This is a genomic window from Pseudarthrobacter siccitolerans (assembly GCF_030823375.1).
Lineage (GTDB): Bacteria > Actinomycetota > Actinomycetes > Actinomycetales > Micrococcaceae > Arthrobacter > Arthrobacter siccitolerans_A.
Map to the genome: position 1 here is coordinate 850,246 of NZ_JAUSXB010000001.1, position 230,686 is coordinate 1,080,931.

A 230,686-nucleotide genomic window follows, 5' to 3' on the forward strand; every position below is an offset into this window, starting at 1 on the left:
ACGGGATGATCAGCCGGCCCCCGAGGCGCGCCATGGTGGCGAGGTCCCGCTCCGGTGCCAGATCTGGAATCCGGGGCTGCCAGCGTTTCAGGGATGCGGCCATCCCCGCCCAGCCGGCGGACCCGCTGTCCGCCAGGAGCGAGGTGATCTCGCGCTCCAGCCCGGCTCCGGCAGCAACCTCGCCGGTGGCAATCCGCAGGGCGTCGGCTGCGCCGCAGATTTGCACGAGTGCCAGGCCGGCAGCATCCTGGGGCTCCATCAACCGGGCCAGCGCGGCGCGGGACAGCCTTTCTGCGTCCACTTCGGTCTCCTTCATGCGGCCACCGCGGCTGCCTGCCGCAGCCCCAGCGCCTGCCCGATATCGTTGGTGTCCGGCCGTTCCCGGTGCCCGAGGTCGGCCATGGTCCAGGCCAGACGAAGGACCCGGTCGTAGCCGCGGGCAGTGAGGACGCCGCGCTCAAGTGAATGGTCGAGGATGCGGGTGGATGCCGGCGGAAGCCGTAGCTCTCCCCGCAGTACACGGCCGGGGACCTGCGAATTCGTTTCCAGCCCAAAGGGCTGCAGCCGGTCACGCTGCCGGCCGCGCGCGTCACGGACCCGCGCGGCAACGGACGCAGTGTCCTCCTCGGCGCCTCCCTGCCCGAACTCTGCCAAAGAGACCCTGTCCACCTGGAGCTGGATGTCCACGCGGTCCAGTAGCGGGCCGGACATCCGGGCCAGGTACCGCCGGCGCATCATCGGCGTACATGTGCAGTCCAGGCCCTTCCCGGAGGCCTTGCCGCAAGGGCAGGGATTGGCTGCTAGGACCAGCTGGAACCGGGCAGGATAGGCGGCGGTTCCAGCGGACCGGTGAATCACCAGCTCGCCGCTCTCCAAGGGCTGCCGAAGTGCGTCCAGGACACGGCGCTCATACTCGGGGGCCTCGTCCAGGAAGAGCACGCCCCGGTGGGCACGGGAGGCGGCCCCAGGCCTGGGAAGGCCTGAGCCGCCGCCAATGATTGCAGCGGCGGTAGCGGAATGGTGCGGGCTTTCAAAGGGCGGCCGGCGCAGCAGCTGGGCTGAGGAAGACGGCAGTCCGCAGAGCGAATGGATGGCGGTAACCTCCATGGCCTCATGGTCGGCAAGATCCGGCAACAGCCCGGGAAGCCGTTCGGCCAGCATGGTCTTGCCTGCACCCGGCGGACCCATCAGAAGAAGATGGTGTGCGCCGGCAGCTGCCACTTCGAGGGCCCGCCGTGCATCGCCCTGGCCGGAGACATCAGCCATGTCAGGGCAGGTGGCGTCTTCCTCCTGCTCGTCGGCTGGAAGATCCGGATCCTCCGGGTCAAAATCCAGGGCCAGCTCCTGCGGGTCAGCGCCAAAATCCAGGGCCAGGCGCGCCAGGGTGCGGTAGCCAGTGACATTGGCGCCGGGAACCAGGGCAGCCTCGGCCAGGTTGGCGTGGGCCACCACAATGTCCGGATAGCCTGCCTGGACGGACGCCATCACGGCCGGCAGGATGCCGCGGACCGGGCGCAGCCTCCCATCAAGCCCGAGCTCCGCGATAAAGACGGTTTTTCCAGTCGGCTTGATGTCGTTTGCTGCCCGGAGCACTGCCATGGTGACGGCCAGGTCGAAACCTGAGCCCCGTTTAGGGAGTGACGCCGGAATAAGGTTGGCGGTGATCTTCCGGCGGCTCAACGGTATCCCGGAATTTTTGGCTGCCGAGCGGATACGCTCCTTGGCTTCATTCAACGAGGCGTCCGGCAGCCCGAGGAGGATAAAAGCCGGCAGGGTTTGGCCGATGTCGGCCTCGACCTCCACGATGTAGCCGTTCAACCCCACTAAGGCGATGGAGTAGGTTCTGCCCAAGGCCAATCACCCCACCCCCTTGAGGTGCTCCACCAGGGGTTCGCCGCGGCCGTCGTCCACCACGGCGATGACATCCACCCGCCGCAGCGGCATCCGCAGCTCGCGGTCGCGGCACCATGCCGAACCCAGCCGGTGCAGGCGGGCAAGCTTCTTGGGACCTACCGCTTCAAAGGGGTGGCCGTAATCGAGGGATCGGCGGGTCTTTACTTCGGCAATGACAAGGGCATCGCCATCCAGGGCCACGATGTCGATTTCACCCTCGGTGCAGCGCCAGTTGCGCTCAACCACCAGCATGCCGACGGATTCGAGATAGCCGGCGGCAAGCTCCTCACCGCGACGGCCCAACAGGTCTTTTGATTTCATTTCTACCTCCGCAACCAGCCTGCGGGGGCGCAGTTGCGGAGGTAAGGGAGCTCATCCCGTATGTGTAAAAATCACTTGCCGGGGGCGAATGTGCAGGACAAGTCGCCGGGCCCGTCAGGGACTACTGGCCCAGGTCAACATCCTTAGGCAGCGCGAGTTCCTCGTTGCGCGGAAGCTCTTCCACGTTGACGTCCTTGAACGTGAGGACCCGGACACTTTTCACGAACCGCGCCGAGCGGTAAACGTCCCACACCCAGGCGTCCTGGAGCGTCAGGTCGAAGTAGACTTCGCCGTCGGCGCTGCGGGCCTGGAGGTCCACGTGGTTGGCCAGGTAGAAGCGCCGTTCGGTCTCGACAACGTAGCTGAACAGGCCGACGACGTCGCGGTATTCACGATAGAGCTGCAGCTCCATGTCGGTTTCATAGTTTTCAAGATCCTCAGCACTCATGATTCCATCTTGCACCATCCACGGCGCCGCTGGCGCCCGCGCCGGGCCGTCAGTCTTCGCTGCCGGGCTCCTCGAGCCCTGGCTCGTCCGTGCTGTCCAGCAACTCCCCGCCGAGCAGGCGCCAGCTCACCCGGTGGTATGGGGTTGGCCCTGCCGCCCGGAGGACGTCCCGATGCAGCACCGTGGCGTAACCCTTGTTGATGTCCCAGCCGAAGTCCGGGTACTCGGCATGAAGCTTCCGCATCATCCCGTCCCGTTCCACCTTGGCGATCACGCTCGCCGCCGCCACGCTCAGGCACTGCATGTCCGCTTTGATTTTGGTGTGCACCGGGGCGTCGCAAACGGCTTCAAGGACCGGCTCGTCGAAGAGGGACAGCTGTTCGGCGGGCGAGAGCCAGTTGTGACTGCCGTCCAGGAGCACCATGTCCGGTGTCACGCCCGCCGCGAGAACCTCGTGCCACGCGCGGGTTCCGGCCAGGCGCAGCGCAGCGATGATGCCAAGGGCATCGATCTCCTGTGCCGACGCGTGCCCCACGGCGGATGCCACGCTCCACCGGCGGACCAGCGGGTCAAGCCGTTCCCGTTCAGCCGGGCTGAGGAGCTTGCTGTCCCGAACCCCGGCCAGGGGGCGCTGGCGCTCCAGGTCCACGACGGCGATGCCGACGCTGACGGGCCCGGCGAGGGCGCCACGGCCGACCTCGTCCACGCCAGCCACGAGGCGCACCCCCTGCGCCTTAAACGTCCGTTCGTGCCGCAGGGTGGGAGCCTTTGCGGGACGGGCCACCTTGGTGGAGCCGGCGCGTCCTTTGGCCGTGTTGGCCTTTACCGCGCCGGCCTTAACTACCGGGGACATGGTCAGGGTGCCGCCGGCACGTTCCGGAACACATCCGGGTAGTTGTCCAGGGTGGTGATCCGGCTCAGCGGCCACGCGATCACGGCGGCCTTGCCTTCAAGGTCTGCCATGTCGATGAACCCGCCGTCGATCTCCATGTGGGCGCGGGAGTCGGCTGAGTGGTTGCGGTTATCGCCCATCACCCACACCTTGCCTTCGGGGACAGTGACATCGAAGTTGCGGACCTGCGGGACCTCGGCCGAATTGATGTACTTCTCGTCGACGGCGGTCCCGTTAATCGTCAGTTTACCGCCGGCATCACAGCAGACGACATGGTCCCCCGGCAGCCCGATGACCCTTTTGACCAGGTGTTGCTCTGAGTTGTCCGGCAGGAGGCCAACAAAGGTAAGTCCGTCCTGCACCCAGGTGAACGGTCCCTCCGTCTTTTCCGGCGCGGCCGGCAGCCAGCCTTTGGTGTCGCGGAAAACCACAACGTCCCCGCGGCTCAGTGAGAAGGGTTCAGGCACCAGGAGGTTAACGAAGATCCGGTCGTCAACATCCAGCGTGTTCACCATGGATTCGGAGGGGATGAAGAAAGCCCGGAACAGGAAGGTTTTGATCAGGAAGGAAAGCACGACGGCGATGACCACCACTGTGGCTATTTCCTTCAGCCAGGCGAGCATCTGGCCGCCGCCGCTTTTTTCGTCGGCGGCCCTGGCTTCGGCCCGGCTGCCTGCAGCGGGAGAAGGTGCTTCGGGACCCGAAACTGCTTCCGGCGCAGCGCTGGCCGGGGAATCCGGAGCGCCGTCCCGACGCGGCTCGGGGGTCCACGGGTGGTTCTCGGGCATCTACTGTCCGTTCTGTGTTATTGGCCCTGCCGCTGGCGGCCGAGGTAATGCAGCAAATCTATCAAGCGGCCAGACGATCCGGACCGGCCTGCCAATCACCCTGTCCAACGGCACCATACCTCCGCCGGGGGCACCAAGCAGGCTCCGGGAGTCGGCGGACACGGACCGGTGGTCGCCCAGCAGCCACAAGCGCCCCTCCGGCACCTCTGCACTGAACTTTTGTGTGCTGGGTACATCCCCGCGGAAGACGTAGGGTTCGGCCAGTGGTTCACCGTTGACGGTGATTTTCCCGCCGGCGTCACAACAGACCACGGAGTCCCCCGGAAGTCCGATGACGCGTTTTACATAGGTGGTGTCGCTGCCCGTCAGGCCAAGCCATTGGCTGATGCCCGCGGCGGTATCCACCAGTGCGCCCTTACCGCTGTTGAGCGGTGCGAAAGTGCCCCGGCCGTCAAAGACCACGATGTCCCCGCGCCGGACCGATTCGGCCCTGAAATCGGTGCGCGAGACGAGGATGCGGTCCCCGCCCTGGAGGAGCGGTTCCATGGACTCGGACGGAATGTAGTAGACGTCGAGCCAGAGTGACCGGACCAGACCGCTGACTGCCAGGGCCAGCACAAAGGCAAGGAACACAAAACGCCAGCCCGTATTGGCGGGCTGGCGTTTTATCTGGTCCATAAGTCCGTATCCTGGGCGCTGGTGCATGGCTCCGGCGCTGGCCGGGTACGGCTGCGGCCCTGCCTGGTAGGTCCGGTGGGACTTACTTGGCGGTGCTGAAGTCGCGCTTTTCCTTGATCTTCGCAGCCTTACCGCGCAGCGCGCGCATGTAGTAAAGCTTGGCGCGGCGGACGTCACCCTTGGTAACGACCTCGATCTTTTCGATGATCGGGGAGTGCACCGGGAAGGTACGCTCCACGCCGACACCGAAGGACACCTTGCGGACGGTGAAGGTCTCGCGGACGCCTTCGCCCTGGCGGCCCAGGACGAAACCCTGGAATACCTGGACACGGGTGTTCTTGCCTTCAATGATGTTCACGTGAACCTTGAGGGTGTCACCGGCGCGGAACGCGGGAACATCGGTGCGCAGCGAGGCTGCATCGACGGAATCGAGAATATGCATGATTGCACTCCTGGTGAACGCCACAGGTCATTCACTTTAGGTCACGGCAGCCAAGCCCGGACGCTGTTGGCGCACCGGAGATTGCTGCCGAAAGTTTGATGGTCCGGCCACTTCACTGATTGACGTGCCGGTTGTCATAGCTGTTGGTTGCGCTCCCCCTGTGGCAGGTGCGGACCCAGCAGACACAAGGACTAATTTTGCCACAGTCCGCGGCGGACAGCCAATCCCGGGAGCCGGAGGACGGCGGAACCGCCGGCCGGTCAGTCCTGCTGCTCGTCCGGCTGGGCAGGGCGGCGCCGCAGGCGGCCGTCGACGACGTCGTACCCCAGGTCCTGCAGGGCGGTGCGGTCGGCACGCGGCAGCTTTCCGGCGTCGAACGCTTCGAGCAGGTCCGGGCGGCGTTCCGCCGTCCGGCGGAACTGTTCATGCCGGCGCCACTGCGCAATCTTTCCGTGGTTTCCGCTCAGCAGGACTGCCGGCACTTCGCGTTCCCGCCAGACTGACGGTTTGGTGTAGACGGGGTACTCCAGCAGCCCGTCGGAGTGGGACTCCTCCACCAGCGACTCGGGATTGCCCACCACGCCGGGCAGGAGCCTGCCGATGGCCTCGACCATGGCAAGGACCGCCACTTCGCCGCCGTTCAGGACGTAATCGCCAAGGCTGACGGGCCGGACAGTGAAATGTTCCCCGGCCCATTCGATAACCCGCTCATCGATGCCCTCGTACCGTCCACACGCGAACGCGAGGTGCTCCTGTTCGGCCAGTTCGTAGGCGAGGGCCTGGGTGAACCGTTCCCCCGCCGGCGACGGGACGATCAGGACCGGCTTGCCCGCACCTTCGGGGCGTCCCCCGGCCACCGATGACAGGGCCTGCGCCCACGGCTCAGGCTTCATGACCATCCCCGCGCCGCCCCCGTAAGGGGTGTCATCCACGGTCCGGTGCCTGTCCGTTGTGAACGACCGCAAGTCGTGGACGTGCAGGTCCAGCAGCCCGTCCTGGCGGGCCTTGCCGATCAGGGAGAGTTCCAGCGGCGCCAGGTACTCGGGGAAGATACTGACGACGTCGATCCGCATTTAGGCGTTGCTTTCCGGATCAGGCCCGGCGCCCTGGTCCGAGTTGAGCTCGAACAGGCCGTCCGGCGGGGTGAGGAGGACGAACCCTTCCTCGATGTTGACCTCCGGCACAATCTGCTCAACGAAGGGAATGAGGATCTCTTCGCCGCCGGGCGTGGTGACTACCAGCAGATCCTGGACAGGCATGGTGTTGAGCGCGGCAACCTTGCCCACCACCCGGGACCCAACCCGTGCCTCCAGTCCTACCAGTTCGTGCTCGTACCAGCCTTCGTCGTCGTCCTCGTCCAATTCTTCGGTTTCGATGAAGAGCTTGGCGCCGCGCAGGGTTTCCGCTTCGTTGCGGGTTTCAATTTCCTCGAAGCCGAGCAGGAGGATGTCCTTGTTCCAGCGGGCGCTGATGACGGTCAGCGGCCCGGCCGAGGCCGGTTCCACTACAAATTCGGTGCCCGGCACAAACCGGTCCCCAGGGGCGTCGGTGAGGACCTGGACCGTTACTTCCCCCCGGATACCGTGGGGCTTGCCGATTCGTGCCACCTGAAGCTGCATGTGTTCCTCTGTTCCGATGTGTCTGTTCCGTGCGGTTCGCGGGGTGTCCCGGGGAAAGCACTCCGGCCCCTCCACCATGGGTGGAGGGGCCGGAGCAAAGCTGATGTTGCCGTGCGCTCAGCGGCGGCGGTCTGTGTCGACGACGTCGACCCTTACCGGCTCGCCGCCGGCCAGGGCAGCCACAACGGTGCGCAAGGCGCGTGCCGTGCGGCCCTGGCGGCCGATCACCCGTCCGAGGTCGTCCTGATGAACCCGCACCTCGAGGGTGTCCCCGCGGCGGTTGTTCTTCGAGCTGACCTTGACGTCATCCGGGGAGTCTACGATTCCCCGGACCAGGTGCTCCAGCGCGTCTGCCAGCAATTTACTCAGCCTCGGTGGTCTCTGCCTCGGCCGGTGCCTCGGCTGCGTCAGACTTGGATGCCTTCTTGGTGATGGCTTCCGGGATGATCACGGAACCCTTTTCCGGGGCAACGAAGGCTTCCTTCGGAGCTTTGGTCTTCAGGGTGCCTTCCTGGCCCGGGAGGCCCTTGAACTTCTGCCAGTCACCGGTGATCTTGAGGATCGCGGCAACCTGCTCCGACGGCTGGGCGCCGACGGACAGCCAGTACTGGGCACGCTCTGAGTTGACCTCGATGTATGAGGGCTCTTCGGTGGGGTGGTACTTGCCGATTTCCTCGATGGCGCGGCCGTCACGCTTGGTGCGTGAGTCTGCGACGACGATGCGGTAGTACGGTGCGCGCATTTTGCCAAAGCGCTTAAGGCGAATCTTTACGGCCACTTTTGTGGTCACTCCTGTTTCAGAAAGGGGGTGAACCCGGCGTTCTGCACCCGTGGGGCGGGCCGTACTTGCGGGTTCGAAGGACAAGATCCGGACGCGGAGAGAGGGGCCACGCAGATCGAGTACCTGTTTATTGTGCCAGATCAGCGCCCGGATTTCGACTTGGCGCGCATCCGGCGCTGCCCGAAGGAAGCGGGAGCCAGGTCAGGCGGACCAGACGTACAGGCCGGTGCGCTCCGACTCATCGACGGCGCCGGCAAGTTCGGCCAGTTGCTGCACGTAGGTCCGGGCCTGCGCCGCATCGAACGGCATGTCGTCCTGGGCCGCCCATTGCTCGGCAACGTCGTCCAGGACGTTGCCTTCGCCTTCGGTTTCATACGAGAGCAGGTCCGCCAGGGCACGAACCATGGCAGGCGGGACGGCCAGCAGTGAATCGCTCGCCACATCCACCATAGTCAGCTCGTAGTCTGCTCCGCCGGCGTGCACGGCTGTACCGGCAAGGTCCCCGAGCTGTTCGACCTCAAAGTCGCTGATTCCCTCGATCCTGACTGCCTGGCCGGCCGGCGCGCTGCTGCCCTGGTCCAGCACCCCGGCGCGCTTCAGCGCACCCGCATGGTCAGCGACAAAGATCTCGGTGAAGCCCATGGGAATTACCCTCATTCCGTTGACGGTCCGGCACATTGGGAGGCAGAATCCGCCGCCCCGCCGTTCGGGTTTCAGCCTAGTACACGGGCCCCGGCTGTCCGGCCACGGCGGCCTTAACGGACAGAGACCCGGATGTTGTTGCGCCAGGGATCCTCGAACCTCAGCTCCGCACCGGTGTGGTGCGCGGGCACCCCGGCGACCTTCAGCCGGTCAGCCAGCGCCCCGACGTCGTCTCCGGACGGAACCTCGATGAGCACCTCGCCAAGGCCCAAGGTATCCTTGCGGGGACCGGCGCCGCGGCTGTTCCAGACGTTCATGGCCATGTGGTGGTGGTAGCGGCCCGCCGAAACAAAGAGTGCCTGCCCGTGCCAGCCGGCAGTCTTTTCGAAGCCGAGGATACCGACGTAGAAGTCGCGGGCCTGCTGGACGTCGCCCACCTGGAGGTGGACGTGGCCCACTCCCGCCACGGTTCCACGCTGGCGCTCGAGGGATTCCTCAGTGAGGTGCTGCTCCAGGTAGCGCTGCGGCGGCAGGGCCAGGCTGTCCATGACCACGTCCGTACCGTTCCATGACCAGTTACTCCTCGGACGGTCCCAGTAGAGCTCGATGCCATTGCCTTCCGGATCATTGAAGTAGAAGGCCTCGCTGACCAGGTGGTCGGCGCTGCCAGTGAACGAGCGGGACTCGAATTGAGCGGCCGTGGCGATGGTGGCGGCGAGGTCGGCCTGGTTCTCAAAAAGCAGCGCGGTGTGGAAGAGGCCCGCTTCTCCCCTGCCCGGAAGGTTCAGCCCCGGAGCTGGCGCAAGGTGGACCAATGGCTTCCGGAGCCGGCCGAGGTACAGCCCGCCGTCCTGTTCGGCAACAACCTCAAGCCCAAGGGCACGCTGGTAGTAGTCGGTCATGACCTTCATGTCGCCCACCTTGAGCATCACGGTGCCCATGGTGAGTTCGGCAGGAAGGAGATCCTGGGTTGCGGCTTGTGCAGTCATTGAAAACTCCCGGTGCTGTGGCCCGTCGGGGTGGTGGGCCTGTCACTATTAAAATTACTTGAAGCTTCAATTTATTCCAAGTAGCTTTCGGGACTTTTCGCCTCAGCGAACGATCCGTCCTCCCAGCACCACGTGGGCCAACCTTTGCACCGTTTCGGGAACCTGCCGCGGATCTTCCGCGCACAGCACGACGTCGGCCCGGGCACCTTCGGTGAGCGCTTCGGCGCCGAGCCACTCCCGGGCGCCCCAACATGCCGCGTCCAGCGCGGCGGTGACGGGCAGTCCGGCGTGGTGGAGGGCCAGGATTTCGTCTCCGATCCTTCCGTGCCGGATGACGCTGCCCGCGTCCGTGCCGGCGTAGATCTTCACGCCGGCCTCGAAAGCCTCTGCCACCCGCTGGGCACGGCATTCCCACAGTGCGCGCATATGGGCGGCGTAGCGCGGGAACTTGGGCTCCGCCTGCGCCGCGATATCCGGAAAAGTGGCGATGTTGATGAGCGTGGGCACAATGGGCACACCCTGCTCAGCGAACCGCGGAAGGTGCCGCGGGAGCAGTCCGGTGGCATGTTCTATGCAGTCGATGTCCGCGTCCAGCATCTGGTCCAGCGTTTCTTCGGCAAAGCAGTGAGCAGTGATCCGGGCGCCTTCGTCGTGCACAGCCTGGACGGCGTCCCTGACGACGGCGGCGGGAAACGACGGCGCCAGGTCACCGGCGCCGCGGTCTATCCAGTCCCCCACGAGCTTGACCCAGCCGTCGCCGTCGCGTGCCTGCTTGCGTACGGCTTCGACCAGCCCGTCGGGTTCCACTTCCTCGGCGAAGCCCCGGAGATACCGGCGGGTCCTGGCGACATGCCTCCCGGCACGGATCAGCACCGGGGCATGGCGGCTGCCCTGGAGGAAGCGGGTGTCGGCAGGGGAACCCGCATCCCGGACCAGCAGCGCGCCCGCGTTAAGGTCGGTTCTTGATTGTTCTTCCGCCGTCGCTTCGTCGACGGCGCCTCCGGGTCCCAGGCCGATATGGCAGTGGGCGTCAACCAACCCCGGCAGTACCCAGCCGTCCAGGATCCTGTCCGGTTCCCCCGCCGGCCGGCGGAACGTAAGCCTGCCGTCAACGGACCAGAGCCCGCGTGCCTCGGTGTCCGGGCCGGTCAGCACGGCGCCGTCGAACTGGATGATTTCTGCCATGGATTTACCTCTTTTCCCGCCCCGACAGGCTAGCACTGCCGGATGTGACACGGGCCCCGCTCCCTGCTGTGGTAGCTTCTTGGTGACCACACGGGTGCCCTTGCAGGGGCTGAGATCGGGCTGACGCAGCCTGCGACCGTTGAACCTGTCCGGGTAATGCCGGCGAAGGAAGTGAGTATTCCTTGAGTACATCAAATGCACAGCTTAACCCTGCCCAAAACCCGTCCGGCGCGGCGGCCGGCGGCCAGGACCAGCCTCCTGTCACGCAGTCGCTGAAGAACCATTCCCTGGCGTTTATCGAAGACGAGGCGGCCGGAATCCGCGTGCCGGTCACGGAGATAGCGCTGGCGGATTCACCGAATGGCCAGCCCAACGGGCCGTTTCGCGTCTACCGCACCGCCGGGCCGGGCAGTGATCCCGTCCGCGGCCTCACCCCGTTCCGCTCGGAGTGGATCGAAGCCCGCGGCGACACGGAAACCTACGGCGGCCGCGGGCGGAACCTGCTCGACGACGGCCGCTCGGCTGTCCGCCGCGGGGCGGCCAGCGCGGAGTGGAAGGGGGCGCGGCCGGTGCCCCGCCGCGCCGTCGACGGTAAGACCGTGACGCAGATGCACTACGCACGGCAGGGTGTTGTTACCCCGGAGATGCGGTTTGTGGCGTTGCGGGAAAACTGCGACGTCGAGCTGGTTCGCAGTGAAGTAGCTGCCGGCCGGGCCATCATCCCCAACAACATCAACCACCCCGAGTCCGAGCCGATGATCATCGGCAAGGCATTCCTGGTGAAAATCAATGCGAACATCGGCAACTCGGCGGTCACCAGTTCCATCGCGGAAGAGGTGGACAAGCTGCAGTGGGCCACCCAGTGGGGTGCGGACACCGTGATGGATCTTTCCACCGGTGACGACATCCACACCACGAGAGAGTGGATCATCCGCAACTCTCCTGTTCCGATCGGGACCGTCCCCATCTACCAGGCCCTCGAGAAGGTCAACGGCGAAGCGAACGCACTGACCTGGGAAATTTTCCGCGACACCGTGATTGAGCAGTGCGAACAGGGCGTGGACTACATGACCATCCACGCCGGTGTCCTGCTCCGGTACGTTCCCCTGACGGCCAACCGGGTGACGGGCATCGTGTCCCGCGGCGGTTCCATCATGGCCGGCTGGTGCCTCGCGCATCACCAGGAGAACTTCCTCTACACGCACTTTGACGAGCTCTGCGAAATCTTCGCCAAGTACGACGTCGCGTTTTCCCTGGGTGACGGGCTGCGGCCGGGGGCGACGGCGGACGCCAACGATGCGGCGCAGTTTGCCGAACTGGACACGCTGGCTGAGCTGACGCAGCGCGCGTGGGAATTCGACGTGCAGGTGATGGTGGAGGGCCCCGGCCACGTTCCGTTCCACCTGGTGAGGGAGAACGTGGAACGCCAGCAGGAGTTGTGCAAGGGCGCGCCGTTCTACACACTGGGGCCGCTGGTCACCGACGTGGCGCCAGGCTATGACCACATCACCTCGGCCATCGGTGCCACCGAGATCGCCCGCTACGGTACGGCCATGCTGTGCTACGTCACCCCGAAGGAACACCTGGGCCTGCCCAACAAGGACGATGTCAAGACCGGGGTGATCACCTACAAGATCGCAGCCCACGCAGCGGACCTGGCAAAGGGCCACCCCGGTGCGCACGAACGCGATGACGCGCTGTCCAAGGCACGGTTCGAGTTCCGCTGGCGCGACCAGTTCGCGTTGTCCCTGGACCCGGTGACGGCCGAGGCCTTCCATGACGAAACGCTGCCCGCCGAACCGGCCAAGACAGCCCACTTCTGCTCCATGTGCGGCCCCAAGTTCTGCTCCATGCGGATCAGCCAGGATATCCGGGACGAATACGGTTCCGCGGCGTCGCAGGCGGCACTGGCCGATGCTGCGGCGGGGATGCGCGGAAAGAGCGAGGAATTCCTGGCCGCCGGCGGCAAGGTCTACTTGCCGGAGCTCAGCGTTCCCGCCGGGAGCCAGGGCGTCAGGACGCCCTAGGCGCCTGCAGCCTGCTGACGTCCCGGATGAAGGACCGGATGATGCGGTCCCCCTCCACGGAGTCGTGGGGCCGGTGCCCTCCCGCCGCTGTGCGGTGCAGGGCGCCGGTCTCCCGCAGGTACCCGGCGATCTCCTCGTAGAGCGGTTCCCATCCCCCGGTGAGGACCAGGGTGGGCACGCCGGGAACGATGTGCAGCGCGGCTTCCCAGGCCGGGGCCTGCAGCCGGAGCCGCCTGGCGGAACGCTTTTCCTCGGCGGTGGCCGGTTGCTGCAGATCCGTGGCATAGACGCGCCGGACGAACTCCCGCTGGAAGTCCTGGTCGCTCATCTGGTGCCGGGCGTCGAAGAGGGGCCGCATGAGGCTGATGTGGGCCGCGGTGGCCGGCAGTTCGGCGGTGAGCGACAGGCAGGCCGGCTCCACCAGCGTCAGGGAAAAGACCAGATCCGGGCGTTCGACGGCGGCCATCATGGCCGCAACAGCGCCTTGCGAATGGGCCACAACATGCCCGCCGGCGGCGCCCCTGCCGTCGTCGGCCAGTGACCGCAGCACAATACTGGCGTCCTCCTCGAAGGAGGACTCGACAGGCTCGGCCACAGGATCGTAGCCGTGGCGGCGGAGGAACAGTGCGTCGTAGGACAGTGCCATCCCGTGCTGGCGCGGCCAGGCCGCGGAGCCGAAGCTGCCGGCGCCGTGCACGAACACTACCCTCTGCTTGAACATGACCCAACCCTATTCCACGGCACCGACATCTTAAGTGAGTAGCGCCAAGTGTCGTTTTGAGCGGTCAAAACGACACTTGGCGCTACACAGTTGGGCTGTTACTTGCCGAGGAACTTGTCGAAACCCTTGGGCAGGTTCAGCTGCGAGGGATCGAAGTCGCCGCCCTGCTGGCCGAAAGCGGCACCGGTGGGAAGCGCCTTGGCGGCGTTCGCGCGGCGGGCCTCGGCGTCCTTGCGCTCCTGGGCAGCCTTGGCCGGGTTGCCGGACTTGGCCTTCTTCTTGGGGGCGGCGTTCTTCGCGTTCTTCCGTGCGCCGCCGCCGGCACCGGGCATGCCTGGCATTCCGGGCATTCCCGGCATCCCGCCCTGGGCCATCTTCTTCATCATCTTCTGGGCCTGCGCAAAGCGCTCCAGCAGACCGTTCACCTCGGAAACGTGCACGCCGGAGCCACGGGCGATGCGTGCGCGGCGTGAACCGTTGATGATCTTCGGGGCCAGGCGCTCATGGGGCGTCATGGACCGGACGATGGCTTCGACGCGGTCAATTTCCCGCTCGTCAAAGTTCTCGAGCTGCTGGCGGATGTTTTGCGCGCCGGGCATCATCATGAGCATTTTCTTCATGGAGCCCATGTTGCGGATCTGCTGCATCTGGGCCAGGAAGTCTTCAAGGGTGAAGTCTTCCTGGTCGGCGAATTTCTTCGCCATCCTGGCAGCTTCGTCCTTGTCCCAGTTCTTCTCGGCCTGCTCGATGAGCGTCAGGACGTCGCCCATGTCGAGGATGCGGGAGGCCATCCGGTCCGGGTGGAAGAGTTCGAAATCATCCAGGCCTTCGCCCGTGGACGCAAACATCACGGGCTTGCCGGTGACCGACGCGACCGAGAGGGCGGCACCGCCGCGGGCGTCACCGTCGAGCTTTGACAAGACGATGCCGGTGAAGTTCACGCCCTCGTCGAAGGCGAGCGCCGTGTTTACGGCGTCCTGGCCGATCATCGCGTCGATAACGAACAGGACTTCGTTGGGCACGATGGCGCGGCGGATCTGGCGTGCCTGCTCCATCATGTCGGCGTCGACGCCGAGGCGGCCGGCGGTGTCCACGATGACGACGTCGTGAAGCTTCTGGCGGGCTTCCTCAACGCCGGCGCGGGCAACCTCCACCGGGTCCCCGGCCGGGTGGTCCAGTTCGGAGGACGTGGCTCCCGGGTGGGGCGCGAAGACCGGTACCTTGGCCCGCTCACCCACTACCTGGAGCTGGGTGACAGCGTTGGGGCGCTGCAGGTCGCAGGCCACCAGCATGGGGCTGTGGCCCTGGGACTTCAGCCACTTGGACAGCTTGCCGGCGAGGGTGGTTTTGCCCGCGCCCTGGAGGCCGGCCAGCATGATAATGGTGGGGCCGTTCTTGGCCAGGCGGATCCGGCGGGTTTCGCCGCCCAGGATCTCCACCAGTTCCTCGTTGACGATCTTGACGATCTGCTGGCTCGGGTTCAGTGCACCCGAAACCTCGGAGCCCAGGGCGCGTTCGCGCACCCGGGCTGTAAATTCACGGACTACGGGAACGGCAACGTCCGCGTCCAGGAGGGCGCGGCGGATCTCCCGCACTGTGGCATCAACGTCCGCCTCAGTGAGGCGGCCCTTGCCGCGGAGATTCTTGAAGGTTGCTGTCAACCGGTCAGAGAGTGAATTGAACACGTGCCGTGCACTTCTTTCAGTGGATGATCGTGACTCGACTATCTAGGGTACCAAGCCGGCCCGCAAGGTGGCATGCTGGCGAAATGACGAGCCAAACAACGGTAAAAACCCTGCTCATCCTCGGCGCTTCCGGAGACCTCACAGGCCGGCTGCTCCTGCCGGGCCTCGCACGCCTTGTGGCCACGGGCCGCGCGGCAGGGCTGCGGCTGGTGGGGGCAGGCTCGGATCCCTGGACGCCGGAGCAATGGCGGGAGAGGGTGCATCAGTCTTTTGCGGCGTCGGCGGAAGCGGCCGATGCCGCAGGCCAGGCGTCTTTGGAGGACCTTGAAAAGGAAACCGTCTACCACCAGCTCGATGTCACCGCCGACGGTGCTCTGGCCGCGGCCCTGGCCACCCTGGAGGGTCCCACGGCCGTCTATTTCGCGTTGCCGCCGCGGATCAGCCAGCTGGCCTGCGAAACCCTCCGGCCGGACCAGGTGCCGGCCGGAACGCGGCTGGTGATGGAAAAGCCCTTCGGCTCCAGCGAGGAATCCGCCCATTCGCTGAACCAGACCCTGGCGCGTCTGGTCCCGGAGGACCACATCCACCGGGTGGACCACTTCCTGGGGAAGGCCACGGTGCTGAATATCCTGGGTCTGCGGTTCGCCAACAACTTCCTGGAGCCGGTCTGGAACCGGCATCACGTGGAAAAAGTGGAGATCATTTTCGACGAAGACCTGGCGCTGGAGGGCCGGGCACGCTACTACGACGGCGCGGGCGCACTCCGCGACATGATCCAGAGCCACCTGCTGCAGATCATGGCCCTGATGGCCATGGAGCCGCCGTCGAGCATCAGCGAACGGGACCTGCGCGATGCGATTTCGACGGTCCTGCGCGCGGCCAGCGTCGGCGCGCCCTACGCCGGGTCCACCCACAGGGCGCGTTACACGGCCGGCACACTGGCAGGAAAGGAAGTCCCGGACTATGCCCGGGAGGACGGCGTGGACGCGTCACGCGGGACTGAAACCCTCGCCCAGATCCAGGTAGGAATCGAAAATTGGCGCTGGAAGGGCGTCCCGTTTATTCTCCGGTCCGGAAAGGCGATAGGCGTTAAGCGCAAGGAAGCCGTGGTGACGTTCCGGCCGGTGCCCCATCTGCCCCGGGGCTTTACCGGGGTGGATTCGCCCAACCAGCTTCGGATCGGCTTCGGGCCGGACACCCTCGAGTTCGACGTCGATGTGAACGGTCCAGGGGAAATCCTCAGCCTGTCCCGGATCACCCTTGAGGCAGAACTAAGCGCCTCCGAACTCCTGCCCTACGGTGAAGTCCTTGAGGGTGTGCTGGCCGGCGATCCGTTGCTCTCCGTCCGGGGCGATACCGCAGAAGACTGCTGGCGGATCGTTGAGCCGGTGTTAAAGGCATGGCAGCAGGACAGCGTCCGCCTGGAAGAGTACGACGCGGGATCGGCCGGTCCGGCGGAATGGTCCAGTACCGCGCGCGCAGAGTAGCGCCAGGCGGACCAGCAGGCAGCGGGTAGGGCAGAACAGAAGAGCGGGCAGGAAACCTTTGGGTTTCCTGCCCGCTCTTCCCAGGTGCCAGCCTGCCGTGTCGACGTGCCGCCGCCTAAATGGCGGCGACGCCGCGTTCCCCGGTGCGGACCCGGACTGCTTCGAAGACGTCAATGGTCCAGACTTTGCCGTCGCCGGCCCGGCCGGTGTTCGAACTGGCGATGATGACGTCCAGGATGTCATCGGCCTGCTCGTTCGTCGCCAGGACTTCCACCCGGATCTTCGGCAGCAGGTCCACGTTGTACTCGGCGCCGCGGTACACCTCGGTGTAGCCGCGCTGCCGGCCGTAGCCGCTGGCCGCGCTGACCGTCAGGCCCTGTACGCCGTAGGCTTCCAGTCCTTCCCGGATGGCTTCGAGCTTTTCCGGCCTGACGATTGCGGTGATCAGTTTCATGCCCCCACGCTTTCCTTACCTGTTGCTGATTCTTTCTTCGACGCTGCGGCTTCGGCAGCCTGTGCGCCTTCCTGCTGGGTCTTGCCCGTGATCATGTCGTGCAGCGGCTGGAAGCTTCCGCCGTGGCCGCTGACACCGAACTCGTAGGCGGTCTCGGCGTGCAGGCTGAGGTCCACACCCACCGTTTCCTGTTCCTGCGAGACCCGGAAGCCCATGGTCTTGTGGATGGCCAGGGCAATGATGGCCGTCAGGATCGCGGAGTAGGCAATGGCGATTCCTGCTGCTGCGAGCTGTGCCCACAGCTGGGTGAATCCGCCGCCGTAGAACAGGCCGCCACCCACGCCGTCGGCGGGCAGTGCGATGAAGCCCAGGGCAACGGTGCCGATGATGCCGGAGACGAGGTGGACGCCGACGACGTCGAGCGAGTCATCGAATCCCCAGCGGAACTTGAGTCCCACGGCGAGTGCGGAGGCTACTCCGGCTACCACGCCGAGGCCGAGGGCACCGACGGGGCTGACGTTGGCACAGGCGGGGGTGATGGCGACGAGGCCGGCAACGACGCCGGAGGCTGCGCCCAGCGAGGTGGGGTGGCCGTCGCGGATGCGTTCGGTGACAAGCCAGCCGAGCATGGCTGCCGCGGGGGCAGCGAGGGTGTTGACCCAGATGAGGCCGCCCTGTTCAGCAGTGGTGGCGGCGCCGCCGTTGAAGCCGAACCAGCCGAACCAGAGGATGGCTGCGCCGAGCATCACGAACGGGATGTTGTGCGGGCGGTGGTTCGGGTCCTTGCCGAAGCCCTTGCGGTTGCCGATGATCAGGACCAGTACCAGGGCCGCGACGCCTGCGTTGATGTGGACCACGGTGCCACCGGCGAAGTCGATGGCGGGTCCGAGTGCCTGTCCCACGGCACCCTCGGGGCCGAACAGTCCGCCGCCCCAGACCATGTAGGCCAGCGGGCAGTACACCAGTGTGACCCAGACGGGGACGAACACGGTCCAGGCGCCGAACTTGGCGCGGTCGGCGATGGCGCCGCTGATCAGTGCGACGGTGATGATGGCGAAGGTGGCCGCGTAGCCAACCTTGATCAGTCCATCAGGTGTATCGATCCCCTCGAGGCCGAACGTAGCGAAGGGGTTGCCGACAATCTGCAGGAAACCTTCGCCGGAGCTCATGGATGCACCCCAGAGAACCCAGACAACGCCGACCATGCCGATGGAGATGAAGCTCATCATCATCATGTTCAGTGCGGCCTTGGCACGGGTCATGCCGCCATAGAAAAATGCCAGACCTGGTGTCATGAACAGCACAAGGGCTGCCGCCACCATGATCCAAACGTGACCTGCGGTAAGTTCCATGGTGCACGTCCTCTCTCATCGATTCTTGCGGAGTCCTCCGCCTGCCAACGCCTTTTCGCGTCCTGTAAAGAGTTTGTCGTTGGCGTGTTTCGCCCGCGGAGGATTTAGATTGCCGGCCTGTTACAACAACCTCTAGGAAGTAAATGGTGCATATCGCACTTGTTACGGTTGTGTTTCCTCGTTCCCGCCGGCACCTGGCCCACCTGACTGCAAGGATTTCCGCACCATGACGGCAGCACCCCGCGGAAGCGGCGCCACTTCAAGGATCCTGGCCCGCCTTCGGCCGAATCGGGACCGGCTTCCGCGCGACATCAAGGTGATGCTCGTTGCCGCGTTCCTGATTGCGCTTGGATTCGGGCTTGTTGCGCCCGTATTGCCGCAATTCGCAACAACCTTTGGGGTGGGCAACACCGAGGCATCCGTGATTGTTGCCATCTTCGCGTTCATGCGGCTGGTCTTTGCTCCCGCCGGCGGGAGCCTGATCGGCAAGGTGGGTGAACGGCCCGTCTACGTGGCCGGGCTCCTCATCGTGGCCGTGTCGACGGCGGCCTGCGCCTTTGCCCAGGACTACTGGCAGCTGCTGCTCTTCCGTGGGCTCGGCGGTGCCGGCTCCGTGATGTTCACTGTGGCGTCGATGGCCCTGGTGATCCGGCTCGCGCCGCCGGAGAGCCGCGGCCGGGTTTCCGGGGCATACGCGTCAGCGTTCCTTGTCGGCAACGTGTGCGGTCCCATTGTAGGCGGGTTGTTGGCCGGGTTCGGCCTCCGGATACCCTTCCTGGCCTATGCCGCGGCGCTGGTCGTTGCCGCGCTGGTGGTGCAGACACAGCTGAGCCACCAGCGCCGCGGATCAGCGAGCGAACAGCAGCGGGCACCGGACATGCACTTTGGGGAGGCCCTGGCAACCGGCGCGTACCGGGCTGCGCTGGCATCCAGTTTCGCGAACGGCTGGGGCACGTTCGGTGTCCGGATGGCCACTGTTCCGCTGTTGGCCGCTGCTGTCTTCGGCGCCGGTCCGGAGGCGGCGGGGCTGGCGTTGGCCGTCTTCGCCGCAGGCAATGCCGCGGCGCTGACCTTTTCGGGCAGGTTGGCGGACAGCATGGGGCGCAGGCCCATGATGATCGCGGGGCTGCTGGTGGCGGGCGCCGCCACTGCTGCCATCGGGTTCGCTGACCAGCTCGGGTGGTTCCTGGCCGCCTCCGCAGTGGCCGGCGTCGGCTCCGGGCTGTTCGGGCCCGCCCAGCAGGCGGCCGTCGCAGACGTGATCGGCACCGGGCGGTCAGGCGGCAAGGTGCTGGCTGTGTTCCAGATGGCGTCCGACGTCGGAGCGATCGTTGGGCCTGTCGCGGCCGGTGTGCTCGCGGACCGTTTGGGCTATGGCTGGGCTTTCGGGGTTACCGGCGGCATCATGCTGCTGGCAGCGGGCGCGTGGCTCGGCACCAGGGAGACCCTCAAACCCGCCAAGGCCTGAGGGTCTCCGGCGGGACTAGTTCAGCAGGGCGTCCACAAATGCTTCGGCCTCGAAGGGCGCGAGGTCGTCCGCGCCTTCGCCCAGTCCGATGAGCTTGACCGGAACGCCAAGGGATTTCTGGATGGCGACCACGATGCCGCCCTTGGCCGTGCCGTCCAGCTTGGTGAGGACGATGCCCGTGATGTTGACCACTTCTGCAAACACCCGCGCCTGGTTCAGCCCGTTCTGGCCGGTGGTGGCGTCCAGCACCAGGAGGACCTCATCCACCTCAGCCAGCTTTTCCACGACGCGCTTGACCTTCCCGAGCTCGTCCATGAGGCCAACCTTGTTCTGGAGCCGGCCGGCGGTGTCAATCATGACCACGTCGACTTCCTGGTCGATGCCGGCCTTGACCGCCTCGTAGGCAACAGAGGCGGGATCGGCGCCGTCGATGTCCGATTTGACGGTGGGGACGCCCACGCGCTGGCCCCAGGTGGCCAACTGCTCGGCGGCAGCGGCCCGGAAGGTGTCTGCGGCACCCAGGAGGACGTCCTTGTCCTCCGCCACCAGCACGCGGGCGAGCTTGCCCACGGTAGTGGTCTTGCCGACGCCGTTCACGCCGACGACCATCATCACGGCAGGCTTGCCGTCGTGGCGCTGGACATTGAGGGTGCGGTCCATCGCGGGATCTACGAGCTTGATGAGTTCTTCCCGGAGCAGCACCTTGACGTGCTCCGGGGTCCGGGTGCCCAGCACCTTGACCCGCTCACGCAGGGCGTCAACCAGCTGCATGGTCGGTTCGGTGCCAAGGTCAGCCAGGAGGAGGGTTTCCTCAACTTCGTCCCAGACGGTTTCGTCGATGTTGTCGCTGGACAGCAGGGCCAGGAGGCCCTTGCCCATGATGTTGTTGGAGCGGACGAGCCGTTCGCGAAGGCGCATGAGCCGGCCGGCTACCGGCAGCGGCGTCTCTACCGGGATGACCTCCAGCCCCGCCGCGTCGTCCGGGACTGTGGTGGTGTCCAGTTCCTCCAGGTCCACGGTATCGGCGGCCGTGCCGTCCGTGGTGGTGGCCGACCTGTCCTCGACCGCCGTGCTGCCGCCCCGGGGCAGTACGGGATCGTTGGCGTCCCGGGTGCCCGGGTACTGGTTGATGTTTTTCCGCGTCTTGAGCAGGACCGGAATCAGCCCGCCAATAACCGCCAAGGCAGCAACAATGGACAAAATTATGGGGAGGATGTCATTCACTCCCCTAGCTTCTCACACAGGCATGACGCGTGATTGACGCCAAACGGGCACCGCCCGCCGCCAGACGCGCCTAGACCTCAGCTGCCAGGCGCTGGCTGATCACGGTGGACACGCCGTCGCCCCTCATGGTCACGCCGTAGAGTGCGTCCGCCACTTCCATGGTCCGCTTCTGGTGGGTGATGACAATGAGCTGGCTGGACTCCCGGAGCTCCTCAAAGATGGTGATGAGCCTGCCCAGGTTGGTGTCATCCAAGGCAGCCTCCACCTCATCCATCACATAGAAGGGCGACGGGCGCGCCTTAAAGATGGCCACCAGCAGGGCGACGGCGGTCAGCGAGCGCTCACCGCCGGACAGCAGCGACAGGCGCTTGATCTTCTTGCCCGCAGGGCGGGCCTCCACGTCAATACCGGTGGTCAGCATGTCCCCCGGATCCGTGAGGACCAGCCGTCCCTCGCCGCCGGGGAACAGCCGCTCAAAGACCCTGATGAACTGCGCCTGGGTATCCTCGAAGGCTTCGGTGAAGACCCGCTGTACGCGGTCGTCCACTTCCTTGATGATGTCCAGCAGGTCCTTGCGGCTGGCTTTCAGGTCCTCCAGTTGCGTGCTGAGGAACTGGTGGCGCTCCTCGAGCGCGGCGAATTCCTCCAGTGCCAGGGGGTTCACCCGGCCCAGGCTGGAGAGGTCGCGTTCGGCTTTCCGGAGCCGTTTCTCCTGCTCCTCGCGGACGTAAGGCTTTCCCCCGATGATTTCCGTTCCGGCGGCGTCCACCGGGGCGCGCAGGGCCGCCCACTTGTCGGCGCTTTCCCCGGCCGGGACCGGAACGGGAACGTCCGGCCCGTAGTCCGTCACCAGGGCGTCCGGGGTAATTCCGAGCTCATCAATGGAGCGGCTTTCGAGGGCTTCGATCCGGGCCAGTTGCTGTGCGCGGGCCAACTCATCCCGGTGCACATTGTCCGTGAGTTCGGCCAGTTCCCGGGCGAAGGTGTCGTTCGCTGACCGGATGTGCAGCAGTTCGCTATCCCGCTGTTCCCGGTTCTCCTCCGCAAGGTCGCGCTCGTGCCGTGCGACGTCCACGGACACATCCATGTACCGCAGGGCGAGTTCGACGGCGGCTGCGACGGCCGCGGCACGTTTCGCCTGGGCGCGCCGGCTGCGGGCCCGTTCCGCGGCTTCCTCGCGCGCGCGGCGTTCGGTGGCCGCCGCACGCTCCAGTGACGCAACCCGGTTTTGGGTGGCGGCGAGTTGTTCTTCGGCGCTGCGCAGCGACAACCGTGCCTCCACCTCGGCGGCCCGGGCTGCTGCCGCCGCGGCGGCAAGGGCATCCCGATGCCCGGTGGAGGGCTCCTGCTCCAGCGGCGCTTCCTGGGCGGCGGCCAGCCGCGCGGCCACGGCAGCGAGCGCCTCCTCTTCCGCCGCAACGTTTTGCTCGGCCCGCGCCAGCGACGCCGCCAGCCTCTCGCTTTCACCCACGGCACTGCGGAGCACGGAATTGAGGTGTCCCAGCCGCTCGGCAACAGCGGCCAGCCTCGCATCTGACTCATGCAGCCGGTCAAGGGCGGCGTCGGCCCGGTCCTGCGCCTCTGACCGCCGGGCCTCGGCGCCGGCCAGGGCGAACCTGCTGCGCTCAAGCCCAGCGGTGACGGCGGAGAGTTGGCCTTCGGCGTCGTCTACCGCAGCCTGGACTTCCAAAAGCGACGGGGCTTTGGCTGACCCGCCCGTGGCGGAAACAGCCGTAAAAATATCACCCGCCCGGGTCACCGCGGTGATCTCTGGGTGGGCCGACACCACGGCGGCAGCTGCCTGGACGTCGGGGACGACGGCGATGCCGTTCAGCAGGTGCCTCACCGCCGGGGCGGACAATCCGGCGTCCCTGATGAGTCCGGCAGCCCATTCGGCTCCCTCGGGGAGGGACGGCGCCGGGCGGGCCTCAGCTCCGGAAGCGGCACCTGCGGAAGCCAGCAGGAGCGACGCGCGGCCGGCGTCGTCATCCTTCAGAACCTGAACCACTGCTGCCGCCGTCTCCTCGTCGCGGACCAGCACCGCTTCGGAAGCCTCCCCCAGGGCAGCGGCTATTGCCGTTTCAAAGCCCGGTTCCACGGTGAGTTCCGCGGCGAGGCTTCCCAGCACTCCTGCCACGCCTGCCTGCAGGACATGGGCCGCACCGTCTTTCCTGGTGAGGCCAAGTTTCAGGGCGTCCAGGCGCGCCGCGAGGGCATCACGCTTCCGGATTCCCTCGCTGACGGCGGCGGTCAACCCGGAGATTTCCTGCAGCACCGCGTCCAGGGCCTCGCTGGCGGCCTCGTAGTCCGCATCAAGGGATTCCTCGCCCTCCTCCACCCCGGCCACCTGGTTTTCAAGCGCTGTGAACTCGGATTGTGCCCGGGCGCGCCGCTCCAGCCCCGCGGCCTGGGACTCCCGGAGCCTGCCCAGCTCAGCCTGCGCGGATTCCACGCGGGACCGTGCAGCGGCAACCTGCCCGGCGAGCCGTGCCAGTCCTTCGCGCCGGTCAGCGGCGGCCCGCAGAACTGCTGTGAGCCGTTTGTCTTCGGCTAGTGCTGCAGCTTCGGCTTGCGCCTTTGCCGCACTGGCCGTCTCCAGGGCACTCCGCCTGTCCAGGATGTGGCGTTCGAGTTCGGCGAGCTCCTCCCGGACCCGGGCGGCCTGGCGCTCCAGCTGTTCAGGGTCCCGGCCGGCGGGGGCCGGCTCAGTGGAACCGAGCAGGCGGCTGCGTTCCCGGGCCAGCGAGCCGAGGGAGCGGAGCCGTTCACGCGAGGCTGTCAGCCGGTACCAGGTGTCGCGTGCCGCGTTCAGTTTTGGCGTTGCCTCGGCGGCGAGCTGCTCCAGGGCGGCCTGCTGCCGGCGGCCGGCAACCAGTTCCTGCTCGACGGCGACGCGGCGGGTTTTCAGTGCGGCTTCATCTGCCACGTCCTGCTCCAGAGCTTGCTGCAGCTGGACGAGGTCATCCGCCAACAGCCTGGCCCGTGCGTCGCGGACGTCGAACTGGACACGCTGGGCCCTGCGGGCAACCTCAGCCTGTTTGCCGAGCGGGGTGAGCTGGCGCCTGATTTCTCCGGTGAGGTCGGTGAGGCGCTGCAGGTTGGCCTGCATGGCCTCCAGCTTGCGCACTGTCCGTTCCTTGCGGCGGCGGTGCTTGAGGATGCCGGCCGCTTCCTCAATGAAACCGCGGCGGTCCTCCGGGGTGGCGTGCAGGACCCTGTCCAGCTGGCCCTGGCCCACGATGACGTGCATCTCGCGGCCCAGGCCGGAGTCGGAGAGCAGTTCCTGGATGTCCAGCAGTCGGCAGCTGGCACCATTGATGGCGTACTCGGACCCGCCCGCGCGGAAAAGCGTCCGCGCGATGGTCACCTCGCTGTACTCGATGGGCAAGGCACCGTCGGTGTTGTCGATGGTCAGCGAGACGTGGGCGCGCCCGAGCGGTGGCCGGCCTGAGGTTCCGGCGAAGATGACGTCCTCCATCTTCCCGCCGCGGAGGGTCTTGGCACCCTGCTCCCCCATGACCCAGGCCAGGGCATCCACCACGTTGGACTTGCCGGAGCCATTCGGGCCCACCACGGCGGTGACGCCTGGTTCGAACTCGAAGGTGGTGGCGGACGCAAATGACTTGAACCCCCGGACGGTCAGGCTTTTGAGGTGCAAGGCGTTTCGGATCTCCTGGCTGGCGTGTGGCACATGCTTCGCTGCACCAAATCTACTGCGTCGTGGTGGAATGCCCGGGATTTAGCAGCAGGCGGACTACCAGCGGCCGTTCCGGGGGCGGGGCTGGCAGACCGGACAGGTGTGTGAGGAACGGTTCATGAACTGGTCGCGGCGAATCACTGCATGGATTCCCGCAGCGGCGCACCGCTTGCACGGCTGTCCCTCCCGGCCATAGGCGTTGAGGGACCGGTCGAAGTACCCGGAAGCGCCATTGACGTTCACATACAGCGAGTCGAAGCTGGTTCCGCCGGCGGCCAGCGCATCGAGCATCACGTCACGTGCGCTGCCCAGCACCCTTTCCGCTTCGGCCCGGCGGAGGGTGTCCGTGGGCCGGGCAAAGTGCAGGCGCGCACGCCACAGTGCTTCGTCGGCGTAGATGTTGCCGATGCCGGATACCAGCCCTTGGTCCAGCAACGCCCGTTTGAGTCCGGTTTTGCGCTTGCGGAGGCGGCGGTAGAAAAGGTCAAACGAGAAGGCCGGGTCCAGAGGATCCCGTGCGATGTGCGATGCTTCCTCTGCTATCAGCGGGAGGGGCGATTCGGCGAGTCCGCCAGGGCCGCCGTCGTCCGTTGGTACCAGCGAGGTGACGAACAATCCGCCGAAGATCCGCTGGTCCACGAACCGCAATTGTTCGGGCATGCCGTCGCTGGAACTCAAACGGAACCGCACTTTGAGGTGCTTCTCGTCCGGAACGCTTCCGTCCTGCAGAAGCAGTTGGCCGCTCATCCCGAGATGGGCCATCAGTGCCACGGCGGGACGGCCGACGACGGAAGGGCTTGGATCCAGGGTGCCGGCGGGGGCGTCCAGCAGCGGCATCCAGAGGAACTTGCCCCGCCGCACGACGTCGGCGACGGTGGCCCCCTCGAGGTTCCCGACGAAATCCCCGGCACCCAGCGCATGGCGGCGGATTGATCGTTCGTCAAGGACGTCCACGCCCTCGATGGTCCGGCCGCGGACCCAGCTCACCAGGCCGCGGCGGACCACCTCAACTTCGGGAAGTTCGGGCACAACGCCTACTTGGCGGCGATGGAGCCGGCTGACTTGCCGCCGGTGGCGGAAGCGGGAGCCTTTGACGCGGCAGTGCCGGAAAGGGCGCGCCACGCATCAGCGGCAGCTTCCTGCTCCGCTTCCTTTTTCGAGTGGCCGGTACCACTGCCGTAGGCCGTGCCGCCGATGTGCAGGACTGCTGTAAAAACCCGTGCGTGGTCCGGGCCGGAACCCTCCACCGCATAGTGGATGGTTCCGAGCTGGCGGCTGGCCGCAAGTTCCTGGATGCTGGTTTTCCAGTCGGTCCCGGCGCCCAGGGCAGCCGCGTCCTTCAGCAGGGGCCCGATCAGCCGCATCACGAGCTGGCGGGCCGTCTCAATATCGTTGGACACGTAGGTGGCACCGATCAAGGCCTCCATGGTGTCTGCAAGGATCGACGCCTTGTTTTTTCCCTCAGTGAGCTTTTCGCCCTGCCCGAGGTAGATGAATTCGCCAATGCCCAGGCTACGCCCGATGCCGGCAAGGGCCCGGGTGCTGACTACAGCCGACCGGCGCTTGGCAAGATCGCCTTCGGGAAGGTCCGGGTTGTCCCGGTACAGGGCGTCCGTTACGGAGAACCCCAGGATGGAGTCACCCAGGAATTCGAGCCGCTCGTTGGTGGGGATGCCGCCGTTTTCGTAGGCGTAGGAACGGTGTGTGAGCGCAAGACGAAGCGTCCCGGCGTCAATAGAGACACCGAGACGCTTCAGAAGCTCTTCAGTTGAAGACATCATGTCAGCCTGAGTGGCCGATTAGACGTCCGCGACCTTGCGGCCCTTGTACTCAAGGAACAGCGCAGTACCGGCCGAGTCGGTGACAACCTTGGCCTGGTGCGGCAGGCTGTAAGTAACCTGGCCGTTCTCCACGGTCTTCACCAGGTGGGGGGCGGTCGCCTTCCACTGCGAGCGGCGGGCGCGGGTATTCGAGCGAGACATTTTCCGCTTGGGAACAGCCACGGCTAACTCATTTCTCTCTAGACAAACACGTACAAATCAATTTTGCCGGTCAGGCTTAGCCATATCAGCTAGGGCAGCCCAGCGAGGGTCCAAGACCTCGTGGTGGTGCCCCGGCTCGTCTTCCAGGCGAACTCCGCATTCGGAGCAAAGGCCCTGGCAGTCTTCCCGGCACACCGGCTGGAACGGCAGATTGGTGACAACCGCGTCCCGCAACACCGGTTCAAGATCGATTACATCGCGCTCGACTCGACGTTGCTCTTCATCATCTTCTTCGTCCGAAAGCTGTACGCCTTCATAGAAGAAAAGTTCTTGCACATTGACCTCAAGGTCATACGCAAGGGGATCCAGGCATCGGCCGCATTCACCAGTTACTTCGGCAAGCGCGGTTCCAGATACCAGAATTCCTTCGTGTACGGCCTCAAACCTCAGATCCAGCTCGACATCCGAGCCTTCCTGAACACCAATGAGCGCCACACCAAGATCACCCGGTGCGGGTACATGTTCCTTCAGTGTCCGCATGCTTCCCGGACTGCGTCCGAGGTCCTTGACGTCGAACGCCAGGGGCGAACCAGCATCTCTTTTAATGAGAACTCCTGTTGAACATATGACCGACGTACCATCTTAGCCTGAAGAGCCGCGGGGACTCAAACCGACCAGCGGGGACCGCCGAAGTACCTGACCAGCCTACCCTCTTGGCTGGTCATCGACCGACGACCCGCCCGCCACCATCCTGCGGTGCACTGACCTGGGGACGTAGTCGGAGACGCTGCCGCCCAGGCCCGCGACTTCCTTGATCAAGGTGGAGGACAGGTGGATGTAGTGGGCTTCTGCCGGCAGGAAGACTGTTTCCACACCGCTCAACTGGCGGTTCATGGTGGCCATGGGCAGCTCGTAGTCGAAGTCGGAAGAGGATCTAAGGCCCTTAACGATGGCTGACACACCCCGCTGCCGGCAATACTCCGCGAGGAGCCCATCGCCCACCGGTTCCACCACAATGCCCTTCAGCGACGCCAGCGTTTCGCGGGCCATGTCCAGCCGCTCTCCCAGCGTGAACCTGTACTTCTTGGCCGGGTTGTTGGACACCGCAACGATGACTTCATCAAACAAACTGGCAGCCCGTGCAATAACCTCGAGATGGCCATTGTGGATGGGGTCAAAGGATCCGGGGCAGACAGCTCGTCTCATGCTCCGAACCTACCCCATGAAAAGGCCGGGATACCATGACTGGATGCATCCTCGACGGGAACTTTCCACCCCCCTGGCCCCTGCCCCCTGGCAACGGACGGCACTAGGAGCCAATCTCCTCGGGCCGGACGGCGGGCTCGGCGTCACCATCTTCGAGGAGATGACCACCCTCGCTGCGCAGACCGGTGCCATCAACCTGGGCCAAGGTTTTCCGGATGAGGACGGACCGCTGGAAATCAGGGAAGCTGCGCGCGCCGCCATCGCCGCCGGCGTGAACCAGTACGCACCCGGCAAGGGAATCCTGGAACTGCGCCAGGCAGTGGCCGCCCACCAGGAAAGGTTTTACGGCCTCTCCCCTGACCCGCAGACCGAGGTCATCATTACCACCGGTGCCACCGAGGGCATCGCCGCCGCACTGCTGGCCTTCGCCGGTCCAGGGGACGAAGTCCTGACGTTCGAACCGTTCTACGATTCCTACGGCGCGGTGATCGGACTCACCGGCGCCACCCACGTAACGGCCCCGCTGCTGGCCCCGGATTTTATGCCGGACCTGGCCGCCCTGGAAGCAGCCTTCACCGGGCGGACCAGAGCGGTGCTGCTGAACAACCCGCATAACCCCACGGGTGCAGTATTTCCGCAGAGCGTCCTGCAACGCGTCGTTGACCTGGCCAGGAAGCATGACTGCCTGATCATCACGGACGAAGTCTACGAACACCTCACTTTTGGCGCCCGCCACGTGCCGGTGGCGTCCCTGCCCGGAGCCGGCGACCGTACCATCACCATCTCCTCTGCCGGCAAGACGTTTTCCCTGACGGGCTGGAAAATCGGCTGGGTCACAGGCCCGGAGGAACTTGTGTCCGCCGTGCGCACCGTCAAACAGTTCCTCACCTACAGTTCGGGCACCCCGTTCCAGTCCGCCATTGCCGCCGGGCTCGGTTTGCCGGACGCCTTCTACGATGGCGTTGCCGCCACCCTGAAGCGCAAGCGGGACATCCTCAGCGACGGGCTGCGGGCCGCGGGCTTCGACGTCTACACGCCGCAGGGTACATACTTCGTGAACGTCGACACCGCGCCGCTGGGAATCCATGATTCCGTGGACCTGGCCCGCAGGCTTCCGGGCCTGGTGGGCGTCGCCGCCATTCCGGTCCCGGTTTTCTGCCATCCGGAAGGCGCGGAGAGGACACGCAGCCTGCTCCGCTTCGCATTCTGCAAAAAGACAGAGGTCCTCGAGGAGGCTGCCGCCCGGCTCGCCACCCTTGGCGGGCTGGTTTGATGCAGGCAGGCAGCGGGCCGGGAGCGGCACGGTTCCTTCGCACCACCGGACAGCACGCATCCATCGAGCCGGACACTTTCACCGAGGGCAGCTACGTGCTCAGCATCGGCGGGGCGGAACAGTCGCACGTGAACCTGGCGCGGCCGGAGGAGATCTTCTACGAGTACCTGCGGCGGATCGGGCATCTGGTGGACCTTTCCGCCCCCGCAGGAGCGCCGGTCACCGCGCTGCATCTGGGAGCGGGGGCCCTGACATTGGCGCGCTACATCCAGGCGACCAGGCCGGGATCAACCCAGTACGCGGTGGAGCTGGAACGTGAGCTGCTCGATTTCGTCCTCCGGCAGCTGCCCCTCCCCGAGGGGACCAAGCTGCACTCCATCATCGGAGATGCCCGGGATGCCCTGGCTGACCTTGATCCGCGCCTCCGCTTTGACGTGGTGATCCTCGACATCTTCTCCGGCCCCGAAGCGCCGGCCCACCTTGCCTGCACCGAGTTTTACAGCGAGCTGCGGAACTGGCTTGCCCCGCAAGGAATCCTGATCGTCAACGTCGGAGACGAGCCGGGCCTCACCCTGGTCCGGAGCCAGGTGGGCGCAATGCGGCGCGCCATGGGTGACGTTGCCGCTTTTGCTGAAGCAGGCATGTTCGAGGGCCGCTACCCCGGGAACATCATTTTGGCCGGCACCCAAACAGCCTGGCCGGCCGGCTGGTCCGCGGAATTGGCCGCGCGGGGACCGCATCCGGCCAGGGTCCTGGCAGGAGTGGACCTGGACGCCCTCGCGGTCTGAACACGGCCGGACCGGGCGGGTTGCCTAACTGCCGCTGCCGTCCGCCTCAACCGGATCCGGGTCAGCCGTGTCCGCATCCACGCCTTCCGCCTCAAGGGCGTCCGCGTCGATGGCGTCCGGCACAAAGGGCTCCGCAAACCACAGCCGGGTTTCGCCGTACTTTTTCTCTGCGAACCGCGCCAGCCCGCCCGGCCACGCCGGTTCCGGCGAACGGGAGGACCTCTCCACCACCACCACTGCCGCCGGCGCCAGGTGGGCGGCCAGCTTTTCGAGCACAGCGGCCAACGCGACCTCCTCCAGCGGATACGGCGGGTCCAGGAACACAAGATCCCATGCGGCGGCGGCAGTGGCGCGCTCCAGGAACGGTTCCACCTTGGACCGGTGCACCGTCACCGCTTTGCGGCCCAGGACCCCGTTGATGAGGTCCGCGTTGCGCTGGCAAACAGCACTCGCCTTCGCATCGGACTCCACCAAGTCTACAGTTTGGGCGCCCCTGCTGCCGCTCTCCACGCCCAGGGATCCTGAGCCGGCATAGAGGTCCAGCACCCTGGCACCACTGATGACGTCAAAGGCATCAAGCCTGGAGAAAAGCGCTTCCTTGACCCGGTCCGTAGTGGGCCTGGTCAGGGAGCCCGGGACCGCCTGCAGGGGCGTGCCACCCGCTGCTCCTGAGATGATCCGGCTCACTGGCCACCTGTATTTCCGCCGCCGTGCCTTGCGGGTCCCACCGTGCTAACCGCGTTCAAGGAACGCCTCCTTTTCGGGGTTGAGGTACTTGTCGATTGCTTCGGCCAGTTCCTGGTGTGCAGCCAGCGACGGATCATGTGACACGATCTGCTGGGCGTCCTCCCTGGCCCGGCTGATGACGGCTTCATGCTCAAGCACACGCAGCAGCCTGAGCGTGGAGCGGCCGCCGGACTGGGAGGCACCCAGGATGTCGCCCTCGCGGCGCAGCTTGAGGTCCTCCTGGGAAAGCTCGAAACCGTCCGTGGTGGCGGCCACTGCTTCCAGGCGCTTCCTGCTGGGGTGGCCAGGCTCCAGGGCGGTGACCAGGAGGCAGGTTCCGGGTAGCCCGCCCCTGCCCACCCGGCCGCGCAGCTGGTGCAGCTGCGAGATGCCGAACCTGTCGGCGTCGAGGATGACCATCAGGGTGGCGTTGGGGACATCAACGCCCACCTCAATGACGGTGGTGGAGACAAGCAGCTTGACCTGGTTATCCACAAAGCCGGCCATGGCGGCGGCTTTCGTGTCCGGAGGCTGCCGCCCGTGAAGCGGCGCCAGGGGAACACCGGAAAGTGCCGGCTCGGCCAGGAGTTGTTCGACGACGGCGGTCACCGACGCGAGTTCCCGTCCGTTTTCCCCCTCAACGCCCTCCGCCAGGTCCGCTTCCCCCGGGCTGAAGTCGCCGTCGTCGTCCGTACCGATCTTGGGGCAGACAACATACACCTGGTGCCCGTTATCGATTTCCTCGCGGGAACGGGACCAGATGCGCCCGGCCCAGGCAGGGTTTTCGGCAAGGCCAACCAGGTGGGTGCTGATAGGGGCCCTGCCTGCGGGCAGTTCGTCCAGCACCGACGTCTCAAGGTCCCCGAACACGGTCATGGCAACAGTACGCGGGATGGGCGTGGCGGTCATGACGAGCAGGTGGGGCGGCTTCCGCGCCTTGGCGCGAAGGGCATCCCGCTGTTCCACGCCGAAGCGGTGCTGCTCGTCCACCACGATCAGGCCAAGATCGTAAAAGGTGACGTTGCCGCTGAGCAGGGCGTGGGTGCCGATGATGATGCCCGCAGTCCCGGACGCGGCATCGAGCATGGCCTGCTTCCGTGCGGCGGTGGGCATGGAACCGGTGAGCAGCGTGACCTGGACCGCGGCAGCGTCCAGCCCGCCCAGCAGGCCATCTTTGGAGAGCGCTCCCAGGGAACGGCGGATCGACTCATGGTGCTGGGCGGCGAGGACTTCGGTGGGCGCCAGCAGTGCGGCCTGTCCCCCGGCGTCCACCACCTGCAGCATGGCCCGCAGCGCCACGATGGTCTTGCCCGACCCCACTTCGCCCTGCAGCAGCCGGTTCATCGGCGAGTCGCGGGCAAGTTCGGCCGCCAGGGTCTTCCCGATGGCCGCCTGCCCCGCCGTGAGGGTGAAGGGGAGGTTCGCGTCAAAGGCGGCGAGAAGCCCGTCAGGAACCTGGCGCCGGGCCGTGGCTTCCTCCGCGGCCAACTGCGCCCGCCGGCGCGCCAGGGCGGACTGCAACACCAGCGCTTCGTGGTACCGGAGCCGGTCCCGCGCCCGCCGCCAGTCGTCAGCGGATTCGGGCTCGTGGATGAGGCGGTAGGCCCGGGCCAGCGGCAGGAATTTTTCGCGGCTCACGACGGCGGGCGGGACCGGATCGGGCAAGGCGTCCAGGTCCAGCGTCTCCAGCAGCGTCTGGACAGCCTTCTGGATTTTCCAGCTGGGCAGTTTGGACGTGGCCGGATACACCGGGATAGGCATGGCGGCGAGTTTTTCCGGGTCTTGGCTGCCCTCGCTGAATGGGTCATCATCCAGGAGCTGGAAATCCGGGTTGGTGAGGCCGAGTTGTCCCTTGAACCTGGTCACTTTTCCGGAGAACAGGGCCCGGCGTCCCGGCAGGAGGTCGGTTTTTGCTTTGTACCCGTTGAAGAATGTGATTTTGAGGGTGCCGGGCGCTTTGCCGCGGTAGTCCGTCCCGCCGACCAGCCGAAGTCCTTGCCGCCCGTCGTCGTCGGACACTATGACGTCGGTGATGGTTCCGCGCCGCGCCTGCATGTTCCGGGTACTGCTGGACAGCACCCTGGCGATGAGCGTGACTTCCTCGTCGAGGGGGAGCTCGCCGATGGGTGTCAGCTCCCCGCGGTCCATGTAGCGGCGCGGGAAGTAGTTCAGCAGCCCGTCCACCGTGGTGATGCCAAGATGCTTCTCAATGACGGTCGCGGAACGCTTTCCGAGCCGCCGTTCCAGCGCGAGGTCCAGTTCAGCGGTCATGCCCACTGGAGTTCACTGCATCGGTGTGGGGTTCGCGGGGCAATGCGAGTTCGCTGATACTGAGTTGGGAAGGCTCCCCCAGGCCCCGGATGATGCTCACAGCCGGTTCGGGTTGCGGAACGTGCACATGGACCCGCCAGCGGTAGTTCCCCTCAGCGTCTTCGTTGCCGCCTACCTGGCTCATGATCACGGACTCGCCGATTTCGTCGAGCTGCTGCCGGAGGGTGGCTGCGTTGAGGGGTGAAAGGTTGATGGTGCACATGACTTCGACGCCGTCATCGTCGGGCAGGGCAGTGTGGATGTGCGGATCGGATACGTCATAGCCGTGCAGGCCGTCGAGCAGCTCGCTTTGGAGCTCCTGTCCCAGGACGGCGGAACGCAGGCAATCCAGGATCAGGAGCATTCCCACTCCGCCGGCGTCCACTACCCGTGCCGAGGTCAGGGCGTCCAGCTGGTCCTCGGTGCGGATCACGGCAGCCAGGGCACCTTCAACTGCGGCATCCAGGGCCAGGCCCAGGGCGTGGTTGCTGTCGTCACCGTTTTGCCCGGCGTCCACCGAGGCCGCAGCCCGGGCTGCGGCCTCCATGACTGAAAGCATGGTTCCCGGAACGGGGTCGCTGAGGGCTGACCATGCCCGGATCTGGGCCCGGTTAAGCGCTGCGGCGAGCAGGGTGGACGTCAGCCGGGTGTGGCCCGCCAGGGGTTCAGCCGCGGCACACAGGAACACCGAGAGAAGGGTCCCCGAGTTTCCGCGGGCCTCCTCCATCGCGGCCTGGCCGGCGGCGGCCAGGACGACGCCGACATCCAGCTGGGCGGGCTGGTCTTCAGCCGCAGCAGCAGACCGGGCGGCCGCGCGCACGGTCAGGTACAGGTTGGTACCTGTGTCCCCGTCTGCCACCGGGAAGATATTGATGGCGTTCAGGCGGTCACTGTGGTTCCCAATGACGGTCTCAGCCTTGCCCAACCACCTCTTCATCGCTTGCGCGTTGGCGGCAACCTTAGTGTGCAAAGTGATCCCATCCTCCGGCGTCCGCGGGCCGGCCCGCGATCTTGACGCTCGGGCTTTCGTTGCTTCCCAGTGCTTGTACTGAGCCTATCGCAGCGAATCCGGGAGGCAGCTGAACATCGGCAGGGAATGTGGCCAGCAGGCCGTGGTCCTCCCCGCCGTTGAGCACCCATGCCGCGGGGTCCGTTCCCAGCAGCGCCGAGGCGGGCCGCAACACTTCCCCCAGCACCTGGACTTGCGCCGGGTCCAGGTCGATTGCCATGCTGCTGGCTGTTGCCAGCCGTAACCCGTCGCGCAGCAGTCCGTCCGAGATGTCCAGCATGGCCGTGGCACCGGCCGCCCTGGCTGCGGGGCCGGCATCCAGCGGTGGCCGCGGCCTGCACTGCAGGTCCAGGAAGGCGCGCTCAGTTTCACCCAGAGCATTGACGTTTACGGTGGACTCCAGAAGGGCCAGGCCGGCAGCAGCATGTCCGGCCGTACCGGCCAGCGCCAGGACATCCCCCGGCTTCGCCCCGGACCGCAGCACGGCGTGGCCGCCGTCCAGGGTGCCGAGTACGGCAACGGTGACCGAAATTTCCCGGCCGCGGCCAAGGTCTCCTCCCGCCACGGAACATCTGCCGGCTCCGAGTTCCCGGATCCCGGCCGTCAGACCGTCCGCCAGGTCTTCCACCCAGCTGACCGGTGTCCCGGGTGGAAGGGTGAGGCTCACGACGAGGGACGTGGCGGTGGCCCCCATGGCATTGATATCGCTGAGATTCTGCGCCGCGGCCTTCCATCCGACGTCGAACCCGGTGGTCCGGTAGCCGTTCGGCCATTCCAGGCGGAAATCCTGGTCCTGGACCTGCGTGTCGATGCTGATGACGGTCTTCCCGTCCGGCGCCGCCACAACGGCGGCGTCGTCCCCCGGCCCCAGCAGCGTGGCTTGGGAGTGGGACCCTTCCATGGAAAGGCGGGGAAATATCCGCGCCAGCAATTCGGCTTCGGAAAGGCCGGCGACAATAGGCTGGCGGTCAACGCGGTTGCGGAGGTCTTCGGGCACGCCACTACGCTACCGCGCCCGGCCGACATCGTGTCCGCGTGGACGTTCAGCGCCCGCGCAACATGGTGCAGTTGACGGCTACCCGCCATCCCTCTGGGGTCACAGGAATGGATACTTCCGGCAGTGCCGAATCAGCGTCACACCGGGTCGCAGCGACCTGCACAGCGGCAGCCCATTCTGGTCCCGTCTGACGTGTAGTGGTGGCCTGAAAGAAGTGGATCGAAAGAAAAACAACCATGAGGGCAGGGGCCCAGTACCTGCTCCTGCTGGCGGCAATCAGCTTTCTGTCCTCGGCCACGGCACATGCCGCCGGTATCAGGACCAGCAGAAACATTGACGGGGCCGCTGCATAACGGAAGAAGGTGAAGACGGTCAGCCACTCTTCCCGTGTGAAATTGGGAAAGTCGAACTCGGGTGAGGGGTTCAGGACGGTTGCTGCCGTCCAACAGGCGGCGGCTGCCGCAAATGCATACAGTGCCACGGCCCTCCAGCGGGGGTGGCCGAACACAAGGATGTAAGCAAGCAGGCCGACGATGACGGCGCAGGGAACAGCAACGGCGTAGCCGCCAAAGGTCGCAACGTTGAGCGCCATTGTATGCGCATCAGTCACCCACATGGACCCCACCGCCTGGAGCAAAAAGCCGTACAGGATGGACAACGGCTCGGTTGCGTCGACTCGTGGTGCAGCCGAATACCGCGGCGCGACGATGGTTGCTACGAGCTGGAGGCCGCTCCCGAGGACCAATGCGGCGGGCGCCCAGTAGTTCCTCTTCCAAAAAGCGGACCAGATAGCCAGGGGGAGAAAGAAAGCGACAAGAATCTCGGTGGTTGCGGCGGCCAGCATCGCGGCGAAGACGGCAAGGCCTGAATACCACGTCCGCGGACGATAGATGAGGAGCCATGGGCAAAACCAGAGCATGTACCAGTGGAGGTTGGCGGCGTTTGCCCAGCACTTCCAAAGGCCCAACAGGCACAAGCACCGGTATCATCGCCACCATCAGACGGTAGCTGCGGTGCTGGAAGAGCTGGCCGGACAGGACATAGGAACCGACAGAGATGGCTGCAACCACCATGCAGCTTGTGAAGGACATCATCGTGGCGTAGGCCTCAATGGGACCTACGGAGTAGGCGATGGCCGCTACGAGGCGTGGAACGGTGTGCAAATAGCCTGCATAGGGAGTCACGATGCTTTGCCAGGGCCCGGATGACATGGCGTCGGCCAGGAAGACCACAGCATCTTCAGCCCAAACGGTGCCTCGAGTGACTTCGGGCAGGCGGAACCAGGCCAGGAAGCTAAGGCCAACGACTGCAAGCAGCCAGCCTGCTGCACTAACGCCTCGCCGGCGGGCAGGGAACGACGCCTCGTTTTCCATTGACTCCCGGCGGGACAACTCGGCAATCGCAGTCTTTTTCATGGTAAAACCACCTTATAGGGGGCTCGGCGGCATCGAAGACGGGCGCAGGCACGGCAGGAGTCGCCGACAATCGCGCGGCGATTGGTCTTGCCGCTTCCCAGCCGGGATGATGGAGGGATGCACCGCCCCCATACTTCCCTGACCGCCCGCGCTGCCAGGACGGTATTGATCGGGGCTTTTGCAGCCCTCCCGCTGGCCGCCTGCGCGCCGGTGGTGGACGTGCCGGCTGCCAAGGATGCGGCGAACCCGGCGTGTGCTCCTATGATGGTGGCGCTCCCCGAGGCCATTGGGGACTCTGCGCTGCGCAAGACGAACAGCCAGGCCACTGCCGCCTGGGGCGATCCCTCATTGGTGGTCCTGCGCTGCGGCGTAAACGTGCCGGGACCTACTACCGACCGCTGCGTTACCGTCAACGGGATCGACTGGGTCATCAAGGAAGGCGACCCCGTATGGACGCTCACCACCTATGGCCGGGAGCCCGCCACGGAGATCCTGATGGACCCGGACAAGATCAGTTCCGCCACGGTTCTTGCCGACCTAGCCGCTGCCGCAGCGGAGGTCCCGGCCGGCCGGAACTGCGTGGGCCAGGAAGAACTGCAGAACCTGCCGCAGAGCCAGTAGGTCAGCGCAGGCCCGTCTTCCGGTTCAAGGCCAGGTAGATGAGTTCGTCGATCAGGTCAGCGTAGCCCAGGCCGGAGGCAGCCCACATCTGCGGGTACATGCTCTTGGGGGTGAAGCCCGGCATGGTGTTGATCTCATTGATGATCAACTGGCCGTCCGGTGTGTAGAAGAAATCCACCCGGCTCAATCCCTCGGCACCCACGGCGTCAAAAGCGGCAGCCGAAAGTTCACGCACCCTGGCGATGGCTTCCTTGGGCAGCTCTGCGGGGCAGCTGAGCGCTGCGGCACCGTCCTCCACGTACTTCGCGTTGAAGTCGTAGAACTCGTGGGTGCCGCCGGCCACGGAGATCTCGCCGGGCATGGAGGTGCGGGGAGCATCGGCGCCCCTGCCTTCCAGCACTGCGCATTCAATCTCACGGCCAACAATTCCCGCTTCGATGACGAGTTTAAGGTCATGCCGCCGTGCTTCCTCGATGGCAGCATCCAGCCCGTCCAGCGAGTCCACCTTGGAAATACCCATGGAAGAGCCTGCCCTCGCCGGCTTGACGAAGACGGGGAAACCGAGCCGGTCCACCTGTTTCCGCACGGACTCCGCATCTTTGCGCCACTGCCTGTCAGTCACCGAGATATAGGGGCCCACCTGGAGGCCGGCCGCTTCGAAAACCACTTTCATGAAGTGCTTGTCCATGCCCACAGCGGAGGCCAGGACGCCGGCTCCGACGTACCTGGTGTCCGAGAGTTCCAGGAGCCCCTGGATGGTGCCATCCTCACCGAACGGGCCGTGCAGCAGCGGGAACACCACGTCCACGGCTCCAAGCTCCTGCGGAACCTCGTTCGGGGAAGCCACGATCAGCTGGTGTTCGCCGCCGATCTGGGCGAGCGTCACTGTTTTCTCCGACGGGGCCACCTCCGGAAGCGAGGAAGCGGCGAGGGACCACTGTGCGGTGTCGCCGGCAGCAAGGACCCACTGCCCCGTCTTGGCGATCCCGATGGGGATCACCTCATACTTGTCTTTGTTGATGGCACCAAGGACGCCGGCAGCGGTAACGCAGCTCACGGCATGCTCGCTCGAGCGTCCGCCGAAAAGTACTGCCACCCGGGGCTTTGCCCCGCCGGCCGGCTCTGCTGCGGTCAGTTCGTCGTGGGACATGGTCAGTAATCGCCTTCAGGTTTCAGTTCCCGGGCCAGCAGGACAGGCCCCAGTTGGTCAACGGACAGCTTGCCTGCCAGCACGGCGACGACGGCGGCCGTGATCGGCATTTCGACACCGAGCTTTGCTGCGAGTTCGTGCACGGCCTGGCCGGACTTAATGCCTTCGGCCGTTTGGGTCATTTTTTGGCCCACTTCGTCCAGCGTCAGGCCCTGGCCGAGCAGCCGTCCGGCCGTGTGGTTCCTTGAGAGAGGTGAGGAGCAGGTGGCCACCAGGTCGCCAAGCCCCGCCAGGCCGGCCATGGTTTTCGCTTCGCCACCCAGGGCCAGCGCCAGGCGGGAGGTCTCCGCGAGGCCGCGGGTGATAACTGATGCCTTGGTGTTGTCCCCCATTTGCCGGCCCTCGCAAATACCCACTGCCAGCGCGATGACGTTCTTGACGATGCCGCCGATTTCCACCCCAACAACGTCCGCCGTGGTGTAGGGCCGGAAGTAAGGTGCAGTGCAGCTGCGCGCAATCCAGCCGGCAGCAGCGGAGTCAGTGCAGGCAACCACGGATGCCGTGGGCTCCTCACGGGCGATCTCCATGGCCAGGTTGGGACCGGAAACGACCGCGATGCGCTCGGTGGGAACGCCCAGTTCCTCGCTGATGACTTCACTCATCCTGGCGTCCGTGCCCAGTTCCAGGCCCTTCATCAGTGAGACCACCATGGCACCGGGGGCAATCATGTCCGTCCATCCGCGCAGCTGCGGACGCAGGGACTGCGCCGGCACCGCCAGGACCACCAGGTCCGCCCCGTCCAGCACATCACGGACCTCGGTGGAGGCCGTAATGCTCTCCGGGAGGGCGATGTCCTTCAGGTATTGGCTGTTGCGGTGGACGGTGTTGATTTCCTCCACCACCTCACTGCGGCGGCCCCACAGCCGGATGGCACGCGGCTCACCGGCCGCGGTGGCGGCATCCGCCAGAATCTTCGCAAACGTGGTTCCCCAGGAGCCGGCACCGAGCACGGCAACGGAACGGGCGGACCCGCCGCGGTCCCCCTCAGGAATCACCGGGCGTCCGTTCGCCGGTCTGCTGCCCGCGGTCCACGAAGCGCCCGTGCTTTGACTGCTGCTGCTTGGCCGGATCCCAACGCACCGCCGGGGGCTGCTCTCCCCTGAGCTCCGAGAGGAGGCTGGTGATGGCGTCCATGATGGCGTCGGTGGCCCCGGTGAGCGTGGCCTTGTCCAGGGGACGGCCGGAGAAAGCGCTGAGGTCTACAGGATCGCCCACCACTACCCGGGACTGCTTGCGCGGGAAGATGTGGAACCGCTTACCGTAACGCGGGAAGACCTCGTGCGCGCCCCAATGCGCGATCGGAACCACGGGAATGCCGCCCTCAAGGGCCAGGCGCGCCGCGCCGGTGTGGCCTTTCATGGGCCATAGGTCAGGGTCGCGCGTCAGCGTGCCCTCCGGATAGATGATGATGGCGCCGCCCTCGGCAACAATCTCCTGGGCGACCTGCAGCGAGCGGTTCGCTCCCGCCGTCGAACGCTCCACCGGAACCTGCTTGGTGGCGTGCAGCAGCCAGCCCAGGGCGGGCACCTTGAACAGGCCGGCCTTCGCCAGGAAGTGCGGGGCACGCTTCTGGTTGTACAGCATGTGGCCCACCACGAGCGGATCAATTTCGGTGCAGTGGTTGGGGGCGGCAATAAACCCGCCGGCGGGAAGCTTCTCCGTCCCCTCCCACTTTTTGCTCATCATGACGGTCATCAAGGGGCGGACAACGCCGGCGATGAACATGAACGTGGCCCTGCTCTTGGCCGATTCCTTCACGTTGGTACCGCTACTTCGTGGGGGTGATGTCGAAGTCGGCGCCCAGTCCGGCCAGCTTTTCGGTGAAGCGCTCGTAGCCCCGGTTGATGATGTCGATTCCCGTAACCCGGGAGGTTCCCGTAGCAGCGAGGGCCGCAATCAGGTGGCTGAAACCGCCGCGGAGGTCCGGCACGTCGATGTCGGTTCCCTTGAGCTGGGTAGGGCCGGAGATCACTGCGGAGTGCAGGAAGTTCCGCTGGCCGAACCGGCACGGCACGCTGCCCAGGCATTCACGGTGCACCTGGATGCTGGCGCCCATGCGGATCAGTGCGTCGGTGAAGCCAAAGCGGTTTTCGTACACGGTCTCATGGACGATCGAGACACCTTCGGCCTGGGTCAGCGCCACCACCAGCGGCTGCTGCCAGTCAGTCATGAAACCGGGGTGCACATCCGTTTCCAGGACCAGGGGGTTGAGCTTCCCGCCGCGGTGGTAGAAGCGGATACCGTCCTCGCCGATGTCCATGCCGCCGCCCACCTTGCGGTAGGTATTCAGGAACGTCATCATGTCCCGCTGGGAGGCGCCTTCAACGTAGATGTCGCCCTTGGTGACCAGTGCGGCAGAAGCCCACGACGCCGATTCGTTGCGGTCCGAGAGCGCGCGGTGGTTGTAGCCGCCAAGGTCGCGGACGCCTTCGATGCGGATGGTGCGGTCCGTCTGGACGCTGATAATGGCGCCCATCTTCTGCAGCACGGCGATCAGGTCGATGATCTCCGGCTCGGTTGCAGCCCCGGAAAGTTCCGTGATGCCATCGGCCCGGGTGGCGCTAAGGAGCACCTGCTCCGTGGCGCCGACGGACGGGTAGGGCAGGGAAATCTTCGCGCCGTGCAGGCCCTTGGGAGCGGAAATATGGATGCCGCCGGGCCGCTTCTCCACCACGGCGCCGAACTGGCGCAGCACATCAAGGTGGTAGTCGATGGGGCGGTCGCCGATCTTGCAGCCGCCGAGGTCCGGAATGAATGCTTCGCCGATGGCGTGGATAAGTGGCCCGCAGAGCAGGATGGGAATCCGGGAGTCGCCGGCGTGGGCGTCAATCGCAGTGCTGGGCGCCGTCTTGGCGGCTTTCGGGTCCAACGTGAGGTCCCCGTTGACGGGGTCCTTCACGACTGTCACGCCGTGGAGCTGCAGGAGAGAGGTGACTACCTCAACGTCCTTGATCTCCGGCACGTTCCGCAACACGGACGGTTCGTTGCCCAGCAACGCTGCCACCATCGCCTTGGGAACGAGGTTTTTCGCTCCACGGACGGTAACGCGGCCTGTCAGCGGGACGCCGCCGCGGATTGTCAGAACACTACTCATATACCGGTTTCCTCACCATAACTAGCCCCCAAAACCTTGCAAAGGCTCCAACCAAGCATAGGAGGTCGCGTTACCGAACCGAAATACGCGGGCGACGGCGGCAGGGCGTGGCGGACCGCCGTCGCGCCCTCAGAGGTACTTCCGCCCCCTCAGGAAAGGCGTGCCGGCAGGGTTTTCGGCAGGAAGGCAGGGCGCGTGGCCTCGAAGGCAGTGATGTCCGCCTCGTGCTGGAGGGTCAGCCCGATATCGTCCAGGCCTTCGAGGAGGCGCCAGCGGGTGTATTCGTCGATATTGAACGGCGCCACGATGTTGCCGCACACCACCGTCTTGGACACGAGGTCCACGGTGACCTGGGTGCCGGGAGCGTTTTCGAGCTCTTTCCAGATCAGTTCGATGTCGTCCTGTGCCACCTCCGCGGCCAGCAGGCCCTGCTTGCCGGAGTTGCCGCGGAAAATGTCGGCGAACCGGGACGAGAGCACAGCTTTGAAGCCGTAGTCCTTCAGGGCCCACACTGCATGTTCACGAGAGGAGCCGGTGCCGAAGTCAGGGCCCGCCACCAGGACGGAACCGGTGTTGAACGGTTCCTGGTTCAGGATGAAGGAGGGGTCCTTGCGCCAGGCCGAAAACAGGGCGTCCTCGAAGCCGGTGCGGGTGATGCGCTTGAGGTAGACAGCGGGGATGATCTGGTCCGTGTCCACGTTGCTCTGGCGCAGCGGGACGCCGGTTCCGGTGTGGGTAGTGAACTTTTCCATGGCGTCTCCTAGGCTGCGTCGGTACGGATGGCGGCGGACTCGGGGGCCGGATCAAGGTCCGACGGCGAACTCAGGGTGCCGCGGATGGCCGTGGCTGCGGCCACCACCGGGGACACCAGGTGGGTCCGGCCGCCCTTGCCCTGGCGCCCTTCGAAGTTGCGGTTGGACGTGGAGGCACAACGCTCCCCCACCTCCAGCTGGTCCGGGTTCATCCCCAGGCACATGGAGCAGCCGGCGAAACGCCACTCTGCACCGAAGTCCTTGAAGACCTTGTCCAGGCCCTCAGCTTCGGCTTCCAGGCGGACGCGCGCCGAGCCGGGGACCACCAGCATCCGGATGTTCGGATCCTTTTGGCGCCCGCGGATAATGTCCGCAGCGGCACGGAGGTCTTCCATCCTGGAGTTGGTGCAGGAGCCCAGGAAGACTGTGTCCACCCGGATGTCCTTCATCGGCGTGCCGGCCTCAAGGCCCATGTACTGCAGGGCGCGTTCGGCGGCAGCCTTGGCGTTCTCGTCGCCGAAGTCTCCTGGGGAGGGCACGGATTCGGAGAGGGAGACGCCCTGGCCGGGGTTCGTGCCCCAGGTGACAAAAGGCTCCAGGGTGTCGGCATCCAGGTCGACCTGGACGTCAAAGGTGGCGTCGTCGTCGGTACGCAGGGTGTTCCAGTACTCCACGGCGGCGTCCCAGTCCGCGCCCTGCGGCGCGTGCGGCCGGCCCTGCATGTACTCGTATGTGGTTTCATCCGGCGCCACCATTCCGGCGCGGGCACCGGCCTCGATGGACATGTTGCAGATGGTCATGCGGGCGTCCATGGACAAGGCGCGGATGGCGGAGCCGCGGTATTCCAGGACATAGCCCTGGCCGCCGCCGGTACCGATCTTGGCGATCACGGCCAGGATGATGTCCTTGGCCGTGACGCCCGGACGGAGCGTGCCTTCCACGTTGATGGCCATGGTTTTGAACGGCTTCAGCGAGAGCGTCTGGGTGGCCATCACATGTTCCACCTCGGAGGTTCCAATGCCCATGGCCAGCGCCCCGAAGGCGCCATGGGTGGAGGTGTGCGAGTCGCCGCAAACAACTGTCATTCCCGGCTGGGTGAGGCCCAGCTGCGGACCCACCACGTGGACGATGCCCTGCTCCGCGTCCCCGAGGGAATGCAGCCGGACACCGAACTCGGCGCAGTTGTTGCGCAGGGTCTGGATCTGCGTGCGGCTGGTGAGATCGGCGATAGGCTTGTCGATGTCCAGCGTGGGAGTGTTGTGGTCCTCCGTGGCGATGGTCAGGTCCGGGCGGCGCAGCGGGCGGCCGGCCAGGCGCAGGCCTTCGAACGCCTGCGGAGACGTGACCTCGTGGACAAGGTGGAGGTCGATGAAGAGAAGGTCCGGCTGGGCGTTGGCTCCGTCGCCGTCGCCTTTGCGCACCACGTGCGCGTCCCAGACTTTCTCGGCCAATGTCTTTGCCATGGCCATCTCCCTTCACTGCTGTTTGGCTGATGAGATCCACTGAACCAGTACGGCTCGCACCGCGCCAGCCGAAAGATTTGCATCTCAGATACTGAGACGGCAATATCATTACATGGACAATTCTAGTGGAGTCGGCGTCATTGATAAAGCGGCCCATGTGCTTGATGCGCTTGAGGCCGGTCCCACCACGCTGGCGCAGCTGGTGGCGGCAACCGGACTGGCCCGGCCCACCGTCCATCGCCTCGCCCTGGCCCTGGTGCATCACCGGCTGGTGAGCCGCGACATCCAGGGCCGCTTCGTCCTGGGAAGCCGCTTGGTGGAATTGGCGTCGGCTGCGGGCGAAGACCGTTTGATCGCATCCGCCGGCCCCGTGCTGATGCAGCTGCGCGATGCCACCGGCGAGAGCGCCCAGATCTTCCGCCGCCAAGGCGACTGGCGCGTCTGTGTAGCCTCTGCCGAACGCCCCATCGGCCTGCGCGACACCATTCCTGTAGGCACGCAGCTGTCCATGAAGGCAGGGTCGGCCGCGCAGGTGCTGCTTGCCTGGGAGGACCACGACCGCCTGCTTGAAGGGTTGCAGTCCGCCCGCTTCACACCGACGGTCCTGGCAGGAGTACGACGGCGGGGCTGGGGCCAGAGCCTCGGTGAACGCGAGCCGGGGGTCGCCTCCGTGTCTGCACCGGTGCGCGGACCGTCCGGCCGTGTGATTGCGGCGGTTTCAATTTCCGGTCCCATCGAGCGGCTCACCCGCCAGCCGGGGCGGCTGCATGCGGAAGTGGTCTGCAACGCCGCCCGCATCCTCACCGAGGCGCTCCGCAAGAACAACGACTGACGCAGGACACGCCTCACGCCAGGAACACCGGCTGACCCCTCGGGGCTTTGCTGCTGGGGCTAGGATTTTCGCCATGGGCAGCTACTCAGTGTTTCTTCGCGGCATCAACGTGGGCGGCATCAACATCAAGATGGCAGAGCTCAGGGACGCGCTCAAATCAGCAGGTTTTCCGGATGCCCGGACCCTGCTTGCCAGCGGCAACGTCGTGCTGACCAGTACCTCGGACGCCGCCGCAGTAAAACGGGACTGCGAAAAATGCCTCCGGGACACCTTCGGCTACGACGCCTGGGTGGTGGTCCTGGACGCCGCCCGGGTGGCCGAACTGGTGGCGGCCTGCCCCTACCCGGACGACGATAAGTCCACCCACACCTACATCACCCTCTCCTCCGATGTTGGCATGCTGGACGAACTTGAGGCAGCCGGAGCCGCGCTGGAGGGCGCGGAGCAAAAGAGGCTGGGCCGCGAGGCGCTGGCCTGGCTGGCACCCGCCGGCGGAACGCTGGAGAGCCCGTTCAGTAAAATCACGGCCAAGTCCAGATTCAAGGCCTCCACCACCACACGTAACCTGCGCACCCTCATCAAGGTCAGGGACGCCGCCGCGGACCTTGAGGCAGCCGGCCGCTGACTGCCGCCGGCACGGTCCGCTACGTCTACCCGGCCGCCGCCTTCAGGGCCGCATTGAAGGCTGCCAGCCGGCTGACTTCAACCTCCACGGGTTCCACTACGAGTTCCTGGGCCGCTACGGCAACCGCAGAGTTCAGCCGTTTCCGGGCCCGCGCTGCCCGGGCATTGGCGGCGGCCGCGGCAATGAAACGGCCCGTGAGGGCCAGGAAAATCCCGAGGACCACCCCGCCGGCGATCATCAGCGTAGGGACCGGCCAGCCCTCCACCCTGGGCACCTCCGGTACGGGCAGCTGGAAGTAGCCTAGGGCTGCCAGCACGCCGAGCCAGACCAGGCCTCCCAGTACCGTGAGCAGGGCCAGCCATTGCACCACGTTGAACAAGCCCCACCACCAGGATTTTCGGTTGGCGGCGAGGTCAGTTCCGGCAATGGCCTGGTCAAGTGCATCGGGCAGCCGCTCCCGGCCCTCCCGCGCGGCACTCCGGATGGCTGCCCGCCACGGGCCGGGAGCGCCCGCACTGGCGGCGTCGGCAAATTCCCGCACCGCTGCGTCGGTCCGGGCGCGTTCCGGCGCGCCGGCGGGCGGCAGCGAGGTCCGGTTCAACTCCGACGGTGCGGTGCCACGCAGGTTGAGCCGCCGCAGGGGGTCGGGCCGGAACCGGGAAAGCCACCGCGTGACAGGCCAGCCCGTCCGCTTCACTGACTCGAGCCTGTAGGACTGGCGTACTGCCTGGACCACAGCCGGCACATTCGCCGCCACGGCCAACTCGTCGGCAAGACGTGTCTTCGCGCTGGACCGGACTCCAGCGGCCTCGCCGTGACCGGACACCGCTCCCAAATACGCTGAAGCCCGGGTGATGTCTGCAGCGAGCCGCTGCGACTGGGCTTTGCGCTTCACCGCAACACGTTGGATAGCCTCCCGCACCTTATCCACCCCTGTCCCGGTGAGTGCGGAAGCCGCGAGAACCTGGACTTTTGCGAGGCCGTCGCGGGCAAGGATGGACCGCAGGGATTCCAGTACAGGCTGCACGTCGTGGACGGGAAGACGGTCCACCTGGTTGAGCACCACCAGTGTGACGGCCCCGTGCGAGGCCAGCCGGGACAGGAAGTCGTTGTGGACCGCCGCGTCGGCGTACTTTTGGGGATCAAGGACCCACACCAGGACGTCGACGAGCCCCACCATCCGCTGGACCACTTCACGGTTTGCTGCCTTGGTGGAATCAAAGTCCGGCAGGTCCAGCAGGATCAAGCCGGTGCCTTCATCGGCGAAACCTTCCACGGCTGCCGCATGGTGGCGGTTCCGGACCTCCAGCCAGTCCAGCAGCGGCTCGCTGCCCTCCGCTCCCCACACCCCCGCCAAAGGTTCCGATGTGGTGGGACGCCGGGCCGCCACCGTCGCGATTTCCGCTCCGCTGACGGCGTTGAACAGGGAAGACTTTCCGCTGCCGGTGGCGCCGAAGAATCCCACCACCGTGTGGTCAGCGGACAGCGACCGCCGCGAGCTGGCACGCTCCAGCACACTGAACACTTCCTGGAGCGATTCGTCCGGGAGGACGCCTTCGCCCAGCTCCCGGGCGTCGTTAAGGGCCGACAGCCTGCGGTCCAGCCGTGATGAATCACGGGTGTCGCTGTGGCGGCTCATGCGGTGTCCGCCAGCCGGGACAGCGCGTCCGAGTGCGCTGCGAGGGACTGGGCGGAACTGTCGTCGCGTTCCGGAAGCCGGGACAGGAACTTCTGCTGTTCGTCCTGCAGCAGCCGCTGGCAGCGGGTGTAGAGGTCCTCCCGGGCTTTTTCCGCCATGCGCCGGACGGCGTCCTCGCCGAAAACCGCCTCAAGCAGCCGCTGGCCCACAACGGCGGTTCCACCCGCCACCCCTACCTCGAGTCCGGTCAGCCCGGCCGTCATCGAGAACACCACGATCATCAGGGCCGCGCCCAGCCCGTTGATGCCAAAGGACAGCCAGCGGGCCTGGGTCCGCTTTCCCTGGCCCTCGGTGCGGATCAGTTCCATCAGGGATTCCTGCCAGGCCCTGATTTCGGCGGCGGCCCGGTCCTCGAAACCCGGAGTTGTCCCGGAAAGATCGTCCGTCCCCAGCAGGTGGCGCCCGGCCGGGTCCGTCCGCCAGCGCTGGTCCGTGTCCTCGGCGGCATTTGCCGCTTCGTCCACGATGACGGCCTGCAGGCCCGTCTCGATGGCTGCTTCCACGCGGATAGCGGGTGGCGGTTCACCGCGGAAGAAGGCGCCCATCCGGTCCCGGAACCGGCCGACGTTCTGTTCCAGGGTCCGGAAGAACTCTCCGGTGCCCACAAAGTCCTGCCAGCGTGCCAGCACTTCGCCGCGAAGGAGTGAGCCGTCCCTGGTGGCGTCGAGGATCCGGGTGGCCGCACCGTTGTAGGCCGAAACGGCGGCAGTCTCGAGGTTGCGTGCCGCCTGCTGCTGCTCCCGCGACGCCTGGGCCACCAGGGCAACCCGGCCGGCCAGGGCCCTGACCGTCCCGTTGAGGGTGCGGCGGGCGATTTCGGAACGGCCGGCGGAATCGGCGGCGAGATTGCCAAGCCAAGTGCGCAGCGGAAGGACCATGCCGGAGGGAAGCATGCCCAGCGGGTCAAGTGCTGTTTCCGGAATCATGAATAGTTGGGCGGCAGCCAGGCCTTCGCGGTCCAGGAGGCCGCGCAGGTCCTCGCTGACCTCAGCTTCCGCCCCCGGCGGCACCCGGTCCAGCACCACAGCCACCATGATGTCGCGGCCGGCTGCGTCCAGGAGCAATTTCCAGGGAACAGCGTCGGCATAGCGGTTGGCCGTGGTGACGAAGACCCACAGATCCGCCGCGGCGAGCAGCTGCCCCGCAAGCTTCCGGTTGTCGTCGGAGATGGAGTCGACGTCGGGGGCATCCAGGAGTGCGATTCCCTCGGGGAGTGCGGGGTCGGCTACCAGGACAAGTGAGGACATTGCACCCGGGTCCGGGACGGGCCCTGCACTCGTAGCCGGGACGGGGCTGCTGGTGACGTATCCGCGGATCCTGCTAAGGGTGGGCAGGACGCGCTGGCCCTCAAACCAGGCCGCCTCTGACGGATGATGCAGGAGGATGGGCTGCCTTGTGGTGGGGCGGATGGCTCCGGACCGGGTCACCGGGTGGCCCACGAGGGCGTTGACGAGCGTTGACTTGCCCGCCCCGGTGGAACCGCCGACGACGGCCAGCAGCGGAGCGTCAAGGCTCCGGTACCGCGGGAGGATGTAGTCATCGAGCTGGGCAACAGCGTTGGCAGCATCACGCCGGGCCTGTTCCGCCCCGGGCAAGGCCAACGGCAGCGCCGCAGTGGCCAAATCACCGCGCACCTGTTCCAGCAGGGCCACAGCCGCCATCGATGACTGTGCTGGCTCTGGATCGTGCGGTAAGTCCTGCTCGTTCCGGGAGGTCACAGAATCATCATGCCAGTTCAGAACAGCCTCGGTCCCGTACCTGCCCGCCCTGCAGGTCCCGAATATTCGCGGCCCCGGGTTTCCCTTCAACGCCCCATCACCTCCTGCAGCTTTCCCTTCAACGCCCCATCACCTCCTGCAGCTTTCCCTTCAACGCCCCATCACCTCCTGATGCGGTTCGACGGCGGTGCTGGCGCGGGCAGCGCGCCGGGGCGTTCCCCGGAAGATTTCCGAAAGTGATGGAGCGTCCCCAATTTGATGCGGGACGTGATGGAGCGTCCCCCAATTTGATGCGGGAGGTGATGGAGCGTCCCCCAATATAGTGCGGGAGGTGATGGAGCGATCCCAGGTTTTGGGGGGCGATGCATCAGGAGCAAACAAAAAAGGTCCCGGGCGTCTGCCCGGGACCTTTTCGTTGGTGACCCCAGCGGGATTCGAACCCGCGTTACCGCCGTGAGAGGGCGGCGTACTAGGCCGCTATACGATGGGGCCGTGTACTTTTCCGTACTTCCAACCAGCGTTTCCGCTGGTCAAGCTCAGTGATTCTTTCACACACTTCGCTTCGGTTTCAAATCGGCGGACCGGCTGAAACCGTCTGTTTTCCTGCCCGCTGGCGGGCTTTCAACAGAGCTGGGATACCAGGACTCGAACCTAGAATGACGGTACCAGAAACCGTAGTGTTGCCAATTACACCATATCCCAATGGCACTTCCGGGCCGGTTTTCAGGGCTTCTTCCCTGCTCCGTGCGCCTCAGCACGAGAAATTACTTTACCCGAGACTTCCGGCTCGCACAAATCGGCCCGGTGTGACCTAGCTGACCAGTTCAGCCAGGGATGCCACCATGCCGCCGTCGAAGTCCGGCACAATCTCCCCCGCCCGGTTCAGCCACACACCAAGGAGGCCGGCCGCCGTCGAGCCCTCGGCATCAAGCAGGCGGTTGTCGCCGACATACAAGGTGTGGGAAGGATCCGTGCCCAGCAGCCGTACCCCTTCGAGGTAAATGGCCGGATCCGGTTTGGCCACGCCCAGCGTGTCGGTTCCAACGAGGCGGCGCACGCGTTCAAGTCCTGCCCCGTCCAGCTTGGCACGCTGGTAATCGTGGACATTGTTGCTGACCGCACCGTAGGGGACGCCCGCCCGGTCCAGCCTGTCCAGCAACGGCATTACATCCGGAAAGGGCTTTACGTACGCGGGCTGTTTTTCCATGTAGGCGTTAAGCCACTGGTGCGATTGCTCGCCCGCAAGCTCAACCCCGAAATGTCCCAGCGCGGCGCGGCCGCGGAGCAGGCGCTGTTCGTTGAACGTCAGCTCGCCGGCCAGGTACCGGTCGTAGTAGTGAGTGGTTTCGTGCGTAAAGATCCGCCCGAACCGTTCCCACCCGGCCTGGTCGAGGCCGGGCAGGAGGTGTTCGCTGACCTCCCGCAGGGCGGTGGTCATCGAGTATTCGAGGTCAACGAGGGTGTCGTCGATGTCGAACAGCACGCCACGGACTGCGCCGAAGGGTGTTTCCAGGACCGCACCCTTTGCCTGGCTGGGAGCCGTCATCAGCCGCGGAAGGTCTTGAGCCGGCGGAGGGAGGACTCCTTGCCGAGGATCACCATGGACTCGAACAACGGAGGCGAGATGCGGCGTCCGGAAACGGCCGTGCGTACCGGTCCGAAAGCAAGGCGCGGCTTGAGTCCCAGGTCCTCGACCAAAGCCTGCTTCAGGGCTGCCTGGATGGCGTCCGGAGTCCAGTCCCCGACAGGTTCGAGCGCAGCGATCGCGGCGTCCAGCACGTCCGTCAGGTTCTCCGGCAGTCCCTTGAGAGCGTCAGCTGCGATATCGATGGCGTCGTCGGCCTTGAAGAGGAATGCCAGCATTTCGGGCGCCTCCCCCAGCAGGGTGATGCGCTCCTGGATCAGGGGCGCGGCCTCGGTGAGGATTTCCTCTTCGCGGTCCGTCAGGATCTCGCCCACCAGGTCGGCGGCGCGCAGGTACGGGGCCAGCCGCTCCCGGAAAACCTCGGGTGCCAGCATCCGGACGTGCGTTCCGTTGATGGCCTCGGCCTTCTTCAGGTCGAAGCGTGCAGGGTTGCCCAGCACATCGTGGATATCGAAATGCTCCACCAGCTGTTCAACGGTGAAAATGTCCTCGTCGGCGCTCAGGGACCAGCCCAGCAGGGAGAGGTAGTTCAGCAGGCCTTCGGGGATGAAGCCGCGCTCCCGGTGCAGGAACAGGCTGGATTCCGGATCACGCTTGGAGAGCTTCTTGTTGCCCTGTCCCATCACGTACGGCAGGTGGCCGAACTCCGGCATGTACTGTGCCACGCCCACTGCATACAGCGCACGGTACAGTGCGATCTGCCGGGGCGTGGAGCTGAGCAAGTCTTCCCCGCGAAGCACGTGGGTGATGCCCATGAGGGCATCGTCCACCGGGTTGACCAGGGTGTACAACGGCGCACCGTTGGCACGGACCACTGCGAAGTCCGGTATCGATCCGGCGCGGAAAGTGATGTCGCCGCGCACCAGGTCGGTAAAGGTGATGTCCTCGTCGGGCATGCGGAGGCGCAGAACGGCATCCCGGCCTTCGGCCTTGTACTGGGCGAGCTGCTCGTCCGTCAGGTGGCGGTCAAAGCCGTCGTAGCCCAGCTTCGGATCACGTCCTGCGGCGCGGTGGCGGGCCTCGATTTCCTCCGGGGTGGAGTAGGACTCGTAGATGAACCCGCCGTCCCGCAGGCGTGCAATCACATCCTGGTAGATGCCGCCGCGCTGCGACTGCCGGTAGGGTTCGTGCGGGCCGCTCACCTCCACACCCTCGTCCCAGTCGATGCCCAGCCACTTCAAGGCGTCCAGCAGCTGGTGGTAGCTTTCCTCACTGTCACGGGCCGCGTCGGTGTCTTCGATCCGGAACACCATGGTGCCCTTGGTGTGGCGGGCGTAGGCCCAGTTGAAGAGGGCCGTACGGATCAGCCCCACGTGCGGGGTGCCGGTGGGCGAAGGGCAGAAACGCACCCGTACGGGCGTCTCCGCGGTGACGGGCGGGATGGAGGCAGCAGTCGACGCAGAAGCAGTAGTCATAGTGGCTTCAACTTTACCGTCTGCCGCCCGCCGCCCGCCGCGGCAAGGGTCAGCGGCGGACTATGGGGTTGGACAAACGCCCGATGCCCTCGATCTCCACCTCAATGCGGTCACCTGCGGTCACCAGGCCCACGCCGGCCGGCGTCCCCGTCATGATGACGTCGCCGGGCAGGAGGGTGAACGCCTGGGAGACAACGGAGACGAGTTCCCGCACTCCCCTGATCATCTGGCTGGTGCTGCCGTCCTGCCGCAGCTCGCCGTTGAGCCGGGCCTGGATCTGCACGTCCTCCGGATCAAGGTCCGTCTCAATCCAGGGACCCAGCGGCGCCGACGTGTCAAAGCCCTTGGCGCGGGTCCACTGGAGGTCGCTTTTTTGGACATCCCGGGCGGTGAGGTCGTTGCCGCAGGTATAGCCGAAGATGACGTCGTCAACGCGGTCCTCGGGCACGTCCTTGCAGATCCGGCCGATCACCACGCACAGTTCCGCCTCGAAGGAGACTTCCTCGGAGAATTCGGGCAGCACCACAGGATCGTTGGGACCCACGACAGCGGTGTTGGGCTTGAGGAAGAGCAGCGGCTGGGCGGGAACCTCGTTGCCGAGTTCGTGCGCGTGCTCCACGAAGTTGCGTCCGACGCCGACCACCTTGCTGCGCGGAATGATAGGTGCGAGCAGCCGGACGTCTTCCAGCTTGTGGCGGACGGAGGTGCGCTCCACCCCGTTGAAGAAGGGGTCTCCATGGATAACAGTGATGACCTCACTGCCTGTGTCACCTTCGACAACGCCGTAGAGGGGATCAGAATCGACGACAAACCTGGCAATACGCATGGCTCCTACCCTACCGTCTCGGCAGCCGGCTCCCCGGCGGCGCTACTGCGGCGCTGCTCCGCCGCGCAGGTAGTGAAGCTGGGCGGCAACAGAGGTCTCGGCGGCCCGCCGGACGGAAGGGTCGACGTCGGCATAGACGGCGTCGGCGACGTCACCTACGGCCGCGTCCCGGCCCAGGCTGTCCAGGGCCGCGCGGATTTGCGCCAGCCGTTCGAGGCGGTGGCTGCGGTAGGCGCGGGCGATATCCGCAAGGGACGGCAGTACTGGACCGTGGGCGGGAAGGACTGTCCCGGGCCCCAAGGCTTCCAGCCTGTCCAGCGACGTGAGGTAGTCCGCGAGGGTCCCGTCAGGGTAGTCAAGAACGGTGGTGCCGCGGCCCAGGATGGTATCCCCGGTAAGTGTGGAACCGGACGTGCCGTCGGCGGGGAGGTGGAAGCACACGGAATCGGAGGTGTGGCCAGGCGTGGCCATGACCCTCACCTCGACCCCGGCTGCGGACAGTACCTCCCCGTCCTGCAGCGCCGTGCCGCTTCCATGGCAGTGGACACCATCGGCGGCACGGACGGGAGCCCTCGTCAGCTGGTGCAGCCGGGCCGAACCTGCTGTGTGGTCGGCGTGGCGGTGGGTGATGAGGATCAGTTTCACGGGCCCCGCACCGGCAAGGGCCTGGAGGTGCGCCTCGTCCAGCGGTCCCGGGTCCACCACCACGGCGCCGGCAGAACCGGGCACCCGCAGCACGTAGGAGTTGGTCCCGTCCAGGCTCATCGGCCCGGGATTGGGGGCCAGGATGAACTGGGTCAGGCCAGAGCTGCGCTGGAGGAAGGGGCCGGAAGCTGAAGTCACTTTCCCATCTTCGCACCGAGCGCCGGCCCAACATCCCTTGCCAGCAGGAATAGAACAGCCAGCAGACCGGGTTGACGCCGGAAGACCAGATCAACTCCACCAGGAAGCGGACCAGACATAATGAGCACCACCACTACTCTTGCAGACCTTCTCGCCGGCGCTGATGCCGCCGGCCATGACCATGCTGCCACTGAGAAGAGCACCGGCCTCCGGCACATCCACAACCACGCGACGGGGGGCGTTGTCTGGTTTCCCACCTGGCAGGCATTCCGCCGCACAGACGACTGGGCGGAAGCGGTGGCCGAACAGGAAGCCGTGCTGGCCAAGGCCACCGATGACGGGTCGTCAGTTGCAGAGGCAGCCGCCGAACACCTGGAGCAGCAGCTCGAGATCCTGCTCGAGAGGGCTGCCGTATCCGCCGACCCGAACGCGTTTGTGGAAGTCAACCTGGTGCCCCACCTGACCGAAACGTGGGCGGTAGCGGATGCCGTGGCCCGGACCTCGGGCGAACAGCTTCCTGACGGCACTCCCCCGGCCGGGTTTGCCTCGTATCCCTATGAGTTGTACAGCCAGGACGGGGGAGTTTTCGCTACCACCCTGTGGAATGACCTCCTTGATGCCCGACGTCAGCGGGCCCTGGAGGAGGAAGCGGCCAGGAAGGCCCTTAAGCCCGTATCCCGCAAGGCGCTGAAGAATGCCGCCCGGAAGGCTGCGCGGCGCTAATCTCCGGGTTGCAGAACGAACGGCGCCTGCCGGGCATGAGCCCGGCAGGCGCCGTCGTAATTGCTGCAGTCAGGTAAAAGCGGGACTAAGCGAGGCGGGTGAGCCAGCCGTGGGTATCGTGGACGGCGCCTGTCTGGATGCCGAGCAGCTGTTGGCGGATGGCCATGGTGGTCTCCCCTGCCTTGGCATCCTCGGAACCGATGAATTCGGTGGCGTCCTTCAGAACACCGATGGGCGTGATCACTGCCGCCGTGCCGCACGCAAAGACCTCTGCGATGTCACCTGAGGCAACGCCGTCGCGCCACTCTTCAAGGGTGATCTTGCGCTCGACGACTTCGCGGCCCATGTCCTTGGCTACCTGGATGACGGACATCCGGGTAACGCCTTCCAGGATGGTGCCGGTCAGCGCGGGGGTCACCAGTGAGCCGTCCTTCAGCACGAAGAACACGTTCATTCCGCCCAGTTCTTCCACCGCGTCATCGTTGAAGTGGTCCAGGAAGAGGACCTGCTTGCAGCCGTTGGCTTCAGCTTCCTGCTGGGCGATAAGGGAGGCAGCGTAATTGCCGCCGCACTTGGCATCGCCGGTTCCGCCGCGGCCGGCGCGGGCGTACTCGCGGGAGATCCAGATGGATACCGGCTTCAGCTCGCCGCCGAAGTAGTTGCCGGCGGGCGAAGCGATCACCCGGAAGGAGACTTCGCGGGCTGCGCGAACGCCGAGGAAGGCTTCGGTGGCGATCATGAACGGCCGCAGGTACAGTGCTTCACCGTCGCCGCTGGGGACCCATTCCTTATCAGCTGCCACGAGTTCGCGGATGGCGCCGAGGAAGTACTCAGCCGGCAGTTCGGGCAGGGCGAGCCTGCGGGCGGACTTGTTCAGGCGGGCAGCGTTTGCCTCCGGCCGGAAGGTCCAGATGGATCCGTCGGCGTGGCGGTAGGCCTTGAGCCCCTCGAAGATCTCCTGGCCGTAGTGGAAAACAGCAGCGGAGGGATCGAGGACGATCGGCCCGTACGCTTCAATCCGGGCATTCTGCCAGCCGCCGTTGCCGTTCTCGTCCACGCTGTAGTCGACGATGGCGGTGTTGTCGGTGAAGTAGTTGCCGAATCCCGGGTTCGCCAGGATGGCTGCACGCTCTTCAGCAGACTTCGGGTTGGCCGAGAGTTGCTGGCTAAATTCGACGCCGTGGGCAGTCTGAGTCATGGTTCCTCCACGATCGGCCGCCCTGGATTCAGCGTTGAACGGCAAGGCGGCATTTGGTGATTCGAGACAAGCTTACGCCCGTTGCCGGCAGGCCCCGGCGCGGCTAGAGGCCGGCGGCGATGGCGTCGCCCACCGCGCTGGTGCTGCGTGCCCCGCCGTCGCGCTTTTCGACGTCGGCAACTACTGCCGCTTCAATCCTGCGCGCCGCTGCGGCGAAGCCGAGGTGGTCCAGCAGCAGTGCCGCCGACAGGATGGCGGCGGTGGGGTCGGCTTTGCCCTGTCCGGCGATGTCCGGGGCCGAACCATGGACCGGTTCGAACATGGACGGCGCGGTGCGGTCCATGTTGATGTTCCCCGAAGCTGCCAGGCCGATGCCGCCGGTGATGGCTGCGGCGAGGTCGGTGAGGATGTCGCCGAAGAGATTGTCCGTGACGATCACGTCGAAGCGTGACGGCTCGGTGACCATAAAGATAGTGGCGGCGTCCACGTGGAGGTAGTCATGCGTGACCTCGGGGAACTCCTGGGCCACCGCCTCGACAGTGCGCTTCCACAGGTGGCCTGCGAAGACGAGGACGTTGTGCTTGTGGACCAGGGTGACGTGCTTGCGCTCCCGGAGGCTGGCGCGGCGGAAGGCGTCCCGGACCACGCGCTCCACGCCGTGGGCCGTGTTCAGCGAAACTTCGGTGGCCACTTCGTGCGGCGTGCCCGCGCGGAGGGTGCCGCCGTTGCCGACGTACGGGCCTTCGGTTCCTTCGCGCACCACGATGAAATCGATGACACCGGGGTTGGCCAGGGGGCTGCCCACCGTTCCGTAGAGCCGTGAAGGCCGCAGGTTGACGTAGTGGTCCAGGCTGAAGCGGAGCTTGAGCAGCATCTCGCGTTCGATGATGCCGGACGGAATGCGCGTGTCGCCCGGGGCTGCCCCCACGGCGCCGAACAGGATGGCGTCCCGGGTGCGGAGGTCTGCCAGGACGTGGTCCGGGAGGGTTTCGCCGGTGGCCAGCCAATGCTCCGCGCCGAGCTTGTAGTGCGTTTGCTTAAGCTCGACGCCCTCGGCGGCCACGGCCTTCTCCAGCACCTTCAGTGCCTCCGCAATGACCTCAGGGCCAATGCCGTCGCCGGGGATAACTGCAAGATCGATGGAGGATGCGCTCATGCTTTCAGCGTAGCGAGGTCATCCATATGCCGGTCAAGCTGTCTCATTATCCGAACATCCCATCGCCACGCTCGCTCATCACCTGCAGGAAAACAGCGGACGCTCTATCACCTTCTGTCCAGAGGTGATAGAGCGTCCGGGAAAAACCTGCCGAAAGCGAGAGCGCGTCAGCCCTCCGCGGGTTCCTCATACTTGGGGAACACCGGGGCTGGTGCCGGCAATTCCGTGCCGGCAGCAAGGCGCGTGCCGATGGCGGCGAACTGCCGGGCCTCCCCTTCGGGCTGACCCAGGGTCTCCAGGAGCGCGGCCGTTGCCGTTGGCATCACCGGCTGGGCCAGGATGGCCACGATGCGCAGGACTTCCAGCGTCACGTACAGCACAGTGTTCATGCGTTCGACGTCGGTCTTCCGCAGCACCCAGGGTGCCTGCTCGGCGAAGTAGGCGTTGGTGTCGCCCAGCACGCCCCAGATTACTTCGAGGGCGCGGCTGAATTCCTGCTTTTCAAACGCTGCCCGTGCGGCTTCGAGGAGGCCGCCGGCCTGTGCAAGGATCGCGTTGTCCGCATCCGTGAATGCGCCGGGAACCGGGACCCTGCCTTCGCAGTTCTTCGCCACCATGGACAGGGAACGCTGGGCCAGGTTTCCGAAGTTGTTGGCAAGGTCGGCGTTCATCCGGCCGACGATCGCCTCATGGTTGTAACTGCCGTCAGCTCCGAACGGCACCTCGCGCAGGAAGAAGAACCGCACCTGGTCAAGGCCGTACTGCGCCACGAAGTCGGCCGGGGCCACCACGTTGCCCAGGGACTTGGACATCTTAACGCCGTTGTTGTGCAGGAAGCCGTGGATCATGACCCGCTTCGGCAGGTCCAGTCCGGCGCTCATCAGGAAGGCCGGCCAGTAGATGGCGTGGAAGCGGGAGATGTCCTTGCCAATGATGTGGACATCGGCAGGCCAGAACTTCCGGAACTTCTCTGAGTCGACGTCCGGGTAGCCCACACCGGTGAGGTAGTTGGTCAGGGCATCCACCCAGACGTACATCACATGCTTGTCGTTGCCCGGTACCGGGACGCCCCAGTCGAAGGTGGTGCGGCTGATGGACAGGTCCTCCAGGCCGCGCTTCACGAAGCTGATGACTTCGTTAAAGCGGTATTGCGGGGCGCCGAACTCAGGCTGCGCCTCGTAAAGTGCGAGGAGCTTGTCCTGATAGGCCGAAAGCCGGAAGAAGTAGCTCTCCTCAGCCGTCCAGGTCACCTCGGTATCCGTCTCCTTGGAGTAGCGCACGCCGTCGTCCTTGACTACGGTGTCGTCCTCGCCGTAGAACGCCTCGTCCCGGACCGAGTACCAGCCCTCGTACTTGGAAAGGTAGATGTCCCCGTTGGCCTCCATCTTTTTCCAGATGGCCTGCGAGGCGGCGTAGTGGTCCTGGTCAGTAGTGCGGATAAAGCGGTCGTACGTGATGCCCAGGGCTGCATGCGCGTCCTTGTAGACCTCGGCGTTCCGGTCCACCAGTTCCTTGGGCGTGATGCCTTCCTTTTCCGCGGTCTGGGCAATCTTCATCCCGTGCTCGTCCGTGCCGGTCAGGAACATCACGTCATAGCCGTCCAGCCGCTTGAAGCGCGCCATGGCGTCGGTGGCTATGTACTCGTAGGCGTGGCCGATGTGGGGCACGCCGTTGGGGTAGGTGATGGCCGTGGTGATGTAGAACGGCGTTTTCTCTGAAGCAGTCACGGGAGGACGTTACCTTCGGTGCGGAGGGACAGGCTAGATCAGTTCAGTCAGGGTATCGCTGAGCCGGACGAGTTCATGGTCGTGCGAGGCAACCAGCACTGCGATGCCATCGGACGTGGTGTCCTTCAGGATGCTGATAATGCGGTTCGCGGAAGCTCGGTCGAGGCTCGCCGTGGGTTCGTCCACGACGAGGACCCTGGTGCCCAGAATCAGTGCCCGGGCAATCGCGACGCGCTGGCGTTCACCGCCGGACAGCTGGGCGGGGCGGTGCCGCATGCGGCGGCCCAGGCCCACCAGATCCAGCAGGTCCTTGGCCATGTCCCGGCGCTGGTCCACTTCGCCGTCGGGAACCGCCGGCAACAGCACGTTCTCCAGGGCGCTCATCCCGTCGATCAGGGCACCGCCCTGGTCCACATAGCCGATGAGTGCCCGACGGCGGTCGGCGATTTCGTCGTCGCCCATGCTTTCGAGGGAGTCGCCTTCCCAGAAGACGCGGCCCGACGTCGGCAGGGTCAGTCCGGCGCTGACTGTCAGGATGCTGGTCTTGCCTGAGCCACTTCGGCCGGCGACGCAGTGCATCTCACCCGCGTGCAGCGTCAGGTCGAAGCCTTCCACCACGCTGACGGCTTCCGCCCCGCCTTTGCCGCCCCCGTAGCGGATGGTGATGTCGCTCAGTTCCAGCGGGGTCCCGTGGTCAGCGGCCTTGACGATGGTATTGGCGCGCGTCTGCAGGGGGACGTCGCCGGAGCCGGACCGGCGGCTCCGCTGGACATTCGTCGGGTTTGTCATTGGACCACTTTCGTTGCAATCGGTATCCAGCAAAGTACAGCCACGAGCCCGGCCACGCCTGCCCACAGGGCGGCGTAGGGGGCCAGCAGCAGGCCGATGCCGAGGGCGCCCAGCACGCCCAGCGGCAGGGCCACGGTTCCCACCAGCGCATTCTCGAACAACCGGACCTGGCGGAGCATGTCCGGGTTCCAGCCCATGGCTTCGAGGATGCCAAGGTACTGGCGCTTGGCATTGAGTTCAAACCGCCCGGTGACGAGGGTGAGCACCAGTCCCACCACCACGCCGGAGAGCGCCAGGAGGATGCTCGGCAGGGCAACGCTGGCAGCCGCGAGGCCGCTCAGTGCGCTGGCGCCGGCCGCACGGGGGATGTCGATCAGCAGCGCGATCAGCCCGCCCACGGCGGCGCCGAAGACGCCGACAGCAACAGCCAGGGACAGCGTGTTGAACTTGTTGGTGCCGAGCTGACGGTTCGCGAAGGTCAGCGGCGAGTCCACCGGGATGAGCCTTTCGTCATGCTGCGGCTCCTGGTCGATGACATCGCGGTGGCGGAGCTGCTGGGCGGCAAAGAAGGCCGCTGCGGCGTACAGCACCAGGACGGAAACGGACACCAGGGCGGTGGCGAGGCTCCAGCTCACAAGGCTCAGGACGAGGCCGGCAACGGCAAGCAGGACCGCGCCCACCCCGAATTCCTCCAGGACCCAGCTGCGGATCCGGCGCTGGGTCCACCCCATGGCGCGGAGGGTTCCGGCTTCGGAGCGCCGTTTACGGATGTAGCTCACGGTGGAGGCACCCGTCAGGAGTGCAGCCCCGCACAGCGTCAGGAAGAGCAGCGTGATGTTGGTACCGGAGAGGGACCCGGTCACGGCGTCGGCAGCGTTCTGCCGGACCCAGGACTGCTGGACCGTGCCCAGGGCCGACTCCTTGCCGGCGTCGTCCTTGGAGTAGCCGGGAACGAAGATGCTGGCGTCTTCACGGGCGGAGCCGGCCACGATAGTGGCTTCCAGGCCCATGTTCCGGATCTCGGCGGCCAGCTTTTCAACCTCCGGCTGGGCCTCCTTCCAGCTTCCGGGTGCGTCAGCGCGGACACGGACGGCATCGATTACTGCCGCGTTTTGCGTGTAGCCGCGGGCGGCAGCGAGGCCGTAGTAATCGGTGATGGCGCCGGCGGACTGGCTGGCAAGCCCGGTGGCGCTCAGGGAAGGCTTAAGCTCGGCGGCCGGAACGTCCTTGCCCTCGGCGTCCTTGACCAGGCTGAACGGGGTGGGGTCGTAGCCGCCAAGGGGCAGCCTGTTGACGTCACCGGCCGCCTTCGCCACCGCGGAGGGGTCGAAGGTGCCGTACACCATGGCCAGCGGAGCCGAGACCTTATTCGCGCCGGTCTCCAGGTTTTCGCGGTAGGACCGCTCGTCCACGGGTTCGCGCTGGGTCTGGTCCACCGGGGTGCCGTTGGCGCTCTTTTCGGGCAGCCGGTTCACGGTAACCCATTCGCCGGGCACTGCAGCCTTGTCCACTGCGCCGTTGGCTGCTGTTTTGCCGTCGGTGTACTGCGGGGCCGCAGCGAAAGCGGTACTCCACTGGGCGGGCGTGTAGAGCCCCTGGTTGAAGTTGCCGGTGGCGCCGAGGAGAGATGTGTGGTCCGTGGATCCTGGCCAGGAGAGGACGAAGGGGTCCTTGGAGACGAACGGCAGGTAGTCCTGGCCCAAGGACCTGGAGACTGTTCCGACGTCCTTGACCACCTTGCCGGCGCCGTCGATTTCTTCGATCTTGACGTTGTACTTCAGGTCCAGTGATGTGCCCGAGCGGACCACCAGGGGTATGGCCTGGGAGTCTGCGGTGAGCTGGCCGGTGCGCTTGGCCTGCTGGTACTGGGTCATCAGAGGTGCCCAGTACTTGAGCTTCACGCCGAGGAAGTCAGGTCCTTCCTTCAGCTGGTCCAGGCCGATGCCGTTGGTGAAAAGGCCTTCCAGGTACCGTCCGACGGCGCCGGCGTTGCGGGCGTCGGCTGGCGGGGCCTTTTCCAGCGGGGCAAGGAAATCCCCGGAAGATCCCAGCAGGGCGCGTTCGGCGGCAGGATCAACGGCGACCACTGACTCCGTGACTTCCGGGGCAAGGGGCAGTGACACGGACAGGTTGAAGAGGTTGTGCTCTGAACCGCCCGCCGGTGCCGCGAACTTGATGCCCGTTTCGCCTTCGGGGGCGGCGATGCGGATGCTGCTTCCCCCGGCGGCCTGCTGCTCGACGAGCTTGGCTTTGCCGAGGGTGCCTTCGGCGGTGGACTTGAACAGCGTCTGCTCGGAAACACCGTCGGAACTGACGGCGCTGGCCGTGAGCCGGTATTTCTTCGCTTGATCGCTCAACACGGACTCTGCCGCGGGCCACTGGGCCGGAGCGGTGGCACCTGCGGCCTGGTCCGCCGTCGCGGTACCTGCCAGCCCGGCGTTGTAGCCGAGGTAATCCATGGCGTCCAGCCGCGGGGCCTCGAGGTTCTGGGTCACGCGGGACACCAGGCTGATGGGCGCTGCCACGGACGTGCCGGACAGCTTCCGGATGGCGTCCAGCTGCTCGAAGCTGATGCCCCCGGTGCCGTTGGCGATCTCGGGCTGCAGCATGCTACCCGAGGGCGCCTTGGCCTGGACCAGGACGTCATAGAGGCCCCGTGAATTTTCATTCACGGTCCGGCTGAGAGCCGCCTGCGACTGACTTTGGACGACGACCGACAAGCACATGGCTGCGATCAGGATGGCCGCGGTCAACAGCAGCACCCTGCTTCTGATGAACCTCTGGACGGCGTTCATTGAACTCCCTGAAACCTGGATTGCGTGCGCACATTCGAATCCGCGTGCGGCGGACATGGACGATCACGGACGGATGTGCAAAAGGTATTGGCCGGCCTGCCGGCATGGTCCCGAACCAGGACCCAGCCATTGTAAGCAGACCGGCCAATCATACGTGGCCCCGCCCGGACGCGCCGAGCGGAGGCCGACGCTACGGCGTTTCCCCCACCTGGGTTAGTCCTCCAGGTCCACTTCCCGGACCATCTCGGCACCGATGCCGGCCTTGATGGCATCCAGGACCTGCTGTGGCACGGAGCTGTCGATGGTCAGCAGCGCGAGGACCTGGCCGCCCTGGTCGTGACGTGCCACCTGCATGCCGGCGATGTTGATGTTGTTCATGCCCAGGATGTGGCCGATGGTGCCGATCACGCCGGGACGGTCGGTGTACGCAACCACAACGAGGTGCTCGCTGATGGGGATTTCAACTTCGAAGCCGTTGATGCCCACCAGCTTTTCGATCTGCTTGGGTCCGGTCAGGGTGCCGGCCACGGAGATCTGGCTGCCGTCGCTGAGGGCCCCGCGCAGGGTCAGGACGTTGCGGTAGGACTCGGTCTCCGGGGTGGTGATCAGGCGGACGTTGATGCCTCGCTGCTCGGCGATAACCGGGGCGTTGACGTAGGAGACCTGTTCGGTCACCACGTCGGCGAAGATTCCCTTCAGTGCTGCGAGCTCCAGGACCTTGACGTCCAGGGAGGAAATCTCGCCGGCCACCTCTACGTCGAACTGCGTCAGGGAGTCGTGGGTGAGGGCGGTGAAGATCCGGCCCAGCTTCTCGATCAGCGGGATGCCCGGGCGGACGTCCGGCGCGATGACGCCGCCGGCGACGTTGACGGCGTCGGGAACCAGCTCGCCGGCCAGTGCGAGGCGGACGGACTTGGCCACGGACACGCCGGCCTTTTCCTGGGCTTCGTCCGTGGAGGCACCCAGGTGGGGCGTGACCACAACGTTGTCCAGCTTGAAGAACGGCAGGTCGGTGCTGGGCTCCTTGGAGAAGACGTCCACGCCGGCGCCGGCGATTTCGCCGTCCTGCAAGGCAGCGAAGAGGGCTTCCTCATCCACGAGGCCGCCGCGTGCCACGTTGACGACGTAAGCGGTCTCCTTCATCTTCTTGAAAGCGTCCGCGCCCAGCATGCCCACTGTCTCGGGGGTCTTGGGCATGTGGATGGTGATGAAGTCGGACTGGGCCAGGAGCTCGTCCAGGGTGACCAGCTGCACGCCGAGCTGCGCTGCCCGGGCGGAGGTGATGTAGGGATCGTAGGCAAGGATCTTGGTGTCGAAGCCCTTCAGGCGGGCTGCCACCAGGGCGCCGATGCGGCCGAGGCCGATGATGCCGATCTTCTTTTCGAACAGTTCGATGCCCGTGTACTTGGAGCGCTTCCACTCGCCGTCCTTGAGGGCGGCACTGGCCTGCGGGATGTGGCGGGCCAGGCTCAGGATGTGGCCCACGGTGAGCTCGGCAGCGGAAACGATGTTGGACGTGGGGGCGTTGACCACCATGACGCCGGCCTGGGTGGCGGCCTTGATGTCCACGTTGTCCAGGCCCACGCCGGCGCGGGCGATGACCTTGAGGTTCTTCGCCGCGGCGATGGCCTCGGCGTCCACCTGGGTAGCCGACCGGACCAGGATCGCGTCAACGTCGCCGATGGCAGAGAGCAGCTGGGAGCGGTCAGCGCCGTCGGTCTGGCGGATGTCGAAGTCCGGGCCGAGGGCCTCAATGGTGGCGGGGGAAAGTTCTTCGGCGAGCAGTACTACGGGTTTTGACACGGCTGATCCTCTGCGTTGCAGTCCTGGGGATGGAACAAGTCTAGGCCGACGGAAAGGCCGGGCTCACATTGTTAAGTGTGAACCCGGCCTCACTGCTGCCTTTATAGCGGCGCCTGACGGGCTGCCTTAGCGCGCGGCGGAACCTTCAACGTAGTCCACGTCCTGCTGCTGCCAGGAGAAGAGCGAACGGAGCTCGCGGCCAACAGCCTCGATGGGGTGCTGCTCGGCCTTGGCGCGCAGTTCCTTGAACTCTGCACCGCCGTTGTCCTGGTCTTCGATGAAGCGCTTGGCAAAGGCGCCGGACTGGATGTCGGCGAGGACAGCCTTCATGTTTTCCTTCACCTCGGGGGTGATGACGCGCGGGCCGGAGACGTAGTCGCCGTACTCAGCGGTGTCGGAAACGCTCCAGCGCTGCTTGGCGATGCCGCCCTCCCACATGAGGTCAACGATGAGCTTGAGCTCGTGGAGTACCTCGAAGTAGGCGATCTGCGGCTGGTAGCCGGCTTCGGTGAGGGTTTCGAAGCCGTACTGGACCAGCTGGGACACGCCGCCGCAGAGGACGGACTGCTCGCCGAAGAGGTCGGTTTCGGTCTCTTCGGTGAAAGTGGTCTTGATGACGCCGGCGCGGGTGCCGCCGATGGCCTTGGAGTAGGACTTGGCCAGATCCCAGGCGGAGCCGGTAGCATCCTGCTCGACGGCGATGATGTCCGGGATGCCGCGGCCGGCCTCGAACTCGCGGCGAACGGTGTGGCCGGGTGCCTTCGGAGCGATCAGGATGACGTCAACGCCCTCCGGTGCCTGGATGTAGCCGAAGCGGATGTTGAAGCCGTGCGCAAAGGCAAGGGCCTTGCCGGGCTTCAGCTTGTCCTTGATGGAGTCGTTGTAGATCGAGCGCTGGTGCTGGTCCGGTGCCAGGATCATGATGACGTCGGCCCACTCGGCGGCGTCGGCGACGTTCTTGACCGTGAAGCCTGCGTCTTTGGCCTTGGCGGCGGACTTGGAGCCGTCCTTCAGGGCAATAACAACCTCGACGCCGGAATCGCGCAGGTTCAGCGCGTGGGCGTGGCCCTGGGAGCCGTAGCCAACAATGGCAACCTTGCGGCCCTGGATGATCGACAGGTCGGCGTCGTCGTCGTAAAACATTTCAGTCACTTGCGTAACTCCTCTTGAGTGGATTGTAGATATTTCTGTGGTGGTGCGGTTACGGGCGTCGCGCCCTGCCGGGCAGTGCCCGGCAGGTTCCTACGCGGAGCGCAACGCCCTGTCACTCATGGAGCGGGATCCCCGTCCAACGGCCAGGGTGCCGGACTGCACAATTTCGCGGATGCCGAAGGGCTCCAGCACTGAGAGCAGTGCCGTGAGCTTTTCGGGGTGGCCGGTTGCTTCAATGACGACGGAATCGGTGGAGACGTCGACCACTGAGGCGCGGAACAGGTCTGCAGCCTGGGTCACCTGCAGACGTGTTGCGGCATCCGCACGTACTTTGACCAGGATGTGGTCACGCTGTACGGAAGATTCGGAGGTCAGCTCAACAATTTTGATGACGTTGATCAGCTTGTTGAGCTGCTTGGTGACCTGCTCGATGAGGTCGCCGTCGGCGTCGACCACCACGGTCATCCGGGAAATGCCCGGGACTTCGGTGGGGCCGACGGCCAGGGAGTTGATGTTGAAGGCGCGGCGGGCGAAGAGGCTTGCGACGCGGGTCAGGACGCCGGGCTTGTCTTCAACCAGGACGGAGAGTGTGTGGCGGCTCATGGTCAGTCCTCTTCTTCCCATTCCGGGGTCATGTTGCGGGCAACCTGGATCTGGTCGTTGCTCACGCCGGCGGGCACCATTGGCCACACCATGGAGTTGGGGCTCACCACGAAGTCGATGACCACGGGGCGGTCATTGATTTCCAGCGCCTTCTGGATGGTGGCGTCAATGTCCTCGTCGCGTTCGCAGCGGAACGAGGCGCAGCCATAGGCCTCCCCCAGCTTGACGAAGTCCGGGATGCGGACGGTGTCGTGGCCGGTGTTGAGGTCGGTATTGGAGTAGCGGCCCTCGTAGAAGAGGGTCTGCCACTGGCGCACCATGCCCAGCGAAGAGTTGTTGATGACGGCAACCTTGATGGGGATTTTGTTGATGGCGCAGGTGGCCAGTTCCTGGTTGGTCATCTGGAAGCAGCCGTCGCCGTCGATGGCCCAGACCACACGGTCCGGCTCCCCCACCTTGGCGCCCATGGCGGCCGGGACTGCGTAGCCCATGGTGCCGGCTCCGCCCGAGTTGAGCCAGGCGTGCGGACGCTCGTACTTGATGAACTGCGCGGCCCACATCTGGTGCTGGCCGACGCCCGCCACGTAGATGCCTTCGGGTCCGGTCAGCGCACCGATGCGCTCGATGACCTTTTGCGGCGCAGTCAGTCCGTCGTCCGGCTCGGTCCAGCCCAGCGGGTAGGTTTCCTTCAGGTTGTTAAGGAATGCCCACCAGGTGGTGAGGTCCGGCGTGCCGGCGGCCTCGAACTGGGTACGGACCGCCTCCGTGAGTTCGGGAATGATTTCCTTCACCGATCCCACAATCGGGACATCGGCGGTGCGGTTCTTGGAGATTTCGGCCGGGTCGATGTCCGCGTGGATGACCTTCGCGTGGGGTGCGAAGGTCTTCAGCACACCGGTGACGCGGTCATCGAACCGCGCGCCGAGGGTGATCAGGAGGTCGGACTGCTGCAGCGCGGTAACGGCCGAGACAGTGCCGTGCATGCCGGGCATGCCCATGTGCTGCGGATGGGAATCCGGGAACGAGCCCTTGGCCATCAGCGTGGTCACCACCGGGGCGCCAGTGGCCTCGGCGAGGGCCAGCAGCTCGGCAGAGGCATGGGCCTTGACCACACCGCCGCCCACGTAGAGCACGGGTTTGCGGGCTGCGGCGATCAGCTTGGCAGCCTCGCGCACCTGCTTGTTGTGTCCGCGGGTGACGGGACGGTAGCCGGGAAGGTCCACCCGGGGCGGCCAGGAGAAGGTCATCTGGCCAACCTGGGCGTCCTTGGCAACGTCCACCAGGACCGGGCCGGGGCGTCCGGTGGATGCCAGGTGGAACGCTTCGGCCATGACGTGCGGGATGTCGTTGGGATCGGTCACCAGGAAGGAGTGCTTGGTGATGGGCATCGTGATGCCCACGATGTCCGCTTCCTGGAAGGCGTCGGTGCCAATGACGCCGCTGGACACCTGGCCGGTGATGGCCACCAGCGGCACGGAGTCCATGTGGGCATCCATGATGGCGGTAACGAGGTTGGTGGCGCCGGGGCCTGAGGTGGCGATACAGACGCCCACCCGCCCGGTCACCATGGCGTAGCCTTGCGCGGCGTGGCCGGCTCCCTGTTCGTGACGGACCAGGACGTGGTTCATGCTGGAGGCCATCAAGGGGTCATAGGTGGGCAGGATCGCGCCACCGGGCAAACCGAAAATATCGTCGACGCCGAGTTCTTCGAGCGAGCGGACAATAGCTTGCGAGCCGGTCATCACCGTGGGGGGTACAACGTTGTTCGGCCCGAGGACAGGAGAGGCGGCAGCAAGGTCGGCGACGACGACGGCGTGCTCAGCCGTGCGGTCGGCGCGTTCCGGAGCCTTGGTGGCTCCAGCGGACTTAGTAGCCATCAGCGAGGGGCTGATCGGCGATCCTTTGCTCATCGGACTCTTCCTTGTGGATCATCTGTGGTTCTTGGAAACTGCGGGAAATAAAAAAACCCCTCAGCCTGGCGGCTCTTCGAGGGGTTTGCGCGTGACGGTTCGTTACCAGGGCTAATGTGCCACGCGCTTGGTAAGGACGACGACGGTGCCGGCGGTAACGAAAGTCATGAGTTCAGTGTTCCCTCTGGGCAAGATACGTGTCAACGAGGCGTTGCACGATCTCACCATGTGGACGTCATTGTCCACTTATTGATCCCTCCGCTGGAGGGATCAAACCTACAGCTAATCACCCCCACCCGGAAGGGCTTAATAAGGGTGATGCCGAGGGGCCCCTTGTGTGAGGCGCTCAGCGCCTCACACAAGGGGAAGGTATCACCCGCAGTATGCGCCTGTTGAGGCGCTGTGCACCAGTTTGGCGTACTTGGCGAGGACACCCTTGGTATACCTGGCCGGCAGCGGCTCCCAGCCCACCTTGCGGGTTTCGAGCTCGGCTTCGTCCACCAGGAGGTCGAAGCTGCGGGCCGCGATGTCCACGCGGATCCGGTCGCCGTCCTGCACGAACGCGATGGGGCCGCCGTCGACCGCTTCCGGGGCAACGTGGCCGATGCACAGGCCGGTGGTGCCGCCGGAGAACCGGCCGTCGGTGAGGAGGAGGACGTCCTTGCCCAGGCCCGCACCCTTGATGGCGCCGGTGATGGCGAGCATTTCGCGCATACCCGGCCCGCCCTTGGGGCCTTCATAGCGGATGACCACAACGTCGCCGGCATGGATCCGGCCCTTGTCCAGGGCGTCGAGGGCGCCCTGTTCACGTTCGAAGACGCGGGCAGTGCCTTCAAAGACGTCAGCGTCAAAGCCCGCGCTCTTCACCACTGCGCCTTCGGGGGCCATGGTGCCGTGCAGGATGGTAATGCCGCCGGTCTTGTGGATGGGGTTGTCCAGCGCGCGCAGGATCTTGCCGTCCAGGTCCGGCGGGTTGATCGCCGCGAGGTTCTCGGCAACGGTCTTGCCGGTGACAGTGAGGCAGTCGCCGTGCAGCAGCCCGGCGTCGAGCAGTGCGCGCATGATGACCGGCACGCCGCCGATCTTGTCGACGTCGGTCATCACGTAACGGCCGAAGGGCTTGAGGTCACCCAGGTGCGGGATCCTGTCGCCGATGCGGTTGAAGTCGTCAAGGGTGAGTTCAACTTCGGCCTCGCGGGCGATGGCCAGCAGGTGCAGGACGGCGTTGGTGGAGCCGCCGAAGGCCATGGTGACAGCGATGGCGTTCTCGAAGGCCTTCTTGGTCATGATGTCGCGGGCGGTGATTCCCTGGCGGAGCAGGTTGACCACCGCTTCCCCGGACTTGCGGGCGAATTCATCACGACGGCGGTCTGCCGAGGGCGGGGCAGCGGAGCCGGGCAGTGACATGCCGAGCGCCTCGCCGATGCAGGCCATGGTGTTGGCCGTGTACATGCCGCCGCAGGCGCCTTCGCCCGGACAGATGGCCTTTTCGATCCGGGTCAGGTCTTCCATGCTCATCTTGCCTGCGGCGCAGGCTCCGACAGCTTCGAAAGCGTCAATGAGGGTGACTTCCTTTTCGGAGCCGTCCTCGAGCTTGACCCAGCCGGGCATGATGGAGCCGGCGTAGAGGAAAACGCTGGACAGGTCCAGGCGGGCTGCAGCCATCAGCATGCCCGGGAGGGACTTGTCACAGCCGGCCAGCAGGACCGAACCGTCAATGCGCTCGGCCTGCATCACGGTTTCCACGGAGTCGGCAATAACTTCGCGGGAAACCAGTGAGAAGTGCATGCCTTCGTGGCCCATGGAGATGCCGTCCGAAACGGAGATGGTGCCGAACTGCATGGGGAACCCGCCGCCTGCGTGGACGCCTTCTTTGGCGCCCTGGGCAAGCCGGTTCAGTGAAAGGTTGCACGGGGTGATTTCGTTCCAGGAGCTGGCGACACCCACCTGGGGCTTGGCGAAGTCGTCATCGCCCATGCCGACCGCGCGGAACATGCCCCGCGCGGGGGCGGCGTGGATGCCGTCCGTTACTACCCGGCTGCGCGGTTTGATGTCAGGCTTGTTGTCGGTTCCCGTCAGGGTGTCCTCACTCATAGGGGAAAGTCTATGGCTCCGCGGAACGGCGCAACGACAGACCGACGTCCTTTAAGCGCAAAAACGGGAAATTTCTGACCAGATGATGGACTGCCGTCTCGAATGATGAGATCACCCGCTGCTCGCGGCTTGGTCTTTTGTGGTTTGGATCACCTTCCGCTGGATGTGTCTGACGGAGGTCATCCCGCCCTCACTGCCCCTCACCTGGACGGGCCACGTACTGCCCCGCGAAAAAGGACGTCCCTGCAGGTCAAAGTGCTGGACAGCACTGTGGACCCGACGTAGCGTCGGGCAAAGGAGCTTGCCAAACCGACTGAAGGGATTGCCATGGAAGCTGTCTTCTTGATCATTCTGCTCGTTGTGCTGGCGGGCGTTGTCTGGTGGCGGCTGAACGCCAAAAAGTCCGCTGCTGCGCGCGAGGCCGGCGGGCAGGCCGAAAGGACCCGCGCCGACGGCGGTACCCGGACTGACGGTGCACTTTCCGGCGGCAGCGCCGCAGCTTCCGCCGAAGCTGCGGGCACCTCCGGTATAGCCGGTGCAGCAGGATTCGGGCGCCCGGCAGAACCTGCAGCCCCCACCACCGCCGACGAGCCGGCCGGGACTGCCGCCCGGGCCCATGACGTTCCCGCCGCCGGGACACAGCGCAGCGGTGCGGGGTCCTCCTCAGTGGGTACCGCAGCCGCCGCTGACAGCGGGCGAGACTCCGGGAGCTCGGAAGGCTCCGGAAGCGTGCAAGGCGCCGACCGGGAAGAACGGCGGATCCAGGATCAGGCTGAATGGGAAACCCAGTGGTCGGAGGCTTCAGGTTCAGCCCCGGCCCATGAAGGCGAGGCTTCACGGCAAAGCGCGGCCCACCGGGAAGCAACGGCCCAGCGGGAAGGGGCAGCGGCGACGACGCCAGTCCCGCCCGCGCAAAGCGGGTCCGGTGCAGTGCCTTCCGAAACCGGAGAGGATACCGCCGGCGCCTCGCAGCCCGTTCACCACACCGAGTACACCGCGCCCCACGCCCCTACCCTCCCCGGGGCCGAAACGGCCGCAGTGGAAGAGCCAGGGGACACAGGTATCGCAGGCGCCGCCGAAGCCGGCAACGCAACGGCTTCTTCCGGCGGTGCCGGCACCGGCCTCCCCGGCGACGCCGCCGCAACGGAAACGCAGGATCGGACGCAATCTTCCGCACTGGTGGAAACCGGCTCTGACCATATGCAGGACCAGCCCGCGGCTATGCCTTCGACAGGAACGGAACCAGCGGGGCACCTGGCGGCGGAAGAGCCCTACGGTATGGGCTCGGCGTCGGCTGCCTCTGACGGAAGCGGGCCCGCGGATTACACCGTCAAGGCCGACGCCGGCGCCATGGTGTACTACGAGGAGGGACACCCCGAGTATGAGCAGACCAGGGCCGATGTGTGGTTCGAATCGCCTGCCCATGCCGAAGCTGCGGGCTTCAGGGCGCCGCGGCGGAGGCGCATCTAGCACCGCTCGTGCCGCATCGCGGGGGCAGGCTGGTGCGGGCGCGCTGGCTGCGGCCGTCTGCCTCGCGCTGCTCCTGGCGTCCTGCACAGGAAAGCCCGATGGCACGCCCACGGGAAGCAGCCCCTCGCTGAGTAGCACAACCAGTGCCGATCCGGCCCCGGGAACACCGCAGCGCCTGGATCTGCAGCTGGAAATCCCCTGGGCCGCAGTGTTCCTGCCGGACGGAACAGCGGTGATCTCGGAGCGCGACACCGCCCTTCTCAAAGCCGTCCGTGGGGGCGAAGCCAGGGAACTGGGTAGAGTTCCGGGCGTGGTTCCGGGAGGGGAAGGCGGCCTGCTGGGGCTTGCGGTGTCCCCCGCTTTCGCAACCGACCGCTATCTTTATGCCTACTTCACCTCCGGGTCGGACAACAGGATTGCCCGCCTTCGCCTGGCGGCGGCCAGTGACGGCACGCTCTCCCTCGGGGAACCGGAAGTGATCTTCACAGGGATTCCGAAGGCCTCCACCCATAACGGGGGCAGGATCCGTTTCGGACCGGACGGGCTGCTGTATGCAGGGACCGGCGATTCCCAGCGCAGGGACCAGCCGCAGGATCCGGAGGCGCTGGGCGGGAAGATCCTTCGCCTGACACCCGACGGCGATCCGGCCCCGGGCAATCCGTTCGGCAATGCTGTTTACAGCCTGGGACACAGGAACGTCCAGGGGTTGGCCTGGGACAGTGAGGGGCGGTTGTGGGCCAGCGAGTTCGGGCCGGACGTGGATGACGAACTGAACCTGGTTGTGCCCGGCGGCAACTACGGGTGGCCTGCCGTCACCGGCGCTCCCCACCGCTCCGGGTTCCAGGACGCAAAAGTCGTATGGCCGGCAACGAGTGAATCCTCACCCAGCGGACTGGAAATTGTGGGCTCAACGGCGTACCTGGGTGCACTACGCGGCGAGCGGATGTGGACAGTGCCCTTGGCCGGAGAGGAAGCCGGCACGCCTGTGGGCTACTTCACACGCGAATTCGGACGGATCCGGGATGTGGTCCACACTCCGGAGGGCGGTTTTTGGTTGCTGACAAACAACGAAAACCCCGACTTTGTGCTGGTTTTGCCCCCTCCGGACTGACCGGGGCCAGGCGGCCAGCGCCGATTTCACATGCACCAAAAGTTCGTGTAGAGTTTCATGTCGTTGCGGAGATCAACGGGGAAAGAAAAAGCCCCAAACGATTGAAACAAAAGATGCACCTCTAGCTCAATTGGCAGAGCAATTGACTCTTAATCAATGGGTTCCGGGTTCAAGTCCCGGGGGGTGCACCACTGGGAAAACAGCCTCCGGCTTGCGGAAACGCAAACCGGAGGCTGTTTTGTTGTGCCGGAGCCCCGGCTGATTCACAGGGCAGGCTTAAGTCTCAAAGAACTTGGCACAGCGCCCCGTCCAACCTTGCAGAATTACCGAGGAACGCTCCATCACCTCCTGCATCAAATCGGCAAACGCTCCATCACCTCCTGCATCAAATCGGCGAAGGCTCCGTACTTTTTATGTTTCCCCGGGAAAACCCTCCTGCACCCAGGCTCGCGGCAGCACCGCCGTCGAACCCCGCCCGGGACGTGATGAGGCGTCCGGCGGGAAAGGCGCAGGACGTGATGAGGCGTCCGGCGGGAAGGCGCAGGACGTGATGGGGCGTCGCGCGAAATGGTGCGGGAGGTGATGGGGCGTTGCGCGTAAAGCCGCGGAAGGTGATGGCGCGTCGCCGGAAGGTCATGAACGAAAAAAATAAAGCGTGACCCCAGCCTGCTAGGGCTGTGATCACGCCGGGCGCCGGCAATGCCGGCGGAAGCGGGACGGCCTCTACGGGGTCAGGGACGGGTTTTCGATAAGTGCTTGGGCAGTGGACGATCCGAACTGGCTCGCAAGCTCGCGGACCACTGCCTTGAGTTCCTGCCGGAGGACGTCGGGGTCGATGGTGGCCGCTGCCAGGACTGTACGTTCCATCTCGACGGCGGCGGCGACGGCTTCCTTGCCCCTCTCGGTGAGGGACACCACGTGGCTGCGGCGGTCAGAGGTGCTGCGAACCCTGGCGATGTGGCCGTGGGCCTCCAGGCGGCTAAGGGTTTTGCCCATGGTCTGGGCCTGGACCCGCACGTATTGGGCAAGCTGGGCCTGAGTCATGGGGCCCTGCGCGTTGAGGACCTCGATGGCAATAACACCGGCATGGGTGAGACCGATAGCGCCGAGTTTTTCATTCCAGGAGTGTTCTACGAGGCGCGCAGCAGTGGACAAGAGGCGCCCTGTGGGCCATTGATCCATATCAGGCATAGCAGCAAGTATAGCCAAGTGTCGATTAGCAGTGCTCCGGCCTGCTTACTAGGCTGTTGTGTCCCGCCTGCAATAAGGAGAAAAACATTGGCTGACAGACTCGTAACAGGTGACGACGCACCACACTTCACCCTGAAGGATTCGTCCGGCAAGGACGTTAGCCTGGCACCGCGCCCCGGGCGCCATACCATCGTGTACTTCTATCCGGCTGCCTCAACCCCCGGCTGCACCAAGGAAGCCTGCGATTTCCGCGACAGCCTGGCCTCCCTGCAATCGGCAGGCTATGACGTACTGGGCATCTCCCCGGATCCGGTGCAGAAGCTTGCCGCCTTCGCTGCAAACGAAACCCTCACCTTTCCGCTGCTCTCGGACCAGGACCATGCAGTGGCGGACGCTTACGGCGCGTGGGGAGAAAAGAAGAACTACGGCAAGACCTACGAGGGCCTGATCCGCTCGACCATTGTGGTTGACCCTGACGGAAAGGTGGCGCTGGCGCAGTACAACGTGCGGGCCACCGGACATGTGGCCAAGCTGCGCCGTGACCTGAAGCTGGACGCCTGACCCTGCCGCCGCTGACGCAGCTCACGCCTGCGCGACGCTACAATAAAAACTGGCATCCGCCGTCGTACGTTTCCGGCCCTGGTTCAGGCGCTTGAACATCCGGCGCGGGCAGCCAAGCGCGAGTGGTGAAATTGGCAGACACGCAGGATTTAGGTTCCTGTGCCTTCGGGCGTGGGGGTTCAAGTCCCCCCTTGCGCACTGAACGAAAAAGATCCCCCGGCCTATGTGACCAGTTCACGGGCCGGGGGATCTTTTTGTTTCCCGGCCGTACATAGGGCTCGGCGGCCACCAACGCGGCCCCGGCGTGCAAAGAATTCCCGGGAATCACGGACGCGCCGAAAAAGACCTTGAAGTTGACCCATCCATGTTTCTGCAGCAGCCGAATACCCAGTGAGACACCAGCCAACGGCAGGTGCCCACCAGCCAGAAGCAATCAGCGCCGCGGACATCCCGTTCACGGACAGGTAAACATGTTCAACCCAAGGAGAACCAAAATGCAGACCATCAAGCGCACCACTTTCAGCGTCGCAGGCGTTGCAGCTGCAGCTCTGCTCAGCCTGACCGCCTGCGGCGGCACGGCCGGCACTTCAAGCTCCTCCGCACCGGCCGCCGCGCCGTCATCCTCGGCTTCGGCAAAGGCCTCCACGATGGCCCCGTCCCCCTCAGCCAGCACCTCAGCGGGCAGCATGGATCCCGCCGCCAACCTGGTCGGCACCGGCTGCGCCGCCTACGCCAAGCAGGTCCCCACGGGCGCAGGTTCCGTGGAAGGCATGGCCCTGGACCCCGTTGCCGTAGCAGCATCCAACAACCCCATCCTGACCACCCTCACGGCAGCCGTTTCCGGCAAGCTGAACCCGAAGGTGGACCTGGTGGACACCCTCAACGGTGATGAATTCACCGTCTTCGCACCGGTTGACGACGCCTTTGCCAAGATCGATCCGGCAACCATCGAAACCTTGAAGACCGATGACGCCCTCCTGAGCAAGATCCTGACCTACCACGTGGTTCCCGGCCAGATCACTCCCGACAAGATCGCCGGCACCCACGCCACGGTCCAGGGCGGTTCCGTCACGGTCACAGGCAGCGGTGACACCCTCAAGGTGGACAACGCCAACGTGATCTGCGGCGGCGTCAAGACCAAGAACGCGACGGTCTACCTCATCGATTCGGTCCTGATGCCGAAGTAATCCAGGCAGACAATGAACCCGGGCTGTAGCAGTAATCCCGGGTGTGCGGCCCGGGGCCCGTTCCACAAAGGGACGCGCCCCGGGCCTTTTAACGTACGGGGGCGAGGTTGCGGCTCCGCCTCCAAAAGGCTCGCGCCTGCGGGCCGCCGGAAAGCGCAGCAGGAGGTCAACTAGACTGGGTCCCGGCCCGCAACCGGCGGCGCCGGCAAGATCCCGAGGTGGTAAACGAGTGCCCAGCAGTCCATCCCGGCGGACGGTCCTCACGACCGGTGCCGCCCTCCTGGCGTTGAGCGTCACCTCGTGCACCGCGGTTCCGGCCCCCTCGCCCTCATCCACCTCCCCTGCCCCCAGCACGACGGCGGAGCCCACCGCCACCTTCAACTTCGGCACAGCAGTCCAGCCGCTGGGCCTTGACCCGGCGCTGTCCGGCGATGTGGAGTCCCAGCGGATCACCCGGCAGATCCTCGAGGGACTGGTGGGGGTGGACCAGACCACCGGGAAACCCACCCCGCTGCTGGCCACCGAGTGGAGCGAATCCAACGAAGGCCGCTCCTACACGTTCAAGCTGCGCAGCGGTGTGACGTTCCACGACGGCACACCGTTCAACGCCGATGCGGTCTGCAGCAACTTCAACCGGTGGTTCGCGTTCACGGAGGACCTCCGCCGGCAGGCTCCCGGTAGTTCGTTTAAGGGCGTGTTCAAGGCGCACTCGGACCACCCGGAGCTGTCCATCTTCAAGAGCTGCACCGCCCTGGCCGCCGATACTGTGCGGATCGACTTGACCCAGCGTTTTACCGCATTCCTGCAGGCACTGACACTGCCTGCCTTCGCCATCGCCTCCCCTGCAGCGCTTGCCTCAGGAAAGGCAGACGTGCTGGACCAAAACCGCGGCGGCCAGGCGATGTCCGCCTTCGGCACCAATCCGGTGGGCACCGGCCCTTTCACCCTGAAGTCCTGGGACGAAGGCAGCGTCAGCCTGGCCAGCAACGCGGCGTACTGGGGAGACCGCGGCCAGATCGCCACTATCAACTTCGTTGCATACAACCACCCCCAGGCCCGTCTCCAGGCCCTGCTGGACGGAAAGATCGACGGCTACGACGCCGTGACCGTGGGCAACTTTGACCAGCTGGTGAAGCGCGGCAAGCAGATTGTGCAGCGCGACCCGTTCTCGGTGATGTACTTGGGGCTCAACCAGGAAATCCCGGTCCTGCAGAACCAGAAGGTCCGCCAGGCCATCGAGCTGGCGATCGATAAAGAAACCCTGATCCGCAAGTTCTTCATCGACAACACTGCCGTGGCCACCCAGTTCGTCCCGCCGAAGATCAGCGGCTTCAACAACGACGCCCCCGCGCTGGGGCACGATCCCGCCAAGGCCAAGGAATATCTCAAAGAGGCCGCCTACGCAGGTGAGGAGCTGAGGTTCTACTATCCCCTGAACGTCACCCGGCCCTACCTCCCCACCCCTGAGAAGGTCTACGCCGAAATCAGCCGGCAGCTCACCGCCGTGGGCTTCAACGTCAAGCCCGTCCCCGTGGACTGGTCCGAGGGGTATCTGCAAAAGGTGCAGTCCCCCGGGGACCACGCACTCCACCTGTTGGGCTGGAACGGCTCCTACTCCGATGCCGACAATTTCGTCGGCCCCCTTTTCGGCGAGAAGAACGGCGAGTTCGGCTACCAGGACGCGCAGGTCTTCTCCAAGATCAACAGGGCACGCGGGATGCCGGAGGGACAGGCGCGGGATGAGCAATATCACACCATCAATGCCCAGATCGCGGCCACTGTTCCCGCGGTCCCCGTCGCTTTCCCCATCTCGGCCCTGGCCCTTTCAGACCGGGTGGTCAGCTATCCAGCATCGCCTGTCTTAAATGAAGTTTTCACCAAAGTACAACTGAAGCCTTGACGGGCCAGCCCAATTTCAGTAGTAGGGCCGCCCGGGGATATTCTGTGACAGCCAGAGCCGCTGCAATCGGAGACTGATCGTGACCTTCATTTCCAAGACCCCACATGCCGACGTCGTCCTGATTGGCGGCGGCATCATGAGCGCCACACTGGGGGCATTCATCAAGCAGTTGGAGCCGGACTGGACCATCTCCATGTTCGAGCGGCTGGACGAGCCGGGGCTGGAAAGCTCGGATCCGTGGAACAACGCCGGAACCGGCCACGCCGCCCTCTGTGAACTCAACTACTCCCCCGCAGCCAAAGACGGCTCGGTGGATCCCACCAAGGCATTGCTCATAAACGAGCAGTTCCAGCTTTCCCGCCAGTTCTGGTCCCACCTTGTGGACCAGTCCCTGATCGGTTCGCCCAAGCGCTTCATCAACACCGTGCCGCACATGAGCTTTGTGATCGGCGAGGAGAACACGCGGTTCCTGAGGACCCGCTATGAGGCCCTCAAGCCGCACCCGCTGTTCCGCAGCATGGAGTACTCCGAGGACCACGGCCAGATCGGCAAGTGGGCTCCGCTGATCGTGAAGGGCCGGGATCCGAAGCAGCGGATCGCAGCCACCCGGGCCGCGGAGGGCACCGACGTGGACTTCGGGGCACTCACACGTGAGTTGACCACGTACCTGGGGAACAACGGCGTCGAAATCAACTACGGCCACGATGTCACCGGGATCTCCAGGGCGTCCGACGGCGGCTGGAACCTTTCGCTGAAGTACCCCAAGTCAGGCGAACACGGCAAGATCCATGCGAAGTTTGTCTTTGTGGGCGCCGGCGGCGGCGCCCTCCATCTCCTCCAGGCTTCCGGCATTCCGGAAAGCAAGGGCTACGGCGGTTTCCCGGTCTCCGGGCAGTTCTTCCGCTGCACGGACGAGACCCTCGCCGCGCAGCACAGCGCCAAGGTTTACGGCCAGGCTTCCGTGGGTGCGCCGCCCATGTCCGTGCCCCACCTGGACACCCGGTACGTCAACGGCAAGCGTTCCCTGCTGTTCGGCCCGTACGCCGGCTTCTCCACCAACTTCCTGAAGAACGGCTCCTACCTGGACCTGCCGCTGTCCATCAGGCCAAGCAACATCATCCCCATGCTGGCCGTTGCCAAGGACAACATGGACCTCACCGCGTACCTGGTCAAGGAAGTGGCCAAAAAGCATGGTGACAAGGTGGAAGCGCTGCGCGAGTACTACCCGGAAGCCAAAGCCGGCGACTGGGAACTGATTACGGCCGGCCAGCGTGTACAGATCATCAAGAAAGACCCGCAGAAGGGCGGCGTGCTTCAGTTCGGCACTGAAGTCATTGCCGGCCGTGACGGTTCCATCGGCGCACTCCTGGGTGCTTCGCCCGGAGCCTCCACGGCAGTGCCCATCATGATCGAACTGCTCCGGAAGGCCTTCCCGAAGAACTTCAAGGGCTGGCAGTCCAGGCTCAAGGACATGATGCCCGGCTACGGCGTCAAGCTCGATGACAACCCTGAACTCGCCGCGCAGCTTGAAAAGGCAACGGCGAACTCCCTCCAGCTGGAGAGCGTTACCGCCAGCCACTGACCCTGCCGGGGTCGGTGGCTGGCTGCCCGGTCCGCAACAGTCAGCACAACCCCACAGGAGACCATGCGATGTTCCGGTTGGCACAACTTTCACTGGCAAACCGGGCACTGATCGCACTGATCACCGTCTTCGCTTCCGTGTTCGGCGTGATCACCATGTCGTCGCTGAAGCAGGAGCTCATCCCGTCGATCGAGTTTCCCCAGATCACGGTGCTGACCGCCATGCCCGGCGCCTCCCCGGAGGTGGTGGACAAGCAGGTGAGCGGTCCGCTGGAGACCGCATTGAACGGCGTGGAGGGGCTGGAATCCACCTCCTCCACGTCGCGCAACGGCGTCTCCCAGATCACGATGGTCTTCACCTACGGTTCCAACCTTGACCGTGCCCGGAACCAGATTGACCGGGCCATCTCCAATGCCAAGCGGAACCTGCCGGAGGACGTCCAGCCGCAGGCCATTGCCGGGAGCATCAGCGACTTCCCCATCGTTTTCCTGGCGGTCTCCTCGGACAAGAGCCTCAGCGAGCTCAACGCCGACCTGCAGCGCCTGAGCGTCCCCCGGCTGCAGAAGATCGACGGCGTCCGGGGCGCCGATGTGACCGGCGGCGCCACCCAGCACATCGAGATCCTTCCCCGCGCCGATGCAATGGCGGCCTCCGGTGCCACCATCACGTCCATCCGCGATGCACTGGGGAACAACGGCGCCCTCCTCCCGGCGGGCACGCTCGAGGAGCAGGGAAAGACGCTGTCCCTGCAGATCGGCAGCCCGGTGGACTCCCTGGATGCGGTCAAGGCGCTGCCGCTGGCAGGAGCGAAGAACGCCGCCACCATCGGCGCCGTGGCCGACGTCTCCATCAAGGACGACGCACGCACCTCCATCACGCGCACCAACGGTGCGGAAACCCTTGCCGTCTCCGTCACCAAGAAGCCTGAAGGGGACACCGTGGGCATCTCGCACACCGTGCGGGACACCTTGGACGAGCTCGAAGCCGAACTGGGCTCCAATGCCAAGTTCACGCCGGTCTTCGATCAGGCCCCCTTCATCGAAAAGTCCATCAAGGACCTCACCACCGAGGGCCTGCTGGGCCTGGGCTTCGCCGTGGCGGTCATCCTGGTTTTCCTGATGTCCGCCCGGTCCACGCTGGTGACGGCCGTGTCCATCCCGCTCTCGCTCCTGATCACCTTTATCGGCCTGTCAGCCACGGGCTACTCGCTGAACATCCTCACCCTCGGCGCGCTCACCATCGCGATCGGCCGGGTGGTGGACGACTCGATCGTGGTCATCGAAAACATCAAGCGGCACCTCAGCTACGGCGAGGACAAGGTGACTGCCATCCTCACGGCCATCCGGGAGGTGGCCGGCGCCATCACCGCTTCCACGCTGACCACCGTGGCAGTCTTCCTGCCCATTGCGTTTGTGGGCGAACTCGCGGGTGAACTGTTCAGGCCGTTTGCCCTCACCGTCACCATGGCGCTGCTGGCGTCGCTGCTGGTCTCGCTGACCATCGTTCCCGTCCTTGCCTACTGGTTCCTGCGGAATCCCCGCCTCACCCCGGGCAGCGAGGCAGCGCGCCGGAATGCCGATGAGGCGCGGGCCAAGGCCCAGGAAGCGGAACAGCGCAGCAGGCTCCAGCGCGGGTACCTTCCCATCCTCACCAAGACCCAGAAGCATCCCGTGGTCACCCTGGTCGCCGCCGCCCTTGTGCTTGGCGGCACCGCGGCGATGGCTCCCCTGCTGGCCACCAACCTGCTGGGCAACTCAGGCCAGAACAGCCTGACCGTGCGGCAGGTGCTGCCTGCCGGCACCAGCCTGGCGGACACCAGCGCCGCCGCCATCCGCCTCGAGGAGGTCCTGCGCGGGATCGACGGCGTCCGGGACGTCCAGGTAACGTCCGGGAACGCACAGGCCGGGTTTGCCGCGATCACCTCCACCGGGTCCTCCAACTCCACCTTCACCGTAGTGACCGATGAAAAGGCGGACCAGGCCCAACTGCAGGAGACCGTGCGGTCAGAACTGGCGGAGGTGCCTGATTCCGGAAAGGTATCCGTGGGCACCCAGCAGGGTGGCTTTGGAACGTCCTCCACAGTGGACATCACCATCAAGGCCGCCACCTCCGCGGACCTGAAGACTGCCAGCGACGCCATGGTCGAGGCCATGACCGGAGTCCCCGGCACCAGCGAAGTGGCCACCAACCTCGCCGCCAGCCAGCCAGTGGTGCAGGTGAAAGTGGACCGCGCCAAAGCCGTCGCGGCAGGGCTCAACGAAGAACAGGTGGCGGGCGTCCTCGCCTCGACCATCAGCCCCGTCCCGGCCGGAACCGTGCGGATCGATACCAACGACTTCCCGGTCCAGATCGGCAAGGGCACCAGGTTCACCAGCATCGACGCCGTCCGCAGCATTCCGCTGCCCGGGGCCGGCAGCGCCCTTACGCTCGGCAGTATCGCCGCAGTGGAGCAGGTGGACGTGCCGGTATCCATCACCGCCAGCAATGGCCAGCGCACCGCCCGCGTGTCCGTGACGCCGTCGGGATCCAACCTGGGCGCCGTCAACACGGAAGTCCAGAAGCGCCTGGCCGGTGTCCAGCTGCCGGCCGGGGTCACCGCCGAAATCGGCGGTGCCACCACCCAGCAGCAGGAGTCCTTCGAGCAGCTTGGGCTCGCCCTGCTGGCGGCGATCGCCATTGTCTACGTGATTATGGTGGCCACTTTCAAATCCCTCATCCAGCCACTGATCCTGCTGGTCTCGGTGCCGTTCGCGGCCACCGGCGCCGTGGCCCTGCTCCTGGTGACCGGTGTCCCGCTGGGCCTGCCGTCACTGATCGGCATGCTGATGCTGGTGGGGATCGTGGTCACGAACGCCATTGTGCTGATCGACCTCATTAACCAGTACCGGCAGCCGCGCGACGGCCGGCCGGGTATGAACGTGGCCGATGCAATCACCCACGGCGCCCGCCAACGGCTCCGCCCCATCCTGATGACCGCCCTGGCCACGGTGTTCGCCCTTACCCCAATGGCGCTGGGCCTTACGGGCGGCGGCGGGTTCATTTCGCAGCCCCTGGCCGTGGTGGTCATCGGCGGCCTCGTCTCCTCGACTGCCCTGACCCTGGTCCTGGTCCCCGTGCTCTACCGCCTGGTGGAGGGGCGCCGTGAGAAGAAGGCCCTGCTCCGGGAACTGCAGGCGCGCCCGGAATTCGGCGCCGGCGCCGACGTCGACGAGGAGTTCCGCGACTGGACCACGGGAATGGTTCCCAAGGTCAGCGGACGGCGGGCAGCACCGGGAAGTCCCGAGTAAAACAGCGGAATATTTTCTGCGTGGCAGCGTTGTATCCGGCGATAGATGCAAATGCATCTAAATTGGCCTATACTGGAACCAAGGCCAGCAGGTCCAAGCAACGGAAAGGCACATCATGCAGATCGGTGTTTTCAGCGTCAGCGACATCACCACGGACCCCACCACGGGCCGGACCCCCACCGAGAACGAACGGATCAAGGCCTCCGTCGCCATCGCGAAGAAGGTCGAGGAAATCGGCATGGACGTGTACGCCATCGGCGAGCACCACAACCGGCCCTTCTTCTCCTCCTCCCCCACCACTACCCTGGCCTACATCGCAGCGCAGACCGAACGGATCATCCTGTCCACGGCCACCACGCTGATCACCACGAATGATCCGGTCAAGATCGCCGAAGACTTCGCCATGCTCCAGCACCTGGCCGACGGCCGCGTCGACCTGGTCCTGGGCCGCGGCAACACGGCGCCGGTCTACCCGTGGTTCGGCAAGAACATCCAGGACGGCGTGGAACTCGCCATCGAGAACTACAGCCTGCTGCGCAAGCTGTGGGACGAGGACACCGTGAACTGGTCCGGCAAGTTCCGCACACCGCTGCAGAACTTCACCTCCACACCCCGCCCGCTCGACGGCGTGGCCCCCTTTGTGTGGCACGGTTCCATCCGCACGCCGCAGATCGCCGAAGTGGCGGCGTACTTCGGCGACGGCTTCTTCGCCAACAACATTTTCTGGCCCAAGGAACACTACCAGCAGCTGATCAGCCTCTACCGTGAGCGCTACGAGCACTACGGCCACGGCAAGGCAGACCAGGCAATTGTGGGCCTGGGCGGCCAGTTCTTCATGCGGAAAAACTCGCAGGACGCTGTCAAGGAGTTCCGTCCCTACTTTGACAACGCTCCGGTCTACGGGCACGGTCCGTCCCTGGAGGACTTCACCTCCCAGACGCCCCTGACCGTCGGCAGCCCCCAGGAGGTCATTGAAAAAACTCTGACGTTCCGTGAGTACTTCGGCGACTACCAGCGGCAGCTGTTCCTGATCGACCACGCGGGCCTGCCATTGAAGACCGTGCTGGAACAGCTCGACCTGTTCGGGGAGGAAGTCCTGCCTGTCCTGCGCAAGGAGTACGCCGCCCTCAAGCCGGCGCACGTTCCCGAACCGCCCACCCATGCGGGCCGGGTTGCGGCGGCACTGGCCGCCCAGGACGCGCAGGGCCAGGATGTTCAGGCTCAGGACGCGGAAAAGTCCGCTGCGGGGGCATGATGGCCGGCAACAATTCCGAATCGCCGGTCCGGCTTGCGGCCGAGGCCTGGGAGTCGCTGTTCCGGGCACAGGTGGCCGTGATGCGCAAGCTTCAGGCAGGCCCTGCCTTCCGGAAGCTTGCGGTCAACGAGTATGACGTCCTGTTCACGCTCGCCCGCTGTCCCACCGGGTGGCTGCGGCTCAACGAGCTCAACGACAACGTCCTCCTGAGCCAGTCCAGCCTCAGCCGGCTGGTGGAGCGGCTGGAAAAGCGCGGGCTGGTGGCCAGGATGCCGGCTCCCGAGGACGGCCGCGGCGTACTGTTGCAGCTCACCGACGCGGGCCGGGAGCTGCAGAAGGAGATCGGCCGCGAGCACGTCCGGGACATCTCCACCCTGATGGGTCCGGCCCTGACTCCGGAAGAGCAAAAGGAACTCCGGCGGCTCACCGAAAAGCTGAGGAGTTCGCTGGGGCCCCGCCCGCTCCGGTGAGCGGGCGGGATCCGCTGAGCCGGGCAGGATCCTCCATGGGCAGGGGTCAGCCCAGCTTCATAAGCCGGGCAGGATCCTCCACGGGCAAGGCGCCGTTGACCACAGCCGTGACCTGGAGCTGGTTGAGGACCAGGCTGCCGCCCACGGTGGAGAGGAAAGCAGTATCCGCCGAGTCGCGGCCGGCAGTGATGCGCAACATCGATTCCCGCGGGGCCAGCCCCGTGGGGTCGATGACGTGCCAGGCACCCTCCACGTAGGCCTCGGCTACGGCGTGGAAATCCATCGGCTTCAGGCCGGGGGCGTACACGGCTGCGAGCCTGGCGGGGATGTCCTTGGAACGCAGCAGAGCGATGGCAAGGTGCGCGAAGTCCCGGCACACACCGCGCCGGCTCAGGAGGGTCTCCACTGCACCGTCGGTGCCCCGGGATGATCCGCTGAGATAGCGCAGTTCCCCGTTCACCCAGTTCCTGACGGCGCGCAGCAGCTCACCGCCCTGCAGCCCCTCGAACTCGGCGTAAGCGGTGGGCAGGAGCCGGTCGGACTCTGCGTAGCGGCTGGGCCGGACGTACCGGATCCGGTCTGCGAGTTCCGCCTCCTCCGGCTCGGCTTTCCCGGCCACGGTGGCGGAGTATTCCACTGTCACCTCCGCCGGCCCGGGGAACTCCATGTAGTGGAACCGGCCGCCGTGGTGGTCGGCCACCTCGGTCAGCGGGACCTGGCCCGCGCCGGCCGTGACGGACAGTGACTCTTCAACGGAGGAGTAGCCTCTGTTCCTCGCCACGGCGATGGCCATGGCCACCTTGGTGTTGGCTACGGTTTTGAAGACCAGTCGTGCGGAAACGCTGCGTTCCATGGCTCCTTCGGGGTTGTGTGCGGTGCAAGGGAAGTCACCGCCTGCCGCAGCACACGGGCCGGGAACGGGACTAGTTTTTGATCTTCAGCGACATTAGCATCCGCTGGACGTTGGCAAATTCAGTGCCCTCGTTGGCGTAGCGGGCGGCCTCGCCCAGGGTGTCGAAAGCTTTGGCGGGGGCCACTTTTTCGTCCGGCGCAAAGGCTTTGACCGCCACCAGGTCGCCGAACGAGTAGTCGCCCTTTCCGGCCGGGCCCCGCAGGATGTTGCGGAGTTCGCAGGCCTGACCGTCGGCGCCACCCACCACGTTGGTGATCCCGTAGGAACCGAAGTAGCGGTAGCCCTGGATCACGCGGAAAACCACCCTGGGCGGTATGGTCCCCTCCCCGCCTGCGGCGGCCACTTCCACCGGCACACTGCTGACTACCGTGTACGGCCGCCGGGACGGTTCCGGGCATTCCGCGGACGACGGCGGCAGTCCGGTGCGCAGCGCTGCCATAAAGGTGCCGTCGGACTTCTTCACTTCAATCTTCAGCGCCCCCGGCAAGGTGCCTTCCTCCGGCGTGACGGACTGCGCGATCCAATCCTCCGGGAGGTCGAAACTTACGGTCTTGCCTGAATCCGAAAAAGTCTTCCAGGCAGCTGCGGTGGCTACAGCCTGCGGGGTGCCGGATGAGGTGGCGCCGGGGCTGGCGCCAACGGACGCCGTCGCTGGGGATGAGGCGTCCGCCGATGCTGGCGCCGTGGCGCCGGAGCCTGGCTGCGCTGTCCACCCCGGCGCCTTGGATTCCGCCGTGGCGCAGCCTGCAAGAAGGGTGCCAACCACCAGCAGCGCTCCGGACAGGAGAGTCCTTGTTGCCTTGCCTTTCATGCAGCCAGCCTAGCCGCGCGGCTTCCTTGGGGCGTTGACCTTGGCGGCGTTTCGGGCCCGTCCCGGGCGGAACGGGAGCGGCGCGCCCGCCCCGGTGCCGCCGTCTGACGGTATACCTGCGTGCTGGGACTAGGCTGGTGGCTATGGAAGAGCATCGGGGCGCAGCCGAAGAAAGCCGGACGGACATCTCCGCCGTCGACATCGCTGACTGGCGGCTGCGGACATTTGCCCTGTACCACAACGTCCGCAAAATCTCAGTTGAAAGCCCGGCGGAGGCACATACCTACTGGCGCCACCAGCGCGACCTGATGTTTGCCACGCACCCGGCTTCTGCATTGACCCCCGCAGATCAGGGGCGCTTTTCCGGGCTTAAAACGGCTGACTATGATCCGATCTACCGGTTCCATGTTCCGCTGACCAAGGAAGGTGCGGGACGGGAAATCAGCGTGGAGACGGGCACCGACGGGGCGGTCCGCTTCGTCCGGCTGGGCACCTTTGACCTCCCGGAAGTAGGCCAGCTCGCGGTATGGAGGCTGCAGGGGTACGGCGGCGGTATTTTTGTGCCGTTTCGGGACGCCACGGCCGGCCTGCCCGGAGGCAGCTATGGTGCCGGCCGGTATCTGCTGGACACCATCAAGGGCGCGTTCCACGGCGTCCAGGGGACCGGCCCGGACGCCACGTTCGTCCTGGACTTCAACTTTGCCTACAATCCGTCGTGCGCCTACAACGATGCCTGGGCCTGCCCGCTTCCGGGACCGTCCAACCGCCTGGCCGTGGAGATTCCGGTGGGCGAGCTCTACTGATGTCATACGGCGCCAGCAGTCCGGATGGCTGTTGCGCCGGCCCGTAGGATTCCTCCATGACTGCACTTCCCCGCCGCATAGCCCGCGTTCGCCCCTTACCCGCTGCCCATCCGGCAGAACAGTTCTTCGTGGCCAGCGATGCGGCGGACTTCGGCGGCGTTGAAGGCAACACGTGGACGGTTACGGGAAGCCCCTTTTGGGGATCACTGGCCAACGCTTCGAGCCACCCCCGGGACGGGTGGGAACCCGGGGACCAGGTGAGGGAGGGCTCCTTTGCTTTCCTCGCACCGAGCGTGCCCGCCAACGTCCTGGGGATGGCGCACAACACCGGCCAGCCCGGGCGGGACCTGCCGCCCCAGGCGTTCCACAAGGCGGCCACCAGCGTCATCGGACCCGGCGACGCGGTTGAACTGGCTCCCGGAATGCGGCGGGTGGATCCGGAAGCGGAGCTGACCATTGTGATCGGCACAAAAGCGCGGGGCCTGACTCCGGAGAACGCCCGCGGCGCCGTTCTGGGCTTCACCATCGGCAATGACGTGACGTGCCGGGACCTGCAGAAGACCGATGAACTCTGGATCAGCGCCAAGAGCCAGGACACGTTTACGCCCGCGGGACCGTGGATTGTCACCGGCCTGGACGAAGCCGCACTCGCCGTCGATGTGGTCCTCAATGGCACCCCGTTGCAGGCCGCCAGCACTGGTGACCTCGGCTGGAAGGTCGACGAGATCCTCGTGTACCTGACGTCCTTTATGACCCTGTATCCGGGCGATCTGGTGCTGACCGGCTTTCCGGCAGAGTGCGCACCCCTGAGCCCGGGCGACACCGTGGTGTGCCGGGTCCAAGGTATCGGCGAGCTCGTGAACCCGGTCATAGCCTCGCCCTGGCCGGGACCTGTTGGCCCGGGACTTGCCGGCTGAGTTGAGGTAGCGTCGGCTAGGCGCCGAGCGCCCTGACCCGTCCGATGGCGTCCTGCAACCCGGCCGCGGCCGTTGCCAGATCCGCTTCGGTCACCGCTGCATCAAAGCTGAAGCGGACGGCCGTCTGGGCCACTTCCGCGGCAATTCCCAGTGCAATGAGCACCGGCGACGGCGCGTCCGAGCCCGCGGCGCAGGCTGAACCGCTGGAGCAGACAATGCCCTGGCGTTCCAGCTCCAGGAGCACCGACTCGCCGCTGGTTCCCGGGAAGCAGAACGAGGCCACGGAAGGCAGCCGCTCGACAGGATGCCCGGTGAGGACCGCGCCCGGAACACCGGTAAGCACAGCGCTAATGAACGTGTCCCGCAGACCCGCCACCCGCCGTCGTTGCTCCGCCTGGCCGGCCTGGGCCAGCGTCAGTGCGGTGGCCAGGCCCACGGCACCAGCGACATTCTCTGTTCCTGAACGGCGGCCGCGTTCCTGCCCGCCGCCATGGATCAGCGGCTCAAGTTTGGTGCGTCCGCGCACGAACAGGACACCGCACCCCTTGGGCGCCCCCAGCTTGTGCCCCGAAATGCTCATCGCATCCACACCCAGCACCTTGGTATCCAACGGCAGCCACCCGGCCGCCTGGACGGCGTCGGTGTGGAAAGGGATGCCCTGTTCGTGCGCCAGGGCGGCCAGTTCGGCAATGGGCTGGACCGTTCCCACCTCGTTGTTGGCGTACATCACGCTGGCCACCGCTGTTTCCGGCGTCAGCAGGGCCCGGAACACTTCCGGCGTCACGCGTCCAGTACCGTCAGCCGGAACCACGTCAACGGCGAAGCCGTGGAAGCGCTCCAGGTACCGCGCTGATTCCTCCACGGCGGGATGTTCGACGGCGGTGATCACCAGCCGGTTGAGCCGCGGGTCGGCGGCCTGCCGTGCCAGGGCGATGCCCTTGACAGCGAGGTTGTCCGCTTCCGTTCCGCCGGCGGTAAAGGTTACTTCCCCGGGCCGGCAGCCCAGCACCGCAGCCACAGACCGGCGTGCATCGGCGAGCGCGGTGGCAGCAGCCTCGCCCAGGGTGTGGTGGCTGGAGGGGTTCCCGAACTCTCCGGTGAGGTAGGGCCACATGGCGTCCAGCACCTCACGGCGGACGGGAGTTGTGGCCGCGGCGTCGAGGAAGATCATGGCTTCACTCCGCAGTCAGTTCGACATCCAGCCCGAGGTCCAGGGCGGCCACAGTGTGTGTGAGGGCGCCGATGGAGATGACATCCACTCCGGTGGCGGCGATCCCTGCCACCGTCGCGAGGTTCACGTTCCCGCTGGCTTCAACGCGTGCGCGCCCGGCCACCAGCGCCACCCCGGCCTTCAGCTCCTCTACGGTGAAGTTGTCCAGCATGATGGTGTCCACGCCGGCCGCCAGCACCGGCTCGATCTGGTCCATCCGGTCCACCTCCACCTCGAAGTGGGTGGTGTGTCCCAGTTGTGCCTTGGCCGCGGCGAGCAGCTCGGTCAGCCGGGCGGGGTCCCCTCCGGTCATCACGGCGAGGTGGTTGTCCTTGGCCAGGACGGCGTCGGAGAGGCTGTACCGGTGGTTGGCGCCACCGCCGCAGCGCACCGCGAACCGTTCAAGGATCCGCAGCCCGGGCGTGGTTTTGCGGGTGTCCGTGATCCGGGCGGACGTCCCCTCAGTCAGCTGGACGAACTGGGCGGTCTTTGTGGCGATGGCGGACATGCGCTGCACGAGGTTCAGGGCCACCCGTTCGGCGAGCAGCACGGACCGGGCGCGTCCGCTGACCCGCGCGAGGTGCATGCCGGCGTCGAACCTTCCCCCGTCGGCGAGCAGCAGCTCCACGTCGGATTCCGGGTCCACCAGCTGCATGGCGTCCCGAAACACGGTGGCGCCGCTGAAGACCCCGGGTACGCGGGCGTTCAGGACTGCGGTGGCGCGGGCGCCGGCGGGGATCAGCAGCTGGGAGGTGATGTCTCCGGCAGGAGCGTCCTCGGCGAAGGCCCGCTCCAGGATTTCCCGCACCGGAGCCGACGGCAGCGTCAGGTCCAGCCGCGGGGCGCCGGTGCCCGGTGCAGTCACGGGATGGTCGGTCATTGCCAGTTCACTCATGGACGAGGCTCGCTTTCGGGCGGGTTCGGGAAGATTCTTCAAATTCGGCAGCGATACCGGCAGCATCGGCCGGATCATCGCTCCGGTAATGGGCGCCGAGCGACTCACTGCGCTCGTGGGCTGCAGCCACCAGCATCTGCGCGGCCAACAACAGGTTCCGGTCCTCATGCAGGCGGGTGTCTGTACCAGCGGAAACAGCTTCAGGACGAACGACGGCGGCCCAGTGAACAAGTGCCTCCCCCGCCTCCCGCAGCAACGCCCCAGAGCGAAGCACCCCAGCCTTGGCAGTCATCAACCGCCGCAGTGCCTCCCGCGAAAAGGCAGTTTCGCGCCCCCCACCCCCACCGAAACCCGAGATCCCGGCCGCCTCGCCTGGTGTTTGCGTTTCCTGCCCGGCACCCAACGTTTGCTGCCCGACGTCGGCCGAGGGTGTTCCGGAAGCGAGCGTCAAGGGGAGGCCGCCCGCGGCCGAGACAGCGAGCGGAGGAACAGCCTCGGCCGGCGCCCCCCAGCCACTGCCGTCCTCACCGGAGAGGAAGTCTTCAACAGCGCGCCGGCCGAAGACGAGGCCCTCCAGTAGGGAGTTGCTGGCCAGGCGGTTTGCCCCTTGGACACCCGTGCAGGCAACTTCCCCGGCGGCATAGAGCCCGGGAACGGTGGTCCGGGCGTGGAGGTCGGTGGCTACCCCGCCCATCCAGTAGTGGGCCGCAGGCGCAACAGGGACCAGTTCGCGGGTCCAGTCGATACCGGCGTCGCGGGTGCGCTGGCTGAGGGTGGGGAAGCGCTCGGCCAGGAATCCGGGGCCCTTGGTCTGTTCAATGACCCGTGCGTCAAGGTAGACATGGCCGTTGGGATCGCCGAGCTTGGCCAGGTGCAGGGCTATGCTGCGGGACACGACGTCGCGCGGGGCGAGTTCCGCGTCGGAGTGGTACGCCCGCATGAACCGCTTGCCGTTCCCATCGACGAGGATGGCTCCCTCACCGCGGACGGCTTCGGAGATGAGGAGCGGATCCTGGTCCAGCGCGGGCGCTGTGCCCGGGTTCGCTGCGCTGGCGCCGGGAACCAGGCAGGTGGGGTGGAACTGGAAGAATTCCAGGTCAGCCACGGCCGCCCCGACGCGGACAGCGAGCGCAAGGCCGTCGGCGGTGGCCACCGCGGGATTGGTGGTCTGGGCAAACAACTGGCCGGCTCCGCCGGTTGCCAGCAGGACGGCGTCGCCGCGCAGGGATGCTGAACGGCCGTCCCGAACGAACTCAACACCGTTGACGGTGCCTTGTTCCTGCAGGAGTGCGGTGGCGTGGGCGCCCGTATGAATCGTCAGGGTACCGTCCGCTTGCCGGGCCAGGACTGTACGGATCAGGGCAGCGGCGACCTTCGTGCCCGTGGCGTCGCCGCCAGCGTGCAGGATGCGGGGCGCGGAGTGTGCCGCTTCCAGCCCCAGTGCCGGGCCGCCGCCGGCACCGGTGTCAAAGTGCACGCCGAAGCGCTCCAGCCCGGCGATGTCCCGCCGCGCCTCGGTGCACATCAGCCGGACGGCTGCTTCGTCGCAGTGTCCCGCGCCAGCCAGGAGTGTGTCGGTGATGTGGGCCGCGACCGTGTCCCCGGGAGCGGGCTCGTCCAGCACAGCCGAGATACCGCCCTGGGCGTACCAGGTGTTGCTCTCGCGAAGCTGGCCTTTGCTCAACAGCACCACGTCGGCGCCGGCATCCGCTGCCAGCAGTGCGGCGTAGAGTCCGGCGATACCGCTGCCGACGACGATCAGCCGCTGGCGGACAGTGGCACCGCCATTGCCCCGGGGTACGGTTCCCGCCGCAGGGGCGGGCGTGTTCGCCTGCCGGTTCATTACGGCCTGGCAGCGAGCATGCGCTCGAGCGCGGTGCGGGCGTGGTCCTGCACGGAGTCAGCCACGGTGATCCGGTTGACGATCCGCCCTGCAACCAGCTCCTCGAGGACCCACGCCAAATATCCAGGGTGGATCCGGTACATGGTGGAGCAGGGGCAAATCACGGGATCGAGGCAGAAGATGGTGTGCTGCGGGTATTCGGCAGCGAGCCGGTTCACCATGTTGATTTCGGTGCCGATGGCGAACGCGGTGGGCTCGGTGGCCGCGGCGATGGCCTTCTTAATGAAGTCCGTGGAGCCGGCGGAGTCGGCCGCGTCCACCACCTCCATGGGGCATTCGGGGTGGACGATCACCTGGACGCCGGGGAAGTCGGCCCTGGCCTGTTCGATCTGCGCAACGTTGAAGCGCTTGTGCACTGAACAGAATCCGTGCCACAGGATGACCCGGGAATCCAGCAGTGCCTGCTCGTCGTTGCCGCCGAGATCCTTGCGGGGATTCCACATGGGCATCTGCTCCAAGGGCACGCCCAGTGCCTTGGCGGTGTTGCGGCCCAGGTGCTGGTCCGGGAAGAACAGCACCCGCTGGCCGCGCTCGAACGCCCACTCCAGGACGGTTTTAGCGTTCGAGGAGGTGCAGACGATGCCGCCGTTCTCGCCGCAGAAAGCCTTCAGGGCTGCGGAGGAATTCATGTAGGTGACCGGGATGACCGGAACCCGGCCTTCGGCGTCGGGCTCGGTGCCGAAGATCTCCTCAAGCTGCTCCCAGCACTCGGCCACGGAGTCGGCGTCAGCCATGTCCGCCATGGAGCAGCCGGCCGCCAGGTTGGGCAGGATGACAGCCTGTTCGGGCGCGGAGAGGATGTCAGCGGTTTCGGCCATGAAGTGGACGCCGCAGAACACGATGGCCTCGGCGTCCGGCCGCGTGAGCGCGGCGTTGGCCAGCTGGAAGGAGTCGCCCACGAAGTCCGCGTACTGGATGACTTCGTCGCGCTGGTAAAAGTGCCCCAGGATGACGGCCCGGTCGCCCAATACAGCCTTAGCGGCGAGGATCCGTTCGCCCAGCTCGGCGTCGCTGGCGCGCTTGTACTCCTCCGGCAGTTGCCCCTGGCGCGGCGTTGCGGCGGGGGCCACGTCAGCGCTTGAGGCACCGGGGCCGTAGGCGGGAACGCCGGCGAGCGCCTCGGCAAGGTCGTAGTCCCATGGGCCCTTGGCCAGGGCGGGGCTGCAGGTGCCGCCCTTCGCCGCCGCGCCGTTCTCCGCCTGCTCGCGCGTGATCAGCTGGATTGCTGTGTTGACGCTGCTCATACTTTGCTCCTGTTGTCTGGGTCGAGGCCGGGCAGGCCGGTAAAGCGGTAGAGGCGGGGCGGGCGGTGTTTGCCGCCCTGGAGGTATTCGCCGGTTTCCTCTATCTCCGGCGTGGATTTGAGCTGGCGCCGGAAGTTCGCCGGGTCCAGCTGGCGGTCCAGCACAGCCTCGTAGACTTCCCGGACCTGGGCCAGGGTGAAGTACTCCCCCAGCAGGTGGTAGGCCACCGAGCCGTAGGCCAGCTTGTTCCGCAGCCGCCACAACGCGTAGTCCACAATCGCGTTGTGATCAAAGGCCAGTTCGCCGAGCCGGTCCGCCCGGAACCACCTGACGTTCTCGGACTCGTCTGCCAGGGCGGCTTCCGTCGGCTGCACCAGGGCCCAGTAGACGATGGAGACCACCCGCTGCGTGGGAGAGCGGTGGAGGCCGCCGAAGGCGTACAGCTGCTCGAGGTAGCTCGGAGCGAGGCCGGTGGTCTCCCGCAGGTTGCGGGAAGCCGCGTCCTGCAGGGATTCCGAGTGGCTCAACGGCCCACCGGGCAACGCCCACAAGCCTTTGAACGGTTCCCGGATCCGCCGGACCAGCGGCAGCCAGAGCGTGGGCCGCCCCGAGCGTTCACTGGGGCGGAGCGCGAAGATGACGGTGGAGATGGCGAGCGACGGCGGCGCGGCCTGGCGCTCCGAGACGTTTGCTGAACTCGTGTACATTTCCACCTCCTTCCGCCCTGCCGCGGCTGCCCATTGAAGCCCGCCTAGTTATGGTCAAACTGACCATAACTGATTCTACGGGCAACCGCCCCTCAATTGCCAAATGTTTCTGGAGGCTTTCGCCGTAGGTGGCATCCGAACTCGGGTCCTATGGAAGCCGGGCAGCCCCATGCCAGGAGCTCCTGATGCGGGCAGTGCAGCCGCGAGACGGTAAATTCAAGTGGTCCCACGAGGAGCCACCAACCAGACCCCAAGAAGGTTCAGCAGCAAATGACGATGAAGTCCACCGAAACCCGTCCACCAGGCCACCTGGGCCACAGCATGAAGCCCCGCCAGCTCACCATGATGGGCCTGGGCAGCGCGATCGGCGCCGGCCTCTTCCTCGGGTCCGGGGCAGGCGTGCAGGCAGCCGGTCCTGCCGTACTCATCTCCTACCTGGTGGCCGGCACCCTGATCATCCTGGTGATGTGGGCGATGGGCGAAATGGCTGCCGCGAACCCGAACAGCGGTGCCTTCTCCGTTTACGCCGAACGGGCCCTGGGAAAAACGGCCGGCGCCACGATCGGCTGGCTCTGGTGGCTGCAACTGGTGGTGGTGATTGCCGCCGAGGCACTCGGCGGGGCCGGGCTCCTCTTCTCCGTGTGGCCGGTGGTCCCGGTCTGGGCGCTCGCGCTGGTCTTTATGGTCGTATTCACCGCCATCAACCTTGCCGGCGTCAGGAATTTCGGCGAGTTCGAGTTCTGGTTCGCCATCCTCAAGGTCGCGGCCATCATCCTGTTCCTGGTGATCGGCGCCGCCCTTCTCCTGGGCCTGCTGCCGGACGTGGCGTCGCCGGGCCTGGCCAACCTGACGTCCGATTTCGCCCCCGCGGGACTGGGCGGGATCGCGGCGGCACTTTTTGTGGTCATCTTCGCCTTCGGCGGCACTGAGATCGTGTCCGTGGCGGCGGCTGAAACCGAAGACCCTGAACACAGCGTGGGCAAAGCGATCCGGACGGTAATGTGGCGCATCCTGGTTTTCTACATCGGATCCGTTTTTGTGATTGCCGCCGTCCTGCCGGCCACGTCGGAAAGCCTGGACTCACCCTTCGCCGGCGTCCTGAACGCCGCCCGCATCCCAGGCGCCGCGACGGCAATCACCCTCGTGGCCGTCGTCGCCCTCCTCTCGGCACTGAACGCCAACCTCTACGGTGCATCGCGGATGGCCTACTCGCTTGCCGAGCGAGGCGAGGCACCACGGTTCCTGACCCGCCTGAGCGGCGCCAACGTGCCGATGCTGGCGGTCGGCGTGTCCGTCGCCTTCGGTTTCGTGGCCACTGTCCTTGAGCTGCTGTTCCCGGAGCGGATCCTTCCCGCACTGTTCCAGCTGGTGGGATCCACCTGCCTGGTGGTATGGGGCAGCGCGCTGGTCTCCCAGCTGGTCCTGCGGCGCCGGGCCGACCGGGACGGCACTCCCCTGCCGCTGAGGATGAAGGGCTTTCCGGCCCTGACGATTGTGGGGCTCGTCCTGCTGGGCCTGATTTTCGCCGTGGGCTTCAGTGCCGAAAGCAGCCGCGTCCAGCTGTTCAGCACCTTTGGCCTGATCGCGGGGATCGCGGCGGCCTGCGCAGCGGGTGCCCGGCTCAGCACCAGGACCAGCCGCAGGTAGAGTAGTCCCGAGCACGAGGTTCCGACGCGCCGGGTCCCGCCTGGGCGCCGTAAGTTGATGAGGACTGACACCATGAGCGGCAGGCACACCGGCGAGCAGCATTCGCACACCGTGGAGGGCACCGACCCCCAACTGTATGTGGCGGTGCATGATCCTGCCGCCGACGCCGGCCTCCGGCCCGTCCTGCTCCTGCACGGCTTCTCGTCGTCCAGCAAACTCAACTGGGAGGATACCGGCTGGGTGGCTGCGCTGCTCGAGGCCGGCCGCCGCGTCATCATGGTGGACCTGCCCGGACACGGCCGCAGCGGCGCCCCGGAGGACCGTGATTCCTACTCCCCCAGCAGGATCCGTGCGGACCTGCTGCAGGTGGCGTTCGACGCCGGCGTGCGGCCTGTGCAGGCCGGCGACCCTGCCAGTGGACTGGACCTGGTGGGCTATTCCCTGGGTTCCCGGCTCGCCTGGGAGTTCGCCGCCACCCAGCCCGAGATGGTGCACCGGATTGTCCTGGGCGGGCCGAACACCGCGGACCCGCTGGCGGAGTTCGATCTCGCCGCCGCACAGGATTACCTGGCCGACGGAACTCCCATCGCGGACGAGTCCACGGCCAGGCTGCTCAAAATGGCGCTGCTGCTGCCCAGCAACAACATCTTCGCCCTGCTGTCGCTGGTGGAAGCCATCAAGGCCGAACCCTACGATCCCGCCGAGGCGGTCCCGCATGTGCCGATGCTCCTGGTGGCCGGTGACCAGGACGAGCGCGCGGGCAGCCTTCCGCAACTGGCCGGACTGGCCCAGGGCGCCGGTGCCCTGGCGGAACAGCTGACGCTGCCGGGCCGCAACCACACCAACGCCGTGACCAGCCGTGCCTTCAAGCAGGCAGCCATTTCCTTCCTCGCCGTCTGAGAGACGTCGGGTTGAATTAATTCCCGGCCGCCTGCCCATCCCCCTCCTGCCGCCCCTTCCCCGGCGGTAGGCTGAAAGGGAGGGCTGGAACCGCCGGGAGGGCCACATGGATATGCGTTTTGAAGACCGCACGGAGGCCGGCGAGCGGCTGGCTGCAGTCCTGACGCAGTTCCGTGAGCGGCCGGACACTGTTGTCCTGGGCCTGGCCCGCGGCGGAATCCCGGTGGCGGCGGCAGCAGCCAAAGCCCTGTACCTTCCGCTCGGTGCCGTCCTGGTGCGCAAACTCGGCATCCCCGGGCACGAGGAAACGGCGTATGGAGCCCTGGCATGGGCCCGCGGGCGGACCGTGCGCCTGCTCAACAAGCCGCTGCTGGACCGGGTCCGGGAACATGGAGTCCGCGACGACCTCCTGCATCAGGTGGAGCAGCGGGAACAGGGCGAACTGCTCCGCCGCGTGGAACTCTACCCCCGGACAGATCAGGAGATTTCAGGCAAAACCGTCCTGCTGATCGACGACGGCCTGGCCACCGGCGCCACTATGAGGGCCGCCGTCGAGGCCGTCCGGGAGGGCGGGGCGGAGGTTGTGGTGGCCGCCGCGCCCGTTGGCTCCATTGAAGCGGAGGCATCCGTGGAGCGGGTGTGCGACGCCGTGCTGTGCCTGCATCTGCCGGGCAAATTCCGTGCCGTGGGCAGTTTCTACCGGCACTTCGAACAACTGACGGACGATGACGCCATCAGCTACCTGAAGCAGTAGCAGCGCCTGGCGACGGCGGGCCCGGACCAATAAGGTCCGGGCCCGCTGCGTCCCGGCGTGGGACCATGCGGTCAGTGGTGGCTGACGCCCAGCGGCCGGCCCTTGGTCTCCTTGGCCAGCACCACACCGATGGCTGAGATGACGCAGAGCACCATGATGTAGATGCCGATGGATCCGGTCCATTTGGTGGCCTGCAGCAGGGTTTCGGCGATGGTGGCGGCGAAGGCCCCGCCCAGGATGGCGCCGAACGCGTAGCCGATGGAAATGCCGGAATACCTGACATTGGCCGGGAACATTTCGGCGTACATTGCGGACATGGGTCCGTAGGACAGGCCCAGGCCAATGGTGAGGACGAACAGCGCCAGCCCGTAGAGCCAGATGTTCCTGGTGTCGATCAGGGCAAACATGGGAATCATCCAGGCGAACACAATGGCGTAGCCGGTGAGGAAGGTCTTGACCCGGCCAATGCGGTCCGAGAGCCAGCCGCCCACCAGCGTGAAGATCAGCCAGCCAAAGGACGCGAGGGTGGTGGCCAGCAGGACCTGGGGCGTGGGCATCTGCAGCGTCCGGGTTGCGTAGGCGATAAAGAACGCGATCAGCAGGTACCCGGCGGCGTTGTTGCCGATAAAGATCATGGTGGAGTAAAGCACCGGCTTCTTGTGGCTGCGGACCAGTTCGCCCAGGGGCGCCTTGCTTTCCCGCTTCCGTGCGGCCATTTCCTGGAAGACCGGGCTTTCGGCGACCGCGCGCCGGATGAGGTAGCCCACCACGATGAGGACGATGGAGAGCAGGAACGGCATCCGCCAGCCCCAGGCGGCGAAGTCTTCCTTGGACATGCTGGTGTTGAGGAAGAAGAGCAGGCCCGTGGCCAGGATCATGCCCACCGGCACGCCGATCTGCGGGTAGGCGCCAAAGAGTCCGCGTTTGTTCAGGGGTGCGTGCTCCACAGCCATCAGTGCCGCACCGCCCCACTCGCCGCCTGCCGAGAAGCCCTGGATGATCCGGAGGAGGATCAGCAGGACGGGCGCCCAGGCGCCGATCTGGGCGTAGGTGGGCAGCATGCCGATGAGCGCGGTGGCGGCACCCATCATCACCAGGGTGAAGACGAGCATCGCCTTGCGTCCCAGCCGGTCCCCAAGGTGGCCCGCCACCACGGCACCCAGCGGCCGGAACAGGAAGCTGATGCCGATCAGGGCGAAGGAGAGGATCTGCGCCAGGCCAGGGTTCGACTGGTTCAACGGGGCCAGGAACAGGGGCGACAGCAGCGTTGCCGTCAGCTGGGCAAAGATGAAGAAGTCATACCACTCGATGGTGGTGCCGACCAGGGTGCCGGCCAGGACTTTGCGCTCCTCCCGGCGGGTGCTGGGACCGGAGAGTGTATCCACCTTGGAAGGTGTGGTCATCGAAACTCCATTGTTTATTGGCAGCCAGGCTGCCAGGACGCCTTCAGGATTACCGACAGAACGGTCAGTTAGTTAGTAGGGTACTACGAAAATGTGAGACAGGACACGCGCTGGGCGAATTTGCTGCTTACGGGATTTGCCGGGCAGCGCAGCGGGATCGCTGGTACCGCTCCCGGGCCGACTCCCGTTCTCGGTTCTATATGTGAACTGACGCTTCGGTATCCGGACGCTGCATTCTAGGATGGACACCATGACTTCCACCGCTGCAGCCACCACCGGGGCCGCCCCCGCGCAGGCTTCACCCTCCCAGACGCTTTCGCGGGGCATCCGCGCGTTGGAAATCCTTGCTGCAGCACCGGGCCCGCTGACGATTGCCGAACTCGCCGATGCAATGGGCGTCCACCGGTCGGTGGCCTACCGGATCCTTCGAACACTGGAGGACCACTCGCTGCTGGTCCGCGACGATGCCGGGCGGGTCCAGCCCGGTCCCGGCCTGGCGGTCCTGGCCCGCGGAGTTTCGAGGAACCTGCAGAGCGCCGCCCTCCCCGAACTCACGCATCTGGCGAACACGTTGGATATGACCGCGTTCGTGGCGCTGTGGGACCACCACGACTGCATCACCCTCGTCACCGTCGAGCCGCGGCACTCCGGGGCCACCGTGGCACAGCACCCCGGCACCCGCCACCCCATCAATGCTGGCGCACCCGGCATCGCCATCCAGTCAGCCCTCACGGAAGCCGAGTGGGAGCGCCTCGAGACCGGCGTTCCGTACCGGCCCGAGGCTGCCGAAGCCCGCCGTACCGGATACTCCGCCAGCCACGACGAGGTCATTGCGGGCGTTTCGTCGCTGGCGGCACCGGTCCGGGTTCCGGGCGGACGGCCGGCAGCACTCGCCGTCGTTTACATCCGGTCAGCCCACGACCCCTCAGCGGTGGGCGCGGCGCTGGCGGAAAGCGCGGCCAGAATCGAACGCCAGCTGGCCTGAGCGCAGGGGGCAGCAGGCGCTCAGGCTTGCCGGCGTTGAAGTACGACGGCGGCCGCCGCACCGAGGAGCGCCAGGGCGGCTGCCGCGCAGGCAGGGACGAGGAATGCAGCCCCGTAACCGTGGTCCTGGGCCAGCCTGCCGCCAACGGCTGAACCGATCGCTGTACCGGCGACGATTCCGCTGGCCAGGGCGGTCATCACGGTGCCCAGCCGTCCCGCCGGGGCCACCACCCCGCCAACGGCAAAGACGGTCACCATGACCGGTCCCACCGGGACCCCCAGGACCAGCAGCACCAGCACCATTGACCCCAAGGACGCAGGCATCAGCAGGAGCACGGCCAGCGCTGCCATCAGCGCAGCAGACAATATCCAACGCCAGGCAAGGCTGAAGCGCTGCGGCCAGTAGGCAACCGAGAGAGCCGCCGCGGCGGAGCTGAGGCCCATCACGGCGTACAGCAAGCCGGCGATTTCGGAACTGGCATAGTGGGCGGAAAAGGAGCTTAACGCCGCCTGCGCGGAGCCGAAGAACGTGCCCATGCAGACCATCGCCAGCACCGGAACGGCGACGGACGCCGGCAAACCAGGCCTGGTAGTTTGTTGCCCCGCCGGCAAAGCGGGGCGTGGTCCTGCCGGGACTGCCCGGCGGCGGATCACCGGGACTGCCCGGTGGGTGCGGTGCGCTGCGAAGGCGGGCACCAGGGTGATGGTCATCGCTGCCGCCAGTGCAAGCGGCAGCCAGGGTGCCAGGAGGCTGGCCAGGATTCCCACGAGCGCCGGGCCCAGCACGAAGGTGATTTCATCGGCAGTGCTTTCGTATGACAAGGCGGTGTCCAGGTCGCGCCTGTTGTCCGCTTCACTCCCCTGCGACGTCAGTGCCATCCACCTCACCCGCGCCAGCGGCCCTACCTGAGGGCAGCTTGCCCCCGAAAGGAACGCGGCGGCCAGCACTCCGGCAGCAAAACTTCCGGCCGTCCCCAGGACAGCGGCTGCAAGAATCAGCGCCACCACCGCGGCCGTGTTGAGGGCAGCCGCGAACAGCAGCACGGCACGCTGGCCGCGCCTGTCCGCCAGCGTCCCCAGGACCGGGGCGCCCAGAGCGGATCCGATGCCCACCGCCCCTGCGGCCGTGCCGCCGAGCGCGTAGGAACCACTGTTGGAAGTAACCAGGGTCAGGGTTCCCACCGTGAGCATGGCCAGGGGAAGCCGGGCAAAAAGGCCCAGCGGGATGAAACTGCGGCCGGCAAGTTGCGGAAGCCTGGCAAACCGGCTGCCGGAAACACTTCCCGGGGCGGCGGAGGAACCGGCCTTGCCGGAGGCAGCACCCTCGGTGATGGCGGAAGAACCCTCACTGCTGGCGGAAGAACCCTCCGTGCTGGCGGAAGAATCCGGGATGGCTGGGCCGGGCGCATGCCGCGAAGGCGATGGCTGGTCAGGGGAAAGGGAGGTCGAAGATTTCAATTCCGGGCTCGTTCATTCATGCGCATCGTCCCTCCTCCCGATGCGCTGAACCCGGTAACTGTCCAAGTATATCCGCCGTTCCTGCTGCCCGTTGGCGGGCTGCATCCGCGGCTGCCGGCCGGGTCAGACCGGGGTGTCCAGGGCCTCGGAAATTCGCAGTGTGGAGCCGTTGCGTCCTTTGAGCACCTGGAGCTGCATGCCGATCCGCTGCTTCATTTCCGCTACATGGCTCACCAATCCCACAACCCTGCCCCCGTCCCGCAAGCCTTCAAGGGCGTCCATCACTTGTTCCAGGGACTGCTCGTCAAGGCTGCCGAACCCCTCATCCACAAAGAGCGTTTCGATTTCCACGCCGCCCGACTCCTGCTGGACAACGTCGGCCAGTCCGAGTGCCAGGGACAGGGACGCCATAAACGATTCGCCGCCGGAGAGGGTGGACGTGTCCCGGCGGTGGCCGGTCCATTGATCCACCACCTCCAGTCCCAGCCCGGACTTGGCACCGCGTGCTGCCTTCGCGTCAGTGTGCTGCAGGAGGTACCGGCCGTCGCTCATGGCCACCAGCCGTTCCGAGGCGGCCAGGGCCACTTGCTCCAGCCGCGCTGCCAGGACGTAGCTGTTCAGGCTCATCCGGTATGTATTGTCTCCGCGGCCGGCTGCCGCGTCCGCCAGGCCGGACAGCATCCGGGCATGCTCAGCAGGGCCGCGGGCGGAGCCGGCAAGTTCGGAATACTTGCCGGCGATGGCTGCCAACGACTCAAGGCAGCGCGATGCCAGGCCCACTGCCACGTCAGCGTCGCGTGCCTCCTGAAGGGCAGCGGCCGCATCAGCCTGCAGGGCCGCGAGCCGCTGGTGGTCCACCTGAATTCCGGCGGCCGTTTCTTGCAGGGCGAGCACAACCTCGTCCGATGCGAACAGTTCGGCAACCCGGGCGGCCTCGTCCTGGACGGACCGTATTTCCGCTTCGAGGGCAGCAGCTTCCGTGCCGGGAAGCAGGTGTGCCCTGGCTTCCTCCGCAGAGGAAAACCCGGATTCCGGCAAGGCCAGTTCCAGCTGCTCCCGGGCTTCCGCAGCCTGGGCTCGCGCCGTGACATGGGCAGCCTGCGCTTCGACGGCTTTGGACAGCATGGCGGCCGCGTTTTCCAAGGCGCGCAACCGCTGTGAGAGGCTGCGGTGCCCTGCCCGCAGGCCACCCAGTGCCTGGTCAAGTGACGACGACTGTTCGGCCAGGTCAGCAAGGGAGGACACAACTGTCGCGAGCTCGGCTTCAGCGCTGGCCCGGGACTCCCGGGCCGCGGCGATGTCCGCTTCGAGTGCTTCAAGCCGCGCACGTGTTGCCGCGAGTTCACCCACGGCCTGTTCGGCGTCGGCCGCGGCCCCACGCGCCTCCTCAGCCAGGGCGACGGCCTCTTCCTTGGGGGTCCCGCCGCCTTGGCCGGCCAGGACCGCCACCAGTTGCTTTGCCTCGGCCAGCCTCTGGCCGGCACGGGCGAATTCAGCGTCGGCGGCCTCAAACAGCTGGTGGGCTGCCTCCTCGTCCTGTTCAAGTCCCGGTCCGCCCCCGGAACCGGCTGCCGGCGAGGGATGCTCGGCACTGCCGCACACCGGGCACTCTTCCCCCTCCACCAGCTTGGCTGCCAGCTCGGCAGCCGCATTGGCCAGACGCTGCTCCCGTACATCGAGCCAGCGCCGCTTGGTCTCAAGCTGGTTCTCGCGTAACGCGCCGTGATCCTGCTTCGCCGCCTCCTGCACCGCCACTGCCGTGCCGTAGCGCCGGACCACGTCCAGCAGTTCGCCGGCAGCAGTCGCCTCTTTGGCGCGCAGGGCCGCTGCCCCGGCCGGTCCTTCGAGTGTTTCCAGACCGGAGGTGAGGCTCAGCCGCTCGTCGAGAAGAGCCTCCACACGGCGGTCCAGTGCGGTATTGGATGCTGCGATTTCCTGCTGTTTTGCCGTTAACTGCTGGTGCTTTGACCGGAGCGCCTTCAGGCGGTCTTCGTCCGGAATCCTTGCCTCCACGACAGCCAGGAGGGACCGGAGCCGGTCCAACTCATCTCCGGCGGCCGGGACCAATGCCGGGCCGTCGGAGTCCTGCGCGGCATGATGAGCGGAGCCGAGCTCCAGCCGGCCGAGCTCCGGGTCTTCGCCGGCAGCGAGGCGAAGCAGGGTGAAAGCCGATTCCATCGCATCGGCGGCCCGATGGACTTTGACAGCCGCCGCGTCCACGCCGCGCAGTTGACCGGCCAGAACTTCCGCCTGGCGGTGCCGGCCAAGCCTAAGGTTCAGGTTCTCCAGCCGCGGCAGCGCTTCCTGCACTGCGGCCTGCCTGGTGGTTGCCTCCTCCAGCCTGCGGTGCCGGCCCCGGAAGGCGGTCTCCGCTTCAACGGCACGCATCCGTTCCTGGCTCGCCTCCCCCGCGGCCAACGCCAGCTCCGAGAGTTCACGCTTCCGGCGGGCCGCACCTTCCTTCAGCCATTCGAGCCGCGCCGCCATGGTGTCCGGCGCCGGTTTGCCGGCCGTTGAAGTATCTTGTGACGCCCCGTCAGACTCCTCAAGGTGCAGCGTTTCCGCTTCCGACTCCGCCCGCGCGGCCAACAGTTCCAGTTGGCCGCTGAGGACGGCTACCTCCTCCTTTGCTGCCAGCGCCTGCCGTGAGAGTTCCTGCTCCACGGCTTCAAACCGCTCGGTGCCGAAGAGTTTCTGCAGAAGGTCGAGCCGGTCCGTGGCCTTGGAGCGCAGGAAGGCGGCAAAATCACCCTGCGGCAGCATCACTACCCGGGTGAATTGCTCACGGTCCATCCCCAGCAGGGCAAGTATCTCTGCCCCCGCCTCGTCATTGCGCGCGGACTTCTCCACCCACGTTCCGTCCACGCGTTCACGCAGGAGGGTCTTGGCCTGTTGGGTGGTGAACCCGTTTTTGCCCCTGGCGCTCGGCTTTTCCCAGGCGGGCGAGCGGGTGACATCAAAACGGCGGCCCTGGGCTGAGAATTCACAGCTCACCGCAGGTTCCTGGCCCGGTTCGGCGTGGTCGCTGCGGAGCCGCTTTCCGTCCTGGCGCGCTCCCGGCACTGAGCCGTAGAGCGCAAAGCAGATGGCATCGAGAACGCTGGTTTTACCCGCGCCGGTGGGGCCGTTCAGGAGGAACAGGCCATGCGCGCTCAGGGTGTTGAAGTCGATTTCCTCGGTGCCGGCAAAGGGACCGAAGCCGGAAATCCGGAGGCGGTGGATCCTCACAGCGAAGCCTCCTGCAGCCGGACGTTCTCCAGGGCAGCGGCGAGTGCCGTCTTTTCGGCGTCATCCGGAACCCGGCCGCGAACGTGCTCCAGGAAGCCGCAGCACACGGCGAGGTCATCCGGCGCTTCCGCCAGTCTGCTGCTGTAGGTGGAGGCAGTGCCGGCACTCCCGCCCTGGGGGTCGAATGCGAGGACCAAGGTGTCCGGGAAACGCGTACGGAGCTGTTCCATGGCCCGGGCGGGACGCTGCGCGTCGGTAAGGGTGACCTGGCAGTAGGCGGTTTCGGCCCAGGAATATTCGGGCGACTCAAGCAGCTCGGGCAAGGGCCCCCGGAGCACCGCCAGGGTGCGCGGGGCGTCCCACAGGACTTCCTGGACGCAGGCCACGCCGCCGGCACCGATGTCGATGAGCCAGGCCCCCTTCCGGTGCGACGCCTCGGAGAAGGAGTATGCCAGCGGCGATCCGGAGTAACGGACCTGGGGCGACAGGGCCTGGCGCCCATGCAGGTGGCCCAGGGCGGTGTAGCTGAAGCCATCAAAGAGGTCCAGCGGAACCGCCCCTACGCCACCGATGCTGAGGTCGCGTTCACTGTCCGAGCTGACCCCGCCGCTGGCAAAGGTGTGCGCCAGCACCACCGAATGGACTGTGGCAGAAGCCGAGCGCCGTTCGATGTCCTGCCGGATCAACCCTGTTGCCGCCCGGGTCACCTCGAAGTGGCTGGCAGTCTGGACGCCCAGCTGGTCGGCCACAAGCCGTGGTTCCAGCCAGGGAATGCCGTAAATGGCCACCAGCGCCTCACCGCTGGCAGGGAGCAGCAGGGGCTGGTCGAGACTGTCCAGCCTGGTCCGCAGGTGCACCCCGCCGCGTTCCAGCAGCCGCGAAGCGAATCCCAGGCGGATGGCGGAGTCGTGGTTTCCGCTGGTAAGCACCACCTGCGCTCCTGCCGACGTCAGCCGGACCAGGGCATCGTCCAGGAGGCGCACCACATCCACGCCCGGGAGGGCGCGGTCATAGACGTCGCCCGCGATGAGCACAACATCCACGGCATGCCGGGCAACGGCGTCCACCAGCTGGTCGACGAAGGCCCGCTGCGCATCCAGCATCCCGATCCCGTGGAAGGACCGGCCCAGATGCCAGTCCGATGTGTGAAGTAACCTCATGTTTCTAAGCTATCGGCTGCCACTGACAGTTCCGGTAACCGCCGCAGCGGTCGGCACCCTGCCAGGGTCAGCCCCGCTTGCCGTCGAAGAACTCCTGCGCTTCGCTGGTTTCAGTTTTTGTGTCCCTGGTGACGCGCTCAGCCGCGGTCTCGTCGGCTTCCAGAGGCTCATCGTCGGCTGCCACGGGCTCATCACCGGTAGCCGCCGGGGCTTCCCCGGACGCGTCTGTCCCCGCACCGAAACTCCGGAAGGCGAGCCCGGCGATCACGGCGCCCACCAGGGGAGCCGCGACAAAAACCCAGAGCTGCTCAACGGCCCATCCCGAGCTGAACACTGCGGAGGCAATGGCCCTTGCCGGGTTGAAGGGCAGGTTGCCCACGGACAGGCCCAGCTGGAGGAGGACGGCGAAGGACAGGCCAACGGCAACAGCTGCAGCGGAGCGGCCGTTGCTGTCCCGGCGCGCTGTTGCCAGGAAGACGGCGGTGATGATCGCGGCGCCGATCATCTCCAGCAGCAGCGCGGCCGCCAGCGGCGCCTGGATGATGGAGTGTTCGCCGAAGCCGGCAGTGACGGTGTCAAACGCCGTCCGGCTGTCCGCGATCCCGGGCAGCGTGCGCAGGATTCCGTACAGGGCCAGCGCCGCCAACAGTCCCCCGGCCAGCTGGGCTGCGGCATAGGCGGCGGCGGAACCTCCACGGATCCGGCCGGCGACGAGGTGGCCCGCCGTAATGGCGGGGTTGAAATGGCCGCCTGAAACATGGCCGAAGGCAAGCATGGCCGCGGTCACCGCGAGCCCGGCAGCAAGGGCGGCAGGCAGGGGGCTGGATTGCGGGATGCTGAACAGGGGCACGCCGAGCCCGGCAAGGGCCAGGAAGAAGCTGCCAAACGCCTCGGCCACCAGGCGTGGCAGAAGCCGTGGCTGGGCTATGTCAGTTCCGGTTGACTGGAATGCGTCGTGACGGGCCGGGACAGGCGTGCTCATGGTGGTGACCTTCGAGGTAGGCGGGTGTGGAACTGCCGACGGGCAACCCGGACATTATTCCAGTGCAGGCTGTGCGTTCGCTGGACACCGCTGCCAGCAACGCTGCCGTACTGCCACTCGCAGTGTCGCCGGTGGGGTCGGGCAGCCCGTGGCGGCCACGGTAAATTTGCAACCATGAGTATTGAGTCGGACACTTCCACCCCTTCCCTCAAGTCCCGTATCCGCGGCTGTCTCCTGGGCGGCGCGCTCGGAGATGCGTTGGGCTACGCGGTGGAGTTCGACTCGATTGACCAGGTCCGCAGCCGCTACGGCAGGAATGGCCTCACTGGTCTCGATCTCCTCACCGGTCCCGGCCATTTCTCCGATGACACCCAGATGACCCTGTATACCGTGGACGGCCTCGTTGAGGCGCTGGAGTGGGCGAACTCGGGCGTCGGCGCGGACGTCAACGCCTGCCTGTGGCTCGCGTACCTGCGGTGGTTTGCCACCCAGGGGGAAACAGCACCGCCGTCGGCTCCCGTCCCCCAAACCCGGTGGATTGATGCCCAGGAAGTGCTCCACCAGCGGCGGCATCCCGGCAAGGCCTGCATCTCCGGGCTCGCCACCGGGGAAATGGGCACCTCCGCCCGGCCCGTGAACCCTGACTCGAAGGGCTGCGGGACCGTGATGCGTTCAGCTCCGTTCGGGCTCATCCCGCACATCACACCCGACGCCGTCTACAAGCTAAGTGCCGACGCCGCCTCGCTCACGCACGGTCACCCGTCAGCCCGCCAGAGTGCGGGAACGTTCAGCCTCCTCATCCACCGCCTGGTGTCCGGTGAGGGACTGCGGGAAGCGGCAGCCGGGGCGCTGGCCCAGGCCGCCGGCCTTGATGGTGTGGCGCCCGAGCTGCCGGAACGGCTGGAGGCCGCCCTGCGATTGGCCGGAAAGGGCGTCGTGACGCCGGAGGAACTGGTCCAGGCGCTCGGCGAGGGATGGGTCGCCGAGGAAGCCCTCGCCGTCGCGCTTTACGCCGTCCTGGCCACGCTCCCGGAAGCGGCGCCGGCGGAACCAGCGCGGCACTTCCGTGATGCTGTGGCGCTGGCCGTTAACCACAGCGGCGACAGCGATTCCACCGGCTCCATTGCCGGGAACATCCTCGGCGCTTACTACGGCGAAGTCTGCCTCCCCCCGGAATGGCTTGCGGCGCTGGAAGGGCAGGACGTGATCCGCGGCATGGCGGACCAATTGGTAAAGGTCACAACCGGCGGAGACTAATGTTGTTGCAGGCCTCGCAAACTTCCGCCGGAATCAGCCCGCGCCGCTGCAGGAATCCGAAGATCACGCAGCCGAGGCAGAACCCGGCAAATGCTTCCAGCGACGCCGCCACGATCAGGATGCCCAGCACTGTCCAGGCGGCCGGGGCAGCGCCGGCCGCGAACAGGGCCAGGGCCGTAGTGGAGACCACCGCACCCATGCCTTGGGCGAAGCGCTTGGGCGGCCCGGGAACCAGTTTCACGTGGCCCAGCCGTGGGGTGATGACTTTCACGGACAGCAGTGCCAGCGGCGAGATCCGGGGTCCGAAGAGCACGCGGAGCCAGAACCCGGCGGCGATGGCCAGCAGGCCCCATCCCGACCCCGCCGCTGCCGTCACCAGCGCCAGCACAACCACCAGCCCTGCCGTCACGCGGGCGGCGTACTCGTTCACGGGGTTGGGGAAGGCAAATACGGTGCGCATGAGGCCAGGCTAGGGGCCTCCGACGCCGGGCGGAAGGTTTGTTGCGCCGCGTGAACGCGCGCGGACCTCGGCTCAGGCGCTGACGGCTCCGGCGAAACTGTTCACCATCTGCAGGAATTCACCCTCAGAAAGAACCTCGATGGCCTGTCCCCGCTCATGGAGTTCCAGGACCCGGCGGGCTTTGCCCGTGAGCCTGCCCGAGCGGAGGTCTGCGGCCACAAAGCCATCCCCCACCACCAGGACGGTGGTGCGTCCCGTGACCCGGCTCTCCGTCCGGGCACCGAATTCGGCAGAGCGCTGCTTCGCTTCGGGCCGGCCCATGGAAAGCTGTCCGGTGAAAACGACTGTCTGGCCGTAGAGCGGGTGGCCGGGCTCTGCGTGCGGATTGGGCTCGGGGTTTGCTCCCTCTTCCGGCCAGCCGCCCTGGAAGGGCCTGACCAGCCCTGCCCCGCTGGCCGCGGCGCTGGAGAGGGCGGCGAGGCTGGCCTTGGACAGCGTGTCCCGGGCGGGGTCGAAGGCTTCCTGGCGCGGCATCATGAGCCCCAGCGACAAGTAGAGCTCGGCGATGCTGTTGGCGCCGTTGCGGCCGGCGATGTCCACCAGGATGCCGGCGCAGGCACGGGCGTCTTCGGCGGCGTCGTGGTGGTTGACCAGGGGAACCCCGGCCTCCTCCGCGGCAAAGGGCAGGGAATTGGACACCAGCGAGTAGCAGCGCCTGGAAAGCATCACGGTGCAGACGTAGTCGTAGGCCGGGCCGGGCAGCCCTGACACTTCCAGCCCGGAGCGGATCACACCGAGATCGAAGGCCGCATTGTGCGCCGCAAGGATGTCATCGCCAATAAAAGCGCCGATCTCCGGGAAGAGCTCCCCAAACCGGGGCATCCCCGCGACGTCGGCGGCAGTGATCCCGTGGATCCGGACGTTCTGGTAATCGAAGTGGTCATGGCTGGCCGGCGGACGCATCAGCCATGAGGCTTCCTCAACAACCTTGCCGCCGCGGACTTTCGTCAGGCCTACCGAGCAGGGTGAGCCCCGAAATCCGTTGGCAGTTTCGAAGTCGATCGCCGTAAAGTCCAAACCCACGGGCCCCACCTTACCGCCGGACCGGCTCGTTCCCGCGCCACCCATGCGGCCATGTCACGGATATCACCCCTGTCCGCACCGGCCGGGACCTCCCGGAGCCACCGGGCGGAAGAGGCACGTCAAGTACCCTTGAGGAGTGAACTTTCCTGTGATGAACGACTTCGCTGTGTCCATGCTGGGCGGTGCGGGACCGGTGCAGCCACAGTTGGCATCCTTCCTGCCCGACTGGCTGAACCCCCAGGTCTTCCTGGCTGATCCTGCCCTCGCACCGTGGGTGGTCCTGCTTGTCTGCGGCATCGTCTTCGCAGAAACCGGGCTGCTGGTGGGCTTCTTCCTGCCGGGTGACTCGATGCTGTTCACCGCCGGCCTGCTGGTGGCCACGGACACCATTAAATTCAACGTGTGGCTGCTCGCCCTGCTGATTGTTGTGTCGGCCATCGTGGGCAACCAGACCGGTTACCTCATCGGATCCAAAGCCGGCCCGGCGATCTTCAACAAGCCCAATTCCCGCCTCTTCAAGCGCGAGAACATTGAGAATGCCCACGCCTTCTTCGAAAAGCACGGCGGAAAAGCCCTGATCCTTGCACGCTTCGTGCCGATCATCAGGACCTTTGTCCCGGTCATTGTGGGCGTTGCGCAGATGAGCAAAAAGAAGTTCTTCGTTTACAACGTCATTGGTGCCTTCCTCTGGGGCGGCGGCGTGACGCTCCTGGGGTACCTGCTGGGAGACCGGATCCCCTGGGTGCGGGACAACCTGGACATTATCTTCATCGCTATCGTGCTGGTGTCGGTTCTGCCCATCGGGGTGGAGGTCCTCCGCGGCATGGCCGCCAGGCGGCAGGCCACGGCGTACGGCACGGACCCCGTGGACGAGTTCATTGAAGAACACGCGCCCGAGGAAGAGCACAAGACGCCCCGCCACCTTGGCGGAACGCGGCCCGAGTAGCAGCGGGCCCTGCAGCTAAAAAGGGTGCGCCCCAGGCTTCGGCCCGGAGCGCACCCTTTCCTGTATTAAGGCGTTGGCAGGTTCAGTCGACCGCCCTGCGCAGGTGCCCGCTTAGCGGTACTGCAGTGCTTCGACGATGGCCGGCACAAGCGCCCGGAACGCCTTGCCGCGGTGGCTGATCGCGTTCTTCTCGCCGGCGGACAGTTCCGCGCAACTGCGGGTCTCCCCCACCGGCTGCAGCACGGGGTCGTAGCCGAAGCCGCCGTCACCGCGGGGTTCGCGCAGGAGGACGCCCTCCAGCTGCCCGTACTCCACTACCTCGCGTCCGGAATCGCCGTTTGCCGCGGGGACCGCCAGTGCCGCCGCGCAGACAAAGGCGGCGCCGCGGTGGGCATCCGGGACGTCGGAGAGCTGGTTGAGCAGAAGCCGCAGGTTCGCGGCGTCATCCCCATGGCTCCCGGCCCACCGGGCCGAGAAAATACCTGGCGCTCCGCCCATCACATCCACAGCGAGCCCGGAATCATCGGCGATGGCCACCAGGCCTGTCGCTTCGGCGACGGCCCGCGCCTTGAGCAGGGAATTCTCGGCGAACGTCACCCCCGTTTCGACGACGTCGGGGGCACCTGCCGCTGCTGCGTCCACCACTTGAGTGTCGACGTCGAGCCCTGGCACCTGCCCGCGCAGGAGCTCGCGGAGCTCCCGCAGCTTGCCCTTGTTATGGGTGGCAAGGACCAGGCGCGGGGCCACGCCTTGCCCCGGGACGGTACCTGCCGCACTCACAGTGTGTCTGCCAGGGTTTCGCGCTGGATCGCCGCGAGCTGGGTGGTTCCGAGCAGGGCCAGGTCCAGGAGCTGGTCCAGTTCCGCGCGGTCAAAGGGCGCGCCTTCGGCGGTCCCCTGGACCTCCACGAACTTGCCCGAGCCGGTGACCACCACGTTCATGTCGGTTTCCGCCCGGACGTCCTCCACGTAGGGCAGGTCCAGCATGGGTACGCCGTCGATGATGCCCACGGAGACCGCTGCGATGGTGTCAACCAGGGGCTGGGCGTTCTTCGCGATCAGCTTGTTGTCACGGGCGAACCGGATGGAGTCCGCGAGCGCAACATAGGCGCCGGTGATGGCTGCCGTGCGGGTTCCGCCGTCGGCCTGCAGGACGTCGCAGTCCAGCACGATGGTGTTCTCGCCCAGGGCCTTGGTGTCGATGATGGAGCGCAGGGAGCGGCCGATGAGCCGGGAAATCTCGTGGGTGCGGCCGCCGATTTTGCCCTTGACGGATTCGCGGTCGGAGCGGGTGTTGGTGGCGCGGGGCAGCATGGCGTACTCGGCCGTGACCCAGCCGCGGCCCTCCCCCTTGAGCCAGCGCGGCACTCCTGCGGTGAGGGAAGCCGTGCACAGGACCCGGGTGTTGCCGAACTCGATCAGGGCCGATCCCTCAGCCTGGTTGGACCATCCACGGGTGATACTGATGGGCCGGAGCTGGTCCGGGGCGCGGCCGTCGGCGCGCACAATGGGCACTGCAGTTGCTTCAGAAGTCATGCCTTTAGCTTATCCACTGCCGGGCGCACGGGCTGTCCAGGGCTATCCGACGGCAAAGGAACTCCGGGCCAAAGAACTCCCCGGCAATAAGCTGCCGGCGAAGCAAGAACTAGATGGTGTAGTGCACCCCGGCCACGGCCACCGCAACGTCGCCGCCGAAAACCGGCCGCGCCTCCGCCATCACTGTGGTCTGCGACGTCCACACCGGAATGTGCGTCAGCAGGAGCCGGCGGGCACCGGCAGCGGCAGCGGCTTCGCCTGCCCGCTTGCCCGTCAGGTGGACGTCCTTGATGCCGTCATCCCGGCCTTCCTCGAAAGCCGCTTCGCACAGGAACAGGTCAGCGCCCTTCGCGGCCTCCTCCAGGCCTGCGCAGGAGTCCGTGTCGCCGGAGTACGTTAGCGTCTTGGCAGTCCGGTTGCCCTCCTTGTCCGGCTCCACCACTTCCACCCGGAGGGCGTATGCCTCCTCCACCGGGTGGTTCACGGCGAAGGGGGTCACGGTGAAGGGACCAACGGTGACCGGCTCGCGCTCGGCCCAGTTGGTGAAGTCGAACTCCTCGCGCATGCCGGGGTCAAGTTCCAGGCCGTAGGCGGTGGCCATCCGGTCCGCCGTGGCCGCCGGTCCCCAGACCGGGATCCGGCCCCTGCCCCAGCCGCCCGGCTTCCACCGGACGGCCACGTGCAGGCCGCAGAGGTCCATGCAGTGGTCGGGGTGCAGGTGGGTGAGGAAAATCGCGTCGATGTCCTCAAGGTCGGTATACCGCTGGATGGCGCCCAGGGCCCCGCTGCCCAGGTCCATGACCACTTTCCAGGTCCGCTCGCCGTCGTTGGCGGTCAGGAGGTAGCACGACGCCGGGGATCCCGGCCCGGGAAAGGACCCGGTGCAGCCGACGATAGTGAGCTTCACTGGCCTTGACCCCCGGCCACGGAACTGCCCACAAAATTGGAGATCCGCGGGCGGGCGCCGGCGCTCTGAGCGGCCGCGATCATTTCCGGGGTGATGCGGGCCAGGCTGCCGGTGGGATACTGGGCCGCCACGTGGTCCACGTGCCGGACGGAAAGGACTTCAGGGCCAAGGAACCTGCGGGCGAGCGCCTCAAACTGGGCGGCATCCCCGGTCGCCACGAAATGGTGTTCGGGCGGGGCAGTTTCCATACGCTGGAGGTCGTGGGTGGCCAGGGCTCGATAGACGTCCTTGGCGGTCTCCTCCGCGCTGGACACCAGGGTGACGTCCGCTCCCATCACATATGAGATGACGCCGGTCAGCAGCGGGTAATGCGTGCAGCCCAGGACCACGGTGTCCACCCCGGCGGCCTTCAGCGGGGCCAGGTACTCCTCCGCCACAGCCAGCAGGGCAGGTCCGGTGGTAATTCCGGCCTCCACGTAGCTGACGAATTCCGGGCAGGCCACCGACGTGATTTCCAGGTCCGGCGCGGCGGCAAAGGTATCCTCGTAGGCCCGCGAGCCCACGGTGGCGGACGTGCCGATCACCCCCACCCTTCCACTGCGGGTGGCGGCAACGGCGCGCCGCACCGCCGGCTGGATGACCTCGATGACAGGGATGCCGTACTTCGCCGTATACCTCTCGCGGGCGTCACGGAGCACAGCGGCCGACGCCGAGTTGCAGGCTATGGTGAGCAGCTTGACGCCGGAGTCCACCAGTTCGTCCATCACGCCCAGGGCGTTGGCACGGACTTCCGCAATGGGCAGCGGACCGTAAGGCCCGTGCGCGGTATCCCCCACGTAGAGGATGGACTCGTTGGGGAGCTGGTCAATGATGGAGCGTGCCACGGTCAGGCCGCCCACTCCGGAGTCGAACACACCGATGGGCCGGGATTCGACGGCGGCGGCCGGCAGGTCGCTGGCTTCGGACCCTGCTGCTTCAGCTGACGGGTCCATGCTCGAGGCTGTTGTCATGATTATTCGAGGATAGGTCTTCCCCGGAGCCTCAGCCATCATCTTGTGGCCTGCGACTCATGTCTAATTTGTCACACGCCTGACACGGAAGGACCCGGCCACCGCTCAACGGCGGGTGTCCAGCGACTGGAGCATAGCCTGGACCAGCGATTCCTGCAGCCAGGTGGCGAAGTTGTAGACCAGGGCCAGGTAGCTCTCCACATCCTCGGCCTGGGACCAGTCCTGCATGAGGTGGACGTGCTCGGCGTCCTCTTCGTCCTGGATGTCCAGGCGCTCGGCCAGGACCAGCCGGACGTCGTTCAGCGCGGTTGACCAGTGCCGGGCTCCCTCGGCGGTCAGGACGATCTCATCCTTGTCCAGGTCCAGCGCGGCGGCCCGGAGGGCTCCGATCTTTGTCTCACGGAGGGACCGCTCGGTGAGCTGGCGGAACTCCAGCGACGCGCCGTCGTCGTTCTTCATCACATTCGGAAGCAGCCGCTTCATTGCCCTGTCCGTGGGCTCGGCGACGTCCATGTCGAGGCCGATCATGGCGGCCAGCGGGTCCTGGCCTTTCCGCTCCTCCGGCTGAAGCATGGAGATGACGTCGTCGATGAGGCTGCGCAGCAGCTCCCGCTCGGTGGGCTCCAGGTAGCCGGTGATTCCTTTAAGTCCGTACTTGAACGCCTTAGCCACGCTTCCCCTTACCCTGGCCGGACCCGCCGGACTTTCCTGAATTACCGCCCGATCCACCGCTGGCCTTCTCCACCGTGGCCCACAGCCCGAAGCCGTGCATGGCCACCGCGTGGCGCTCCACCTGTTCCTTGCTGCCGTTGGCAACGATCGAGCGGCCCTTCTTGTGAACCTCCATCATGAGCTTGTTCGCTTTGGTCTCCGAGTAGCCGAAGTAGCTTTGGAACACGTAGCTGACGTAGCTCATGAGATTGACCGGGTCATTCCAGATCACCAGGTTCCAGGGGATGTCCGGGGCGGCCAGGAAATCGGTGGACTCCGCCGTGCCGGTCCGGGTGCCCTCTTGCGTATCAGGGCCGAGCGCAACGCTTAAGGTCATCTGTCCATTCTATGGGGAGGATGGGCCCACGCCGCGAAGCGAAGCGAGACGTGGGAGCCGGTGGATGGGCCCACGCCGGCGAGGGCCCCGCGGCGAAGCGAAGCGAGACGTGGGAGCCGGTGGGGACTAGAGTGACTTTCGTGAGCACCTCAGCCGGCTGGGACCATCCCCGCACGTCCTTTTACACCGACCACTACGAGCTGACCATGCTGCAGGCGTCGCTCCATTCGGGTGCCGCGCACCGCAGGTCCGTCTTCGAGGCCTTCGCCCGGCGGCTCCCGGACGGCCGGCGCTACGGGATCGTGGCAGGGACTGGCCGGCTGCTGGAGGGCATTGCGAACTTCCGGTTCGGGGAGGCGGAACTGGACTTCCTGGCCCGGACCAAGGTGGTGAACGAGGAGACGCTGGAGTACCTGGCGTCCTACCGCTTCAGCGGTGACATCTGGGGCTACCCGGAGGGCGAAGCCTACTTCCCGTACTCCCCCATCCTCATCGTCGAGGCCACCTTTGCCGAAGCCTGCATGCTGGAGACCTACCTGCTCTCGGTCCTCAACCACGACAGCGCCATCGCATCCGCAGCGTCGCGGATGGTCACCGCCGCCGGCGGCCGCCCCTGCATCGAGATGGGTTCCCGGCGCACCCACGAGGAGGCAGCCACCGCGTCCGCGAGGGCAGCCATCATTGCCGGGTTCGACAGCACGTCCAACCTTGAAGCGGGCATCCGCTACGGGGTCAAGACAGTAGGCACCGCCGCCCACTCCTTCACGCTCCTCCACGACACCGAGCGGGACGCTTTCGAGGCACAGATTGCGTCCCTCGGCGAGTCCACATCCCTCCTGGTGGATACGTACGACGTCGAAAAAGCCGTGCGTGCGGCCGTGGACCTCGCGGGTCCACGCCTTGGCGCCGTCCGGCTTGATTCCGGCGACCTCGTGGCCCAGGCCCAATGGGTGCGCCAGCTCCTGGACCAGCTGGGCAACGAGAACACCAAGATCGTGGTCACCTCGGACCTGGACGAGTTTGCGATCGCCGCGCTGCAGTCCGCGCCGGTGGATTCCTACGGCGTAGGGACGTCCCTGGTCACCGGATCCGGGGCGCCCACCGCCAGCATGGTCTACAAGCTCGTCAGCCGCACGGACAACGACGGGAACTTCGTCTCCGTGGCCAAGGCCGCCAAGAACAAGGCCAGCGTGGGCGGCCGGAAGTACGCCCTCCGGAAGCTGGACGAACGGGGCATTGCCACCTCCGAAATAGTGGGCGTGGGCCACCGACCCGAGGACGACGGCAACGACCGTCCGCTGCTGGTCCAGTTCATGAAGAACGGCGAACTCATGCCGGGCTGGACCGGCCATGAAGGCGTGGTCCGTGCCCGCCGCCGCCACGCCGAAACCATGGCTGAACTGCCCGCAGTGGTCAACCGCCTCCAGCGGGGGGAAGCAGCCATTCCCACCAATTACGAGGAGAACTGATGTCCCGGGCCCTGATCATCGTCGATGTCCAGAACGATTTCTGTGAAGGGGGATCCCTCGCTGTCAAAGGCGGAGCGGAAGTGGCCGGCGCCATCAGCGAATACATCGACGCGCACCACAACGAGTTCGACCACATCGTGGCCACCCAGGACTGGCACATCAATCCGGGCGACCACTTCTCGGAAACCCCTGACTTCGTGGACAGCTGGCCGCCGCACTGTGTGGCGGGGACCCGGGGAGCGGAGCTTCACCCGGACCTGGACACCGAATACATCGAGGCCTATTTCCAGAAGGGGCAGTTCGCTGCCGCCTACTCCGGCTTTGAGGGACTGCTGGCACCTGAGGATGCCGTTCCCACCGGCGAGCGGCAGCCGGGCGCGCTGCCCGGCACCGGCGAAGCTGACCGGTTCACCCCGGATGAAGACGCCATCGGTCTGGACGACTGGCTGCAGAGCAACGACGTCGAGGAGGTGGTGGTGGTGGGCATCGCCACCGACTACTGCGTCAAAGCCACGTCACTGGATGCCGTGCAGGCGGGCTACTCCGTAACGGTCATCCGGCCCCTGACAGCGGGAATTGCCGATGACCTGGAGGAAACAATCACCGAGCTGGAACTCGGCGGCGTGGACGTCTCCTGACCTGTCGCAGAAACCAGAACTGGCCCGGCGCTCTGCACCGGGCCACTTCCGTTCCAGGTCACTGTTATTTCCTGCCGATGAACCAGTCCTGAAGCTTCCGCAGGCGGGACTGCAGCTGTTCCTCGTTCGCCTGGGCCACGGGCGGGCCTCCGCACACCGTTCGCAGCTTGGTGTGCACCACGCCGTGCGGCGTGCCGGTCCGGGCTGACCAGGCAGCCACGTTTTTGGCCAGCTCGTTCCGGAGGTCCATCAGCAGCCGGTGGTCGGGGACCGCCGGTCCAGGAGCAGCCGCCGCCGCGGGAGCCTTCCGGTTCTTGCGGTTGAGCTGCTCATGCTGGCGTTGCCGCAGGAGTGTGCCCACCTGCTCGGCGTCCAGCAGCCCGGGAATGCCCAGGAAGTCCAGCTCGTCCTCGGAGCCCACTTCACCACCGGTTCCGAACTCGCCGCCGTCGAACAGGACGCGGTCAAAGGACGCCTGGGAGTCCAGGGCTTCGAACTTGCCCTTGGTCAGGCTGTCGGAGGCCTTGTCCTCACGGTTGGCCTCCGCCATCAGCGAGTCTTCCGGGTTGAAGAGGCCGTCCCCGTCCTCTTTCTCCGGCCGGTCCAGGGCATGGTCCCGTTCGGCCTCCATCGAGTTGGCCAGCGCCATCAGCTGGGGTACCGAGGGCAGGAAGACCGACGCCGTCTCGCCCCTTTTGCGGGCACGCACGAAGCGGCCCACGGCCTGGGCGAAAAACAGCGGGGTTGAGGTGGAAGTGGCGTACACCCCGACGGACAGCCGGGGAACGTCGACGCCTTCAGACACCATGCGGACGGCCACCATCCACCGTTTCTCGCTGGCGGTGAATTCCTCGATCTTGCTGGAGGCCTTGGCATCATCGGACAGGATGACGGTGGGCGATTCCCCCGTGATCCTTTTCAACTGTCCGGCGTACGCCCGGGCGTCCTCGTGGTCCGTGGCAATCACCAGTCCGCCGGCATCGGGGACGGTGCGGCGCACTTCACTCAGCCGTTTGTCCGCCCCGGCCAGTACGGCTGGAATCCATTCGCCCGCCGGGTTCAGGGCCGTCCGCCAGGCATGTGAGGTGATGTCCTTGGTCACGGCGGCCTCGCCGAGCGACGCCGCCATCTCCTCGCCGGCGCTGGTGCGCCAGCGCATCTGGCCCGAGTACGCCATAAACATCACCGGCCGGACCACGTGGTCCCGCAGGGCGTTGCCGTAGCCGTAGGTGTAGTCCGCCTTGGAACGGCGGATGCCGTCCCGGTCCTCCGCGTACTCCACGAACGGAATGGGCGAGGTATCTGAGCGGAAGGGTGTTCCGGTCAGGGAGAGCCGGCGCGCTGCGGGGTCGAATGCCTCCCGGAGGCCGTCGCCCCAGGAGAGTGCCTCGCCACCGTGGTGGATTTCGTCAAGAATCACCAGTGTCCGCGCGGCCTCCGTTTTGGCCCGGTGCAGCAGGGGCTTGCTGGCCACTTGGGCATAGGTCACGGCGACACCGATGAAGCCGCGGCCGTGCTGGCCGTCGGAGTTCTTGAAGTTGGGGTCGATGGCGATGCCGACTTTGGCAGCCGCGTCCGCCCACTGGCGCTTCAGGTGGTCCGTGGGTGCCACGATGGTCACGCGGTTCACCGCTCCGGAGTCGATCAGCGTGGACGCGATACGGAGCGCGAAAGTGGTTTTACCGGCGCCGGGGGTGGCCACCGCCAAGAAGTCCCGCGGACTTGCCCTCAGGTAGAGGTCCAGGGCTTCCTGCTGCCAGGCACGGAGTTTCGGGGCGGTTCCCCAGGCTGCACGTTCCGGATAAGCCGGAGGCAGGGTGGGGCCGCCAAAGAGCGTCTCCGTCACTATTTGTTGTTGCCTGAGTCCCCTCCGGGACCCTTGCCGCCGTCGTTGCCCGGGCGGAGGCCGTCATAGACCTCTTTGCACATAGGGCACACCGGGAACTTTTGCGGATCCCGGCCCGGCGTCCAGACTTTGCCGCACAGGGCGATGACAGGCTCGCCGGTCAGCGCGGACTCCATGATCTTTTCCTTGCGCACATAGTGCGAAAAGCGCTCCCGGTCCCCGGGCTCCACCTCTTGGCGCAGTTCCTCGCGCTCAATGGTGGCTGTGGACGTTCCAGCCCCGGAAAGCTCGCGCATCGGGTCGTTTTCGAGAGGGTCCGTCATGCTAGTCATGCGATCCATCTTAGCCGTTCCGGCGGCCGGCCGTTCGACGCCGGAGGGTCCCGCAGCGCCGCCCGGAACCTGCCGCCGTCGTACTTTTCCGTCGCGTTGCCCCGCGTCCCAGCGGCGGTCAGAGTCCCTGCCAGGCAGGTTTGTTGTCGTAGGTGTGGCGGTAAAAATCCGCCAGCTTCAAGGCCGAGGCGGCAGACTCGTCCAGCAGGACCGTGGCATGCGGATGGAACTGCAGCACCGACGCGGGGCAGACCGCAGCCACCGGCCCTTCAACGAATTCGCGCACTGCCTGCGCCTTCTGTGCCCCGGTTGCCACGAGGATCACATGCCGTGCGTCCATGATGGTGCCCAGGCCCTGGGTGAGGACGTGGTGCGGGACCTCGGCCAGGCTGCTGAAGAACCGGGCGTTGTCCCGGCGTGTCTGCTCGATAAGGCTCTTGATCCGGGTGCGTGAGGCAAAGGAGGAGCCCGGCTCGTTGAAGCCGATATGGCCGTCGGTGCCGACGCCCAGGAGCTGGAGGTCGATGCCGCCGGCTGCCGCGATGGATTCCTCATAGGCACGGCAGGCGGGCAGTATGTCCGTTGCTGTTCCGTCCGGTCCGTGAACGTTGTCCGGCGGGATGTTCACCCGGTTGGTGAACTCCCGCCGGATCACCTCACGATAGGACTCCGGGTGGCCGGCGGGCAGGCCAACGTATTCGTCCAGCGCAAACCCGTGCGCCCGGCTGAAGTCCAGGCCGTCGCGCTCGTGGCGGGCCGCCAGCTCATCGTAGATGGGCAACGGCGAGGACCCGGTGGCCAGGCCCAGGACGGCGTCCGGCTTCCGCCGGAGCAGCTCCCCGATGGCGTCAGCTGCCAGCTTGCTGATCTGCTTGCTGCCGTTGAGGATAACGACTTCCATGCTTTTCCTTTCCGGGCTTTTCAGCGGTTGACGGTGACCTGGGCCAGAAGTTCGGGCCCCCGGGCGTCCAGCCATTTCCCGCCCAGCCTCACGCCGGTCACCAAGAGTGCCGGCCCCACCAGTAGCCCGGCGCCGAGGTCCAGCCAGCCAAAAAGACTGTTGCCGGTGACGAGCTGGGCCACCAGGAGCGCAGCCTCGGGCAGAACCAGGACAAACAAAATTCCCATCCCGGCGAACTGGACGGCCAGGGTCTGGCCCACGTTTCCGGGCGGCTTCTTGAAGGGGCTGTCCCCCGGCAGCGGAACCGCCACGGTGTAGCGGGCCGAAACCACGGAGGACAATCCCAGCCCCGTAAAGAGGATTCCCAGGCTCAATCCCAGCTGGCCGGGCAAGGACGCCCAGTCCGTGGTGAAGGCGGCGTGGCCAACGGCGAACACCAGGACCACCGGCAGGGCGAAGGCCAGGCAGGCGAGCGCCCGGCCCAGCCGGTCGTCCACGCCCCGCACGCCGCTGGCCAGGTGCAGCGCGAAGGCGGTGTTGTCATAGGAGACATCGGCGGAGATGGACCAGGCGAGGATAAACGCCGTCGGGGGCGCCAGGAAAGCAAGGGTGCTGAAGTCGCCGGTCTGGCTGCCCTGGAACACCAGCAGCACCGGGAGCAGCGGGACCACGATGAGGGAGCCGGAGTAGCGGGGATCGCGGATCCAGTAGGTGAGGGACCGGGCCATGACGGCGCCGGCAGGAACGGCGGGCAGGAGCCCGAACAGGCCGAGCTTTCCGCCCTTGCGCTTGCCGCTGCCCGAGTAGGGCGGATTAACCAGGGCCCGCTCCAGGAGCAGCTTCCAGCACCAGGCAAGTCCGGCCAGGACAGCGGCCGCTACGAGCAGCTTCAGGGCAGCCGGTCCCGGATGCCCTGCTGCGATATCGCCGGCGACGGACCAGGGGGCACCCAGCGGGGTCCACGACATCGCCTGCGCGAACTCCGGGAGGAAACCGGCGGAGGCGGAGATTCCCCGGCTCAATCCCGCCACGATCGGGCCCAGCAGGACCAGCGGAACCATAAACGCGATGGCGCTGACGTCCTTGAAGCGCCGGGAGGCGGCGAGGCTTGCAGTTGCCGTGGTCACCACCTTGGACAGCACGATGCAGGTCAGCACCCCCAGCGCTGCCCCGACGAGGGCTGCGAGCGCGGGCAGCACGCCCCGGGACCAGGTCACCACCGTGGACAATGCCACCAGGGTTGTGGCCAGGCCGGGAATCCCGATCAGCCCGCCCAGCGCCAGCCCCGCCAGCAGCTGCTTCATGGGGATGGCGAAGGTGGTGAAGCGGGCCGGATCGAGCGTCATGTCCGTGGCCGAGGCGACTACGGGAATGATTCCCCAGCCGAGGATGGCCGCGGACCCGCCGAGCACCACGGCTGTTTGGGCCAGTTCCTGGTCCGCCCGGCGCAGCAGGACCAGCACCACTACCAGCGTGGCCACCAGGCCAAGCGCATAGAGCCCGGCGAAGGCCATGCCCACCAGTTGCCAGGGGCTGCGGCGCAGGCCGTTGCGCAGCAGCGTCAGTTTGAGCCTCAGAAGGTGCGCAACCATTCCAGCCCTTCCGTGTGGCTGCGGCCGCCCACCAGTTGGACGAAACGGTCCTCCAGCGAGGCCCCGCCGCGCACCTCGTCAACCGTACCCGCGGCCAGCAGCCGGCCGGCGGCCACCACGGCAACGTGGTCGCACATGCGCTGCACCAGGTCCATGACGTGGCTGGAGACGATCACCGTTCCGCCGGAGGCCACGTAGCTGTCCAGGATGGATCGAATATTGGCGGCAGAGACCGGATCCACTGCCTCGAAGGGTTCGTCCAGCACCAGCAGCCGGGGTGCATGGATGAGGGCTGAGGCCAGGGCGATTTTTTTGGTCATGCCGGCGGAGTAGTCCACCACCAGGGTGCCCGCGTCCTGGGCCAGGTCCAGGGCTGCCAGCAGTTCCCCCACGCGGCTGGCCGCCACGTCCTTGTCCATGCCGCGCAGCAGTCCTGCGTACGTGACCAGCTGCTCGCCCGTGAGCCGATCGAACAGCCGCACGCCATCGGGCAGGATGCCCATCAGCCGCTTGGCCTCCAGCGGCCGGGCCCAGACGTCCACCCCGTGAACGACGGCCGTGCCAAAGTCAGGGCGCAGGAGCCCGGTGGCCATTGACAACGTAGTGGTCTTGCCAGCACCGTTCGGGCCCACGATTCCGAAGAACGAACCGGCCGGCACGTCCAGGCTGATGCCGTCCACCGCGATCTTCTGGCCAAAGCGCTTGGCCAGGCCGCGGATGGAGAGCGCGGCTACGGGAGCGGCGGCCCGTGCCGGGTCTGGTTGCTGAGCAGTCATGAAGCCAGACTAGTCCTCAGCGTGCGGAACGGGCGTCCTCCCGCAGGAGCAGAGAGTTAGGGCCAGTACGCCGGCAACGATCAGAAAGTCCGGCGCGGCACCGCCCGTTCGTACTGCGGCGCCCACTTGATGTCGTGGCCCAGTTCAAACGCTGCGCGCAGCCACCAGTGCGGGTCCCGCAGGGCAGCGCGGGCGATGAAAACGCCGTCTGCCTGCCCTGTGGCAATGGCGTGCTCAGCCTGGCCGGCGGAGGTCAGCAGGCCCACGGTACCAGTGGGCACTCCGGCCTCGCTGCGGACAGCGGCGGAGAACCCGGTCTGGTAGCCGGGACCGGCCTTGATCTGCTGATGGGCCACGGCCCCGCCGCTGGAAACGTCGACGAGGTCCACACCATGTTGGGCGGCCTGCCGGGCCAGGCGCACGGAGGCTGCCAGGTCCACCCCGCCTTCGGCCCAGTCGCTCGCCGAGATCCTCAGCAGCAGGGGCATCGAGTCCGGAATGACATCCCGCACCGCATCCACCACCGCAAGCATGAGCCTGTTCCGGCCTTCTTCGTTCCCGCCCCAGGCATCAGTCCGCGCATTGATCAGCGGGCTCTGGAACTGGTGCAGCAGGTAGCCGTGCGCCCCGTGGATCTCCAGGGTGTCGAATCCTGCATCCACGGCCCGGACTGCGGCCGCGGCGAAGTCCTTGATGACTCCCTTGATCTGTTCCTCCGTCATTTCGGACGGCACAGCATAGCCATCGAAGGCAGACGGCGAGGGCCCCACGGTGGTCCAGCCGCCGTCGGACTCCGGGACACTGCCCTGCCGGCCGGAGAAGGGCCAGTACGTGGAGGCCTTCCGGCCGGCATGGGCCAGCTGGGCGCCGATTTTTGCGTCGGCCGCACCGTAGCGGTGCACGAAGGAGGTGATCCGCTGCCAGGCCTCCGCCTGGGCGTCGTTATACAGGCCGGCGTCCCGGGGACTGATCCTGCCTTCGGCGTTAACTGCCGCCGCCTCGGTGAGGATCAGCGCCGCGCCGCCGGCGGCGAAGGAGCCCAGGTGCATCAGGTGCCAGTCGTGCGGAACTCCCGGCGCCTCGTCAGGATCGCAGCTGTACTGGCACATGGGCGACACCCAGCCGCGGTGCTGGAGCTCCAGCGAACGGAGTTTGAGCGGCTCGAACAGTGCGGACACTAGAACAGCACCCGTGCCAGGGCCTGGCGTGCCTTGCCAACCCGCTCGTCTGACGTCCCTACCACCTCGAACAGCTCCAGCAGGCGGACCCGGGCGGTCTCACGTTCCGGTCCGAAATTCCTGCCGATAAAGCTGACCAGCCGGTTCAGCGCGTCCTCCACGTGCCCGCCGGCAACGTCGAGATCGGCAATGGCAAGCTGGGCCTCCAGGTTGTCCGGTTCATCGGCCGCCTGGGCGCGGAGGGCTTCGCTGTCCTGGGCCGTGATCGGCTGGAGCCGCAGCATCAGCTCCACCTGGGCCAGCCCGGCCTTCGCCTCGCGGTCCGACGGCATCTCGTTCAGCGCCTGGCGGTAGGCGTCCGCAGCAGCTGCGTAGTCGCCTGCCTCGATGGCATCAAAGGCGGCCTGGTGCAGCGGCGGCAGCGGCGCGGGCTCCGCATCTGCCCCGGTTTCCCCGCCCAGGCTTCCCGTCACGCCGTTTGCCGCTGCCACTTTCAACAGTTCGTCGAACAGGCTGCGTACCTGCTGTTCGTCTGCACCGCCCTGGAACAGGGGGACGGGCTGGCCCTTCAGCACGGCAACGGCGGTGGGCACCGCCTGCACCTGGAACGCCTGGGCCAGCTGCGGGAACGCTTCGATATCGGCAGCACCGAGGACCAGCCGGCCGCCGTAGCTGTCCACCACCCGCTCAAGGACGTCCAGCATGCCGGCGGACTCGGGCGAGTAGGAGGCCCAGAGCGCAAATACCACGGGCACCTGCGCTGAGAGCTCCACCAGTTGCTGGAAATTGGCCTCGGTGACGTTGACCTTCAGTTCCGGAGCGCCGGGAGCCGAGCCGGGCTGTCCATCGCCGGTTGTGGGCGGCGGTGCGGACGGGCCGGACGGTGCCGGGCGCTGCTTCAGTGAAGAAAGGTCGACGGCGCCGCGCAGGTTAAGCAGGCTGGCAGCGGCAGGAGGGACTGGGCGGGAAGCTGGCGAACTCATGCTTTCCACTCTAGCCACTCCGGCCGCTGCCGGGGGTACTGCAGATCCGGGGACTACTTGAAGCTGGCTCCTACCAGCCCGCGGGTTGCGGCCACAAGCTTCATGGGATCGGCGGAGCCCGCCGGCGGCACGTACACGGCCGTGGATTCGGCGAAGCTGAGGACCATCCCGGTGGTGGTTTCCTTGCCGCCGGCCAGGGCCGCAGCGTCGTCGCCGATGGTCAGCTTGTCACCGGCGGCCTTGGGGGTTCCCTCGAAACCGAAGTTGATCCGGCCCAGGACCAGCGCGCCGCCGTCGGCAGTTCGGAACACCACAGTGCTTTCCGGAACCACCTTGTGCGTGAACGAGAAACTTCCGTTCTCGCCGGCCTTGACCACCTCGGACTGGTAGGACAGCGTGTCGGCGATGTACGGCGAGGACTCACCCTCCACGAGCTTGTCCTTGAAGGCGGAATCTGCGGTGGTGAGCCTGTCGGCCAGGCCGGCCATGGCTTCTTCACCGCTGTAGAGCAGTCCGGTCTTGTCGCCGGGGGCCACGGTTTCCGTCCCGTCACGGTTAATGGTGGGGAAGGTCGTCCCGGGCTGCAGCGGATTGGTTTCCACGAGCTTGTAGTTCTCGCGCGGTGACGCCTGGACGAGGGTCAGCAGCTGCGGCACAACGTTTCCGTCGCCCTGCGTCACGGCCAGGACGGACCGGGGCCACTCGCGGTCCTTGGTGACCACGGTGGTGAGGAGCTTGGTGGAGCGGACGGGCATGCGTGCCTCGTAGGATCCCACCTGGGAGCGGATCTTGTAGTTCTGCGTCCGGACTTCCAGTTCGGTTCCGCCTACCCTCTCGGCCAGCTTTGCCGCGTCCTTTGCCGCGTCACTGGCATCCGCGGCACTGGAGACCTGCTCCAGGATGCGGCGGAACTGGGCATCCAGCAGCACCGGCGAAGCGGCCTGCTCCTGCGCGGCGGCAGGCGCTGTTGAGGCGGGGCCCGACGAGGGCGCGGGCGACGCCGCATGTGCCGCAGTACCGGCTCCGGCAACCACAGCCACGGTGACCGCTCCGGCGGCAACCATGCTCATGCGGGAGGACGAACGGGCTTCGGACCGGGCGCGGGCACGCTGGGCAAAACCGCTGCCCTCCCCGTCGCCTTCACCGTTGCGCTTGCGGACGGAGAGCAGGGCCAGGACGATGCCGCCCAGGATCAGGAGGGAGCCCAGCACCATCAGCGGGATGGCCCACGGTGTGGAGGTGTCGTTCGGGAACGTCATCGAGATGGAGGCCGGGGCAGGCCGGGTTCCGTCCGAAGCCAGCAGGAGCGTCCAGTCGCCGTCAGCGGGCGGTGTCCAGGAGTAATCCAGCTCGCCGCTGGCGTTCTCAGTGGAAACCCAAAGATCGGAGCCGGCCGGGCTCGGCGCTGTGGCCTCGCCGTCGGCATGTTCAACCTGGAGGGACTTTCCGTCCTCCGAAACCCCCGTGACCGTGTTGTGCGCTGTTGGCCCCACCCAGGCATCCACGTCGTCGGGACGGCCTGCCGCCAGCAGGAAGTTGCCGTCACCCTCGATGCTGATCTTGACGGTTCCGCCGTGCAGGGTCCGCAGCTTCTGGTCAATGACGGTCAACGGCGCCGCCTGCCCGTCAGCGGGGGCGGAGGCCGTGAATGTCTCGGAAGGGGCCCAGATGGTTCTCTGGCCGATGCCGGCCAACAGTGTCAGGAGGCCGAGCAGCACGAGTGCGACTGCAGTCTTTAAACGCAAGGGAACACCTATCATCAGCGGGGGTTTAGCTTCAATAGTAACGGTTTTGTTACCACGGCCCCCGATCGGGCTGCGCAACGGCACCCGCGGCGGCTCCTGAACACGGCCCCTCCGCGGGTGTTGACAAGGCTGCTGATAGTGTTTGCGATGATCATCACACCGGCCCGCAGCAGCGGCGCCACGCACCGAACAGGCCCCACATCCCAGTGACTGACAAGACGGACGAGTCCTCCGCGGCATTCGAGAATCCGGAAGGTGCAGAGCCTTCGGCGAAGGCGGCCCAGGACCCTGCGCCGGCGCACCGGCGGGGGTCGGCCGCGGCTGCCCTCGGACTGGTGGTCCGCCGCCTTCGCCAGCCGCTGCCCGGGGCCCAGCCGAGGCTCCGGTTCGAAATGCCGCCGGAGTACTCCCAGCACGAGGAATCCACCGAGGATCCCGACGGCGTGAGCCGCCCCCAGTTCGGTGACCCGGGCCCCCGGATGTCCCCGCAGCATCCGCTCTATCTGGGATTTATGGGCACCGTCGGCGTGGGTGTGGCACTGCTCGTCTATTGGATCGGGTCCCACACCACGCAGCTGCTTCTGTGGATCGTCGCCGCGCTCTTCATCGCCCTGGGCCTTGAGCCGGTGGTCGGGTGGCTCGAAAGCCGCCGGATTCCACGCCCGGCCGGCATCCTGGTGTCCGTCAGCGTGCTGGTGGCTGCCGTCGTCGGCTTTTTTGCCACCCTGATCCCCACCATCGTGGAACAGGTCAGCGAGATCGTGGAGCAGGCGCCCGTCTGGGTCAGGGACTTTATGAACTCGGACCTGTTCCGCACCCTCGATGACCAGTTCGGGGTCCGCGACCGGATCGCCGAAGAAGTCAACAAGTTCGTGAATGACCCCGAAGCCATGGGCGGGATCGCGGGCGGCGTGGTGGGATTCGGGTCCACGGTGGCCAACGGGTTGTTCGGGGCCCTGATCGTCCTGGTGCTCAGCCTGTATTTCCTGGCCGCGCTGCCGGCGATGAAGAAGTGGGGCTACCGGCTGGCTCCGCGCTCCCGCCGCCACCGGGTGGAGGCACTGTCCGAGGAAATCACCAAATCGGTGGGCAACTACGTCATCGGACAGGCCTGCGTGGCCCTCCTGAATGCGACGTTCGCCTTTATCGTGATGTCCGTCGTGGGGGTCCCGTTCGCCCTGCTGCTGGCGTTTGTGGTGGCACTGCTTGCCTTTATCCCGCTGGTGGGGGGCATGATCGCCGGCGTGGTGGTAATCCTCATTGCCCTCACGGTGGGCTGGCAGACCGCCGCGGTTTACGGCATCTGCTACTTCGCGTACCTGCAGTTCGAGGCGTATTTCATCTCGCCGCGCATCATGCAGAAGGCGGTGGCCGTACCCGGAGCGGTGGCTGTCATCTCGGTCATCGCAGGCGGCAGCCTGCTCGGTGTCCTGGGCGCACTGATCGCTATTCCCACCGCGGCCGCCATCCTGCTGCTGATCAAGGAAATCTATATCGTCCGCCAGGACAAGCACTAAACCCCGGGGCTCCGGGGCCGGGCGCGCTGTGCCTTAGCCCGGCCGCTAGGCCGGCGCGCTGGCCACCGGCCCTTCCCATTCATGGGGAAGGCTGGTTCCCCCGGCGCCGGTGACCTCATGCACAATCTCGTTCAGGACCCGGCCGGCGTACTTCTCCCCCACCCACAGGTGCTTGGCACCCTTGACGCCCACCACGCGGGCCTGCGGCACCAGGCTGAAGCGCTCCGCCGCGGCGTCGGGCTGCAGGTAGTCATCGTATTCGGGCACCAGCACCGTAAGCGGCTTGCCGGACTGCGCCCACTGCTGGAGGTGGGAGTCCTTGGCCCGGTGCAGCGGCGGCGAAAGCAGGATGGCGCCCTCGATTTCCGACGCCACGGGGTCAACGGCCCCGTACATCAGGGCAAGCTCGGTGCCGAAGGACCAACCCACCAGCCACCGGTTGGGCAGGCCGCGTTCGACGGCGAAGCGTACAGCTGCCTCCACATCATGCTGCTCCCCGATACCCTCTTCAAAGGCCCCGGTGCTCGTGCCACGAGGGGATTCGGTGCCGCGCGTGTTGAACCGGAGCACCGCGATGCCGGCCAGGGCCGGCAGCCGGTAGGACGCCTTGCGGTAAACATGCGAATCCATAAAACCGCCGTGGGTAGGCAGCGGATGCAGGGTAATCAGGGTGGCGTTCACCGGTCCGGATTCCGGGAGCGCCAGTTCGCCCACCAGGGTATGCCCGTCCGCCGTCTTCAACTCCACGTTTTCCCGCCTGGCCGGCAGGACTGTGGAGGCACGGATGGGAGTGGGCCCAGTGGACTGGCTGAATTCGTACGACGCCGGATCAAGAGTCATGCCTGCCAGCTTAGCGACAGCAGGACTGCTGCCGCCCGCGGGACTTAACGGTAGCGGTAACTGCGCGACATCCAGCAGTTGGTGTGCCAGTGCCGCCGTTCCGCCAGGCCGGCTGCCGCACCGAAGAGATGGTCATCCTTCCACACCACCAGATGGGCGACTCCTGGCAATACGGCAGTGGAGCACTCGGGGCAAATGTAGGTCTTCCCGGCGTTTTTGGCGGTCATGGTGCGGACCATCCATTCGCCGTCCGGCGCACTTTCATGCCGGGCGATGCCGGCCCGGGCCCGTTCCAGGTCAAGCTCCGGAACGTCCCCGCTCCCCTTTTTTCCGGCCGCCCGGCCGGAAGAGGCACCCTTGCCCGAGACAGGACGGCGGGGACGGTTGGAACGCGGCATGCCTCCATTCTGCCCCAACCGCCCACCCCGGGAGTCCTGGCGGCACTGCCGGCAGGACCGTCGCCGGGACCAGCCGGGGCGGCTGCACGCGGTAGTCTGTACGGCGTGCGACTTGTGATAGCCCGATGCTCCGTTGATTACGTTGGCCGGCTCAAAGCCCATCTTCCACTTGCCACCAGGCTCCTGCTGGTCAAGGCCGACGGCTCGGTCCTGGTCCATTCGGACGGCGGCTCCTACAAACCCCTGAACTGGATGAGTCCGCCGGCCACCTTGCGCGTCTCGTCCCCCGAGGATGTGGACCTTGAACTCGGGGTTGTTGAGCAGTGGACCGTGCAGTCTGCGAAGACAGATGACCGCCTCATCATCAACATCCACGAGAAACTCAGCGAGTCATCGCACGACCTGGGCGTGGACCCAGGCCTCATCAAGGACGGTGTGGAGGCGGACCTGCAGCGGCTCCTGGCGGAGCAGATTGAAACGCTGGGCGAAGGCTATTCCCTGATCCGCCGTGAGTATTTCACGGCGATCGGGCCGGTGGATATCCTGGCCAGGGATAAGGACGGGGCCACAGTGGCCATCGAACTCAAGCGGCGCGGCGACATTGACGGCGTGGAGCAGCTCACACGGTACCTTGAACTGCTGAACCGCGATCCCCTGCTGGCGCCGGTCCGCGGGATCTTCGCTGCCCAGCAGATCAAGCCCCAGGCGAAGGTCCTGGCGAGGGACCGCGGAATTGATTGCGTCACCCTTGATTACGACGCTATGCGTGGTGTGGACGACATTGAGTCCCGGCTTTTCTGACGCTGCCTTTAGCAGGACGCAGGTAATCAGCACACTGCCCTTCCTGGGGCGCTGAATTCCTTCCACCAACGACATTTAACCGCCTCTTTACCCAAAATTTATGCGTTTAGTTGCCCAAACCGTTGACCTTCGCGTACCGGCGTGAAATTCTTATCTCAGTCTTTGTGTAGGTGTTTTTCATGCTCGCAAGACATGTTGCGAGCGCGAAGCTCCTGCAGCGCCGGTCCCTTTAGCGGACGGGCAATCCAGGATTCTTCTCGCGGAGTGACCAAGGCCGGCACGAAGTGTGCCGTTCTTAAAAAGTTCCACAATGAGGAGAAATAAATGGCACAGGGAACCGTCAAGTGGTTCAACGCTGAAAAGGGCTTCGGCTTCATTACCCCGGATGACTCCGACGGTGATGTCTTCGTTCACTACTCCGAGATCCAGACCGGCGGCTTCAAGACCCTCGACGAGAACCAGCGCGTTCAGTTCGAGATCGGCCAGGGCGCCAAGGGTCCCCAGGCTACCGGCGTCACGCTGGTTTAGTCCCCGCCTGAAGGCCGCTTAATGCGGCCGTCAGCGAAACAATGGTCCCCGGCAATTATGCCGGGGACCATTGTTGTTAACAGTTATAGCGCGTGCAATTACGCCGTATCTTGAGGGTCCGGCCCAACTCTTTTGGCTGCTAACGGGAAACGCGCCATCACCTTTCGCACCAAATCCGGTAACGCTCCATCACTTTCCCATCAAATCGTGCACGTGATTGTCCGGCCTGACCCGGCGGGTTCAGTTCACCAGTTTGCGGACCAGCCGGGCGCCCTGCGGGAGGGAAAGCCCGGGCAGGTATGCCCTTGTCAATGCACGGCCAATGGCGGGCAGGTACAAGGGGTCCTGATAATACAGGTAAAGGGCACGGTACTCGGGTTTGAACCGTGACTTGAATGCGGCCAGTGAACGGAACCCGTAGACCGGTTCCAGGGCGTGCCCCACCAGGTCGAGGATCCGGACCAGGTTATCCGCCTGGTCCCCGCCGCCGGAACCGGTTCCAGGCCCGGTCCCGGAGCCGGGCAGGCTGGCCAGCGGTGAACCTGAGAGGGAGATGACCTCGACGGAGCCGCGCAGCTCAAGGACCGCGGAGGCGATGAGGAATTCCATCACGCCGGGAAAAGCGTCGGCGCCCCGGCGCATTACGTCCAGAGTCCTGCTGACCAGCCGCCCGTCGTCGTATACCGGCAGCCAGCTGGTCACTCCATGGACGGTGCCGTTGCCATCCACGGCGAGGCAGCAGAGCACTTCCGGGTCGTCGAGCTCGTCGATGCCGCCCAGCGTAAAGCCCATCTCCGGGACGGTTTTTCCGGCAGCCCATTCCTCGGACACTTCGCTCAGCTTTAAACGCAGTGCCGCCGGCAGGGAAGCGTAGGTTCCCCAGACCGCTTCGACCCCCAGCTTTGCCGCCCGGTTCAGGGCTGTCCGGACGTTCTGCCATTCCTTGCCCTTGAACTCGAGTTCGCGGATGGCCAGGCGCGTCTCCTGCGCCACGGCAACCCGGGAAAACCCGCGATCCTGCAGCATGGGCCAGAGCGTATCGTCACAGGAGTAGAGTGCGGGGATCAGGGCCTGCCCGCTGCAGTATGCCAGGAACGCCTCCGTCACGTGCCCCTGGCCATCTGCCGGACCAATGGCACCGCCCAGTGTCAGCGCCACGCTGCCGTGCCGTTGGAAAGCCATGGCGCCGCGTCCGTCAGGACTGAACCAGTAGCTGTTGGGTTCCCACAGCGCCATCCAGGAGATCGGCCCGCCGCCCTGGTGAAGCAGTTGGCGTACTTTAATTCGGTCCTGCCGGCCGGAATCGCTGCCGTGGTGCCGGCCCAGCAGTACCCACCACACGGCCACCAGGGCAATCACCCAGAACACGGGGCCGGAGTAGGCGAACAGGACGGCTTCCACGCTGTTCCGGTCGGCAAAAACGCGGTGGTAGTGCTGCGGGATGGGCACCGGGACGTACTGCCGGGCCAGCTCGGCAAAAAGTCCCAGCAGGCCGCCGTCGCGCGTCAGTCCCCCGGCCCACAACCAGGCGAGGGCGTAGGCAGCGGCCAGGACCAGCCACGACCCTCCCACCACGAGTGCCAGCATCCGCCGGGCCGCGGGCACCGTCTGGACGCGGAACTGCCGACGGTTCAGCCAGAGGAGCACCGCCAACAGCAGGGGTACGCATACCAGGGGAAGAACGTGGGCGAAGGCGGAGCCCATGGGTGGCGCGGACGGGCCGCGCGGCCGGGACGGAACCAGGGCGAACAGGGCCAGGTACACGGCAGCCAGGGCGGTTACGGCGAGCTGGATGGCGATGGCGATGTTCCAGGCAAGGCGGCGGCCGCGGCGCATCCCGTCAGCGCAGATCAGCAGCAGGACCACCGGGACCACCGCAAGCGCCAGGCCGAAGGGGCCGGCAAAACCTGCCCGTCCGGCTTCCAGGCAGGAAGCCTCCACCGTGGTTCCGCAGTTGACCGCCAACTGGCTGAGGGTGGGCATCGGATTCAGGACCACGTCCCGCAGGAGCGCCAGCGGACCGGTGGGCGCCCGCGCGATGCCCGTGAGGATCGGTCCGACCGCAAATACGGCAACCGTCAGGGCGAGGAGGTTCCGGGCCTCACGCCCGGTGGAACGGTGCCGGTGCAAGTGGCCCTGGTCTCCCTGGACCCACCAGCCGGCCAGGAGTCCCAGGACGGCGCCGATCAGGCCGATCACCGTTTCGGCGTGCCCGATATACAGGACCAGGAGGAGCGAAATGGAGAGCACGCCCGTCCGCAGCCTGCGCTGCCAGAGGACCGGCAGCCTGCCGGTGGCGGCAAGGCCTGCCGCCAGGACCGCCGGGTAGGGGCCGATCAGGATGTCGTCGGCCATCCGGTCGAGCCATCCGTCACCCACATAGCCCGCCAATTGGGTGATGAGCAGGAAAACCGTGACGGCGCCGAATTGGCCGCCGAGGAAAAGCGCGACGGCGGCAGCTGTTCCCAGCCTCCGCTCCGCCAGGCCCAGCAGCACCAGGATCATCAGGGATGCGGAGACATACGCCAACGGGTTGGTGGCGAAGAAGAGGCTGGTAAAGAGGGACCACCAGTTGCCGGCACGCAGGCCCGGCCCGCTGACTCCAGCCCCGTCCAGCAACTGCTCAGGCGGTCCTGCAAGGTAGCTGCCCGTCACGGCCCCGGCGGCCAGGAACACCGCGAGGACCGCCACGGAGAACGGCATCGACTTGAGTCCTGCGATGGTCCGGTCCCGGGCGGGGCGTAACACCGTTGTCCAGGCCAAAGAGGCGGTGCGTATCGGCTGTCCGGAAGTCATTGGCCGAGCCCCCATCTGTCGGAAAGGAACTGCAGGGCATCGGCAATCCGTTTGGAGGACGTGTCCCAGGAATGGCCGGTATGTTCCACTTCATAGGCGCGGACGTCGAAGCTGGCGTCCCGGGCGGCAGCTGCGAGGGTGTTCAGGTAGGCCACGAATTCCGGGTCGTTCTGTCCGGCGGTCAGGTACATGCCGCTGGACTCGAAGCGCCGCTCTTTCATGATGGCCAGCGGGGTCTGCCGGTCGAATTCTTCGGGCTCCTCCGGGAAGGCGGCATCAATGGTCTTTTGCCGTTCCTTGGCCAGGGCCGGCTCAACTTCCCCGGAGAACGAGAGGATGGACGGGAACAGATCCGGGTGCCGGGTTCCCATCTGCAGTGCGCAGGTGCCGCCGAAGGAAAATCCGCCAATGGCCCACTGGTGGTGGTTGGTGTCCACGGCAAGGGTGGAACTGATCCAGGCCGTTACATCGCGGGAAAGATAGGTATCGGCCTGTGCTATCCGGCTGTCCATGCACAGGGTGTTGGCTGACTGCGAGCCGTTGGGATCGGGAATCACCACCACCGGTGCCAGGCCACCGTGGGCGGCCGCGAAGGAGTCCAGGTGGCCGTCAAGTGCTCCTCCGGTCAACCAGTCCGGGGGCCCGCCCGGCTGGCCGGCCACCAGGACCAGGACCGGAAGGGCAGGCCGGTTTTTGGCAAAGTAGGCAGGCGGCAGGTAGATGTATGCCTCGCGGGTGCTCATGCCGGAAGCGGTGCCGGGGATGGCAGCCTTGCGCAGGACTCCCCCTGCGGGAAGCTCACCCTGCGGTGCCCACCCGTGGAGCGGGACGCCGTCGGCCGCCCCTTGCTGGCGCATCAGGCCAGGTTCCAGGGTGGGGATCCGGGCCACGGCAGTGCCCAGGAGGTCGCTTACGGTGCGGTTCAGCCCGAAGTAGGCGTTGACCTGGACGGCGGACAGGGCTGCGACAACCAGCACCGCGGCCAGGCCGGTGGCCCGGCGGTGCCAGTTGCTGCGGGGCAGCCGGAGCAGCAGCAGGATGAGGGCGGCCACTGCAGGCACCACCCAGAGCAGGACGGCGTCCGGGATGTTCTCCGGGAAAACGGAGAAGAGATTAATGAGCGCCCAGTGGACGGTCGCCACCAAGGCGAAGGCGGCGGCCACGGCGGCGATCACTTGAACGAACCAGCGCCGCCTGCCTGTCGGCGAAGGCGGTGCCAGCAGGAATGCGCCACCCGCCAGGCCCAGCACCAGGGATACCCAGTACACGGGGCCGTCAGTCAGCCGGACGTCGAAAACCCAGTCCACGTTGGCTAGCGCCAGGTGCCCACGCCGATAACCGGGCCGGCTTCCAGCCAGGAAGACAGCCCGGCGTAGGCGTCGAACTTCATGGCGAGACGGAGGTCTTGCCCCTCGTACCGCAGTTCAACAATGACGACGTCGGGCTGGACCTTCACTGCCTCGGCCTCGGTGGGCTTGCGGCGGCCCAGCAGTTCCAGTGAGTGGCGCTTGAATTTGTGCTTCGGCCGGACGCTTAACGAGAACAGGCGGAACCACTCAAGGTCGTTGTCCTGATAACGACAAACCCCCACCTGCCAGCTGTTTCCAGCCATGCAAATGGAGGCGTCCACCGTGCCGAGGGCGCGCCGCAGGTTGAAGCGGCGCACCCCCGAAAGGCACAGTGCAAATACCAGCAATCCAAACGTGATTGCCATGGCGATGAACGGAAGACTCGGTGCGTCCATCAAGGTGGTGCTAGCGGATCCCAGCGGTAGCCGAGCCGCCCAGTTGGGCGTTGTCAGCAACAATAACCACGCGGTTGTTGTCCACGGAGAAGAAACCGCCGTCAACATCTACCGCGATACGGTCCCCGGACACCGGCTGGATAGCCAGTTCACCCTCGGCCAGGATCGCCAGCAGGGGCGAGTGGCCGGGCAGGATTCCGATTTCACCATCGCTGGTGCGGGCCTTGACCATCTTGGCCGCTCCGGACCACACGAAGTGGTCCGCTGCGACAATCTCAACCTCAAGCTCAGCCATATTACTTGGTCTGTTCCTGGATCTTGGCCCACTGGCGCTCAACGTCATCGAGGCCACCGACGTTGAAGAACGCCTGCTCCGCGATGTGGTCCAGCTCGCCGTCGCAGATGGCAGTGAAGCCTTCAACGGTGTCCTTGATGGAAACCGTGGAGCCCTCGACGCCGGTGAACTGCTTGGCGGTGTAGGTGTTCTGCGAGAGGAACTGCTGGATGCGGCGTGCACGCGACACGACGATCTTGTCCTCTTCGGAGAGTTCGTCAACACCGAGGATGGCGATGATGTCCTGGAGTTCCTTGTTCTTCTGCAGGATCTGCTTCACACGGACAGCCGTGGTGTAGTGGTCCTTGCCGATGTACTGGGGGTCCAGGATACGGGAGGTCGACGTCAGCGGGTCAACAGCCGGGTACAGACCGCGGGAGGCGATTTCACGGGAAAGTTCCGTGGTCGCATCCAGGTGTGCAAAGGTGGTGGCCGGTGCCGGGTCGGTGTAGTCATCTGCGGGAACGTAGATGGCCTGCATCGAGGTGATGGAGTGGCCCTTGGTGGACGTAATGCGCTCCTGCAGGAGGCCCATCTCGTCAGCCAGGTTGGGCTGGTAGCCCACAGCCGAAGGCATGCGGCCGAGGAGCGTGGAAACCTCGGAACCTGCCTGGGTGAAGCGGAAGATGTTGTCGATGAAGAGCAGCACGTCCTGGTTCTGCACATCGCGGAAGTATTCCGCCATGGTCAGCGCGGACAGGGCCACGCGCAGACGCGTTCCCGGCGGCTCGTCCATCTGGCCGAAGACAAGGGCGGTGTCCTTGAGGACGCCTGCCTCTTCCATTTCAACCCAGAGGTCGTTACCTTCACGGGTACGCTCACCCACACCGGCGAATACCGAGGTACCACCGAAGTTGCGGGCAACACGGGTGATCATTTCCTGGATCAGGACGGTCTTGCCCACGCCGGCGCCGCCGAACAGGCCGATCTTTCCACCCTTGATGTAAGGGGTGAGGAGGTCGATGACCTTGATGCCGGTTTCGAGCATCTCGGTGGAGCCTTCGAGCGAGGCGAAGCTCGGTGCCTTGCGGTGGATGGGCCAGCGTTCGCTGATCTCCAGCTCCGACTCGGCAACGTCCAGGGGCTGGCCCAGGACGTTGAAGATGTGGCCCTTGACGCCGTCGCCGACCGGCACGGAGATGGGGGCACCGCTGTCCACTACGGACGTGCCGCGGACGAGTCCGTCGGTGGCCTGCAGCGAGATGGCGCGGACGAGGTTGTCACCCAGGTGCTGGGAGGTCTCGAACGTGATGGTCTTGGTCTCACCGTTGAGAGTGATCTCGGTGGTGAGTGCGTTGTAGATGGACGGGATTGCGTCAGCCGGGAATTCGACGTCGACAACCGGGCCGATTACGCGCGCAATGCGGCCGGTGGCACCGGACGTTGCGGCTACGTGTTCGGTAGCAGTGGCAGTCATCTCTCTCACTTCACTCAGTAGATGGCGTGGGTTTAAGTTTATCTGGGTGGTGCAGGTCCAGCGGAACCGGGTGCTGCAGGCTAGGACGCGAGGGCGTCGGCGCCGGCAACAATCTCGGAAAGCTCCTGCGTAATTTCAGCCTGGCGGGCCGTGTTGCGCAGACGCGTGTACTTCTTGATGAGGTCCGTGGCGTTGTCGCCCGCGGACTTCATGGCCCGCTGGCGTGCAGCAAGCTCGGAAGCTGCTGCCTGCAGCATGGCCGCGAAGATGCGTGACTCGATGTAGCGCGGCAGCAGGGCGTCAAGAACACGCTCAGTTTCCGGCTCAAACTCGTACAGCGGCAACAGGTCCGATTCAGAAGCGGCCTGCTCTTCCACTACTTCCAGCGGAAGCAGGCGGATGACCGTAGGCTCCTGGGTGACCATGGACTTGAAGCGGGTGTACACCACGTGGATTTCGTCCACGCCGCCCTCTTCATAGTCGTTGGCGAATTCCGTGAGCAGCGCCGCGCCGATTTCACGGGCAGTGCCGAACTCCGGTGCGTCGGTGCCTCCGGTCCAGACCCGTGCGTATTCGCGGCCCCGGAAGTCGAAGTAGGCCTGCGCCTTGCGGCCGACGAGGTACGTCTTGACTTCCTTGCCTTCAGCGTGGAGCAGCTCGTTGAGACCTTCCGCCTGCTTGAGCACACTTGCCGAGTAGGATCCTGCCAGGCCGCGGTCCGAGGTGATTACCAGGACGGCGGCACGGCGGATCTGCTCCGGCTCAGTGGTCAGCGGGTGGTCGATTTCGCTTTGGCTGGCGACAGCAGAAACGGCGCGCGTGATCGCGTTCGCGTAAGGCAGTGAAGCTGCTACGCGCGCACGGGCCTTGCCGATGCGCGAGGTAGCGATCAGTTCCATCGCCTTGAAGATCTTGCGCATCGACGTGGTCGAGCTGATCTTCTGGCGGTAGACCCGAATCTGGGCTCCCATACTTATCCTTTCCTAACATTCCCTAAACCGGGTGTGCCGGACCTTGGCGGCCCGGCACACCCGGTCAGTGGAATTAGCGCTTCTGCTTGACGATCTTTTCCTGGTCAACGTCGCCCTCGGAGATAGCGTCATGCTCCTCGTGGCCGGCGCCTACCAGGTGGTTGTCACCCTCGCCGAAAAAGCCCTTCTTGAAGGCCACGACGGCGGACTTCAGAGCTGCAGCGGTGTCATCGTCCAGCACGTTGGTCTGCGCCAGCGTGGTGAGGATGGAGGACTTGTGGGCCAGGTGCTCCAGGAACTCCGACTCGAAGCGGCTGACGTCCTCAACCGGAACGTCATCGAGGTAGCCGTTGGTGCCTGCCCAGATGGACACAACCTGGTTCTCCACCGGGAACGGCGAGTACTGGCCCTGCTTGAGCAGTTCCATCAGGCGTGCGCCACGGGTGAGCTGCTGGCGTGAAGCGGCATCCAGGTCCGAGGCGAACATGGCGAATGCCTGCATGTCCCGGTACTGGGCGAGGTCCAGCTTCAACGTGCCGGAAACCTTCTTCATGGACTTCACCTGGGCGGCACCGCCCACGCGGGACACCGACACACCAACGTCAACAGCAGGACGCTGGTTGGCGTTGAAGAGGTCCGACTGGAGGAAGATCTGGCCGTCGGTGATGGAGATCACGTTGGTGGGGATGTAGGCCGAAACGTCGTTGGCCTTCGTTTCGATCAGCGGCAGGCCGGTCATGGAACCTGCGCCCAGCTCGTCGGAGAGCTTTGCACAACGTTCCAGCAGGCGAGAGTGCAAGTAGAAGACGTCGCCGGGGTAGGCTTCGCGTCCCGGCGGGCGGCGAAGCAGCAGCGACACTGCACGGTAGGCCTCTGCCTGCTTGGAGAGGTCATCAAACACGATGAGGACGTGCTTGCCGCCGTACATCCAGTGCTGGCCGATGGCCGAACCGGCGTACGGTGCGAGGTACTTGAAGCCCGCGGGGTCCGAGGCGGGGGACGCCACGATGGTGGTGTACTCCAGCGCGCCGTTGTCCTCGAGGGTCTGGCGGATAGCGGCAATGGTTGACGCCTTCTGGCCAATTGCCACGTAGATGCAGCGGACCTGCTTGGTCACATCGCCTGAAGCCCAGTTGGCCTTCTGGTTGATGATGGTGTCGATCGCGATCGCGGACTTGCCGGTCTGGCGGTCGCCAATGATCAGCTGACGCTGGCCGCGGCCGATCGGAATCATGGCGTCGATGGCCTTGAGTCCGGTCTGCATCGGCTCGTGCACCGACTTGCGCTGGGTCACGCCGGGAGCCTGGAGCTCCAGTGCGCGGGTGGTCTCGGCTTTGATCTCGCCAAGGTCGTCGATGGGCACGCCCAGCGGGTCGACAACGCGGCCGAGGAAGGCGTCGCCCACGGGTACGGACAGAACCTGTCCCGTGCGGTGGACTTCCTGGCCTTCTTCGATGCCGGTGAAGTCGCCGAGGACGATGACGCCGATTTCGCGGACGTCAAGGTTCTGGGCCAGGCCCAGGGTACCGTCCTCGAAGCGCAGCAGCTCGTTCGCCATGACCGAGGGAAGGCCCTCAACACGGGCGATGCCGTCACCAGCGGTGGTTACGCGGCCGACCTCTACGCGCTCTGCGTTTCCGGGTTCGTAGGACGCCGCGAACTCGTTCAGCGCATTACGGACGTCGTCGGCGTTGATGGTCAATTCGGCCATCTGCAGTCCCTGCTCTCCTGTTTTGTGATCATCGTTGTCCACGATGACCGGGGTTTCTATCAGTTGTGTTGTGCTTGTCCGGCTAGCCGGCCAGCTGGCGTTGCAGCTCGCCCAGGCGGGTAACTACCGAAGCGTCAAGCACTTCGTCACCGACCTGGACGCGGATGCCGCCAATGAGTGCCGGGTCAACATTGACGTTGACCTTCAGTTCCCGCCCGTACAGCGCATTCAAGCCCGCCTGGAGGCGTGCAAACTGCGTTGATGTCAAAGGGCGGGTCACGCTGACCGTCGCAATCCAGCGCTGCTGCCGCTTGGCCGCCAGCTCGGCGAACCGTTCCACCAGCCGGGTGGGCTTGATGCCGCGGGGCTGGGTAACTGCCTGCGTGATGAGGACCTTCGCTTCCTCGCTCACTCCGGGCACCAGCCTCTCGGCGAGCGTGGCTTTGGCTGCGGCGCTGGCCTGTGGTTCGGACAGAGCACGTTGTACCTCGTGGTTGGAGGCAACGGCCTGGTTGAAGGAGAACAGATCGTTCTCCAGCTCTTCCAGGCCAGAGATTCCGGAGGCAGAAACGGCCGACTTGTTTTCGGCAACGGAAATGACCACCGTTGCGGCAAGAGTCTCGAGTGCATCGCCAATATCCCGGGCGTTTGCCCAGCGTGAGCCGGCCAGTCCGCCCGCGATCTCTGCAGCATCAGCGGAGACTTTTCCGCCAACCAGCTGCCTGACCAGCGCCGACTTTTCGTCACCGTTACGGGACGGGTCAGTCAGGGCGCGGCGCAAGCCAGCCGAGCTGTCCACCATTCCCAGAATTCCGAAGAGTTCCTTTGCCAGCTGCAGCGACGCCGTCGGAAGTTTGGCTTCCAACGCGGCCAGGGCTGTTGCCAGCGATCCGCTCGATACGCCTGCCATTACTTAGCTGCACCTGCGCTCTGGGTCTCCAGATCTGCCAGGAAGCGGTCCACTACCCGTGCTGCGCGCTCGTCGTCGTTCAGCGTTTCACCGACGATCCGGCCGGCAAGGGTGGTGGCCAGGGTGCCTACCTCCGAACGCAGGGACACAACGGCCGCCTGGCGCTCGGATTCGATCTGGGCATGGGCCTGGGCCGTGATGCGGGCAGACTCTGCAGCTGCCTTCTCCTTGAGATCCGCGAGGATCTGGGCACCTTCGGCGCGGGCTTCCTCACGGATGCGGTTGGCTTCGGCGCGGGCGTCGGTCAGCTGCTGCTTGTACTCTTCGAGTGCAGCAGACGCCTCAGCCTGGGCCTTTTCAGCCTTTGCAATGCCGCCTTCGATAGCCTCGGCACGCTCGGCGAAGGTCTTCTCGAACATCGGGACAACGAACTTGACCACGATGAACATCAGAATGGCGAAGCCCACCAGGGTAACGCCCATTTCCCAGAGGTTGGGAACCAGGGGGTTGACTTCGCCCTCAGTGGCGGCTGAGATGATCAGCTGATTCATATTTCACCCGTCCTTTTCTACTCGGTTCTGTAAGTTCGCTTCGCTCTAAGGACTAGAGAACGAAGGCGAAGACCAGGCCGAGGATGGCGAGGGCTTCGGTCAGCGCAAGGCCGAGGAATGCGATCGGCTGCAGGACACGCTGTGCTTCCGGCTGGCGGGCGACGCCGTTGATGTAGGCAGCGAATACGAGACCAACACCGATACCACCGCCGATTGCGGACAGACCGTAACCTACGAGGTTGAGATTGCCTTCCATTTTTCTTCCTTTCAAGATGCCACCCATGTGGCAGGTTGTTTGGGTTGCTATCATCCCCGCGAGGGGAAGCTTAAGGGGTGCCTAGTGGCTGTCGGCGTGAAGCGCGCCTTCGACGTAGATCGCGGTCAGCAGCGTGAATACGTAGGCCTGCAGGACCATGATCAGGGCTTCAAGCATGTACATGGCAATGGCCCCGGCGAGAACCAGGACGGAGGTTCCCTTGAGCAGGATGTTCTCCTGCGTGATGAGGTATTCGATGCCGGATCCGGCGATCATCACGATGAGGTGTCCTGCGAGCATGGTCGCGAACAGACGGAGGCTGTGCGTGACGGGCCGGACCAGGAAGTTGGAGATGATCTCGATCGGGATCACGATCGGAAGGATGAACCAGGGAACACCGGAGGGCACAGTGGCCAGCTTGAAGTAACGGAGTCCGTTCTTCTTGACGCCGATGATGATCCAGGTGAAGTAGACAATTCCAGCGAGCACATAGGCTCCGCCCACGTGTGAGAAGGTGGGAAGCTGGAATACCGGGATTGCACCGTAAATGTTATTTACCAGGATGAAGAAGAACAAGCTGAACAGCAGCGGGACGTACTTGATGAAGTCCCTGCCGCCGATGATGTCCTTGGCGATTCCGTTGCGGACGAAGCCGTAGGCGGCTTCGCCGGCGAACTGGAGCTTGCCGGGTACCAGCTGCTGCTTGCGTGCGGCGAGCACGAAGAAGACGGCGATAAAGACGACAGAGAGGAGGACCAGCAGCATCTGCTTGGAGAATCCTTCTGCGGCACCCCACGGCAGGATTGCCGGCAAATGCATTTCGTTAATACCAGGAGGAGTAAACTCTCCTGAATCTTGGGCCGGGAGCGCAAGCGCGATCAACGCGTTTCCTCTCTGCAGTGTCCATCATTGGGCGTCGGGCGGGAACCGGCAGCCTGACGGCCTGCTGGTCCCCCTGTGAAATTATTTGGCATTAGTGTTACCGTCCTGGGACGGTCCGCTGGCAGCATGGCGCTCCCCAGCAATTTTTCGAGAACTGGTCAGGCCATGCATGTGGGAAAGGTAAAAACCTCCGACGGCTCCAAGCAGAGCGCCTGCGAGCACAATCCAGCGCGTTCCCCACAGATAATCCAGTCCCCACCCTATCAAACTCCAGACGATGATTCCGCCAATGATGTAGCTGAATACGGCCATGCCGGCGTTGTATCCGCCGCTGGTTCCGTCGCCTGATACACCGGGGGCAGAACCCTTTGATCCCCTGTTGCCGCTCGTGCCTTCCGTGGGCTTCTGAGGATCACGCATCGGGGCTTTCCTTGGTTTCTGGATCGTTGTAGATCTGAAGGCGGGCTTTGCTGAAACCGTGGATTTCTGCAGCCTGCCAGAGGACGACGGCGGTCACGGCGCCGGCAACGAACCAGCGGCCGTGCAGCCACGCCGGGGCACCGACCACAAACAGGACGGCGGCGAAGCCCACCACTTTGACAAAGTAGGTGGCCACGAACATGCCGATGGCCCCGGAAGGATTGTTGCGTCCCATGAGGTGGCCCACCAGGAGGCTGATGCCGAAGAACAGCATCACCAGGAGCCCACCAAAGGTACTGGACAATGCACCGGCCGGGCCTTCAAGGATTGCTGCGGGAATGGCGCACAGTACCAGTCCGGCCGCGGCCGCCGCCGAACTCCGTTTGAGGAGGTTCAGCCAGAGGGACGGTGTGGGACCGGATGCGCCAACTCTTCCGTTGCCGGACGCAGGTCCGGACTCGGCGTTGGAGGTCATTTGATCCCAATCGTCGGCGCCAAAAGGCAGTTAGCCAAGCGGCAGGTATGGAAGGGCAGCTTTGGCTGCCCCTAAATTCTACATGAGATAGAAATGTTTCCGCGCCGGACGTTACGCCCGCGCCTCATCGCCGCGCCGGGCTAGGTAGGGCCACGCTGTGATGAGGCCCATCACCAGGGTTGCAAAGATGTCGATGGACAGCACGATTTGCCAGGGGAAGATGGCGAAGGCCAGTCCCCCGAAGGAAAGGATGGCGGTCCAGAGGTACATCAGGATTACGGCTGTGCGGTGCGAGTAGCCGATGTCCAGCAGCTTGTGGTGCAGGTGGCCCCGGTCTGCGGACCAGGGCGAACGGCCGCGGGCCGTGCGCCGGACCACTGCTAAACCAAGGTCCAGCAGCGGCAGGAAGAGGACGGCGAACGGAAGCAGGATGGGTATCACCGTGGAGATACCGTTGGCCCGGTCGTAGAGGCCCGAGGTGATCTGGCCTGTGGACACCACGCCGGCTGAGGCCATGAGCAGGCCGATCAGCATTGCTCCGGAATCACCCATAAAGATCTTGGACGGAAACCAGTTGTGGGGCAGGAAGCCAAGGCAGCTGCCCACCAGGACAGCGGTGATAAGGGTGGCGAGATCCGAGTAGTCCAGCAGCACCGCGTTGCGGTGGACCCAATACGCCGTGAAGAAGAAGGCCGTACCGCCGATGGTCGCCACTCCGGCCGCCAGCCCGTCCAGGCCATCAATGAAGTTAAAGGCGTTCATGGTGGTGACGATCAGACCGGCGGTCAGCACTACCCGGAGCGTCTCGTTTTCCAGGTAGATGGCCTCAGGAACCCACGGGACAATGGTCATCTGGACTCCCCAGATGGCCACTGTCAGTCCCGCCGCGCTTTGGCCAATCAGCTTCACCCACCAGCGGATGTCCAGCAGGTCATCCGCAACGCCCACCAGGACGATGACGGCCGCACCGGCGAGCACGCCCCAGGGCGAGAAGTTGTTGCGGTAAATGTCCCTAACAAAGAAGGACTGGCTGGCCACAATGAGCGCCACCAGGATTCCAAGGAAGATGGCCACACCCCCCAGCCGGGACACAGGAATGGAATGCATGTCCCGGCTGCGGATGGGCAGGTGCAGCTCGAGCCGGTGGCCGACGATCCGCGCACCCCAGGTGGCGAAATAGGACACGACAGCAGCGGTCAGCCCCATCAGCAGGTACATGATCATGGGGCGACGGCCGTTTCAAGGGTGTTACTGAAGCCGGACAACCGTGTTGGCGGATGGTCCGTGGTCGATGGGCTCAATGACTGGGAATCTGTTCTTCGATAAATGAAACTTCTCCGTCGCCGAGCACGCAGCAGGCAGTACGTTTTTTGTCGTACGCAGTGCCTTACAGGGCTGTATTACAGTGGACTCTAGTCAAAGATACTAGCGCCAACAGCATCATGGCTTCGCGCCACACTGGCGCATCGCGAGCGGGGAAATCCCTGTCAGCCATGCTGAAAGGACCCCCATGACCCCCCGCATAGCAGTTGCCGCCGTGACATTCGACCGGCCGAAAGAACTGGCTGTCCTGCTGGATTCGATCAACAACCAGACGGCAGCGGTGGACACGATCTGCCTGGTGGACAGTGGCAAAACGCCGGCACTGGACGTGGCCGCGAAGCACCCGAACGTTGACTACGTCCGTTCCGAGGCAAACCTCGGCGGCGCGGGCGGCTTCTCCCTGGCTGCGCTGAAGGCGGTTGCCAGTGGCGCCAAATGGATCTGGATGATGGACGACGACGCCGAGCCGGCCGATCCTGAATGCCTCGCCACGCTGCTGCGGGAGGCTGAGGCACGCGACCTGGAGGCGGTGGTCCCCTTGGTCACAGCGCCCGGCCAGCCGGATCGGCTTTCCTTCTTTTTCCGCCTGGATAGCAGGGTCACGCATAGCCGTGCCGAGGTGGAGAAGATCGGTTTCCTGCCGGACGACGGACACTTCTTCAATGGCGCCCTGATCCGCTCTGATGTCTTCTTCAAGGTGGGCCTGCCGGACATGCGCCTGTTCATCCGCGGCGACGAGGTGGATTTCACCATCCGCCTCCGCAAGGCCGGCATCCGCTTCGGCACGGTGACCACAACCGCAATCACCCATCCGCACGCATTTTCTGAGACGCAGCACGTGTTCGGGGCCCGCTGGCACGTCATTGTTCCCGAGTCAGCCTTCAAGCGGTACTACTACTACCGGAACCGTGGGTACCTGATCCGACGCTATTTCCGCGTCCGGTCTTTTGTGGCCGACGTCGGCGGATACCTGGGCTATTTCGCGCAGCGCCGGGACCTGCCGGGATTCCTGGGCTGGGCCAGGTCTTTCACCACCGGCCTCCGCGGCAAAGGCTTCGCGCCGCTGGAGGACCAGAAGTTCTAGGCTGGAGGTTCCAGTTCCGGCGCTTCTACTTCTGGCTTTTGAGCATCTGCCGCTTCGACCCGCGCCTTGCCAGGAGCCACAACAGGACCCAAGGCTCGCCGAGCACCCGGTAGGCAACACGGCGCGGATGGAGCAGAAGGCGCCACGCCCACTCAAGTCCCATTCGGCCCAGCCACCGCGGTGCGAGTTTCTGGACGCCGGCCAACTGCTCGATAGCTCCTCCCACCGCGCAGTAAATGGCTGGCGGCATGTCACCAAGGCGCCGCTCCAGGACCTTCTCCTGGAGTGGCATGCCCAGTCCAAGCAGAACCAGTTGCGGCTGCTGCAGGTGAAGCCATGCCACTGCGTTGTCTTCGAGGCTCCCATTCCAGCCCTCGCCTGGGAAGCCAGAGACACGGGCACCAGGAACGATGGATTGGAGTTTCCGGACAGCTTCCGCGTTCGCCTCAGCACCGGCACCGAGAACGGCGATCCGCTCGAGTCCTTGCACCTGGCCCAGGGCGGGCAGCCAGTCAGTGGAGCCCAGCCGGTAGTCCATCACCGGTCCCTCGGCCTTGCCGGTCCTCCCCCACAGCCAGAGAACGGGGGCACCGTCCAGCAGGACCACGTCGCTGCGCTGGTATAGCTTGCGGAAACCCTCGTCAGCGAGGGTCAGCGTGACGCTGTGCAGGTTGTGACCCAATACGGTCCGCGTGGACCCTTCCTTTACAAAGCGGCTGAGTTCTTCCACCAGTTCGGGAACCCGCAGCGGGGTAGCATCAACCTCCAGGAGGGGGATTTGCTGGCGGTCCAGCGCCATCAAGGCCTGGAGTCCCGGGCTGGTGCCTGCGCAGCAGGCATCTCGGCGACTTCGGAGTCTTTGGGCTCAACCACCGATGAACCCGAGTGTGTTTCTGCAACCGGCGCTGCTTCAACCGGTTCCTCTTCCGCCACGGGGATCTCGCCTAATCCCAGGACACCCGGAACGTGTTCGCGGAGCTGGTCCAGGCTGACCGCGCCGTTGCGGACCACGCGCAGGAGGGGGCCGGTGGCGTCCACGATGGTGGAGGGCACTGCAGCCTCGCCTTCCCGGGGCCGGAAGCCGCCCTCCAGATAGACCTCGACGGACTCTGCAAGCTGCTCGCGGGCTGCGGCGGCGGTTTGTCCGGGTGCCTGGCCGGTGCGGTTGGCAGAGGAAACGGCGAGCGGGCCGGTGAGCGTCAGCAGTTCGAGGGCGATTTCGTCGGCGGGCATACGCAGCGCCACGGTCCCCTTGGTTTCGCCCAGGTCCCAATCCAGCGACGGCTGGGCGTGCAGGATCAGCGTCAGTCCGCCGGGCCAGAATGCCTCGGCAAGCTTGCGGGCGTCTGCCGAGACGTCGGTGGCGAGCCCGTCAAGGGCATTGACGCGCGGAATCAGCACGGGCGGAGGCATGGTGCGGCTGCGCCCTTTCGATACCAGCAGCATGGTGACGGCCTGCGGCGAAAAAGCGTCGGCCCCAATCCCGTACACCGTGTCGGTGGGGAGCACGACGCACTTCTTTTCGCTGATCGCACGCTGGGCGTGCTCCAGGCCCCGTGCCCGCTCGTCATCACTGGTGCAGTTATAGGTTGTGGTCACTGGCCCATTCTTTCATTGCGTATGGTCTGGTCCCGGGAGCACGGCGCTGGTGGCGCGCTCCTTGCCGTTGAGGTCCAAGTGGGTGCTGATCCTGGTCCAGGATCCTGACCTGCCCAACATCGCAGCGATCCATTCTGCCTGGACTTCTGCATGTTCCATCACGAAGTAGCCGCCGGGAACCAGCAGCCGGGCAGCCGAGGCGGCTGCCGCCGTCGGAAGTTCCATGCCATCCTCTCCCCCGCCGTACAGTGCTTCCGGCGGGTCATGCAGGGCCACCTCGGGCTCGTTGGGGATGGCCTCCGCCGGGATGTACGGCGGGTTGGAAACCACGACGTCGAAGGTTCCGTTCAGCTCCTGGAGTGCGTTCCGCAGGTCCCCCAGCACGAGGTGGACGCCCAGGGGTGCGAGGTTTTTTGCCGCCCAGGCGTGGGCGAAGGGGCTGAATTCCACCGCGTGGACCTCGGCGCCGGGCACTTCGTGGGCAAGGGAGCCCGCGATGGCGCCGGACCCCGTGCCGAGGTCGACGATCCGCGGGTGCGCCATGTCCTTGACGTGGTCAATAACCAGCTGGACCACGGATTCGGTTTCGGGCCGGGGAATGAACACGCCGGGCCCCACGGCCAGCTCGAGGTAGCGGAAATGCGCCACGCCGGTGATGTGCTGCAGTGGAATCCTGCTGGCGCGCTCCGCTACGAGGGCTTCGTAGCCAACAGGTGCCGGCGTGTCACCGAGCATCATGGCGCGGAGCCGGCCCAGCCCCACGTTCAGCAGGTGGTCCGCAAGCAGCTCCGCGTCCACGCGCGGACTGGGTACACCGGCCTCCCGCAGGATGGCTGTGGCCTCGGTGACTGCGTCAGCGAGCGACTGGCCTGGCCCGAATGTCATGTCCTGAATTCCGTAACCTGAATGTCCGCCGGACGGACTAGTCGCCGATGGCGTCCAGGCGCGCCTGTTCGTCCATCTCAATCGCGGACTGGATGACCGGTTCCAGGTCGCCGTTCATGACCTGGTCCAGGTTGTAGGCCTTGTAGCCGGTGCGGTGGTCCGCGATGCGGTTTTCCGGGTAGTTGTAGGTGCGGATGCGCTCCGAGCGGTCCATGGTGCGGATCTGCGACTTCCGCTGGGCCGAGTTTTCGGCGTCGATCTGCTCCTGCTGGTGCGCCAGGATGCGCGCACGAAGCACGCGCATGCCGGCCTCGCGGTTCTGCAGCTGGGATTTCTCGTTCTGCATGGCCACCACGATGCCCGTGGGAAGGTGGGTAATGCGCACTGCAGAGTCCGTGGTGTTCACGGACTGGCCGCCGGGACCGGAGGAACGGTAGACGTCGATCTTGAGGTCGTTCTGGTTGATTTCAAGCTCTTCGGGCTCGTCAACTTCAGGGAGAACCAGCACGCCTGCAGCAGATGTGTGGATGCGCCCCTGGGATTCGGTCACGGGAACGCGCTGCACCCGGTGCACGCCGCCTTCGAACTTCAGCCGGGCGTAGACGCCCTCGGCGGGATCGTTGGAGCTGCCCTTGACGGCAACCTGGACATCCTTGTAGCCGCCAAGGTCCGACTCGGTGGCGGAGATGATTTCGGTCTTCCAGCCGCGCGATTCCGCGTACCGGGTGTACATGCGCAGGAGGTCGCCGGCGAACAGCGCAGCTTCGTCGCCGCCTTCGCCGCCTTTGACCTCAAGGATCACGTTGCGGGCGTCGTCAGGATCGCGCGGGATAAGCAGGCGGCGCAGTTTCGCCGCAGCAACCTCAAGCGCCTTTTCCAGTTCAGGAACCTCGGCAGCAAACTCGGGATCCTCGGCAGCCATTTCCCTGGCAGCAGCAAGGTCATCACGGATGCCTTCCCACTTGTGATAAGCCTCAACAATGCCATTAAGCTGAGCCGACCGCCGCCCCAGCTTCCGGGCAAGCCGCTGATCAGCATAAACAGCAGGATCCCCCAGCTGCGCCTGGATAGCATCATGCTCATCAAGCAGGCCCTGTACGGACTCAAACATCTATAAACCTCTTTCGACTTGTACAAGTCTAGTAATGCCACAAGTTAGGCGAGACGCGCGAAGGCGACTTAACGACGAAGCCGCACGGATTTTCCGCCCCGGGAGTGGCATCGGGCCTGCCGAAGCTGGGAGGCAAACGATCGAAGATCGTAAGCCTCCCAGCGTAGGGGCGGGGGCGGAAAATCCGTGCGGCGTCAGCGCGCGGGACCGCCATTACTAGCGGTGAACTCAGCTATTTGTCGTTATCCGACTTCGCACCAAGCGTCGTCTTCTGAACCTGCATCAGGAACTCAACGTTGCTCTGGGTCTCCCGGATCTTGTTGGTCAGGAGTTCAAGGCTCTGCTGGGTTTCGAGTCCGGAGAGGACGCGGCGCAGCTTCCACATGATCTTGACTTCTTCGGGCGAGAGGAGGTTTTCCTCGCGGCGGGTGCCGGACGCGTTGACGTCCACGGCCGGGAAGATGCGCTTGTCTGCCAGCTGGCGGGACAGGCGGAGCTCCATGTTGCCGGTGCCCTTGAACTCTTCGAAGATGACTTCGTCCATCTTGGAGCCGGTTTCCACGAGTGCGGTGGCCAGGATGGTGAGCGAGCCGCCGTTTTCGATGTTGCGGGCTGCACCGAAGAAGCGCTTGGGCGGGTACAGTGCTGCGGAATCGACACCACCGGACAGGATGCGGCCGGAGGCCGGTGCAGCCAGGTTGTAGGCGCGGCCCAAGCGGGTCATGGAGTCCAGCAGGACCACCACGTCCATGCCCATTTCCACGAGGCGCTTGGCGCGTTCGATGGAGAGTTCGGCCACGGTGGTGTGGTCGTCTGCGGGGCGGTCGAAGGTGGAGGCAATGACTTCACCCTTGACGGTGCGCTGCATGTCCGTGACTTCTTCGGGGCGTTCGTCAACCAGCACCATCATGAGGTGGACCTCAGGGTTGTTGGTGGTGATCGCGTTCGCGATGGACTGCAGGATGAGCGTCTTTCCGGCCTTCGGCGGGGAGACGATCAGGCCACGCTGGCCCTTGCCGATGGGGGCGACGAGGTCGATGACGCGGGGGCCGATCTTTTTGGGATCGGTCTCGAGGCGCAGGCGCTCTGACGGGTAGAGCGGAACCAGCTTGGCGAATTCGACGCGGTCCTTGAGTTCTTCGGCGGTCTTGCCGTTGACCGAGGTGACGCGGACCAGTGCGTTGAACTTCTGGCGGGTGGACTGCTGGCTGCGGTCTTCGCCGTCGCGGGGTGCGCGGATGGCGCCAACAACGGCGTCGCCTTTGCGGAGGTTGTACTTCTTGACCTGGGCCAGGGAGACGTAGACGTCGTTGGGGCCGGGCAGGTAGCCGGAGGTGCGGATGAACGCGTAGTTCTCCAGGACGTCGAGGATGCCTGCAACGGGCAGCAGGACGTCGTCCTCAGTAACCTCAACGTCGTCGACGTCAGGTCCCTGGGCGCGTCCACGACGGCGGTCGTTGCGGTCGTTGCGGTCGCGGAAACGGTCGTTGCGTGAGCTGTTGTCCCGGTCCTGGCCGCCCGAGCGGTCATTGCGGTCGTTCCGGTCGCGGCGGTTGCGGCGGTTGCGGCGGCTGCCGCCGTCGGCGTCATCGGTGTCGCGGTTGTCGTCACGGCGGGCACCTTCACGCTGGCCGGCCTCGCGGCTGCCGGCGTTGTCCCGGCTGCTGTCGCCGCTTTCACGGGTATCGCGGCCGCGGCCACGGCCGGCTTCGCGACGATCGGTGCGCTGGCCGGCCTCTTCGGTTTCGGTGCGCGCTTCGGCGGTGGGCTGTTCAACAGTGCGCGGTTCGGCAGCGCGCTGTTCAACGGTGCGCGGCTCGGCAATACGCTGCTCAGCGCCAGCCTGCTCTGCGGGTGCCTCAACGGCCTCCGCGGCCTGCGGTGCTGCCGCGTCGCCCCGGCGGCGGTTGCGGGTGCGGGGCTGGCGGCGTTCGGCGCCTTCGGTTGCTTCGGGAGCTTCCGCGGCGGCGGGAGCCTCAGCGGGAGCGGCAGGCGCTTCAGCGGCAACTTCAGCAGCTGCCGGTGCCACAACTCCGTCGCTGACGGCCCGGCGGCTGCGGCCGCGGCCGCGGGTGCCTTCGGCCGGCGCTTCCGTGGTTTCGGCCGGCGCGGAGGCTGCAGGGGCAGCAACAGCTGCAGCTGCCGGTGCGGCGACGCTCTCGGTGCGCTTTTCGGCTGACTTGGCCGGAGCCTTGGTCATCGGAGTGCCTGCGCGGTGGGCGGAGATGGCAGCAACCAGGTCCCCCTTGCGCATCCGGGAACCGCCGGAGATACCGAGCTGGCTGGCAAGTGCCTGCAGCTGGGCGAGCTTCAGGCCGGCAAGGCCGCTGCTCTTGGCGGGTGCTGCCGAATCGGCAGCAGAAGATGATAGTTCCACAGCTGGCGACAGCTCAGTGGTTTCGGTCACGAAGGATCCTTCCCCCTCGACGGCGTCCAGACTAGGAGCTGGGCGCGATGATTTGATCTGGGCTGCAGTTCAGATCTGCAGCCGGGATTGTTCGGCCTTGCCGGTTGGATATCGGCCAGCAGGGCCGGATACTGATTCACGCTGCGCTCCGCCCAGGGTGGAACTTTGGACTGACGTTTCAGGGGCAGTTTCAATGCTGCAGATTCCTGCGACAGACCAAGCAGGTGGCACCGGAATAGATTGCGCAGTAGGAGACCAGGTTGCAACTAAGTGCATATGCAGATCAGATAGGCGTCAATTACCGCCGGTGCAACTCCACCTTAGCACCTTCAACGTCCACTGCCAGCTTCAGTACGCGCCAACCTGTATCCGGCGTGTCCGCCGCGGTGAACTCCTCAATGAAAGTGACGACGGCGGCGGCTTCAGCCTGTCCGTCAGCCAGGACCAGCACGGTGGGCCCGGCACCGGAAACGACTGCTGCATGTCCGGCCGCGCGGAGTGCCGAAATCAGTGCAGCGCTCGGACGCATGGCTTCTGCCCGGTAGCTCTGGTGGAGGTAGTCCTCGGTACCGGCGAGCAGGAATTCCGGTTTGCTGGTCAGGGCGTGGATCAACAGCGCCGCCCGCCCGGCGTTCATGGCAGCCGCGTGGTGTCCCACGGACGCCGGAAGCAGCGCCCGCGCGGTTTCCGTGGACAGCTCGAAGTCCGGAACCGCGACCACCGGAACCACCGTTCCGGACACCGTTGCACTGGTGCTGCTGTACTGGTCACTGTCCTGCCACGACAGCGCCAGTCCGCCGAAAATGGCCGGTGCCACGTTGTCCGGGTGCCCCTCGAGCTCGCTGGTGAGCTGAAGGATCCAGTCCTTCCCGCGGCGGCTGCCCTCCGGCACCAGGGCGTTCGCTGCCGAAATCGCGGCCACCACGGCTGACGCGGAGGAGCCCAGGCCGCGCCCGTGGGGAACAACGTTTTCCGCCGTCACTTTGAGGCCGCCGTGACGGAAGCCGAGCCGTTCGAAAGCCGCTTCCATCGCGCGGATGACCAGGTGGCTGGCGTCCCGGGGCAGCGTCTGCGCACCCTCGCCGGTGAGGTCGAACACGAGTTCCTCGGATTCGAGGCTCTCCACCGTTAGGGTGTCATGCAGCGCCAGGGCCAGGCCCAGGCTGTCGTAGCCTGGGCCCAGGTTGGCGGATGTGGCCGGAACACGGACGGTGACGCTTTGTCCGGCTTCAATAAGCTGCACGCCGACGGTGGCCTGCGAGGTGGTGTCCAAGGTTATTTTTCTTCCAGTCCCAGTTCAGCAGCAACGGTGACCACGTCGTTGGAGACCTTGACCGGCTGGACGTCGCTGCCGTCCTCGGTGCGCAGGGCCCACTGGGGGTCCTTCAGTCCGTGTCCGGTGACGGTGATAACGATGGTCTTGCCGGCGGGCACCTCGCCTGCGGCGTGTTTCTTCAGCAGACCCGCCACGCCGGCGGCGGAACCGGGCTCCACAAAGACGCCTTCACGGGAGGACAGCCAGCGGTGGGCGTTAAGGATTTCCTCGTCGGTTACAGCGTCGATGAATCCTCCGGACTCATCGCGGGCAGCGATGGCGCCGTCCCACGAAGCGGGATTGCCAATCCGGATGGCGGTGGCAATGGTGTCCGGTTCAGTGATGGGGTGGCCGGCAACGAACGGTGCGGCCCCTGCTGCCTGGAAGCCCCACATCGCGGGTGTCCTGGTGGAGACGGCGGGCAGCGTGCCGGCGGTATCGGACTCGAACGGAGCGGAGTACTCCTTGTAGCCCTTCCAGTACGCGGTGATGTTGCCTGCGTTGCCGACGGGCAGGACGTGGATGTCCGGGGCGTCACCCAGGGCGTCCACGATCTCGAACGCGCCGGTTTTCTGGCCTTGGATGCGGGCGGGGTTGACCGAGTTGACCAGGAAGACCGGGTAGGACTCCCCCAGTTTCCGGGCGATGTCGAGGCAGTTGTCGAAGTTGCCGTCCACCTGGAGCAGCGTGGCGCCATGGGCGATGGCCTGGCTGAGCTTGCCCATGGAGATCTTGCCTTCGGGCACCAGGACGGCGCACTTCAGGCCTGCGGCCGTTGCGTAGGCGGCGGCGGAAGCAGAAGTGTTGCCCGTGGACGCGCAGACAACGGCCTTGGCACCGGAGGCTACTGCGGCAGTCATGGCCATGGTCATGCCGCGGTCCTTGAACGAGCCGGTGGGGTTCATGCCTTCCACCTTCAGGTACACCTCCGAGCCAGTGAGCTCGGAAAGCTTCTGCGCATGCACCAGCGGGGTGCCGCCCTCACCCAGGGTGATCACCCGGGTGGATTCCGTCACGGGCAGACGGTCAGCGTATTCGCGGATGACGCCGCGCCATTGGTGAGCCACTTAGACTCCTTCTACCCGCAGAACGGATGTAACTGAATTGATGACGTCCAGGCCCTTCACGGCCTCGACGGTGGCCGCGAGGGCAGCCTCTGACGCGCGGTGGGTGACGATCCGCAGTTCGGCCGACTCCACCTTGGACTCGGCGTCTCGGTGGATGGTCTGCCGCATGATTTCGATGGAAACGCCGTGCTCGGCAAACAGCTGGGCGATCCTGGCGAGGACACCGGGCTGGTCCGCCACGTCGAGGCCGATGTAGTAGCTGGTGACGGCGGCGTCAATAGGCAGCGCCGGCACGTGGCCGGTGGTGGTTTCGGTGCGGCCGGGGCCACCGAGCACCAGGCGGCGGGCTGCCGAGACGAGGTCGCCCAGCACTGCGGATGCCGTGGGGGTGCCGCCGGCGCCCTGGCCGTAAAACATCAGCTCGCCGGCGTTCTCCGCCTCGATGAACACGGCGTTAAAGGCCCCCCGGACGGCAGCCAGCGGGTGCTCGCGCGGCAGGAGCGTGGGGTGTACGCGGACGGAAACACCCTCGCCGCCGTCGGCATTAGCGAGCTTTTCAGCGATCGCCAGCAGCTTGATAACAAAACCGGCGTCCTTGGCAGCAGCGATGTCCGCGGCGCTGACGGATGTGATGCCTTCACAGTGCACGTTTTCGAGGGCAAACCGCGTGTGGAAGGACAGCGATGCGAGGATGGCTGCCTTCGCGGCGGCGTCGTGGCCTTCGATGTCGGCAGTGGGGTCTGCTTCTGCATAGCCGAGCCGCTGGGCTTCGGCCAGGGCGTCGGCAAACTGGGCCCCGGTGGAATCCATCTGGTCCAGGATGTAGTTGGTGGTGCCGTTGACGATGCCCAGCACGCGGGTGATCCGGTCGCCGGACAGGCTGTCGCGGATGGGGCGCAGGATGGGGATGGCCCCGGCCACGGCAGCTTCGTAGGACAGCTGGACGTGCGCCTTGTCAGCCTCCTCATAGAGGGTGGGACCGTCCTGGGCGAGGAGGGCCTTGTTGCCGGTGACCACGCAGGCGCCGTTGCGCAGGGCGGAAAGGATCAGCGTACGGGCAGGTTCGATGCCGCCCATCAGTTCGATCACCAAGTCCGCGTCCTTGACCAGGGTCTCGGCGTCGGTGGTGAACAGTTCCTGGGGCAGTTCCACGTCCCGGGGGGCGTTGACGTTGCGCACGGCAATACCGCTCAGCTGCAGGCGGGCACCGGTACGGGCGGCAAGGGCGTCGGCGTCCTCAATGAGAATCCGCGCAACCTGGGCCCCAACGTTGCCACAGCCCAGCAGGGCCACTTTCAGGGTTCGCATTTCAGTCACTCAGGCTCCCATGTCGCGGTTCAACAGATCTTCTTCGGTTTCCCCGCGGACAATCAGCCGGGCAGATCCGTCGCGCACCGCGACAACGCCCGGCCGGGCCAGATAGTTGTAGTTGCTTGACAGGGCCCAGCAGTAGGCGCCGGTCCCCGGTACAGCAAGCAGATCACCGGCTGCCACGTCCTCGGGCAGATATACATCTCTAACAACTATGTCGCCGCTCTCGCAATGTTTGCCCACCACGCGGGACAGCTGCGGCGCGGCGGAGGACGTGCGGGATGCCAGAACGGCCGAATAATCCGCGTCGTACAGCACCGGCCGGGCGTTGTCGCTCATGCCGCCGTCCACCGAAACATAGCGGCGCGGATACGTAACGTTGTTGCCGCCGTCACTGGCCGTTGAGGCGCCGGGAGCGTCCACGCGAACAGTCTTCAGCGTCCCTACCTCGTAGAGGGTGAAGGTGGTGCTGCCCACGATCGCGCGGCCCGGTTCAATCGATATGCGTGGGGAATCGATGCCCAGTTCCGCGCAGGTGGAACGCACGACGGCGGCCATCGCCTCCGCGATCTCGGCTGCGGGGCGGGGGGTATCCACGGGCGTGTACGCAATGCCGTAGCCGCCGCCCAGGTCCAGCTCCGGCATCACGATGGAGTACTTTTCCTGCATGGCTGCGAGGAAGCGGAGGAGCTTCTCCGCGGCCAGCGCGAAGCCGTCCGGTTCGAAGATCTGGGATCCGATGTGGCAGTGCAGACCCAGCAGTTCAATACCAGGGTTCGCGGCGGCAGCTGCAACAGCTTCCTCCGCGGCCGAGAGGCCGGCCTGCCCGGTGGTGTCCTCCGCCATGGAGAGGCCGAACTTCTGGTCCTCGTGGGCGGTGGCGATGAACTCGTGGGTGTGGGCGTGCACACCGGGCGTCAGCCGCAGCATGACCTTTGCCTGGTCACCACGGGTCTGGGCGATGGCCCCGACGCGTTCCAGCTCGGCGAGGCTGTCCACCACAATGCGGCCCAGGTTCATGTCCAGAGCCCGGTTGATCTCGGCGTCGGACTTGTTGTTGCCGTGCAGAGCAACGCGCTCCCCCGGGATTCCGGCACGCGCGGCGACGGCCAGTTCGCCGCCGGAGGCGGTGTCCAGGCGCAGCCCTTCCTCCTCCACCCACTTCACCACTGCAGTGCAGAGGAACGACTTCCCGGCGTAGTAGACATCCACGCCGCCACAGATATCGGCAAAGGCGGCGTCGAAGGAGTCCTTGAACGCGCGTGCCCTGGCACGGAAATCTGCCTCGTCCATCACGAACAGCGGCGTGCCGAACTGTTCCTTCAGGGCAGCAACGGACAGGCCGCCGACGGCCAGGCCGCCGTCGTCGTTCCGGTCAACGCTCTTGGCCCACATCGGTGCCTGCAGGGCATTGAGGTCCCCCGGTACTGCGAGCCATCCGGGGGCCAGCGGCGACGCGTTGTTGGTGTCCTGGCTGGTGGATTCCTGTGCAGTCACGGGGCTACATCCGTTCCGGCGCGGACACGCCGAGCAGGTCCAGGCCGTTGGCCAGCACCTGGCTGGTGGCGTCGTTGAGCCAGAGCCGGGTACGGTTCACATCGGTTACCGCTTCATCGCCCATGGGGGCAATGCGGCAGGCGTCGTACCAGCGGTGGTAGGCGCCGGCGATGATTTCGAGGTGGCGGGCCACCCGGTGCGGTTCGCGCAGCTCGGCAGCCTTGGCCACAACGGAGGGGTAGCTGCCCAGGTAGGAGAGCAGCTCGTTTTCCGTGGCGTGATCCAGGAGCGAGGCGTCGAAGCTGTCTTTGCCGTCCACCCGGCGTTCCACCCCGGCCGCGACCGCGTTGCGGGCTGCACCACGGGTGCGGGCATGGGCGTACTGCACGTAAAACACCGGGTTCTCGTTGCTGTGTTTCTTCAGCAGCTCCGGGTCCAGCGTCAGCGGGGAATCCGCCGGGAAACGCGCCAGGGAGTAGCGGACAGCGTCCTTGCCGAGCCAGTCGATCAGGTCCTTGAGCTCGATGATGTTGCCGGCGCGCTTGGACAGCTTGGCGCCGTTCACCGAAACCAGCTGGCCGATGAGCACCTCGATATTCACCTCGGGATCGTCCCCGGCGCAGGCAGCAATGGCCTTGAGCCGGTTGATGTAGCCGTGGTGGTCGGCGCCAAGCAGGTAGATCTTCTCCGTGAAGCCGCGGTCCTTCTTGGAGAGGTAGTAGGCGGCGTCCGCGGCGAAGTAGGTGGGTTCACCGTTGGCCCGGATCATCACACGGTCCTTGTCGTCGCCAAAGTCGGTGGTCCGCAGCCAAACCGCACCGCCGTCGTCGAACACGTGGCCCTGCTCACGAAGGCGCGCAACGGCACTTTCGATGGCGCCGGCGTCGTGCAGTTCCTGCTCGGAGAAGAACACGTCAAACTCGACGCCGAAGTCCGCGAGGGTGGCCTTGATGTCCTTCATCTGGGCCTCATAGGCGGCCGCGCGGATCACCGGCAGTGCGGCAACTTCGGTCAGTTCGCGGATGTCCGGGTGGGCCGTGAGCACCTCGTGGCCAAGGTCCGCGATGTACTGTCCGGGGTAGCCGCCGTCGGGCACGGGCAGTCCGTGGAGGCGGGAGTACACAGAGTTGGCGAAGGTGTTCATCTGGGAACCGGCGTCGTTGATGTAGTACTCGGCCGTGACGTCGGCTCCGGAAGCACGGAGCACGCGGGCAATGGCGTCGCCCAGTGCGGCCCAGCGGGTGTGCCCGATGTGCAGGGGGCCGGTGGGGTTGGCAGACACAAACTCCATGTTCACGGTGTGACCTGCGAGCGCGGTGTTGGTTCCGTACTGTTTCCCGGCCTCGACAATCACCTTGGCAAGGGCGCCGGCCGTGGCAGCGTCCACGGTGATGTTCAGGAAGCCGGGACCGGCGATATCCACCGCGGAGACGCCGTCGATGGTTTTCAGGTGTGCGCTCAGGACGGTGGCGAACTCGCGCGGGTTGGTGCCTGCCTGCTTCGCAAGCTGCAGGGCAATGTTGGTGGCCCAGTCTCCATGGTCGCGGTTCTTGGGCCGCTCCACGCGTACCTCGTCAGGCACTGCTGATGCTGAAAGGGCGATCTCGCCGGCGGCGACGGCGTCTTTCAGGCAGGCGGATATGGCGAGGGAGAGTTCTTCGGGAGTCACCCCTCTAGCCTACCGGGGGCCGGTGAAAGCAAAAGAATTGGGCCGTTGTCCCCTGCGCCACAGGCAATCCACAGGAAATATCCAAGCCAGTTGCAAGGCTGAACCAATACGCTGGATTCATCGTTGACACCAGCGTAGGTACTGCCACCAGACACTTAACCGAAATGAGAGCCTTGATGAGACAGTCAGTCCGCAAGAGTGTTTTCGCCGGAATCGCCGGCCTGTCCCTCGCTGGAACCGTGGCCGGCTGCGCGCCTTCCGCCGCCGACAGCGCCCCGGGTGCCCCGGCGAAAAGCGCAGCGGAAACTGCTGCCGCCAACCCGACAGCAGCCACGTCGTCGCTGGCCGGCAGCGGTTCCACCTACAAGGACGGGACGTACAGTGCGGACGGAAGCTACGTTTCCCCCAACGGATCGGAGACGGTCGGGGTGGAACTTACGCTGGCCGGAGGCACGGTCACGGGCGTCAACATCACCCAGCATCCCTCCAGCCCGAACACCCGCAAGTTCCAGGGGGAATTCGCCGGCGGCATAGCGGCGCAGATCGTGGGCAAGAGCATCGACGAACTCAACGTCTCCAAAGTTGCCGGCTCCTCCCTGACCAGCGGCGGGTTCAACCAGGCCGTGGAAAAGATCAAGCAGGAGGCGCAGTAGAAGGTGCCGGACGGGGACTGGGAGGACTTTGCGTTCGAGGGGATCGGAACGCAGTGGGAGATCTCCACGCCGGTTCCGCTGAGCGCGCCGGTCAGGACGCGCCTGCTGGAACGGGTGGAGCGTTTCGACGCCGAGTGGTCCCGTTTCCGCTCGGATTCCCGCGTCAGCGCTCTCGCCCGCAGGCCGGGACGTTATGAGTTTGCCGATGAGGCGCAGCAGCTTGGCGCTCTGTACCGAACGCTGTACGGCATGACTGACGGCGCCATGACGCCACTGATCGGGGCTTCCCTGGAACGGCTGGGGTACGACCCCGGCTACTCCCTTAAGCCCTCCGGTTCCCCGCTGGCGGCGCCGGCCTGGGACGAGGTCCTGGACTGGTCCGGCACCACCATCACCACCACGGCTCCGGTGGTGCTCGATATAGGGGCGGCGGGCAAGGGCCTGCTGGTTGACCTGCTCGCGGAGGAGCTGGGTGCCGGGGGCCTGGAAGCGTTTGTCATCGATGCCAGTGGCGACCTGCTGGTCCGCGGTCCGCTGCCCACCGAAGTGGCCTTGGAACATCCCTACAATCCCACCCAGGCCATTGGGATTGTTCCCCTGGACGGCCAGTCGCTGTGCGCCTCTGCTTCCAACCGCCGCGCCTGGGGTGACGGACTGCACCACGTGCTGGACGGAACTACCGGGCAACCGGTGGGGACCGCCGTCGCCACCTGGGCCCTGGCGGATACTGCGATGCTGGCCGACGCACTGGCCACCGCCCTTTTCTTTGTCCCCGGTGACCAGCTCCAGGAAGAATTCGACTTCTCCTGGCTGACCGTGTTTTCCGATGGCAGCGCGGCCCATTCTGCCGCCTTTGAAGGAACACTGTTCACATGAGCCCTGTCGAAACGCCAAAAGCCGGCTCCGTCCCCTCCGTGGCCGGCCGGCTGGACACTCTCCTTGGCCGGTTCACCATGTACCGGCTGATCCTCCTGGTCCTGGCGGCCCTTGCCGCCTACAGCCTGCTGCTCGACGCCCTTGGCTGGCTGACTTTCGGCATTCCCGAAATGCTCGGGCACCTGGCCCTGTGCCTTGGGCTGACGTACGCCTCGAACAGGGCACTGGCAGCGCTGTTCCACGTGCGGCCCCACTCGGAGTCCTCGCTGATCACCGGCCTGCTGCTGTATTTCCTGTTCTGGCCTTCCTTCGTGCCCATGGATGTGGCGGGCGTGGCGCTGGCCTGCGTGCTGGCGTCGGCGTCGAAGTACGCACTGGCGTGGCGGGGCCGCCATATCTTCAATCCCGCTGCTGCCGGCGCCTTCGCGGCCGGGCTCACGGGTCTCAACATTGCCACCTGGTGGGCGGCCACGCCTGCCATGCTGTGGCTGCTGGTTCCGGGTGTCCTCCTGGTCCTGTACCGCACCCGGAAGTTGCTGATGGCTGCGGTTTTCCTGGTGGTGGCGTGCGCGATCATCAGCGCGGAGCTGCTCGAGGCCGGCATGTCCGCGGGAACGGCGTTGTGGCAGGCTCTTGCCCAGCGGCCGCTGCTGTTTTTTGTGGGGTTTATGCTCACCGAGCCGCTGACGCTGCCGCCGCGCAGGTGGCAGCAACTGGGGTTGGCGGCTGTGGTGGGTGTGGTCTTTGCTGTCCCCTACAACTTCGGTTTCCTGGCGAATTCACCCGAGGCTGCGCTGCTGCTCGGCAATCTGCTCGCCTTTATGGCGGGCCAGAGGGGCAGCGTGCGGTTGAGGTTCACCGGGACGCGGCCGCTGACACCCAGCACCACCGAGTTCTCCTTCGAGCCCTCCCGCCCTGTCCGTTTCCTGCCGGGGCAGTACATGGAGCTGGACCTTCCGCATGACAAGGCGGATGGCAAAGGACGACGGCGGGTGTTCAGTCTGACGGGCTCGCCTGGTGAAAGCCAGGTGAAGTTCGGTGTGCGGACCGCCGGGCCCGTTTCCGCCGCCAAAAGCGTCCTCCTCTCGTTGAAGCCCGGCGACGAGGTAACGGCCACCTCGGTGGGCGGTGACTTTGTCCTCCCCCGCGGCTCCCGCAAGCCAGTCCTGCTGATCGCCGCCGGGATCGGCATCACGCCTTTCCTCTCGCACATCTCCTCCGGAAGCCTCCGGGATCGCGACACTGTCCTCCTCCTGCTCGCCAGGAGTGCCGATGAGGTTGCCTACGCTGAGGAACTGAAGTCCGCCGGCATCCGTGTGGCGGCCCTGATCGCGGACGGATCGGAGCCGCCGCCGCACATCACGGCGTTCCCGGCGTACGGGTCCCGGCTGGACGGGGACGCCCTTAAGGCAGTGGTCCCCGACGTCGCTGACCGCGAGGTTTATGTTTCGGGTTCACCGGCCAGTGTCGCTTCTTTGCGGCGCGCGGCGAAGCAGGCCGGGGCACGGCACGTGCATGTCGATTCGTTCTCCGGCTACTGAAGTTGGGGCCTCGCCAGCCCCGGTCGGCCTTGGCGGACTCGCCGTGGAGCGGCGATTTTCCCTTGCGGGCCACCTTACTGCTAAGCTCTAGGACGTCCCGCCAGCAACGGCAGGAACCCCGGATTGCCCTCGTAGCTCAGGGGATAGAGCGTCTGCCTCCGGAGCAGAAGGTCGTAGGTTCGAATCCTATCGAGGGCACAGAGAAAAACCCGCCGTTTCATTTCCTTGAAACGGCGGGTTTTTGCGTCTCCTGTCGCGTTTTCCGGTTTCAGAACTCCAGGCGGGCCTCATCCGGGGTGGCCAGGGTAAGCACGGCTTCCTCCACTGTTTCGTGGTCCTCCAGCTCGCGCTCTATCCGGCGCAAAGACACAGCCACTTCATGTTCAGGGTGGTCCCCCTGCAGGTCCACCGCCGCCACGACGTACAGCTTCCGGGGTCCGACATACTCCAGGTGCAGGTAGGTTAACCGGGCGATGTCCTGGTGCTCCAGCAGCCGCAGGGCCATGGACCGTTCGATGTCCGGCGTCACCCCCTGGCCCACCAGGAAGCGCCGGTTCCGGTCGATGAGAACCACAGCGACGACGGCGAGCAGCACGCCGACCACGATGGATCCCACGGCATCCGGCAGCGCCGAACCCGTGATCTGGTGCAGCAGCACTCCTGCAAAGGCCACCACCAGGCCAATCAGCGCAGCGGCGTCCTCCGCAAAAACGGCCCGCAGCGTGGGGTCCGAGCTGATGAGCACCTGTTCCAGGGTGCGCCGTTCGAGCTCCCGTGCCGCCTTGCGGGTCTGCCGGAACGCCTGGATGAAGGAAATTCCTTCCAAAACGAAAGCCAGGGCCAGCACCACGTACGCCACCGCGAAGTCCGAGGCGGGCTCCGGCTCGATGATTTCCTGGATGCCGTGCATGATGGACACCACCGCGCCTGCGGTGAAGAGCCCGAACGCCGCGAACATCGACCAGACGTAGGCTTCCCGGCCGTAGCCCATGGGATGGCTCTCGTCCCGCGGCCGGGCCGACCGCCGCTCGGCGAGGAACAGGAACACCTGGTTTCCGGCATCCGCCCAGGAGTGCGCGGCCTCAGCGGTCATCGATGCCGATCCGGTGACCACGGCGGCCACCGACTTCGCTGCCGCTATGAGGGCATTCGCCGCGAAGGCGATGATCACCGTCAAGAGAGTGCCGTTGGATTTTGTCCGCTTCCTGGTGCGCGCCATGGGCCTACCGTACCCACCCGGGCCGCATCCGACGCGCCAAGGGCAGTATCCGTGCCTGATGTCGGTGCCCCCTCGTAGGCTGTTCACACCAGCAGAAGCAAAGGGGTCTCACATGTACTGCTCCATCATTCCGCCCTACCTGTTGCGGCGCCTGGCACGCCAGGACGCACCGGAGTTTTCCGCGGCAGCGAGGGCCGCCAGGGAAGCACTGGGGCACGTGCGTTCAGTCCACGCGGCCCGCAGCCAGGCCGCTCCGGAAATTCCCGCAGGAGTGCGGCAGGCAAAACCGGGACCCTCGAACCGCTCCGTTTTCGACGCCGCCGGTTCAGAAGTCCTTCCCGGCAAACTTGTCCGCAAGGAGGGTGAGCCCGCTACCGGAGATCCTGCCGCTGACGAGGCCTATGACGGGCTGGGCCACACGCACCGGCTCTATGCGGACGTCTTCGGCAGGAACTCCATCGACGGCCGGGGTTTGCCCCTGAACGCCACCGTGCACTTCGGCAAGTTGTACGACAACGCCTTCTGGGACGGCACCCAGATGGTCTTCGGTGATGGCGACGGCGAAGTCTTCCAGCGTTTCACCAGGTCCCTCAGCGTCATCGGCCACGAGCTGGCCCATGGGGTCACCCAGTATTCAGCCGGGCTGGCCTACCGGAACCAGGCCGGGGCCCTCAATGAGTCCATGTCGGACGTGTTCGGCGCCCTCGTTGAGCAGTATGTCAAGAAGCAGTCCACCGCCGAAGCCAGCTGGCTGATCGGCGAGGATCTTTTCACGTCCCAGGTGGAGGGGCAGGCGTTGCGCTCCATGAAGGCCCCGGGAACCGCCTACGACGACGACGTGCTGGGCAAGGATCCACAGCCGGACTCCATGGACTCCTATGTCAAGACGAGCGCTGACAACGGCGGCGTCCACATTAATTCCGGCATCCCCAACCGGGCGTTTTGCCTGCTGGCCGAACAGCTGGGCGGAAACGCGTGGGACTCCCCTGGGCGGATCTGGTACCAGACGCTCACCGCGGGTTCACTGCCCACAGCCGCCACCTTCACGGTCTTCGCCCGCGCCACGGCCGCTGCTGCCACCGAGCTTTTCGGTTCCGGATCAAAAGAGCATGACGCCGTGCGCAACGCGTGGGAAACTGTGAAGGTCAAGCTTTAATGGGATGCCTGGCCGCCGTACTTCGGGCCGCCAGGCTTGAGGTACCACCCAGGAACCAGGCCATGAAGATCAGTGTGGAACGCACCGGCGGTATCGCGGCGATCACCCGGGTTTGGACTGTAAACGCTGAGTCCGAGACGGCGCGGAACCAATGGCAGCCCATTGTGGAAGCATGCCCCTGGGATGCCGTGCCCAGGACGCCCAGGGCCGCCGCAGCGGAATTTTCAGGGGCCCAGCCGGACCGGTTCATCTACTCCATCCGCGCCGGCCAGCGGCGCGCAGCCCTTCCCGAGCAGGCCGTCACCGGTCCCTGGCGTGTCCTGGTGGACAGCACCAGGGCCGCTGCAGAGGAGTCCCGCACAGCGCAGTGATACGTGAGCCGGGCGGGGTTAAACCACTTCCGCCAGCTGGCCCCGGAAAGCCCGGCGGTAGGACTGCGGGCTGGTGTCCAGGACTTTCCCGAAATGGTGCCGCAGCAGTACTGGATGACCGAAGCCGGACTCCCGTGCGATCTCGTCGATATTCAGGTCCGTGGACTCCAGAAGTTCCTGGGCCCGGAGCACCCGTTGGGAGTTGAGCCAGGCAGCCGGTGTTGCGCCGGTTTCGGACCTGAACTTCCGGGCGAACGTCCTGGCGGACATGTGCACGCGTGCCGCCAGCTCGCCCACGCTGTGCTCACGGTCCAGGTGCTGCACCATCCAGCGGAGCAGTTCCTCCATCGGGGCTGAACCGCACGTGGGCATGGGCCGCTCAATGAACTGGGCCTGGCCGCCGTCGCGATGCGGAGGGACAACCATGTCGCGGGCAATTGCGGCGGCCACGTGCGCGCCGAGTTCCACGCGCACCAAATGCAGGCAGGCGTCAATCCCCGCGGCCGTACCGGCAGAGGAAATGATATTCCCGTCCTGCACGTAGAGGACGTTTTCATCCACCTGTACGCGCAGGTACTCGGCCGCCAGCTGGCCCGAATAGTGCCAGTGGGTGGTGCAGCGCCGGCCGTCCAGGAGGCCCGCCCGCGCCAGGGCAAAGGCACCCGAGCAGATGGACATCACCCAGGCGCCCCTGGCATCGGCAGCGCGCAGCGCATCAAGGACCGCTTCGGGGAGTTGGTCGTCCCTGCCGTAGGGCGCCATGATGACCAGGTCGGCGTCGGCGGTGGCCTCCAGGCCAAGTTCTACATTCAGGGACAGGCCTGATTTGAGCCGGACGTTGCCGGGAGTGGGCGTACAAACGCGAAAGTCGAAAGCCGGGACGCCGCTCCCCCTGCCCGACCTGTCGATCCCGAACACCTCACAGGCGGTGCCGAATTCGAACATCGAGAAGTTGGGAACCACGATGACTGCCACTGATTTCAGCATGCTTCCATTGTGGCAGGAATTATAGCTTTTTGGTCATTTCTGCCACTTTTTCTTGGTCGCCCACAGGAGAAGCATGGAGGTATGGAAATCCTCATCACCCTCCTCATCGTCCTCCTGCTCGTTATCCTCGCCGCCACCGTTTCAGCGCTCCTGCGTGACGGCCGCGGGCATACACCTCCCGTGGAATCCCACGAAGCCTGGTCCGCCCTGGACCTTCCCAGCAGCAACTACACGCTCCGCATTTTCTGAGCACCGCCTTTCCATCCGCCGCCCTTCCAACCACTGCTTTTCCATCCGTTTTCCCGATTACCGCCCCAACCAGCCCCTAGCGGGCAGAACAGCCGCATGCTGTCGAAACGGGAAGCCCGGGCTCCCGCAGTAGACTTGCAGCAGCCATGACACTTCACATCTCCTATCCTGCCGAGCTGCCGGTTTCCGAGCGCCGCGAAGACCTGATGGCAGCCATCGCAGCGAACCAGGTCACCATCATCGCCGGCGAGACCGGCTCCGGTAAGACCACCCAGATCCCCAAGATGTGCCTTGAACTGGGCCTGGGCGAAAACGGCCTGATCGGCCACACGCAGCCGCGCCGGCTGGCAGCCCGCACGGTTGCCGAGCGCATCGCCGAGGAACTGGGCGTCGATATCGGCCAGGAAGTCGGCTTTCAGGTCCGCTTCACCGGCGAAGTCAGCCGCGCCACCAAGGTGAAGCTGATGACCGACGGCATCCTGCTGGCGGAAATCCAGCGCGACAAGCTGCTGCGCAAGTACAACGCCATCATCATCGACGAGGCCCACGAGCGCAGCCTCAACATCGACTTCATCCTTGGGTACCTCAAGCGGATCCTCCCCCAGCGCCCGGACCTGAAGGTGATCATCACCTCCGCCACCATCGATCCTGAACGGTTCGCCAACCACTTCGGCACACCGGAAAAGCCCGCCCCCGTCATCGAGGTCTCCGGCCGGACGTACCCGGTGGAAATCCGCTACCGGCCGCTGTCCCAGCCGCCTGCCGGCACGGACGAAGAGAACGCCTCGGATGACGAACTCGAGGAGGACCGGGACCCGCTCGACGCCGTCTGCGACGCCGTCGACGAACTCGCGGCAGAGGCTCCCGGCGACATCCTGGTGTTCTTTTCCGGCGAGCGTGAAATCCGCGACGCCGCCGACGCACTGCAGGCACGCATCCAGTCCAACCGGCGGCTCGCCGGGACCGAAGTGCTACCCCTGTTCGCGCGCCTGAGCCTGCAGGAACAGCACAAGGTGTTCCATCCCGGCAACAAACGGCGCATCGTGCTCGCCACGAACGTGGCGGAGACGTCGCTGACCGTGCCGGGAATCAAGTACGTGATCGACACTGGCACGGCGCGCATCTCCCGCTACTCGCACCGCACCAAGGTCCAGCGGCTGCCCATTGAGCGCGTCTCGCAGGCATCCGCGAACCAGCGGTCCGGGCGGTGCGGCCGCGTCTCCGACGGCATCGCCATCCGGCTGTACTCGGAGGAAGACTTCGAGTCGCGGCCCCAGTTCACCGATCCGGAAATCCTGCGCACCAACCTGGCCGCGGTCATCCTGCAGATGACGGCAATGGGCGTGGCTCGCGGCCCCAAGGACGTGGAGAACTTCCCCTTCGTCGAGCCGCCGGAAACACGGGCAATCAACGACGGCGTCACGCTGCTCCGCGAGCTCGGCGCCTTGGCTCCGGCCACGCCGCAGAACGGCACGGGCGGCGCGAAAAGCGGGGGCGGCCTCACCGCCGTCGGGCAAAAACTCGCCCAGCTGCCCGTGGATCCCCGGCTTGGCCGCATGATCGTGGAAGCGGGCAAACGCGGCTGCGTCCGTGAGGTGATGGTCCTGGCGGCGGCCCTCACCATCCAGGACCCCCGCGAGCGCCCCACGGACAAACAGCAGCTCGCGGCGGAAAAACATAACCGGTTCAAGGACGAGAACTCGGATTTCACCGGCTTCCTGAACCTCTGGAACTACCTGCAGGAGAAGCAGCAGGAGTTGTCCTCCTCCGCGTTCAGGAGGCTGTGCCGGGCAGAGTTTATCAACTACCTGCGCGTTCGGGAATGGCAGGACCTGTTCGCACAACTGCGCCAGCTCGCCCGTCCGCTGGGCATCAGCCTGGACAACAAGCGGCTTGCCGATCCCGTGGGCAATCACGACGGCGTGCACATCAGCCTCCTCTCCGGATTGCTGAGCCACATCGGCATCCTGGACGAGCGCAAGCGCGAGTATGCCGGGGCCCGGGGCACGCGTTTCGCGATCTTCCCCGGCTCCGCACTGTTCAAAAAGTCACCCACGTTCGTCATGGCCGCCGAACTGGTGGAAACCAGCCGGCTGTGGGCCCGGGTGGCCGCTAAATTCGACCCGCTCTGGGCGGAGCAGGTGGCTCCGGACCTAGTGAAGCGCAGCTACAGTGAACCGCACTGGTCCACCCGCCAGGGCGCAGTGATGGCGTACGAGAAAGTCACCCTGTACGGCGTTCCCATCATCGCCCAGCGGAGGATCAACTATGGCAGGGTGGATCCTGTCGTCGCGAGGGAACTGTTCATCCGGCATGCCCTGGTGGAAGGTGACTGGAAAACCCACCACAAATTCTTCCACCGCAACCGCGCCCTCCTGCAGGAGGTGGAGGAACTTGAAGCCAGGATGCGCCGCCGGGACCTCCTGGTGGACGACGAAACGCTCTTCGAGTTCTACGACTCGAGGATCGGCCCCGAGGTGGTGTCCGAGCGGCACTTTGACAAGTGGTGGAAGGATGCCCGGCAGGAAAAACCGGATCTCCTGGACTACGACAAAACGCTCCTCCTCAGCGATGACGCGGACAACCTCGATGTTTCCGCCTACCCGAAGACCTGGCTGCACAAGGGCTTTGAGCTTCCGTTGACCTATGAGTTCCATCCGGTGGCCCCCGGCTCACCGCCCAACCCGAACGACGGCGTCACGGCCGAAGTGCCCGTCCTGTTCCTGAACCAGCTGGACGACAAAGCCTTCCGCTGGCTCATTCCCGGGCAGCGTGTGGAACTGGTGACGGCCCTGATCAAGTCCCTGCCAAAGCAGCTCCGCAAGAACTTCGTGCCGGCCCCGGATGTGGCGCGGCAGGCGGTGGCGGTGCTGGAGTCCGATTTCGACCCGGCCTCCGATGAACTGGAACCATCCCTCGAACTTGCGCTCCGCCGGATCCGCGGACACGTGATCCCGCCCGGTTCGTGGAACTGGGATGCTGTGCCCCCGCACCTCAGAGTGACTTTCAAGGTAGTGGACAGCAAGGGCAGGGTGCTCGGCGAAGGCAAAAACCTTGCCGCCCTCCAAGAGGAGCTCGCTCCTGCCACCCGCCGCGCAATTGCCGAGTCACTGGGCGCCACGCCCGCCTCGACAGCCCCCCGCGGCAAGGCGGGGCGTGCTGCGGGGAAGGCCGACGACGGCGGGGCTTCGCCGGCGCAGGCCCCGGCCCAGGTGCCGGCAGGCTCAGCCCCTGCCGGCTTCCGGGAGCAGGAGGGCCTGACGGAGTGGAGCTTCGGGACCATCCAGCGCCAGGTCAGCAGCATGGTCAAAGGCCACACCGTCACCGGCTATCCGGCGCTGGTGGACCAGGGCAAGTCCGTGGCCCTCAGGGTTTTCCAGACTGCGGATGAACAGCAGGACGCCATGCGCGGCGGCGTGATCAGGCTGCTGGCGTTACGGGTTCCGGCTCCTGACCGCTACGTGCTGGAGCACCTGAGCAATACGGAGAAGCTGACGTTCAGCCAGAACCCGCATGGTTCGGTGTCCGCCCTGATCACCGACTGCGCCCTCGCAGCCATCGACAAACTCACGCCGGCGGAGCTCCCGTGGGACCGGAAGTCCTTCGACGCGCTCTATGAAGTAGTCCGGGCCGAGTTGATCGATACCGTGTTCAGCGTAACGGCGGTGGTGGAACGCATCCTCGCCAGCACCCGGCGGATCGAAAAGCAGCTCAAGGGCACCACCAGCCTGGCTCTCATCACTGCGCTCAATGACATCAAGAGCCAGCTGGAGCAGTTGGTGTACCCCGGCTTTGTGGCGCGCACCGGATACGCCCAGCTCAGCCAGCTCCCGAGATACCTTGCCGCCATTGAAAAGCGGCTGGAGCGCCTGCCGGGCAACGTCCAGCGCGACGCGTTGGGCATGGCGGTGGTGCAGCGGCTCGAGGATGACTACGACGACGCCGTGTCCGCACTGCTTCCGGGCCGGCGGGCCGGAGGCGAACTGGCCCAGGTCCGGTGGATGATCGAGGAGCTCCGGGTGAGCCTTTTCGCCGTTGAACTGGGTACGGCCTATTCAGTGTCCGAAAAGCGGATCCGCGCCGTGCTCAACAAGGCGCTTGCCCCGGCCTAGGCAGTGCACCTAGGCCGGGACGAACTGGCCGTACCCGGCATCCCGGAGTCCCTGCCGCAGTTTTTCGGCGTTGGCGTCCAGCACCTCGGGATCGGGATTCTGGTCCGCGGTCGCGAAGTTGAACTCTGCCATGCTCCGCGAGGGCCACACGTGCACGTGGAGATGGTTGATCTCGTAGCCGGCCACGATCAGCCCGGCGCGCGCTGCCCCAAAGACATCCACCTGGACGGCCCCGATCCGCCGGGCCACCTCCATGACCCTCGCCAGCGTCTCCGGCGAAGCGTCCGTCCAGCGGTCCACTTCCTCGGTGGGGACTACCAGGGTGTGGCCGTCCGCCAGCGGACCCGTGGTGAGGAACGCGGACACGTCGTCTTCGCGCCACACAAACCGGCCGGGGATTTCGCCGTTCAGGATCCTGGTGAAAAGCGTGCTCATTCGTCTGCCTCCTCGGCGGGTGCCTGCAGTGTGCTGGTGTCCAGCACAAACCGGTATTTCACATCGCCTGCAACCATCCGGTCGTAGGCCTCGTTCAGCTGGTCAGCGCGGACCACTTCGATGTCCGCCGCTACCCCGTGCTCTGCGCAGAAGTCCAGCATTTCCTGCGTCTCCGCAATCCCGCCGATCAGCGAGCCGGCGTAGGCGATCCGGCGGCGGATCAGTGCCCGCGGGTTCACGGGCGGCATTGCCTCGGACGGCAGGCCCAGCTGGAAGAGCGCGCCGTCCACCCGCAGGGTGCGGAACAGCGGGTTCAGGTCGTGGGGTGCTGCCACGGTGTCGATAATCAGGTCGATGGTGCGGTTTGCCGCGTCCATCGCCGCTTCGTCCCGGGAGAGGACAACCTCGTCGGCGCCAAGTTCCAGGGCGGCCGGCACCTTGGACTCGGACGTGGTGAAAACCACCACTTTCGCTCCCATGGCCTTGGCCAGCTTGACGGCCATGTGCCCAAGCCCGCCGAGCCCCACCACACCCACAACGTCGCCTTCTTCGACGTCGAAGTGCCGCAGCGGCGAGTAGGTGGTGACGCCGGCGCACAGCAGCGGGGCAACGGCGGCCGGGTCCAGGGAGTCCGGCACACGCAGGACATAGCGGCGGTCCACCACAACTGTGGAGGAATAGCCGCCCTGCGTGATCGAACCGCCGTTCCGGCGGTCAACGGCGCCGTATGTGCCGGTCATCCCGTTCTCGCAGTACTGTTCCAGGCCGTCCAGGCAGCTTTCACATTCGCGGCAGGAGTCCACAATGCAGCCCACCCCCACCCGGTCCCCCGGGGCGAAGCCGGTGACGGCTGACCCCACGCGGCTTACGGTCCCGACGATCTCGTGGCCGGGTACCAGCGGATAGGCCTGGCCGCCCCACTCGCCACGCACCGCATGGACATCCGAGTGGCACAGCCCGCAAAACTCAATGGCAATTTCGACGTCGTCAGGCTGGGGTGTCCGGCGCGCAAGGGTGAGCGGAACCAGGCCGCTGTCGGGGGATGTGGCGCCGTACGCGGCGGCCAGGACGCCGCCGTCGGAAACGTTGGATCCGGCAGCAACGGAGCCGGGGGCGACGGTTGGCGCCGCCGGTTCGGGGGCAGCAGGTTTGGCAAGGGGCGGCGGCACGGGACGTCCAGGAGTCATAGTGCGACGCTACCCTTGCGCCCCGTGATGTTTCCACTCAACGGGCCCATCGCCGCCGTGGGACCCGGGCCCGGTAGCCACCGGCAGCAGGGGGTTGCTGGACCACTCCGAGAAGGACCCGGGATACAGCGCGGCGCGGAATCCCGCCAGTTCAAGGGCCGCAACCTCGTGCGCGGCCGTGACGCCGGATCCGCAATAGACACCCACCTCGACGTCGTCGGTAATGCCCAGCGCTTCAAAGCGGCGGCGCAGCTCGTCGGGAGGCAGGAAGCGGCCATCTGTGCCCACGTTCTGTGCAGTGGGCGCGCTGACGGCGCCCGGGATGTGGCCTGCGCGCGGATCAACGGGCTCCACCTCGCCCCGGTACCTCTCCCCGGCCCGGGCATCAAGGAGGACCCTATCAGGTTGGGGACCCGCCGGAACGGGTCCATGTTCCACCCAGGCGGTCACGGCGGCCGCATCCAGGACCGGCATCTGCCCGTCCCCCAGCGTCACGTCGCCGGGACGGGGTAGAACCTCCCCTTGTTCGAGCGGCAGGCCTGCCTCGCGCCAAGCAGCCAGGCCGCCGTCGAGCAGGTAAACCCCGGTGAGGCCGGCGTTCCTCAGCATCCACCACACCCGTGCGGCAGCCATATTGGCACTGTCGTCATACGCCACCACGATGTCGCCGTTGTTGATACCCCAGCGCCTCGCGGCGTCCTGGAACTTCAGCGGCGAGGGCAGCGGGTGCCTGCCGCGCTCCGGCACGGCCGGATCCGCAAGTTCGGTGGCAAGGTCAACAAACACCGCGCCCGGCAGGTGCCCCTGCAGGTAGTGCTCGTGGCCGAGAGGATCGCCCAGTGCCCAGCGCACGTCCAGCAGCACCGTCCGCAGGCCGCCGGCACGGCGCTCTTCCAACGCGGCAACGTCCAGCAGTGGCTCCATGGTGCTCCATTCGTCAGGCGGCCAGCCCTCCCACTCTAGCGGCAGCCCCGGGAGGCGCGGGTAGGCTGGTGCGGTGAAGATTGAGCGCAGCGCGGGCCGGGCCTGGGCGGACGAAGCCATCCGGAAAATCACGGCAGAAAACAACCGCTCCGCCGACACCCACCTCTACTCGGTACCCCTGCCGGAGCACTGGGGCGTCGAGCTCTACCTGAAGGATGAATCGACCCACCGCACCGGCAGCCTCAAGCACCGGCTGGCGCGCTCGCTCTTCCTGTTCGGGCTGGTCAACGGCTGGATCAGGGAGGACACCACCATCGTTGAGGCGTCCAGCGGCAGCACGGCCGTGTCTGAGGCGTATTTTGCCCAGCTCCTGGGGCTGCCGTTCATCGCGGTCATGGCCCGCACCACCAGCCAGGAGAAGATTGACCTGATTGAGCAGTTCGGCGGCTCCTGCCTCCTGGTGGACCATGCCTCCGAGGTCTACGCGACGGCGGAAGAGGTCGCCGCAACCAGCGGCGGGCACTACATGGACCAGTTCACCTATGCCGAACGAGCCACGGACTGGCGCGGCAACAACAACATCGCGGAGTCCATCTTCGGCCAACTCGAACTGGAGGAGCATCCCGTACCGGATTGGATCGTGGTGGGCGCGGGAACGGGCGGCACCAGCGCCACGATCGGCAGGTACCTCCGCTACCACAGCCACCCCACCCGTTTGCTGGTGGTCGATCCGGAGAACTCGGCCTTCTTCCCCAGCTGGCGGGGCAGCACCTCCGGCCCTGCCACTGGCCTGCCCTCAAGGATCGAGGGCATCGGCAGGCCCCGCATGGAGCCCAGCTTTGTGCCCTCCGTCATCGACCATATGGTCCAGGTTCCGGATGCCGCATCGGTCGCTGCCATGCGGCACCTCCGCACGCTTGCCGGCCTCCACGCCGGCCCCTCGACGGGAACCAACCTTTGGGGAGTGTGGCAGCTGATCGCCAGGATGATCGCCGAGGGCCGCAGGGGCAGCATCGTCTCGCTCATGTGCGACGGCGGGGAGCGCTACGCAGGCAACTACAACAGCCCCGTGTGGCTGGCATCCCAGGGCCTGGACCCGGCACCTTATGAAGCGGTGATCCGGCGATTCTTTGAGACTGGTTCCTGGGGCGGGGAGCCGGTTTAGACCTCCAGTGACTCCCCCGCGGCCAGATGCCGGTACTCAGTGCCGTAGTTTGCCCCGAGCCGCTTGACATGGGCTTCCACGATTTTCAGCCCGTTGTCATTGAGCAGTCCGTCGTGGATCTGGAATGCCCGGGGTGCCCGGACGCCGATCACGAAATCCACCACCTCTTGGGCCTTGCTCCAGGGAGCATGAAGGGGAACCAGCAGCGTCTGCACGTTGACGCCGTGCGGAATCACGAAGGAATCACCGGGGTGGTAGACGTTCCCGTCCAGGAGATAGCCGATGTTGGCCACCACCGGGATCTGCGGATGGATCAGGGCGTGCTGGCCGCCGAAGCTGCGGACATCAAAGCCTGCCGCCTCGAAGGATGAGCCGGGGTCCACCGTGTTGATTTGGGATGCGGCGTCCGGGGCTTCCTTGCGCAGGTTGTCCGCGACGCCGGACGGGGCGAAGACCGCCAGGTTCCCGTCTTCCTTCAAAGCATTCACGACTGCCGGCACGTCGATGTGGTCGCCGTGTTCGTGGGTGACCAGCACGGCGTCGGCGCCGGACAGGGCTTCTGCGGTTTCAGAGAATGTTCCAGGATCCAGCACCAGGACGCGGTTGTCCTTCTCGAGGCGGACGCAGGCGTGGGTGTATTTCGTCAGCTTCATAGCGCCAGCCTAGGGTCCGTCCCGGGCCGTGTCCACGAAGCTCCGGCTGGTAATCTGGATCTTTGCCACCATCCTTAGGGAAGCGAGTCCATCCATGCCGTTCGGCACCAAGGCTGAGTCCACCAAGCCTGCTTCGGCTCCCGCTTCCGGCGCCGCGGGGACTGCCGCGGGCGCAGCAGGCGCAGGTGCCGTCAAGGAGCAGCGGGTCACGAAACAGCGGCTTGCAGTCAGTGCGGCGCTGGACGAACTGGACGACTTCGTCAGCACGCAGGAGCTCTACCGCATCCTGCAGAACCAGGGCGTCTCGGTTTCCCTCGCCACCGCCTACCGGATCCTCCAGTCCCTTGCCGACGAAGGACTGGTTGACGTGCTGCGCAACGGCGACGGCGAGGCGGTGTACCGCCGGTGCGCCGTCACGGGCCACCATCACCACCTGCTGTGCCGCAACTGTGGCAAAGCAGTGGAAGTGGAAGCCCCGGCCGTTGAAACGTGGGCAGCCCGGACCGCGGCCGAACACGGTTACACCGAGGTGGCGCACACGGTGGAGATCTTCGGGCTCTGTCCGGAGTGCACGGCACGCAAGGCTGCCGGGACGCTCTAAGTCAGCGGGCCTGCAGCACCCGTCCGTTGATCCCGCGGGAAGCACGGGCGGAGCCGATGATCCGGCACACCACATAGATCAGGAACGACAACGTGGTGACGTACGGACTGATGGGGATGCGGCCGCCGAGGGCCAGCAGGATTCCGCCCACGGTCGCCGTAATGGCAAAGGCCACGCTGAGCATCACCACAGCCACGGGCGACGACGTCACCCGAAGCGCAGCCGCAGCCGGTGTGATGAGCAGCGCGAGCACCAGGAGTGCGCCTACCACCTGGATGGACAGGGCCACGCTGACACCCAGCAGGACCATAAAGACCACGCCCAGCGTCCGGACGGGAACGCCGCGCGCCTCGGCCAGTTCGGGATCCACGCTGGCGAAGTTCAGCGGTCGCCAGATGGCCGCCAGGACCACCATCACCACAACAGCCGCTCCGGCCAGCACCTGAAGCTGGACGGTATCGACTGAAACGATCTGCCCGGTCAGCAGGCCAAATTTATTGGCGGCACGGCCCTGATACAAGGACAGGAACAGGATTCCGAGGCCCAGCCCAAAGGGCATGATCACCCCGATGATCGAGTTCTTGTCCCTGGCCCTGACTCCCATCAGGGCCAGCAGGAGCGCAGCAGCCACCGAGCCGATCAGTGAACCGAAAACGATGTCTGCGCCAACCAGCAGGGCGAAGGCGGCACCGGCGAAGGACAGTTCCGAGATGCCGTGGACCGCGAACGCGAGGTCACGCTTCATGACGAACGTCCCCACCAGGCCGCCGAGCAGGCCCAGGACGGCACCTGCCCAGATGGAGTTCTGGACCAGGACCAGCAGCTCGCCGTAGTTCTCGAAACTGAAGATCGCACCAATAATGCTGTCGGCGTCCATCAGGCCACCTCTTCGGCAAGGGCGTGGGCCTCAGAATGATGGTGGGTGGTGGCGTCCGGCAGGCCCACCACCACGATGCGTCCGTTGGCGTGGATGACCTCAACGTGGCTGCCGTACAGGTCGGAGAGGACCTCAGTGGTCATGACTTCCTGTGGGGTTCCCACCCTGAAACGCCCGCCCGCCAGGTACAGCACCCGGTCCACGTAGTCGATGATGGGGTTGATCTCGTGGGTGACAAAAACCACCGCGCTGTTTTGCTCATGGCATTGCTTGTTGATCAGCGCGCTGACGGCCTGCTGGTGGTGCAGGTCCAGGGAAAGCAGTGGCTCATCGCAGAGCAGGACTTTTGGATCCGTTGCCAGCGCCTGGGCTACCCGGAGACGCTGCTGCTCGCCGCCGGAGAGCTGGCCTACCGGAACCTTGGCGTAGTCAGCCGCCCCCACCAGCTCAAGGAGCTCATCAATCCTGCGGTTGGCCTTGGCCGACGACAGGCGGAGTCCCCACCGGTGGCCGTCCACCCCCAGGCCCACCAGGTCCCGGGCGCGCATGGGCGTGTCACGGGCGAACGATTTCTGCTGCGGGATGTAGCCGATCAGGCTGCTGCCGCGCTCAACGGGGTGTCCGCCGAGCGTGGCCTTGCCCCGGTGCAGGTCCTGAAGGCCCAACAGGACTTTGAGAAAACTTGTTTTGCCGCTTCCGTTGGGTCCAAGCACCGCGAAGAACTCGCCCGGCCTGATCTCCAGGTCCAGATCCTCCCACAGCGTCCGCTGACCGAATGCGAGGGACGCCCCGGCGAGGCTGACCACAGGTTTCACCTATTTGTCTCCAGAACTTTGCTGACGTTGTTCACATTGTCCGTCATCCACTGCAGGTAGGTCTTGCCCTCGGGCAGCGTTTCACTGAAATCGACCACCGGGACACCTGCCGTCTCGGCCGCCTTCCGCAGCGCTTCGGTCTGCGGACCTTCCGTCTGCCCGTTGTAGGCAAGGAACCGGACGGACTTTGAGGAAATCAGGTCTGTGGCGGCCTTGAGTACGGCGGGCGGAACGTCCGAGCCTTCCTCAACCGCAGCAATGTAGTCCTCAGGGGTGCTGTTCTCCAGGCCCGCATCGGCCAGCAGGTAGAGCGGCACCGGCTCAGTGACGGCCACCTTTCCCCCGGCCGCGGCAGTCTTCAGTGCACCCAGCTTCCCTGCCAGTTCGTCAAGTTCAGACTTGAAGGCACCGGCATTGGCTGTGAAGGTGGCGGCTGAGCCAGGCTCCAGTCCGCCCAGCCTGGCGGCAAGGTCATCGGCCAATTTGCCCATGGCGGCCAGGCTGTACCAGACGTGCTCGTTGAACTCACCGTGATCGTGGGCGTGGTCATCCGCCGCCGCCGACCCTGCGGGCGCTGCTTCGCCCGTGGCCTCGTCCTCCGGGTGTGCCAGCCCGGAAAGTTCGACGGCGTTCAGCACGTTGCGTGCCTCAATGCTGCTGTCTTCCACCAGGGTGTGGAGAAAGTCGTCGTAGCCCCCTCCGTTTTCCACCACGAGGTCCGCCTTGGAGACGGCCAGCCGGTCCTGGGCCGTGGCCTCGTACGAGTGCGGGTCCTGACTGGTCTTGTTGATGATGGCAGTGACGCTGACTTTGTCGCCGCCCACCATCTTTGCAATGTCGCCGTAGACGTTGGTGGAAGCCACCACGTTGATCCCCTCAGTTGGATTCCCGGCAGGGCCCTCGGGCTGCGGGCTGCATGCGCTAAGCAGCAGGCCAAGGACGGCAAGGACGGCCAGGGACGTTCGGGCGGCGGCGGGACGGCGCACGGAAACCTCGGTTCAGGGGTGTGGGAGCGGAAGGAACTACTCCAGCGTATACCTAAATAGGAATGATTCCTATTTAGGTATACGCGCCCAGCCGGGAGCTTAGGCCTGCTAAGCGCCGTTGGGCTGGCCCAGCCGCCGGACACCCCTGGCCTGGGTGGCGTCCCGGATTTCGCCCACCAGCTGCTCAATCACATCTTCCAGGAACAGGACACCCTTGGTGTTCCCGTCGGGCCCGATCACGCGCGCCAGGTGCGAACCTGTCCGCTGCATCACCGACATTGCCTTTTCAATCTCGTCGTCCAGGGCGAGGTTGGCCAGTGACCTGATCCGGCTCTCAGCGATGGGCCGCTCGTAGGCCTCCTCATGAATGGACAGCACGTCCTTCACATGAAGGTAGCCGTACAGCATGTCGTCATCGTCGAGCATGGGGAAGCGGGAGAATCCGGTGCGGCTCACGGCCTTCTCGAACTCCACCGGCGTGGTGGCTGCCTTCAGCATCACCAGCTTTTCGAGCGGAACCATGATGTCCGCAGCGTTGTACTCGGAAAATTCGAGCGCACCGGTGATCAGCCCCGCCTCGTCATCCACCAGGCCGTGCCGGGTGGACTCCTGCACAATGGACTGCACTTCCTCCAGGGTGAAGGAGGAGTTCACCTCATCCTTGGGCTCGATGCGGAGCAGCTTGAGGATGTGGTTCGCCGACCAGTTGAGAACCGAGATCACGGGGTTCACCAGCCGGGCCACGAACATCAGCGGCGGGGCGAGGAAGAGCGCCGCCTTGTCCGCCACGGACACCGAGATGTTCTTCGGCACCATTTCACCGAAGGTCACGTGCAGGAACGTCACCAGCATCAGCGCCACGGCGAACGCCGCCACGTCAGCGATCTCCATGGGCAGGCCCAGTGTCTCCAGCGGCACAGCCAGCAGGTGATGGATGGCGGGCTCCGCCACCAGCAGGATCAGCAGCGAACAGACCGTGATGCCCAGCTGGGCACAAGCCAGCATGAGCGAAACATTCTCCATGGCGCGCAAGGTGGTCTGTGCCCGTTTGGAACCGGCCTCGGCCAGCGGCTCGATCTGGCTGCGGCGGGCCGACATCACGGCGAACTCGGCGGCGACAAAAAACGCGTTGCCGAACAGGAGGACCACCAGCCACAGTATTCCGGCCCAGTCGCTCATCGTTCCGTCCTGTCGTTGTTCGTCCTGCCGTTTTTCGTCCCGCCGGCATCGTCCCCGGTTTCGGGGCCGGATGTAGCCGGGCGGAAGCAGATCCGGTCGATCCGCCGGCCGTCCATCCTGGTGACGCTCAGCGTTCCGCCTTCCACAGGCACCGTGTCCCCTACCGCCGCAATCCGGCCGAGCTTGCTCATGACATAGCCGCCGACGGTTTCGTAGGCTGCCTCATCAGGGACAGTAAGGCCGGGAATCTGCTCGGAGAGTTCATCCGGGCGGAGCAGGCCGGGGAAGTACCAGTCGCCGGAAGCACTTTGCAGCAGGCCGGGGCGGACCTTGTCATGCTCGTCCGCCACCTCCCCCACGATTTCCTCCACGAGGTCCTCGAGGGTTGCGATCCCGGCAGTTCCGCCATATTCGTCCAGCACAACTGCCAGCTGCAGGTTGCCTTCGCGCAGCTCTGCCAGCAGGGCATCCAGGTGGATGGTTTCCGGGACACGGAGGACTTCGGTCATGATGGCGCCGGCTTCGAGGTTTTGCCGGCGGTCCCAGGGGACAGCCACTGCTTTCTTGACGTGGACGAGGCCCCTGATATCGTCTGCGGATTCGCCAATGATCGGGAACCGGGAGTACCCCGTGCGGCGTGCCGCAGCAAGGATGTCGGACACCGGCTGGTCCGCCTCGATCGTTTCCACGCGGATGCGGGGCGTCATAACGTCTGCCGCGGTACGGCTGGAGAAATTCAGCGTGCGGGATACGAAGTTTGCGGTACCGGCGTCAAGGGTGCCCATCGCCGCGGAGCGCCGCACCAGGGATGCGAGCTCAGCAGGGGTCCGGGCGCCGGAAATTTCTTCCTTGGCTTCCAGCCCAAAAACATGAAGGACCTTGTTGGAGAAGCCGTTCAGGACCACGATGGCGGGCTTGAACACGGCAGTGAAGACCAGCTGCGGCCGGGCCAGCGCGCGGCCCATGCGGAAGGACAGCGCAATAGCCATGTTCTTGGGCACCAGTTCGCCCAGGAGCATGGAGAGCAGGGTGGCCAGCACCATGGCCAGGACCAGGGAGACGGAGGCCACCGCAACGTCAGGAAGTCCGACGGCGGCCAGCGGGGCTGCCAGGAGCCGGCCCACCGATGGCTCCATCACGTAGCCGGTCAGCAAGGTGGTCAGCGTGATGCCCAACTGGCAGCTGGACAGCTGCGTTGAGAGGGACTTCAGGCAGTGGAGCAAGGGGATGGCGCGCTCGTCGCCGTCGTCAATTGCCCTTTGTACGGTGGCCTGGTCAATTGCAATAAGGGAAAATTCGACGGCGACAAAAAAGCCCGTGCCGGCGATCAGCAGCAGTCCCGCTGCAAGGAGGAGCCATTCCATTCAGCATCCCGCCCGGACAGCGGTGGCAGTGGAGAAGGGCGGAACAGTTAAGGAGCGACGCCAGTAATATCGGTCCGGCGGAGGGTGGTCAGCCGAGGCCGACGCAGTTTCCTCTGCAGCTCCTGCCGGCAAGGCCAGCGAATGGTGATGGGCGCGTGTTCGGGGTTTGCCGGCTCTTCGGGTGGACTGTGCGGCGCTGCTTACGCCCCGCTGACAGCCCCCAGGCCGGCACCTAGATTTACTGTCCATAAGAATTTCAGTCTACAGGAGCAGATCCGCACCGCCGCGCCCCGGCCGGGGGCCCCGGCACCGGCTGGTCCGCTCCCTGCAACCGGCAGATGGCAGCGGTACCGCGGCCGCCATATTCATCCTGTTTCGCGTCTCATCATGATTTGGGTCACCCTTATTGGCAGTTACCACAAGATGCTCACTAGACTGGCAATGGTCTGGGTTCAGAGGACGCAGAGACCGGTTGAAACGTAGTGCTGAGGCACCGTGGGCCGGAGAGAAATCAAACTCATGGAAGAGGCGTATTTCAAGTGCCAGAGCAGCCTAGCCACCGTCTACCAGAGGAATTTGGCGGAAACGAGTGGCTCGTTGACGAACTGTACGAGCAGTACCAAAAGGACAAGAACGCTGTCGACGCCAAATGGTGGCCGCTGTTTGAATCTTTCGGCTCGGGCAGCAGTTCTTCTTCCAACGGAAATTCGGCGCAAGCCACTGCCCACCCCGCAACCAGGGAAATGCCGGTTGTAAACGTTGCTCCTGCGGCACCGGCAGCGCAGCCGGCTGCAGCCCCGCCCGCTCCGCCGTCGGCCCCGCCTGCCTCTGCGGCACCTGCCGCGGCCCCGGCTCCCGTCAAGAAAGCCCCCGCCACCGTGGCGCGTGACGGCGCCAAGAAGACTGAAGCGGGCACGGGTTCGCAGCCCATCCCGGCGCAGCTGCCCAAGAACGTCAAGGCCCCCACGGCCCCGGAAGAGGACGTCGTGTCGGTCCTGCGCGGACCGGCCAAGGCCATTGCCACCAACATGGTCACCAGCCTGGAGGTGCCCACCGCCACCAGCGTCCGGGCCATCCCCGCCAAGCTGCTGATTGACAACCGGGTGGTCATCAACTCCAACCTCGCCCGCGCCCGCGGCGGCAAGGTCTCCTTCACGCACCTGATCGGCTACGCCGTCATCCGCGCGCTGTCCCAGTTCCCTTCCATGAACGTGTACTACGACGAAGTGGACGGCAAGCCCGTTGCAGTCCAGCCGGCGCACGTCAACTTCGGCATCGCCATCGACATGCCCAAGCCCGATGGAACCCGCCTGCTGATGGTGCCGAACATCAAGAAGGCAGAAACCCTCAACTTCTCCGAGTTCTGGCACACTTACGAGGACCTCATCAAGCGCGCCCGCAACGGCAAGCTGACTGCTGACGACCACCAGGGCACCACCGTGTCCCTGACCAACCCGGGCGGCATCGGCACCGTGCACTCGGTGCCCCGTCTTTCCAAGGGCCAGGCGGCCATCATCGGCGTCGGTGCCCTGGACTACCCTGCCGAATTCCAGGGTGCCAGCGAGAAGATCATCGCCCAGAACGCCATCAGCAAGGTCCTGACCCTGACCTCCACCTACGATCACCGCGTGATCCAGGGTGCCGGCAGCGGCGAGTTCCTGAAGCTGGTCCATCAGCTGCTGCTCGGCGCGCAGAACTTCTACGACGATATCTTCGAGTCCCTGCGCATTCCGTACGAGCCCGTTCGCTGGAGCGCGGACAAGCAGGTCGACCCTGCCGACGAGATCAACAAGGTGGCCCGGATCCAGCAGCTGATCCACTCCTACCGGGTCCGGGGCCACCTGATGGCGGACACCGATCCGCTCGAATACGTCCAGCGCAAGCACCCGGACCTTGACGTCCTGACGTACGGCCTGACTCTGTGGGACCTGGACCGCGAGTGGCCCACGGGCGGTTTCGGCGGTAAGCCGATGCTCAAATTCCGCGACATCCTGGGTGTCCTCCGCGACGCCTACTGCCGCACCACGGGCATCGAGTACATGCACATCCAGGACCCTGCCGAGCGCAAGTGGTTCCAGGACCAGCTCGAGCACCCGTACTCGAAGCCCAGCCGTGAAGAGCAGCTGCGCATCGTCTCCAAGCTGAACGCCGCCGAGGCCTTCGAGACCTTCCTGCAGACGAAGTTCGTGGGCCAGAAGCGCTTCTCCCTCGAAGGCGGCGAGTCCCTGATTCCGCTGCTGGACGCCATCCTGTCCGACGCCGCCGACGACGGCCTGGATGAAGTCGCCATCGGCATGGCCCACCGCGGCCGCCTGAACGTTCTGACCAACATCGCGGGCAAGACCTACGCACAGGTGTTCCGCGAGTTCGAGGGCACCCAGGATCCCCGCTCGGTCCAGGGTTCCGGCGACGTCAAGTACCACCTGGGCACCGAGGGCACGTTCACCTCGGACAACGGCAAGGAGACCAAGGTCTACCTGGCTGCCAACCCGTCCCACCTGGAAGCAGTGGACCCGGTGCTCGAGGGCATCGTCCGCGCCAAGCAGGACCGCCTGGACCAGGGCGAGTCCTTCCCGGTCCTTCCCATCGTGGTCCACGGCGACGCCGCTTTCGCCGGCCAGGGCGTGGTGGCCGAAACCCTGAACCTCTCCCAGCTGCGGGGCTACCGTACCGGCGGAACCATCCACGTGGTGGTCAACAACCAGGTGGGCTTCACCACGGCTCCTTCCTCGTCCCGCTCGTCCACGTACTCCACCGACGTTGCCAAGATGATCCAGGCACCGGTGTTCCACGTGAACGGCGACGACCCCGAGGCCGTGGTCCGCATCGGCCAGCTCGCCTACGAGTTCCGCCAGCGGTTCCACAAGGACGTTGTCATTGACATGGTCTGCTACCGCCGCCGCGGGCACAACGAGGGCGACGACCCCTCGATGACCCAGCCGCTGATGTACAACCTGATCGAAGCCAAGCGTTCGGTGCGCAAGCTCTACACCGAGTCGCTGATCGGCCGTGGGGACATCACCGAGGAAGAAGCCGAGCAGCTGCTCCGCGACTACCAGGAACGGCTGGAGCGCGTCTTCGCTGAGACCCACGCAGCCCAGACCTCCCCGATTCCGATCATCACTGCGGATTCCGCAGCAGTATCGGACATCGAGCGGCCCATCGCCCAGCAGTCCGATTCCAGCATCAACGCGCCCGTGTCCACGGCCATCTCCGCGGACACGCTGGCCCGGATCGGCAAGGCGCATGTGGAGGTTCCCGAGGGCTTCACCGTCCACGCCAAGCTCAAGCAACTGCTCGAGAAGCGTGAGCAGATGTCCCGTGAAGGCGGCATCGACTGGGGCTTTGGCGAGATCGCAGCCTTTGGCTCCCTCATCATGGAAGGGGTTCCTGTCCGCCTGGCCGGCCAGGACTCGCGCCGAGGAACGTTCGTGCAGCGCCACGCCGTCTTCCATGACCGCGCCAACGGCAAGGAATGGCTGCCGCTGGGCAACCTCTCCGACGACCAGGCCAAGCTGTGGATCTACGATTCGCTGCTGTCCGAATACGCAGCCATGGGCTTCGAATACGGCTACTCCGTGGAACGCCCCGACGCCCTCGTCCTCTGGGAGGCCCAGTTCGGCGACTTCGTCAACGGCGCCCAGACCATCATCGACGAGTTCATCTCGTCGGCCGAGCAGAAGTGGGGCCAGCGCTCCTCGCTGGTGCTGATGCTTCCGCACGGCTACGAGGGCCAGGGCCCGGACCACTCGTCCGCAAGGATCGAGCGGTTCCTGCAGATGTGTGCCGAAGAAAACATGATCGTGGCCAACCCCACTACGGCGGCCTCGCACTTCCACCTGCTGCGCCGCCAGGCCTACAGCCGTCCGCGGAAGCCGCTGATCATCTTCACACCCAAGCAGCTGCTCCGCCTCAAGGGTGCTGCCTCCTCCGTGGAAGACTTCACCAACGGCACCTTCCGCCCTGTCATCGCCGATCATGAGCAGCTGGCCGCAGACGCCGTCGAACGCGTCCTGCTGGTCTCCGGCCGCCTTTACTACGATCTCCTGTCCACGCGGCAGAAGACCGGCGACAAGACGACGGCAATCGTCCGGGTGGAGCAGCTTTACCCGCTGCCCCACGCGGAGATCGCTGCGGAACTGGCCAAGTACCCGAACGCCGAGGTTGTGTGGGCGCAGGATGAGCCCGCCAACCAGGGGCCGTGGCCGTTCATCGGCCTGAACCTTCCGGACGCGCTTGACCGGAAGGTCCGCCTCGTGTCGCGTCCGGCGTCGGCCTCCACGGCTGCCGGCTCCATGAAGCGCCACGCCGCAGAGCAGGATGCCCTGCTGAAGCAGGCATTTGCACGGTAATAACCAGTAAGGCTGCCCGGCCGGACGTCGAAATACCAGACTCCGGCCGGGCAGTTCTGTTTAATGGGATGGACAGCGCCCGCCCGGGCAGCCAGGACGAAGCCGCAGGTCGCGGCGGGCAGTCAGCACCGAAGTAAAGAGGAACGTGTGGAAGACAGGAAGCTGCGCATCGCAGCTGTAGGAGATGAACTGCTGGCCGGACTGGGTGACCCCCGCGCGCTCGGCTGGCTGGGCCGGGTACTGGCCCGCACTCCACAGGACGGAATGATCCTGGAAAGCTATCCACTCCCCTGCCCGCAGGAAGGAACGGAAGGCCTGGCCGCACGCTGGCTGGACGAAGCAGGCCGTCGGTTCAGCGACCAGTCCGAGAACCGCCTGGTGATCGGGCTCTCGGGCCGAGACATCGAGTTTGGGCTTTCCACTGCACGCAGCCGGCTGAACCTGGCCAACATCCTCGACTCCGCCTCACAGAACCGGCTGGAGGTGTTTGTTGTCGGGCCGCCGCCCACCCTTGACCCGGGCCAGAACAGGCGGCTGGACGAGTTGAACACCGCCTTCGCGGACGTCACCACACGCCGCAAGCACCTCTACGTGGATACCTTCTCCCCGCTCCTGAACCACGAACAGTGGCGCCAGGACCTTGCCGCCAACGGAGGAACCCCGGGGCAGGCCGGCTATGGCCTGATGGCATGGCTGGTACTGCACCGCGGCTGGTTCCAGTGGCTGGGCATGGCAGTTCCGGAGTAAGCATAAATCGCGATATATCTTGAACTGCGGCCGCGCCGGGAGTAGGTTGGCCAGACACGATATATCGTCTTCGGAGGAACCATGGCTGATCAGAACTGGACTGTCACCGGCGCGCAGACCATCGACGTCGAGTCCGTCTCGGCACTGAAACTGGGAATGGTCCGGGGCCGGTTCGACGTAATAGCCCATGAACAGCCCTATACCCGGATCGAGGTTTCCGAGGTGCAGGGCGATCCCGTTGCCGTTTCGCTGGAAAACGGCCGGCTGGAGGTCCGCCACCAGCTTCACGGGCCGCAGGGCTGGTTCAAGAACCTCATGGGAACGGTCAACCACCACAGCGAGAACTACGCCGTCATCAGCATTGCCCTTCCTGCCACAGTTGATGTTGAGGCAGGCACCGTCAGCGGTGACGGCCTGGTGTCGGGGATGGCCGCCCGTACCCGCCTGAACACCGTGTCCGGTTCCGTGATGGCGGACGGCACCGACGGCGAACTGTTCGTCACCACCGTCAGCGGCGAGGTCAGCGTTCGCCATCACAGCGGGGTCCTCACCGCCAAGACCGTCTCCGGCCAGGTCACGGCTTCCGGCCACTTCAGCCACATCCGTGCCAACACGGTCAGTGGCGACATGAATTTCGACCTGATGGGTTTCACCCAGGATTTCGGTGCAAATTCCGTCTCAGGGGACCTCACCATCCGGATCCCGCATGACGTCGGGGTGGATGTGGTGGCCAAGTCCGCCACGGGGGCTGTGGTTATCGGCAACCAGCAGTACCACGTGGCTGGCGGCAAGGTGGAGACGATTGCCGGCCCTGACGCCGTGCTCATGCTGGTGAGGACCAACTCCGTGTCGGGCAAAACCTCCATCCTCCACAGCGCCCGGCCCGGCGAAGCGAACGGAAACATGCCGGGGCCCGCGGAAGAACGGCGCTGATGCCCGCTGTCTTCGCCCACGGCGCCCTGCGGCTTTACCTGCTTGCCCTGCTCGAGTCCGGTCCCAAGCACGGCTACGAACTCATCAAGGCCCTCAAGGAGCGGTTCGGCGGCACCTACTCCCCCAGCGCCGGCACCATCTACCCGCGGCTGGGGAAACTGGAGGAAGAAGGCCTGGTAGCCACCGAAGCCTCCGGCCGCCGCACCAACTACCGCATCACCCCAGCCGGTCTGGCGGAACTAAACCTTCGCCGTGAGGAACTGGCAGCTGTAGAAAAAGAGATCTCAGCCTCGGTGCGCCGGCTGGCAGACAACCTCCGGGAGGACATCCGCAGCAACATGCGCGGACTGCGGGCCGATCTTGCGGCCACGGCGGAGGCTGCCCGGGCCGGCGCAGCGTCCGCCGCTTTCACAGCGCTCAAAGGCAGTCCGGCCGCAGACGGCAAGGCGTCGCTCAGGGAAGCCGAGCTCATGCTCCAGGCGTTCAGGGACGACCTCCGTGCCGAACTCCGGCTGCAGGCAGGCAAGCAGCCTCTCAGCCCCGTGGTCCTGGAAACGGTCAGGACGGTGCTGGAGCAGGCCGGTATCGCTATCCGAAACTCGGTCCGGACCTAGCTGCCAAGCCGGGTTCGTAGCCGGCCTCCCATGCTGGGTCCGCGTTCTTCGGTCACCGAACCGCAGGTCATGCGGCGGTTGCCGGTTCGCGGGGCGTCAGATCATGTGGGAGACTTGAGGGCAGCTCTTTTGAGTACAACAGTAAGGAGGCCAGCTATGAGCAAGCGTGCACGCAAGCGTCGTGACCGTAAGCGTGGCGGCGCGAACCACGGGAAGCGCCCCAACACCTAGGCACATGCCAGGTACAGCGGTTACAGCAAAGGACCCCGGAAGCCACTCGGCTTCCGGGGTCCTTTGTTCTTGGCTTATCTGCAGGCTCCCGCTGTCCCGGGTCCCGCTGCCCTGGGCTGGGGACGGTGCCCCGCGGGTCCGGTACTCCCTATGCGTCCACTGGACGGATCGAGTGGATCCGGTCCAGGATGGCGTTCTTGAGGTTCGCCGGCGCCGCTTCAGTGCAGGAACGCTTCACCATGTTGCGGATCACGCACTCAAGGTCGTACTGCTCCGTACATTCGGGGCACTCATCGAGGTGTGTCTTGATCTCCGTGATGTCCTCACGGGTCAACGCGCCGTCAAGGTACTCGTAGATGCGTTGCATCCTGGTATCGTCGCAGTCGCCCAATCCCTGGCAGTCGCTCATTTCCTGTTCTCCTGTTGTTGGCTTTCTGCCGCGTCGGGTGCATCTGCGGCTGTTTTGAATCCGCGCTCGGCGGCGTATTCCCCGAGCATGTCCCGCAGCATTCTTCGGCCGCGGTGAAGCCTGGACATCACTGTGCCGATAGGGGTGTTCATGATGTCCGAAATTTCCTTGTAGGCAAACCCTTCAACATCCGCGAAGTACACCGCCAGGCGGAATTCCTCGGGGATGGCCTGAAGGGCGCGTTTGACGTCGGAATCCGGCAGGTGATCCAGCGCCTCTGCTTCAGCAGAACGCAGCCCGCTGGAGGTGTGCGACTCAGCACGCGCCAACTGCCAGTCCTCGATGGTGTCCGAGTTGGACTGAAGCGGTTCCCGCTGCCGTTTGCGGTACAGGTTGATATAGGTGTTCGTCAGAATCCGGTACAGCCACGCCTTGAGGTTGGTTCCCGGCTTGTACTGGTGGAACGCAGAAAAAGCCTTGGTGTAGGCCTCCTGGACAAGGTCCTCCGCGTCAGCCGGGTTCCGGGCCATCCGCATGGCCGCCGAATACAGCTGATCGACGTACTGCATGGCGTCGCGTTCAAACCGGACCCGGCGTTCCTCGTCCGATTCCGTGGAAACGTCCACCGCTTCCTCAGCCGCTCCCGCGGGCGGCACAGAGCCTTCCGTTGGCACGGGGCCTTCCGTTGGCTCTGGCGGCTCGGGCCGGGTATCAGCGCTGCTCTTGGCTTCGTTCTGCGAAGCGTCATACATGGCCGAAACGGCCGGATCCAGGGTGCTCATTGCCTTCAAGTCTACTGTCAGGCTCTGCGCACGCGCTGACCCATACGCGGGGGGTTCGGCCCCCAACGAGTCCATGGCCACCGGGCCTGCTGCATCGATTCCGTCCAACACCCGCCTCAAAGGCCAACTCCGCTCTGTTGTCCGGTTCTTTGTCTTGCGGGCCCGGCTTTCCAGGCCCAGTTTCCATAACCTGCGGCTTCGGGCAAATATTCCCCAAAAGTGCAAGACTAGAACGGACTCCGCCGCACCCGACGCGGTTCGTCCACCCAGGAGGAAATCCATGTCCTTTGTCCGCACACTCGCACGGCCCATGCTGGCTTCCAGTTTTGTTCTCGCCGGAATGGATAAGCTCAAAAACGCCGACGACACCGCGCAACAGCTCTCGCCCCTGCTGAGCAAAGCAACGGCCGCGTTGCCATTCCAGACGGACGAGAAGACACTGGCGCGGATTATCGGCGGGACACAGGTGGGCGCCGGTGTCCTGTTCGGGCTGGGGAAGTTCTCCCGTCTCTCAGCGACCGTACTGACCGTGGTTTCGCTGCTCAACACGTTCGTCGAGTGGCGCAGCGCGGATATCAGCAGCAAGGAAGGCCGCGGAAACCGCCGCAACCAGCTGCTGAAAAACCTGTCCCTGAGCGGCGGAGCATTGCTTGCTTCCGTGGACACGGCAGGTAAGCCGGGGCTCGCCTGGCGTGCCGAGCACCTGGCGGCCGACGCGAGGAAGGGGGCGGCGCACCTGGCCGCCGATGCCCGGAAGACCACGAACAAGAAGCTGCACAAAGCCGACAAAGCCGTGCGCCGCGCCGTCGAACAGGCCACGGGGGCATAAGCAGGACATGACCGCACCAGCCGCCGCCACCCGGGACAACTCCGGAGCGCTCCTCCCCCACTGGCCCGCCCCCTTCGCCGCCCGCCCGGTGGATGCCACCGTCACGGTGCCGGGCTCGAAGTCGTTGACCAACCGGTATCTGGTGCTGGCCGCACTCGCCGACGGCCCGTCGCGGTTGCGCGCACCGCTGCATTCCCGGGACTCCGCACTGATGATCGAGGCGCTCCGGCAGCTCGGCGCCACTATCACCGAGGTACCGGGGGACGGGGCTTTCGGGCCGGATCTGGAGATCCTCCCGATCGCGGCGGACGGGGCACCGTCAGCCGCGACGATCGACTGCGGCCTCGCCGGCACGGTGATGCGGTTCGTGCCGCCGCTGGCCGCGCTGCGAAACGGCGCCAGCCTGTTCGACGGCGACCCGCACGCCCGCAACCGGCCCATGGGAACCATCATCGAAGCGCTGAAGGCGCTGGGAGTGGCCGTATCCGCGGAGGATGGCGGCACGCCGTCGTCCTTGCCGTTCGTGGTGGAAGGCTTAGGCGAAGTCCGTGGCGGCCACCTGGTCATCGACGCAAGCGCCTCATCGCAGTTTGTCTCCGCCCTGTTGTTGGTGGGCGCACGGTTCACCGAGGGGCTGCACCTGGAGCACGTCGGCAAACCCGTGCCCAGCCTGGACCACATCAACATGACAGTTGCCGTCCTGCGGGGCGCGGGGGTTGTGGTTGACGATTCAATGCCGAACCACTGGGTGGTTGCTCCCGGGCCCATCCGCGCCTTCGACCAGCAGATCGAGCAGGACCTCTCCAACGCCGGACCATTCCTTGCTGCGGCCCTGGCTTCCGGCGGAACCGTCCGGGTTCCGGGCTGGCCTGAGCAGACGCAGCAGGTAGGCGATCTCTGGCGCACCATCCTGGCCGAGATGGGCGCCGAGGTCAGCCTGCGCGACGGCGTCCTCACGGTCACGGGCGGGCAGGAAATCAAGGGTGCCGATTTCGCGGACACCAGCGAACTGGCCCCTACAGTCGCCGCCCTCTGCGCCCTGGCCACTGGCCCCTCCCGACTCACTGGAATCGCGCACCTGCGCGGGCATGAGACGGACCGGCTGGCAGCCCTGGTCACGGAGATCAACCGCCTGGGCGGCGATGCCGAGGAGACCAGCGACGGCCTGGTGATCCGGCCTGCGAAGCTGCACGCCGGCGTCGTACACAGTTACGCCGACCACCGCATGGCCACTGCCGGAGCCATCCTCGGCCTGGCAGTGGACGGGGTCCAGGTAGAGGACATCGCCACCACCGCGAAGACCATGCCGGACTTTCCGGCGCTGTGGGCAGACATGCTGGCCCAATCGGGCCCCACGGGCGCCGCGGCGGAAGGTTCCACCGGTGGCCCGGAGCACTGACTCCTGGGACGAGTCGGATGTCCGCATCCGGCCCAGCAAAAAAGGTTCCAGGCCCCGCACCAAGGACCGGCCGAGCCACGACGACGCCGTCACCGGCCGCATCGTCACTGTTGACCGCGGCCGGTACACGGCAGTGGTGGGTGAAGACTCCGGCAACGAGCGCGTTGTCATCGCCGCCAGGGCACGCGAGCTGCGCCGGAACCCCGTGGTGGCCGGCGATTTTGTGTCGCTCGTGGGTGACGTTTCCGGCGACCCCAACACGCTGGCCCGGCTGGTAAAAATCCAGGACCGCAGGACCCTCCTTCGGCGCAGCGCCGACGATACCGATCCTGTGGAGCGGGCAGTGGTGGCCAACGCCGACCAGCTGGTGATCGTAGTGGCTGCCGCGAACCCGGAGCCGCGCACCGGCTTCATCGACCGTGCCCTGGTGGCTGCGTATGACGCCGGGATCGAGCCGATCCTGCTGGTCACCAAGGCGGACGTCAAGGATCCGGCGGAGCTGTTGGCAAACTACACGCACCTGGACTTCCCCGTAATCATCAGCCGGACGGCGGATTCCAGCGCTTCGGGCATCGACGCCCGCTCCGATGACGGATTGTCGGCCCGCCTTGACAGCAAAGCGGTGGCAGAACTGCGGGACTTCCTGGACGGCAAGGTCACCGTGATGCTCGGCCATTCCGGCGTGGGCAAGTCCACCATGGTCAACGCCCTCACCGGGGCCGAGCGTGCCACCGGCGGGGTCAACGCCGTGACTGGACGCGGGCGCCACACGTCATCGTCCGCCCTGGCGCTGAGGCTTGCGGATGCACCGCCGGGCAGCTGGATCATCGACACCCCGGGCATCCGCTCCTTCGGCCTGGCCCACGTGGACCCGGACCGGATCCTGCGCTCCTTCCCGGACCTCTCCCCCGGCACCGAAGACTGCGAACGGGGCTGCAAGCACACCGCCCATGCCGTGAACTGCGGCCTGGATGCCTGGGTGGCCGGCGGGCATGCCGGCGCCACCGGGGAAGCCCGGCTGGCCTCCCTGCGGCGGCTCCTCGGCACCGATCCCCGCATGGAGGCCCAGGAGGCCAAGGAGCTTGGCAGCGTCAACTGACAACGCCGATCTCCCAGCAGAACCGCGCGCAGACGGTAGTTTGGAACCATGATCCAACCCGCTTCAAGCTACAACGATGACCTGCGCCTGGCCCATGTCCTGGCCGACTCCGTGGATGACCAGACCATGAGCCGCTTCAAGGCCCTGGACCTGCAGGTGGAGACCAAGCCTGACCTGACGCCGGTTACGGACGCGGACAAGGCCGCCGAAGAAGCCATCCGTGGCCAGCTGTCCCGTTCCCGCCCGCGCGACGCCGTGCTCGGCGAGGAGTTCGGCAGTACCGGCCACGGCTCGCGGCGCTGGATCATCGACCCCATCGACGGCACCAAGAACTTTGTCCGCGGTGTCCCGGTCTGGGCCACCCTGATTGCACTGGTGGACGAGGGCGAGCCCGTGGTCGGCGTGGTCAGTGCACCGGCCCTGGGCAAGCGCTGGTGGGCTGCCAAGGACATGGGCGCCTACATGGGCCGTTCCCTCGCCGCGGCCACGCGGCTGCGGGTATCCAACGTCTCCAAGCTCTCCGATGCTTCCCTGTCCTACTCCAGCCTGGGCGGCTGGAAGGAGCGCGGCAGCCTTGACAACTTTCTGGGCCTCACCGAGGACGTGTGGCGGACCCGGGCGTACGGCGACTTCTGGTCCTACTGCATGGTGGCCGAAGGCTCAGTGGACATCGCCTGCGAACCTGAACTGAACCTTTACGACATGGCCGCTCTAGTGCCGATCGTGGTGGAAGCCGGGGGGCGTTTCACGTCCCTGGAAGGCGAAGACGGTCCCTTCGGCGGCAACGCGCTGGCCACCAATTCCATCCTGCACTCCGAGGTGCTGCGCAGGTTGAACCCGGACCTGGACGACCTCCTGTAAGGCAGGTTACCGAAGAATCAGCGGCGGGCGCCTCCACGAGGAGGCGCCCGCCGTCGTTTCTTCGGCAAAAGAAGCCCTTCTCCGCCGGCGCGTAACAAAGCGCTTAACATTTATCCCGGCTTCAAACCTTCCCGCCCCATGTTCTACGCTCTTAAGCAGGTCACGAGTGCCAGCGCGAAACCCCGGTTTGCTGGCCGGCAACCCTCCAACCGCGGTGGGGTGCCCCGGGTGACGACCAGGCCGGTCCGGAGCGGATGCGGCAAGCGCGGATTCCCGGCTGTGGGAGTCCTTTTGAAGTGAGGTCTCTGTGACAACTGCCACCGTCTCCCCCAATGCCACTGCCGGTTCCGTTATTCTCCAGCCTGGAACCACCTTTGATGCCCGCCGCGCCGCCGCCGGCCGGCCGCTTGCTGCCGTCACCGGCGCCGAGATCCAAGCGCCGCTGATCCATGGCGGCCATGTCCGCTACGCAAACCTTGACTACGGTGCCTCCGCTCCTGCGCTCTCGGTGGTCTCGGCGTACCTCAACGAGATCCTGCCGTTCTACGCGAGCGTCCACCGCGGCGCGGGTTACGCGTCCCAGATCAGCACCTCGGTCTACGAAAACGCACGCGACATCGTCCGCGGGTTCGTGGGCGGCCGTCCGGGCGACTCCGTGATCTTCACCCGGAACACCACCGATTCGCTCAACCTGCTGGCCGGCTGCCTGCCCGCAACAGACGGGCACCCCGACGGTGACGTCCTCTACCTGGACATCGAGCACCACGCCAACCTGCTGCCGTGGCAGGGCGTCCCGCACCGCAGCATCGTTGCAGCCGACACCATCGCCGGCACCATCGAGGCCGTCCGGGCGGAACTGGAGCAGGGCGGCGTGAGCCTGCTCGCCGTCACCGGCGCGTCCAACGTCACCGGTGAGATCCTTCCCATCCGCGCCCTGGCCGCGCTCGCCCACGAACACGGCGCGCGGATCGTGGTGGACGCCGCCCAGCTGGCCCCGCACCGCCGCGTGGACATCGCCGCGGACGACGTCGACTACCTCGCCTTCTCCGGCCACAAGCTCTACGCACCGTTCGGTTCCGGCGTGCTCGTGGGGCGGGCGGACTGGCTCGACGCCGGAACGCCGCACCTCGCCGGCGGCGGCGCCGTCAAGGAGGCAAGGCTCGACGGCGTCAGCTGGGCCACCGGCCCGGCACGCCATGAGGGCGGCTCACCGAACGTCCTGGGCGCGGCCACGCTGGCCCGCGCCACCCAGGTGATCGCCGGGCTGGACCAGGAACAGTGGCACGCCCACGAATCCGCCATCCGGTCCTTCCTGGTGGAAGGCCTGCAGGACATCGACGGTGTGACCGTCCACCAGATCTTCAAGGACACCAATCCGGATACGGACACCATTGGCGTGGTCAACTTTTCTGTGGAAGGCTACGACGCCGGGCTGGTGGCGGCCTACCTGTCCGCCGAGCACGGCGTGGGCCTGCGCGACGGCCGCTTCTGCGCCCACCCGCTACTGAAGCGCCTGGGCCTGCCCTCCGGTTCCCTCCGCGCCAGCTTCGGCGTCGGCTCCCGCCTCGAGGACGCCGAACGGCTCCTTGCCGGCATTGCAGCGCTGCGCAGCAACGGGCTGGGCTGGGACTACGTGGTGGACGCCGGGCGCTGGGTTCCTGCGAACGACACCCGGACCTACCCGCACTGGGCGCCCAACACCCCGGGCACCGCCGGCGCCGCTCCCTGCATCGACGACTAAGCACGTGCGGTAAATTCGGAGGATAGCCAAAGGCATCAATCGAAGGAGGCCACACGTGGTACGGGGTGGCCCCAAATTGGATCACGGGCGGCGCCGGGAGCTCGGCCAGAGCTTCCAGGACGGCGGGGAGCATTACCAGCAGGTCCGGCCGGGCTACCCGGAAGAATCAGCGCAATGGCTGGTCCCCGCCGGAGCCCGCGATGCACTCGACGCCGGTGCCGGCACCGGCAAGTTCACGGAGCTCCTGCTCGGGATGGGATTGTCCGTCACGGCCGTGGACCCGTCCGGGGACATGCTCGAACAGTTGCGCGCCCACTACCCCGCGGCCGCGGCTGTCCAGGCCACCGCGGAGGCGACGGGCCTGCCCGCGGCGGCCTTCGACGTCGTCAGCGTTGCCCAGGCCTGGCACTGGTGTGACGCCCTGGCTGCCAGCACCGAACTGGCGCGCGTCCTGCGTCCGCAGGGAACGCTGGGCCTGATCTGGAACCAGCTGGACACCTCGGTGCCCTGGGTTCACCGGCTTTCCCGGATCATGCATGCCGGAGACGTGTACAAGCCAGGCTTCCGGCCGCAGGTGGGGCCGGAGTTCCGGGACCTTGAGGGCCACGTAACGCATTGGCAGGACCGCGTCACCACCACCGGCCTCGTAGAGCTGACGAAGTCCCGGAGCTATTACCTGCGGGCCGGCGAAACCACGCGCGCAAAGGTGCTGGCCAACCTTGACTGGTACCTGCACGAGCACCTGGGCCACAGCGTGGATGAGGAGCTTGAGCTGCCTTATCTCACGCTGACCTGGCGGGCCATCAAAGCATAACGGGGACGGTCAACGGGTAGGCTGGAGCTGTGAAGACCAGCGCGCCCTCCTCCTCCATCGAGGATTACGTCAAGGTCATCTACTCGTTCACCGAATGGCAGGACAAGCCCATCACGTCCTCCCAGCTCGCCCAGCGCCTCGGGGTGGCCAATTCCTCGGTGTCCGAAATGGTCCGGAAGTTGAAGGACCAGGGCCTGGTGGACCATAAACCCTACAGCGCCATTACGCTCACGGACCAGGGTGTCCGGCTGGCCCTTTCCATGGTGCGCCGCCACCGCCTGATCGAGACCTATCTCGTCCAACAGCTGGGCTACCGCTGGGACGAGGTCCACGACGAGGCCGAACTGCTGGAGCACGCCGTCTCCGACACGTTCATTGAACGCGTTGCAGCGAAACTCGGAGACCCGCAGCGTGACCCCCACGGCGATCCGATTCCCACGGCCGACGGGAAAGTCCTGATGCCCCGGGCGCACCTGATGGGCGAACTGGACCAGGGGCACACCGGCAGGATCACCCGTATCAGCGACGAAAACCCGGACCTGCTCCGCTACCTTTCCGCGGAGGAGATAGACCTCGACGCCGAAGTGGAGATCGTGGGCCGCAAGCCGTTCGGCGGGGCCCTGGTGGTCCGGATCAGGAACTCGGGCAGGACCAGGGACTACGATCTGGCCGATGAAATCACCTCTGCCCTGTGGGTGCACAGCGATCACCCACACCCTGGCTGCCTGCTCGGAGACAGCTGAATGACGCCTGCGGGCATACCGCCGGCGCGTGCCTGGTGTGCTGTTGCTGTTGGTGGCCTGATAGGGACTGAGCTGCGGTACGGACTGGGACTGGCGTTTCCGGATTTTCCGGGGTCCGTGCCCTGGGCCACGCTGGGGATCAACGTGGGTGGAAGCTTTGTCCTGGCGTTGCTGACCACGGTGTGGATGGCACGGCCGCACACCGCGTTCTGGCTTCGCGCGGGCCTCGGCCCCGGATTCCTGGGATCCTTCACGACATTCTCGGCCGTGGTGTTCGCGGTGGACCAGCTGGCGCGGGCGGGCTCGCACTTCATCTGGATCACCTACCTGGCCCTGTCGTTGCTGCTGGGGCTGGCCGCGGCCGGTGCGGGGTGGCGGGCCGGGAAGGTTGTGGCGGGCTGGGTGGACGGGCGCAGTGGCAGCCGGTTTGGGGGGCGGCCATGACGGCGGCTGCGCTGGTGGGAGTGTTCGGAGTTGCCGGTGCACTGCTCCGTTTTGCCGTGGACAGCTGGTTCGCGCATCACACATCGATCCTTTCTGCCCGCGGCGTTGAGAACCGTCACTCTGGAATCCATGGCAGCAGAAACAGGAAACGGTTGCACTGGCCTTGGGCCACGCTGTTCGTGAACGTCACAGGGTGCTTCATTATCGGCGCTGCCCACGCCATGACCCTCAAACTCGGGGTGGCCCCGGAATGGCAGGCTGCACTAGCCACCGGTCTGGCCGGCGGCCTCACAACTTTTAGTTCCTGGACCACGGCAACCGTGCGGCTGCTCAGTGAAGCACGGTTCGGATCCGCGGCATTGAATGTTGCCGCCAATCTGGTCCTTGGTTTTGGCGCGGCCGCGGCAGGACTTGCATTGGCCGGTTAAGGGTTGCGGCGGGCGATTTGGCGGGCTCCCGTATCGTGGATGGTGATGATTAGCAGACGTGACGCGGCCATTGCCCTGGATGTACCGATGGAAATGGCACAGCGCCATGGCCTTCCAAAGTGGATGACCGAGGCGGAACTCGGGGAGATCCTGGACAACCCGCCGCCGTGGCTGGTCCAGTCCCGCGCCAACCGGACAGGGAAGCGCCCGGTCTGGGTGCATTTGGAGTGCGCTGTCTGCGGTTATGAGGAAGCGGCGCGCCCCAAGAAATGGTGGCCGGAGTTTACGTATGTGGTGTGTGAGCACCACAGCCCCGCGGACGTTCCGCCACTGCGCCCGGGGTACGTCCGCGGCGAGTTCGACGGCGTCGGTACACGTTTTGTGGGCATCGCGGACGTGCCAGCCCCGGACTGATTCAGGCATTACATTCAGCGCGGAACAGGCGTAATTTACGAAGTGGGACACAGCCGTCCCCGTGTCGCAAGGAGTACGCCATGCCGGACAAGTCACCACATCAGCAGCTGAACAAGAAGCCCGTTAAATCCATCAAGGAAAAACGCGCCGAGAAGAAGGCGAAAGCCCCGCTCGAAGGCGCCCAGGATCCGGTAGCGCACCTGAAGAAGCGCCGGTAACGGTCACCCGTTTCCGTTTGCAGGCATTTCTTCCGGCACGGCCACAAGGTCCATTTCCTGGCCGTCCCTCAGCACGCGGACCCGCAGCGGCTGGCCAATCGCATCGGCGAACAGCAGCTTCTGCAGGCTTTCAGCGTTGCTGACGGGACGGCTTCCGGCTGTCAGGATGATATCGCCCGCCAGCAGGCCGGAGCGGCCGGCAGGTGATCCCGCCAGCACTTCCACCACCCTGAGTCCCTCGCGTTGCCCCGTCCTGATCACCGCGCTCGCACTGAGCCTGATCGGTGTGCTGACAACGCCGAGGTAAGCCCTCCTGACGCGGCCGTCCTTCAGCAGTGCCGAGATGATCCGGCGCGTGGTGGAGTTGATGGGTACTGCCAGTCCCAGCCCGGCGCCGGCCACGGCGGTATTAATTCCCACGATCCGCCCACGGAAATCGGCCAGGGCGCCGCCGGAGCTGCCGGCATTGAGCGCCGCATCGGTCTGGATGACGTCCTCGATCACCCGCCGGTTGCCGCCTGACCACACCGGGATGGCCCGGCCCAGGCCGCTGACCACCCCTGCGGTCACCGACCCAGCCAAGCCGAGCGGATTCCCGACGGCGATGACCAGCTGGCCAACCCGCAGCGTCTCGGCGTCGCCGAACTGTGCCGGGGCCACCTTGGGTGCCCTGCCGCGGACCACCGCAAGGTCGGACAACGGGTCTACGCCCACCAGTTCAAGGTCGGTCCGGCTGCCGTCGGCAAAGGCCGCATGGCCCTTGTGCGTGCCGGCCACCACATGCGAATTCGTCAGGAGATAGCCGTCTTCGGTGAAAAGCACGGCGGAGCCTGCCCCCACACGGAAACGGCCGTTCCTCCGGTTGCTGGTCATCTCAATGGCCGCCACGTGCGGCGTGACTGCCTCAGCCACGCGCATGACTGTCTCTGAATACGAGTCCAGGGCGTCGTCGTCGGGCGCCTGCGAAACTGGCTCGCTCCCCTGGTTCATTGGGGCACCTCCTCGGTATACGGCTCCCCGGCGGCGTTGCTTGTCCGGGTCCTAACCGTGACAACGATCGGGCGCGGGTTCATAGTCCCGGCGGGGCTACGCCGTCGGTGAACGGGCGCCTGGGTGCCCTGGGCCAGGGACCGGGACTACCAAGCCAGGGCAAAGAAAAACACCCCGGTCCGAAGACCGGGGTGCTTTTCGATGAATCCAACCTAAAGGATCGACTCATCACAAATGTGGAGATGGGGGGAATTGAACCCCCGTCCGATGTCGTGTTGTCAGGGCTTCTCCGGGCGCAGTTTGCGTCGGACTTTCTCGGCCCCAGCCATGCCGCAAACAGCTGGCTGATCCGGGCCCAGTCATCTAAGAGTCCCGTTCACCCCGATGACGGAGGTGAACAGCAGTGGCTATCTAAATGACGCCAGGATCCGGGGCGATAGCAACCTCGGGCTGACGGACTGTCTTACTGCTTAGGCAGCAAGAGCGAAGTCAGTGCGCTTAGATTCGGCACTTATTGGTTTGCAGAAAGCGTTTACGAGATAATTCTGCATCCTCGGCCCGCTTCACCTGTCGCGACTAACATCGTCGAAACCGATCATCCCCATATTCTTTTACCAAACCGGCAGGCAAGCCCACCGGACTACCCATCATAACGCATCATTCAGGGAATTCATTCCCGCCTAGCGGCGGCGGTTGCGCTCCCGCATTTCCCGCTGCGCTTCTCGGTTGTCCTGCTGTTCGCGGAGGGTCTGCCGCTTGTCGTACTCGCGCTTACCGCGAGCCACACCGATCTCCACCTTGGCTTTGCCATCGACGAAGTACAGCTGCAGCGGAACGATCGTATAGCCCGATTCCCGCACCTTGTGCGAAATCTTGATGAGTTCCTCGCGGTGGAGCAGCAGCTTCCGGCGGCGGCGTGCCGCGTGGTTGGTCCAGCTGCCCTGGTTGTACTCCGGGATATGGATGGCTTCCATCCACAGTTCGTCGTTGTAAAAGGTGCAGAACCCGTCCACCATGGAGGCGTGGCCCTCGCGCAAGGACTTCACTTCGGTTCCCATCAGCGCGATTCCAGCCTCGTAGGTGTCCAGCACATGGTAGTCGTGCCGGGCCTTGCGGTTGGTGGCCACCACTTTACGGCCACTTTCTTTAGGCAAGGGAAAGCTCCTCAGTTCAAGAATCGGAAGTCCTCCGGGCCAGCCGGCGCGGAGTCATACCAGTGTACGGCAGGCTAATGGGCGCTACAGCAGCCCCATCGGGTCCACAGCGTTGCCGTTCAACCACGTTTCAAAGTGGGCGTGGCAGCCGGTGGAGTTTCCGGTGTTGCCGGAGTACGCGATCAGCTGCCCCTGCGATACCCGCTGGCCGTTCGACACCACGATGCTTGAGTTGTGGTAGTAGATGGTATTCAGCGTGTTGCCCTGCACCAGGCCGTGGGAAATCTTCACCCGCCAGCCTCCGCCGTCGGCTGAGTTCCAGCCGGAGCTGAAGACCTCGCCTGCTGCCGCAGCGTAGACGGGCGTGCCGCAGGCCGCGCCGAAGTCGATTCCGGTGTGCAGGTAGCCGCCCTGGCCGTAGAAGTCGATGGTTCCGGGCGGCGTTGCGCGCCAGCCGAAGCCGGACGTGATGGGGACGCTGCCATCAAATGGATGCCGGAGTCCAAAGGCCGACGGCGATCCAACGGGCGGCACAAAAGGCTGCACCGGGGGCGGCGGCTGGTTCCTCGCTGCTGCTGCAGCGGCCGCCGCGGCTGCGGCTTCCGCCGCCAGCCGGCGCTGCTCGGCTTCCCAGGCCTCGCGCAGCTTCCGGTCGCGTTCTTCGATTTCGGCTGCCACGGCGTTCTGGCTGGCCTGCACACCGGCAAGCTGGGACTGGATGCCGGGCTTGGCGGCCTGCAGTTCCGCGTCAAGGCGGGTGGTGTCGGCAATGAGCCGGTCCACTTCGTCTTTCCTGGCGGCTGCTTCGTCCCGGGCTGCCTTCTCCCGTTCAAGGGCTGCGTCGGCCTTGGCCTTCAGGTCCTTGATTTCGGCTTCAACGGCTTGGAGGCGTGCCTCGGAGTTGACGTTGGTGGCGTTCTGCTGGGACAGCTTGTCCATGGCGGCGTTCTGGCTGCGCATGGCCTGGTCTGCCAAGTCCATCGTCTCGGTCAGGCTTCCGCCGTTGTTTGAGCCGAAGAACAGGGACAGGTTGGAGGGCACTCCCCCGGATTTATAGGCTTGGGTGGCGATCTGGCCAATCAGCTTCTTCGTGTCCGCGATTTTTTGCTTGTCCGTTTCAAGCTGCTGCGTGATTTTGGCCTTGTTCTGCTGGGCCATGTCCACGCGGGCGGAAAGTGCCTCAACTTCCTTGACGGCTCCGGCAACACGGCCCTGGGCCTCAAGGAGCGCCTGCTGGGCACCGGGCAGCTGGCCCTGGTAAATGATCAGGTCGCCGGCGGCCTTGGCGATGCGCGAATCAACGAATTCCAATGACTGCTGGACCCTGGCTGCTTCGGCTTCGAGTGCTTTCTGCTTGTCCTCAAGCTCGTCGGCGAAGGCTGCCGGGGAGGATGATGCCAGTCCTGCGCTGAGGACGACGGCGAGCACAGCGCTGATAATGCCGGCGCGGCGGGGCCACTTCCGCCCCCTGGTGCGCTGGCGCCGCGGGGACGTTTGATCCGTTATGTTCATGGGCATTCCTAGTTCGGTTTGCATACCTAGACGCGAAGGTATCGGCGCAAGGTCAAGAGAGACGAAATTCCCGCCAAGGATCCGCCAAGGATTATCAAAGCCGGTACCAGGATCAGCGTCTGGCCTGAGGAGATGAAGGCCGTGTCCGGGTACTGCCGGGACATGTATTCGCCGAGGAAAAAGTGCGCAACGGCCCACAGCGTGGCCGAGGCAAGTGCCGCGCCGATGACCGCCGCGATAACCCCCTCCAGGATGAACGGCAGCTGGATCACCGTCTTCGAGGCGCCCACCAGGCGCATGATTCCCGTTTCGCGGCGGCGGCTGAAGGCGGAGAGCCGGATGGTGGTGGCGATCAGCAGGATGGCGCAGACGATCATCACGCCGGCGATGCTGACGGCAACAAGGGAGGCCCCGTTCATCACCGAGAACAGCCGCTCGAGGAGCTGGCGCTGGTCAATGACGGTTTCCACTCCCGGCTGGGAGGCGAAGGTCTCACTGATGATCTGGTACTTTTCCGGGTCCTTCATGTTGATGCGGAAGGATGCAGGCAGCTGGTCCGGTGTCACGGAGTCCACGATGGGCGAATTGGAGAACTGGTCCTTGAAGTGCTTGTAGGCCTCTTCCTTGGACTCGTACTGGAAGTCGTTGGTGTACTGGGCCACTGCCGGGGACTCAAGGAGGGAATTGAGACTCTCCTGCTGCTCCGCGGTGACAGGCCCGGTGGCGCAACCGGCCGCCGTCGAACCTTCACTGCACAGGAAGATGGCCACCTGGACTTTGTCGTACCAGTAGCCCTTCATCTGGTTGATCTGCATCTGCAGCATTCCGGCCGCACCCACGAAGGTGAGCGAGACGAAGGTGACCAGGATGACTGACACAACCATTGAGAGGTTGCGGCGGAGACCGCTGCCAATCTCGCTGAGGATGAATGCAAGCCTCATCGCTGTCCCTCGCCTTCGCCCGGCTGTCCCGCTTCGGGCGTCTCCCGGCCGCTCGCATCCTTGAGCCTGCGCGATTGACCGACTACCGGAATCATGGACGTGTACAGCGCCTTTGCCTCGTCGCGGATGACCACGCCGTTCTTGAGCTCCACCACGCGCTTGCGCATCTCGTTGACGATGTCGTCGTCGTGCGTCGCCATCACCACGGTGGTGCCGTTCTGGTTGATTTTGTCCAGGATGCCCATGATGCCCATCGACGTGGTGGGGTCCAGGTTTCCCGTCGGCTCGTCGGCGAGGAGGATCCCGGGCCTGTTGACCACGGCGCGGGCGATGGCCACGCGCTGCTGCTCGCCGCCGGAGAGTTCGTGCGGCATGCGGTGCTCTTTGCCTTCCAGGCCCACGGTCTTCAGTACCTCGGGAACAGTGTCCCGGATGACGCTGCGGCTCTTGCCGATGACCTGCATGGCGAAGGCTACGTTGGCGAAGACGTTCTTCTGGGGCAGGAGCCGGAAGTCCTGGAAGACGACACCGATCCCCCGGCGGAGCCGCGGCACGCGCCAGCTGGAGATCTTGGCGACGTTCTGGCCGGCGACGTAGACGGCGCCGGACGTTGCCCGGTCTTCCTTCAGGACGAGCCGCAGGAAGGTGGACTTGCCGGAGCCTGATGCACCGACGAGGAAGGCGAATTCGCCGCGGTCAATCTCAAGGTTGACGGTGTCCAGCGCAGGCCGGGTTGTCTGGTCGTAGACCTTGGTGACATTTTCGAATCGGATCATGGCCCTAAGTACCCTGCAGGGCATAGCTGATTCTCATGCAGCCCAGTTCTGCAGCCGGTGCGCGGGTTTTCGTTTGGGGGAAGTAGGGCCCCGGCCCCTCGACTATACGCAGGGGAACCTGTGAATCAGGCCGGTTTCAAGGGGCGTGTCGCCGGATGCTGCTCCCAATCGGATTGGTCACCACGTACTCCCTTGGCTGGCTTATGGTTCGTTTCGCGCGCAGCTCCGCGCTTGAATACGAACGGCAAAGTCCGATTCTCCAGCCTGCGGCTACTGGCGGTCCCTATAATGGGTAGCTGCGCCCGCCGGCCGTTTTAGCCTGCGTGTGCACCGACTGCTCCCACCAGGAAGGCTCTCTGTGCGCGTCCTTACGATCATCCCTACCTACAACGAGCTGGAATCGCTGCCGATCACGCTGCAGCGGCTCCGCGCAGCAGTGCCAGCCTCGGACGTGCTGGTAGTGGATGACAACAGCCCCGACGGCACGGGCAAGCTCGCTGACGGAATCGCCGCCGAGGACTCCCAGGTCCACGTCCTGCACCGCAAAGGCAAGGAAGGCTTGGGCGCCGCCTACATCGCCGGCTTCAAGTGGGGCCTGGACGCCGGATACGACGTGCTGGTGGAGATGGACGCCGACGGTTCGCACCAGCCTGAACAGCTTCCCCAGCTCCTCGAGGCCATTGACCAAGGCGCCGACCTTGCCATGGGTTCACGCTGGGTCCCCGGCGGCAGCGTGGTGAACTGGCCGCTGTACCGGCAGGCCATTTCACGGGTGGGCAGCACCTATGCCCGGCTGATGCTGGGCCTGAAGATCAAGGACGTCACCGGCGGCTACCGTGCCTTCCGCAGGACCACCCTGGAGAAGCTGAACCTGGACCAGGTGGACTCCGTGGGCTACGGCTTCCAGGTGGACCTCGCCTGGCGGGTGTCCCGGATGGGGCTGCGGATCGAGGAACGCCCCATCACCTTCGTGGAGCGCGAACTCGGCGCCTCAAAAATGAGCGGCAACATTGTGGTGGAGGCTATGGTCAACGTCACGAAATGGGGCCTGCAGGCGCGCTGGAACACCCTCACCCGCAAAAAGGCGCCAGCCCGGCAGTAGTTTCTTCAGTACTTAAACAGATGGGCCGTCCCGCACGCTGTGCGGGACGGCCCATTGCTTTATTCAGGCACCTGAACCTGGGTCTTAGCTATTTGCTTTCCGCGTTGCGGTTGTCCGTGCGCCACCGGATGCCGGCGTCGATGAAGTCATCGATTTCACCGTCGAAAACTGCCGAGGTGTTGCCAACTTCGTGCTCGGTCCGCAGGTCCTTGACCATCTGGTAGGGATTGAGCACGTAGGACCGCATCTGGTCGCCCCAGGACGCTTTGACGTCGCCGGCGAACGCCTTCTTTTCGGCGTCTTCCTGCTCTTTCTTTAGGAGCAGGAGCCGGGACTGCAGCACGCGCATGGCGGCGGCACGGTTCTGCAGCTGCGACTTTTCGTTCTGCATGGAAACCACGGTCCCGGTGGGAATGTGGGTCAGGCGGACGGCGGAGTCAGTGGTGTTGACGGACTGACCGCCCGGCCCCGAGGAGCGAAACACGTCCACGCGGATTTCGTTGTCCGGGATCTCGATGGAGTCCGTCTGCTCAATGAGCGGGATGACTTCGACGGCGGCGAACGACGTCTGGCGCCGGCCCTGGTTGTCGAAGGGGCTGATCCTGACGAGCCGGTGCGTTCCGGCCTCAACGCTGAGCGTTCCAAAGGCGTAGGGGGCCTTGACCTCGAAGGTCGCCGATTTGAGGCCGGCTTCCTCGGCGTAGGAAGTATCCATCACGGTGGTGGGGTACCCGTGGCGTTCAGCCCAGCGGAGGTACATCCGGAGCAGCATTTCGGCGAAGTCGGCCGCGTCAACGCCGCCGGCTCCTGCCCGGATCGAGACCACGGCCTCGCGTTCGTCATACTCGCCGGACAGCAGGGTGACGACTTCCAGTTCCTTCAGGGCCTTCTTGACCGACTCCAGTTCGGCGGCCGCCTCCCCCATGGAATCGGCGTCGTCCTCATCCTGGCCAAGCTCCACCAGAACTTCGAGGTCGTCGATCCTGGCCGCGAGCCTGGTGAGGCGCTCCAGTTCCGACTGGCGGTGTGAAAGGCGGGAGGTGATTTTTTGTGCCGCTGCGGGGTCGTCCCAGAGGTCCGGTTCGCCGGCTCGCTCGCTCAGTTCGGCGATGTCTTCCTTCAGTGCCTCTACGTCGGAGACTCTTTCAATGGAGTCGTAGGTGGCGCGAAGGGCGCGGATTTCAGCGGAAAAATCAATATTGGCCATGGTTGTTTAACCCTACGCCATCCGCGTGAAGGGCCTTACCCTGGAGACTGTCCAGGCGACGGCGGGTCTCGCTGGGCTTCGCTCGGGCGTTCCATCAACGGGTGAGCCGGGAGCGCGCCGTGGAGGTCGCCTCGATTCTTATCCCGTCGGGCATCAGGAAGTTCACCACCGGCGGGTGCACGGCAGCCGTGAGGACCACGACGGCGGTGGAACCGTCAGGCGTGCCGGTGGCCCCTGCAATGGCGAGCCCGTCGAAGCGCTGTGACGCCGGGCTCCTGGACACGAAGTCAGCCGCTACGTTCCTGACCCGGGCAGGGTTCAGGACCGCTGAGGGGCTGCCGCCCTGCGTGTCCACTTCGCCCAAGGTGTAGCTGTCAGCGGCAGCGAGGGAGGCGCCGTCGGCCAGGGACAGCAGGCGCTTATGTTCGAGGTACACCGAGGAAATGCCGATGACGACCGTGGTGACCAGCAACGCCAGCACAACGTAGCCCAGGATCATCACCATGATCTGGCCGTCTTCATCACTTGAATGCCTTCTCACCGGAACCTGCCTACGAGCTGAGTGGACGATGCCTCCACCTCGCTGGCGCTGAGCCGGAAGTCGTTGCTGAAAGGCAGGAACGGCAGAGGCACTGTCAGGCTCACAGTCACCGTGACGGCGCTTCCGGCAGCCTGGCAATCTCCCGGACTGCAGGTTGTGGCCACACGCGCCCCGTCGGCGGGATGTCCGAAGTCCGCCAGTGCGATCGCCACCGCCTGTTCAGCAGCTGCCTGCGCCGTGGCTCCATCGGCCTGGGCTACGTAGACCTTGGCCGCCTGGTCCGCTGCGCCAACCACGGCAAAGGAGCCGCCCTGAATCTGGCTCATGGTAATGATGAAATACACCAGCGGAACCATCAGCAGCAGCGCCAGGAAGGTGAACTCAACCACGGCACTCCCCCGTTCGTGGTGGTGGCCGTCCGGCTGCCGGCAGAGTGGTTCGCGGCCGAGTGGCCCGCGGCCCAGGGTTTCGATGAGCCGGGCGCGAAAGCGAGCCATTACTGCCTCATGGCTGCATCGCTGCATGGCCCTTCACCTCCAGCATGTCGCGGGGACCGATGAGTCCGATCACGGGCATGGGCGCCCTGACAGTTACCTCCAGAGTCCGCAGGCCCTGGTATGTCACCTCGCTGGTGCTGACCTGTTCAGCGAAGCCCGCGTTCAAGGCGGTTTGGATCAGGCTGCGGGTACGATCCCGGGCGTCGGCTGCATCACGGTCGGCGAGTGTTCCGTAACGTGCACCGGATGCTGCCGCATCAATCAACGTATTCCTTACATGCAGCACCAGTGTCAGCTGGATGATCGCGAGGAAAAACACGGTCAGCAGGCTGCCTACGAGGACAAAGTCCACTACAGCCGAGCCCCTTTCATGGTGCCGGGCTTCTGGGACTGCGTCTTCGCCCCGGGCCGGCCTTTTCTCTCCCCTGTCCAGAACGCGGTCAGTGTTCGCTCCGCGGGTGCACCGCGCCACCGGCTAACTTCCGACCTTGTCCATCGCTTGGTTGAACATGGCTTCCAGCGCAGGACCGGCCAGTGCCAGCAGCGCTGCAACCAGAACTGCCGACATCAGCGTGATCATCACCCAGCCAGGAACGTCGCCCCGCTCAGGATCATCGACCGCTCTGGCCCTGAAACCTGCGCCGACGAGGCGCCGGTCCTGGCTCCTTTCCCGCCCAGCTCTCCTACTGTTGCCGACACCCACTCCTGGAAGCAGCACTGCCACGAGTGACAGGAACAGCACCATGCAGCGAATCCCCATTTTCTCCATCATTTCCGTCCTATTCCTGCTTCTGTTTCCACCGTTGGTTGTGCGTCCATGCTTATCTCTGCCCTCAGAAACCGAGGTTTATCGCGGCGATACCGGGAAAAACGGCAAAGACCACGGTCAAGGGCAGCACTCCAAATACGAGCGGGATCATCATGGCAATTTCTTTCTTTCCCGCTGACTCCATCAGGTCGCGCTTTGCGGCATCCCGGACGTCCTGGGCCTGCGCACGGAGCACGTCAGCTAACGGTGTGCCTCGCTCAACGGCCACCACGATGCCGTCCACGAACCGAACGAGAGGTGCGAGCTCTGTCCGCGCAGAGAACTCCTGGAGGGCCTGGACCAGGGGTTTGCCCGCCCTCGTTTCTGCAAGGATCGTCGAGAACTCCTTCGTGAGTTCACCCTTGGCGCTGCGGCAGACCCGGCCCAGAGCACCAGTAGCGCTCTCCCCTGCACTCACTGCAAGCGCCATAAGTTCGGCAAGGCCGGGGAACTCCGCCATCATCCTCGATTCCCTGCGCCGGATCTGAGCGCCGAGCCAGTAGTCGCGGAACATAAAGCCACCGATGGCGCTGCCCAGGACGGCCGCTACTGATAGCAACGGGTTGAACCTGCCGAAGGCGGCACCAAGAATAATGAAGGCGATCGAGACTCCGATCCCAACAGCCGCCCATAAGAGTTGTTCTGCCCTGAAATCGACCGGAGATTTGTTGATGCCCGCCTGCGCGAGTCTTCTGTGCGTAGCTTTGGACACGGGGTTTAGTCTGCCCAAGGCTGCCAGCCCGTCTCGTAAAAAGGGGCGAAGAATCCGTTCCAAGGAACCGAATGGCGTTACGTTTTGCTCCCCGGCGCGCAGCAACCTTGATTCAAGGTTCTGCGCTTTCAGCTGCGGCTCGATGCGTTGGGAAAGCGTGACGGCACGAATAAAGGGAGAGTGGAAAATGATGAGCCACAGTCCGATGCCCATCAGCAGCCCGCACACAACAGCGGATGGTGGAATCTCCGTCACCTGAGCACCCTTTCGTCCTGCGGAAGTGCACCTATCCGGAGCATGATGGAGTAGCAGACCAGGGAAACGATCAGGCCGCCAAGCAGAACGCCGGCCCCCACTGGCGTGTTGTAGGCCTGCACGGCTTCCGGTCTCGTGGCCAACAGCATCATCACGATCCACGGCGCAGCCACGGCGAGCCTTGCAGCATTGATGGTCCAGGACTGACGCGCCTCCAGCTCGCTGCGCGTACGCGCATTTTCGCGGAGAAATTCGGCCAGCGTCCCGAGGAGCTTGCCAAGGTCTGAACCGCCCACTTCCCTGGTCAGGCGGAGGGCTTCTACGATCCTGTCCGCGACCGGGTCAGCGAGCCGGTGCTTGAGCTGGTTGAGCGATGCTTCGAATTGCCCGCCTGCCCGGTAGTCGGCACCGAAATCACGGAATAGGTGCCGGAGTTCTTCGGGCCCCTTGTCACCCAGTTGGATGAGGGCCTCCGGAAGCGGCAACCCGGCCCGGATGGCTGAACGCAGGTGGTCAACGACGTCCGGCCAGAGAGTCCGCAGCAAGGCGCTCCTCCTTTTTGCCCTCCAACGCAGGACGGTGATCGGCAGCCAGGCACCGAACAGTCCGAAACAACACGAGATCGGCCAGGAGCGGGTTGCCGCGAAGAACACCAGGGCGACGAAAAGTCCGAGGCCAATACAGGTGCCGAACAGGCCGCCCGCGGACACTTTCTCGACGCCGGCCCCGGCAAGGAGGTCGGCGAGGCGACTTGTCCTTTCCCTAGGAGCTGCCCGCTTCGGCGACTCCCAGAAGGACCACCAGATAAGGAAAAAACCGGCGCCTGCCGTTACTCCAAGGAGAGCTGACATCATCGCGGATCCAGCAGCGCGGCGACGTCATATCCTGCCCTGGAGAACTTTTCCTGCGCAGGCATGGAGTTGGCGCGTGGTTGCAGCGCGCCTTCCACCATGGTGAACACGGGAGAGGATTCGATGATGCCGTTTTCCACGCGGCGGCCCAGCGACAGGACTTCTGTTACTTCCCGTCGTCCATCCGCTCTGCGGCTGCAATGCACCACCAGGTCAATGCAGGACGCGACGGTGGGTACAACAAAGGCCGACGATATGTTCTCGCCTGCCAGCAGTGGAAGCGTGCAGATCTTCGTGACGGCGTCATGGGCAGAGTTTGCGTGAACGGTGCACATCCCTGGTAGGCCCGAATTCAAAGCAATCAACATGTCAAGGCTCTCGGCTTCCCGGACTTCACCCACCACCAACCGGTCAGGGCGCATTCGGAGGGCTTCCTTGACCAGCCGTCGGAGCGGGATTTCGCCCTCGCCTTCGAGGTTTGGTTGGCGGCATTGCAGACCGACGACGTCCCTCAAGGGAAACTGCAACTCGAAAATCTCTTCGACAGTGATGACGCGTTCCCGGCTCCCGATGCTGGCTGCAAGGCAGTTCAGCATCGTTGTTTTGCCCGCCTGCGTCGCTCCCGAGACAAGAATGTTGAGCCCGCTGGAAACCGCCGCACCCAGGAAGCGGGCCGACTGGGGCGTCAGGGTGCCTAGGTCAACCAGGTGCTCGAGCCTGCTCGCTTTGACAACGAACTTCCTGATGTTGACTGCCCAGTGCCTACGGGTCACGTCCGGGATGACCACGTGGAGCCTTGAGCCGTCGGGCAGGGCTGCATCCACGAAGGGCGACGACATGTCCAGCCGGCGGCCTGAGCTCTTGAGCATCCGCTCCACCAAATCCCGGACCTGCTGCTCGGTCAGGCTTAGTGAGGTTAATTCGGATTCGCCGTTCCTGGCGACATAGATTTCGTTGGGCGCGTTGATCCACACCTCTTCGATGGTCGTGTCGTCCAGCAGTGGCTGCAGCACGCCGAAGCCGGCAACCGCATCGAAGAGGAACCTGCGTGCGGCATCCAGGGGTCCGATGGGAGGAAGCGGCCCCATCAGGGCACGTTCGTCGTAATCGGTTACCGCTGCCTCCACCAGGCGGCGGACCTCCCCGACCTGGTGCAACGGATCAAGCCCCCGGCGTCGGATCAGCTCGCGGACTTCGTCCTCGACAATTGCCAGCGCGTCCATGTGTTCCCCCAATACAACTGCCGCCCCCGGCGGAGGCAGTGCAACTGGCTAAAGCCTAAGGAGCCGGAAGCAGGGCAACAAGTCCAGTACGTGAAGCTGTGGACAAATTCTCTGTCCCCAAGTTTTAGTGCGCTTTGAATGAATAAGGCGATTGCTGACGCTCTGATTTGCCGCCGTCATTCACGGTTTCACCAATCGGCCTGAACCAAAGGGGACGCGCTCGCCTTTACGGGACCCTTCGTATATAAACATGGTCGGTTCGTTTGTTCCGGTCGGGGCGGCGACGGCCGGCGGCGAGTAGGCGTCTGAGTCTGTAGTTTGGGAAGTTGCGGAATCCGCGGGCGATTCTGCGGGTGGCTTTCGATGACTCCATTGATGGCTTCTGTGGGGCCGTTGGAGGTTCTCTTGACAAGACGGGAAAAATACGGAAGAAGAACCAACATCAATGTGGCTCACTTTTCAGCCCAAGCCGTACGGCCCCATCTTCCTCGTACCGCGCAGCGAACGTCCCTCAAAAGCACCACCTACAGTCATGTGTTGCGACGCTGACGAAAAAGCTCTGTTCCCCGCGAGGGTGTCTCGTGGCCCGACAAGTAAGTTGGTTTGGACCTTGAAGGTGTTCGACGATCTGAACACGCACGCCGTTCCTGACGGAAAGTCTTCTCGGAGCAAGCCATCGGTTGTCTCCGTGGAACCGCACTGTCAGGGGCGGGCGGGACAGAGGTACAGCGCGAGTTCCTGTGTCCAACTACAGAAGGCTCTCCGTGGTTGATGGTGAAACAGGTTCCGTGTCTTGAAAGCTGAAGGGCTCGTAGCCCTGCTGTGATGGATGTTCTCTACGCATTCATCAAGAGTCAGGAGCTACGAGCCTTGATCGAGCCTACTTCCCCGCGCCCCGATGCTGCCACCGCCATTTTCAACCTGCCCGACTACCGCGTCACCGACACTCAGGTTCTCGCCTTCGGGCAGCGACGGATCCACGTGGTGGCCACTGCCGAGGCCGGCTGCCCGTCGTGCGGCGTGGTCAGCAGCCGCGTGCATTCCCGCCGGTCACAACGCCTGCGCGACATCCCTGTCGCCGGGCCGGTCGAAGTGGTCTGGTCCAAGCGGAGATTCTTCTGCGATGAGTATCTGTGCACGCGGCAGACGTTCGCGGAGGAGACCGCCCAGGTTCCGCGCCGGGCACGGTCCACCCGCCCGCTCCGCGACGCCCTCGTGGGCGCTGTCATCGGTTCCGGACGGGCCGCCGCCGAGGCCGCCGCTTCGTTCGGTGTCTCATGGTGGCTAGTCCAGCGGGCTTTGGATTCCGCGGCGCTAACGCTGCCCAATATTGATGCCCTGGCACCCCGGATGCTCGGCATCGACGAACACCGCTACCGGTCCGTGCGGTTCTTCCGCGACCCCGACACCAAGGCCTGGAAACGCTACGAACCCTGGATGACCACCATCGTCGACCTCGACACCGGACAAGTTCTCGGGATCGTGGACGGCCGCGACAGTGAGGGCGTCGGAGAATGGCTCTTCGCCCGTCCGCTCGAGTGGCGCCTGGGCGTGCAGGTTGTCGCGATCGACCCGTCCGCGGCGTTCCGCAAGGCCCTGCGGATGTGGCTGCCGCGGACCGCTGTTTCGATCGACGCGTTTCACCTCGTCAAGCTGGGCAACGACATGCTCACCGAAGTCCGGCAACGCCTCACGCAGCAGGTCCATGGCCGGCGGGGACTCTCCATCGACCCGGTCTGGGCCAACCGGCGGCTGCTCCTGCGGGCCGGGGAGACCCTCTCGGAGCAGGCCCGGGACAGGCTCAGTACCGTGTTCGCCACCGACGATGCCACCGGGAAGCTGCAGGCCGCCTGGCTGGTCAAAGAGCAGCTCCGGACTCTGCTCGCCACCGGATCCCTCGCCGACGCAGCCACTGCGAAAGAACGCCTGCACGCTCTGGTCGAGCAAGCCGCCCAGCCGGAAACGAACCGTCTCTGGCGGACGGTCTGCAGGTGGTGGAAGGAGATTGAGGTCCTCATTGTCACCGGCGCGACAACGGCGAAAGTGGAAGCTAACAACACCGCGATCAAGCACATCAAACGGACAGGCCGGGGATTCACCAACGCCCGGAACTACAAAACGCGTATCCTGTTGCGCAGTGCCGCCAGAACAGCGGCATGAACGTCCATCACGGCAGAACATTCACCACGAACCGTGAAGAGCCCAGAATCTGGTCCTATTTGAACCCCGGACCTTCAGCGGAATACCGTCACGGTGGCCGCCGCGTCCGAGCGGTTATCCGGCCTATCCGCAGGATGCGAACCCGAGGTCAGACTTCGGAGCAGCCTTTTATTCAACCCTTTAGCAAAGCGGCGCTCGATCAGCCTATGGATCAGCCATGCCATGAGGATCGTGGTACCCGTGGCAACCGTTACCGACGGCCAAGTCCCTATCGTCGTGTGCAAGCTCTTGATGATCCACCATCCCCACATCTCGTGCACCAGGTACAACGGGTAGGTCAAGGATCCTGCAATGCTCATCCATCTCCAGCCGGAGTAGCGTAGGGACGTCGTTGTGATCAGAGATACAACGGCTACGAAGCTCAGGATCACCAACCACCCGACTCCAGGCGAGAGTTCTTGACCCGTACTCTGCGACATGGCCGGCAAGAAAGTCGCCGCTGTTTGGTGGCAGCCCAGCACGACGTTTACGGCTACGGCCAGCCATCGGACGATGTCGTGCCCATGGGCGTGGATCAGGTAAAGGCCCATCCCCACAGCAAAAAGAGGCGAGTACTCAGGGATGAGCAGTGTCTTTAGAATCCCCGCGCCGGACTGGATGGACAGCATTCCAAGGAAAGGCCAAAGGAAGATGAACGCAAGTAGTCTCCACTGGGTCATTCCGCGCCAGAGGAACAATGCAATGGTCACGTAGAACAGCAGCTCGATCCAGAGGGTCCAGAAGACACCGTCGAGGGAGCTGACGCCGATGGACTGCTGCAGCATCGTGAGGTTCACCAAGGCATCGGTCCAAGTGACCATGTTCATCTCGCTCGGGCTGATTACCAGCAGGAGAAGTGCCGCGAGGACGACGGCGGTCCAATAGGCGGGGAAGAGCCGCGAGAGTCTGGATGCGGTGAACTGTCCGACTGATCGACCGTAGGCGGACATCAGGATAACGAATCCGCTGATAATGAAGAAGAGCTGTACACCGAGCGCCCCGTAAGCTGTTATTCCCGAGAGTCTAGGGAAGATTTCGTGTGAAGGAGCGCCCCAGAAAAGTTGGCCGAACACGGCTGTGTAGTGATAAGCAACAACGCCAAGAGCCGCTGCGAGACGAAGGCAGTCAAGAAGTAGCAGCCGTGGGCGTGCCAGCGCCGAGACAGAAGGTGAGGGCTGCGGTGAAGGCATTTGGACTTCTTTCCTGAGGGCGTCAATCTGAAGTGCTGCCGCCTACCAGCCTGAACGTTTTCAATGAGCAGCCACCAGCTCCATCTCCCCCACGCCGGGAGCTGTGACATAATTCAGGGTTTTAGTAGTAGAGCAGCTCTACTTACTTTGCTGACGATGAATTGAGGCTCGTATTGTCTACCAGAAGATGCTGGGGTTGGCGCGCCGTCAAAGCTCAGTGCTGGACCCATAAAGTAACAGTGTGCCCTGGGCCACTAGACGCCGAAGCTGGCCGGAAGCCCAGGTTGGTGAGCTGGACAGCATACTCGCTGTCCTGCTGAACCTTCGAGACAAGCCAGATGCGTGTTGGCAGCTGAGCAAGTGTAGAGAGGTCAACGCGAGGTGGGTCAACAGATATGGGATGGGTAAGTGGGGCTCTTTGAGGCTGGGCGATATCGACGAGACCAGAGAAGGCGTGCGGGTACAAATCGACCGCACTTCGTGCAGTGTCCGTCGGGACGGGACTAGTCTCAATCAGCAGTCCATCACCGCTATTAGCCTGGGTGTCCACCGTGGAAGCAACAAAGGAAAAGTCGTTCCAGGGGATCTTGGCATAGGGCTCCCGCTGCGAAATGATCAGTGCAACGCAGCCGAAAGCCAGCAAGGACGCAAGTATCTGTTTGGCATAGGGCCGGAGAAGCAACAGGCACTCAGCCACGAGCATCGCGAAGAATGGCGCCGAAGAGGTGAAGTACCGCCCCATTAGCACTGGTTCGTGTATGACCGACTCCCCCCAGAGCACTCCCACTGCCAGCACGAGGGGTACCGCAGCAATCGCGAGGCGTGTCTTGGGTAAAGAGCTGCGACGGGCGAACAGGGCAAGAATAACAGTTAGTGCGGCGAGGATAGACAACACTACAGCGACGTAATGCAGCGGAACGAAAGGCCCGCTTGGATTGGGGTCAACCCGAGACGTGAACCAGGCTTCCACCAGTACCTGGTCTGTAAGGTTGAACGGGGCCGTTGCGATCCAGCCCACCTGGTGCCGTTGCTGAACCGCCAGGATGCAGAGCGGGAGGCACGCTAACCCCGCCAAGGCCGACGTGACGACCAGGGCAATTCGTGACCGATTGGGCAAGACTATAACTGCGACGGTGATGAGGCCTAGCAGGGGCAGTGCAGAAAAAAGATGCGTACCGACCGCTCCGATCATTGACAGTCCGAGCGCCACGCAGTACCAGGCGGACTTACTTGCCCGTAACTTCACAACTGACAAAAGAGCGAGCGCCGTAAACATGGCTGACATAGCATATGGCCGGGCCTCGATTGCCATTGCCGTCGTTCTTGGCAGCAGGGCAAAGCACAGCGCGTAGGCAAGTTGCGCCTTCCAGCCGCCTACGGCCCTACCCGCGGCCGCCATGGCAGCTGTTCCCACGCCAACGGCAAGCAAGCTGGGAAACCGGAGCCAAAAGGGGGTGATCTCCGTCAGCTTTGCCCAGAAATGCATAAACACGTAGTAGGGTCCAAACACGCCATCGATATGCCGCCACAGCTCCGCCATGTCGCCGAGCGAGTAGCCTATGATATGTGCTGTCGCTGCCTCATCGAGCCAGGGTGAAGGTATCCAGACGCCAAGAAAGCTGACAACAAGACCCAGCAGGCCCAAAAGCAGGCTGCTCGCAATAGGTCTGCGCCAAATGGCATTCGCCGGTTTTGCTATTATCTCGTTTTCGGTCCTGGCCGCCTCAGAAGGGTTAGGCCTAAGCGATGAAGTCACGGGGTCCAACTCTACAGGAGTAATTCCCTTCCGATTGCGCATCATCCCCTCAGTGATCGGGCACTGATTTCGCTGTTCCAACCCTCGGAGGCCCTCCGTCTATAGTTGCCCTTCCTGGCCGCGCCTTGTCTGGACGGCTAGTGGAGGGTGGACCGACCCCGACGTTGCTGCCCAAAGAGAGAGTAGCCACGCAAACCACATAAGGAACAGAAGAACCAGTGGTCCCGCCCGTAACAGCAGTGTTATGGTGGGCCATACTTGTCGTGATACCCAGTGTCGGGTGCCTTCCCTGGGGGGAATCGCCCGAACCGCAACCAAATGAGCGCTCGGCGGAGCGCCGCATTGTCTCCGGAGCAAATATGAAGCGGAACCTGTCTCAGTCCCGTCGCCCAGCCTTGAAGTCCGTGGGGATAGCGCTCTTGGCTGCCTCTCTGGTAGCCGGCCCCGGTCTGGTGGGTGTCGCGTCCGCCGTCGAACCCACTCCAACGCCGACAGTGCCCTCTTCAGCGAGTGCCACCTCGGAAGCTGCGTCGCCTTCTTCTGCAATGACTGCGCCCCCATCCTCACAGGCGGCAAATCCAGCAGGCGCGCCGACTGCCCAGCCCTCGACAGAGGCCGCACGGTCTATGGCGGACGTCGTGGGCGCCGGCGGAGCTGAAATGGGACAGCGCTCCGCACGGGTCACTGCATCGGCTCCCTCCAGTACCGTCCCGCGGTTAAGCACCGAGGTGTTGTCTACAGAGGGCACGTGGATGCCCACTTTCGGTATTCAGGGATTGGATGTCAGCGGTCATCAGACGAGCATGGACTGGCAGCAGCAGTGGAATATGGGAGCACGGTTCGCCTACATCAAGGCCAGTGAGGGCAACTATTACACGAACCCCTCGTACAACTCGCAGTATCAGGGATCCCGCAGCGTAGGGATGGTTCGCGGCGCCTACCACTTCGCCATTCCCAACTGGTCATCAGGAGCAGATCAGGCCCGTTACTTTGTGAAGAACGGTGGTGGCTGGTCGGCTGACGACTACACAATGCCGCCTGTACTGGATTTCGAATTCAATCCCTACGAAGGTCGGACGGATTTCCCCGGCTGGACTCCAGGTAATACCTGCTACGATATGTCGCCATCGCAGCTGAGTTCGTGGGTCCGAGATTTCGGTAACACAATGCGGTCGCTGACCGGGCGTCTCCCGGTTATCTATACGAACACATACTGGTGGAATCAATGCGTGGGCAATCCAGCAGATTTCGGGGAGTATCCGCTCTGGGTAGCGTCCTACCCGAAATCCGCAACAAATGATGCAGGGGCTGTGCCAACCGGAAGCTGGAGCAGTTATAGCATTTGGCAGTACAGCAGCACCGGGCCTTTCGCGGGCGACTCCAATGTCTGGAACGGCGATTACGCTTCGCTTCAGCGCTTCGCAAACGGCACCCCGCCGCCCGTGCCCACCGATCGCACTCGGAAACTTGTATCACCTGGAGACTTCGACGGGGACAGCAAGTCAGATCTCATCAAACGAGAACGTGATGGCACGCTTTGGCTCTACGCCGGCGACGGTACAGGAAAGTTTGGTGCTGGTCGCAAGATTGGTGAATTCGGCTGGGACGCATACGACCGCATCGTTGGCGTTGGGGACTTCAACGGTGACGGTAAAGGCGACCTCATAGCCAGAAAGATCGAGGGATCCCTTTGGTTCTACGCGGGAACAGGTACTGTCTCCGCCTCCTCAGTGGGTTACCTTGGCGGAGTCAGAGTGGGCGATTTTGGGTGGGAAGCGTTTGACAGCATCCTGGGCGTCGGAGACTTTGACGGTGATCGAAAGCCTGACCTCTTGTCGCGTGTTCCAAATGGGGATCTTTATCTCTACTCCGGCACGGCAACGGGCAGGCCGGGAGCATCACGCAAGATTGATTTTGGCTGGCAAATTTTCGATCAGCTGATTTCCATTAGAGATTTCGACGGCGATGGTACAAACGACCTCGCTGGCCGGAAGCCAGACGGAACCCTGTGGCTGTACTCCAACACCGGAAGAGCCATCTTGGCCAACGGCCGCCAGATTGGCACCGGGTGGGAGATCTACGACGCCGTAGTAGGCACCGGCGACGTCAATGGCGATAATACGGCTGATTTTGTCGGCCAAGATCCTGGAGGAGCCGTGTATTTCTATGCGGGAACTGCGATGAAGGATCTCGGCTATGAGGCTCCACGAAAGATCGGCGAATTTGGCTGGGAGGCCTTCGATTCGTTGGTGGGGACTAAAGATTTCAACGGAGATGCCAAGGCGGACCTACTGGCACGGAAGCCAGACGGCACGCTCTGGTTTTACCCCGGCACCGGCGTGGGATCTTATGGACCAGCTAAACGAATTGGAGACTTTGGCTGGCAGATCTTCAACACCCTGATTAGCGTGGGAGACTTCAGTGGGGATGGGAAGCCTGATCTGGTGGCGCGGGGCAACGACGGAAGCCTATGGATCTACCCTGGCACTGGTACAGTCGGCGCAACCAGCAACGGCTACGCCGCCCCAATACGGATTGGTGACTTCGGCTGGGAAGTATACACAGCACTGACAGGCGTGGGTGACTACAACGGGGACGGCAAGAACGACATTCTCGGCAGAAAAAGTGATGGGTCCTTATGGCTCTACGCGGGCACAGGACGGGTTGACGCCAGCAATAGCGGGTATCAGGGAGCAATAAAGGTCGGGGAGTTCGGCTGGGAGGTATTTGACGGACTCACTGGACCGGGCGACGTCAACAACGATGGCAAGAACGATCTGCTCGCGCGAAGGCCTGACGGGACCGTGTGGTTCTACACTGGCAACGGGAGCGGTTACCCCGGCGCCGCACGAAGGATCAGCACGGAGTGGACGACATACGACGCGACGGTCGCAGCGGCAAACTTGAATTCCGACAGTTATCCTGACCTCGTCGCCAGACGCACCGATGGGTCTCTATGGCTCTACGCCGGGACGGGAATGCGGCCTACGGAGGGCTACTTGGGCCGCGCCTTTGCTGTGAGCTTTTAGTCTTGCGGCTAGCCGCAAGCCCTCCCGCTACTAGATGAGTAAGTCCTAGTGCCTTGCGGGGCGCGGGAGCTCCTGAAAGTAAGGGGGAGAGTGTCAAGCCGGGTCTGTGAACACTCAGCTAAACACTCCTGACCACACTGTACGTCTATTTGGATGACCATGTCCTGCCGGACCTTGGCACGTCCCGGGTCGCCGCCCAGGCCGGAACCGGTTTTGAGCGACGCCGAACTGCACTGCCTTGCCGTCGCCCACAACACCTTCTCGGCTTCTCCTCCGTGAGCAGGTGGATCCGGTACTCCCCGGATCCACCTGTCCGAGACGTTCCCCGGCATCCCACACCAATCCGGCTAGACAACCCGTCCGGGCCGCCGGCTCGTTCATCGCCGCAGCAACCACCGCTCTGGCACGGGACACCCCGTCCTGGCACGAGGTCCTGCACCTGGTCGACTTCACCCCCGTTCCCTGCGGAATGTCCCGGGAAAACCGTCAAACGTTCCGACCTTTGGCTCGCCGGCTACCGCTACTGGGCCTCCCACTCCCGGTTCTTCTGAGGCTTCGGGCCGTACCTGATCAGCACATCCGACGGTATGCCCGTGATCTGGGGCCTGGCCAATCCCAAGATCGGTGAACGCGGGGCCACCCAAGCGCTCCTGGAGCATGACCACCACCTCATCCGGGGCGGGTGATCCTCGGCGACAAGGGGTTCGCCGGGCGCGAATTCGAAGCGTAAATTCGGCGGCATCCGGCAATGGATCGAATTCCGTCTCCCACACCCTCTAAGGCCAACTCGACCTCGAAGATCACGGCGGACGGACCCTGGCCGGGGTCTACACCCGAGGGGCCGCGAGGATACTTGCCCTCGCTGCCAGCATCTGGCATAACTGGCGCATCAACGCGCCCCACAAGTGCTCCGTGGTCGCCTACGACCACTGAAACCGATAGGACTTACTAACCTAGGGGCTCATCACGGATGCGCCCCTAGTCTTGGGGACGGCCTGCAAGGGCCACCAGACTTGCTCCCTCACTAGCGGCCGAAGTCCAACAGCTGTAAGAGATATGAACCATACCCGCTTTTGACCAGACCCTCGGCACGTACTCGTAAATCGTCATCAGTCAAAAAGCCCTGGCGCCACGCGATTTCTTCCGGAGCTCCAATTTTCAGGCCTTGGCGCGTCTCAGTAGTCCGCACAAAGTTTGCGGCATCGTTCAAGTCATTGAAGGTACCGGTATCGAGCCAAGCTGTTCCCCTCGGCAGGATTTCCACCTGCAGCTTTCCTTTCTCAAGGTAGATCCGGTTTACATCAGTTATCTCCAGTTCACCCCGGGCCGAAGGCTCTAGGTTACGAGAGATCTCCACAACGTCGTTGTCGTAGAAGTAGAGACCGGGGACCGCATAGTGGCTCTTTGGTTTTTCTGGCTTTTCCTCAAGCGAAATCGCCTTGCCAACGGAGTCGAACTCCACGACGCCGTAGGCCTTAGGGTTCGCGACCCAATACCCGAAGACCGCTCCCCCATCGATATTCTCGAAACGACGCAACTGCGTACCCATCCCCTGACCGTAGAATATGTTGTCACCCAGGACGAGTGCGACGCTATCGTCACCAACGTGGTCGGCACCCAGCACGAATGCCTGAGCCAGCCCGTCAGGCGACGGCTGCTGCTTATAGGTAATCGAAACGCCAAAACGTGACCCGTCACCCAACAGACGCTCGAACTGATCAGCGTCATGAGGCGTAGTGATAATGAGGATGTCCCGGATTCCGGCCAGGATCAGCGTGGAGAGCGGGTAGTAGATCATGGGCTTGTCATAGACTGGGACCAACTGCTTGCTGACGCCAAGCGTGATGGGGTGGAGCCTGGAGCCGGTACCGCCGGCGAGTATTATTCCGCGCATGTCCCCCATCTTTCCCTCCACTATCTGCGGCGGCAAATCCGGTAGTCTAGGAAATTATGCAGCGACTTCTTGTTACCGGCGGCGCCGGGTTCATCGGTTCCAACTTCGTCCACTACGTACTTGATAACACCGATGACCACGTGACCGTGCTGGACAAGCTGACCTACGCAGGAAACCTCGAATCGCTGAAGGGATTGCCCGAGGATCGGTTTTCCTTTGTAGAGGGTGACATCGCCGAAGCCGATCTCGTCGACGCGCTGGTTGCCGAAACCGACGTCGTGGTCCATTACGCGGCCGAGTCGCACAATGACAACTCCCTGCATGACCCCCGCCCGTTCCTGGATACCAACATCATCGGCACCTACACACTGATCGAGGCTGCCCGAAAGCACAACAAGCGTTTCCACCACATTTCCACCGACGAGGTCTACGGGGATCTCGCACTGGATGACCCGAAGCGGTTTACCGAGCAGACCCCGTACAACCCCTCAAGCCCGTACTCGTCCACCAAGGCGGGCTCGGACCTGCTGGTCCGCGCCTGGGTGCGGTCTTTTGGGCTGCAGGCCACTATCAGTAACTGCTCCAACAACTACGGCCCCTACCAGCACGTGGAGAAGTTCATTCCCCGCCAGATCACGAACGTCATCGACGGGATCCGACCCAAGCTTTACGGCAAGGGTGAAAACGTCCGTGACTGGATCCACGCCAATGACCATTCTTCAGCAGTCCTCACCATCATCGCCAAGGGCAAAATCGGGGAGACCTACCTGATCGGCGCGGACGGGGAGAAGAACAACAAGGACGTCGTCGAACTAATCCTCAAGCACATGGGCCGGTCCCCCGACGCCTACGACCACGTGGTGGACCGGGCCGGACACGACCTGCGGTACGCTATCGACTCCTCAAAACTCCGTGGTGAGCTGGGCTGGGAACCTAAGTTCTCCAACTTCGGCGCTGGCATCGAAGACACCATCGACTGGTACCGCGACAATGAGGACTGGTGGCGCCCGCAAAAGGCAGCTACGGAAGCCAAATACAAGGAACAGGGCCAGTAGTCCATGTCTCTAGAGTTTTCAAAAAATCTTGCTGCCCACGAAACACCGATCCCCGGCGTCGTTGTCTACGATCTGCCGGTTCATGGGGACAACCGTGGCTGGTTCAAGGAGAACTGGCAGCGCGAGAAAATGGTCGCCCTCGGGCTGCCCGACTTCCACCCGGTCCAAAACAACATTTCGTTCAACGAGAAGGCAGGAACAACCCGCGGCATACACGCCGAGCCCTGGGACAAGTTCATCTCTGTTGCCACCGGCAAAATTTTCGGTGCCTGGGTTGATCTTCGCGAGGGTCCTTCCTTCGGTGCTGTCTTCACTGCGGAACTTGACGCGAGCCAGGCAATTTTCATCCCGCGCGGGGTCGGCAACGCCTTCCAGACTCTCGAGGACAACACTGCTTACACGTACCTTGTAAACGACCACTGGTCAGCGGACGCCCAAGGCCAGTACACCTTCCTGAACCTCGCGGATGAGAGCGCGGCCATTCAATGGCCCATTCCCCTAAGTCAGGCCGAGCTATCGGACAAGGACAAGGCGCACCCGTCCTTGGTCGATGTAGTGCCTATGCCGACCAAAAAGATCTTGGTTGTGGGCGCCAACGGGCAGTTGGGCAAAGCGCTGCGTGACCTGTACGAAGGCGTCGCGTCGGTCGAGTTCGCCGGGCGTGCGGAATTTGATCTGGACAGCACAGCTTCCTTCACGGCGCGGAATTGGAAGACCTACTCCACGATCATCAACGCGGCGGCTTATACCGCCGTTGATGCCGCTGAGACGCCGCGGGGGCGCGCCGAGGCTTGGGCCGTGAACGTCACAGCCGTCTCGCGGCTGGCTAGGACCGCCGTCGAGCATGACCTCACGCTGGTTCACGTCTCCTCGGACTATGTCTTCGACGGCGACCGTGACACCCACGACGAGGATGAACCATTTACGCCGCTGGGCGTGTACGGCCAGACCAAAGCGGCTGGCGACGCGATCGTCGACGTCGTCCCCCGACACTACATCGTGCGCACCAGTTGGGTCATCGGTGAAGGCAACAACTTTGTGCGCACCATGGCGTCCCTTGCTGACCGTGGCATTGAGCCCTCAGTGGTCAACGATCAAGTCGGCCGGCTGAGCTTCACCGAGGATATTGCGGCCGGTATCCGGCACCTGCTCGAGTCCCGCGCGGAGTATGGGACGTACAACCTGAGCAGCGACGGCAAAGCGCAGTCGTGGGCAGACCTCGCTGCAGACGTGTATGAGTTGTCGGGCAAGGGCCGGGCTGCCGTTACCGGAGTAACCACCGCTGAGTACTTCAAGGGGAAAGAGGCGGCGCCACGACCGCTGAACAGCGTGCTGAATCTCACCAAAATCAAGGCCACCGGATATGAGCCGCCGCTGTCGGCTGTCCGTTTGGAGTCCTACATAAAGAACGGACTGAACAAAAAGTGACGGTGCACGCTCGTACCCCTGACACGCTTGTTATCATGCCCGCGTGGAACGAGTCCGAATCCATCGGAAACACTATTCGAGAGGTATTTGAGTTCGGCCCGTCCTGTGATGTTCTGGTCGTCGACGACGGGTCCCGTGATAACACCGCTGAGGTGGCGCGTGAAGCGGGAGCAACTGTGCTCCAACTGCCCTTTAATATGGGCGTTGGAGGCGCAATGCGCACGGGCTTCAAGTACGCTAAGAATCATGGCTACAGCCAGGTAATCCAGGTCGACGCCGACGGGCAACACGATCCCAGGGACATCAAAGCAGTGTTGGACGGCCTCCAGCAGGCGGATATTGCCATTGGTGCGCGGTTCGCCGATAAGGGGAATTACACAGTGCGGGGCCCGAGAAAATGGGCCATGAAAGTGTTGGCCTGGACCATTTCCAAGGTTGCAGGTACCACCTTGACTGATGTCACTTCTGGCTTCCGCGCCGCAAACATGAAAGCGATCCGCCAGTACGTCGATCACTATCCGGCTGAGTATCTGGGCGACACGATTGACTCGCTGGTTGTCGCCATACGCTCCGGCTGTACCGTCAGACAGGTCTCGGTGTCCATGCGTGCCCGCCAAGGTGGCACACCGAGCCACGATCCGATGAAAGCCGCCATATATCTCGGACGCTCAGGAATGGCATTGCTGTTCGCCCTGACGCGAAAAAAGACCGAGCCGTCCACCAACTAGGAATCCAAACATGTCGCTCCTTATGGGCTCCATCGTCGTTGTGGCGATCCTCTTCTTTGTGTTCGAGATGCTCCGCCGGCAGAAATTGCGTGAGAAATACGCTGTTCTGTGGATAGTGATCGGCATCGGCACTCTGCTTCTTTCGGCTTTCCCTTCGCTTTTGGAGAATGCGAGCGGGTTCCTCGGGATTCAGGTTCCTGCGAACCTGCTTTTCATCATGACCTTGGTCCTCTTGGTGGGGGTCTGCCTCCATCTCTCGCGGGAGCAGTCCCAGGCTGAAGACGAGGTCAGGATACTGTGCGAAGAGGTGGCGCTACTGAGAGCTGATCTGGCCACCCTGCGAGACCGCCTCGAGGTAGGACCTACGGGCACCGATCCCGAAGCGGGCCGCTAGAGCGCTCCGGCCAACACGGACACTTCGATTCGAACGAAAAAAGGACGCCCCAAGGGGCGTCCTTTTTTCGTCTTGCTTGGCCTAGCTGACCAGATGCTTTGCGAGCCGGGGCAGCGATTCAAATTTGCCTCTTTTCACCGACTTCAGAATTAGGGATGCAGCATTGAGCCGAGAGGTCGTATGAAAACTTGCGGCCCGCGCCGTCCCTTTCCAACCCAGGCGGCTGAACCGCTCTGACTGCTGCTGAAAAAAGCGTCGCTCTTCATCAAAGCGCCTGCCGTCCAAGGCACGCACTGAGGAGTCCGATGCCGAGTGCCTGCGGTAGAGGAAGGCCAACACAGGATCAACAATCATCGAACCGTTTTCCGCTGCAATGTCCAGCAAAAGGGCGAGGTCCTGGACGACGTCCAGACCTTCGGTAAAACCGATGCGTTTGACTGTCTCAGAGCGCCACGCGAGGGACGGGAAGTACGCCCAATCCGCCCGGATCAGACTTGTGGCCATGGCCTCGCCCTTTAGTTCGATACGCCCGGTAGTTTTGGGCGCGTAAGCCTTTTTCACAGCATCCACAAGCGGCGTGCAGGCGATTCCCTGCTCGTCGATGACCTGCACGCCGGGTTGAATAACATCTGCTTTGGGGTACTCCGCGAAAGCGCTGACCACCATGTCAAGATAATTGGGGAGCATGATGTCATCGGCGCCCATGATGACGACGTACGGAGCCTCCACAAGTGTCAGTGCCTTGCGGTAGTTGCCATTCGCGCCAAGGTTCTGCTCATTCTTCAAGTAGGTCACGCGCGAGTCGGTAATGGTCGAGAACCACCGCTCGGGCTCCGGGTCCGGGTACCCGTCATCAATGACAACCAGGCGCCAGTCCTGGTTCTCCTGATTCATCACGCTGCGCGCGGCGAGTTTCATCTGATCGACATCGCCGTAGTAGGGCAACATTATGTCAACGGTCATGGACCTGAGGTTCCTTCCGTAGTTTCCGCCCGAAGAACTCGGCGGCTGAGTCCCCTCGATTATAGGTGACCGTCCCGCGTCCAGTTCGATTCGCCTGCCTTGCTAGACTGCTGAGGGACCGGCCCCGCCCCGCCGGCGCATAACGGGGGCCCGAATAGAAAGCAATCCTGATGGACCCCAATCCCGGCGTGACTCCCCGTGTGAGTGTGTGCCTGGCTGCCTACAACGGTGCCACCCACATCGAAGAACAGATCAAGTCCATCCTTTCGGAGTTGGATACCCACGACGAACTGATTGTGGTAGACGACAAATCCACTGACGACACCGTTGAAGTAGTACGCAGCATTCAGGATGACCGCGTCCGGATCTTCCAAGCGGCCGTAAATGCCGGGTATGTCCGCACGTTCGAAAGGGCGTTGAGCGAAGCCCACGGGGAGTTCGTGTTCCTCTCCGACCAGGACGACATATGGATCTCCGGCCGTGTTGAAGCCATGATTTCCGCTATGAACGGCAAAGACATGGTCGCGAGCAACTGCAAGCACTTTGACGGTGCCCTTGGCAAGTTCCACGAACTCCGTCTCCGGGCAAAGGACTCCGAACACTCCGTGCGAAACGTCATCGGCATAGTCGTGGGATACCGTCTGCACTGGGGCTGCGCAATGGCTGTCCGCAACCGGATTCTCAACCAGATCCTGCCGTTCCCGCAGCACATGGCCGAGTCGCATGACCAGTGGATCGCCATGGTGGGTAACGTCAACCGTTCCATCGCCTACTTCGAAGCAGACACCATTCTTCACCGCCTGCACGGAGAGAATCTCACGCCGCTCGGGATCCGCTCGGCGTCCAAAATAATTCGCGCCCGCGTGGCGTTTATCCGGAATGTCTTCGAAGCGGTGCGTCGGGCACGCCGGGCGGCAAGGGCAGCATGACAGCCAACGAAGTGTCTGCACGCCTCCAGCAAAACTCGGAAGTCTGCGCCGTTGTGTCCGCTTTCAATCCCGGTCCGGAAAACGTCGAGAATGTGAAGTGGCTGCTCCGCTATGTCAGCAAGGTTGTCATAGTCGATGACGGCTCCCCCGGTGACGTCACTGACATGATGTCCGCCTTCGAGGAACTGGGGGCAGTCGTCATCCGCTTGGACACAAACTCCGGAATCGCGAAGGCGCTCAATACGGGGATCAAAGCAGCACGCGAACGCTGGAACCCTGAATGGGTCGTCACCATGGACCAGGATTCCCGATTCTCGGGTAATTACATCCGCGCCGCGCTGGCAACCGCCTGTTCCTCTTCTCGCCCGGAAACAGTGGGCATGGTCTGCGCCGAGTCCCACAATGGGACGCCGCTTCCCACACTGGGAGGTACCGGAGAGCCGGAAGTCTTCGATCCCATGACGAGCGGCAGCCTGGTCCGTTCTCATGTCTTCGATTCCGTCGGTTACTTCGATGACGACTTCTTTATCGATTGCGTCGACACGGAATTCAACGCACGGCTTCGTGACCATGGCTTCCGGTCGCTGGCCGGTCGTGGCTGCGACCTCAAGCACAGCCTGGGTAATGCCAGGCCCATGAAAATCTTTGGGTGGCGAGTCCGCGTTGGGCAGAAAAAGCTGAACGTCTACTACCACCCTCCGTTCCGCGTTTATTACATAACCCGCAATTCATTGGTCATGGCCCGGCGGTTCGGCCGACGGCAACCGGCATGGGTACTTCGTCGCTTGTACATGGAAGTCCAGAGCCACATCGTCCGTTTCGTTTACGGGCCCAACAGACGAAAGCATCTCATTGCGGCCATCGCCGGAGCCAAGGATGCCCTGAGAGGCCGCATGGGTAAGATCGATGACGCCCTTGCCGCCCGTTTACGCTGAACCCGTGCCAGATCAGCCATTGAAGATCGAGAGAGTACCGTGAGCAACAACGCACGCAAGATTTTTGTCCTCTACCACCGCGGTCTGCGCACCGGGGGCCCGGAAGCGTTGCACCAGCTGGTGTCAACGCTCCGTGAGTTAGGGCAAGACGCATTTCTTGTGCCTCACTACACCACCGCTGCGACACCCCGCGTTGCCGAGTACTCCATATATGACGCGCCGGAAGCCGACGCCATCGAAGACATACCGGGCAACGTCGTGGTCGTGCCGGAAACTTTCATTGAGGACGTGTTCGCTTACAAGCACGCCAAAAAGATGATCTGGTGGTTGAGCGTCGACAATGCCCTGCCTTTCATGGGTGAGCGGCTCTGGCAGCGAACCCCCGGAGGACTGGCAACAAAGATTCGAGCAACCTGGGTGCCGTTCCTGCGTATGCTGAAGCACCGGGACGCCCCGTTCCAAATGCGGCAGCGACGTGACATCGTGCACTTGGTGCAGTCCTCGTATGCTTGGTCCTTTGTCGCCAGCCGGCTTAACACCGTCCCTTCACTGCTTTCGGATTTCACTCCGCAGGGTGAATTCGCTCCAGCGGATGGAGCAAAACGTAACCCTCGACTGGTGACCTATAACCCAGCAAAGGGAGCACACATCATCGATGCCGTAAAGAAGGTTTGCGACCCTGCTATTGAATGGTTGCCGATCCAAGGCATGACGCGTTCAGAAGTAGTCGACGCCCTGCAGACGTGTGGCGTCTACCTGGATCTAGGGCATCACCCCGGCAAGGACAGGATGCCTCGTGAAGCTGCACTGTCCGGTGCGTTGGCACTTGTTGCGCGCCGCGGTTCAGGAGCTTATTTCGCTGACGTCCCGATTCCGTGGGAGCACAAAATCATGCCGGACGAACAGGAAGTGGCTGCTACTGCCGCCGCACTCCCCCGGCTGATGGACAACCTCCCGGAGGAGATCCGTAAGCAGGATTCCTATCGTTCTGCCATTCTGGCCGAGCGGGACCGCTTCCGTAGGGAAGTGACGGACATCTTTGTCAATAACCGGCTCGGCAAGGATGCATATGACTACATGTAATCTGCGTAGTCCTCAGACAGGACTATTAACAGCATGATCAAGAGGATAGCCGCGTTTGCGGGATTACCGCTTCTATCGTCGCTGGCATCCTTCATCCTGCTTCCAATCGTTGCCAGGGTAGGCGGGGCGCCGGTATGGACCGCACTCGCGCTCGGCCAAGCTATAGGAGCCATCGCCGCGATCGTCGTAGGTCTTGGCTGGTCCCTGACTGGGCCGGCCGCCGTTGCATCCTCGTCGGATGAAACCGTCCGACGCCGTCACTACGCCGTAAGTTTTGCAACACGCTCACTGGCACTGCTCGGCACCATCCCGCTGATGTTTGTTGCCCTCACCTTGGCAGGGAATCCCGCCAACTTCTGGCTAGCCTTCCTTATGGCCTGCGCTCAGGCGGCTTCCGGCCTGACGCCTGCGTGGTATTGCATTGCGACCGGCCAGCCAGGGAGGATCGCCAAGTATGACGTCATTCCCCGCATGGTCGCAACCCTTGGTGTAATCCCCTTCCTTCTGGCCACCGGGCATGTAGTCGTCTACCCGGCGGCTCTATTGGTGCTGGGCCTAACCGGGACGCTGTTCTTCAACGCGCACCACACACAAAGGGACGATTTTCAAGGCCTTTCTATTGCCCGTATTATCCGCGAGATCTGGGCTCTTCGCACTGGTGCAGGAGTCACTCTGGCTGCTGGCTCTTATGCCTCTACGCCTATCATCATTGTCCAATTCATGGCCGCCTCCGGGGGGTTGGCGGCGTTTGTCTCGGCAGAAAAGTTGTATCGCATCGGCCTCCTTGCCACAGCAGCTCTCGGAAACAGCCTGCAGGGCTGGGTGAGCGACTTTGCCGGCGACCACGCCCGCCGCAGGAAGTACTCCCTAATTGCACTATCCGGGCTTGGACTGATGGGGTGGCTGTTGCTCGCTGTTGCCGGCCCTTGGGCAACGGCGCTGCTTTTCAGCGAGGCGCTGACCGCCGATTTCTGGACCTGCTTCTGGTTTGGGCTGTCGTTTCTTTTGGTCTGTGTTACGAGCTCGACCGGCGCCCACTGGCTGGTTCCCGCAAAACGCATGCGAACAGTGTTGTCCAGCACCGTTTCCGGCGCCGTAGTGGGGGTGCCAGCCATGATCATCCTGACGGGTCTGTTCGGTGGCCAAGGCGGCGCACTCGGGCTCGCCCTCGGCGAAATTGTCGTCACCGCGATCCAAATGCGCGTCGTTTTGCATCTGCTTAGGGAGCCTGAATCGGATAGCGCGTCGAAGCAGGCCGCCTCATGACGTGGCTCGGCTTTCTGCCAGTGGTCCTTCTGGCCGTGCTCTTGATCTATGTGCCCGGCGCCGCGATTGCCTCATGCTTGAAATTCAGGCCGGTATCTGTGATCGGAATGGCACCACTGAACTCTACGGCGGCCGCAGGCCTTGCCGGGACGCTTGCCGGCCTGCTGAAAGTCCCTTGGAGCATCCTTCCGTACCTCGTCATTTGTGCAGTCTTGGCCGGACTTTCCCTTCTCATCACGCGCCGCACAGCGTGGCCGGTGGCAAAAGTATCAGGGCGGGGATGGCTACCGTACCTTGCCGTGACCATCGCCGTCGCCTGCATTACGTGGAGATTCACGCAGTTGGTCGGTTCGCCGGGCAACCCGGCACAAGTATTCGACAACGTATTCCATCTCAATGCAATTCGCTTCATCCTCGATACCGGAAACGCGTCGTCCTTGACACTGGCTTCGCTCCAGGGCGTTACCGGTCTGGACGCTGTATACCCCGCGGCGTGGCACTCCGTGGCCGCCCTTCTTGTGCAGTTAACAGGCACTGACATCCCAACTGCCCAGAACGCGGTAAATCTGGTTATCGCTGCCGTCATCTGGCCGGTATCGTGCCTGTATCTGGTTACTTCCACCATCTCTCGGAGACCAGCAGCCCTGGTTCTCACATCAATTGTCGCCAGCGCCCAAGTGGCCTTCCCATATCTGATGATTGTCTGGGGTCCCCTGTTTCCCTACGCGTTGGCGGTCAGCATGCTGCCTGCCGCGACTGTGGCCGTCTTGGCGCTGTGCGGCCTAAGCCGCACCCACGGTGAAACCCGCGTGGCCGGTGCTGCCACCCTCGCTCTCGCCGTAGGCGGGCTCGCCTTCGCACACACGAGTTCTATCAATACTCTCCTGGCCATCGCCACGCCGATATTGCTTTTCCTGTGGTGGCAACGGGTCAGGTTTCTGGCCCCTTGGCGGTCTCCGGGACTCCGTCACAGTTTATTCGCATTGACCACGCTCTTCACGCTCGGCCTGGCAGCCGTGTCCTGGCTCAAACTTCGGCCGGCCCCCTACGACAATTGGGGTCCGACGGTGAAGCCCGGGGCTGCGGTAGGGGAAGTACTAACAGTAAGTCCCATGCAGCTGGCGATACCCGCCGTCGTCGTATCTGTGCTTTCCGTTAGCGGCCTGTACGTTGTAATCCGCTACCGCAGACACTTGTTGCTGGCCGCTTCGTACGCCGTAGTTGCTGCACTTTACGTCATAGCCGCAGCGGCTCCCACAGGCGCAATTCGGGACGCACTCGTTGGCACCTGGTATCAGGACACGTATCGGCTGGCAGCCCTTCTGCCATTGTTCGCAACACCCCTGTCAGTCGTTGGCGGACTTCACTTTTGGGATATGAGCTGCAAGTCCCGGACGGCTGTCAGGGTTACATCCGCTCTTGAGCGACGCTTTGCCTCAGTGCGTGGACGAGGTCCTTCCTTTGTGGCGGCGTCAGTCGTCGTAGTGGTGGCCTTGTTGGCAACATTCGTGGGACCCACATCGCATTACATTTCCGGGGCCTCGGCGGTTTATAGGTTTGACACCCATTCGGACATGCTAACCGCGGAAGAACGCGCCCTGCTGGCACGTGTCGCTGATCATGTTCCGCCTGACTCCGTTATTGCCGATAACCCATGGAATGGGAGCTCTTTGGCCTATGCGTATGCCGGGCGACGAGTGTTAACCCCGCACCTTTTCGCCGGCAAGGACGGACTTCGTGAACTCATCAACGAACGGCTGAAGTACGAACCCACTGATCCTGGGGTGTGCGATGCCCTTCGTCGCACGAAAGTGGAGTTTGTTTTGGACTTCGGTAGCAAGTACATGATTGACCTGGACGGATCCAGGGATTTCCCTGGTGTTACGGACATTGGCAACGCCGCCGGCTTTGAATTGTTGGATTCGGAAGGACCCGATGCCAAGCTCTACCGGATCACTTCGTGCAGATAAAAACGGGAGTAGCCACCGTTACGTGTTCGTGTCGGGCGGTATGGCAGCGTGGCACTAGTCTGGAGTGGTGATTTCTGTTTCTAGGCGAAGTGTCAGACTCTACGTTGCGGCGGCGTTAACGGGCATGCTCTCCCTGTCAGGGTGCTCTCATTCTCCGAATGGCGTAGTTCAGGGTGCTCTTACTGGAATAGGCGGCCAATCTGCTCAGGGGGCCGTCAGCGCGTGGAGCGTCTCGTGGAGCAACCAAGTCAAGGGCGCGTCCGTCAGCTACTCCCCCGATGGAGCCAGCGCCGGGCTGAAGGCCTTCCGTGACGGTCAAGCTCATTTTACCGCAAGCGGAAAACCTCTACCCGACACCGAAACAGCAACCATCACAGGTCTTTGCACTTCAGCTGGAGCCCTGTCCCTCGTTGCCGGCGTCCTCCCGGTAGGGGTCGCGGTCAAAATCGACGGAATCAACGACCTTGTGCTCGATGCCCCGACCTTGGCGGCAATCTTACGCGGCCATGTAGACCGTTGGAACGACCCGCAGATCGCCGCGTTGAACGCTGAGCAATCTCTGCCAGACCGGAAGATTGAAGTACTTGCCGAAGAGGGGCCATCGGAAACAACGCGCGCGGTCAACACTTACCTGGCGAAGTCGTTGGGTGCGTCCTGGAGCCCTCCCCAGCCGGACCGGTGGCCTACAGATGTTAAGGGACTGACTGGTTCCCAGCCACGCGACCTAGCAAACAAACTGGACGACACGGAGGGCGGCATGGCCGTCCTCGACGGAAGCATCATCGGTAACCGTTTCGTCGCCACTCAGCTGATTTTTGACGGGCACGCCCGAAAGATGGACGCAGCATCAGTTGTGGACGCAGTCGCCGCAGGTGAGGTGACGGCAATGCCGCGATCCGTTGTCCAAGACTTGGACTACAGTGCGGGCTATGGATTAGCGACGGTGATCTACGTGAATGTCTGCAAGCAGTACATTGAGGAACCCCTTGACCGCCTGGCCCGGTCTTTTGGCGAAACACTGCTTGGTGAGAAAGCTCAGAAAGACGCCAATTCCTATTCCTTTGTCATGTCCCCGAGCAAGAGGGCCATCAATGAGGGCCTAGCGCTCGTACGCACAATCGGAGACGCACGATGAGCATTACCAGTCCGCCGGCAAAAGGCCCGTCACTTCCAAAGCCCCTTCGGACGTTCGCGCTTCTGACCGGCTTGTTCGCTGTGCTCTTGGGTTTGTGGTCTGCCGCGACGCCCCTCATGGGCTTTCCAGATGAGCCAGCGCACACTATCAAAGCTGCCGCGGTTGTACGTGGCCAGGTCTTGGTTGAGGAAGGCACTTCATTCGGCCACGGCGTCCATGTCAAAGTTCCCGACTACATCGCCAACCTGCACGGTCAGGGCTGCTACAAGTTCAATCGAGGGCAGGCCGCGGACTGTGCCCCACTGGTCTACGCGGATGATACCTACATGAACATCGGCGTTACCTCCGCCGCATCGTACAATCCCATGTACTACTGGCTGGTAGGGCTTCCGACATTAGTCATTTCAGGCGCGCCCGCAATCTATGCAATGCGGCTTATCAGCGCATTGTTTTGCGCCGCCTTCTTCGCCGCGGGCTTCACGGCGTTGACCGAGTTGAGACGGCCCCAATATGCCGTAGCGTCAGCTGCGCTCGCCACCACGCCAATGGTCCTGTTCCTGGGTGGCGGCATCAATCCGAATTCAATCGAGATTGCAGCCACCATGGCCGCTTTCTCCGGATTCGTGGTGGTTCTGGACAACTGGCGAAATACCAAGCTCGTAATTCCTGCGCTTGCGTCAGTTGCAGCCTCCACGGTTGTCTTAGCAAACGCCCGCCAGATATCGCTGGTATGGCTCCTGTGCGCCCTTGTCGCCGGAATGTGCTCCTTTACTTTCCGGCGCACCCTTCAGGTGTTCTACGACCGGCGAGTCCTCATTGCCGTGGCGCTAGCCGTTCCAGGAACCCTACTTGGTCTTTACTGGACGTGGATCGCTGCCCACGGACCAGCAAATGTCGGAGTAGCGCCCGACGGCATCGCCAGTCCGCACCCCGATGCTCCCCTGTATCGCGCCTTCATGATCATGCTGGACCGTACCTACGATTTCTTTCCCCAATACATAGGTGTAATGGGTTGGCTGGACACGCCTGTGCCTGAGCTCGTCATGTTGGTGTGGGGCGCCCTCATGGTCGCGGCGCTCGTTGTTCCTTTCTGTATCCGGCCCCT

Annotated in this window: 209 protein-coding genes, 5 tRNA genes, 1 other RNA gene, 1 pseudogene and 2 riboswitches (2 of these 218 running past the window's edge); of the genes and pseudogenes, 75 read left to right on the forward strand and 141 right to left on the reverse strand. The window is 65.0% G+C overall.

All coding sequences use genetic code 11. From position 1 onward, the window contains the following. From dprA to QFZ36_RS04120, 15 genes are all read right to left on the reverse strand, one after another. Positions 1-316, reverse strand: partial view of a DNA-processing protein DprA gene (gene dprA, locus QFZ36_RS04050; protein ID WP_306634130.1) — the 5' portion only. It extends 881 nt beyond the left edge of the window; 316 of the gene's 1,197 nt are visible here — the first part of the coding sequence; the start codon lies at positions 314-316; its stop codon lies off the left edge, out of view. Then, on the reverse strand, positions 313-1,857 hold the full coding sequence (locus QFZ36_RS04055; protein ID WP_306634131.1) for a YifB family Mg chelatase-like AAA ATPase: 1,545 nt from the start codon (positions 1,855-1,857) through the stop codon (positions 313-315). The genes dprA and QFZ36_RS04055 overlap by 4 nt, the downstream gene beginning before the upstream one ends. After that, positions 1,858-2,214, reverse strand: a complete 357-nt coding sequence (locus QFZ36_RS04060; RefSeq protein WP_306634133.1) for a YraN family protein — start codon at positions 2,212-2,214, stop codon at positions 1,858-1,860. Between the two features lie 121 nt (positions 2,215-2,335). Continuing rightward, complete coding sequence (locus tag QFZ36_RS04065) at positions 2,336-2,662, reverse strand: DUF2469 domain-containing protein (protein ID WP_013601392.1); 327 nt, start codon at positions 2,660-2,662, stop codon at positions 2,336-2,338. Positions 2,663-2,711: 49 nt separating this feature from the next. Then, entirely contained in the window at positions 2,712-3,515 is an 804-nt protein-coding gene (locus tag QFZ36_RS04070; RefSeq protein WP_306634135.1) for a ribonuclease HII, read from the reverse strand. Positions 3,516-3,517: 2 nt separating this feature from the next. Further along, positions 3,518-4,342: a signal peptidase I gene (gene lepB, locus QFZ36_RS04075; RefSeq protein WP_306634137.1), complete on the reverse strand. Its 825-nt coding sequence runs from the start codon at positions 4,340-4,342 to the stop codon at positions 3,518-3,520. After that, the gene (gene lepB / locus QFZ36_RS04080; RefSeq protein ID WP_306634139.1) at positions 4,343-5,020 is read right to left on the reverse strand and encodes a signal peptidase I; all 678 of its coding nucleotides are present in this window, start codon (positions 5,018-5,020) and stop codon (positions 4,343-4,345) included. A gap of 82 nt (positions 5,021-5,102) precedes the next feature. Next, on the reverse strand, positions 5,103-5,462 hold the full coding sequence (rplS, locus tag QFZ36_RS04085; RefSeq protein ID WP_050054723.1) for a 50S ribosomal protein L19: 360 nt from the start codon (positions 5,460-5,462) through the stop codon (positions 5,103-5,105). A gap of 260 nt (positions 5,463-5,722) precedes the next feature. Then, on the reverse strand, positions 5,723-6,535 hold the full coding sequence (gene trmD / locus QFZ36_RS04090) for a tRNA (guanosine(37)-N1)-methyltransferase TrmD (RefSeq protein WP_306634141.1): 813 nt from the start codon (positions 6,533-6,535) through the stop codon (positions 5,723-5,725). Beyond that, entirely contained in the window at positions 6,536-7,081 is a 546-nt protein-coding gene (gene rimM, locus QFZ36_RS04095; RefSeq protein WP_306634143.1) for a ribosome maturation factor RimM, read from the reverse strand. Between the two features lie 117 nt (positions 7,082-7,198). Beyond that, positions 7,199-7,441, reverse strand: coding sequence for an RNA-binding protein (locus QFZ36_RS04100; RefSeq protein WP_306630842.1), 243 nt, complete (start codon positions 7,439-7,441; stop codon positions 7,199-7,201). Between the two features lies 1 nt (position 7,442). Continuing rightward, a complete protein-coding gene (gene rpsP / locus QFZ36_RS04105; protein WP_306634145.1) occupies positions 7,443-7,859 on the reverse strand; it encodes a 30S ribosomal protein S16 in 417 nt (138 codons plus the stop codon). A gap of 204 nt (positions 7,860-8,063) precedes the next feature. Next, positions 8,064-8,504, reverse strand: coding sequence for a hypothetical protein (locus QFZ36_RS04110; RefSeq protein ID WP_306639086.1), 441 nt, complete (start codon positions 8,502-8,504; stop codon positions 8,064-8,066). A 113-nt stretch (positions 8,505-8,617) separates the two neighbouring features. After that, on the reverse strand, positions 8,618-9,493 hold the full coding sequence (locus tag QFZ36_RS04115; RefSeq protein ID WP_306634147.1) for a VOC family protein: 876 nt from the start codon (positions 9,491-9,493) through the stop codon (positions 8,618-8,620). A gap of 102 nt (positions 9,494-9,595) precedes the next feature. Beyond that, positions 9,596-10,678, reverse strand: coding sequence for an amidohydrolase family protein (locus QFZ36_RS04120; protein WP_306634148.1), 1,083 nt, complete (start codon positions 10,676-10,678; stop codon positions 9,596-9,598). Positions 10,679-10,758: 80 nt separating this feature from the next. Continuing rightward, a riboswitch (TPP riboswitch) is annotated at positions 10,759-10,866 on the forward strand. Here QFZ36_RS04120 and thiC point away from each other — a divergent pair. Beyond that, positions 10,861-12,705, forward strand: a complete 1,845-nt coding sequence (gene thiC / locus QFZ36_RS04125; protein WP_306634150.1) for a phosphomethylpyrimidine synthase ThiC — start codon at positions 10,861-10,863, stop codon at positions 12,703-12,705. It overlaps the preceding riboswitch by 6 nt. Here the strand turns inward: thiC and QFZ36_RS04130 are convergent. Beyond that, positions 12,692-13,426, reverse strand: a complete 735-nt coding sequence (locus QFZ36_RS04130) for an alpha/beta fold hydrolase (RefSeq protein ID WP_306634152.1) — start codon at positions 13,424-13,426, stop codon at positions 12,692-12,694. The two genes, thiC and QFZ36_RS04130, sit on opposite strands and share 14 nt — an antisense overlap. A 98-nt stretch (positions 13,427-13,524) precedes the next feature. After that, entirely contained in the window at positions 13,525-15,111 is a 1,587-nt protein-coding gene (gene ffh / locus QFZ36_RS04135; RefSeq protein ID WP_306634154.1) for a signal recognition particle protein, read from the reverse strand. Positions 15,112-15,194: 83 nt separating this feature from the next. Between ffh and QFZ36_RS04140 the strand changes: the two genes are divergently transcribed. Beyond that, positions 15,195-16,598: a glucose-6-phosphate dehydrogenase gene (locus QFZ36_RS04140; RefSeq protein WP_306634156.1), complete on the forward strand. Its 1,404-nt coding sequence runs from the start codon at positions 15,195-15,197 to the stop codon at positions 16,596-16,598. A 115-nt stretch (positions 16,599-16,713) separates the two neighbouring features. Here the strand turns inward: QFZ36_RS04140 and QFZ36_RS04145 are convergent, their stop codons facing one another. Further along, on the reverse strand, positions 16,714-17,052 hold the full coding sequence (locus QFZ36_RS04145) for a P-II family nitrogen regulator (protein ID WP_306634157.1): 339 nt from the start codon (positions 17,050-17,052) through the stop codon (positions 16,714-16,716). Further along, positions 17,049-18,404 (reverse strand): ammonium transporter, encoded by a 1,356-nt coding sequence (locus QFZ36_RS04150; protein WP_306634159.1) that lies wholly within the window; start codon positions 18,402-18,404, stop codon positions 17,049-17,051. The genes QFZ36_RS04145 and QFZ36_RS04150 overlap by 4 nt, the downstream gene beginning before the upstream one ends. A 226-nt stretch (positions 18,405-18,630) precedes the next feature. Here QFZ36_RS04150 and QFZ36_RS04155 point away from each other — a divergent pair, with 226 nt between their 5' ends. Next, positions 18,631-19,872, forward strand: coding sequence for an MFS transporter (locus QFZ36_RS04155; protein WP_306634160.1), 1,242 nt, complete (start codon positions 18,631-18,633; stop codon positions 19,870-19,872). Between the two features lie 15 nt (positions 19,873-19,887). On the opposite strand, the gene ftsY is transcribed toward QFZ36_RS04155, so the two are convergent. The 7 genes from ftsY to coaD all read right to left on the reverse strand — a co-directional run bounded on the left by ftsY (position 19,888) and on the right by coaD (position 27,981). Next, positions 19,888-21,096, reverse strand: coding sequence for a signal recognition particle-docking protein FtsY (ftsY, locus tag QFZ36_RS04160; protein ID WP_306634161.1), 1,209 nt, complete (start codon positions 21,094-21,096; stop codon positions 19,888-19,890). Positions 21,097-21,166: 70 nt separating this feature from the next. Then, positions 21,167-24,754, reverse strand: a complete 3,588-nt coding sequence (gene smc / locus QFZ36_RS04165) for a chromosome segregation protein SMC (protein WP_306634163.1) — start codon at positions 24,752-24,754, stop codon at positions 21,167-21,169. 96 nt (positions 24,755-24,850) lie between these two features. After that, positions 24,851-25,822, reverse strand: coding sequence for a bifunctional DNA-formamidopyrimidine glycosylase/DNA-(apurinic or apyrimidinic site) lyase (gene mutM / locus QFZ36_RS04170; RefSeq protein WP_306634166.1), 972 nt, complete (start codon positions 25,820-25,822; stop codon positions 24,851-24,853). A gap of 5 nt (positions 25,823-25,827) precedes the next feature. Beyond that, positions 25,828-26,571: a ribonuclease III gene (gene rnc, locus QFZ36_RS04175; protein WP_306634168.1), complete on the reverse strand. Its 744-nt coding sequence runs from the start codon at positions 26,569-26,571 to the stop codon at positions 25,828-25,830. 21 nt (positions 26,572-26,592) lie between these two features. Beyond that, a complete protein-coding gene (gene rpmF, locus QFZ36_RS04180; protein ID WP_009356569.1) occupies positions 26,593-26,796 on the reverse strand; it encodes a 50S ribosomal protein L32 in 204 nt (67 codons plus the stop codon). Positions 26,797-26,832: 36 nt separating this feature from the next. After that, on the reverse strand, positions 26,833-27,357 hold the full coding sequence (locus tag QFZ36_RS04185) for a YceD family protein (protein ID WP_306639087.1): 525 nt from the start codon (positions 27,355-27,357) through the stop codon (positions 26,833-26,835). 123 nt (positions 27,358-27,480) lie between these two features. Next, positions 27,481-27,981, reverse strand: coding sequence for a pantetheine-phosphate adenylyltransferase (gene coaD, locus QFZ36_RS04190; RefSeq protein ID WP_306634170.1), 501 nt, complete (start codon positions 27,979-27,981; stop codon positions 27,481-27,483). 43 nt (positions 27,982-28,024) lie between these two features. Here coaD and QFZ36_RS04195 point away from each other — a divergent pair, with 43 nt between their 5' ends. Then, positions 28,025-29,254 carry an aminotransferase class I/II-fold pyridoxal phosphate-dependent enzyme gene (locus QFZ36_RS04195; RefSeq protein WP_306634172.1) on the forward strand — a complete coding sequence of 410 codons (1,230 nt, stop codon included), beginning with the start codon at positions 28,025-28,027 and terminating at the stop codon, positions 29,252-29,254. Next, a complete protein-coding gene (locus QFZ36_RS04200) occupies positions 29,254-30,042 on the forward strand; it encodes a spermidine synthase (protein ID WP_306634174.1) in 789 nt (262 codons plus the stop codon). The genes QFZ36_RS04195 and QFZ36_RS04200 overlap by 1 nt, the downstream gene beginning before the upstream one ends. A 24-nt stretch (positions 30,043-30,066) precedes the next feature. On the opposite strand, the gene rsmD is transcribed toward QFZ36_RS04200, so the two are convergent. The 5 genes from rsmD to QFZ36_RS04225 are packed head-to-tail and all read right to left on the reverse strand — an operon-like array spanning position 30,067 to position 35,928. Then, entirely contained in the window at positions 30,067-30,729 is a 663-nt protein-coding gene (gene rsmD / locus QFZ36_RS04205) for a 16S rRNA (guanine(966)-N(2))-methyltransferase RsmD (RefSeq protein ID WP_306634176.1), read from the reverse strand. Between the two features lie 45 nt (positions 30,730-30,774). Next, positions 30,775-33,039, reverse strand: coding sequence for an ATP-dependent DNA helicase RecG (locus tag QFZ36_RS04210; RefSeq protein ID WP_306634178.1), 2,265 nt, complete (start codon positions 33,037-33,039; stop codon positions 30,775-30,777). Continuing rightward, positions 33,029-34,015 (reverse strand): DAK2 domain-containing protein, encoded by a 987-nt coding sequence (locus QFZ36_RS04215; protein ID WP_306634180.1) that lies wholly within the window; start codon positions 34,013-34,015, stop codon positions 33,029-33,031. The genes QFZ36_RS04210 and QFZ36_RS04215 overlap by 11 nt, the downstream gene beginning before the upstream one ends. Before the next feature lie 22 nt (positions 34,016-34,037). After that, positions 34,038-35,084 (reverse strand): thiamine-phosphate kinase, encoded by a 1,047-nt coding sequence (gene thiL, locus QFZ36_RS04220; RefSeq protein WP_306634181.1) that lies wholly within the window; start codon positions 35,082-35,084, stop codon positions 34,038-34,040. 46 nt (positions 35,085-35,130) lie between these two features. Beyond that, a complete protein-coding gene (locus tag QFZ36_RS04225; protein ID WP_306634183.1) occupies positions 35,131-35,928 on the reverse strand; it encodes a hypothetical protein in 798 nt (265 codons plus the stop codon). Positions 35,929-36,616: 688 nt separating this feature from the next. On the opposite strand from QFZ36_RS04225, the gene QFZ36_RS04230 reads away from it, so the two are divergent. Beyond that, the gene (locus tag QFZ36_RS04230) at positions 36,617-37,120 is read left to right on the forward strand and encodes a DUF3515 domain-containing protein (protein ID WP_306634185.1); all 504 of its coding nucleotides are present in this window, start codon (positions 36,617-36,619) and stop codon (positions 37,118-37,120) included. Position 37,121: 1 nt separating this feature from the next. Here the strand turns inward: QFZ36_RS04230 and QFZ36_RS04235 are convergent, their stop codons facing one another. From QFZ36_RS04235 to leuC, 6 genes are all read right to left on the reverse strand, one after another. Next, positions 37,122-38,270: a D-alanine--D-alanine ligase family protein gene (locus QFZ36_RS04235; RefSeq protein WP_306634186.1), complete on the reverse strand. Its 1,149-nt coding sequence runs from the start codon at positions 38,268-38,270 to the stop codon at positions 37,122-37,124. Positions 38,271-38,272: 2 nt separating this feature from the next. Further along, positions 38,273-39,325, reverse strand: coding sequence for an NAD(P)H-dependent glycerol-3-phosphate dehydrogenase (locus QFZ36_RS04240; protein ID WP_373427014.1), 1,053 nt, complete (start codon positions 39,323-39,325; stop codon positions 38,273-38,275). Then, entirely contained in the window at positions 39,315-40,088 is a 774-nt protein-coding gene (locus QFZ36_RS04245) for a lysophospholipid acyltransferase family protein (protein WP_306634188.1), read from the reverse strand. The genes QFZ36_RS04240 and QFZ36_RS04245 overlap by 11 nt, the downstream gene beginning before the upstream one ends. A gap of 10 nt (positions 40,089-40,098) precedes the next feature. Further along, entirely contained in the window at positions 40,099-41,424 is a 1,326-nt protein-coding gene (gene murA, locus QFZ36_RS04250) for a UDP-N-acetylglucosamine 1-carboxyvinyltransferase (RefSeq protein WP_306634190.1), read from the reverse strand. Positions 41,425-41,573: 149 nt separating this feature from the next. Next, complete coding sequence (gene leuD, locus QFZ36_RS04255; protein WP_306634192.1) at positions 41,574-42,176, reverse strand: 3-isopropylmalate dehydratase small subunit; 603 nt, start codon at positions 42,174-42,176, stop codon at positions 41,574-41,576. 8 nt (positions 42,177-42,184) lie between these two features. After that, positions 42,185-43,639, reverse strand: coding sequence for a 3-isopropylmalate dehydratase large subunit (gene leuC / locus QFZ36_RS04260; RefSeq protein WP_306634194.1), 1,455 nt, complete (start codon positions 43,637-43,639; stop codon positions 42,185-42,187). Positions 43,640-43,751: 112 nt separating this feature from the next. Here leuC and QFZ36_RS04265 point away from each other — a divergent pair, with 112 nt between their 5' ends. Together QFZ36_RS04265 and QFZ36_RS04270 are read left to right on the forward strand one after the other, a co-directional pair. Then, positions 43,752-44,471: an IclR family transcriptional regulator gene (locus QFZ36_RS04265; protein ID WP_306634196.1), complete on the forward strand. Its 720-nt coding sequence runs from the start codon at positions 43,752-43,754 to the stop codon at positions 44,469-44,471. Positions 44,472-44,544: 73 nt separating this feature from the next. Then, the gene (locus QFZ36_RS04270) at positions 44,545-45,096 is read left to right on the forward strand and encodes a DUF1697 domain-containing protein (protein WP_306634198.1); all 552 of its coding nucleotides are present in this window, start codon (positions 44,545-44,547) and stop codon (positions 45,094-45,096) included. A 25-nt stretch (positions 45,097-45,121) separates the two neighbouring features. Here the strand turns inward: QFZ36_RS04270 and QFZ36_RS04275 are convergent, their stop codons facing one another. The 8 genes from QFZ36_RS04275 to QFZ36_RS04310 all read right to left on the reverse strand — a co-directional run bounded on the left by QFZ36_RS04275 (position 45,122) and on the right by QFZ36_RS04310 (position 53,242). Continuing rightward, positions 45,122-46,735: a GTPase gene (locus QFZ36_RS04275; RefSeq protein WP_306634200.1), complete on the reverse strand. Its 1,614-nt coding sequence runs from the start codon at positions 46,733-46,735 to the stop codon at positions 45,122-45,124. After that, positions 46,732-48,456, reverse strand: a complete 1,725-nt coding sequence (locus QFZ36_RS04280; RefSeq protein ID WP_306639089.1) for a dynamin family protein — start codon at positions 48,454-48,456, stop codon at positions 46,732-46,734. The genes QFZ36_RS04275 and QFZ36_RS04280 overlap by 4 nt, the downstream gene beginning before the upstream one ends. A 473-nt stretch (positions 48,457-48,929) precedes the next feature. Continuing rightward, positions 48,930-49,005: transfer RNA gene (locus QFZ36_RS04285), tRNA-Glu, on the reverse strand. A gap of 138 nt (positions 49,006-49,143) precedes the next feature. Next, positions 49,144-49,215, reverse strand: a tRNA-Gln gene (locus QFZ36_RS04290). Between the two features lie 109 nt (positions 49,216-49,324). Continuing rightward, the gene (locus QFZ36_RS04295; RefSeq protein ID WP_306634202.1) at positions 49,325-50,059 is read right to left on the reverse strand and encodes an HAD family hydrolase; all 735 of its coding nucleotides are present in this window, start codon (positions 50,057-50,059) and stop codon (positions 49,325-49,327) included. Beyond that, positions 50,059-51,573, reverse strand: coding sequence for a glutamate--tRNA ligase (gene gltX, locus QFZ36_RS04300; RefSeq protein WP_306634203.1), 1,515 nt, complete (start codon positions 51,571-51,573; stop codon positions 50,059-50,061). Before gltX ends, QFZ36_RS04295 begins: the two co-directional genes overlap by 1 nt. A 49-nt stretch (positions 51,574-51,622) precedes the next feature. Beyond that, positions 51,623-52,399 (reverse strand): fumarylacetoacetate hydrolase family protein, encoded by a 777-nt coding sequence (locus tag QFZ36_RS04305; protein ID WP_306634205.1) that lies wholly within the window; start codon positions 52,397-52,399, stop codon positions 51,623-51,625. A 42-nt stretch (positions 52,400-52,441) separates the two neighbouring features. After that, entirely contained in the window at positions 52,442-53,242 is an 801-nt protein-coding gene (locus QFZ36_RS04310; RefSeq protein WP_306634206.1) for an MBL fold metallo-hydrolase, read from the reverse strand. Positions 53,243-53,362: 120 nt separating this feature from the next. Here QFZ36_RS04310 and QFZ36_RS04315 point away from each other — a divergent pair, with 120 nt between their 5' ends. Further along, a complete protein-coding gene (locus tag QFZ36_RS04315; RefSeq protein ID WP_306634208.1) occupies positions 53,363-53,965 on the forward strand; it encodes a hypothetical protein in 603 nt (200 codons plus the stop codon). Between the two features lie 85 nt (positions 53,966-54,050). Here the strand turns inward: QFZ36_RS04315 and QFZ36_RS04320 are convergent, their stop codons facing one another. From QFZ36_RS04320 to ilvD, 10 genes are all read right to left on the reverse strand, one after another. Continuing rightward, a complete protein-coding gene (locus QFZ36_RS04320; protein ID WP_306634210.1) occupies positions 54,051-55,163 on the reverse strand; it encodes a branched-chain amino acid aminotransferase in 1,113 nt (370 codons plus the stop codon). A gap of 103 nt (positions 55,164-55,266) precedes the next feature. Continuing rightward, the gene (locus tag QFZ36_RS04325) at positions 55,267-56,319 is read right to left on the reverse strand and encodes a 3-isopropylmalate dehydrogenase (protein WP_306634211.1); all 1,053 of its coding nucleotides are present in this window, start codon (positions 56,317-56,319) and stop codon (positions 55,267-55,269) included. A gap of 167 nt (positions 56,320-56,486) precedes the next feature. Beyond that, positions 56,487-58,046, reverse strand: a complete 1,560-nt coding sequence (gene metG, locus QFZ36_RS04330; protein WP_306634213.1) for a methionine--tRNA ligase — start codon at positions 58,044-58,046, stop codon at positions 56,487-56,489. Between the two features lie 33 nt (positions 58,047-58,079). Next, entirely contained in the window at positions 58,080-58,835 is a 756-nt protein-coding gene (locus QFZ36_RS04335; RefSeq protein WP_306634214.1) for an ABC transporter ATP-binding protein, read from the reverse strand. Continuing rightward, positions 58,832-61,630 carry an ABC transporter permease gene (locus tag QFZ36_RS04340; protein WP_306634215.1) on the reverse strand — a complete coding sequence of 933 codons (2,799 nt, stop codon included), beginning with the start codon at positions 61,628-61,630 and terminating at the stop codon, positions 58,832-58,834. Before QFZ36_RS04340 ends, QFZ36_RS04335 begins: the two co-directional genes overlap by 4 nt. A gap of 213 nt (positions 61,631-61,843) precedes the next feature. Continuing rightward, positions 61,844-63,433: a phosphoglycerate dehydrogenase gene (gene serA / locus QFZ36_RS04345; protein WP_306634216.1), complete on the reverse strand. Its 1,590-nt coding sequence runs from the start codon at positions 63,431-63,433 to the stop codon at positions 61,844-61,846. 126 nt (positions 63,434-63,559) lie between these two features. Next, positions 63,560-64,585, reverse strand: coding sequence for a ketol-acid reductoisomerase (gene ilvC, locus QFZ36_RS04350; RefSeq protein ID WP_306634217.1), 1,026 nt, complete (start codon positions 64,583-64,585; stop codon positions 63,560-63,562). Positions 64,586-64,675: 90 nt separating this feature from the next. Continuing rightward, the gene (gene ilvN, locus QFZ36_RS04355) at positions 64,676-65,188 is read right to left on the reverse strand and encodes an acetolactate synthase small subunit (RefSeq protein WP_050054685.1); all 513 of its coding nucleotides are present in this window, start codon (positions 65,186-65,188) and stop codon (positions 64,676-64,678) included. A 2-nt stretch (positions 65,189-65,190) separates the two neighbouring features. Next, complete coding sequence (locus QFZ36_RS04360; RefSeq protein WP_306634218.1) at positions 65,191-67,098, reverse strand: acetolactate synthase large subunit; 1,908 nt, start codon at positions 67,096-67,098, stop codon at positions 65,191-65,193. A gap of 372 nt (positions 67,099-67,470) precedes the next feature. Further along, complete coding sequence (ilvD, locus tag QFZ36_RS04365) at positions 67,471-69,192, reverse strand: dihydroxy-acid dehydratase (RefSeq protein ID WP_306634219.1); 1,722 nt, start codon at positions 69,190-69,192, stop codon at positions 67,471-67,473. A gap of 327 nt (positions 69,193-69,519) precedes the next feature. On the opposite strand from ilvD, the gene QFZ36_RS04370 reads away from it, so the two are divergent. The 3 genes from QFZ36_RS04370 to QFZ36_RS04380 all read left to right on the forward strand — a co-directional run bounded on the left by QFZ36_RS04370 (position 69,520) and on the right by QFZ36_RS04380 (position 71,964). After that, entirely contained in the window at positions 69,520-70,662 is a 1,143-nt protein-coding gene (locus QFZ36_RS04370) for a sunset domain-containing protein (RefSeq protein WP_306634221.1), read from the forward strand. After that, complete coding sequence (locus tag QFZ36_RS04375) at positions 70,616-71,773, forward strand: PQQ-dependent sugar dehydrogenase (RefSeq protein WP_306634222.1); 1,158 nt, start codon at positions 70,616-70,618, stop codon at positions 71,771-71,773. The genes QFZ36_RS04370 and QFZ36_RS04375 overlap by 47 nt, the downstream gene beginning before the upstream one ends. A gap of 115 nt (positions 71,774-71,888) precedes the next feature. Continuing rightward, a tRNA-Lys gene (locus QFZ36_RS04380) sits at positions 71,889-71,964 on the forward strand. Positions 71,965-72,496: 532 nt separating this feature from the next. Here QFZ36_RS04380 and QFZ36_RS04385 read toward each other — a convergent pair. Further along, positions 72,497-72,955, reverse strand: coding sequence for a MarR family winged helix-turn-helix transcriptional regulator (locus tag QFZ36_RS04385; RefSeq protein WP_306639090.1), 459 nt, complete (start codon positions 72,953-72,955; stop codon positions 72,497-72,499). 96 nt (positions 72,956-73,051) lie between these two features. Between QFZ36_RS04385 and bcp the strand changes: the two genes are divergently transcribed. From bcp to QFZ36_RS04425, 8 genes are all read left to right on the forward strand, one after another. Continuing rightward, complete coding sequence (gene bcp, locus QFZ36_RS04390; protein ID WP_306634224.1) at positions 73,052-73,525, forward strand: thioredoxin-dependent thiol peroxidase; 474 nt, start codon at positions 73,052-73,054, stop codon at positions 73,523-73,525. A gap of 116 nt (positions 73,526-73,641) precedes the next feature. Beyond that, positions 73,642-73,723 (forward strand) — tRNA-Leu (locus tag QFZ36_RS04395). A 296-nt stretch (positions 73,724-74,019) separates the two neighbouring features. Continuing rightward, positions 74,020-74,712: a fasciclin domain-containing protein gene (locus QFZ36_RS04400; protein WP_306634225.1), complete on the forward strand. Its 693-nt coding sequence runs from the start codon at positions 74,020-74,022 to the stop codon at positions 74,710-74,712. Positions 74,713-74,941: 229 nt separating this feature from the next. After that, on the forward strand, positions 74,942-76,612 hold the full coding sequence (locus QFZ36_RS04405) for an ABC transporter substrate-binding protein (RefSeq protein ID WP_306634226.1): 1,671 nt from the start codon (positions 74,942-74,944) through the stop codon (positions 76,610-76,612). A gap of 79 nt (positions 76,613-76,691) precedes the next feature. After that, entirely contained in the window at positions 76,692-78,194 is a 1,503-nt protein-coding gene (locus QFZ36_RS04410) for a malate:quinone oxidoreductase (RefSeq protein WP_306634227.1), read from the forward strand. A gap of 68 nt (positions 78,195-78,262) precedes the next feature. Continuing rightward, positions 78,263-81,481 carry an efflux RND transporter permease subunit gene (locus QFZ36_RS04415; protein ID WP_306634228.1) on the forward strand — a complete coding sequence of 1,073 codons (3,219 nt, stop codon included), beginning with the start codon at positions 78,263-78,265 and terminating at the stop codon, positions 81,479-81,481. Positions 81,482-81,596: 115 nt separating this feature from the next. Beyond that, entirely contained in the window at positions 81,597-82,736 is a 1,140-nt protein-coding gene (locus QFZ36_RS04420; RefSeq protein ID WP_306634230.1) for an LLM class flavin-dependent oxidoreductase, read from the forward strand. Next, a complete protein-coding gene (locus QFZ36_RS04425; protein ID WP_306634231.1) occupies positions 82,736-83,206 on the forward strand; it encodes a MarR family winged helix-turn-helix transcriptional regulator in 471 nt (156 codons plus the stop codon). The genes QFZ36_RS04420 and QFZ36_RS04425 overlap by 1 nt, the downstream gene beginning before the upstream one ends. 46 nt (positions 83,207-83,252) lie before the next feature. Here QFZ36_RS04425 and QFZ36_RS04430 read toward each other — a convergent pair whose 3' ends face one another. Next, positions 83,253-84,059 carry a transglutaminase-like domain-containing protein gene (locus QFZ36_RS04430; RefSeq protein WP_306634232.1) on the reverse strand — a complete coding sequence of 269 codons (807 nt, stop codon included), beginning with the start codon at positions 84,057-84,059 and terminating at the stop codon, positions 83,253-83,255. A gap of 70 nt (positions 84,060-84,129) precedes the next feature. Continuing rightward, positions 84,130-84,930 carry a hypothetical protein gene (locus QFZ36_RS04435; protein WP_306634233.1) on the reverse strand — a complete coding sequence of 267 codons (801 nt, stop codon included), beginning with the start codon at positions 84,928-84,930 and terminating at the stop codon, positions 84,130-84,132. A 143-nt stretch (positions 84,931-85,073) separates the two neighbouring features. On the opposite strand from QFZ36_RS04435, the gene QFZ36_RS04440 reads away from it, so the two are divergent. Together QFZ36_RS04440 and QFZ36_RS04445 are read left to right on the forward strand one after the other, a co-directional pair. Then, positions 85,074-85,733 (forward strand): DUF1684 domain-containing protein, encoded by a 660-nt coding sequence (locus QFZ36_RS04440; RefSeq protein WP_306634234.1) that lies wholly within the window; start codon positions 85,074-85,076, stop codon positions 85,731-85,733. Positions 85,734-85,789: 56 nt separating this feature from the next. After that, the gene (locus QFZ36_RS04445; protein WP_306634235.1) at positions 85,790-86,650 is read left to right on the forward strand and encodes a fumarylacetoacetate hydrolase family protein; all 861 of its coding nucleotides are present in this window, start codon (positions 85,790-85,792) and stop codon (positions 86,648-86,650) included. 16 nt (positions 86,651-86,666) lie between these two features. On the opposite strand, the gene QFZ36_RS04450 is transcribed toward QFZ36_RS04445, so the two are convergent. The 5 genes from QFZ36_RS04450 to QFZ36_RS04470 are packed head-to-tail and all read right to left on the reverse strand — an operon-like array spanning position 86,667 to position 92,609. Continuing rightward, positions 86,667-87,821, reverse strand: coding sequence for a cysteine desulfurase family protein (locus tag QFZ36_RS04450; protein WP_306634236.1), 1,155 nt, complete (start codon positions 87,819-87,821; stop codon positions 86,667-86,669). A 4-nt stretch (positions 87,822-87,825) separates the two neighbouring features. Then, positions 87,826-88,740, reverse strand: coding sequence for a carboxylating nicotinate-nucleotide diphosphorylase (gene nadC, locus QFZ36_RS04455; RefSeq protein ID WP_306639091.1), 915 nt, complete (start codon positions 88,738-88,740; stop codon positions 87,826-87,828). A gap of 7 nt (positions 88,741-88,747) precedes the next feature. Further along, entirely contained in the window at positions 88,748-90,598 is a 1,851-nt protein-coding gene (locus tag QFZ36_RS04460) for an L-aspartate oxidase (RefSeq protein WP_306634237.1), read from the reverse strand. Then, positions 90,598-91,902 carry a quinolinate synthase NadA gene (gene nadA, locus QFZ36_RS04465; RefSeq protein ID WP_306634238.1) on the reverse strand — a complete coding sequence of 435 codons (1,305 nt, stop codon included), beginning with the start codon at positions 91,900-91,902 and terminating at the stop codon, positions 90,598-90,600. Before nadA ends, QFZ36_RS04460 begins: the two co-directional genes overlap by 1 nt. Beyond that, positions 91,899-92,609, reverse strand: coding sequence for an NUDIX hydrolase (locus QFZ36_RS04470; RefSeq protein ID WP_306634240.1), 711 nt, complete (start codon positions 92,607-92,609; stop codon positions 91,899-91,901). The genes nadA and QFZ36_RS04470 overlap by 4 nt, the downstream gene beginning before the upstream one ends. Positions 92,610-92,879: 270 nt before the next feature. Here QFZ36_RS04470 and QFZ36_RS04475 point away from each other — a divergent pair, with 270 nt between their 5' ends. From QFZ36_RS04475 to QFZ36_RS04485, 3 genes are all read left to right on the forward strand, one after another. Then, entirely contained in the window at positions 92,880-94,256 is a 1,377-nt protein-coding gene (locus tag QFZ36_RS04475) for an amino acid permease (RefSeq protein ID WP_306634242.1), read from the forward strand. A gap of 72 nt (positions 94,257-94,328) precedes the next feature. Beyond that, complete coding sequence (locus QFZ36_RS04480; RefSeq protein ID WP_306634243.1) at positions 94,329-95,156, forward strand: alpha/beta fold hydrolase; 828 nt, start codon at positions 94,329-94,331, stop codon at positions 95,154-95,156. A gap of 106 nt (positions 95,157-95,262) precedes the next feature. Continuing rightward, positions 95,263-95,910, forward strand: a complete 648-nt coding sequence (locus QFZ36_RS04485; protein ID WP_306634245.1) for a phosphoribosyltransferase — start codon at positions 95,263-95,265, stop codon at positions 95,908-95,910. A gap of 71 nt (positions 95,911-95,981) precedes the next feature. On the opposite strand, the gene QFZ36_RS04490 is transcribed toward QFZ36_RS04485, so the two are convergent. After that, the gene (locus QFZ36_RS04490; RefSeq protein ID WP_306634246.1) at positions 95,982-97,313 is read right to left on the reverse strand and encodes an MFS transporter; all 1,332 of its coding nucleotides are present in this window, start codon (positions 97,311-97,313) and stop codon (positions 95,982-95,984) included. 250 nt (positions 97,314-97,563) lie between these two features. Here QFZ36_RS04490 and QFZ36_RS04495 point away from each other — a divergent pair, with 250 nt between their 5' ends. Further along, entirely contained in the window at positions 97,564-98,298 is a 735-nt protein-coding gene (locus QFZ36_RS04495) for an IclR family transcriptional regulator (RefSeq protein WP_306634247.1), read from the forward strand. Between the two features lie 20 nt (positions 98,299-98,318). On the opposite strand, the gene QFZ36_RS04500 is transcribed toward QFZ36_RS04495, so the two are convergent. The 4 genes from QFZ36_RS04500 to QFZ36_RS04515 form a co-directional block, all read right to left on the reverse strand. Beyond that, a complete protein-coding gene (locus tag QFZ36_RS04500) occupies positions 98,319-99,629 on the reverse strand; it encodes an MFS transporter (protein ID WP_373427068.1) in 1,311 nt (436 codons plus the stop codon). A gap of 249 nt (positions 99,630-99,878) precedes the next feature. Continuing rightward, complete coding sequence (locus tag QFZ36_RS04505; protein WP_306634248.1) at positions 99,879-102,983, reverse strand: AAA family ATPase; 3,105 nt, start codon at positions 102,981-102,983, stop codon at positions 99,879-99,881. After that, positions 102,980-104,143 (reverse strand): exonuclease SbcCD subunit D, encoded by a 1,164-nt coding sequence (locus QFZ36_RS04510; RefSeq protein WP_306634249.1) that lies wholly within the window; start codon positions 104,141-104,143, stop codon positions 102,980-102,982. Before QFZ36_RS04510 ends, QFZ36_RS04505 begins: the two co-directional genes overlap by 4 nt. 67 nt (positions 104,144-104,210) lie before the next feature. Then, on the reverse strand, positions 104,211-105,125 hold the full coding sequence (locus tag QFZ36_RS04515; protein WP_306634250.1) for an aquaporin: 915 nt from the start codon (positions 105,123-105,125) through the stop codon (positions 104,211-104,213). 174 nt (positions 105,126-105,299) lie between these two features. Between QFZ36_RS04515 and QFZ36_RS04520 the strand changes: the two genes are divergently transcribed. Beyond that, complete coding sequence (locus tag QFZ36_RS04520) at positions 105,300-106,382, forward strand: ADP-ribosylglycohydrolase family protein (RefSeq protein WP_306634251.1); 1,083 nt, start codon at positions 105,300-105,302, stop codon at positions 106,380-106,382. Here the strand turns inward: QFZ36_RS04520 and QFZ36_RS04525 are convergent. Continuing rightward, complete coding sequence (locus QFZ36_RS04525; protein WP_306634253.1) at positions 106,363-106,842, reverse strand: DUF4395 domain-containing protein; 480 nt, start codon at positions 106,840-106,842, stop codon at positions 106,363-106,365. The genes QFZ36_RS04520 and QFZ36_RS04525 overlap by 20 nt on opposite strands. 72 nt (positions 106,843-106,914) lie before the next feature. Next, positions 106,915-107,925 (reverse strand): exonuclease domain-containing protein, encoded by a 1,011-nt coding sequence (locus QFZ36_RS04530; RefSeq protein WP_306634254.1) that lies wholly within the window; start codon positions 107,923-107,925, stop codon positions 106,915-106,917. Between the two features lie 151 nt (positions 107,926-108,076). Between QFZ36_RS04530 and QFZ36_RS04535 the strand changes: the two genes are divergently transcribed. After that, a complete protein-coding gene (locus tag QFZ36_RS04535) occupies positions 108,077-108,871 on the forward strand; it encodes a VTT domain-containing protein (RefSeq protein WP_306639094.1) in 795 nt (264 codons plus the stop codon). 111 nt (positions 108,872-108,982) lie between these two features. Here the strand turns inward: QFZ36_RS04535 and rdgB are convergent, their stop codons facing one another. From rdgB to clpS, 6 genes are all read right to left on the reverse strand, one after another. Further along, positions 108,983-109,651 carry an RdgB/HAM1 family non-canonical purine NTP pyrophosphatase gene (gene rdgB / locus QFZ36_RS04540; RefSeq protein WP_306634258.1) on the reverse strand — a complete coding sequence of 223 codons (669 nt, stop codon included), beginning with the start codon at positions 109,649-109,651 and terminating at the stop codon, positions 108,983-108,985. After that, entirely contained in the window at positions 109,648-110,406 is a 759-nt protein-coding gene (gene rph, locus QFZ36_RS04545) for a ribonuclease PH (protein WP_306634259.1), read from the reverse strand. Before rph ends, rdgB begins: the two co-directional genes overlap by 4 nt. Positions 110,407-110,515: 109 nt before the next feature. Next, positions 110,516-111,313 (reverse strand): MBL fold metallo-hydrolase, encoded by a 798-nt coding sequence (locus tag QFZ36_RS04550; protein WP_306634261.1) that lies wholly within the window; start codon positions 111,311-111,313, stop codon positions 110,516-110,518. Continuing rightward, positions 111,310-112,323 (reverse strand): glutamate racemase, encoded by a 1,014-nt coding sequence (murI, locus tag QFZ36_RS04555; RefSeq protein WP_373427015.1) that lies wholly within the window; start codon positions 112,321-112,323, stop codon positions 111,310-111,312. Before murI ends, QFZ36_RS04550 begins: the two co-directional genes overlap by 4 nt. A gap of 105 nt (positions 112,324-112,428) precedes the next feature. Next, positions 112,429-112,995: a DUF2017 domain-containing protein gene (locus QFZ36_RS04560; RefSeq protein ID WP_306634263.1), complete on the reverse strand. Its 567-nt coding sequence runs from the start codon at positions 112,993-112,995 to the stop codon at positions 112,429-112,431. Next, the gene (gene clpS / locus QFZ36_RS04565; RefSeq protein ID WP_306634264.1) at positions 112,988-113,371 is read right to left on the reverse strand and encodes an ATP-dependent Clp protease adapter ClpS; all 384 of its coding nucleotides are present in this window, start codon (positions 113,369-113,371) and stop codon (positions 112,988-112,990) included. The genes QFZ36_RS04560 and clpS overlap by 8 nt, the downstream gene beginning before the upstream one ends. A 140-nt stretch (positions 113,372-113,511) precedes the next feature. Between clpS and QFZ36_RS04570 the strand changes: the two genes are divergently transcribed. Both QFZ36_RS04570 and QFZ36_RS04575 read left to right on the forward strand, forming a co-directional pair. Continuing rightward, positions 113,512-114,840, forward strand: coding sequence for a nicotinate phosphoribosyltransferase (locus QFZ36_RS04570; protein ID WP_306634266.1), 1,329 nt, complete (start codon positions 113,512-113,514; stop codon positions 114,838-114,840). Next, positions 114,840-115,478 (forward strand): isochorismatase family protein, encoded by a 639-nt coding sequence (locus QFZ36_RS04575; RefSeq protein WP_306634267.1) that lies wholly within the window; start codon positions 114,840-114,842, stop codon positions 115,476-115,478. Before QFZ36_RS04570 ends, QFZ36_RS04575 begins: the two co-directional genes overlap by 1 nt. Positions 115,479-115,542: 64 nt before the next feature. On the opposite strand, the gene QFZ36_RS04580 is transcribed toward QFZ36_RS04575, so the two are convergent. From QFZ36_RS04580 to QFZ36_RS04615, 8 genes are all read right to left on the reverse strand, one after another. Next, complete coding sequence (locus tag QFZ36_RS04580; protein ID WP_306634269.1) at positions 115,543-117,324, reverse strand: DEAD/DEAH box helicase; 1,782 nt, start codon at positions 117,322-117,324, stop codon at positions 115,543-115,545. Beyond that, a complete protein-coding gene (locus QFZ36_RS04585; protein WP_373427016.1) occupies positions 117,324-117,656 on the reverse strand; it encodes a DUF3039 domain-containing protein in 333 nt (110 codons plus the stop codon). The genes QFZ36_RS04580 and QFZ36_RS04585 overlap by 1 nt, the downstream gene beginning before the upstream one ends. A gap of 118 nt (positions 117,657-117,774) precedes the next feature. After that, the gene (gene nagB / locus QFZ36_RS04590) at positions 117,775-118,557 is read right to left on the reverse strand and encodes a glucosamine-6-phosphate deaminase (protein ID WP_306634272.1); all 783 of its coding nucleotides are present in this window, start codon (positions 118,555-118,557) and stop codon (positions 117,775-117,777) included. 20 nt (positions 118,558-118,577) lie between these two features. Next, the gene (locus QFZ36_RS04595) at positions 118,578-120,149 is read right to left on the reverse strand and encodes a transporter (RefSeq protein ID WP_306634274.1); all 1,572 of its coding nucleotides are present in this window, start codon (positions 120,147-120,149) and stop codon (positions 118,578-118,580) included. Next, positions 120,131-120,925, reverse strand: a complete 795-nt coding sequence (locus QFZ36_RS04600; RefSeq protein WP_306634277.1) for an ABC transporter ATP-binding protein — start codon at positions 120,923-120,925, stop codon at positions 120,131-120,133. Before QFZ36_RS04600 ends, QFZ36_RS04595 begins: the two co-directional genes overlap by 19 nt. A gap of 80 nt (positions 120,926-121,005) precedes the next feature. Further along, positions 121,006-122,103 carry an NADH:flavin oxidoreductase/NADH oxidase gene (locus QFZ36_RS04605; RefSeq protein ID WP_306634280.1) on the reverse strand — a complete coding sequence of 366 codons (1,098 nt, stop codon included), beginning with the start codon at positions 122,101-122,103 and terminating at the stop codon, positions 121,006-121,008. After that, positions 122,103-123,086, reverse strand: a complete 984-nt coding sequence (locus tag QFZ36_RS04610; protein WP_306634282.1) for a tetratricopeptide repeat protein — start codon at positions 123,084-123,086, stop codon at positions 122,103-122,105. The genes QFZ36_RS04605 and QFZ36_RS04610 overlap by 1 nt, the downstream gene beginning before the upstream one ends. A 53-nt stretch (positions 123,087-123,139) precedes the next feature. Further along, complete coding sequence (locus tag QFZ36_RS04615; protein ID WP_306634284.1) at positions 123,140-124,846, reverse strand: hypothetical protein; 1,707 nt, start codon at positions 124,844-124,846, stop codon at positions 123,140-123,142. A 191-nt stretch (positions 124,847-125,037) separates the two neighbouring features. On the opposite strand from QFZ36_RS04615, the gene QFZ36_RS04620 reads away from it, so the two are divergent. Then, on the forward strand, positions 125,038-126,348 hold the full coding sequence (locus tag QFZ36_RS04620) for an AI-2E family transporter (protein WP_373427017.1): 1,311 nt from the start codon (positions 125,038-125,040) through the stop codon (positions 126,346-126,348). Between the two features lie 45 nt (positions 126,349-126,393). On the opposite strand, the gene QFZ36_RS04625 is transcribed toward QFZ36_RS04620, so the two are convergent. Beyond that, positions 126,394-127,188 (reverse strand): alpha/beta hydrolase, encoded by a 795-nt coding sequence (locus QFZ36_RS04625; protein ID WP_306634286.1) that lies wholly within the window; start codon positions 127,186-127,188, stop codon positions 126,394-126,396. A 44-nt stretch (positions 127,189-127,232) separates the two neighbouring features. Next, positions 127,233-127,586 carry an ATP/GTP-binding protein gene (locus QFZ36_RS04630; RefSeq protein WP_306634288.1) on the reverse strand — a complete coding sequence of 118 codons (354 nt, stop codon included), beginning with the start codon at positions 127,584-127,586 and terminating at the stop codon, positions 127,233-127,235. A 105-nt stretch (positions 127,587-127,691) separates the two neighbouring features. Here QFZ36_RS04630 and nucS point away from each other — a divergent pair, with 105 nt between their 5' ends. Both nucS and QFZ36_RS04640 read left to right on the forward strand, forming a co-directional pair. Further along, complete coding sequence (gene nucS / locus QFZ36_RS04635) at positions 127,692-128,387, forward strand: endonuclease NucS (protein WP_306634290.1); 696 nt, start codon at positions 127,692-127,694, stop codon at positions 128,385-128,387. Between the two features lie 324 nt (positions 128,388-128,711). Next, on the forward strand, positions 128,712-128,915 hold the full coding sequence (locus tag QFZ36_RS04640) for a cold-shock protein (RefSeq protein ID WP_011692441.1): 204 nt from the start codon (positions 128,712-128,714) through the stop codon (positions 128,913-128,915). 240 nt (positions 128,916-129,155) lie between these two features. On the opposite strand, the gene QFZ36_RS04645 is transcribed toward QFZ36_RS04640, so the two are convergent. The 14 genes from QFZ36_RS04645 to QFZ36_RS04710 all read right to left on the reverse strand — a co-directional run bounded on the left by QFZ36_RS04645 (position 129,156) and on the right by QFZ36_RS04710 (position 142,606). Continuing rightward, on the reverse strand, positions 129,156-131,711 hold the full coding sequence (locus tag QFZ36_RS04645) for a bifunctional lysylphosphatidylglycerol flippase/synthetase MprF (RefSeq protein ID WP_306634291.1): 2,556 nt from the start codon (positions 131,709-131,711) through the stop codon (positions 129,156-129,158). Then, the gene (locus QFZ36_RS04650; protein ID WP_306634294.1) at positions 131,708-133,018 is read right to left on the reverse strand and encodes an alpha/beta hydrolase; all 1,311 of its coding nucleotides are present in this window, start codon (positions 133,016-133,018) and stop codon (positions 131,708-131,710) included. Before QFZ36_RS04650 ends, QFZ36_RS04645 begins: the two co-directional genes overlap by 4 nt. Positions 133,019-133,023: 5 nt before the next feature. Further along, positions 133,024-133,455: a DUF2550 domain-containing protein gene (locus QFZ36_RS04655; protein ID WP_050054635.1), complete on the reverse strand. Its 432-nt coding sequence runs from the start codon at positions 133,453-133,455 to the stop codon at positions 133,024-133,026. Positions 133,456-133,465: 10 nt separating this feature from the next. Then, on the reverse strand, positions 133,466-133,750 hold the full coding sequence (locus QFZ36_RS04660) for a F0F1 ATP synthase subunit epsilon (protein WP_018760117.1): 285 nt from the start codon (positions 133,748-133,750) through the stop codon (positions 133,466-133,468). A 1-nt stretch (position 133,751) separates the two neighbouring features. Beyond that, on the reverse strand, positions 133,752-135,206 hold the full coding sequence (gene atpD / locus QFZ36_RS04665) for a F0F1 ATP synthase subunit beta (RefSeq protein ID WP_306634296.1): 1,455 nt from the start codon (positions 135,204-135,206) through the stop codon (positions 133,752-133,754). Positions 135,207-135,286: 80 nt separating this feature from the next. Further along, positions 135,287-136,177, reverse strand: coding sequence for a F0F1 ATP synthase subunit gamma (locus QFZ36_RS04670; RefSeq protein WP_306634298.1), 891 nt, complete (start codon positions 136,175-136,177; stop codon positions 135,287-135,289). 73 nt (positions 136,178-136,250) lie between these two features. Continuing rightward, positions 136,251-137,888, reverse strand: a complete 1,638-nt coding sequence (atpA, locus tag QFZ36_RS04675) for a F0F1 ATP synthase subunit alpha (RefSeq protein WP_306639098.1) — start codon at positions 137,886-137,888, stop codon at positions 136,251-136,253. 82 nt (positions 137,889-137,970) lie between these two features. Then, on the reverse strand, positions 137,971-138,798 hold the full coding sequence (locus QFZ36_RS04680) for a F0F1 ATP synthase subunit delta (protein WP_306634300.1): 828 nt from the start codon (positions 138,796-138,798) through the stop codon (positions 137,971-137,973). Beyond that, positions 138,798-139,349, reverse strand: coding sequence for a F0F1 ATP synthase subunit B (locus QFZ36_RS04685; protein WP_142037923.1), 552 nt, complete (start codon positions 139,347-139,349; stop codon positions 138,798-138,800). Before QFZ36_RS04685 ends, QFZ36_RS04680 begins: the two co-directional genes overlap by 1 nt. A 52-nt stretch (positions 139,350-139,401) precedes the next feature. Continuing rightward, positions 139,402-139,605 carry an ATP synthase F0 subunit C gene (atpE, locus tag QFZ36_RS04690; protein WP_009356484.1) on the reverse strand — a complete coding sequence of 68 codons (204 nt, stop codon included), beginning with the start codon at positions 139,603-139,605 and terminating at the stop codon, positions 139,402-139,404. A gap of 81 nt (positions 139,606-139,686) precedes the next feature. Then, positions 139,687-140,487: a F0F1 ATP synthase subunit A gene (gene atpB / locus QFZ36_RS04695; RefSeq protein ID WP_306634302.1), complete on the reverse strand. Its 801-nt coding sequence runs from the start codon at positions 140,485-140,487 to the stop codon at positions 139,687-139,689. A gap of 81 nt (positions 140,488-140,568) precedes the next feature. Further along, entirely contained in the window at positions 140,569-140,907 is a 339-nt protein-coding gene (locus tag QFZ36_RS04700) for an AtpZ/AtpI family protein (protein WP_306634304.1), read from the reverse strand. After that, positions 140,900-141,382 carry a hypothetical protein gene (locus tag QFZ36_RS04705; RefSeq protein ID WP_306634306.1) on the reverse strand — a complete coding sequence of 161 codons (483 nt, stop codon included), beginning with the start codon at positions 141,380-141,382 and terminating at the stop codon, positions 140,900-140,902. Before QFZ36_RS04705 ends, QFZ36_RS04700 begins: the two co-directional genes overlap by 8 nt. A gap of 111 nt (positions 141,383-141,493) precedes the next feature. Continuing rightward, positions 141,494-142,606: an MraY family glycosyltransferase gene (locus QFZ36_RS04710; protein WP_306634308.1), complete on the reverse strand. Its 1,113-nt coding sequence runs from the start codon at positions 142,604-142,606 to the stop codon at positions 141,494-141,496. Between the two features lie 286 nt (positions 142,607-142,892). On the opposite strand from QFZ36_RS04710, the gene QFZ36_RS04715 reads away from it, so the two are divergent. Beyond that, positions 142,893-143,789 (forward strand): glycosyltransferase, encoded by an 897-nt coding sequence (locus QFZ36_RS04715; RefSeq protein WP_306634309.1) that lies wholly within the window; start codon positions 142,893-142,895, stop codon positions 143,787-143,789. Positions 143,790-143,814: 25 nt separating this feature from the next. Here the strand turns inward: QFZ36_RS04715 and QFZ36_RS04720 are convergent, their stop codons facing one another. From QFZ36_RS04720 to argS, 10 genes are all read right to left on the reverse strand, one after another. Then, the gene (locus tag QFZ36_RS04720; RefSeq protein ID WP_306634311.1) at positions 143,815-144,588 is read right to left on the reverse strand and encodes a WecB/TagA/CpsF family glycosyltransferase; all 774 of its coding nucleotides are present in this window, start codon (positions 144,586-144,588) and stop codon (positions 143,815-143,817) included. After that, positions 144,588-145,388, reverse strand: a complete 801-nt coding sequence (locus tag QFZ36_RS04725; RefSeq protein ID WP_306634312.1) for an L-threonylcarbamoyladenylate synthase — start codon at positions 145,386-145,388, stop codon at positions 144,588-144,590. The genes QFZ36_RS04720 and QFZ36_RS04725 overlap by 1 nt, the downstream gene beginning before the upstream one ends. A 12-nt stretch (positions 145,389-145,400) precedes the next feature. Continuing rightward, positions 145,401-146,273 (reverse strand): peptide chain release factor N(5)-glutamine methyltransferase, encoded by an 873-nt coding sequence (gene prmC, locus QFZ36_RS04730; RefSeq protein WP_306634314.1) that lies wholly within the window; start codon positions 146,271-146,273, stop codon positions 145,401-145,403. Between the two features lie 37 nt (positions 146,274-146,310). Continuing rightward, on the reverse strand, positions 146,311-147,384 hold the full coding sequence (prfA, locus tag QFZ36_RS04735) for a peptide chain release factor 1 (protein WP_306634315.1): 1,074 nt from the start codon (positions 147,382-147,384) through the stop codon (positions 146,311-146,313). 232 nt (positions 147,385-147,616) lie between these two features. Next, entirely contained in the window at positions 147,617-149,791 is a 2,175-nt protein-coding gene (rho, locus tag QFZ36_RS04740) for a transcription termination factor Rho (RefSeq protein WP_306634318.1), read from the reverse strand. Positions 149,792-150,089: 298 nt separating this feature from the next. Continuing rightward, a complete protein-coding gene (thrB, locus tag QFZ36_RS04745) occupies positions 150,090-151,064 on the reverse strand; it encodes a homoserine kinase (RefSeq protein ID WP_306634319.1) in 975 nt (324 codons plus the stop codon). Positions 151,065-151,066: 2 nt separating this feature from the next. Then, complete coding sequence (thrC, locus tag QFZ36_RS04750; protein WP_306634321.1) at positions 151,067-152,173, reverse strand: threonine synthase; 1,107 nt, start codon at positions 152,171-152,173, stop codon at positions 151,067-151,069. Continuing rightward, positions 152,174-153,490: a homoserine dehydrogenase gene (locus QFZ36_RS04755; RefSeq protein ID WP_306634322.1), complete on the reverse strand. Its 1,317-nt coding sequence runs from the start codon at positions 153,488-153,490 to the stop codon at positions 152,174-152,176. It abuts the gene before it with no gap. Beyond that, positions 153,491-154,981: a diaminopimelate decarboxylase gene (gene lysA / locus QFZ36_RS04760; RefSeq protein WP_306634323.1), complete on the reverse strand. Its 1,491-nt coding sequence runs from the start codon at positions 154,979-154,981 to the stop codon at positions 153,491-153,493. Between the two features lie 4 nt (positions 154,982-154,985). Beyond that, positions 154,986-156,650, reverse strand: coding sequence for an arginine--tRNA ligase (argS, locus tag QFZ36_RS04765; protein ID WP_306634324.1), 1,665 nt, complete (start codon positions 156,648-156,650; stop codon positions 154,986-154,988). A 176-nt stretch (positions 156,651-156,826) separates the two neighbouring features. On the opposite strand from argS, the gene QFZ36_RS04770 reads away from it, so the two are divergent. The 4 genes from QFZ36_RS04770 to QFZ36_RS04785 all read left to right on the forward strand — a co-directional run bounded on the left by QFZ36_RS04770 (position 156,827) and on the right by QFZ36_RS04785 (position 159,918). Then, on the forward strand, positions 156,827-157,303 hold the full coding sequence (locus QFZ36_RS04770; RefSeq protein ID WP_306634326.1) for an FMN-binding protein: 477 nt from the start codon (positions 156,827-156,829) through the stop codon (positions 157,301-157,303). A gap of 3 nt (positions 157,304-157,306) precedes the next feature. Beyond that, the gene (locus QFZ36_RS04775) at positions 157,307-158,179 is read left to right on the forward strand and encodes an FAD:protein FMN transferase (protein ID WP_306634328.1); all 873 of its coding nucleotides are present in this window, start codon (positions 157,307-157,309) and stop codon (positions 158,177-158,179) included. Beyond that, a complete protein-coding gene (locus QFZ36_RS04780; RefSeq protein ID WP_306634330.1) occupies positions 158,176-159,720 on the forward strand; it encodes a ferredoxin--NADP reductase in 1,545 nt (514 codons plus the stop codon). The genes QFZ36_RS04775 and QFZ36_RS04780 overlap by 4 nt, the downstream gene beginning before the upstream one ends. Before the next feature lie 125 nt (positions 159,721-159,845). After that, positions 159,846-159,918 (forward strand) — tRNA-Arg (locus QFZ36_RS04785). A 70-nt stretch (positions 159,919-159,988) separates the two neighbouring features. Here the strand turns inward: QFZ36_RS04785 and QFZ36_RS04790 are convergent. After that, positions 159,989-160,939 (reverse strand): cation diffusion facilitator family transporter, encoded by a 951-nt coding sequence (locus QFZ36_RS04790; RefSeq protein ID WP_306634332.1) that lies wholly within the window; start codon positions 160,937-160,939, stop codon positions 159,989-159,991. A gap of 112 nt (positions 160,940-161,051) precedes the next feature. Between QFZ36_RS04790 and QFZ36_RS04795 the strand changes: the two genes are divergently transcribed. Further along, positions 161,052-162,095: a M4 family metallopeptidase gene (locus QFZ36_RS04795; RefSeq protein ID WP_306634334.1), complete on the forward strand. Its 1,044-nt coding sequence runs from the start codon at positions 161,052-161,054 to the stop codon at positions 162,093-162,095. A gap of 62 nt (positions 162,096-162,157) precedes the next feature. After that, positions 162,158-162,466, forward strand: coding sequence for a protealysin inhibitor emfourin (locus tag QFZ36_RS04800; RefSeq protein WP_306634335.1), 309 nt, complete (start codon positions 162,158-162,160; stop codon positions 162,464-162,466). An 18-nt stretch (positions 162,467-162,484) separates the two neighbouring features. Here the strand turns inward: QFZ36_RS04800 and QFZ36_RS04805 are convergent, their stop codons facing one another. After that, on the reverse strand, positions 162,485-163,453 hold the full coding sequence (locus QFZ36_RS04805; protein WP_306634337.1) for a GlxA family transcriptional regulator: 969 nt from the start codon (positions 163,451-163,453) through the stop codon (positions 162,485-162,487). A gap of 81 nt (positions 163,454-163,534) precedes the next feature. Between QFZ36_RS04805 and QFZ36_RS04810 the strand changes: the two genes are divergently transcribed. Both QFZ36_RS04810 and hrpA read left to right on the forward strand, forming a co-directional pair. Beyond that, positions 163,535-163,702 carry a hypothetical protein gene (locus QFZ36_RS04810; protein WP_306634339.1) on the forward strand — a complete coding sequence of 56 codons (168 nt, stop codon included), beginning with the start codon at positions 163,535-163,537 and terminating at the stop codon, positions 163,700-163,702. Positions 163,703-163,848: 146 nt separating this feature from the next. Next, a complete protein-coding gene (hrpA, locus tag QFZ36_RS04815) occupies positions 163,849-167,814 on the forward strand; it encodes an ATP-dependent RNA helicase HrpA (protein WP_306634340.1) in 3,966 nt (1,321 codons plus the stop codon). 9 nt (positions 167,815-167,823) lie between these two features. On the opposite strand, the gene QFZ36_RS04820 is transcribed toward hrpA, so the two are convergent. The 3 genes from QFZ36_RS04820 to QFZ36_RS04830 are packed head-to-tail and all read right to left on the reverse strand — an operon-like array spanning position 167,824 to position 170,360. Continuing rightward, entirely contained in the window at positions 167,824-168,249 is a 426-nt protein-coding gene (locus tag QFZ36_RS04820; protein ID WP_306634341.1) for an HIT family protein, read from the reverse strand. Continuing rightward, a complete protein-coding gene (locus tag QFZ36_RS04825) occupies positions 168,246-169,436 on the reverse strand; it encodes an NAD(P)-dependent alcohol dehydrogenase (RefSeq protein ID WP_306634342.1) in 1,191 nt (396 codons plus the stop codon). Before QFZ36_RS04825 ends, QFZ36_RS04820 begins: the two co-directional genes overlap by 4 nt. A gap of 9 nt (positions 169,437-169,445) precedes the next feature. Next, a complete protein-coding gene (locus QFZ36_RS04830; RefSeq protein ID WP_306634343.1) occupies positions 169,446-170,360 on the reverse strand; it encodes a sulfurtransferase in 915 nt (304 codons plus the stop codon). Between the two features lie 73 nt (positions 170,361-170,433). On the opposite strand from QFZ36_RS04830, the gene QFZ36_RS04835 reads away from it, so the two are divergent. Beyond that, on the forward strand, positions 170,434-171,525 hold the full coding sequence (locus QFZ36_RS04835; protein WP_306634345.1) for a PLP-dependent cysteine synthase family protein: 1,092 nt from the start codon (positions 170,434-170,436) through the stop codon (positions 171,523-171,525). On the opposite strand, the gene QFZ36_RS04840 is transcribed toward QFZ36_RS04835, so the two are convergent. Beyond that, on the reverse strand, positions 171,522-172,178 hold the full coding sequence (locus tag QFZ36_RS04840) for an MBL fold metallo-hydrolase (RefSeq protein WP_306634347.1): 657 nt from the start codon (positions 172,176-172,178) through the stop codon (positions 171,522-171,524). The genes QFZ36_RS04835 and QFZ36_RS04840 overlap by 4 nt on opposite strands. Positions 172,179-172,272: 94 nt before the next feature. Between QFZ36_RS04840 and QFZ36_RS04845 the strand changes: the two genes are divergently transcribed. Further along, positions 172,273-172,779 (forward strand): Fur family transcriptional regulator, encoded by a 507-nt coding sequence (locus tag QFZ36_RS04845; RefSeq protein ID WP_306639099.1) that lies wholly within the window; start codon positions 172,273-172,275, stop codon positions 172,777-172,779. A 1-nt stretch (position 172,780) separates the two neighbouring features. Here QFZ36_RS04845 and QFZ36_RS04850 read toward each other — a convergent pair whose 3' ends face one another. The 5 genes from QFZ36_RS04850 to QFZ36_RS04870 form a co-directional block, all read right to left on the reverse strand. Continuing rightward, positions 172,781-173,656, reverse strand: a complete 876-nt coding sequence (locus QFZ36_RS04850; protein ID WP_306634349.1) for a metal ABC transporter permease — start codon at positions 173,654-173,656, stop codon at positions 172,781-172,783. Next, positions 173,656-174,471 carry a metal ABC transporter ATP-binding protein gene (locus tag QFZ36_RS04855; protein ID WP_306634351.1) on the reverse strand — a complete coding sequence of 272 codons (816 nt, stop codon included), beginning with the start codon at positions 174,469-174,471 and terminating at the stop codon, positions 173,656-173,658. The genes QFZ36_RS04850 and QFZ36_RS04855 overlap by 1 nt, the downstream gene beginning before the upstream one ends. Then, positions 174,468-175,457, reverse strand: a complete 990-nt coding sequence (locus QFZ36_RS04860) for a metal ABC transporter solute-binding protein, Zn/Mn family (RefSeq protein WP_306634353.1) — start codon at positions 175,455-175,457, stop codon at positions 174,468-174,470. Before QFZ36_RS04860 ends, QFZ36_RS04855 begins: the two co-directional genes overlap by 4 nt. 108 nt (positions 175,458-175,565) lie before the next feature. Beyond that, positions 175,566-176,636 (reverse strand): hemolysin family protein, encoded by a 1,071-nt coding sequence (locus tag QFZ36_RS04865; RefSeq protein ID WP_306634354.1) that lies wholly within the window; start codon positions 176,634-176,636, stop codon positions 175,566-175,568. Continuing rightward, positions 176,633-178,000, reverse strand: coding sequence for a hemolysin family protein (locus tag QFZ36_RS04870; protein ID WP_306634355.1), 1,368 nt, complete (start codon positions 177,998-178,000; stop codon positions 176,633-176,635). The genes QFZ36_RS04865 and QFZ36_RS04870 overlap by 4 nt, the downstream gene beginning before the upstream one ends. Before the next feature lie 539 nt (positions 178,001-178,539). On the opposite strand from QFZ36_RS04870, the gene QFZ36_RS04875 reads away from it, so the two are divergent. From QFZ36_RS04875 to QFZ36_RS20915, 5 genes are all read left to right on the forward strand, one after another. After that, positions 178,540-182,352: a multifunctional oxoglutarate decarboxylase/oxoglutarate dehydrogenase thiamine pyrophosphate-binding subunit/dihydrolipoyllysine-residue succinyltransferase subunit gene (locus tag QFZ36_RS04875; protein WP_306634356.1), complete on the forward strand. Its 3,813-nt coding sequence runs from the start codon at positions 178,540-178,542 to the stop codon at positions 182,350-182,352. Between the two features lie 147 nt (positions 182,353-182,499). Further along, a complete protein-coding gene (locus QFZ36_RS04880; RefSeq protein ID WP_306634357.1) occupies positions 182,500-183,099 on the forward strand; it encodes a GDSL-type esterase/lipase family protein in 600 nt (199 codons plus the stop codon). Between the two features lie 81 nt (positions 183,100-183,180). Beyond that, a complete protein-coding gene (locus tag QFZ36_RS04885) occupies positions 183,181-184,032 on the forward strand; it encodes a DUF4097 family beta strand repeat-containing protein (protein WP_306634359.1) in 852 nt (283 codons plus the stop codon). Beyond that, positions 184,032-184,646, forward strand: coding sequence for a PadR family transcriptional regulator (locus QFZ36_RS04890; protein WP_306634361.1), 615 nt, complete (start codon positions 184,032-184,034; stop codon positions 184,644-184,646). Before QFZ36_RS04885 ends, QFZ36_RS04890 begins: the two co-directional genes overlap by 1 nt. A gap of 156 nt (positions 184,647-184,802) precedes the next feature. Next, positions 184,803-184,877, forward strand: a complete 75-nt coding sequence (locus QFZ36_RS20915; protein WP_369299106.1) for a 50S ribosomal protein bL37 — start codon at positions 184,803-184,805, stop codon at positions 184,875-184,877. Positions 184,878-185,025: 148 nt separating this feature from the next. On the opposite strand, the gene rsrA is transcribed toward QFZ36_RS20915, so the two are convergent. After that, positions 185,026-185,286, reverse strand: a complete 261-nt coding sequence (gene rsrA / locus QFZ36_RS04895) for a mycothiol system anti-sigma-R factor (protein WP_306634363.1) — start codon at positions 185,284-185,286, stop codon at positions 185,026-185,028. After that, positions 185,283-186,143 carry a sigma-70 family RNA polymerase sigma factor gene (locus tag QFZ36_RS04900; protein WP_373427069.1) on the reverse strand — a complete coding sequence of 287 codons (861 nt, stop codon included), beginning with the start codon at positions 186,141-186,143 and terminating at the stop codon, positions 185,283-185,285. The genes rsrA and QFZ36_RS04900 overlap by 4 nt, the downstream gene beginning before the upstream one ends. A 205-nt stretch (positions 186,144-186,348) precedes the next feature. Here QFZ36_RS04900 and QFZ36_RS04905 point away from each other — a divergent pair, with 205 nt between their 5' ends. The 11 genes from QFZ36_RS04905 to QFZ36_RS04955 all read left to right on the forward strand — a co-directional run bounded on the left by QFZ36_RS04905 (position 186,349) and on the right by QFZ36_RS04955 (position 195,058). Next, positions 186,349-186,897, forward strand: a complete 549-nt coding sequence (locus QFZ36_RS04905) for a DoxX family protein (protein ID WP_306634368.1) — start codon at positions 186,349-186,351, stop codon at positions 186,895-186,897. A 7-nt stretch (positions 186,898-186,904) separates the two neighbouring features. Continuing rightward, positions 186,905-188,296, forward strand: a complete 1,392-nt coding sequence (aroA, locus tag QFZ36_RS04910; protein ID WP_306634370.1) for a 3-phosphoshikimate 1-carboxyvinyltransferase — start codon at positions 186,905-186,907, stop codon at positions 188,294-188,296. Continuing rightward, the gene (gene rsgA, locus QFZ36_RS04915; RefSeq protein ID WP_306634372.1) at positions 188,280-189,395 is read left to right on the forward strand and encodes a ribosome small subunit-dependent GTPase A; all 1,116 of its coding nucleotides are present in this window, start codon (positions 188,280-188,282) and stop codon (positions 189,393-189,395) included. Before aroA ends, rsgA begins: the two co-directional genes overlap by 17 nt. Before the next feature lie 48 nt (positions 189,396-189,443). Then, positions 189,444-190,256, forward strand: a complete 813-nt coding sequence (hisN, locus tag QFZ36_RS04920) for a histidinol-phosphatase (RefSeq protein ID WP_306634374.1) — start codon at positions 189,444-189,446, stop codon at positions 190,254-190,256. Between the two features lie 158 nt (positions 190,257-190,414). Continuing rightward, positions 190,415-190,528, forward strand: a riboswitch (SAM riboswitch). Between the two features lie 35 nt (positions 190,529-190,563). Beyond that, positions 190,564-191,997 carry an aminotransferase class V-fold PLP-dependent enzyme gene (locus QFZ36_RS04925; protein ID WP_373427018.1) on the forward strand — a complete coding sequence of 478 codons (1,434 nt, stop codon included), beginning with the start codon at positions 190,564-190,566 and terminating at the stop codon, positions 191,995-191,997. A 55-nt stretch (positions 191,998-192,052) separates the two neighbouring features. Next, a complete protein-coding gene (locus tag QFZ36_RS04930; protein ID WP_306634375.1) occupies positions 192,053-192,811 on the forward strand; it encodes a class I SAM-dependent methyltransferase in 759 nt (252 codons plus the stop codon). A gap of 29 nt (positions 192,812-192,840) precedes the next feature. Then, positions 192,841-193,554 carry a metal-dependent transcriptional regulator gene (locus tag QFZ36_RS04935; RefSeq protein ID WP_306634377.1) on the forward strand — a complete coding sequence of 238 codons (714 nt, stop codon included), beginning with the start codon at positions 192,841-192,843 and terminating at the stop codon, positions 193,552-193,554. Then, complete coding sequence (locus QFZ36_RS04940) at positions 193,555-193,998, forward strand: fluoride efflux transporter FluC (protein ID WP_306634378.1); 444 nt, start codon at positions 193,555-193,557, stop codon at positions 193,996-193,998. After that, on the forward strand, positions 193,995-194,426 hold the full coding sequence (locus QFZ36_RS04945; RefSeq protein ID WP_306634380.1) for a fluoride efflux transporter FluC: 432 nt from the start codon (positions 193,995-193,997) through the stop codon (positions 194,424-194,426). Before QFZ36_RS04940 ends, QFZ36_RS04945 begins: the two co-directional genes overlap by 4 nt. A 45-nt stretch (positions 194,427-194,471) precedes the next feature. Further along, positions 194,472-194,840: a hypothetical protein gene (locus QFZ36_RS04950; RefSeq protein ID WP_306634382.1), complete on the forward strand. Its 369-nt coding sequence runs from the start codon at positions 194,472-194,474 to the stop codon at positions 194,838-194,840. 80 nt (positions 194,841-194,920) lie between these two features. Continuing rightward, positions 194,921-195,058, forward strand: a complete 138-nt coding sequence (locus QFZ36_RS04955) for a hypothetical protein (RefSeq protein WP_306634384.1) — start codon at positions 194,921-194,923, stop codon at positions 195,056-195,058. A 3-nt stretch (positions 195,059-195,061) separates the two neighbouring features. On the opposite strand, the gene QFZ36_RS04960 is transcribed toward QFZ36_RS04955, so the two are convergent. The 6 genes from QFZ36_RS04960 to ftsE form a co-directional block, all read right to left on the reverse strand. After that, positions 195,062-196,048 (reverse strand): S1C family serine protease, encoded by a 987-nt coding sequence (locus tag QFZ36_RS04960; RefSeq protein WP_306634386.1) that lies wholly within the window; start codon positions 196,046-196,048, stop codon positions 195,062-195,064. A 234-nt stretch (positions 196,049-196,282) separates the two neighbouring features. Further along, positions 196,283-196,651, reverse strand: a transfer-messenger RNA (tmRNA) gene (gene ssrA, locus QFZ36_RS04965). Positions 196,652-196,728: 77 nt separating this feature from the next. Next, a complete protein-coding gene (gene smpB / locus QFZ36_RS04970) occupies positions 196,729-197,202 on the reverse strand; it encodes an SsrA-binding protein SmpB (RefSeq protein WP_009356865.1) in 474 nt (157 codons plus the stop codon). An 84-nt stretch (positions 197,203-197,286) separates the two neighbouring features. After that, complete coding sequence (locus QFZ36_RS04975; protein ID WP_306634388.1) at positions 197,287-198,714, reverse strand: M23 family metallopeptidase; 1,428 nt, start codon at positions 198,712-198,714, stop codon at positions 197,287-197,289. A gap of 26 nt (positions 198,715-198,740) precedes the next feature. Continuing rightward, positions 198,741-199,655, reverse strand: a complete 915-nt coding sequence (ftsX, locus tag QFZ36_RS04980) for a permease-like cell division protein FtsX (RefSeq protein ID WP_306634390.1) — start codon at positions 199,653-199,655, stop codon at positions 198,741-198,743. After that, complete coding sequence (gene ftsE, locus QFZ36_RS04985; protein ID WP_306634393.1) at positions 199,652-200,431, reverse strand: cell division ATP-binding protein FtsE; 780 nt, start codon at positions 200,429-200,431, stop codon at positions 199,652-199,654. Before ftsE ends, ftsX begins: the two co-directional genes overlap by 4 nt. A 358-nt stretch (positions 200,432-200,789) precedes the next feature. Between ftsE and QFZ36_RS04990 the strand changes: the two genes are divergently transcribed. Continuing rightward, the gene (locus tag QFZ36_RS04990; protein ID WP_306633535.1) at positions 200,790-201,533 is read left to right on the forward strand and encodes a polyprenol monophosphomannose synthase; all 744 of its coding nucleotides are present in this window, start codon (positions 200,790-200,792) and stop codon (positions 201,531-201,533) included. Between the two features lie 88 nt (positions 201,534-201,621). Here the strand turns inward: QFZ36_RS04990 and prfB are convergent, their stop codons facing one another. The 8 genes from prfB to QFZ36_RS05030 form a co-directional block, all read right to left on the reverse strand. Then, on the reverse strand, positions 201,622-202,740 hold the full coding sequence (gene prfB, locus QFZ36_RS04995) for a peptide chain release factor 2 (RefSeq protein ID WP_306634396.1): 1,119 nt from the start codon (positions 202,738-202,740) through the stop codon (positions 201,622-201,624). Between the two features lie 94 nt (positions 202,741-202,834). Further along, complete coding sequence (locus QFZ36_RS05000; RefSeq protein ID WP_306634397.1) at positions 202,835-203,281, reverse strand: Tad domain-containing protein; 447 nt, start codon at positions 203,279-203,281, stop codon at positions 202,835-202,837. Continuing rightward, positions 203,278-203,778, reverse strand: a complete 501-nt coding sequence (locus tag QFZ36_RS05005) for a hypothetical protein (RefSeq protein ID WP_306634398.1) — start codon at positions 203,776-203,778, stop codon at positions 203,278-203,280. The genes QFZ36_RS05000 and QFZ36_RS05005 overlap by 4 nt, the downstream gene beginning before the upstream one ends. Positions 203,779-203,785: 7 nt before the next feature. Further along, a complete protein-coding gene (locus tag QFZ36_RS05010; protein ID WP_306634399.1) occupies positions 203,786-204,130 on the reverse strand; it encodes a TadE family protein in 345 nt (114 codons plus the stop codon). A 123-nt stretch (positions 204,131-204,253) separates the two neighbouring features. After that, a complete protein-coding gene (locus QFZ36_RS05015; RefSeq protein WP_306639103.1) occupies positions 204,254-204,547 on the reverse strand; it encodes a hypothetical protein in 294 nt (97 codons plus the stop codon). Between the two features lie 64 nt (positions 204,548-204,611). Further along, entirely contained in the window at positions 204,612-205,553 is a 942-nt protein-coding gene (locus tag QFZ36_RS05020) for a type II secretion system F family protein (RefSeq protein WP_306634400.1), read from the reverse strand. Beyond that, the gene (locus tag QFZ36_RS05025; protein WP_306639105.1) at positions 205,550-206,404 is read right to left on the reverse strand and encodes a type II secretion system F family protein; all 855 of its coding nucleotides are present in this window, start codon (positions 206,402-206,404) and stop codon (positions 205,550-205,552) included. The genes QFZ36_RS05020 and QFZ36_RS05025 overlap by 4 nt, the downstream gene beginning before the upstream one ends. Beyond that, complete coding sequence (locus tag QFZ36_RS05030; protein ID WP_306634402.1) at positions 206,404-207,627, reverse strand: CpaF family protein; 1,224 nt, start codon at positions 207,625-207,627, stop codon at positions 206,404-206,406. Before QFZ36_RS05030 ends, QFZ36_RS05025 begins: the two co-directional genes overlap by 1 nt. 870 nt (positions 207,628-208,497) lie before the next feature. Between QFZ36_RS05030 and QFZ36_RS05035 the strand changes: the two genes are divergently transcribed. Then, the gene (locus QFZ36_RS05035; RefSeq protein ID WP_306634404.1) at positions 208,498-209,787 is read left to right on the forward strand and encodes an ISL3 family transposase; all 1,290 of its coding nucleotides are present in this window, start codon (positions 208,498-208,500) and stop codon (positions 209,785-209,787) included. A gap of 74 nt (positions 209,788-209,861) precedes the next feature. Here the strand turns inward: QFZ36_RS05035 and QFZ36_RS05040 are convergent, their stop codons facing one another. Next, positions 209,862-211,016, reverse strand: coding sequence for an acyltransferase family protein (locus QFZ36_RS05040; RefSeq protein WP_306634406.1), 1,155 nt, complete (start codon positions 211,014-211,016; stop codon positions 209,862-209,864). Positions 211,017-211,230: 214 nt separating this feature from the next. Next, positions 211,231-212,772: a glycosyltransferase family 39 protein gene (locus QFZ36_RS05045; protein WP_306634408.1), complete on the reverse strand. Its 1,542-nt coding sequence runs from the start codon at positions 212,770-212,772 to the stop codon at positions 211,231-211,233. A gap of 752 nt (positions 212,773-213,524) precedes the next feature. Between QFZ36_RS05045 and QFZ36_RS05050 the strand changes: the two genes are divergently transcribed. Beyond that, the gene (locus QFZ36_RS05050) at positions 213,525-215,801 is read left to right on the forward strand and encodes a GH25 family lysozyme (protein WP_306634410.1); all 2,277 of its coding nucleotides are present in this window, start codon (positions 213,525-213,527) and stop codon (positions 215,799-215,801) included. Between the two features lie 128 nt (positions 215,802-215,929). Continuing rightward, positions 215,930-216,734, forward strand: a pseudogene (locus tag QFZ36_RS05055) (IS982 family transposase). Between the two features lie 91 nt (positions 216,735-216,825). Here QFZ36_RS05055 and rfbA read toward each other — a convergent pair. Beyond that, positions 216,826-217,695, reverse strand: coding sequence for a glucose-1-phosphate thymidylyltransferase RfbA (gene rfbA / locus QFZ36_RS05060; RefSeq protein ID WP_306639106.1), 870 nt, complete (start codon positions 217,693-217,695; stop codon positions 216,826-216,828). Positions 217,696-217,751: 56 nt separating this feature from the next. Between rfbA and rfbB the strand changes: the two genes are divergently transcribed. The 4 genes from rfbB to QFZ36_RS05080 are packed head-to-tail and all read left to right on the forward strand — an operon-like array spanning position 217,752 to position 221,300. Then, the gene (gene rfbB, locus QFZ36_RS05065; protein ID WP_306634411.1) at positions 217,752-218,750 is read left to right on the forward strand and encodes a dTDP-glucose 4,6-dehydratase; all 999 of its coding nucleotides are present in this window, start codon (positions 217,752-217,754) and stop codon (positions 218,748-218,750) included. Between the two features lie 3 nt (positions 218,751-218,753). Then, a complete protein-coding gene (locus QFZ36_RS05070) occupies positions 218,754-220,178 on the forward strand; it encodes a bifunctional dTDP-4-dehydrorhamnose 3,5-epimerase family protein/NAD(P)-dependent oxidoreductase (protein WP_306634413.1) in 1,425 nt (474 codons plus the stop codon). Beyond that, positions 220,175-220,906, forward strand: a complete 732-nt coding sequence (locus QFZ36_RS05075) for a glycosyltransferase family 2 protein (protein ID WP_373427019.1) — start codon at positions 220,175-220,177, stop codon at positions 220,904-220,906. Before QFZ36_RS05070 ends, QFZ36_RS05075 begins: the two co-directional genes overlap by 4 nt. Before the next feature lie 10 nt (positions 220,907-220,916). Next, positions 220,917-221,300, forward strand: a complete 384-nt coding sequence (locus QFZ36_RS05080; protein ID WP_306634415.1) for a DUF2304 domain-containing protein — start codon at positions 220,917-220,919, stop codon at positions 221,298-221,300. 81 nt (positions 221,301-221,381) lie between these two features. On the opposite strand, the gene QFZ36_RS05085 is transcribed toward QFZ36_RS05080, so the two are convergent. Continuing rightward, positions 221,382-222,263, reverse strand: coding sequence for a glycosyltransferase family 2 protein (locus QFZ36_RS05085; RefSeq protein ID WP_306634417.1), 882 nt, complete (start codon positions 222,261-222,263; stop codon positions 221,382-221,384). 170 nt (positions 222,264-222,433) lie between these two features. Here QFZ36_RS05085 and QFZ36_RS05090 point away from each other — a divergent pair, with 170 nt between their 5' ends. The 7 genes from QFZ36_RS05090 to QFZ36_RS05120 form a co-directional block, all read left to right on the forward strand. Continuing rightward, on the forward strand, positions 222,434-223,192 hold the full coding sequence (locus QFZ36_RS05090) for a glycosyltransferase (protein ID WP_306634419.1): 759 nt from the start codon (positions 222,434-222,436) through the stop codon (positions 223,190-223,192). Beyond that, positions 223,189-224,127, forward strand: a complete 939-nt coding sequence (locus tag QFZ36_RS05095) for a glycosyltransferase (protein ID WP_306634421.1) — start codon at positions 223,189-223,191, stop codon at positions 224,125-224,127. The genes QFZ36_RS05090 and QFZ36_RS05095 overlap by 4 nt, the downstream gene beginning before the upstream one ends. Before the next feature lie 39 nt (positions 224,128-224,166). Then, positions 224,167-225,210: a hypothetical protein gene (locus tag QFZ36_RS05100; protein ID WP_306634423.1), complete on the forward strand. Its 1,044-nt coding sequence runs from the start codon at positions 224,167-224,169 to the stop codon at positions 225,208-225,210. A 33-nt stretch (positions 225,211-225,243) separates the two neighbouring features. Beyond that, entirely contained in the window at positions 225,244-226,476 is a 1,233-nt protein-coding gene (locus QFZ36_RS05105) for a lipopolysaccharide biosynthesis protein (protein WP_306634426.1), read from the forward strand. Further along, a complete protein-coding gene (locus tag QFZ36_RS05110) occupies positions 226,473-228,446 on the forward strand; it encodes a DUF6541 family protein (protein ID WP_306634428.1) in 1,974 nt (657 codons plus the stop codon). Before QFZ36_RS05105 ends, QFZ36_RS05110 begins: the two co-directional genes overlap by 4 nt. Positions 228,447-228,513: 67 nt before the next feature. Beyond that, entirely contained in the window at positions 228,514-229,581 is a 1,068-nt protein-coding gene (locus tag QFZ36_RS05115) for a substrate-binding domain-containing protein (RefSeq protein WP_306634430.1), read from the forward strand. After that, positions 229,578-230,686: the 5' portion of a DUF2142 domain-containing protein gene (locus tag QFZ36_RS05120; protein ID WP_306634432.1), read on the forward strand. 538 nt of this gene lie beyond the right edge of the window; only the first 1,109 of its 1,647 coding nucleotides appear in the window; its start codon is at positions 229,578-229,580; the stop codon falls past the right edge of the window. The genes QFZ36_RS05115 and QFZ36_RS05120 overlap by 4 nt, the downstream gene beginning before the upstream one ends.

Coding starts and splice junctions, on each gene's coding strand:
- QFZ36_RS04790 (WP_306634332.1), bottom strand. CDS start 160,939: ATGGCGCGCACCAGGAAGCGGACAAAATCCAACGGCACTCTCTTGACG.
- QFZ36_RS05110 (WP_306634428.1), top strand. CDS start 226,473: ATGACGTGGCTCGGCTTTCTGCCAGTGGTCCTTCTGGCCGTGCTCTTG.
- QFZ36_RS04850 (WP_306634349.1), bottom strand. CDS start 173,656: ATGGACGCCGACAGCATTATTGGTGCGATCTTCAGTTTCGAGAACTAC.
- QFZ36_RS04195 (WP_306634172.1), top strand. CDS start 28,025: ATGCATCCTCGACGGGAACTTTCCACCCCCCTGGCCCCTGCCCCCTGG.
- ftsX (WP_306634390.1), bottom strand. CDS start 199,655: ATGAGGCTTGCATTCATCCTCAGCGAGATTGGCAGCGGTCTCCGCCGC.
- QFZ36_RS04115 (WP_306634147.1), bottom strand. CDS start 9,493: ATGACTGCACAAGCCGCAACCCAGGATCTCCTTCCTGCCGAACTCACC.
- QFZ36_RS04770 (WP_306634326.1), top strand. CDS start 156,827: ATGAGACAGTCAGTCCGCAAGAGTGTTTTCGCCGGAATCGCCGGCCTG.
- QFZ36_RS04940 (WP_306634378.1), top strand. CDS start 193,555: ATGACGCCTGCGGGCATACCGCCGGCGCGTGCCTGGTGTGCTGTTGCT.
- QFZ36_RS04975 (WP_306634388.1), bottom strand. CDS start 198,714: ATGAACATAACGGATCAAACGTCCCCGCGGCGCCAGCGCACCAGGGGG.
- QFZ36_RS04535 (WP_306639094.1), top strand. CDS start 108,077: ATGAACGACTTCGCTGTGTCCATGCTGGGCGGTGCGGGACCGGTGCAG.
- rimM (WP_306634143.1), bottom strand. CDS start 7,081: ATGCAGCTTCAGGTGGCACGAATCGGCAAGCCCCACGGTATCCGGGGG.
- QFZ36_RS04490 (WP_306634246.1), bottom strand. CDS start 97,313: ATGACCACACCTTCCAAGGTGGATACACTCTCCGGTCCCAGCACCCGC.
- QFZ36_RS04670 (WP_306634298.1), bottom strand. CDS start 136,177: ATGGGAGCCCAGATTCGGGTCTACCGCCAGAAGATCAGCTCGACCACG.
- QFZ36_RS04805 (WP_306634337.1), bottom strand. CDS start 163,453: ATGCTGAAATCAGTGGCAGTCATCGTGGTTCCCAACTTCTCGATGTTC.
- rph (WP_306634259.1), bottom strand. CDS start 110,406: ATGACTTCTGAAGCAACTGCAGTGCCCATTGTGCGCGCCGACGGCCGC.
- QFZ36_RS04230 (WP_306634185.1), top strand. CDS start 36,617: ATGCACCGCCCCCATACTTCCCTGACCGCCCGCGCTGCCAGGACGGTA.
- lepB (WP_306634139.1), bottom strand. CDS start 5,020: ATGGACCAGATAAAACGCCAGCCCGCCAATACGGGCTGGCGTTTTGTG.
- ilvD (WP_306634219.1), bottom strand. CDS start 69,192: ATGAGTGAGGACACCCTGACGGGAACCGACAACAAGCCTGACATCAAA.
- nadA (WP_306634238.1), bottom strand. CDS start 91,902: ATGAGCAGCGTCAACACAGCAATCCAGCTGATCACGCGCGAGCAGGCG.
- QFZ36_RS04485 (WP_306634245.1), top strand. CDS start 95,263: ATGGATATGCGTTTTGAAGACCGCACGGAGGCCGGCGAGCGGCTGGCT.
- QFZ36_RS04595 (WP_306634274.1), bottom strand. CDS start 120,149: ATGGTTGCGCACCTTCTGAGGCTCAAACTGACGCTGCTGCGCAACGGC.
- QFZ36_RS04945 (WP_306634380.1), top strand. CDS start 193,995: ATGACGGCGGCTGCGCTGGTGGGAGTGTTCGGAGTTGCCGGTGCACTG.
- QFZ36_RS04800 (WP_306634335.1), top strand. CDS start 162,158: ATGAAGATCAGTGTGGAACGCACCGGCGGTATCGCGGCGATCACCCGG.
- QFZ36_RS04200 (WP_306634174.1), top strand. CDS start 29,254: ATGCAGGCAGGCAGCGGGCCGGGAGCGGCACGGTTCCTTCGCACCACC.
- QFZ36_RS04715 (WP_306634309.1), top strand. CDS start 142,893: ATGACCCCCCGCATAGCAGTTGCCGCCGTGACATTCGACCGGCCGAAA.
- QFZ36_RS04950 (WP_306634382.1), top strand. CDS start 194,472: ATGATTAGCAGACGTGACGCGGCCATTGCCCTGGATGTACCGATGGAA.
- QFZ36_RS05095 (WP_306634421.1), top strand. CDS start 223,189: ATGACAGCCAACGAAGTGTCTGCACGCCTCCAGCAAAACTCGGAAGTC.
- QFZ36_RS04435 (WP_306634233.1), bottom strand. CDS start 84,930: ATGAAAGGCAAGGCAACAAGGACTCTCCTGTCCGGAGCGCTGCTGGTG.
- QFZ36_RS04820 (WP_306634341.1), bottom strand. CDS start 168,249: ATGAGCACGCTTTTCACCAGGATCCTGAACGGCGAAATCCCCGGCCGG.
- QFZ36_RS04615 (WP_306634284.1), bottom strand. CDS start 124,846: ATGATAGGTGTTCCCTTGCGTTTAAAGACTGCAGTCGCACTCGTGCTG.
- QFZ36_RS04795 (WP_306634334.1), top strand. CDS start 161,052: ATGTACTGCTCCATCATTCCGCCCTACCTGTTGCGGCGCCTGGCACGC.
- atpD (WP_306634296.1), bottom strand. CDS start 135,206: ATGACTGCCACTGCTACCGAACACGTAGCCGCAACGTCCGGTGCCACC.
- QFZ36_RS05070 (WP_306634413.1), top strand. CDS start 218,754: ATGTCTCTAGAGTTTTCAAAAAATCTTGCTGCCCACGAAACACCGATC.
- rnc (WP_306634168.1), bottom strand. CDS start 26,571: ATGTCTTCAACTGAAGAGCTTCTGAAGCGTCTCGGTGTCTCTATTGAC.
- QFZ36_RS04960 (WP_306634386.1), bottom strand. CDS start 196,048: ATGAACCAGGGGAGCGAGCCAGTTTCGCAGGCGCCCGACGACGACGCC.
- QFZ36_RS04440 (WP_306634234.1), top strand. CDS start 85,074: ATGGAAGAGCATCGGGGCGCAGCCGAAGAAAGCCGGACGGACATCTCC.
- trmD (WP_306634141.1), bottom strand. CDS start 6,535: ATGCGGATCGACGTCGTCAGTATCTTCCCCGAGTACCTGGCGCCGCTG.
- QFZ36_RS04450 (WP_306634236.1), bottom strand. CDS start 87,821: ATGATCTTCCTCGACGCCGCGGCCACAACTCCCGTCCGCCGTGAGGTG.
- QFZ36_RS04305 (WP_306634205.1), bottom strand. CDS start 52,399: ATGCGTATTGCCAGGTTTGTCGTCGATTCTGATCCCCTCTACGGCGTT.
- QFZ36_RS04900 (WP_373427069.1), bottom strand. CDS start 186,143: ATGGACTCGTTGGGGGCCGAACCCCCCGCGTATGGGTCAGCGCGTGCG.
- QFZ36_RS04825 (WP_306634342.1), bottom strand. CDS start 169,436: ATGACTCCTGGACGTCCCGTGCCGCCGCCCCTTGCCAAACCTGCTGCC.
- atpA (WP_306639098.1), bottom strand. CDS start 137,888: ATGGCCGAATTGACCATCAACGCCGACGACGTCCGTAATGCGCTGAAC.
- QFZ36_RS04065 (WP_013601392.1), bottom strand. CDS start 2,662: ATGAGTGCTGAGGATCTTGAAAACTATGAAACCGACATGGAGCTGCAG.
- QFZ36_RS04060 (WP_306634133.1), bottom strand. CDS start 2,214: ATGAAATCAAAAGACCTGTTGGGCCGTCGCGGTGAGGAGCTTGCCGCC.
- QFZ36_RS04515 (WP_306634250.1), bottom strand. CDS start 105,125: ATGAGCACGCCTGTCCCGGCCCGTCACGACGCATTCCAGTCAACCGGA.
- QFZ36_RS04890 (WP_306634361.1), top strand. CDS start 184,032: ATGCCCGCTGTCTTCGCCCACGGCGCCCTGCGGCTTTACCTGCTTGCC.
- QFZ36_RS04655 (WP_050054635.1), bottom strand. CDS start 133,455: ATGGACGCACCGAGTCTTCCGTTCATCGCCATGGCAATCACGTTTGGA.
- QFZ36_RS05030 (WP_306634402.1), bottom strand. CDS start 207,627: ATGGACGCGCTGGCAATTGTCGAGGACGAAGTCCGCGAGCTGATCCGA.
- QFZ36_RS04370 (WP_306634221.1), top strand. CDS start 69,520: ATGGAAGCTGTCTTCTTGATCATTCTGCTCGTTGTGCTGGCGGGCGTT.
- QFZ36_RS04430 (WP_306634232.1), bottom strand. CDS start 84,059: ATGGAACGCAGCGTTTCCGCACGACTGGTCTTCAAAACCGTAGCCAAC.
- QFZ36_RS04480 (WP_306634243.1), top strand. CDS start 94,329: ATGAGCGGCAGGCACACCGGCGAGCAGCATTCGCACACCGTGGAGGGC.
- QFZ36_RS04710 (WP_306634308.1), bottom strand. CDS start 142,606: ATGATCATGTACCTGCTGATGGGGCTGACCGCTGCTGTCGTGTCCTAT.
- murA (WP_306634190.1), bottom strand. CDS start 41,424: ATGAGTAGTGTTCTGACAATCCGCGGCGGCGTCCCGCTGACAGGCCGC.
- QFZ36_RS05015 (WP_306639103.1), bottom strand. CDS start 204,547: ATGGAGAAAATGGGGATTCGCTGCATGGTGCTGTTCCTGTCACTCGTG.
- QFZ36_RS04645 (WP_306634291.1), bottom strand. CDS start 131,711: ATGACTTCCGGACAGCCGATACGCACCGCCTCTTTGGCCTGGACAACG.
- QFZ36_RS04525 (WP_306634253.1), bottom strand. CDS start 106,842: ATGCGCACCGTATTTGCCTTCCCCAACCCCGTGAACGAGTACGCCGCC.
- QFZ36_RS04150 (WP_306634159.1), bottom strand. CDS start 18,404: ATGGAACTTACCGCAGGTCACGTTTGGATCATGGTGGCGGCAGCCCTT.
- ilvN (WP_050054685.1), bottom strand. CDS start 65,188: ATGAGCCGCCACACACTCTCCGTCCTGGTTGAAGACAAGCCCGGCGTC.
- nagB (WP_306634272.1), bottom strand. CDS start 118,557: ATGGAAGTCGTTATCCTCAACGGCAGCAAGCAGATCAGCAAGCTGGCA.
- QFZ36_RS04610 (WP_306634282.1), bottom strand. CDS start 123,086: ATGAGTTCGCCAGCTTCCCGCCCAGTCCCTCCTGCCGCTGCCAGCCTG.
- QFZ36_RS04145 (WP_306634157.1), bottom strand. CDS start 17,052: ATGAAACTGATCACCGCAATCGTCAGGCCGGAAAAGCTCGAAGCCATC.
- QFZ36_RS05090 (WP_306634419.1), top strand. CDS start 222,434: ATGGACCCCAATCCCGGCGTGACTCCCCGTGTGAGTGTGTGCCTGGCT.
- rfbB (WP_306634411.1), top strand. CDS start 217,752: ATGCAGCGACTTCTTGTTACCGGCGGCGCCGGGTTCATCGGTTCCAAC.
- QFZ36_RS04235 (WP_306634186.1), bottom strand. CDS start 38,270: ATGTCCCACGACGAACTGACCGCAGCAGAGCCGGCCGGCGGGGCAAAG.
- QFZ36_RS04420 (WP_306634230.1), top strand. CDS start 81,597: ATGCAGATCGGTGTTTTCAGCGTCAGCGACATCACCACGGACCCCACC.
- clpS (WP_306634264.1), bottom strand. CDS start 113,371: ATGACCTTAAGCGTTGCGCTCGGCCCTGATACGCAAGAGGGCACCCGG.
- QFZ36_RS04575 (WP_306634267.1), top strand. CDS start 114,840: ATGTCCCGGGCCCTGATCATCGTCGATGTCCAGAACGATTTCTGTGAA.
- QFZ36_RS04870 (WP_306634355.1), bottom strand. CDS start 178,000: ATGGAATGGCTCCTCCTTGCAGCGGGACTGCTGCTGATCGCCGGCACG.
- nadC (WP_306639091.1), bottom strand. CDS start 88,740: ATGACCGACCATCCCGTGACTGCACCGGGCACCGGCGCCCCGCGGCTG.
- QFZ36_RS04460 (WP_306634237.1), bottom strand. CDS start 90,598: ATGAACCGGCAGGCGAACACGCCCGCCCCTGCGGCGGGAACCGTACCC.
- QFZ36_RS04840 (WP_306634347.1), bottom strand. CDS start 172,178: ATGAAGCTGACGAAATACACCCACGCCTGCGTCCGCCTCGAGAAGGAC.
- QFZ36_RS04140 (WP_306634156.1), top strand. CDS start 15,195: ATGACGAGCCAAACAACGGTAAAAACCCTGCTCATCCTCGGCGCTTCC.
- QFZ36_RS04360 (WP_306634218.1), bottom strand. CDS start 67,098: ATGAGCAAAGGATCGCCGATCAGCCCCTCGCTGATGGCTACTAAGTCC.
- QFZ36_RS04130 (WP_306634152.1), bottom strand. CDS start 13,426: ATGTTCAAGCAGAGGGTAGTGTTCGTGCACGGCGCCGGCAGCTTCGGC.
- QFZ36_RS04445 (WP_306634235.1), top strand. CDS start 85,790: ATGACTGCACTTCCCCGCCGCATAGCCCGCGTTCGCCCCTTACCCGCT.
- QFZ36_RS04585 (WP_373427016.1), bottom strand. CDS start 117,656: ATGACTAGCATGACGGACCCTCTCGAAAACGACCCGATGCGCGAGCTT.
- QFZ36_RS04155 (WP_306634160.1), top strand. CDS start 18,631: ATGACGGCAGCACCCCGCGGAAGCGGCGCCACTTCAAGGATCCTGGCC.
- QFZ36_RS04830 (WP_306634343.1), bottom strand. CDS start 170,360: ATGGAGCCACTGCTGGACGTTGCCGCGTTGGAAGAGCGCCGTGCCGGC.
- QFZ36_RS04700 (WP_306634304.1), bottom strand. CDS start 140,907: ATGCGTGATCCTCAGAAGCCCACGGAAGGCACGAGCGGCAACAGGGGA.
- QFZ36_RS04640 (WP_011692441.1), top strand. CDS start 128,712: ATGGCACAGGGAACCGTCAAGTGGTTCAACGCTGAAAAGGGCTTCGGC.
- QFZ36_RS04845 (WP_306639099.1), top strand. CDS start 172,273: ATGCCGTTCGGCACCAAGGCTGAGTCCACCAAGCCTGCTTCGGCTCCC.
- murI (WP_373427015.1), bottom strand. CDS start 112,323: ATGACAACAGCCTCGAGCATGGACCCGTCAGCTGAAGCAGCAGGGTCC.
- QFZ36_RS04320 (WP_306634210.1), bottom strand. CDS start 55,163: ATGACTCAGACTGCCCACGGCGTCGAATTTAGCCAGCAACTCTCGGCC.
- QFZ36_RS04495 (WP_306634247.1), top strand. CDS start 97,564: ATGACTTCCACCGCTGCAGCCACCACCGGGGCCGCCCCCGCGCAGGCT.
- prfA (WP_306634315.1), bottom strand. CDS start 147,384: ATGTTTGAGTCCGTACAGGGCCTGCTTGATGAGCATGATGCTATCCAG.
- QFZ36_RS04475 (WP_306634242.1), top strand. CDS start 92,880: ATGACGATGAAGTCCACCGAAACCCGTCCACCAGGCCACCTGGGCCAC.
- QFZ36_RS04425 (WP_306634231.1), top strand. CDS start 82,736: ATGGCCGGCAACAATTCCGAATCGCCGGTCCGGCTTGCGGCCGAGGCC.
- QFZ36_RS04325 (WP_306634211.1), bottom strand. CDS start 56,319: ATGAGCGCATCCTCCATCGATCTTGCAGTTATCCCCGGCGACGGCATT.
- QFZ36_RS04270 (WP_306634198.1), top strand. CDS start 44,545: ATGGGCAGCTACTCAGTGTTTCTTCGCGGCATCAACGTGGGCGGCATC.
- ftsE (WP_306634393.1), bottom strand. CDS start 200,431: ATGATCCGATTCGAAAATGTCACCAAGGTCTACGACCAGACAACCCGG.
- QFZ36_RS04295 (WP_306634202.1), bottom strand. CDS start 50,059: ATGACGGCTCCCAGCCAGGCAAAGGGTGCGGTCCTGGAAACACCCTTC.
- QFZ36_RS04470 (WP_306634240.1), bottom strand. CDS start 92,609: ATGTACACGAGTTCAGCAAACGTCTCGGAGCGCCAGGCCGCGCCGCCG.
- QFZ36_RS04660 (WP_018760117.1), bottom strand. CDS start 133,750: ATGGCTGAGCTTGAGGTTGAGATTGTCGCAGCGGACCACTTCGTGTGG.
- QFZ36_RS05050 (WP_306634410.1), top strand. CDS start 213,525: ATGCCCACTTTCGGTATTCAGGGATTGGATGTCAGCGGTCATCAGACG.
- QFZ36_RS04385 (WP_306639090.1), bottom strand. CDS start 72,955: ATGGATCAATGGCCCACAGGGCGCCTCTTGTCCACTGCTGCGCGCCTC.
- QFZ36_RS04210 (WP_306634178.1), bottom strand. CDS start 33,039: ATGACCGCTGAACTGGACCTCGCGCTGGAACGGCGGCTCGGAAAGCGT.
- hisN (WP_306634374.1), top strand. CDS start 189,444: ATGATCCAACCCGCTTCAAGCTACAACGATGACCTGCGCCTGGCCCAT.
- QFZ36_RS04955 (WP_306634384.1), top strand. CDS start 194,921: ATGCCGGACAAGTCACCACATCAGCAGCTGAACAAGAAGCCCGTTAAA.
- rsrA (WP_306634363.1), bottom strand. CDS start 185,286: ATGAGCGACTGCCAGGGATTGGGCGACTGCGACGATACCAGGATGCAA.
- QFZ36_RS04600 (WP_306634277.1), bottom strand. CDS start 120,925: ATGACTGCTCAGCAACCAGACCCGGCACGGGCCGCCGCTCCCGTAGCC.
- QFZ36_RS04685 (WP_142037923.1), bottom strand. CDS start 139,349: ATGAATCAGCTGATCATCTCAGCCGCCACTGAGGGCGAAGTCAACCCC.
- hrpA (WP_306634340.1), top strand. CDS start 163,849: ATGACACTTCACATCTCCTATCCTGCCGAGCTGCCGGTTTCCGAGCGC.
- QFZ36_RS05005 (WP_306634398.1), bottom strand. CDS start 203,778: ATGGCTCGCTTTCGCGCCCGGCTCATCGAAACCCTGGGCCGCGGGCCA.
- QFZ36_RS04680 (WP_306634300.1), bottom strand. CDS start 138,798: ATGGCAGGCGTATCGAGCGGATCGCTGGCAACAGCCCTGGCCGCGTTG.
- QFZ36_RS05025 (WP_306639105.1), bottom strand. CDS start 206,404: ATGTCAGCTCTCCTTGGAGTAACGGCAGGCGCCGGTTTTTTCCTTATC.
- QFZ36_RS04375 (WP_306634222.1), top strand. CDS start 70,616: ATGCCGAAGCTGCGGGCTTCAGGGCGCCGCGGCGGAGGCGCATCTAGC.
- rplS (WP_050054723.1), bottom strand. CDS start 5,462: ATGCATATTCTCGATTCCGTCGATGCAGCCTCGCTGCGCACCGATGTT.
- QFZ36_RS04275 (WP_306634200.1), bottom strand. CDS start 46,735: ATGAGCCGCCACAGCGACACCCGTGATTCATCACGGCTGGACCGCAGG.
- QFZ36_RS04120 (WP_306634148.1), bottom strand. CDS start 10,678: ATGGCAGAAATCATCCAGTTCGACGGCGCCGTGCTGACCGGCCCGGAC.
- QFZ36_RS04340 (WP_306634215.1), bottom strand. CDS start 61,630: ATGAACGCCGTCCAGAGGTTCATCAGAAGCAGGGTGCTGCTGTTGACC.
- QFZ36_RS04705 (WP_306634306.1), bottom strand. CDS start 141,382: ATGACCTCCAACGCCGAGTCCGGACCTGCGTCCGGCAACGGAAGAGTT.
- lepB (WP_306634137.1), bottom strand. CDS start 4,342: ATGCCCGAGAACCACCCGTGGACCCCCGAGCCGCGTCGGGACGGCGCT.
- QFZ36_RS04315 (WP_306634208.1), top strand. CDS start 53,363: ATGAGCACCACCACTACTCTTGCAGACCTTCTCGCCGGCGCTGATGCC.
- QFZ36_RS05085 (WP_306634417.1), bottom strand. CDS start 222,263: ATGACCGTTGACATAATGTTGCCCTACTACGGCGATGTCGATCAGATG.
- QFZ36_RS04280 (WP_306639089.1), bottom strand. CDS start 48,456: ATGGCGGCTGTGGCCCTGCTGGAACAGGTGCGCGGTGATTTGGCCACT.
- aroA (WP_306634370.1), top strand. CDS start 186,905: ATGACCGCACCAGCCGCCGCCACCCGGGACAACTCCGGAGCGCTCCTC.
- leuC (WP_306634194.1), bottom strand. CDS start 43,639: ATGGCAAAGACATTGGCCGAGAAAGTCTGGGACGCGCACGTGGTGCGC.
- gltX (WP_306634203.1), bottom strand. CDS start 51,573: ATGACTACTGCTTCTGCGTCGACTGCTGCCTCCATCCCGCCCGTCACC.
- QFZ36_RS04630 (WP_306634288.1), bottom strand. CDS start 127,586: ATGCCGCGTTCCAACCGTCCCCGCCGTCCTGTCTCGGGCAAGGGTGCC.
- QFZ36_RS04625 (WP_306634286.1), bottom strand. CDS start 127,188: ATGACTCTTGATCCGGCGTCGTACGAATTCAGCCAGTCCACTGGGCCC.
- QFZ36_RS05040 (WP_306634406.1), bottom strand. CDS start 211,016: ATGCCTTCACCGCAGCCCTCACCTTCTGTCTCGGCGCTGGCACGCCCA.
- QFZ36_RS04400 (WP_306634225.1), top strand. CDS start 74,020: ATGCAGACCATCAAGCGCACCACTTTCAGCGTCGCAGGCGTTGCAGCT.
- coaD (WP_306634170.1), bottom strand. CDS start 27,981: ATGAGACGAGCTGTCTGCCCCGGATCCTTTGACCCCATCCACAATGGC.
- leuD (WP_306634192.1), bottom strand. CDS start 42,176: ATGGAAAAGTTCACTACCCACACCGGAACCGGCGTCCCGCTGCGCCAG.
- QFZ36_RS04070 (WP_306634135.1), bottom strand. CDS start 3,515: ATGTCCCCGGTAGTTAAGGCCGGCGCGGTAAAGGCCAACACGGCCAAA.
- QFZ36_RS04415 (WP_306634228.1), top strand. CDS start 78,263: ATGTTCCGGTTGGCACAACTTTCACTGGCAAACCGGGCACTGATCGCA.
- QFZ36_RS04510 (WP_306634249.1), bottom strand. CDS start 104,143: ATGAGGTTACTTCACACATCGGACTGGCATCTGGGCCGGTCCTTCCAC.
- QFZ36_RS04885 (WP_306634359.1), top strand. CDS start 183,181: ATGGCTGATCAGAACTGGACTGTCACCGGCGCGCAGACCATCGACGTC.
- prfB (WP_306634396.1), bottom strand. CDS start 202,740: ATGGCCAATATTGATTTTTCCGCTGAAATCCGCGCCCTTCGCGCCACC.
- QFZ36_RS04810 (WP_306634339.1), top strand. CDS start 163,535: ATGGAAATCCTCATCACCCTCCTCATCGTCCTCCTGCTCGTTATCCTC.
- atpE (WP_009356484.1), bottom strand. CDS start 139,605: ATGGAAGGCAATCTCAACCTCGTAGGTTACGGTCTGTCCGCAATCGGC.
- QFZ36_RS04780 (WP_306634330.1), top strand. CDS start 158,176: ATGAGCCCTGTCGAAACGCCAAAAGCCGGCTCCGTCCCCTCCGTGGCC.
- QFZ36_RS04225 (WP_306634183.1), bottom strand. CDS start 35,928: ATGCTGGCCGCCGCAACCACCGAGATTCTTGTCGCTTTCTTTCTCCCC.
- QFZ36_RS04110 (WP_306639086.1), bottom strand. CDS start 8,504: ATGGGCTTCACCGAGATCTTTGTCGCTGACCATGCGGGTGCGCTGAAG.
- QFZ36_RS04265 (WP_306634196.1), top strand. CDS start 43,752: ATGGACAATTCTAGTGGAGTCGGCGTCATTGATAAAGCGGCCCATGTG.
- QFZ36_RS05080 (WP_306634415.1), top strand. CDS start 220,917: ATGTCGCTCCTTATGGGCTCCATCGTCGTTGTGGCGATCCTCTTCTTT.
- QFZ36_RS04520 (WP_306634251.1), top strand. CDS start 105,300: ATGAGTATTGAGTCGGACACTTCCACCCCTTCCCTCAAGTCCCGTATC.
- QFZ36_RS04335 (WP_306634214.1), bottom strand. CDS start 58,835: ATGACAAACCCGACGAATGTCCAGCGGAGCCGCCGGTCCGGCTCCGGC.
- QFZ36_RS04720 (WP_306634311.1), bottom strand. CDS start 144,588: ATGGCGCTGGACCGCCAGCAAATCCCCCTCCTGGAGGTTGATGCTACC.
- rfbA (WP_306639106.1), bottom strand. CDS start 217,695: ATGCGCGGAATAATACTCGCCGGCGGTACCGGCTCCAGGCTCCACCCC.
- QFZ36_RS04905 (WP_306634368.1), top strand. CDS start 186,349: ATGTCCTTTGTCCGCACACTCGCACGGCCCATGCTGGCTTCCAGTTTT.
- QFZ36_RS05105 (WP_306634426.1), top strand. CDS start 225,244: ATGATCAAGAGGATAGCCGCGTTTGCGGGATTACCGCTTCTATCGTCG.
- QFZ36_RS04865 (WP_306634354.1), bottom strand. CDS start 176,636: ATGAGCGACTGGGCCGGAATACTGTGGCTGGTGGTCCTCCTGTTCGGC.
- prmC (WP_306634314.1), bottom strand. CDS start 146,273: ATGACATTCGGGCCAGGCCAGTCGCTCGCTGACGCAGTCACCGAGGCC.
- QFZ36_RS04215 (WP_306634180.1), bottom strand. CDS start 34,015: ATGAAGAGGTGGTTGGGCAAGGCTGAGACCGTCATTGGGAACCACAGT.